This window comes from Parapedobacter composti (assembly GCF_900112315.1).
GTDB classification, from domain to species: domain Bacteria; phylum Bacteroidota; class Bacteroidia; order Sphingobacteriales; family Sphingobacteriaceae; genus Parapedobacter; species Parapedobacter composti.
Genome location: NZ_FOLL01000008.1, coordinates 1 through 169,938, shown reverse-complemented (window position 1 = coordinate 169,938; position 169,938 = coordinate 1). Strand labels below are relative to the sequence as shown.

At 48.5% G+C, this 169,938-nt stretch carries 156 protein-coding genes, 3 tRNA genes and 1 pseudogene; 90 read left to right on the top strand and 70 right to left on the bottom strand.

Annotated elements, in window-relative coordinates; all coding sequences use genetic code 11:
• Positions 1 to 219: 219 nt before the first annotated feature.
• From BM030_RS10620 to BM030_RS10600, 5 genes are all read right to left on the bottom strand, one after another.
• Positions 220 to 1,314, bottom strand: coding sequence for a phytase (locus tag BM030_RS10620; RefSeq protein ID WP_090973561.1), 1,095 nt, complete (start codon positions 1,312 to 1,314; stop codon positions 220 to 222).
• A 43-nt stretch (positions 1,315 to 1,357) separates the two neighbouring features.
• Positions 1,358 to 4,237 carry a TonB-dependent receptor gene (locus tag BM030_RS10615; protein ID WP_244518852.1) on the bottom strand — a complete coding sequence of 960 codons (2,880 nt, stop codon included), beginning with the start codon at positions 4,235 to 4,237 and terminating at the stop codon, positions 1,358 to 1,360.
• A gap of 228 nt (positions 4,238 to 4,465) precedes the next feature.
• The gene (locus tag BM030_RS10610; protein ID WP_090973559.1) at positions 4,466 to 4,951 is read right to left on the bottom strand and encodes a helix-turn-helix transcriptional regulator; all 486 of its coding nucleotides are present in this window, start codon (positions 4,949 to 4,951) and stop codon (positions 4,466 to 4,468) included.
• Positions 4,888 to 5,811 carry a tetratricopeptide repeat protein gene (locus BM030_RS10605; RefSeq protein WP_090973558.1) on the bottom strand — a complete coding sequence of 308 codons (924 nt, stop codon included), beginning with the start codon at positions 5,809 to 5,811 and terminating at the stop codon, positions 4,888 to 4,890. The genes BM030_RS10610 and BM030_RS10605 overlap by 64 nt, the downstream gene beginning before the upstream one ends.
• Before the next feature lie 69 nt (positions 5,812 to 5,880).
• Positions 5,881 to 6,807, bottom strand: coding sequence for an isopenicillin N synthase family dioxygenase (locus BM030_RS10600; RefSeq protein ID WP_090973557.1), 927 nt, complete (start codon positions 6,805 to 6,807; stop codon positions 5,881 to 5,883).
• A 164-nt stretch (positions 6,808 to 6,971) separates the two neighbouring features.
• On the opposite strand from BM030_RS10600, the gene BM030_RS10595 reads away from it, so the two are divergent.
• The 6 genes from BM030_RS10595 (at position 6,972) to BM030_RS10570 (ending at position 14,208) form a co-directional block, all read left to right on the top strand.
• Complete coding sequence (locus BM030_RS10595) at positions 6,972 to 7,403, top strand: MarR family winged helix-turn-helix transcriptional regulator (protein WP_090973582.1); 432 nt, start codon at positions 6,972 to 6,974, stop codon at positions 7,401 to 7,403.
• Positions 7,400 to 9,874 (top strand): 3-hydroxyacyl-CoA dehydrogenase/enoyl-CoA hydratase family protein, encoded by a 2,475-nt coding sequence (locus tag BM030_RS10590; protein WP_244518850.1) that lies wholly within the window; start codon positions 7,400 to 7,402, stop codon positions 9,872 to 9,874. Before BM030_RS10595 ends, BM030_RS10590 begins: the two co-directional genes overlap by 4 nt.
• 53 nt (positions 9,875 to 9,927) lie before the next feature.
• Entirely contained in the window at positions 9,928 to 11,103 is a 1,176-nt protein-coding gene (locus BM030_RS10585; RefSeq protein ID WP_090973555.1) for an acetyl-CoA C-acyltransferase, read from the top strand.
• Between the two features lie 11 nt (positions 11,104 to 11,114).
• Complete coding sequence (locus BM030_RS10580; RefSeq protein ID WP_090973554.1) at positions 11,115 to 12,905, top strand: acyl-CoA dehydrogenase family protein; 1,791 nt, start codon at positions 11,115 to 11,117, stop codon at positions 12,903 to 12,905.
• Between the two features lie 110 nt (positions 12,906 to 13,015).
• Positions 13,016 to 13,564 (top strand): RNA polymerase sigma factor, encoded by a 549-nt coding sequence (locus BM030_RS10575; protein WP_244518848.1) that lies wholly within the window; start codon positions 13,016 to 13,018, stop codon positions 13,562 to 13,564.
• Complete coding sequence (locus BM030_RS10570) at positions 13,561 to 14,208, top strand: anti-sigma factor (protein WP_090973553.1); 648 nt, start codon at positions 13,561 to 13,563, stop codon at positions 14,206 to 14,208. Before BM030_RS10575 ends, BM030_RS10570 begins: the two co-directional genes overlap by 4 nt.
• A gap of 28 nt (positions 14,209 to 14,236) precedes the next feature.
• Here the strand turns inward: BM030_RS10570 and BM030_RS10565 are convergent, their stop codons facing one another.
• Entirely contained in the window at positions 14,237 to 14,680 is a 444-nt protein-coding gene (locus BM030_RS10565) for a hypothetical protein (protein WP_090973552.1), read from the bottom strand.
• A gap of 4 nt (positions 14,681 to 14,684) precedes the next feature.
• Positions 14,685 to 15,332 carry a porin family protein gene (locus tag BM030_RS10560; protein ID WP_090973551.1) on the bottom strand — a complete coding sequence of 216 codons (648 nt, stop codon included), beginning with the start codon at positions 15,330 to 15,332 and terminating at the stop codon, positions 14,685 to 14,687.
• A 130-nt stretch (positions 15,333 to 15,462) separates the two neighbouring features.
• Between BM030_RS10560 and BM030_RS10555 the strand changes: the two genes are divergently transcribed.
• Genes BM030_RS10555 through BM030_RS10545 form a run of 3 tightly spaced genes read left to right on the top strand, consistent with a single transcriptional unit; the run spans position 15,463 to position 19,418 of the window.
• Positions 15,463 to 15,990, top strand: a complete 528-nt coding sequence (locus BM030_RS10555) for an RNA polymerase sigma factor (RefSeq protein WP_090973550.1) — start codon at positions 15,463 to 15,465, stop codon at positions 15,988 to 15,990.
• Positions 15,991 to 15,999: 9 nt separating this feature from the next.
• Entirely contained in the window at positions 16,000 to 16,899 is a 900-nt protein-coding gene (locus BM030_RS10550; protein ID WP_090973549.1) for a FecR family protein, read from the top strand.
• 14 nt (positions 16,900 to 16,913) lie between these two features.
• Complete coding sequence (locus tag BM030_RS10545) at positions 16,914 to 19,418, top strand: TonB-dependent receptor (protein ID WP_170845702.1); 2,505 nt, start codon at positions 16,914 to 16,916, stop codon at positions 19,416 to 19,418.
• Here the strand turns inward: BM030_RS10545 and BM030_RS10540 are convergent.
• Genes BM030_RS10540 through BM030_RS10515 form a run of 6 tightly spaced genes read right to left on the bottom strand, consistent with a single transcriptional unit; the run spans position 19,415 to position 24,494 of the window.
• Positions 19,415 to 19,993 carry a nitroreductase family protein gene (locus BM030_RS10540; protein ID WP_090973547.1) on the bottom strand — a complete coding sequence of 193 codons (579 nt, stop codon included), beginning with the start codon at positions 19,991 to 19,993 and terminating at the stop codon, positions 19,415 to 19,417. The two genes, BM030_RS10545 and BM030_RS10540, sit on opposite strands and share 4 nt — an antisense overlap.
• Positions 19,983 to 21,257, bottom strand: a complete 1,275-nt coding sequence (gene pepT / locus BM030_RS10535; RefSeq protein ID WP_090973546.1) for a peptidase T — start codon at positions 21,255 to 21,257, stop codon at positions 19,983 to 19,985. The genes BM030_RS10540 and pepT overlap by 11 nt, the downstream gene beginning before the upstream one ends.
• A gap of 2 nt (positions 21,258 to 21,259) precedes the next feature.
• Complete coding sequence (locus tag BM030_RS10530) at positions 21,260 to 22,087, bottom strand: universal stress protein (protein ID WP_090973545.1); 828 nt, start codon at positions 22,085 to 22,087, stop codon at positions 21,260 to 21,262.
• 6 nt (positions 22,088 to 22,093) lie between these two features.
• Positions 22,094 to 22,840 (bottom strand): DUF4197 domain-containing protein, encoded by a 747-nt coding sequence (locus tag BM030_RS10525; protein WP_090973544.1) that lies wholly within the window; start codon positions 22,838 to 22,840, stop codon positions 22,094 to 22,096.
• Positions 22,841 to 22,863: 23 nt separating this feature from the next.
• The gene (locus BM030_RS10520) at positions 22,864 to 23,703 is read right to left on the bottom strand and encodes an endonuclease/exonuclease/phosphatase family protein (RefSeq protein ID WP_090973543.1); all 840 of its coding nucleotides are present in this window, start codon (positions 23,701 to 23,703) and stop codon (positions 22,864 to 22,866) included.
• Between the two features lie 2 nt (positions 23,704 to 23,705).
• The gene (locus tag BM030_RS10515; RefSeq protein WP_090973542.1) at positions 23,706 to 24,494 is read right to left on the bottom strand and encodes a glycerophosphodiester phosphodiesterase; all 789 of its coding nucleotides are present in this window, start codon (positions 24,492 to 24,494) and stop codon (positions 23,706 to 23,708) included.
• 221 nt (positions 24,495 to 24,715) lie between these two features.
• On the opposite strand from BM030_RS10515, the gene BM030_RS20335 reads away from it, so the two are divergent.
• Both BM030_RS20335 and BM030_RS10505 read left to right on the top strand, forming a co-directional pair.
• Complete coding sequence (locus tag BM030_RS20335; RefSeq protein ID WP_317615108.1) at positions 24,716 to 25,051, top strand: DUF2752 domain-containing protein; 336 nt, start codon at positions 24,716 to 24,718, stop codon at positions 25,049 to 25,051.
• A 13-nt stretch (positions 25,052 to 25,064) separates the two neighbouring features.
• Positions 25,065 to 25,406: a TM2 domain-containing protein gene (locus BM030_RS10505; protein WP_244518846.1), complete on the top strand. Its 342-nt coding sequence runs from the start codon at positions 25,065 to 25,067 to the stop codon at positions 25,404 to 25,406.
• A gap of 3 nt (positions 25,407 to 25,409) precedes the next feature.
• Here the strand turns inward: BM030_RS10505 and BM030_RS10500 are convergent, their stop codons facing one another.
• Together BM030_RS10500 and BM030_RS10495 are read right to left on the bottom strand one after the other, a co-directional pair.
• Entirely contained in the window at positions 25,410 to 26,069 is a 660-nt protein-coding gene (locus BM030_RS10500) for an HD domain-containing protein (RefSeq protein WP_090973540.1), read from the bottom strand.
• Complete coding sequence (locus BM030_RS10495; protein WP_090973539.1) at positions 26,044 to 27,204, bottom strand: THUMP domain-containing class I SAM-dependent RNA methyltransferase; 1,161 nt, start codon at positions 27,202 to 27,204, stop codon at positions 26,044 to 26,046. The genes BM030_RS10500 and BM030_RS10495 overlap by 26 nt, the downstream gene beginning before the upstream one ends.
• A 98-nt stretch (positions 27,205 to 27,302) precedes the next feature.
• Here BM030_RS10495 and BM030_RS10490 point away from each other — a divergent pair, with 98 nt between their 5' ends.
• Entirely contained in the window at positions 27,303 to 27,695 is a 393-nt protein-coding gene (locus BM030_RS10490) for a DUF3127 domain-containing protein (RefSeq protein ID WP_090973538.1), read from the top strand.
• 76 nt (positions 27,696 to 27,771) lie between these two features.
• Here BM030_RS10490 and BM030_RS10485 read toward each other — a convergent pair whose 3' ends face one another.
• From BM030_RS10485 to carB, 10 genes are all read right to left on the bottom strand, one after another.
• Positions 27,772 to 28,314 (bottom strand): fumarate hydratase, encoded by a 543-nt coding sequence (locus tag BM030_RS10485; protein ID WP_244518844.1) that lies wholly within the window; start codon positions 28,312 to 28,314, stop codon positions 27,772 to 27,774.
• Positions 28,275 to 29,672 carry a class II fumarate hydratase gene (gene fumC / locus BM030_RS10480; protein WP_090973537.1) on the bottom strand — a complete coding sequence of 466 codons (1,398 nt, stop codon included), beginning with the start codon at positions 29,670 to 29,672 and terminating at the stop codon, positions 28,275 to 28,277. Before fumC ends, BM030_RS10485 begins: the two co-directional genes overlap by 40 nt.
• An 83-nt stretch (positions 29,673 to 29,755) precedes the next feature.
• Entirely contained in the window at positions 29,756 to 31,336 is a 1,581-nt protein-coding gene (locus BM030_RS10475) for an FAD-dependent oxidoreductase (RefSeq protein ID WP_090973536.1), read from the bottom strand.
• Positions 31,337 to 31,368: 32 nt separating this feature from the next.
• Positions 31,369 to 32,619 (bottom strand): DUF4998 domain-containing protein, encoded by a 1,251-nt coding sequence (locus BM030_RS10470; RefSeq protein WP_090973535.1) that lies wholly within the window; start codon positions 32,617 to 32,619, stop codon positions 31,369 to 31,371.
• A gap of 11 nt (positions 32,620 to 32,630) precedes the next feature.
• Positions 32,631 to 33,830, bottom strand: coding sequence for a DUF5000 domain-containing lipoprotein (locus BM030_RS10465; protein WP_090973534.1), 1,200 nt, complete (start codon positions 33,828 to 33,830; stop codon positions 32,631 to 32,633).
• Between the two features lie 37 nt (positions 33,831 to 33,867).
• Complete coding sequence (locus tag BM030_RS10460; RefSeq protein WP_090973533.1) at positions 33,868 to 35,751, bottom strand: RagB/SusD family nutrient uptake outer membrane protein; 1,884 nt, start codon at positions 35,749 to 35,751, stop codon at positions 33,868 to 33,870.
• 20 nt (positions 35,752 to 35,771) lie between these two features.
• Positions 35,772 to 39,164, bottom strand: coding sequence for a SusC/RagA family TonB-linked outer membrane protein (locus tag BM030_RS10455; RefSeq protein WP_090973532.1), 3,393 nt, complete (start codon positions 39,162 to 39,164; stop codon positions 35,772 to 35,774).
• A gap of 259 nt (positions 39,165 to 39,423) precedes the next feature.
• Positions 39,424 to 40,431 (bottom strand): FecR family protein, encoded by a 1,008-nt coding sequence (locus BM030_RS10450; RefSeq protein WP_090973531.1) that lies wholly within the window; start codon positions 40,429 to 40,431, stop codon positions 39,424 to 39,426.
• A 119-nt stretch (positions 40,432 to 40,550) separates the two neighbouring features.
• The gene (locus BM030_RS10445; protein WP_170845701.1) at positions 40,551 to 41,129 is read right to left on the bottom strand and encodes an RNA polymerase sigma factor; all 579 of its coding nucleotides are present in this window, start codon (positions 41,127 to 41,129) and stop codon (positions 40,551 to 40,553) included.
• A 305-nt stretch (positions 41,130 to 41,434) separates the two neighbouring features.
• Positions 41,435 to 44,251: a carbamoyl-phosphate synthase large subunit gene (carB, locus tag BM030_RS10440; RefSeq protein WP_090973529.1), complete on the bottom strand. Its 2,817-nt coding sequence runs from the start codon at positions 44,249 to 44,251 to the stop codon at positions 41,435 to 41,437.
• 249 nt (positions 44,252 to 44,500) lie between these two features.
• On the opposite strand from carB, the gene BM030_RS10435 reads away from it, so the two are divergent.
• A complete protein-coding gene (locus BM030_RS10435) occupies positions 44,501 to 45,034 on the top strand; it encodes an AAA family ATPase (RefSeq protein ID WP_090973528.1) in 534 nt (177 codons plus the stop codon).
• Positions 45,035 to 45,094: 60 nt separating this feature from the next.
• Here BM030_RS10435 and ahcY read toward each other — a convergent pair whose 3' ends face one another.
• Positions 45,095 to 46,411 carry an adenosylhomocysteinase gene (gene ahcY, locus BM030_RS10430; protein ID WP_090973578.1) on the bottom strand — a complete coding sequence of 439 codons (1,317 nt, stop codon included), beginning with the start codon at positions 46,409 to 46,411 and terminating at the stop codon, positions 45,095 to 45,097.
• 227 nt (positions 46,412 to 46,638) lie between these two features.
• On the opposite strand from ahcY, the gene BM030_RS10425 reads away from it, so the two are divergent.
• Entirely contained in the window at positions 46,639 to 47,049 is a 411-nt protein-coding gene (locus BM030_RS10425) for a BrxA/BrxB family bacilliredoxin (RefSeq protein ID WP_090973527.1), read from the top strand.
• A gap of 105 nt (positions 47,050 to 47,154) precedes the next feature.
• Here the strand turns inward: BM030_RS10425 and BM030_RS10420 are convergent, their stop codons facing one another.
• The gene (locus BM030_RS10420) at positions 47,155 to 48,711 is read right to left on the bottom strand and encodes a Do family serine endopeptidase (RefSeq protein ID WP_170845700.1); all 1,557 of its coding nucleotides are present in this window, start codon (positions 48,709 to 48,711) and stop codon (positions 47,155 to 47,157) included.
• 197 nt (positions 48,712 to 48,908) lie between these two features.
• On the opposite strand from BM030_RS10420, the gene dapF reads away from it, so the two are divergent.
• The 9 genes from dapF to BM030_RS10375 all read left to right on the top strand — a co-directional run bounded on the left by dapF (position 48,909) and on the right by BM030_RS10375 (position 57,299).
• A complete protein-coding gene (gene dapF / locus BM030_RS10415) occupies positions 48,909 to 49,697 on the top strand; it encodes a diaminopimelate epimerase (RefSeq protein WP_090973576.1) in 789 nt (262 codons plus the stop codon).
• Between the two features lies 1 nt (position 49,698).
• Positions 49,699 to 50,088, top strand: coding sequence for a hypothetical protein (locus tag BM030_RS10410; protein ID WP_090973526.1), 390 nt, complete (start codon positions 49,699 to 49,701; stop codon positions 50,086 to 50,088).
• A gap of 14 nt (positions 50,089 to 50,102) precedes the next feature.
• Positions 50,103 to 51,188 carry a F0F1 ATP synthase subunit A gene (gene atpB / locus BM030_RS10405; protein ID WP_090973525.1) on the top strand — a complete coding sequence of 362 codons (1,086 nt, stop codon included), beginning with the start codon at positions 50,103 to 50,105 and terminating at the stop codon, positions 51,186 to 51,188.
• Positions 51,189 to 51,232: 44 nt separating this feature from the next.
• Positions 51,233 to 51,448 (top strand): ATP synthase F0 subunit C, encoded by a 216-nt coding sequence (gene atpE, locus BM030_RS10400; protein ID WP_090973524.1) that lies wholly within the window; start codon positions 51,233 to 51,235, stop codon positions 51,446 to 51,448.
• An 89-nt stretch (positions 51,449 to 51,537) separates the two neighbouring features.
• Positions 51,538 to 52,038 (top strand): F0F1 ATP synthase subunit B, encoded by a 501-nt coding sequence (locus BM030_RS10395; protein ID WP_090973523.1) that lies wholly within the window; start codon positions 51,538 to 51,540, stop codon positions 52,036 to 52,038.
• A gap of 1 nt (position 52,039) precedes the next feature.
• Complete coding sequence (gene atpH / locus BM030_RS10390; RefSeq protein WP_090973522.1) at positions 52,040 to 52,582, top strand: ATP synthase F1 subunit delta; 543 nt, start codon at positions 52,040 to 52,042, stop codon at positions 52,580 to 52,582.
• A gap of 55 nt (positions 52,583 to 52,637) precedes the next feature.
• A complete protein-coding gene (atpA, locus tag BM030_RS10385) occupies positions 52,638 to 54,212 on the top strand; it encodes a F0F1 ATP synthase subunit alpha (protein ID WP_090973521.1) in 1,575 nt (524 codons plus the stop codon).
• A 3-nt stretch (positions 54,213 to 54,215) separates the two neighbouring features.
• Positions 54,216 to 55,100 (top strand): ATP synthase F1 subunit gamma, encoded by an 885-nt coding sequence (atpG, locus tag BM030_RS10380; protein WP_090973520.1) that lies wholly within the window; start codon positions 54,216 to 54,218, stop codon positions 55,098 to 55,100.
• Between the two features lie 264 nt (positions 55,101 to 55,364).
• On the top strand, positions 55,365 to 57,299 hold the full coding sequence (locus BM030_RS10375; protein ID WP_090973519.1) for a polysaccharide biosynthesis protein: 1,935 nt from the start codon (positions 55,365 to 55,367) through the stop codon (positions 57,297 to 57,299).
• Here the strand turns inward: BM030_RS10375 and BM030_RS10370 are convergent, their stop codons facing one another.
• Entirely contained in the window at positions 57,300 to 58,352 is a 1,053-nt protein-coding gene (locus tag BM030_RS10370) for a 3-oxoacyl-ACP synthase III family protein (protein WP_090973575.1), read from the bottom strand. It lies immediately after the preceding gene.
• A 66-nt stretch (positions 58,353 to 58,418) separates the two neighbouring features.
• Here BM030_RS10370 and BM030_RS10365 point away from each other — a divergent pair, with 66 nt between their 5' ends.
• Together BM030_RS10365 and BM030_RS10360 are read left to right on the top strand one after the other, a co-directional pair.
• Entirely contained in the window at positions 58,419 to 58,700 is a 282-nt protein-coding gene (locus BM030_RS10365; RefSeq protein WP_090973574.1) for an ATP-dependent Clp protease adaptor ClpS, read from the top strand.
• Between the two features lie 163 nt (positions 58,701 to 58,863).
• Positions 58,864 to 61,359, top strand: a complete 2,496-nt coding sequence (locus tag BM030_RS10360; RefSeq protein WP_244518842.1) for a TonB-dependent receptor — start codon at positions 58,864 to 58,866, stop codon at positions 61,357 to 61,359.
• Between the two features lie 40 nt (positions 61,360 to 61,399).
• Here the strand turns inward: BM030_RS10360 and BM030_RS10355 are convergent, their stop codons facing one another.
• A complete protein-coding gene (locus BM030_RS10355; RefSeq protein WP_090973573.1) occupies positions 61,400 to 62,101 on the bottom strand; it encodes a YjjG family noncanonical pyrimidine nucleotidase in 702 nt (233 codons plus the stop codon).
• A 142-nt stretch (positions 62,102 to 62,243) separates the two neighbouring features.
• Between BM030_RS10355 and BM030_RS10350 the strand changes: the two genes are divergently transcribed.
• From BM030_RS10350 to BM030_RS10330, 5 genes are read left to right on the top strand one after another with little or no spacing between them, the layout of a single operon-like run.
• Positions 62,244 to 63,125: a sensor histidine kinase gene (locus BM030_RS10350; RefSeq protein ID WP_090973517.1), complete on the top strand. Its 882-nt coding sequence runs from the start codon at positions 62,244 to 62,246 to the stop codon at positions 63,123 to 63,125.
• Positions 63,112 to 63,828, top strand: a complete 717-nt coding sequence (locus tag BM030_RS10345; RefSeq protein ID WP_090973516.1) for a response regulator transcription factor — start codon at positions 63,112 to 63,114, stop codon at positions 63,826 to 63,828. Before BM030_RS10350 ends, BM030_RS10345 begins: the two co-directional genes overlap by 14 nt.
• Positions 63,825 to 64,346: a hypothetical protein gene (locus BM030_RS10340; RefSeq protein WP_244518840.1), complete on the top strand. Its 522-nt coding sequence runs from the start codon at positions 63,825 to 63,827 to the stop codon at positions 64,344 to 64,346. Before BM030_RS10345 ends, BM030_RS10340 begins: the two co-directional genes overlap by 4 nt.
• A gap of 7 nt (positions 64,347 to 64,353) precedes the next feature.
• The gene (gene hemE / locus BM030_RS10335; RefSeq protein WP_090973515.1) at positions 64,354 to 65,391 is read left to right on the top strand and encodes a uroporphyrinogen decarboxylase; all 1,038 of its coding nucleotides are present in this window, start codon (positions 64,354 to 64,356) and stop codon (positions 65,389 to 65,391) included.
• Between the two features lies 1 nt (position 65,392).
• The gene (locus tag BM030_RS10330; protein WP_090973514.1) at positions 65,393 to 65,926 is read left to right on the top strand and encodes a CopD family protein; all 534 of its coding nucleotides are present in this window, start codon (positions 65,393 to 65,395) and stop codon (positions 65,924 to 65,926) included.
• 81 nt (positions 65,927 to 66,007) lie between these two features.
• Here BM030_RS10330 and BM030_RS10325 read toward each other — a convergent pair whose 3' ends face one another.
• A complete protein-coding gene (locus BM030_RS10325) occupies positions 66,008 to 67,435 on the bottom strand; it encodes an NAD-dependent succinate-semialdehyde dehydrogenase (RefSeq protein WP_090973513.1) in 1,428 nt (475 codons plus the stop codon).
• 188 nt (positions 67,436 to 67,623) lie between these two features.
• Here BM030_RS10325 and BM030_RS10320 point away from each other — a divergent pair, with 188 nt between their 5' ends.
• The 9 genes from BM030_RS10320 to BM030_RS10280 all read left to right on the top strand — a co-directional run bounded on the left by BM030_RS10320 (position 67,624) and on the right by BM030_RS10280 (position 77,680).
• A complete protein-coding gene (locus tag BM030_RS10320; RefSeq protein WP_090973512.1) occupies positions 67,624 to 68,544 on the top strand; it encodes an SDR family oxidoreductase in 921 nt (306 codons plus the stop codon).
• 3 nt (positions 68,545 to 68,547) lie between these two features.
• A complete protein-coding gene (locus BM030_RS10315; RefSeq protein ID WP_090973511.1) occupies positions 68,548 to 70,002 on the top strand; it encodes a flippase in 1,455 nt (484 codons plus the stop codon).
• 64 nt (positions 70,003 to 70,066) lie between these two features.
• On the top strand, positions 70,067 to 71,041 hold the full coding sequence (locus BM030_RS10310) for a glycosyltransferase family protein (protein ID WP_139215876.1): 975 nt from the start codon (positions 70,067 to 70,069) through the stop codon (positions 71,039 to 71,041).
• Positions 71,034 to 72,083 (top strand): glycosyltransferase family 2 protein, encoded by a 1,050-nt coding sequence (locus BM030_RS10305; RefSeq protein WP_090973509.1) that lies wholly within the window; start codon positions 71,034 to 71,036, stop codon positions 72,081 to 72,083. Before BM030_RS10310 ends, BM030_RS10305 begins: the two co-directional genes overlap by 8 nt.
• A 188-nt stretch (positions 72,084 to 72,271) precedes the next feature.
• The gene (locus BM030_RS10300; protein ID WP_139215875.1) at positions 72,272 to 73,381 is read left to right on the top strand and encodes a hypothetical protein; all 1,110 of its coding nucleotides are present in this window, start codon (positions 72,272 to 72,274) and stop codon (positions 73,379 to 73,381) included.
• 4 nt (positions 73,382 to 73,385) lie between these two features.
• Positions 73,386 to 74,474, top strand: a complete 1,089-nt coding sequence (locus BM030_RS10295; protein ID WP_090973507.1) for a glycosyltransferase — start codon at positions 73,386 to 73,388, stop codon at positions 74,472 to 74,474.
• Positions 74,471 to 75,613 (top strand): glycosyltransferase family 4 protein, encoded by a 1,143-nt coding sequence (locus BM030_RS10290; RefSeq protein ID WP_090973506.1) that lies wholly within the window; start codon positions 74,471 to 74,473, stop codon positions 75,611 to 75,613. Before BM030_RS10295 ends, BM030_RS10290 begins: the two co-directional genes overlap by 4 nt.
• Positions 75,614 to 75,632: 19 nt before the next feature.
• The gene (locus tag BM030_RS10285; protein ID WP_090973505.1) at positions 75,633 to 76,766 is read left to right on the top strand and encodes an NAD-dependent epimerase/dehydratase family protein; all 1,134 of its coding nucleotides are present in this window, start codon (positions 75,633 to 75,635) and stop codon (positions 76,764 to 76,766) included.
• Positions 76,763 to 77,680 carry a glycosyltransferase family 2 protein gene (locus tag BM030_RS10280; protein ID WP_090973504.1) on the top strand — a complete coding sequence of 306 codons (918 nt, stop codon included), beginning with the start codon at positions 76,763 to 76,765 and terminating at the stop codon, positions 77,678 to 77,680. The genes BM030_RS10285 and BM030_RS10280 overlap by 4 nt, the downstream gene beginning before the upstream one ends.
• Here BM030_RS10280 and BM030_RS10275 read toward each other — a convergent pair.
• Complete coding sequence (locus BM030_RS10275; protein WP_090973503.1) at positions 77,651 to 79,330, bottom strand: capsule assembly Wzi family protein; 1,680 nt, start codon at positions 79,328 to 79,330, stop codon at positions 77,651 to 77,653. The genes BM030_RS10280 and BM030_RS10275 overlap by 30 nt on opposite strands.
• Positions 79,331 to 79,340: 10 nt before the next feature.
• Positions 79,341 to 81,044 (bottom strand): capsule assembly Wzi family protein, encoded by a 1,704-nt coding sequence (locus BM030_RS10270; protein ID WP_244518837.1) that lies wholly within the window; start codon positions 81,042 to 81,044, stop codon positions 79,341 to 79,343.
• 230 nt (positions 81,045 to 81,274) lie between these two features.
• Here BM030_RS10270 and BM030_RS10265 point away from each other — a divergent pair, with 230 nt between their 5' ends.
• Together BM030_RS10265 and BM030_RS10260 are read left to right on the top strand one after the other, a co-directional pair.
• On the top strand, positions 81,275 to 83,806 hold the full coding sequence (locus BM030_RS10265; RefSeq protein WP_244518836.1) for an SLBB domain-containing protein: 2,532 nt from the start codon (positions 81,275 to 81,277) through the stop codon (positions 83,804 to 83,806).
• Between the two features lie 16 nt (positions 83,807 to 83,822).
• On the top strand, positions 83,823 to 84,914 hold the full coding sequence (locus BM030_RS10260) for a lipopolysaccharide biosynthesis protein (RefSeq protein ID WP_090973501.1): 1,092 nt from the start codon (positions 83,823 to 83,825) through the stop codon (positions 84,912 to 84,914).
• Here BM030_RS10260 and BM030_RS10255 read toward each other — a convergent pair.
• From BM030_RS10255 to BM030_RS10245, 3 genes are read right to left on the bottom strand one after another with little or no spacing between them, the layout of a single operon-like run.
• The gene (locus BM030_RS10255; RefSeq protein WP_090973500.1) at positions 84,892 to 86,112 is read right to left on the bottom strand and encodes a bifunctional 3,4-dihydroxy-2-butanone-4-phosphate synthase/GTP cyclohydrolase II; all 1,221 of its coding nucleotides are present in this window, start codon (positions 86,110 to 86,112) and stop codon (positions 84,892 to 84,894) included. The genes BM030_RS10260 and BM030_RS10255 overlap by 23 nt on opposite strands.
• Before the next feature lie 34 nt (positions 86,113 to 86,146).
• Entirely contained in the window at positions 86,147 to 87,655 is a 1,509-nt protein-coding gene (locus BM030_RS10250) for an LptF/LptG family permease (protein WP_090973499.1), read from the bottom strand.
• 40 nt (positions 87,656 to 87,695) lie between these two features.
• On the bottom strand, positions 87,696 to 88,073 hold the full coding sequence (locus tag BM030_RS10245; protein WP_090973498.1) for an START-like domain-containing protein: 378 nt from the start codon (positions 88,071 to 88,073) through the stop codon (positions 87,696 to 87,698).
• A 134-nt stretch (positions 88,074 to 88,207) separates the two neighbouring features.
• Between BM030_RS10245 and BM030_RS10240 the strand changes: the two genes are divergently transcribed.
• From BM030_RS10240 to BM030_RS10220, 5 genes are all read left to right on the top strand, one after another.
• Positions 88,208 to 88,284 (top strand) — tRNA-Met (locus tag BM030_RS10240).
• A gap of 1,366 nt (positions 88,285 to 89,650) precedes the next feature.
• On the top strand, positions 89,651 to 91,963 hold the full coding sequence (locus tag BM030_RS10235) for an Rv1355c family protein (RefSeq protein ID WP_090973497.1): 2,313 nt from the start codon (positions 89,651 to 89,653) through the stop codon (positions 91,961 to 91,963).
• Positions 91,964 to 91,977: 14 nt separating this feature from the next.
• Positions 91,978 to 92,682 (top strand): hypothetical protein, encoded by a 705-nt coding sequence (locus BM030_RS10230; protein WP_090973496.1) that lies wholly within the window; start codon positions 91,978 to 91,980, stop codon positions 92,680 to 92,682.
• Between the two features lie 103 nt (positions 92,683 to 92,785).
• The gene (locus tag BM030_RS10225; RefSeq protein ID WP_170845698.1) at positions 92,786 to 94,873 is read left to right on the top strand and encodes a sensor histidine kinase; all 2,088 of its coding nucleotides are present in this window, start codon (positions 92,786 to 92,788) and stop codon (positions 94,871 to 94,873) included.
• 75 nt (positions 94,874 to 94,948) lie between these two features.
• Entirely contained in the window at positions 94,949 to 96,034 is a 1,086-nt protein-coding gene (locus tag BM030_RS10220) for a hybrid sensor histidine kinase/response regulator (protein ID WP_090973494.1), read from the top strand.
• Positions 96,035 to 96,036: 2 nt separating this feature from the next.
• Here BM030_RS10220 and BM030_RS10215 read toward each other — a convergent pair whose 3' ends face one another.
• The 5 genes from BM030_RS10215 to rplM all read right to left on the bottom strand — a co-directional run bounded on the left by BM030_RS10215 (position 96,037) and on the right by rplM (position 99,472).
• A complete protein-coding gene (locus tag BM030_RS10215; protein ID WP_090973493.1) occupies positions 96,037 to 96,498 on the bottom strand; it encodes a response regulator in 462 nt (153 codons plus the stop codon).
• Between the two features lie 263 nt (positions 96,499 to 96,761).
• Positions 96,762 to 97,604 (bottom strand): translation elongation factor Ts, encoded by an 843-nt coding sequence (gene tsf / locus BM030_RS10210; protein WP_090973492.1) that lies wholly within the window; start codon positions 97,602 to 97,604, stop codon positions 96,762 to 96,764.
• Positions 97,605 to 97,745: 141 nt separating this feature from the next.
• Positions 97,746 to 98,609, bottom strand: a complete 864-nt coding sequence (rpsB, locus tag BM030_RS10205; protein WP_090973491.1) for a 30S ribosomal protein S2 — start codon at positions 98,607 to 98,609, stop codon at positions 97,746 to 97,748.
• Between the two features lie 21 nt (positions 98,610 to 98,630).
• Complete coding sequence (gene rpsI, locus BM030_RS10200; RefSeq protein WP_090973490.1) at positions 98,631 to 99,017, bottom strand: 30S ribosomal protein S9; 387 nt, start codon at positions 99,015 to 99,017, stop codon at positions 98,631 to 98,633.
• Positions 99,018 to 99,028: 11 nt separating this feature from the next.
• A complete protein-coding gene (gene rplM / locus BM030_RS10195; RefSeq protein ID WP_090973570.1) occupies positions 99,029 to 99,472 on the bottom strand; it encodes a 50S ribosomal protein L13 in 444 nt (147 codons plus the stop codon).
• 169 nt (positions 99,473 to 99,641) lie between these two features.
• On the opposite strand from rplM, the gene BM030_RS10190 reads away from it, so the two are divergent.
• From BM030_RS10190 to BM030_RS10170, 5 genes are all read left to right on the top strand, one after another.
• A complete protein-coding gene (locus BM030_RS10190) occupies positions 99,642 to 101,369 on the top strand; it encodes a tetratricopeptide repeat protein (protein ID WP_170845697.1) in 1,728 nt (575 codons plus the stop codon).
• Positions 101,347 to 102,135, top strand: a complete 789-nt coding sequence (locus BM030_RS10185) for a lipoprotein insertase outer membrane protein LolB1 (protein WP_170845696.1) — start codon at positions 101,347 to 101,349, stop codon at positions 102,133 to 102,135. The genes BM030_RS10190 and BM030_RS10185 overlap by 23 nt, the downstream gene beginning before the upstream one ends.
• Before the next feature lie 91 nt (positions 102,136 to 102,226).
• Entirely contained in the window at positions 102,227 to 103,513 is a 1,287-nt protein-coding gene (locus BM030_RS10180) for a murein hydrolase activator EnvC family protein (RefSeq protein WP_090973487.1), read from the top strand.
• Between the two features lie 83 nt (positions 103,514 to 103,596).
• Positions 103,597 to 103,782, top strand: coding sequence for a twin-arginine translocase TatA/TatE family subunit (gene tatA, locus BM030_RS10175; protein WP_090627988.1), 186 nt, complete (start codon positions 103,597 to 103,599; stop codon positions 103,780 to 103,782).
• 235 nt (positions 103,783 to 104,017) lie between these two features.
• Positions 104,018 to 105,463: a LysM peptidoglycan-binding domain-containing protein gene (locus BM030_RS10170; protein WP_090973486.1), complete on the top strand. Its 1,446-nt coding sequence runs from the start codon at positions 104,018 to 104,020 to the stop codon at positions 105,461 to 105,463.
• 19 nt (positions 105,464 to 105,482) lie between these two features.
• On the opposite strand, the gene BM030_RS10165 is transcribed toward BM030_RS10170, so the two are convergent.
• Together BM030_RS10165 and BM030_RS10160 are read right to left on the bottom strand one after the other, a co-directional pair.
• Positions 105,483 to 105,995 carry a phosphoribosyltransferase family protein gene (locus BM030_RS10165; protein WP_090973485.1) on the bottom strand — a complete coding sequence of 171 codons (513 nt, stop codon included), beginning with the start codon at positions 105,993 to 105,995 and terminating at the stop codon, positions 105,483 to 105,485.
• Positions 105,996 to 106,104: 109 nt separating this feature from the next.
• On the bottom strand, positions 106,105 to 106,683 hold the full coding sequence (locus BM030_RS10160; protein WP_090973484.1) for a C40 family peptidase: 579 nt from the start codon (positions 106,681 to 106,683) through the stop codon (positions 106,105 to 106,107).
• A 392-nt stretch (positions 106,684 to 107,075) separates the two neighbouring features.
• On the opposite strand from BM030_RS10160, the gene thrA reads away from it, so the two are divergent.
• The 3 genes from thrA to thrC are packed head-to-tail and all read left to right on the top strand — an operon-like array spanning position 107,076 to position 111,812.
• On the top strand, positions 107,076 to 109,523 hold the full coding sequence (thrA, locus tag BM030_RS10155; RefSeq protein WP_090973483.1) for a bifunctional aspartate kinase/homoserine dehydrogenase I: 2,448 nt from the start codon (positions 107,076 to 107,078) through the stop codon (positions 109,521 to 109,523).
• A gap of 13 nt (positions 109,524 to 109,536) precedes the next feature.
• Positions 109,537 to 110,475 (top strand): homoserine kinase, encoded by a 939-nt coding sequence (locus tag BM030_RS10150; protein ID WP_090973482.1) that lies wholly within the window; start codon positions 109,537 to 109,539, stop codon positions 110,473 to 110,475.
• A gap of 29 nt (positions 110,476 to 110,504) precedes the next feature.
• Positions 110,505 to 111,812 (top strand): threonine synthase, encoded by a 1,308-nt coding sequence (gene thrC, locus BM030_RS10145; protein WP_090973481.1) that lies wholly within the window; start codon positions 110,505 to 110,507, stop codon positions 111,810 to 111,812.
• On the opposite strand, the gene BM030_RS10140 is transcribed toward thrC, so the two are convergent.
• Together BM030_RS10140 and BM030_RS10135 are read right to left on the bottom strand one after the other, a co-directional pair.
• Positions 111,813 to 112,454 (bottom strand): ABC transporter substrate-binding protein, encoded by a 642-nt coding sequence (locus tag BM030_RS10140; protein WP_090973480.1) that lies wholly within the window; start codon positions 112,452 to 112,454, stop codon positions 111,813 to 111,815.
• Between the two features lie 30 nt (positions 112,455 to 112,484).
• Positions 112,485 to 112,664, bottom strand: coding sequence for a hypothetical protein (locus BM030_RS10135; RefSeq protein ID WP_090973479.1), 180 nt, complete (start codon positions 112,662 to 112,664; stop codon positions 112,485 to 112,487).
• A 222-nt stretch (positions 112,665 to 112,886) separates the two neighbouring features.
• On the opposite strand from BM030_RS10135, the gene BM030_RS10130 reads away from it, so the two are divergent.
• The 3 genes from BM030_RS10130 (at position 112,887) to BM030_RS10120 (ending at position 114,769) form a co-directional block, all read left to right on the top strand.
• Positions 112,887 to 113,903 (top strand): sensor histidine kinase, encoded by a 1,017-nt coding sequence (locus tag BM030_RS10130; RefSeq protein WP_090973478.1) that lies wholly within the window; start codon positions 112,887 to 112,889, stop codon positions 113,901 to 113,903.
• Positions 113,904 to 113,922: 19 nt separating this feature from the next.
• Entirely contained in the window at positions 113,923 to 114,639 is a 717-nt protein-coding gene (locus BM030_RS10125; RefSeq protein WP_090973569.1) for a LytR/AlgR family response regulator transcription factor, read from the top strand.
• Between the two features lie 56 nt (positions 114,640 to 114,695).
• Positions 114,696 to 114,769: transfer RNA gene (locus BM030_RS10120), tRNA-Pro, on the top strand.
• 94 nt (positions 114,770 to 114,863) lie between these two features.
• On the opposite strand, the gene BM030_RS10115 is transcribed toward BM030_RS10120, so the two are convergent.
• The 5 genes from BM030_RS10115 to BM030_RS10090 all read right to left on the bottom strand — a co-directional run bounded on the left by BM030_RS10115 (position 114,864) and on the right by BM030_RS10090 (position 118,271).
• Positions 114,864 to 115,412 (bottom strand): hypothetical protein, encoded by a 549-nt coding sequence (locus BM030_RS10115; RefSeq protein WP_170845695.1) that lies wholly within the window; start codon positions 115,410 to 115,412, stop codon positions 114,864 to 114,866.
• Positions 115,413 to 115,564: 152 nt separating this feature from the next.
• The gene (locus BM030_RS20040; RefSeq protein WP_211657573.1) at positions 115,565 to 116,170 is read right to left on the bottom strand and encodes a hypothetical protein; all 606 of its coding nucleotides are present in this window, start codon (positions 116,168 to 116,170) and stop codon (positions 115,565 to 115,567) included.
• A gap of 600 nt (positions 116,171 to 116,770) precedes the next feature.
• The gene (locus BM030_RS10100) at positions 116,771 to 117,232 is read right to left on the bottom strand and encodes an energy transducer TonB (RefSeq protein ID WP_090973475.1); all 462 of its coding nucleotides are present in this window, start codon (positions 117,230 to 117,232) and stop codon (positions 116,771 to 116,773) included.
• Positions 117,233 to 117,271: 39 nt separating this feature from the next.
• On the bottom strand, positions 117,272 to 117,991 hold the full coding sequence (locus BM030_RS10095; protein ID WP_090973474.1) for a metallophosphatase domain-containing protein: 720 nt from the start codon (positions 117,989 to 117,991) through the stop codon (positions 117,272 to 117,274).
• A gap of 61 nt (positions 117,992 to 118,052) precedes the next feature.
• Positions 118,053 to 118,271, bottom strand: coding sequence for a hypothetical protein (locus BM030_RS10090; protein WP_090973473.1), 219 nt, complete (start codon positions 118,269 to 118,271; stop codon positions 118,053 to 118,055).
• A gap of 112 nt (positions 118,272 to 118,383) precedes the next feature.
• Between BM030_RS10090 and BM030_RS10085 the strand changes: the two genes are divergently transcribed.
• Positions 118,384 to 118,620: a helix-turn-helix domain-containing protein gene (locus BM030_RS10085; protein WP_090973568.1), complete on the top strand. Its 237-nt coding sequence runs from the start codon at positions 118,384 to 118,386 to the stop codon at positions 118,618 to 118,620.
• A gap of 835 nt (positions 118,621 to 119,455) precedes the next feature.
• Here BM030_RS10085 and BM030_RS20470 read toward each other — a convergent pair.
• From BM030_RS20470 to BM030_RS10030, 9 genes are all read right to left on the bottom strand, one after another.
• Positions 119,456 to 119,689, bottom strand: coding sequence for a type II toxin-antitoxin system YoeB family toxin (locus tag BM030_RS20470; RefSeq protein WP_090973470.1), 234 nt, complete (start codon positions 119,687 to 119,689; stop codon positions 119,456 to 119,458).
• A 61-nt stretch (positions 119,690 to 119,750) separates the two neighbouring features.
• On the bottom strand, positions 119,751 to 120,011 hold the full coding sequence (locus BM030_RS10065; RefSeq protein ID WP_090973469.1) for a DUF2683 family protein: 261 nt from the start codon (positions 120,009 to 120,011) through the stop codon (positions 119,751 to 119,753).
• Positions 120,012 to 120,155: 144 nt separating this feature from the next.
• Positions 120,156 to 120,815 carry a hypothetical protein gene (locus BM030_RS10060; protein ID WP_090973468.1) on the bottom strand — a complete coding sequence of 220 codons (660 nt, stop codon included), beginning with the start codon at positions 120,813 to 120,815 and terminating at the stop codon, positions 120,156 to 120,158.
• Positions 120,816 to 120,818: 3 nt separating this feature from the next.
• The gene (locus tag BM030_RS10055; RefSeq protein ID WP_090973467.1) at positions 120,819 to 121,706 is read right to left on the bottom strand and encodes a relaxase/mobilization nuclease domain-containing protein; all 888 of its coding nucleotides are present in this window, start codon (positions 121,704 to 121,706) and stop codon (positions 120,819 to 120,821) included.
• On the bottom strand, positions 121,687 to 122,046 hold the full coding sequence (locus BM030_RS10050; protein ID WP_090973567.1) for a plasmid mobilization protein: 360 nt from the start codon (positions 122,044 to 122,046) through the stop codon (positions 121,687 to 121,689). Before BM030_RS10050 ends, BM030_RS10055 begins: the two co-directional genes overlap by 20 nt.
• A 215-nt stretch (positions 122,047 to 122,261) precedes the next feature.
• Complete coding sequence (locus tag BM030_RS10045; RefSeq protein WP_090973466.1) at positions 122,262 to 123,191, bottom strand: AAA family ATPase; 930 nt, start codon at positions 123,189 to 123,191, stop codon at positions 122,262 to 122,264.
• Positions 123,181 to 123,498, bottom strand: a complete 318-nt coding sequence (locus tag BM030_RS10040) for a helix-turn-helix domain-containing protein (protein ID WP_244518834.1) — start codon at positions 123,496 to 123,498, stop codon at positions 123,181 to 123,183. The genes BM030_RS10045 and BM030_RS10040 overlap by 11 nt, the downstream gene beginning before the upstream one ends.
• Before the next feature lie 118 nt (positions 123,499 to 123,616).
• Positions 123,617 to 124,378 carry a hypothetical protein gene (locus tag BM030_RS10035; protein ID WP_139215873.1) on the bottom strand — a complete coding sequence of 254 codons (762 nt, stop codon included), beginning with the start codon at positions 124,376 to 124,378 and terminating at the stop codon, positions 123,617 to 123,619.
• Between the two features lie 5 nt (positions 124,379 to 124,383).
• Positions 124,384 to 125,712 (bottom strand): site-specific integrase, encoded by a 1,329-nt coding sequence (locus BM030_RS10030; protein WP_090973464.1) that lies wholly within the window; start codon positions 125,710 to 125,712, stop codon positions 124,384 to 124,386.
• A gap of 988 nt (positions 125,713 to 126,700) precedes the next feature.
• On the opposite strand from BM030_RS10030, the gene BM030_RS10025 reads away from it, so the two are divergent.
• Positions 126,701 to 127,474 (top strand): sulfite exporter TauE/SafE family protein, encoded by a 774-nt coding sequence (locus BM030_RS10025; RefSeq protein ID WP_090973463.1) that lies wholly within the window; start codon positions 126,701 to 126,703, stop codon positions 127,472 to 127,474.
• A 28-nt stretch (positions 127,475 to 127,502) separates the two neighbouring features.
• On the opposite strand, the gene ligD is transcribed toward BM030_RS10025, so the two are convergent.
• A complete protein-coding gene (ligD, locus tag BM030_RS10020; RefSeq protein WP_090973462.1) occupies positions 127,503 to 130,241 on the bottom strand; it encodes a DNA ligase D in 2,739 nt (912 codons plus the stop codon).
• Positions 130,242 to 130,570: 329 nt separating this feature from the next.
• Between ligD and BM030_RS10015 the strand changes: the two genes are divergently transcribed.
• The 5 genes from BM030_RS10015 (at position 130,571) to BM030_RS09995 (ending at position 135,405) form a co-directional block, all read left to right on the top strand.
• Positions 130,571 to 131,980, top strand: coding sequence for an alanine/glycine:cation symporter family protein (locus BM030_RS10015; protein ID WP_244518832.1), 1,410 nt, complete (start codon positions 130,571 to 130,573; stop codon positions 131,978 to 131,980).
• Between the two features lie 231 nt (positions 131,981 to 132,211).
• A complete protein-coding gene (gene proC / locus BM030_RS10010) occupies positions 132,212 to 133,045 on the top strand; it encodes a pyrroline-5-carboxylate reductase (protein ID WP_090973461.1) in 834 nt (277 codons plus the stop codon).
• Entirely contained in the window at positions 133,038 to 133,835 is a 798-nt protein-coding gene (proB, locus tag BM030_RS10005; protein ID WP_090973460.1) for a glutamate 5-kinase, read from the top strand. The genes proC and proB overlap by 8 nt, the downstream gene beginning before the upstream one ends.
• 11 nt (positions 133,836 to 133,846) lie before the next feature.
• Positions 133,847 to 135,043: a glutamate-5-semialdehyde dehydrogenase gene (locus BM030_RS10000; RefSeq protein WP_090973459.1), complete on the top strand. Its 1,197-nt coding sequence runs from the start codon at positions 133,847 to 133,849 to the stop codon at positions 135,041 to 135,043.
• Positions 135,044 to 135,108: 65 nt separating this feature from the next.
• Positions 135,109 to 135,405, top strand: a complete 297-nt coding sequence (locus BM030_RS09995; RefSeq protein ID WP_090973458.1) for a hypothetical protein — start codon at positions 135,109 to 135,111, stop codon at positions 135,403 to 135,405.
• Between the two features lie 30 nt (positions 135,406 to 135,435).
• On the opposite strand, the gene BM030_RS09990 is transcribed toward BM030_RS09995, so the two are convergent.
• Positions 135,436 to 136,089 (bottom strand): HAD family hydrolase, encoded by a 654-nt coding sequence (locus tag BM030_RS09990; RefSeq protein WP_090973457.1) that lies wholly within the window; start codon positions 136,087 to 136,089, stop codon positions 135,436 to 135,438.
• Positions 136,090 to 136,186: 97 nt separating this feature from the next.
• On the opposite strand from BM030_RS09990, the gene BM030_RS09985 reads away from it, so the two are divergent.
• A complete protein-coding gene (locus tag BM030_RS09985) occupies positions 136,187 to 136,456 on the top strand; it encodes a DUF4342 domain-containing protein (RefSeq protein ID WP_090973456.1) in 270 nt (89 codons plus the stop codon).
• A gap of 17 nt (positions 136,457 to 136,473) precedes the next feature.
• Here the strand turns inward: BM030_RS09985 and BM030_RS09980 are convergent, their stop codons facing one another.
• Both BM030_RS09980 and BM030_RS09975 read right to left on the bottom strand, forming a co-directional pair.
• Positions 136,474 to 136,950, bottom strand: coding sequence for an ankyrin repeat domain-containing protein (locus BM030_RS09980; RefSeq protein ID WP_090973455.1), 477 nt, complete (start codon positions 136,948 to 136,950; stop codon positions 136,474 to 136,476).
• A gap of 11 nt (positions 136,951 to 136,961) precedes the next feature.
• Positions 136,962 to 138,569, bottom strand: a complete 1,608-nt coding sequence (locus BM030_RS09975) for a catalase (protein ID WP_397235623.1) — start codon at positions 138,567 to 138,569, stop codon at positions 136,962 to 136,964.
• Positions 138,570 to 138,798: 229 nt separating this feature from the next.
• Here BM030_RS09975 and BM030_RS09970 point away from each other — a divergent pair, with 229 nt between their 5' ends.
• From BM030_RS09970 to BM030_RS09950, 5 genes are all read left to right on the top strand, one after another.
• On the top strand, positions 138,799 to 139,353 hold the full coding sequence (locus BM030_RS09970) for a lipocalin family protein (protein ID WP_090973454.1): 555 nt from the start codon (positions 138,799 to 138,801) through the stop codon (positions 139,351 to 139,353).
• Between the two features lie 219 nt (positions 139,354 to 139,572).
• Positions 139,573 to 139,893, top strand: coding sequence for a hypothetical protein (locus tag BM030_RS09965; protein WP_090973453.1), 321 nt, complete (start codon positions 139,573 to 139,575; stop codon positions 139,891 to 139,893).
• 29 nt (positions 139,894 to 139,922) lie between these two features.
• The gene (locus tag BM030_RS09960) at positions 139,923 to 140,435 is read left to right on the top strand and encodes a GNAT family N-acetyltransferase (RefSeq protein WP_211657572.1); all 513 of its coding nucleotides are present in this window, start codon (positions 139,923 to 139,925) and stop codon (positions 140,433 to 140,435) included.
• A gap of 9 nt (positions 140,436 to 140,444) precedes the next feature.
• Entirely contained in the window at positions 140,445 to 141,311 is an 867-nt protein-coding gene (locus tag BM030_RS09955) for a sigma-70 family RNA polymerase sigma factor (protein WP_090973452.1), read from the top strand.
• 116 nt (positions 141,312 to 141,427) lie between these two features.
• Positions 141,428 to 141,994, top strand: coding sequence for a cupin domain-containing protein (locus BM030_RS09950; RefSeq protein WP_211657571.1), 567 nt, complete (start codon positions 141,428 to 141,430; stop codon positions 141,992 to 141,994).
• Positions 141,995 to 142,031: 37 nt separating this feature from the next.
• On the opposite strand, the gene BM030_RS09945 is transcribed toward BM030_RS09950, so the two are convergent.
• Together BM030_RS09945 and BM030_RS09940 are read right to left on the bottom strand one after the other, a co-directional pair.
• Positions 142,032 to 142,271: a hypothetical protein gene (locus BM030_RS09945; RefSeq protein ID WP_090973451.1), complete on the bottom strand. Its 240-nt coding sequence runs from the start codon at positions 142,269 to 142,271 to the stop codon at positions 142,032 to 142,034.
• 63 nt (positions 142,272 to 142,334) lie between these two features.
• The gene (locus tag BM030_RS09940; protein WP_090973450.1) at positions 142,335 to 143,270 is read right to left on the bottom strand and encodes a hypothetical protein; all 936 of its coding nucleotides are present in this window, start codon (positions 143,268 to 143,270) and stop codon (positions 142,335 to 142,337) included.
• A gap of 326 nt (positions 143,271 to 143,596) precedes the next feature.
• Between BM030_RS09940 and BM030_RS09935 the strand changes: the two genes are divergently transcribed.
• Positions 143,597 to 143,670 (top strand) — tRNA-Pro (locus BM030_RS09935).
• A gap of 78 nt (positions 143,671 to 143,748) precedes the next feature.
• Here BM030_RS09935 and BM030_RS09930 read toward each other — a convergent pair.
• Positions 143,749 to 145,440, bottom strand: coding sequence for an ATP-binding protein (locus BM030_RS09930; protein ID WP_090973449.1), 1,692 nt, complete (start codon positions 145,438 to 145,440; stop codon positions 143,749 to 143,751).
• A 358-nt stretch (positions 145,441 to 145,798) separates the two neighbouring features.
• Between BM030_RS09930 and BM030_RS09925 the strand changes: the two genes are divergently transcribed.
• Entirely contained in the window at positions 145,799 to 146,620 is an 822-nt protein-coding gene (locus BM030_RS09925; RefSeq protein ID WP_090973448.1) for an AraC family transcriptional regulator, read from the top strand.
• 69 nt (positions 146,621 to 146,689) lie between these two features.
• Positions 146,690 to 147,058 (top strand): VOC family protein, encoded by a 369-nt coding sequence (locus tag BM030_RS09920; protein WP_090973447.1) that lies wholly within the window; start codon positions 146,690 to 146,692, stop codon positions 147,056 to 147,058.
• Between the two features lie 251 nt (positions 147,059 to 147,309).
• Here BM030_RS09920 and BM030_RS09915 read toward each other — a convergent pair whose 3' ends face one another.
• Positions 147,310 to 148,389, bottom strand: coding sequence for a PLP-dependent cysteine synthase family protein (locus tag BM030_RS09915; RefSeq protein WP_090973446.1), 1,080 nt, complete (start codon positions 148,387 to 148,389; stop codon positions 147,310 to 147,312).
• Positions 148,390 to 148,719: 330 nt separating this feature from the next.
• Here BM030_RS09915 and BM030_RS20465 point away from each other — a divergent pair, with 330 nt between their 5' ends.
• Genes BM030_RS20465 through BM030_RS09900 form a run of 4 tightly spaced genes read left to right on the top strand, consistent with a single transcriptional unit; the run spans position 148,720 to position 150,805 of the window.
• A complete protein-coding gene (locus BM030_RS20465; protein ID WP_397235575.1) occupies positions 148,720 to 148,899 on the top strand; it encodes a DUF2089-like zinc ribbon domain-containing protein in 180 nt (59 codons plus the stop codon).
• Positions 148,886 to 149,020, top strand: coding sequence for a DUF2089 family protein (locus BM030_RS20185; protein WP_244518830.1), 135 nt, complete (start codon positions 148,886 to 148,888; stop codon positions 149,018 to 149,020). The genes BM030_RS20465 and BM030_RS20185 overlap by 14 nt, the downstream gene beginning before the upstream one ends.
• A gap of 4 nt (positions 149,021 to 149,024) precedes the next feature.
• Positions 149,025 to 149,384 carry a hypothetical protein gene (locus BM030_RS09905; protein ID WP_090973445.1) on the top strand — a complete coding sequence of 120 codons (360 nt, stop codon included), beginning with the start codon at positions 149,025 to 149,027 and terminating at the stop codon, positions 149,382 to 149,384.
• 5 nt (positions 149,385 to 149,389) lie between these two features.
• Positions 149,390 to 150,805 carry an alpha/beta hydrolase family protein gene (locus BM030_RS09900; RefSeq protein ID WP_090973444.1) on the top strand — a complete coding sequence of 472 codons (1,416 nt, stop codon included), beginning with the start codon at positions 149,390 to 149,392 and terminating at the stop codon, positions 150,803 to 150,805.
• On the opposite strand, the gene BM030_RS09895 is transcribed toward BM030_RS09900, so the two are convergent.
• Positions 150,797 to 151,198, bottom strand: a complete 402-nt coding sequence (locus tag BM030_RS09895; protein ID WP_090973443.1) for a DUF1801 domain-containing protein — start codon at positions 151,196 to 151,198, stop codon at positions 150,797 to 150,799. The genes BM030_RS09900 and BM030_RS09895 overlap by 9 nt on opposite strands.
• A gap of 137 nt (positions 151,199 to 151,335) precedes the next feature.
• On the opposite strand from BM030_RS09895, the gene BM030_RS09890 reads away from it, so the two are divergent.
• The 4 genes and pseudogenes from BM030_RS09890 to BM030_RS09875 all read left to right on the top strand — a co-directional run.
• Positions 151,336 to 151,971: an O-methyltransferase gene (locus BM030_RS09890; RefSeq protein ID WP_090973442.1), complete on the top strand. Its 636-nt coding sequence runs from the start codon at positions 151,336 to 151,338 to the stop codon at positions 151,969 to 151,971.
• A 96-nt stretch (positions 151,972 to 152,067) separates the two neighbouring features.
• Positions 152,068 to 153,003, top strand: a complete 936-nt coding sequence (locus tag BM030_RS09885) for a hypothetical protein (RefSeq protein ID WP_090973441.1) — start codon at positions 152,068 to 152,070, stop codon at positions 153,001 to 153,003.
• A gap of 18 nt (positions 153,004 to 153,021) precedes the next feature.
• The gene (locus BM030_RS09880) at positions 153,022 to 153,312 is read left to right on the top strand and encodes a YbaB/EbfC family nucleoid-associated protein (RefSeq protein WP_090973440.1); all 291 of its coding nucleotides are present in this window, start codon (positions 153,022 to 153,024) and stop codon (positions 153,310 to 153,312) included.
• A gap of 35 nt (positions 153,313 to 153,347) precedes the next feature.
• Positions 153,348 to 154,001, top strand: a pseudogene (locus BM030_RS09875) (metal-dependent hydrolase); the annotation flags it as partial.
• 13 nt (positions 154,002 to 154,014) lie between these two features.
• On the opposite strand, the gene BM030_RS09870 reads toward BM030_RS09875, so the two are convergent.
• Positions 154,015 to 154,866, bottom strand: a complete 852-nt coding sequence (locus BM030_RS09870; RefSeq protein ID WP_090973438.1) for an N-acetylglucosamine kinase — start codon at positions 154,864 to 154,866, stop codon at positions 154,015 to 154,017.
• Positions 154,867 to 155,293: 427 nt separating this feature from the next.
• On the opposite strand from BM030_RS09870, the gene rho reads away from it, so the two are divergent.
• Positions 155,294 to 156,793: a transcription termination factor Rho gene (gene rho, locus BM030_RS09865; RefSeq protein ID WP_090973437.1), complete on the top strand. Its 1,500-nt coding sequence runs from the start codon at positions 155,294 to 155,296 to the stop codon at positions 156,791 to 156,793.
• Positions 156,793 to 157,479: a CDP-alcohol phosphatidyltransferase family protein gene (locus BM030_RS09860; RefSeq protein ID WP_090973436.1), complete on the top strand. Its 687-nt coding sequence runs from the start codon at positions 156,793 to 156,795 to the stop codon at positions 157,477 to 157,479. Before rho ends, BM030_RS09860 begins: the two co-directional genes overlap by 1 nt.
• Here the strand turns inward: BM030_RS09860 and folK are convergent.
• Positions 157,476 to 158,342, bottom strand: coding sequence for a 2-amino-4-hydroxy-6-hydroxymethyldihydropteridine diphosphokinase (folK, locus tag BM030_RS09855; RefSeq protein ID WP_090973435.1), 867 nt, complete (start codon positions 158,340 to 158,342; stop codon positions 157,476 to 157,478). The genes BM030_RS09860 and folK overlap by 4 nt on opposite strands.
• Before the next feature lie 160 nt (positions 158,343 to 158,502).
• Between folK and sppA the strand changes: the two genes are divergently transcribed.
• The 4 genes from sppA to BM030_RS09835 are packed head-to-tail and all read left to right on the top strand — an operon-like array spanning position 158,503 to position 163,226.
• On the top strand, positions 158,503 to 160,275 hold the full coding sequence (gene sppA / locus BM030_RS09850; RefSeq protein ID WP_090973434.1) for a signal peptide peptidase SppA: 1,773 nt from the start codon (positions 158,503 to 158,505) through the stop codon (positions 160,273 to 160,275).
• On the top strand, positions 160,275 to 161,129 hold the full coding sequence (locus tag BM030_RS09845; RefSeq protein WP_090973433.1) for a hydroxymethylglutaryl-CoA lyase: 855 nt from the start codon (positions 160,275 to 160,277) through the stop codon (positions 161,127 to 161,129). The genes sppA and BM030_RS09845 overlap by 1 nt, the downstream gene beginning before the upstream one ends.
• Positions 161,130 to 161,182: 53 nt before the next feature.
• Positions 161,183 to 162,373 (top strand): phosphoglycerate kinase, encoded by a 1,191-nt coding sequence (locus BM030_RS09840; RefSeq protein ID WP_090973432.1) that lies wholly within the window; start codon positions 161,183 to 161,185, stop codon positions 162,371 to 162,373.
• Positions 162,374 to 162,380: 7 nt separating this feature from the next.
• On the top strand, positions 162,381 to 163,226 hold the full coding sequence (locus BM030_RS09835; RefSeq protein ID WP_139215872.1) for a hypothetical protein: 846 nt from the start codon (positions 162,381 to 162,383) through the stop codon (positions 163,224 to 163,226).
• Positions 163,227 to 163,233: 7 nt separating this feature from the next.
• On the opposite strand, the gene BM030_RS09830 is transcribed toward BM030_RS09835, so the two are convergent.
• Positions 163,234 to 165,942 carry a TolB-like translocation protein gene (locus tag BM030_RS09830; protein WP_139215871.1) on the bottom strand — a complete coding sequence of 903 codons (2,709 nt, stop codon included), beginning with the start codon at positions 165,940 to 165,942 and terminating at the stop codon, positions 163,234 to 163,236.
• Positions 165,943 to 166,699: 757 nt separating this feature from the next.
• Between BM030_RS09830 and mgtE the strand changes: the two genes are divergently transcribed.
• The 3 genes from mgtE to BM030_RS09815 are packed head-to-tail and all read left to right on the top strand — an operon-like array spanning position 166,700 to position 169,796.
• On the top strand, positions 166,700 to 168,076 hold the full coding sequence (mgtE, locus tag BM030_RS09825; protein WP_090973429.1) for a magnesium transporter: 1,377 nt from the start codon (positions 166,700 to 166,702) through the stop codon (positions 168,074 to 168,076).
• Positions 168,073 to 168,711, top strand: coding sequence for a hypothetical protein (locus BM030_RS09820; RefSeq protein ID WP_139215870.1), 639 nt, complete (start codon positions 168,073 to 168,075; stop codon positions 168,709 to 168,711). Before mgtE ends, BM030_RS09820 begins: the two co-directional genes overlap by 4 nt.
• A complete protein-coding gene (locus tag BM030_RS09815; protein ID WP_090973427.1) occupies positions 168,711 to 169,796 on the top strand; it encodes a WD40/YVTN/BNR-like repeat-containing protein in 1,086 nt (361 codons plus the stop codon). The genes BM030_RS09820 and BM030_RS09815 overlap by 1 nt, the downstream gene beginning before the upstream one ends.
• Positions 169,797 to 169,938: the final 142 nt, after the last annotated feature.

Below are 169,938 nucleotides of genomic sequence, written 5' to 3'. Positions count from 1 at the left end.
ACGGGCACTGTATTGTCGCCGACCGGAATTGATTAAGGTTCACGTGACCCCAATACACTGCCCATAAAAGACAAATCAGGGTTTATGGCCATTGACCTGTTATCATCGGCCTGTTAGTGATGCAGGAGGTACAGCACCCTTTTTTAATGCCCGATGCCGTTGTTGTCGAGAGTAGACTACAGTCCGGCATCGGGCAGCATTGATGGTATGGTGGGGGAGTTATTTATTCACCTTCAGGAGCTCTCCGGCAACATCTTCCCAACGATAGAGCTGGAACGTCCTGTCGTTGCTCATGGCCACGAAGAGGCCGTGTTTGAAATCGTCGTTGAGCCGGACGGAAACAATGTCTGAGCCGTCACTTTCGTTGGTCGATGTCCGAATAGCGGTGATCAATGGGTGATGGTGCGGATCGCCTTCGCCCTCACGGGGGTACACCATAAATTGGTTGGCTTGCTGGTCTGATACAAGGATATAGCCGGTGCTGTCTGACGTTTTGTAGATGCTGATACCTTCATGATCTTCGGCAAATCCCTGGGTGGCGAACAGCGCCAGTTCTTCGTTTCCTTTGTCGGGGTCCGCGTAATACTTGCGCACGCCTACCTGTTCGTCAGCGCAGTATACATACCCCAGTTCATTATCCACGGCAAGGGCCTCGATTTCCTTGTGGCCGCTGAAGTGGCCGAATTTGCGCACCAGCGTGGCTTTGACCGCACCCGTTCCATCGTCTTCAAGCAGGTATTGCCAAAGGTAGGTGCCGTCTGTGGGCCCTGTTTTCCTGCCTACGATGGCGTAGATTTTTCCTTCAGGGTGGGTATACAGTGCGATACCCATCAAGTCGCGGAATTCCTCCCCGGTTTCGCCTTCGAACACCTCGATGCCACCGTTGTCCACCGGCTGCATATCGGGCAGCGAAAAGATACGGAGTTTATGCGTCATCCTTTCGGTAGCCACGGCGATGTCCACGGGTTTTCCACCTAAAGACAGTCCGTAGGCCACATCCACATTGTTGGGTCTTTTCAATCCGCCAACGGTTTTATCTGGAAGGATTTTGCCTTGCAGATTGTACACATACAATGCGCCATCGATGTTTTTGTCGGTACCAATGATGAGGGATTGGGCAGGGTCATCCGGGTTAATCCATATGGCCGGGTCGTCTGTGTCGTGTGGGGTTGCTTCGGTCACATAAAGCGGCCTGATGATGCTGTCTGCAGCTGCGTTGTGAGAAGCTGCCTGTTGTTTGCCGCCTGTGCAGGCAGCGGAAAGGGCAAGTGCTACCGGGATAGCGAAGAGGTTGCTTACTGTGTTTTTGCTCATGATAAGTGGTGATGTTTGGTTAAACAGTTTATGAATTGAACGGTTATAAATCCAGTTTTATTCCCAGGTTGAACCGTGGACGGTAATATTCCGCCTGCATGGTGCGTGAGCGTATGCCCTGGTAATACCTCAGGGGCTGGTTGGTCAGGTTATTGGCTTCCGCGAAAATCCGCAGGTTGCGCTGTATTTTGTAAGCGGCGTTTGCATCGAGGAAAAACTGCCGATCGTAATGCGCATCGTCGAAACGGGTGGCAGCTAATTCGTCCAGGTAAGCGGCCGTGTAATGTGCGGACGCTCTGATGGAAAAGCGGCTGTCTTCCCAGGAGATCGAACCGTTGAGCATATGCGGTACCGTTCCCGGAAGGCTGATGTCATTCCGTTCATTGCCGTCTTCATCGGTCACACCTTTCGCGTTGGAGGCAACAAACGTGTAGTTGGCGTAAATACCGAGTCCGCGGAGGAATTTACCGGGAAGAAAGTCCAGTTGCCGTTGGAAGGCCACTTCAAATCCATATAGGTCGACCGTACTTCCATTGCGCATTTGGGTGAACTGCCATGTTTCTCCGGGTGCAATGGGGTTGTTTTCAGCCGGAAAATCAGCGGCAAACTTTTGGGCGGTGTACTGTTGGTCTACGAACGTGTAAATGAAATCGTTCAGGCGTTTATAGAATACCCCGCCGGAAATCAGGCCTACCGATTTGAAATAGTTTTCAATCATCAGATCGCCGTTGTACGCGTATGTTGCATTCAGATCAGGGTTTCCCGCATATATCTCGGCGTCTGATCCGGGAATTACACTTAGGTACGGTGCGAGTGCGTAATAGTTGGGCCTAGCCAATGCCGTTGTGAATGCACCACGGAAAACGAAGGATTCCGTTGGGGTGAATTTGAAAGAGATGTTCGGAAAAATGTTAGTATAGCTGTTGCGTATGGTACGTGACCCCAGGAGATCTTCTTCGTCTTCAATCACGTTACCGGTGTATTCCAGTCCGGTGTGCTCCAGCCTGGCGCCGATAATTACCGAAAACGTGTTGCTTAGGTCTTGATCCCAGCGGAGGTACCCTGCATAAATGCTTTCCCTGGCGTCATAGTTTTCCATCAGGTAGTCGTCCGGTATGGCTTCTTCCTCAAACTGGGTGGCGTCTGACAAGTTGAGTCCGCCGAGGAACTGAGGGGTAATAAACCGACCGGGGACAAACGCGTCGCCGATGAGCAGCGGACGGTGGAAATTCACCGTCTCGACATCGGCCAAGGTGGCAAAGGCACTTTCATTGAGGGGCTCATATTCGAAAGCGATATCATCACGAACTTTGGTCTTCAGGCGAAGGCGACCGCCAAAACGCAGCCGTCCCTTTTGGTCTTCAACGACTGAAAGCGGTACACGGAAATTCAGTTTGGCACCAAACTCTGTTTCCCGGGTAAATCCATGGCCTTCGGTAATTTCGTTAAACCCAAGCCCCATTTGATCGCCGCTGGTAACGGTATATAGCGGGAAACGGCTGTCGCCATTGAACGAAACGGGGAATCCGCCGCTTCTGAACAGGGCGTAGCGTTCGTTTGGCTTTTTTTCTGAAGCGGTCGAATAGCTGGCGGCCCAATCCATATCTACCGAAGATCCAAACAGGTGATCCCCTCTCAATGAATAGTTCTGCACTTGCTGCGTTTCTAAGCGGGTGTTCTTATTCTTGCCCGAGGCCCCTCCTTTGAGTTCCCGGCCTACGCGGCCGGTATAGCCGGTTATTACCGACGGGTTGCTGTCGTCGTATGTCGGATTGATGTTGTCTATGCGGAACCGGAAGCGGTTTTCCAGATCGTCACGCCAATTGTACATTGCACCCGCGGTTAAGGTATGGTTGTCGCCCAAGCGGAAGTCGAACGAGCCGGATACACTCCTTCGGATGCGCTGCACATCGTACCGGCGGATGTCTTGTTGTCTCACATAAGCATTCCCATGGCTATCTTCTACCCACGTAGCTTCGATATTGTCTGAACCATAGTCGTTGTTGTTATAGGAGCCGCTGAGGATCATCCCGATGGCGTCATTGGCAAAGCGGTTTCCATATACGAAGCCTCCGGTGTACAAGGCCTTTTCCCTGATGGGGTTGTAGCCGCCGGACAATGTGGCCGATATCCGCTGGCCATTGGGAGAAGCCCGTGTAATCAGGTCTACCGAACCGCCGATTGCATCGGCGTCCATATCGGGGGTAAGCGTCTTGTTGACCACAATAGCCTGAACCATATCGGCGGGGATCAGATCCATCTGCACACGGCGATTATCGCCCTCCGCAGAGGGAATACGGTCGCCATTCAGCGTCACGGAGTTAAGCTCAGGAGCCAGCCCCCGTACGATGATGTCGCGCGCTTCACCTTGGTCGTTCTGCATGGCAATGCCGGGTACACGCTTAAGGGCGTCGCCAATGTTGGCATCGGGGAACCGTCCCACCTGGTCCGAGCTGATCACGTTAGCGATGTTCGGATTGTTTTTCTGCTGGTTGAGCGCACTGGCCTGACCACGCAAGCGGTCGCCCATAACGACCACTTCGCCAAGTTGCGTATCGCCGTAGTCCAGTTCAAAATCAACTTTCGTATTAACCCCGGCCGCTACGGTTACGGTTTTTACCAACGACCGGTAACCGAGATAGTTTATGGATACTTCATAAGTACCTGCCGGTACGCCGAGGAATTCGTATTCCCCTGTCTGGGTGGAAACCGTATACCGGTTGCCCATATTGACCCGCAGCGTAGCCCCGGGCAAAGACAAGCGGGTGGAATTATCTATCACCTTACCTGATATTACACCCTGCTGCTGGGCCAATACTGTTATGGACGTTAAAAGGAGTAAAGTCAGTATGCCGTGCCGGACCATGCCGGAGAGGGACATACAGAAAAAGGATGTGGAGAAGTGTGAGTTTTTCTGTTTCATATACCGTGTATTTTTTGGCAATTTTATTTCGGGCAAAGATTGACGCATTTCCGCGGGCAATCAATTTTGGAGCGTATACAAAATATATACAGCTCCCCGGCGTCCATAGACAATAAGGCAACATCTTGTTTTTTATGTTTGTAATTGGTTGTTTTTTAGTGGTTTGTCGATGAATTTTTTGCCATTAAGTTTTTGTTAAAGGCAGGTTAGCTAAGGTTTAAGCTGCGGTCAGAGCCGCTGGATGAAGGAACTGAGGCTTTCGCCTTCTTGGATGTGCAGCTTCTTACGCAGCCGGTAGCGGGATATCCGGAGGCTGTTTTGGGAAATACCAAGCATGGTGGCGATATCAGCGGATCCGAGGTTCATCTTGATGAGGGCGGCCAGCCGAAGGTCAGACGAAGTGAGGGTATCGCTATGCTTTTTCAGGCTGTCGAAGAAATGCTCATGTACACGTTCAAATACAATTCTGAAGTCTTCCCAGTTTTTATCCTGGTTACTGTTAAGGTTGATGAGGCCGATAAGCTGTTTCAGTTCTTTGCGCTGGTCCCTTTTGTCGTCGCGCACCATGCTGTTCAGCTTAACCCTCAGTTCTTCCAGCAACTGATTTTTCTGGATGAGGTGCAGGGTATGGCTTGTAAGTTCCTTGGTTTTCAGTTCGAGTTCGCCTTTGAGATTTTCTTCGAGCAGGTGTTTGTTGTAGAGGTCGGCTTCCATAGCTTTACGTACTGCCCCATCAGTCCGAAGGTCCGGGCGAGATCGCGGTAAGCGCTGGCCAGTTGATACGGTTCATTAAGGGTTTCGGCCAGTTGTGCGGCCCGCCGGGTGTATTGCAGAGCTTCCGGGTACCGGTCAGTTTTTCGGTACACGTCGCCCAAGTTGTTGATGATCTCGATCTGGGCCATCTGGTTGTTGTTTTTGATATTGAGCTCCAGGGCCAGGGTGAAGTAATGTAAGGCCGAATCCAGTTGCAATTTATCTTCATAGATGCTCCCGATGTTTTCGTATATCTTAGCCATGCCGGTTCGGTCGCCCGCATGTGTCAGTTCCCCCAGCGCAAGGTTTTGATACTTGGTGGCCAGTTCGTAGTTTTTGGTTTTTTCATAAGCCTGCCCGATATGGCCGTACGCATCGGCTATGCCCCGTCGGTTGCCCAGCGCTGTATAGATTTGCAGGGATTCCTCAAATATATCCAACGCCACAGGATATTGTCTGTTGTAGTAATAGGTCTCGCCGATTTTGATTAGCGTATTGGCCAATTCGGCCATGTGTTTACCGTTTCTGAACAGCTTTTCCGCCTTGTAATAATTGTCTAAGGCTTGTGAATAGGCGGCTTGGTAATAGTATACTTCGCCGATTTGTTCATAGCATACCGCTGCGGTGTATCGGTCTTGTTCATCAAGAGCCTCGTTGAGCAGTCGCTTGATTTGCAGAAAAGCTGCATCCGGATTTTGCTTGATGAGTGTGCGGGTATGTTCCAATTTGCCCTGCGTGTTTTGCCATGCAAAGGCTTGCGTACCAAACAGCCCGATGGCGAGCAGCAAAAGGATAAGTTTGGGGAAAGGTTGTCCCGTCATTCTTGTGGCATTGGTGTGCCGGGTAAATTTAAGTTTGTTATATTAAGTTTGTGTTAAATCTGCCCTGGATTACATTTTCAACCCAATTTCCCGGAGTCGTTCATCGAGGTATTCCCCCGCGGTGATGTCGGCATACGCCTTGGGATGTTCGGCATCGATGCAGGATTCCAGCACGGCTAAGTTCATATTGGCTTTAGGATGCAGGAAAAAAGGCACCGAAAAGCGGGATGTCTTCATCAGTTCCCGTGGCGGGTTCACCACCCGGTGGGTGGTTGACTTAAGCTTGTTGTTGGTGAGCCGCTGGAGCATATCGCCAACGTTCACCACTATATCTTCACCCAATGCTTTCACGGGATACCACGTGCCCTCACGGGTAAGCACCTCTAACCCGTCGGCACTGGCACCGATGAGCAGCGTAATGAGATTGATATCCTCATGCGCTCCCGCGCGTACGGCATTCGCCGGAAGGCTGCTGGGGTCGGCTATCGGAAAATAATGGATGGCCCGCAGGATGGAGTTGCCTTGGATAACGCTGGGTTCGAAATAATCTTCCGGCAGGCTAAGGTATACAGCAATGGCATTGAGTAGTTCCCGTCCGACGGTTTCCAGCCGCCGGAATACTTCTCCGGTTACTTCGTCGAAGCGCGGAAGTTCTTCCACGATGGGATTGCCGTCCTGTCCGCGCTGCCAGAATTCTTTCAGGTCGGGCACGCTGGCATCTTTGGCCTTTTCTTTACCTTTGGCGGTATAGCCTCGCTGGCCAGCTAAGCCCGGAATTTCGTATTTTAGTTTAGTCGCCTCCGGCAATGCAAAAAATGCCTGCACCACTTGGTATAGCTCATCAATCAGCCCTTTTTCCATGCCGTGGTTGGCAATGGTGACAAATCCGGTTTCATTGAAGGCACTGCCAATGTCTTTCGAAAATTGAAGACGCTGTGAAGCCGTGCCATGTGTATAATGAAGCAAATCTAAGCGGGGAATGTTAATCTTAGTCATGGATTGCGATGATTAATGACGCTATGGTTGACAAAAATAACGCTTTAGATAGAAATTCCCATAGTTATCCTTTGATCAACTTATTTCGATTAAAATTTGCTTTCTAAAAACATTCCGGTTAAATTTGCTATGCATGCATAATAAATTTGACATGTCTCGGGATGATGGAAGAGGACAATACCATTGATTATTACCTGAAAGCGGCATGGCAGTCGGCCGCCAATAAGTACAATCAGATTGCGGCACAATTTGGGATTACGCAAGCAACAGGGTATGTGCTCATCAACATCCATAAGGAAGGCACGCCGGTATCGCAGATAGCCAACCTGCTTGGGGTGAAAACAACCAGCTTATCCCGGATATTGAGTAACTTGGAGGCGCTTGGATTAATTTACAGGGAAACAAACCGCGCTGATAAACGTTCCGTTAAAGTATACCTCACGGAGTTGGGGAAGCACAAGCGTGAGTTAGCGAAGGATGTCGTACGTCGGTTCAACGCTTACCTTGATGAACACATCACGGGTGAAGACCGCCGGGTACTCATCTCAACGCTGAAACGCATAAATGAATTGGCTGTACAATATAAACCAGAATGATGGATTTGAGACATGAGACATCAGACATGAGACATCAGATAGTAGACAAGAGGCGAATCAAAAAGATCGCCGTATTGGGTTCCGGGGTAATGGGCTCGCGTATCGCGTGCCACTTCGCTAACATCGGGGTGGAGGTGCTGCTATTGGATATCGTGCCTCGGGAGCTGACCCCGCAGGAAGAAGCTAAGGGATTAACGTTCGACAGCCGGGTCGTACGTAACCGTATCGTCAATCAATCGCTCGAAAATGCATTGAAATCCAACCCTTCACCGGTGTTCAGTAAAAAAAATGCCAAGCTGATCACCACAGGGAATTTCGATGATGACATGGGGGGCATCGCTTCGGCCGACTGGGTCATTGAGGTGGTCGTAGAGCGGCTGGATATCAAGCGGGAGGTATTTGATAAGGTGGAGATACACCGTACCCCCGGTACGCTGATCACGTCCAATACGTCGGGCATCCCGATCCACCTGATGGCTGAAGGTCGCAGTGCTGATTTTAAAGCGCATTTTTGCGGCACGCATTTCTTTAATCCTCCCCGCTATCTGCGGCTGCTTGAAATTATCCCCACGGCAGACACCAAACCGGAAGTGGTCGATTTCTTGATGCATTATGGAGATAAGTTTCTGGGGAAAACTACGGTGCTATGTAAAGATACCCCTGCATTTATCGGTAATCGTGTTGGCGTCTATTCCATGCTTGCGCTTACCCATCTGGTGGAACAGCTGGACCTCACAGTGGAAGAGGTGGATAAGTTCACAGGGCCGGCGATGGGCCACCCTAAGTCAGCCACCTTCCGCACGGCTGATGTAGTGGGATTGGATACGTTGGTGAACGTGGCTAATGGACTTGCCGAAAACGCCAAGGACGATGAGGCTGGCGGCGTATTCCAGTTGCCGGGTTATATCCGGCAGATGGTCGAGAACAAATGGCTTGGCGAAAAAAGCGGCCAAGGGTTCTATAAGAAAATCAAAGATGAGCAAGGGAACAGTGAAATCCTGGCCCTTGACCTGAAGTCATTGGAATATCGCAAGCAGGAGAAGGTAAAGGCGGGCACACTGGAGGCAACCAAAGCGGTGGAGGATATCCGAAAACGGATGAAGGTATATGAGCAGGGTACGGATAAGGCAGGGATGTTTTTCCGGGCCATGCATTACCCGCTTTTCGAATATGTTTCCCGGCGTGTGCCGGAAATCACGGATGAGTTTTTCCGTATCGATGACGCCATGCGGGCGGGCTTCGGGTGGGAACTTGGTCCTTTTGAGGTATGGGATGCACTGGGGGTAAGAGAAACCGTCGAGAAAATCAAGGCCGAGGAAAAGCGTGTGCCAGGCCATAGCGGTGAGGTGGCGGATTGGGTGCGGGAGATGCTGGATGCTGGGCATGATTCGTTTTATAAAGTGGAAAACGGCATCAGATACTATTATGATATCGGCGCGCAGTCATATAAGCCCATCCCCGGTACGGGGGACTTTATCATCCTCGACAATATCCGGGGGCAGAAGACGGTCTGGAAAAACAGTGGGGTTACCGTTACCGATTTGGGTGACGGTATCCTAAACGCCGAATTCCATACCAAGATGAATACGATCGGGGGCGATGTTATTCAAGGGCTTCACAAGGCCATAGAACTGGCCGAGAAGGATTTTCGAGGCTTGGTCATCGGCAACGACGGGGCTAACTTTTCGGCAGGGGCCAACATCGGTATGATTTTCATGATGGCCGTGGAGCAGGATTACGACGAGCTGAACATGGCGGTGAAGACGTTCCAGCAGACATCCATGCGCCTGCGCTATTCGTCCATTCCCGTTGTGGCGGCACCGTTTGCACTCACACTGGGAGGGGGCTGTGAGTTTTCCATGCATGCCGACTTCGTGCAGCTTCATGCCGAAACCTATATGGGGCTGGTGGAGTTCGGTGTGGGGGTCATTCCCGGCGGGGGCGGTTCGAAGGAGTTTGCCCTGCGGGCGTCAGATGAGTTCAAGGAGGGGCAGATTGAGCAGCAGGTACTGCGCGAACGGTTTCTGACCATCGGGCAGGCGAAGGTATCCACGTCTGCTGTGGAAGCGTTTGAGTTGGGATACCTCCAGGAGGGGAAGTATGCCGTCAGCATGAATCGGAATCGCCTATTGGCTGATGCCAAGGCGAAAGCCATCGAGCTGGCCGAAGCGGGCTATACACAACCCGCGCCGCGAAAAGATATTAAAGTGCTGGGCAAGCAGGGTTTGGGCATCGTATACGCCGGAGCCAATTCCATGCGCGCAGGCAATTATATCTCCGAGCATGACCAGAAAATTTCGGAAAAGTTGGGGTGGGTGTTGTGCGGGGGCGACCTGTCGGCACCAACCGAAGTGTCAGAAGAATATTTATTGGATCTGGAACGGGAAGCATTTTTGTCGCTATGCGGCGAACGGAAAACGCTGGAGCGGATACAGCATATGTTGACCAAGGGAAAACCGTTGAGAAATTAGTGTGATCGATTTCGGAGCCGATTAAACAGGAATTAATCAAATTTCAAGTCTATATGGAAGCATACATTATAGCAGGTTACCGGACAGCAGTTGGTAAAGCACCGCGCGGAGTTTTTCGTTTTACCCGCGCCGATGACCTCGCCGCGGATGTCATTAAGCACCTGGTGGCTTCCGTACCCAATCTGGACAAGGAGCAGGTAGATGATGTTATCGTGGGTAACGCAACGCCGGAAGCGGAGCAGGGCCTCAATATCGGGCGGATTATCTCCCTGATGGGGTTGGATACGGATAAGGTGCCGGGGGTGACAGTGAACCGCTATTGTGCCTCGGGACTGGAAACGATTGCCACTGCCGTAGCCAAAATCAGGGCGGGGATGGCCGATGCCATCGTTGCCGGCGGGGTGGAGGTGATGTCGGGCATGCCCATGGGCGGGTGGAAGGTGGTGCCTAATGCGGAGGTGGCCAAACATCACCCCGACTGGTACTGGAACATGGGATTGACTGCTGAAGCCGTAGCGAAAGAATATCACGTTAGCCGTGAAGATCAGGATATGTTTGCCTTCCAGTCGCACCAGAAGGCGATAGCGGCTATTAAAGACGGACGGCTCAAGGCGGGTGTGGTACCGATTACGATACGTGAGAATTACCTTAAAGACGGCAAGAACATCGAGACCCGTGAATATACCGTGGATACCGATGAAGGACCCCGCCCGGATACCAGTCCGGAAGCACTGGCGAAATTGAAGCCTGTATTTGCTGCCGGAGGCAGCGTTACGGCGGGTAACTCTTCGCAAACGTCAGACGGTGCGGCATTCGTTTTGGTGGTATCCGAACGGAAACTGAAAGAACTGGACGTGGAGCCCATCGCCCGGCTGGTGAGCTACGGCGTGGCGGGCGTACCACCGCGCATCATGGGAATAGGTCCTATTGATGCGATACCGAAAGCGCTGCGCATGGCTGACTTAAAACTGGACGATATCGGCTTGATCGAGTTGAACGAGGCGTTTGCAGCCCAGTCGCTGGCCGTGGTGCGCGAGCTGGGCATCAATCCGGATAACCTGAATGTTAATGGCGGGGCCATTGCTTTAGGGCACCCTTTGGGCTGTACCGGAGCAAAACTATCCGTGCAACTCTTCCACGAAGCAAAGCGCAGAAACCAAAAATATGGCATGGTCACCATGTGCGTGGGAACAGGACAGGGGGCGGCCGGGATTTTTGAGGTGTTTTGACGAAACAGATTATGGCAACGGAAACGAAAAATACGATTAAAGGTGGTGAATTCGTAGTCAGGGAAACGAGTTACCGGGATATATTCATCCCTGAGGACTTCGATGACGAACAGGTCATGATCAAACAGACCTGCGCAGACTTCCTGGACGCTGAAATTTTTCCCAAGCTCGACCGCATCGATGCACAGGAAGAAGGGTTGATGGAAGGGCTGCTGGACAAAGCGGGTGAATTGGGGCTGTTAGGGGTATCTGTTCCTGAACAGTATGGCGGATTCGGCAAGAATTTCAATACGTCCATGCTGGTGGCCGATGTCATCGGAGCAGGGCATTCGTTCGCGGTGGCGCTGTCAGCACATACCGGTATCGGCACATTGCCCATCCTGTATTATGGTAATGATGCCCAAAAGGAGAAGTATGTCCCGAAGTTGGCCACGGGCGAATGGAAAGCGGCTTATTGCCTTACGGAGCCGAACGCGGGGTCGGATGCCAATTCGGGCCGCACCAGCGCTAAATTGAACGCTGAAGGCACGCATTACCTCATCAACGGGCAGAAAATGTGGATTACCAACGGTGGTTTCGCTGACGTGTTCATTGTGTTTGCCAAAATCGACGATGACAAGAACCATACAGCGTTTATTGTGGAACGCAGCTTCGGCGGGATTAGCATGAATCCCGAGGAGCATAAGCTGGGCATCAAGGGGTCTTCGACCCGGCAGGTGTTTTTCAACGACTGCCCCGTACCGGTGGAGAACATGTTGTCGGAGCGAGGCAACGGCTTCAAGATTGCCGTGAATATCCTCAATGTGGGGCGCATTAAACTGGGGGCTGCCACCATCGGGTCATCACGACGGGTCATCAACCAGGCAGTTAATTATGCCAATGAACGCGTACAGTTCGGTATTCAGATTTCAAAATTCGGGGCCATACGCCATAAACTGGCGGAGATGGCCACGCGCAATTTCGCTGTGGAAAGCGCCGCGTACCGGGCCGGTCAGCATATCGACGACACGTACGGAACCTTGGTAGCAGGCGGAATGGATGCCGTCACGGCGAAACTGAAAGCGACCGAGCAGTTTGCCATTGAATGCGCGATATTGAAGGTGTGGGGATCGGAAATGCTTGATTATGTGGTGGATGAAGGGGTGCAAATCTATGGTGGTATGGGATACTCGGCCGAGGCACCGATGGAACGTGCATACCGTGATTCGCGCATTAACCGCATCTTTGAGGGTACCAATGAGGTGAACCGCCTGCTTATCGTGGATATGCTATTGAAACGGGCGTTGAAGGGTGAGCTTGACCTGATGGGGCCTGCACAGACGGTGGCAGCTGAACTGACGGCCATCCCCGACTTCGGGGAAACCGATGATGTGCCGTTTGCTTATGAGAAGAAGGTAATCGCCAACCTCAAGAAAGCGGGCTTGCTGGTAGCCGGTGCCGCCGTACAGAAGCTCATGATGGCATTGCAGAAGGAGCAGGAGATACTGATGAACATCGCCGACATTATCGGCTATATTTATTTGGCTGAATCTGCGTTGCTCCGTGTGGAGAAGCTCTCCAATCGTCAGGGAGGCGATGCGGTGCAAGGTCAGCTGGATATGGCCCGTATTTACCTGCACGCAGCGGTTGATGCGGTTTACCTTGCCGGAAAGGAGGCGTTGAATGCCTTTGCAGCGGGGGATGAACTGAAGATGATGCTGATGGGATTGCGGCGCTTTACAAAAACCGAGCCCTATAATGCCAAAGATGCCCGGCAGCGGGTGGCGAAACAATTGATTGATGCGAATGGCTGGTGTTTTTAGGTTAGCTGACGTAACAATAATTCACAAACACACATGAGAAGGCGAGACCGGGGCAGTATATACCGCCCCGGTTTCTTTTTAGTGTCCGTGGAAATTGGTATGTTTGGTTGGTGGAACAGTCTGAACAGTATCTATTGACCGCATACCGGGAAACAGGCAACCTGCAATTGCTGGGTAGGTTGTATGAGCCCTACATGCCGTTGGTCTACGGTTTGTGCTTCAAATATTATAAGGATGAGGCGAAAAGCGAGGACGCGGTTATGCAGATCTTTGAATCGCTCGTTGCCAAGTTGCGGGTCCATGAAGTGAGCAATTTCAAAAGCTGGCTGTATACGTTGGCGCGGAATCATTGCCTGATGGATCTGCGTACTGAGAGCCGGGTCAGTACGGTGGATATTGAAGAGCATCTTGTGGAAAGTGATCGGTTATTGCATCAACAATATGAGGAGCCCATTACTGAAGAGCGGCTTGCGCTGATGGAATCGTGTTTGGAAGAACTCAACGAAGAACAGCAACGCTGCATCCGGCTATTTTACCTGGAACAAAAGTGCTATAAAGACGTTGCAGCTATTACGGGGTATGATCTCAATAAAGTAAAAAGTTACATCCAGAACGGCAAACGCAACTTAAAAATCTGCATGGAAAGGAAACAGGAATGAACAACAATTACCTAATCATTCGCATACAACGGTACCTCAACGGCGAATTATCCCGAGAGGAGATGTATGAGCTTGAGCGGGAGGCGCTGGACGACCCCTTGTTGCAGGATGCCATTGACGGCTACCGTCTGCAGCAGCGCGTGAGCCACCGGCAGCTAAGCCTACTGCAGCAGCGGTTGGCTGATCGCATTACCCAGCAGACGAAGGAGCGCCATGCCTTTTATTTCGGTTGGCAACGACTGGGGGTAGCCGCCACCGCTTGCGTATTGATGGTACTGGTGCTGGTGTTGCTGTGGATGCGTAACCATCCGGATCCGCAACGGGGCGAGAAAGAGGTGCAGGTGGAGCTTGCTGTGCCTCAAGCTGTGGGCATACAGGCCCTGCCCATCACCGGAATGGCATTTGATGCGGAGCCGGCACAGGGATGGAAAGCGTTTAATGCGTACCTTGCCGAGCACATGGGAAATGAATTACCCAAGGGGGAAGTGTTGTTAGCCTTCACTATTGATGAGCAGGGCCGGCCCGCCGCTATCCGGGATACCGAAGGGGCGGTAGCGGAACTGTTGGCCGAAGCGAAGCGGTTGCTGGATAACGGACCCACCTGGAAAGGCAACACCGGGAAAATAAAGTTGATATTCCGATAACCCCCTGACGCTTCACTTCGGTTAAGGGTTATTCGGTATACCGTTCAAACACCAGTACACTTTCGTCCCTGTCGCCATAATCTTCTGCAACCGCTATGCGGTTTGCCGAGTAATTAATGATATCCCAATCGTCATTTAAAACGCGTAGTGTTACAGGGTTTGAAAAGAAAATGTTCAGTTCCATATCGTCGTCGTCGGCCGTGACAGACCACGTGCCGGTATAGGTTTCGCTTCCGGTGGTTGCCTCGAGGATATTTCCGGAACCAAATTGGAAAGCAAAGCCATCCATCGCGGCCGTTTTATCCAGACCGTCGTGCTTGAACGTGGTAATAGCCCATATACCTTCTTTTAACAGGTTGCTCACCACAATGGTCTGCGGGTTGGTGATATCATCGTCGTCTTTATCGCACGAAATGGTGATCGTACTTGCCAAGGCAAGTACGATACCGAATATGAATTTACATTTCATCATGATGCTAAAATAAGAAACCTACGGAAAACCTGATGTTGGAATTGAAGGCGTTGTCACCATAAGGCACCCGCTCGCTGTTTACCCGCGTAAAGCCGCGGTCGTATCCGGCACCGATCAGGAAGTGCCCTAGCCCAACATGCAGGCCTGCTGTCCCTCCGAAATCAAACCGGTTTGCAAAATCACCGAAATACTGTTGGTTGCGTGTGATGTCCGTGCCGCCCACCTGGCCTTCCGCTTTGATATCGCCTCCCAGCCCATAGCTGCCGTAGACGCCCAATGAGGGGTAAATGCTGATTTGCATGGGTAACTGGAATTCATAAAAAAGACTGACTGGAACCTGCAGGTACGCAGAATTAGCGGTCACCTTGTATTGTTCATCCCAATCGCGCTCGCGTTCCCGGCCGCCGAGCTGCGTGTAAAATACGCCCGTTTCAATGCCCAATTGGTTTGCCAGCGGAATCTGGGCCACGATACCGGCATGGAAGCCGGGTTTGTTCTCCAGCTCGGCGTCTTCCTGGCCTTCAAGCAGGAGCTCATAATCGCCCAGGGAAGATAAATTCAAACCGGCTTTTACGCCGAACCGTACTTGTTGTTGTGCTTGTGCAAGCAGGCATGCTGCCATCAGTGCTGTGAATAATACGAATTGTTTCATGTTTATTTTTCTTTTTACGAGCTTAAAACCGCTTGGTTCGCAGAAACCCTACCCTTGATTTTTTATTTTTTTTCAGGTAGGGTTTTTTAGGATATAGCGGTTATTAACAGCAATAGATTATCTTTAACGAATGGAAACGTGTGTGTTGGATGAGCGGTCCGTTTGCAAGGAAGCGGTATTTGCGCGGTTTTTCAGGGAACAGGTCAAGACATTGCGCCATTTCCTATATTATCGGTTCGGCGATATGGAACGCGCCAGCGACGTGGCGCAGGAGGCTTTCGCTGCCTTGTGGCAGCATTGCGACAAAGTACCTTACGAGCGAGCCAAACCGTACTTGTATAGTGTTGCTTACCGTAAAATGCTGAAGGTGAAAGCTCATGAGAAAGTGATGCTTACCTACAGTAAAAACGGAAACCATGAAACTGAAAGCTTCGAGTCGCCTCAGTTTCTGCTGGAGGAAAAGCAGTTTAAGGAGCGGCTCCTCCGTGCCATTGCCAACTTAAGCGATGCGCAGCGCCAGGCTTTCTTGATGCACCGGGTAGACAAGCTCAAGTATGCCGAAATTGCGGCTGTATTAGGTATCAGTGTGAAAGCTGTGGAGAAGCGGATACACTTGGCCATGCTGGCATTGAAAAAGACATTAACCGAATTTAAATAGCTAGGCGTTATGGAGCAGGATAATAAACTGGCTACGTTCCTCAACGGCGAATTGACCGGCCCCGAGTTAGCGGCACTGAAACGCGATCCGGATTATGCATTATACGAGAAGATAAAACATTATTCGTCGTTACTGGAGGTTCCCGATAATACGGATGATGAGGTATCGCTGGCTACGGTGCTCGCATCCAAAGATCCGGGCAGATTGCGCCGCCGTCCGTACCGTTCCGGTGGCTGGGCCGTAGCGGCATCAATAGCAGTAATAGCATTGATTGGTGTGCTGCTGTTCCGTTCGGGCAACCGGGTGTTCGAAACCGCTGCGGCAGAGCAAATGGACGTCAGCTTGCCGGACGGCTCTGAAGTGACACTTAACAGGCTGTCGCGGCTGGAATACAACAGGTGGCTATGGCTTTTCCGGCGTAAGCTGCGCCTTGAGGGTGAGGCCTACTTCCGGGTAGACCGTGGAGGGATATTCGTCGTCAACACGTCAGTGGGCAGTGTCGGGGTTTTGGGTACACAGTTTAATGTGAAAGTGGCGGATGGCGTTTTGGAAACCAGTTGTTACGAAGGTAAGGTGCAGGTAAACCAAGGAGGGAAGCAAGAGGTTGTTGTTGCCGGCCGATCGGTAGCCATCAAAGACGGTCGTTGGGAGCATAATCGGATTTTTCTGAGGCAGCCCGTCTGGACACAGCGGCGGTTGGATTTCCGATCGGCACCGCTGGCGGATGTACTAACCGAACTGGGGCGTGTTTATGACGTGCTTATCACCGCTCAGCAGGCACCCGCCAAAGGTACGTTTACCGGATCGGTGCCGGCTGATGATTTAGACGTGGCGTTGGACATCATAGGCAAAGCTTTTTCAATGCAGCACACGGGGGATAACGGTACTTATCAGCTAATTTCAAAGTAGCGTTGTTGGCCAGATTGAGTATTTTATTCTTGTTGTTAACCGCTTGCCGGGCGGAGGCCCAGGAACGGGATATACCGTTGGAAGCCTACCTGTCTATGCTGGAACAACGGCATGGCGTCCGGTTCAGTTTCATTGATGCTGAGGTCCATGGGGTGCGGATAAAGCCGATCGATCGGGCGGGGGCCTTGCCTGAGCAATTGCGTTACATACAGGAGCAGACAGGACTGGCGGTTACGGTGGTTGCTCCGGGGTATGTAGTGGTACAGGGCCAACTGGATAAGAAGGGGAGGGTAAAGGGCGTCGTGCTGGATGCAGCAACAAATGCCCCGTTGCCGTACGCCACGGTGCGCGCCCCGATGGGTACAAGTGCGGTAGCAGATAAATGGGGGTGTTTTGAATTGGAACTGGCCGATTCAACGGTGTTCCACATCTCACATATAGGTTACCGGTCATTGACGGTATCGTGGAGTGCAACCGAAATCATGCAACTCCCGGTTTTTAAATTGGACAGGCAACCCGTGGAATTAAGCGAAACGTCCGTTACTCATTTCCTGACAAAAGGGATACAGAAGAAGACGGGAAACAGTTATTACATTATGCCTAAAGAAACCGGAATGCTGCCGGGTGATACCGAGCCTGATGTATTGCGGACTTTACGGCAGATGCCGGGCATCATCAGCGTTAACCAGTCCGTTTCCGATATCAGTGTAAGGGGCGGTACGCACGATCAAAACCTGTTTGTGTGGAACGGGATACGCCTGTTCCAAACGGGGCACTTTTTCGGCCTTATTTCGGCCTTTAATCCTAATTTGCCACATGCCATTACGGTATACAAAAACGGTACCCCCGCGACATACGGCGAATCGGTATCGGGTACCGTTGTGATTGACAGCCGACCCGGTCCGGCACAGGTCCAAGAGCGGTCAGCGGGCTTCAACTTGGTGAATGCCGATTTCAATGTGGCCGTTCATACATCTCCAAAAACCTATTGGCAATTCAGTGGCCGGCGTTCGTTTACGGATTTCATGTCGTTTCCTATTTACAGGAGGTATTCCGATCGTGTATTCCAGCATACGAAAGTTACCAATTTCTTTGCCGACCAGCCGTTGGATTACACCAGTGAGGAAGTATTTTATTTCTATGATGCCACGGCGCAGGTCAATCATCAGATCGATGCCACGTCTGCTTTCCGAGCCAATGCTATTCTAATTGCCAATAGCCTGAATGTTACGCAAAGCAGCCAGCACAGCCGTGCTGCAGAAACCAGTACGCTGAGCCAGTCGTCCTTGGGGGGTAATATAGCCTATGAAAAGCGGTGGAACCAGTGGCAAACCAGTGATGCACAGGCATCTTTGTCGGCTTACCAACTGCAGGCCAAGGACTTTCGTGTAGATAACGATCAGGTTACTTTGCAGCGGAACGATGTACTGGCTTTGGAATTTTCAGCTGGGCATCATATCCTGTTGCAGCGTGGGTTTGCTATTGATTTGGGTTACCAATTGGATAAGACTGTAGTGGGCAACAACGACCAAAGCCATTTTCCGGATACCAGTTGGTCGAGTGACGCGTCTCTCCTGAATCATGCATGGATTGTCCAGGGCAGGGCGAGTTTCAAGAGCATGGATCTATCGGCCGGCATACGGCAGCATTATTTTGCAGCATACCGGCAGTTCCGTACCGAGCCGCGGCTTATGCTTTCTTATCAATGGGGAGCAGGCTGGCGGCTTACCTTGCTGGGCGAAACCAAGAGTCAGACGGCTTATCAGGAAATACACACCCAGCAGGATTTCTTCGGTGTAGAAACCCGGCGGTGGAAGTTGGCCAATGGCAGCGATGTACCACTGATCGGCAGCCAACAGTTGTCGCTGGAAATACAATTCCAACGTGACAACTGGCTGATTACCGCAGAACCGTTCGTTAAACAGGTAAACAATATCAGCGGCCGGAGCCAAGGTTTGCAATACCCATTTGAACGGTATGGGACAATAGGCGACTATACGGTGAAAGGCATGGAAGTACTGGTGCAGAAACAAAGCGGACATTTCACGGGATGGGTCAATGGCAATATCAATCGAAGTGCCTATTTTTTTCCAGACCTAAACCCGCAAACGTTCAGAAATCACCACCATGTCCCACTGGCACTGCGCAGTGGATTTATTTACGATAACAACACGTGGCAAGGCGCCATTGGCTCCACTTGGTATGCCGGGCGGTATTACTCCGAGCCTGCATCACGGATTCCTGGAATCAGGGACGATGGAACGCTATTTGTCCAGTATGATTCGCCGAATGGTAGCAGGCTGGCCGATCATTTCCAGGTGGATTTATCCGGAAGCTTGAATGTCGGTTTTCCGAACGGTTGGCGACTACGCACCGGCTTTGCCATGCAGAATGCGTTTAACACAGCCACCGAAATCAGCCGGTACTATCGTATTAATCCACAGAGCGAGATGATTGAAGAAGTCAAAGCCTACACCCTTAAGCGCACATGGAACGTATTTGCCCGCCTTTATTTTTAACCGTGCTCTTCCCACCGTATGGCAGCCATTAACGGACGGCGGTTGGCTTCGCGTGGCGGCTCGGTATGGTAGCCCATGTAGAAAAAGCCGAGGCATTCTTCATTTCCGGCCAGGGCCAGGAAATCCCCCATGGCACTGACGGTGCCGGGGCTGCTCCAATAGCCACCGATGCCGGCGGCCGAGGCGGCAAGCCAGAGGTTCTGTACTGCGCAGGCGGTGGCTGCCAATTCTTCCCACTGGGGTACCGCGCCGCTGTACGATACCACGATGGCGATAACGGCACCCGATTGCAGTACTTTTTCGCGGGTGTTGTCGTATTTTTTTTGTATAAACTGTTCGGCCGGTGTGTTTTCCTTATACAGCATGGCCAAGTGGTCAGCCAGTTTTGGGAGTCCGTCCTCGCGGAACACCACAAATCGCCACGGCTGGGTGAGTTTATGCGTCGGTGCTGTATGCGCACAGGCCAAGAGTTCCGAGAGCAGTTCTTTCGGGATGGCTGCGGAGGTAAAGCTTGGCGGAAACACCGACCGGCGGTGCTTGATGATCCGCGTTATGGTTTCAAAATCAGTTGGCATATTGTTTCTCCTCCCATAAAACGGCGATATGAAGGATGGTGCGTACCGCTTTTTCCATGTCCTGTACGGATACCCATTCTTCCCGGCCATGGAACGCATGCCCCCCGGCAAATATATTGGGGCAGGGAAGCCCCATAAAGGAAAGGCGGGAGCCGTCTGTACCGCCCCGGATGCTTCGCCTGATGGGCTGCATGCCTGCCCGCCGGATAGCTTCCATGCCGATCTCCATGACCAGCGGGTGGCGGTTCAGCACCTGTTTCATATTGCGGTATTGCTCTTTTACGCTGAAACGGTAGGAACATCCCGGGTAACGGGAAACAACGGTCCTGACCAGTTTTTCCAATTCCGCCTCGTGGGCGAGGAGGTTTTCGTCGGTAAAATCCCGTATGATAAAATCAATGGCGGCCTCTTCCACGCTTCCCCTAACGGATACGGGATGAACAAAACCTTCCCGCCCTGCAGTGCTTTCCGGAGCTAATCGGTCAGCCGGTAATTGTGTGATGATTTCTGCGGCAATCTTGATTGCGCTTCGCAGCTTGTCTTTGGCGAAGCCTGGATGTACACTGACACCACTGATGGTTACGGTAGCCGCATCTGCTGAAAAAGTCTCATCTTCGATGGAACCTGCGGTTTCGCCATCAACGGTGTAGGCATATTGAGCACCCAGTTTGCCTAAATCGACCTTGTCTACACCCCGGCCGATTTCCTCATCCGGCGTAAAAAGCAATTTGATGGTACCGTGTTTGATTTCCGGGTGTGTCATCAGCACCTGCGCAGCGGTCATGATTTCTGCGATGCCGGCCTTATCATCGGCTCCCAATAGCGTGGTGCCACTCGCGGTAATGATATCGTTGCCTATTTGGTGTTGCAAATCGGGGTGTTGATCCGGGCTAATAACCACTGTGGGGTCGTCGGGCAGAACGATGTGTCCGCCTTGATAGTTCCGATGCATCAGCGGCTTGACGTTGGCTCCCGAACAATCGGGTGAAGTGTCCATGTGGGAACAAAAGCAGATGACCGGTACGTGCTCCTTATCGGTATTGGCGGGGATGGTGGCGTATACGTACCCATGGTTATCCAAATGAGCATCGGAAATGCCCATGGCTACCAATTCGTCCAACAATATCCGCCCGAGGTTTTTCTGTTTTTCGGTAGAGGGGCAAGTGGGCGATGTTGGGTCGGATTGGGTATCCACTTGTACATAACGCAGAAACCGATCGGCCACTGCAAAAACCGTTATCGCATTGATTGCCGAAGGCCCCATGTTTAAGCTACCGGTTTATTTTTTAACAGAACCACGGGAACATCCGCGATGTTCAGCAGTTTCTTGCTGACGCTACTATGGAAAATGCGCTGGAAGAAGCCATAATTGCGTGACGCCATGAGGATCAAGTCGATGTCATGGGATTTAACGTAATTGGAAATGCCTCCGGCTTTATCCTTGGATTCGCTGATCACATCGAATATGGGGTTCAGTGGTTCCAGCAGCTTGAGCAATTGCTGCTTGCCCAGTATTTTCTCCGGCGTCTGTCCCTGTGTGGTGGGATCAACATGAACGATATGCGTTTCGGATCCTAACTGCCCCGCGAGCCGAATAATACTTTCGGCCGGTGTGATATATGCTACGTCCTTTAGGTCTGTGGCATAAACCACCTTGCGTATGGGCTTGAAAATATGGTTCCTTGGAACGATGAGCAACGGCGCCGAACCGGATTCGGCTACCGCCATGGTGTTGCGGCCGATGAGCGTGTTTTCAATATCGGAAAGACCCGCAATACCCATCACGATAAGCGACACCGCGTGCTCGGATACGATGGCTTCAACACCTGCCCTGACTGGCTTATCGTCTGCCAAATAATGAATTTCAGGCGACCAACCGGCGGGCATTTGTAATTTTACCTTCATTTTTTCGAGATGCTTCAACGAAGACTGCTGGTAGTTGGCCTCTGCATCGAATCCGTCGGATGGCCGATGGGCGTAGGAATGGTAAAAAATGATTTTCCTCGCGTTTAAATGGGCAGCCATATCCACCGCGTATTGGGCCGCGGTATACGATACGTCTGAAAAATCTACAGGAATCAGAAAATTTCTCATATCACATCATTTTTTCTGTTGGTCAGCATAACCGAATACTTTTTGCAAAAGCGGGGTGGTACGTGCACCGCCTAAGTTATTCCGGATTTTCAATTCTTCTTGGGCGACCTGGTAGAACAGCCCGTCAATAGCTTTTTGCGTGACGTACTTGTTCAAGTCGGTTTCAATTTTCTGGTTAACCAACGGGATTTGGTTATAGCTGCTAACCACGGTATTCCAATGCCTGGCAACGTTATGTTTGCCAAGGGCATTTTCTACGATGGGACTGAACCGCTTGGCGAGCTCATCGGTAGTGGTGCGTTTGAAAAAGTTAGTGGCGGCATCCGGCTGGCCGCTGAGGAGAATGTTCGTAGCGTCGCGGATGGTTAGCTGCGATAAAGCCGATACGAAAACAGGGGCCGCTTCGCTTACGGCGGTTTCTGCCGCACGGTTAAGGCTTTGGATAAAGTTATCACATAGAGAACCGAGTCCGATACCCCGTAAGGCACTCTCTACTTTCTGTGCTTCAGGCGGCATCAGGATTTTAACGGCTGCATTGCCTAAGAAGCCATCCTGCACAGCCAACGATTTGATGCTGCGATCCAGCCCTTGGCTTAGCGCTTGCTTGATGCCCGACGCCGCCTCACTGGAACTGACCGTAGTAGACGACGTGCTGCCGCTTGTTCCGCTGGCGGCGGGAAGCTGGCTCAGCGTATCGCATCGGCTGAATAAGAGTAGGCATGCGCCAAATGAAAGGGCTTTTAAACTGTTCATGGACTTGAGTTATAGTTAGTATGTTAATGTTCTACGACGACCTCAGCCATAACCGGAAAATGGTCGGATGGCAGCTTGGCCTGATAACTGTCGGTCAGGATGCCATACCGGGTTACACCAAACGGTTTGGACAGAAAAATATGGTCGATGCGTTTATCACTTTTCGTGTTGATATTAAAGCCGTTGAATGTACCGTTTGGTGCATATTTCAATTGAGCTAACTCATAGGCATCGCTGACCTCCGCACTGTTGTTTAACACCTGATAACTCTCATTGTGTTGATCGACATTAAAATCGCCGACAATGATCATCGGTGTGCCCTTGCCCAACTCATGGGCTTTCTGGATGATGAGTCTGGCACTTTCCTTCCGTGCTTCAACACCTACATGGTCGAAATGTGCGTTGAACAGAAAAAACTCGAACCCGGTGTCCTTTTCACTGAAACGCCCCCAGGTACAGATGCGGGGCAGGGCGGCGTCCCATCCTTTATTGGGTGTTTCCGTATTCGGGGCAAGCCAGAAATTGCCCTGCTCCACGACGTCAAACCGGTTGGTGTTGTAGAAAATAGCGGAATGTTCGCCCTTTGCTTTGCCGTCATCCCGGCCAACCCCGATATAGGTGTAGCCGGGGAGGTTCCGTTTTATGTCTTCCAGTTGGTGTTTAAGGCCTTCCTGCGTGCCGAAGATGTCAAACCCATGGAACTTAATAAGCTGCACCAGGTGTGGGTGCCTGTCCTTCCAAAGGTTACCTACATCACCCGGAGCATCATAGCGGATATTGTAAGTGGCAACAACGAATTGCTGTGCGAAGGCAGCTGCCAGGGTAAGCAGGAAGAAAACGGCTGTGCTGAACAGGTGTTTCATAGCTATTTGTTTTGTCGCCTCCCGATGATATCAAGTAAAAGCGCAGGCTGGTCGGTTGTGATGAATTCTACGTTTTGGTTCAGAAAACTGTTCATGTCGGCTTCCGTATTTACCGTCCATACGTTTACCACCAAGCCAAGGTCATGGGCCTCTTTGATCCAGTGGGGGTTTTTCTTAAATACATTCAAGTTGTAGTCCAAGCCATAGAAGCCATCCTGTTTAGCCTGTGCCGGCGCAACGTCGCCGTTAAGGTAATAGACTTTAGCTTCCGGGTCCAGTTCAATAACACGCTTGGCCCCATCATAGTCAAATAAAATATATTCCACCCAAGCATCGGCGCCGAGTTTTTTAACCAGTTGTACACTCAGATCAGCCGAATATAACGTGCGTTCCTTTCCCAGTTTAGAAGTTTTCAGTTCGTAAATGAGTTTGGTTTTCTTTTGTTTCATCCCCTCACGCAGGTACGCTTCTGCCGTAGGGATGGATTCCCCGTTCGGGTGCTTTTTGGTCAATAATTCTGCATACGTTGATGTAGCGATATCCATGCCATAAAAATCATGGTCGTGATTAACCACCAATACATCGTCTTTGGTGAGGTGTACGTCAAACTCTGTGCCGGCGCACCCGAGTTCTATGGCCCGGTGAAGAGAGGCAATCGAATTTTGGGGGAGCTCCTCAACTTTCCATGCCCCCCGGTGGGCGATGACTTGGTTTTGGATGAATTGTGCAGAACAGGCGTTGAACATGACGCATGCAGTTAATGTCAGTAAGAATCGTGACGCGGTTTTCATAACGTTATTTTCAATATAGCAAGCTATTTACTGTTGGCGTATTATCGGCTAAGGTAGGCATTTTGTTAAAAAAGTAATAGTTCGGTTCATTTTTATTACTTAGCTTTACTGGGAATCAAATGGTTATATCGTTCCGCATTGTCGGAAATGCCAACTGTAGGTTTGTTGCCTAACAGGTAATACCACTAGTGGCGGATAAATGTGTAACGATCGATAGTTGGATGCGTCTAACAGACAAAGGAAGGATGAACCTCGCTATCCGTGCTGCTACGTTGCCTTTGGAATTGGTCTGTTGGATAACAGCCCTGGTTGCGCTGTACCTTACCAATCCGCATGAGCATCATTTCACGGTGTGCCCATTGGAGAATATGGGAGTCGGTTGGTGTCCCGGTTGCGGAATAGGACGTTCCATCGCCTTGCTGATGCATGGGGAAATAACTGCTTCATTGGCTATGCATTGGCTTGGCATACCAGCATTCCTCGTAATTATCCATCGGATATATATATTATTGAAACAAACATACGGTCGTTGGACGAAACATTATCATCATGAATAACCGGAATATACTAATGAGTATTAGAGGGGTTACTCCCGAAGAACTGCTTTACCTGGAACACGCAACGAAAACGTTTACCGAAGAACAGCTAAAACATTTTGTGTTTATCTATAGCGGGAAACGGAAAAATCCCCAAGACATACTGTTATTTACCTTGCTGGGATTCCTTGGGTTTGCCGGGATCCAGCGTTTTGTACTTAACCAGGTGGCTATGGGCATTATCTATTTTCTCACCTTAGGCTTTTGCTGGATCGGTACCATCGTTGATCTCATCAACCATAAGAGCATGACCGATGAGTATAACCAACGGATGGCCCGTGAAACGGGCATGATGATCATGGGAGGATATCTGTAAGCCTTAAACGGTTTGGCCGGCCCATTCCCGGTAGAATTGTTCCAGGAACTGCTCCATAAATGCGTGCCGCTGTTCTGCAATGCGTTTTGCCGCTTCTGTGTTCATTTTGTCTTTTAACAGCAACAGCTTCTCGTAAAAGTGGTTGATGGTAGGTGCTGTACTGTTCTTGTATGTTTCCTTGTCTTGATGAACATTTGGGGCGACTTCAGGATGATATAGTTCGCGGTTCCTGAATCCTCCGTAGTGGAAAGCGCGGGCGATGCCGATGGCGCCTATAGCGTCCAGCCGATCAGCATCCTGCACTACTTCAAGTTCTTTGGAGTGGAACGTGACGGTGCCCAAACTCGCTTTGTAAGACATGTTAAGGATGATGTCTTGGACGTGCCGGACAACGTTTGGGTTTACGCCGATGCTGCCGAGAAATTCGCCGGCAATGCGAGGGCCGAGGGTTTCGTCTCCGCCGTGGAATTTGCTGTCGGCTATATCATGCAGCAGGGCTGCCAATTCGCAGGTTAGCCGATGGGCTTGCTCATGGCACAGGAGTAAGTTTACGTTGTTCCAGACACGTTGGATGTGCCACCAGTCGTGGCCCGCTTCGGCATGGGCCAGTTGTGCCTTCACAAAAGCAACGGTTTGTTCAATCGTGTCGTTTACTGCCTGCATACAATTCATATTCCAATAGTCGGCAATCCAGTTTTCCGTTATAGAATTCGATTCTCCGAGCCGCTCGTAAGCCGATTTTTTTGGCCAGTTCGGGGCTGCCAGTGAACACATAGCCGCGCTTTCCCGCACAGCGTTGTTTGAGGAAGTCGCCGATACGGCTGTAAACGGCGGTCAGCCGACTGAGCTCGCCCATACGTTCACCGTATTCAGGGTTGAAAACAACCACCCCATCTCCCTCCGGCAATGGCGTTTCGGCAAAATCGCAGACATGGAAGTCAATCAACTGATCTACTCCAGCCGTCTTCGCATTCATCCGTGCGATGGCTACCGCTTCCTTGGCGATATCGGATGCAATGATTTTAACCGGCTTTTTATCGATTTGCGCTTTAAGTCGCCTTCGTTCGGCAAAAAATAGCTGTTCATCGTACCCAAGGATATGCATGAAGCCGTAGTTCATGCGGAGCAGGCCGGGTTTCCGGTTGGTGGCCATGAGCGCGGCTTCAATGGCCAGCGTGCCGGCACCGCACATGGGGTTAATGAAGGGCGTTTTCCCGTCCCACCTTGTGGCATATACCACACTTGCGGCAAGGGATTCCAGCATGGGGGCTTTGCCCGGATGTTTGCGGTACCCATGCCTGGCCAACACTTCCCCCGAGGTGTCGAGGAAGATTTCGGCATGGTCGTCCTGCCAATATAAATGCACCACGGATCGGCTCAGATCGGGGCCGCTATCGGGCCGCAATCCCTTTTTGCCTTTGATGCGATCGGCAATCGCATCTTTGACTTTCAGGTTTGCAAACAGCGGCGTGGAAATAGTGGGATTATTCACATTGGAGGTAACGGAGACGTAGCCATCAAAGGCGATCAGTTCTTCCCACGGAATGGCGGCCACGCCCCGGTAAAGTGCATCGGCGTCTTTTGCGGTGAAGACGCCAAGGGAATACAGCACTTGACTGGCACAGCTTAGATTCAGGTTCAGCCGGATGCATTCGTTTCCGGTAGCCCGGATTTCCACACCAGACGAAAAGCTGTGCTTTACTTCATGGCCCAATGCCAGGACTTCCTGTTTTAAATACGGAGAAAGCCGTTTATAACATGTGATGATGACTTTAGCCGGGGTGTTGAAAACTTCCATAAGATTTTGGCAAAGGTACTTATTATCGTTATGTAAAAAATGCTTAATTTTACCAATTCATCAGAAACAGATATTTGTTGGTTAGTTAGCAGTAAGTAATGGAAATACGAGGAAAAGTACACGAAATCGGTGCCGTACAGCAGGTTACTGATACGTTCAAGAAGCGGGATTTAATTATTCAGTATGCAGAAAACCCCCAGTTTGTCGAATATATACGTTTCGAGGCTACACAAGACCGGACATCGTTATTTGACAACCTGAATGTGGGTGACGAGGTAGAGGTTTCGTTCAACTTGCGGGGACGTCCGTGGACTAACAAAGATGGGGTGACCTCTTACTTCAACTCTTTAGTGGCATGGCGGGTGGCGAAAGTGACCACCACACCGGTAGATGCTGCCGGACAGGCAGCTTCGGGCCCGCAGACATTCGATGCACCGCCTACGGTAGATATCTCGGCCGATGACGGCAAAGATGATGATTTACCTTTCTAAGCGAATATAGTTTTAATTGATAATAAATCAAGGAAGGTGTCGGCCAATGGTGGACGCCTTTTTTGTTTACTTTTTTTTATTCCCAGCGTTTCTTGGGCATGCAGGTGATGGTGGCCGTCTTCCGCAATAGAATGGGGCGCTGATCATAACGGTTTTCAAGGATGAGTGAATCGGCCGTGTGCTGTACGATTTTAAAGCGTGGAAGGTACTGGCCCGAGCGGTAGCATCCTGATGTTTTCTGCCGCCAGTTGGCCCGGGTATACTGTCCGTCTACCAGCAAGCTGTCGCCCCTTACCACATATACGCCTTTCGCATACTCGGTCCATTGTCCGTTATTGTAGCAAGAGTCGGCAATATTCCTCACTTTAGCCGTTGTATGCATAACGGCGTAGATGGAGTCGCAGGTGAACTTCAGTTCATGTAACGTATATTGCAGCAACTCTTCCTGTATCGGCAGGCGTTCCTGCACCCATACACCTTGGAGATATTCCGCTCCCGGGTGCTGCATATCCGGATTGAAGCGACAGCCGCCGATACATAAAAAAAGAATACAGGCTGTGAACAGCCTGTATCCTCCGGCTACTTCAGTCCGCCGATCATATCTTCTGGCCGTACCCATTCATCAAACTGTTCGTTGGTCAATAAGCCGAGTTCCAATGCGGCCTCGCGCAACGACTTATTTTCTTTATGGGCCTTTTTTGCAATTTTTGCGGCATTCTCATAACCGATGTGTGGGTTGAGTGCGGTAACGAGCATCAGGGAGTTTTCAAGGTGCTTTTTGATGCCATCATAATTGGGTTCGATGCCAATGGCACAGTGGTCGTTGAACGATACGCATGCGTCGCCTATCAGTTGGGCGGATTGCAGGAAGTTGGCCGCCATGACGGGTTTGAATACGTTAAGCTCATAATGCCCATTGGCTCCTCCGAATGCGATGGTAACATCGTTGCCAACCACTTGGGCGGCCACCATGGTCAATGCTTCACATTGCGTGGGATTTACCTTCCCCGGCATGATGGACGATCCCGGTTCATTCTCCGGAATGAGGATTTCGCCGATGCCCGAACGGGGACCGGATGCCAGCATCCGGATGTCGTTGGCAATTTTATGCAAGGCCACGGCCAATTGCTTCAGTGCCCCATGGCTCTCCACAATAGCATCATGGGCTGCCAGCGCTTCGAATTTGTTGGGCGCGGTACGGAATGGAAGGCCCGTAAACGTTGCGATGTAGTTGGCGACCTGCTCGGCATATCCTTTGGGAGTATTGATGCCTGTGCCCACCGCTGTGCCCCCCAACGCCAGTTCGGATAAGTGATCAAGTGTATTGTTCAATGCTTTTAAACCATAATCGAGCTGGGCCACATAACCCGAAAATTCCTGACCCAACGTCAGCGGGGTAGCGTCCATTAAATGAGTGCGACCGATTTTTACAACATCCGCGAATGCGTCTGATTTTGCTTTCAAGGTGTCACGAAGCTTTCTTACGCCGGGAATAGTGGTCTCCACCACCTTTTTATATGCCGCAATGTGCATAGCAGTGGGGTAGGTGTCGTTAGATGACTGAGACTTGTTTACATCGTCGTTGGGATGGATAAACGGCTTTCCTTCGCCCAGGTTATGGCCCTGCAATACGTGCGCACGGTTGGATATCACTTCGTTCACATTCATGTTAGACTGGGTGCCTGACCCCGTCTGCCAGATAACCAAGGGGAACTGATCGTCCAACTGGCCGGCCAGAATTTCATCGCATGCCTGGGCGATTAAATCCCGCTTTTCCGTGGGCAGTATTCCTGCATCGGCATTGGTGTATGCTGCGGCCTTTTTGAGGTATGCGAACGCCTCGATGATTTCCTTTGGCATGGAAGCGGCCGGCCCGATTTTGAAATTGTTGCGCGAGCGTTCCGTTTGGGCCCCCCAGTATTTGTCGGCGGGTACTTGAACCTCGCCCATCGTATCGTGTTCTATACGGTATGACATGGAATCGTAGTTATTGATTTGCCCACAAAGTTACAAAGATATGGGAGATTGACCAATACAGGATTGCCATTTGCGTTCGATACCTATAACGACAGGATTTGCCCATGTTGTAGCAACTGTTCTCTCAGGCGCTGATAATCTATTTGCTGTACGGAGGTTTTTTGATCGATGGCCTGTACAGCAGCAATTGCTGCGCTCTGCCCGAGAATCATAAAAACGGGTTCCATGCGGATGGAACCGAAAGCAATATGGGAAGCCGATAAGGATACCGGAACCAATAGATTCGTGCATTCCCGCTGCTTCGGGGTTATCGAACGGTAAGCAATGGGATAGGGCCGGAAGCCCTTGACTTCAACGTTCCCTTCGTTTTTCACCATGCCGTTGACCACCAGCCGTTGTGTATTATGGCTGTCCATGGTGTATGCCGCCATGCCTATGGGATCTGCTACGACTGCTTTGCCCCGGCAGTTATGCTCTGTCATGACGTATTCACCAACCATTCGCCGGCCTTCGCGGATGTAAAGCTGGGGTGTGAAGTTGCCGTTGTCGGGGTATTCATCTTTTGGATATCCCCATTGCTGTACAAACTGCCTTATCGATTCCGGAACGCGCGGGTCACTTGCCATAAAGTAAAGCAACCCTTTGGTATACGCCAAATGCTCATTGAAGATTTTCCGCCGTTGATGGAAATCAGCCTCGGGCCAATTGTAATTTTCGCCAATCATGTCGGTCGAAAAGCCGCCACGGTTATTGATATCGGTTTTCCGGTTGGGCATCCGGCTCCAGATAAAGTAATCATTAACTTTCCGCAACGTGGGCTGGGCTTCGATTAATCGGGCCAGCAGTTCATACTTGGTGGAGTCATAGCCCTCGGGGCGTGTAATGGGAATGCGGTTAGCTGCACTGTCGGTGAGGCATATCCTGAAGTTATAAGCCTGTACCCGGTTGTCACCGGTTCCGACGGCTGCCGGCTTTCCGTTGCCGATTCCCCACAGCAGGCCGCTTTTGGGGTCACCGGGTATTTTGTAGGGGCTTACACCGTCAGGGAACTGGTGGCGCCCGGATTGTTTCAGGTATTCCGGAAGCTGGTATCCATTTAGTGTTTCGTTATATTGGCTGTTATCTTCCCGGCCGACGGTATACGATACACCCGCCATTGCCATCAAATCACCTTCATAGGTACAATCGATAAATACAGATGCCGATAAGCGTTGTGTTGGGCGCTTTCCGTAAGTAGGCACCAATATTACATCCGTGATCCGGGCATTTTTTTTCATCACCTTAGAGATCCGCTGTCCTTTAATGACGGGTATTCCCATTTCTTTGATGTAGCGATCGAATAATTGCGCGGCGGCGCTGGGTTCAAATTTCCAGGCTTCAGGGGTGCCGTAGTATGTTCCCAACTGGCGGTAAAACTCACGGGATAAACCGCCGATAGCATGTTTATTGCCGATGTCTGTCTGACCCAAACCGCCGGAAGAAAGCCCGCCGATATGGTCATCCGGAGCAATAATAACCACCGATTTGTTCATTTTCGCTACTTGATATGCAGCGATTACGCCCGCTGAAGTTCCGCCATAGATGCATACATCGTAATTCAATTCTTCTGCCACAACCAGCCAGGGCGTAATTGCCAAGAAAATAAGCGTTAGTTTAATTTTCATTTTTAGTCGATAATTTTAGTGAACGAAATCAATTAATCTTCTTGCCCCCAGTAACTTCCGCGGAAAGTCAATTCACTGGCAAACATATAGTCGGTCTGTCCCCAGGTTTCCAGTACGTTGATACGTATGTAACGGACATTCGGCAGACTATTGTCGAACATAAACTCGTGGCCTGTCTGGGCTGCAGCGATATCCTCGGCAGTAGTCGTGCCTGCAGGGGTCCCCGAAGGTTTTACGATTTCACAATCAAGCAGTTTGATCCACCCATCGTAACTGCCATCTTCTGCGGGCTCGGTGCTTCCCCAGATTTCCCAGCGGCGGAGGTTCCCGTTATCATAAAGTAAATGGTGTTCATTAACGGTACCCCGTTGCCAGAGGCGGTAGCTGGTTAGTTTGGCGGTCACCCCCAAATCAAATTGGAAATGGTGGGGGATGCCCGAACCGTTGTTGGTACGGTACCATGCGCCGGCGGATTGGTTACCTGAAAGTATACCGCTCCAAAGACTGGACATCCGGTTTCCGCTGCCCGTCCAAGGGGAAGCATCGCCCGGAAGCCGGAACTCCACGAAGCGGTCCTTGTTCAATACCACATCCTCATAATGGCGGATGTCCAGCGAAGCTTCCTCATAATCGGTATAGAAGGTGTCGATGGCTCGGGCTTCAGGTTTAAAGAGCGTTCTATATTTGAAAACGGTCCCTGGCTGGTAATCGGCAACCACCGTGTCAGTCACCCCGGGCGGAACAATCATGGTTTTTTGTAACCCCGTGTTATTGATATAACTTACTTCTGTGCCGATAGCTGTTTGGTCAGCGCCCAGCCAGCTAAGGCTTAATTGGTTGTGTACGAATGCGGCTTCACCAAGAAGCCTCGGCAACAGTGTCTCGATATAGCGATCGCCGTAAGCGCTCCCTTCGGTTTCTGCTTTTACCGATCGGTGCCCCATTGCGTTAAAGGTAAACACTTGGAATTGGTAGCTTCCCTCATCCAGGGCTAGGGCGATTTGCATCGTATCGCCGATTTTTTGGGCAGGGATAGGCACTTCCAGTGAATCCTGGAAGCCGTTCCAGTACACTTTCGCCGATCGGAGGTTAGGATCGGCGGGCAACCGCCCGGAAAGGACGATGCGGTTGTGGCCGGCGAGGGCGGTCAACTGTTGCAGTTTTCCTGCATAGACCTTTTCTCCGTCTTCGATAAATTCACGGTAATAATGGTCCTGCTTTTTGCAGGCAGAAAGGCCCGACAACAGGAGCAACAGGACATATGTAGCAGATTTGCAGGTCATTGGTCAGTATGTTATTGTATTTGTCCAAAAAAGCTTAGTTCACTCATCCAGAAGTAATCTGTCACCTGAAAGGTACGGTTTACCCGTATCCGGATATAACGCACGGGTGGAGCGTCAACAGGGAACCGGAACTCGTGGCCCGCAGCGGCCACCCGGATGTCTTCCTCAGCGTTGTTACCGATTGGCAGACCGGAAGGTTTGTCAATCCGGCAGTCCATCAGCTTCACCCATCCATCATAACTGCCCTGGGGGTCGGGGTTATTGCTGCCCCATACTTCCCATTCCCGCGGACTGCCAGCGGTGTACAGCAAATTGTGTTCGGACACCGTACCACGCTGCCAGAAAATATACCGGCTTAATTTGGCAGTAACCCCCATATCGAAGTTTATATGGTTGGGGATGCCTGAGCCATTGTCGGTGCGGAACCAAGAGCCGCTGCCGCTGCCTGAGCCTGACCAGGTATTGTTCCAAAGATAGGAAACCCGGGTGGAACCGAACCACGCCGGATCCCCGGGCATATTCAATTCCCGGAAATTGCCTTTGTCGATCTGTTCTTCATACAACGGGGTTAGTTCGGTGGCCAGTACCTCCGACTGGTTGCCCCACCGGTCTTTCACAAAAATACGGAACGGCTGTGGCACTGGCTTTAAGCCCCTCACTGAAAATGTGCCGGCTTTCTGGCTGGTGTATAGCACATCGGCAAGTTTCCAATTGCCGATGGAATCAAGTGCTTCCACGTTAATAGTGATGTTGGCCGAATCTATATTTTCAAAACTGAGCGTTAATCCGCCGAAGTCTTCCTGGATATCCAGTGACTTGAAAACGCCCCAGATAGGCGGAGGAAGCGGCTTAACCTGTAATATCACAGGCGTAGAACGTTTCAGATTACGGCCTACTGCATATAGTTTGACGTCATAGGTCGCCGTGTCGCCGAAACCCTCCAGGCGAATAAAGTCTTTGTAAAAAGAAGATTTTGCATTCACGACCCGTCCCCCACCCAAGTCGCATTCAGCCTCGACATAGAGGAGATCCGCTCCCTCGGGTGCCTGATAGGTGATGTTAACGGCACCCGACTGACTTTCAACGGCAGCTTGTTGGACGGGCCGTGGAGGGGTTCCGTCGGTTGCTATGGGTTGAAGTTTTTCCTCCGTGCAGGCCGCCAGGGTTATCAATATATAGCCGACGAACCTCGCTATTGTTCTATTTTTCATCCTTTTTCTTAGTAAAGTGGTTTGCGGATTACATCATTTACCATCCGGGGCTCTGCATAATATCCCGGTTCTTCAATAATTCGGATTCTTGGACCGGCCAGAAATAATCCCGTGTGCGGAATTGCCGCTCAAACAGCACACGTTGGCGATAGTATGCCTCTGGCTCTTCTTGCAGGACGTCCCATCCTACGATAGGTTTGCTTAGCTCTTCCGGTGCGGTCATCCATCGGCGCAGGTCCCAGAATCGGCTTCCCTCGAAAGCCAGCTCAATGGTTCGTTCACGACGGATGATTTCGCGGAGTCCGCTTCGCTGTTGGTATTTATCGGGCCTCGTAGAATACGTTGTCCAAGATTCCTCTACCGTTCCCAAACCCGCACGTTGGCGGATGAGGTTAAGGTAATCGTAAACCTCCTGGGAAGGGCCATAGGCCTCATTAAGTGCCTCAGCATATAGCAAGTAAAGATCAGCCAGCCGAATAACCGGCCAAGGGTATGTCTGTACAGTCCATAGCGTGGGACCGGCGGCGTTCAGGTGGTTCACTACCTTTTTTGGCCAGTAGCCCGTTGCGGAATAGGAATACGCATGTCCGGAAGCGGTGCCTCCCGCCCTGGCCGTGATGTAGAAGTTATCCTCATCGGTAAACACCCCTTGACCGTACCAACGGCTGCCATCAAAGGCAAGGCTCGCGTAAAACCGGGGTTCCCGGTCGAAATTCATGGCTGCTGTCACGTAATTTTCTTGGATGAAAAGCCGCTCCTGCGCTGTTGCGGTACGCAGTTCGAAGCGGTCTGTATAGTGCCATGTCTTGTCTTCCTCAATGGGTACGCCATGCCTGCTGTAAAACGCATCCACAATTTTCATTGGTACGGATGCCTCACCTCCATAATAGTTTGCAGCCCCAGGGAAAATACGGGGATAACTCCGTGTTTGGTATGCATTGGTCATGCTATTGGTGTTGCCCCAGACAATTTCCGGGTTCCATTTCAATGTGATTGCCGTTCGGATACTGAGCTCCGTGGCAGTGGTGTCGGATATAGCGTAAGGACTTTGTGCTATATTGTAGTAATTCAGTTCCTTGTTCAACTGGTGGCAAAGGTCAATGGCCTCTTTGCAGGCGAGCGCTGCCCGTTCCCATTTGGTTTCGTCATAGGTGCTGTTGAATAACGGCGTACCATCTTTCAACGTATACCCACTGAAGAGTGTGTTGCCGTTGAATAGCGGGCTGGCAGCCGTCACCAATACCCGCGCTTTGATGGCTAAAGCAATGGGTTTGGTGATCCGCCCCTTTTCCTGTACCTCAAATGGCACTTCATCGGGTAAATTCGGCGACGCTTCATCTATCAATTCAACAATGTAATCCACGCATTCATCAACCGGGCGGCGCAACAGATTACGGATGGTATTTTCCTCTGCCGTGATATCCAAATTGTCGCGGATAATTGGAATAGGACCATACATGCGCATCAACCAGAAATGGTAATAGGCTTTAAGCACCTTTGCCTCGGCACGCATGCGATCTTTGTCGAATTCACTCATCTCCTTTACCTTATGGATATTCTCCAAGAAAATATTGCATTCGCGGATGCCCCGGAACAACGGTTTTCCACCTTGTGAGCCCACCCAATAATCTACATAGGGCGTTAACACATTCTGGTTGCCTCGTGCGATGGAGAATGCTGCATAACTTTCGTTGAAATAAGCATTGTACCAGATTTCATCGGCGCCGGAGATAGCCGGATTACTGCTAGCATAGTTGGCATGCGATGGCAACCAAGAGTAGCACGTAAACAGATATTTCTCGGCCGTGAGCGGTGTCCGGAATGCGTAATCAATGGTAGCAATGTTATCTGGTACCACGTCCAAGTAGTTGCAGGAAAAGCACATTTGCAGCAGTACCAGGCCTGTGACTATCTTTTTCATATTCTTATTGTTGAAATTACTTAAAGTGATACTTGTAATCCAATGTTCAGTACGCGTTGCACGGGATAATTCAGCCCGTTGCCTGCCATCTCCACGTCCCATAACTTGAAACGGCTCCACGTGAGCAGGTTTGTACCGCTGAAGTAAAGCCGGAAACTTTCCATTCCCAGCCGCTGTACACGGTCGCGCTGGAAAGTGTAGCCAAACTCTAACGTCTTAAGACGCAGGAATGAACCATCGCGCATGAACCAGGTACTGGGCTGGCTGTTGTTCGGATCGGCCACTGTATTCAGGCGGGGCCACAGGGCCATTACGTTATTATTGGCTTCTGACCAGTGGTTGTCTGCATAGGCTTTGAGTAACTGGTTCTCCAGGTTAACATCTTGGAATCGGGTGCTTTCTCCGGAATAGACATACCTGATGAAGGGTGCCGTTGCTAAGGGGTCTATCCAGAACGATTCCTGTGCCAGTCCTTGAAAAAAGCAAGACAAGTCGATGTTTTTGAACCCTGCGGAAAATCCAAAGCCATACACGATTTCGGGAGTGGTAGGATTGCCCATGGGCACCTGATCCAGCGCTGTGATTTGCCCGTCGTTATTAATGTCCCTGAACTTGATGTCGCCGCCCCTGACGGGCGCGCCGAAATCCTGGACGGGCGAGTTGGCTACTTCATCATCATCTACGAACAACCGTTCTGCAATATATCCCCATCGTTGCGATAAGGGGTAACCGATACGGGATTTCCACCATTCATCGGCATACTCAGGTTCTTCATAGACTCTATAAGCACTGGTGGCATAGGTGAAGTTTCCCCGGGCGGTTACCCATAAGTGTTGCCCAAAATTTTGCTGGTAATCCACCGACATATCGAAGCCCTTGCCGCTGGCCTCTCCTACATTAGCCCGTACATCCGCTGAAAGGCCCATCACGGCAGGAATGCTGGCTCGTGTCATTAAAATGTTGCGGCGGTATTCGCTGAAGAAGTCGGCCTGTATTCCGATTTTATCAAGGAGTTTGAGCTCCAATCCAATGTTTGTTTTTTCGGCGGTTTCCCAGGTAATGTCGCGGTTGTCATACCGTGAAATGGATACGCCGGAGTTGGAGTACCCGTTGTCGATACCAAATGTAGCCCCCCGGCCGCTGTTGTCCATATTTACATTCGACAGGTAGAAAAAGCGATCCTGCGGTCCGCCGATTTCATCGTTGCCCACTAAGCCGTATGTGGCTCTGATTTTTAACAAGGAAACAATAGGCAGTAGTGGTTCCCAGAATTTTTCGTTCGATATATGCCAGGCCACACCGCCGGATGGGAAAAATCCGAAACGGTGGTTCCGGTAAAAGCGCTCCGAACCGTTATACCCAAAGTTGAATTCGCCGAAGTAGCGGCTATCATAGGCATAGGTAAACCGGCCGGATAGGCCGAGGTTGCGGAAGGGTAATGACTGCTGCAGGTCGCCTGCATTGCCATTGAGGCGCTGCCGCATAATGTAAACGACCATGCCGCCGACATTGTGTTTGTCGTTGAAAATCCGGTTATAGTTAAGGGCAGACTCCATGTAAAAGACTGAACTTATTGTTTTTTCGCCTTCGCTGTAATCCAGGTATTCTGCCCCCTGCCGTTCGTTCAATAATTGTAAGTCTAACCGGCCCGTTGCTTGGTCGAAGAAGCGTGGTTGGTAAAAGAATGGCCGGTATTGCCGAGATACTGAGAAATACGAGGTGCGGTTGGTGTTTCCTAACGCACGCAGGCTCAGCCCTTCGGTGAAGAACGATAGATCCTGTTTCAGTTCAAACTGGGCCATCATTACCGACCGGGAGTAATCCCGGTATCCTTTGACCATATCGGCATATGGGTTGATATAATTTCCTTGCTCGGTTCCCCCGAACAGGATATGGTGGACGTGTTCGTATTGTTCCGTTTTGGGGAAATAGGGTGGAAACAGGACGGGGTTGCTGCGCATGACGTTGCGGTACATTTGGGTGCCGCCGTCAATAGGCCCGGTATATTCGTCAAATGTACCATACATACGAACGCCCATTTCGGTGGTTTTCGTCACGTTGACATTGACATTTGAACGCAACAGATAGGTTTTAAGATCGATGTTGTTATTAAAATTGTTTTGCGGATCTACCTGCAGGATACCGTTGTCGCGGTTGAACGTTCCGGCGAAATAATAGCGGGCTACCTTGCCTCCGCCGCTTACGTTGAGGTTGGCCCGTTGGTTCATGGCGTAATCTTTGAACAGCGCCCCGCGCCAGTCCGTTGCTGGATATAGGTACGGATTTGTTCCCGCCATTGTATTGTCTATTTTTCGTTGGTCATACAGTTCGCGCGCGTTAGGGTCGCGTGTGCGCGTCGCTTCATTGTGCAACTGCATGTAGGTGACGGGGTCTGCCAGTTCTACATTCCGGGTGGGGGCGGACAGCGAGTTTTCGAGCCGGAAGCCTACTTTGGCCCGGCCTTCCTTCCCTTCTTTTGTGGTGACCAGGATAACGCCGTTTGCGCCACGTGCACCATACAGCGCGGTAGCTGACGCATCTTTCATGATGGAGAAACTGGCAATGTCATCGGGTTGCAGGCGTGCCAGATCGGTCGCCGTGAATTCGACGCCATCGATGAGGATGAGTGGGTCGACTTTGTAACCGAAAGTGGTAACCCCACGGATGAAAAAGTCGGCATTATCCATGCCGGGCTCGCCGCTGCGCTGGTATGCAATAATGCCTGCCAAGCGCCCCGCCAATGCGGTTGTGAGGTTGCTTGATGGAACTTTCAGCTCTCCGGGGCTGATGGTGGTTACGGCGCCGACGAGTTCGGTTTTCTTTTGGGTGCCATAGGCTACGACCACCACTTCATCCAGGTCGGACAATTCCTCTCGCATAACGATGTCGTAAACTCCTGATTCCCCCACTTCCATTGTTTGCTGTCTATACCCAACCATCGTGAAGGTCAACGTGGCGGATGCCGCGGGTATGCGCAGGATATACATCCCATTTTCATCTGAAGAAGTGCTGACTGTAGGTTTACCAGCCATACTCACGGAAACCCCCTGCAGTGGACTGCCCAATGTGTCTTTAATAGCGCCCCGGACTTCCAATTCTTCTTGTGTTCCTGTTGCACTTTTACCATAGTGCGGCCTGCTTGGGTAAATCGCTACTTTTCCGGCTCTCTCCGTATACGTAAATGGAAGTCCGGACAGCAAACGTTGCAAAACGCTTTCGGCACTTTCCGACTCTGCACTGACGCTTACATGATGGTTGCTGAGCTGTTGTTCGTTATAGGTAAACGCCAAACCGGATTGCTGTGCCAGTTTTCCTATCGCTTCGCTTAAGGGAGCATTAGCGATCGAAATGCTCACTTTGGTATCTTTGAGCTGCTGTGCGCGGACTGTGGGCGTAGCAAGTAGTTGAAGCATGCAAAAGGCTACCAGAAAGAATAATATGCAAATTCGCATGAAAAAGATGCGTTGATGTGGGACCTGTCGTAGAAAAAAGATAATAACTTCTCCACGATATGTTTTTTTCATAACTTAGCATTGTTTTAAATGGTTTTGAACGATGATTTGAAACACCGGCATGTTCCGGCTTCCCTCCGGTTCATGCCATTTTCTTTGCATTGGTTAGTTTTATGTTTCTTTCATAATGGCTATCCTTCTTTTAATGTGTCATGTCGTGTTATGGCAGGCACCCCCTGCCCGTTAATGTGATCCGTGTTCCGTGTTGCTCGTAGGTGAACTGGTTAACCAAGCTGACGATATCCAGTAATTCTTCCCATGTTTCCCGTCCGTTTAGAGAAATGGTGATATGGCATTCCCGGATTTTGTCACTTTCAAATTCCAGTTGGATACCGTAACGTTTTGTCATGAAATCGGCCATGTCTGCCATGGTGATATCGTTTAACTGGAAAGTCGCTGGTTTCCAGTTGAGTAATTCGTTGAAATCTGCTTTGCTTACCGTAAATGTAGTGGCGTCTTTGCTACGGTCTGCAAGTTCGCCGGGCCGTAGGGTAAATGCTTCTACGCTGTTTGCTAATTGTACTTTGCCGGATAGCAACGCCACGCTTTGGGCGGAATCGGTTTCCTTTACAAGGAACGTTGTGCCTAATACACGGACTGCCGTTCCTTTGCTGTATACGATAAACGGCTTATCTGGATTATGCGTAACGTCGAAATAAGCTTCGCCTTCCAGGTTGGCATGGCGGTTTTCACTGCCGAAATCGGCTGCCAATTGCAGTTTACTCCCTTGATTGAGGAAGACCAGTGAGCCGTCAGGCAGCAGGAATTGGCCCACGCCGTCATTATTGGAAAATGACTTGCCGTCGTACCGGACAATGTCATGGTTTAACTGGTGCGCACTGTTTTGCTGGTTAATGTAGAAGTAGGCCAGGCCCAGGGTCATCAGTAGGCTGGCAGCCAGACCGATGTATTTGTATTTCACCGGTGCGCTGGCGCTTTGTTTTTTGGCGGTGTTGTTTGGAAGTCGGGTGCTGCGTTCAAAAATGGCCTTTCTTAACTGCCTGTCGATAGCCGCGACATCTTCTTCGGATAGCTCATCCAGGATAGCGCCTTTATTTTCAAACGAATCGAAATAGCTTTCCAACAACGCTTGCTCAGTGTCGGTAAGCGGTAGTCCCTGCAGGTACCTGTCAATCAATTGCTCAAACGCTTTTCTATGTTCCATCATGCTGATGCCATATTACGCCCCAGGCGTTTCGGCAGTCCTTATAGATAGTACCGTAAACTGCAGTCTTTCCCAAAAAAAAGTGATTTTTTTTTAACGCTGTTGGATGGTATAGGAATGTGTTAAAGAGAAGTCAGCAGAAACAGCAGGAAAAGAGATAGCATTTTGGTTTTTAGGTCTACATGTAGTAGTGATAATTGGTTTTGTACGGTTTTAGGAGATATGCCCAATACCCGGGCGATTTCTGACACGGGCATATCCTCTTCATACCGCATTTCGAAAATGCGGCGTCGACTGGCCGGCAATGTAGCCTGCCACACCTGGAATCGATGGAAAAGTTCTTTCTCCAACACCAAGGTATCTGTTTTTGGAGCACTGCATAAGTGGTCGAATTTCTCAAAGAAGTGCAATGCCGATTTATCCTTACGTGCAGTTTTATATACTTGGTATTTAACAGCATGGAAAAGGTAGGTCGTCAAATTCCGTATTTCGAGGGTATGCCTCCTTGTCCAGAGATCACAGAACACTTCCTGCACAACGTCTGTTGATAACTGGCGGTTGGAAAGCCGTTTAAATGCGCTGTTGTATAGCACCTGCCAGTACCGCTCATATATTGCTGAAAATGCCGATTCATCGCCTTCGCGAAGCAATGAAACCAGCTCTTCTTCGCTTGAATGAATATGGTTTTTTTTCTTTTGCATAATTACTAATAGGTGCGTGAGCCTGCTAGTATACCGCTTGCTGCAAGGCGTCATCGTCTTTACAGTAGCTTTCCATCCGACTCAGCCCAACATGATCGAGGTGTTATCTATAATTGTATGCCAAATATAGGAAACAAATACATATAGTAGGTAGAAAACCTTGAAAAGCGTCACCCACGCGTTGGGAAGCCTTGGTGTTCAGCGCACGCACAGCCAGGTCGGCAATCGTTTGATTAATCGGGCTATAAATACATAAGCCGCCTGCTCGTTTGGGGCAGGCGGCTTATCCAAGACGGTAAACGGGTTTATTTGCTCAGGTACATCGATTTCTTCGCGTACATTTCACGGAAGAAGGGGTCGTCCAGATCCTTGATGAAGCGGATAGCCTCACCCGTCGATTTCATTTCCGGCCCGAGCTGCTTGTCTACATCAGGGAATTTATCGAATGAGAATATGGGTTCTTTGATGGCATAACCGGTGAGCTTACGTTCAATGTTGAAATCTTTCAGCTTGTTGGTGCCGAGCATAATTTTGGTGGCGATGTTCACATAAGGGACATCATAAGCCTTGGCAATGAACGGTACCGTACGTGATGCACGTGGGTTGGCTTCGATGACGTATACCTGTTCATCTTTTACCGCAAATTGAATGTTGAGCAGTCCACGCACATTGAGCGCCTTGGCAAGTTTTATCGTATACTCTTCCATCTTGCGCTGCACATTTTCGGAAAGGCTGAATGGTGGCAGCACTGCGCTGGAATCGCCGGAATGGATACCTGCAGGTTCGATATGTTCCATCATGCCGATAATATGCACCTCTTCACCATCGCAGATGGAGTCGGACTCGGCTTCTTCCGCACGGTCAAGGAAATGGTCAATCAATACACGGTTGCCCGGCAGATTGCGCAGCAGCTTCACAACGGCCGTCTCCAGCTCGTCATCGTTGATAACGATGCTCATACGTTCGCCGCCAAGTACATAGCTGGGGCGTACCAGTACTGGATACCCCACTTCGTTCGCGACTTTAAGTGCTTCCTCGGCGCTTTCGGCTACGCCGTATTTCGGATAAGGGATATCCAGCGATTTAAGCAGATCCGAGAAACGGCCGCGATCTTCCGCCAAATCCATGTCTTTGAAGGATGTACCGATAATCTTGATTCCATTGGCTTCGAGCTTCTCGGCCATCTTCAGGGCAGTTTGCCCGCCTAATTGTACGATGACCCCTACGGGTTTCTCCAGTTCGATAATTTCACGGACGTGCTCCCAGTAAACCGGTTCAAAATACAGCTTGTCTGCCATGTTGAAATCGGTCGACACGGTTTCGGGGTTGCAATTGATCATGATTGATTCAAACCCGGCTTCCTTGGATGCCAAGAGGCCGTGTACACAGGAGTAATCAAATTCGATGCCCTGTCCGATGCGATTCGGGCCGGAGCCAAGCACGATGATTTTCTTCTTGTCGGACACAACGGATTCGTTTTCTTCCTCAAAGGTGGAGTAATAATAGGGGGTCTGTGCAGGAAATTCCGCAGCGCAGGTATCCACCATCTTGTACACCCTGCGGATGCCTAGTTCCGTGCGACGGCGGAATACATCGTCTTCCGTGACGTTACCCAGCAGCCAGGCGATCTGTACATCTGAATACCCTTTTTGCTTCAGGGTGAGGAAAAAGTCGCGGGGAATGTTGTTTAGTTGATACCGGCGCAACTCGGCCTCCAGGTGCACGAGTTCCTGGATTTGCAGAAGGAACCACTTATCGATGTGGGTTGCTTTGCGAATAGACTCCAAAGGTACGCCCAGTTCAAACGCATCTTTGATATGGAATATGCGATCGCTGCTGGGATGTTCGAGGCTGTGCATTATCTCTTCGAGGTTGCGCAATTGTTTGCCGTCGGCTCCCAAGCCGTGACGTCCGGTTTCGAGGCTTTGACAAGCTTTCTGCAAGGCTTCGATGAAGGTGCGCCCAATGGCCATCACCTCGCCTACCGACTTCATCTGAAGGCCCAGTTCACGGTTGGCCCCTTTGAACTTGGCAAAGTTCCAGCGCGGCAATTTCACAATGACATAGTCGAGTGTAGGCTCGAAATAGGCTGAGGTGGTTTTGGTAATCTGATTCTGTATTTCATCGAGGTTATATCCGATGGCCAGCTTAGCTGCAATCTTGGCAATTGGATATCCCGTCGCTTTAGAGGCTAATGCAGACGAACGTGATACACGCGGGTTGATTTCAATGGCAATGATCTCTTCATTTTCAGGGTTTACCGAAAACTGAACGTTACATCCCCCGGCAAAGTTACCGATGGCGCGCATCATCTGGATGGCCTGGTTGCGCATTTCCTGGTAGCAGCGATCACTTAAGGTCATGCCGGGTGCCACGGTTATCGAGTCGCCGGTATGGATACCCATGGGGTCGAAATTCTCGATGGTACAGATGATAATCACGTTATCGTTGCTGTCGCGAAGCAGCTCCAGCTCAAATTCTTTCCAGCCCAACACGGCCTGCTCTACGAGTACTTCGTGGGTCGGCGACGCCTGCAAGCCCCTACTGAGGGCGGCCTCGAACTCTTCCTTTTTATGGACAAAGCCGCCTCCGGTACCGCCCAGGGTGTAGGAAGGACGGATAACCAGCGGAAATCCGATTTCCTGCGCCGCTTCTTTTCCTTCAAGGAAAGAGTTAGCGATCTTGGATTTGGCTACACCAACGCCGATATCCACCATTAAACGCCGAAATTCTTCACGGTTTTCGGTCTTTTCAATGGCAGCGACGTCAACACCGATGACTTTGACACCATATTTTTCCCATATACCCCGTTCAGAGGCTTCGATGCACAGGTTGAGGGCCGTCTGGCCACCCATGGTGGGTAATACGGCGTCAATGTGCTGTTCCTGCAGGATTTTTTCGATGCTTTCACAGGTGAGCGGCAGCAGATACACATTGTCGGCAATCACCTTGTCGGTCATGATGGTGGCCGGATTGGAATTGATAATAGATACCGTTATTCCTTCGTCTTTGAGCGAAAGTGCCGCTTGCGAGCCGGAATAGTCAAATTCACAGGCTTGTCCGATAATAATGGGGCCTGAACCGATAATCAAAACAGAATTGATGGAGGTGTCTCTGGGCATTATGTGGTGAAAATGTTAACAATACAAACCATGTTCCATTGTCAAAACAGCGAAAATGCCTGGGAAATTAAGGTAGGATATTCCGACTGTTTTGTCGGAGTGCAAAGGTATGTTTTTTAACGGAATAACTGGTTAAATATTTTTGATAAAGTTTACCGGCCGCCGGATTGCCGTGGTTATACCGTTATTTTCGCGGTTCTTGGAAAGCCCGCGGCAATCTTTAATTTTGAAGGCAGCAAATCAAAGCCAATGGACAGTACACCTTTAATAAAAATTGCAGTGGTAGGACCCGAATCGACGGGCAAATCGGTTACTGCCGAATACCTGGCCAAGTATTTCGGAACGGTATGCGTGCCGGAATACGCTCGTGAATATTGCAGGCACCTGCACCGAGAATATACCATGCAGGATGAACTGAATATGTTCTATGGGCAGCTAGCGCTGGAGCGAAGCCTATTGCCTTTCGCACGGCATAACCTGTTGATTTGCGACACCATGTTCTTAACCATTAAGGTGTGGTGCGACCACCTGTTTGGTTATACCCCGGATGTTGTGCTTGATGAACTCCAGATGAACCGTTATGACGGTTATTTGCTGATGGATATCGATTTGCCGTGGGTGGATGATCCATTGCGCGATTTCCCGCACTTACGGGAGCACTTTATGCGTGTATGGCATAACGAACTACAAGCTATCGGCGCTAACTATGTGGTGGTGTCCGGTGTAGGGCAGGAACGGGTTACCCATGCGTTGGAAGCGGTACAAACGCTATTTAACCAATAAATAGAAAAGCCACGGATAATGATCATCCGTGGCTTTAGCAGTTTCATTGGCGGCATGCCGTTAATACCGGTAATGTTCTGGTTTATAGGGTCCTTCTACAGGCACGCCGATATATTCAGCCTGGTGGGCATCCAGCACATCCAGTTCAACACCGATTTTGGCTAAATGCAGGCGGGCTACTTTCTCATCAAGGTGCTTAGGTAATGTATAAACCTTGTTTTCGTAATTTTCGCCGTTTGTCCACAATTCAATCTGAGCCAACGTCTGGTTGGTGAACGAGTTACTCATCACAAACGATGGATGCCCTGTAGCACAGCCGAGGTTAACCAGACGCCCTTCAGCCAGCAGGATAACATCGCTGCCATCAATGGTGTATTTGTCCACCTGGGGCTTGATTTCCACTTTGGTGTGCCCATAATGCTGATTAAGCCAAGCGACGTCAATCTCATTGTCGAAATGGCCGATATTGCATACTACGGCTTTATCTTTCATGGTTTTGAAATGTTCAGCACGTACAATATCGCGGTTACCTGTAGCGGTAACTACGATGTCGGCTTCTTTCACCGCCTGTGCGAACTTCTTGACTTCATATCCTTCCATGGCGGCCTGGAGTGCGCAGATGGGATCGATCTCGCTCACGATTACCCGTACCCCTGCGCTGCGGAGGGATTCGGCCGATCCTTTGCCTACGTCGCCGTATCCAGCTACCACCGCTACTTTTCCGGCAAGCATGAGGTCCGTGGCCCGGCGGATAGCATCAACCAGTGATTCGCGGCAGCCATATTTATTGTCAAATTTGGATTTGGTCACTGAATCGTTCACATTGATGGCCGGCAAATGTAGCGTACCGTTTTTCATGCGTTCGTAAAGGCGGTGTACACCCGTGGTGGTTTCTTCAGAAAGGCCCTTAATGCCTTTGATGAGTTCGGGATATTTATCGAAGACCATGTTTGTCAAATCACCTCCATCATCGAGGATCATGTTGAGCGGTTTCCGCTCTTCACCGAAAAACAGGGTTTGTTCGATACACCAGTTGAATTCGTCTTCGGTCATGCCTTTCCAAGCGTATACAGGGATGCCCGCAGCGGCGATTGCAGCGGCGGCATGGTCTTGCGTTGAAAAGATATTGCAGGAAGACCAGGATACCTCGGCGCCCAGTTCGATGAGCGTTTCGATAAGCACGGCGGTTTGTATCGTCATATGGAGGCAGCCGGCGATACGGGCGCCCTTCAGCGGCTTGGACGCGCCGAATTCTTCACGGAGTGCCATCAAGCCCGGCATTTCGGCTTCCGCCAATTCGATTTCCTTGCGGCCCCAGTCGGCGAGGCTGATGTCCTTTACTTTGTAGGGAACATATGTGGTTTCTGTAGTTGGCATATTGCTAAACATCTATTTATTTGGGTACAAAGATATCTTTTTCCATGCTGGAATTCAATAGGTATAACGAATCGTCGGTAAGTAGTCCGTAAAAACGCTTAATAAAATGCCCCTTTCTGCATATTCTGACATTCCGGTGAAAAGGGATATTTGTTAAACGCCTTACCGCGCCGTATCTTTGCAGGAGATTTTAATCGTTAAACTATTAACAGAAAGGACTAAACATTATGTATCCCGAATACCTTGTAGCGCCGATGCGCAAAGAACTGACAGACGTTGGCTTTGAAGAACTGAAGACCCCAGAGGAGGTCGATTCGGCCATTAAACAGGATGGAACCGTGTTTGTCGTGGTTAATTCGGTGTGTGGTTGCGCGGCAGCCAATGCGCGCCCCGCTGCAATAGCTGCGATTAAGAATGAAAAGCATCCTGACAAAATCGTAACGGTTTTTGCCGGAATGGAAAGAGAAGCGGTTGATAAGGCCCGTTCTTACATGTTACCTTATCCGCCGTCTTCCCCGGCCATGGCATTGTTCAAAGACGGTAAGCTGGTGCACATGATTGAGCGGCACCAGATAGAAGGCCGTCCTGCCCAGATGATCGCGGATAACTTGGTGGCAGCATTTGACGAATACTGCTAAGTTATATTTCTGCCTTTGAGTTTTGTTTTAATTTTTGGATGAATAAAAAATCCCGTCTGCCGCATGGCGGACGGGATTTTTTTAGATGAAGGTGTCTGGTGTTTATTAGTATTCGATGGGTACGTTTAACTCTACACGGCTGCCACGCTGCGGTACACCGACAATCCGGACAATGCCCCGTTCTGAATCTGCCAGTGCTGCTTCTACTTCATCAGCGCTGTTCACGGGCCTGCCGTTGACGTGGGTGATGACTAAGCCGCGCTGTACATTGAAGTAATCAAATAGTCCGCCTTGGTGTACTTGCGCGACCACAACGCCTGAGGAAACACCCAGTTCCTTTTTCCTGGCTTCCGAAGCCGGTACAAAACCAGCGCCTAATTTATTATAGATTTCGGTACCGCTGCGCTTGGCTTCGCTTTCCTCTTTACTGCTTTCAGATGCCCGTGTATCTTCCCTCAATGTCACGGTTACATCGCGTTCTTTACCATCGCGCTTGTAGCTTAGCTTCACCTTATCACCGGGTCGCAGACGATAAATACGTTCCTGCAGATCCGATGATGACTGGATAACACGGCCGTCGAGTTTGGTGATAACGTCGCCTTTTTTGATGCCAGCTGCTTCTGCAGCACCGTCGGGAACAACTTCCATAACATAGAGGCCTGTGGTCTCTTTGGTTTCGAGTTCTTTAGCTAAAGAGGGGTTGAGCTCCTGGAAGGAAATGCCTATCAAGCCCCGTTTAACCGTACCATACTTGATGAAGTCGTCGGCAATTTTCTTAACCAGGTTCACCGGAATGGCGAAGCCGTAACCCGCATAGGTGCCGGTGGGCGTCATAATGTTGGAGTTGATGCCAATGAGTTCTCCGTTGGCATTGACCAACGGGCCACCACTATTTCCCTTGTTAATAACGGCATCCGTCTGAATGAACGATTCCACTGCCGTATTGACCATGGGCTGGTCATCCGACTGATAGCCGCGTTGTTGGTATTGCCGCTGTTGCAACTCGCGGGCAATGATTCCCGTAGAACGCCCCGTTGCACTAACGATACCCGCCGTTACGGTGGATTCCAGTCCCAGCGGATAGCCAACAGCCAGTACCCATTCGCCGATACGCACCTGGTCCGAATCGCCGAACCTGACGAAAGGAAGTCCCTTTTCGTTAATTTTGATTAATGCCAAATCGGTGTTCGGATCCCGCCCGATAATTTTCGCTTCCACCACGCGTTTGTCGGTGAGTTTCACTTCGATTTTGGTGGCATCCTCGACCACGTGGTTGTTGGTGACGATGTAACCGTCTGCTGATATTATTACTCCTGAGCCTGTGGCCTGTGCAGGGGGAGCGGAGCGCGGTTGCCGTTGCCGGGGCATCCCAAAGAATTCTTCAAATAAATCCATGGGGCTTGCGCCGTAACCCCTCGAACGGCCCGGGTAGGTCGTGGTAATGTTAACCACCGCCGGGGCCACCATGGCGGCAGCCTGAGTGAAATCAGGGTTGCCCGTAGACGAAACGACATTAGGAACGGGGTTGTTGGCATAATGCAATTGCTGCCGTTCCTCGAATGACATTTTACTTTCCTGTTTACTTTCGACCAATTTATAACCGCCCACAGCTATCAAGCCTCCTACCAGTGCGGTCAGTAATGTTAATCCTAATTTTTTCATCGTAATTCCAATCGTTGTAAGTTGAAAAAAGTGCTTCGATAGAAGTTGTTTCAAATGTAATACCATTTGCCTTTCTGTAGCAAATGCAGGCCTGTTTTTTCTTGTTAAATAATGTTAAAGTTGCCAATATAGGACACGTAAAGGTTAAGGATGGAATTTCGAACGGATATGATTACCTTTGCTCCGCTAACGAACTCATGGAGTTACATACATTTTATAAATATCAGGGGGCGGGCAATGATTTTGTGATCATTGATAACCGAAATGGACTATTTGAACGGGAAAACACCGGCTTGGTGCGTCGGCTATGCGACAGGAGATTCGGCATCGGGGCAGATGGATTGATGTTGCTGCAGGGCGCCGAAGGGTATGATTTTGAAATGGTATATTATAATGCCGACGGAAACGAGGGAAGTATGTGTGGTAACGGTGGGCGCTGTATCGTGGCTTTCGCCCAGGATATTGGAGTGATCGGCAGTGAGACTGACTTTTTGGCAGTTGATGGTCCTCATCACGCCCGTATGCATGATAGGGTAGGATGGGTGAGTTTGCAGATGGCCAAGGTGGACCACATCGGCCGGGACGGCGACGCTTATGTGCTGGATACGGGATCGCCGCATTATGTAAAGATGGTGGACGATCTAGCGAAGTATCCCGTGGTGGCCGAAGGACGTGACATACGATATAGCGACAGTTACCGAGATAAGGGTATTAATGTCAACTTCGTGGAACCGGAAGAAGATGGGTATTTTGTCCGCACATACGAGCGGGGCGTGGAAGACGAAACGCTCGCGTGTGGTACCGGGGCGACGGCTGTGGCGCTGGCCATGGCGGCGCGGGCGGGAAAGGAAGGGCCAATAGAGACACCTATTCGCGCGGCGGGGGGAAGGCTGAATATCCGTTTTAACCGGGACGGCAACCGTTTTACCGAAATTTTTCTGGAGGGGCCAGCCGTATTCGTTTTCAGGGGTGAAATTGCATGGTAGCATGAAGCTTGGGAGGTTCATCGGATATTACCATGCGTTTGGGCTACTTGTGGCGGCAATTGCTGTGGGGTTGCAGCATTTATTCAAACCTGTTGACATTCTCAGTCCGTTTTTTTGGGTGCTTTTTGCCATTGTGTTTTTTCTCACGTTGGTTGCATATGTCCTGAGCGATTTAGGAATCCGGAAAGGAGGGGAGACCGCAGTATACAGCCTGTTGGGAGGGCTTTTTGTTAAGCTGTTCACCTGTTTGGCGGCGGTAGCTGTATTGATAGTAAAATTTCCTGAAAATAAGCTGCTTACGGCACTTAACTTTTTTTCATTATATTTCTTATTTACGGTCTTTGAAGTTACTTTTTTGTTACGTAACTTGCGCGACCAAAATCAGACGTAAAAAATTGGGATTAGATGGATTTTAGGCACTTTTTCGATTCAAAAAAAATCAGCTTCATAGCAATTTTTGCCGTTTTAACGACCTTTTCCGTTGTACAAGCCGCAGATACACCGACCGTAAATTCAGCCGCCATAGATAGCCACGGTGCACATGGCGAAGGGGAATTTCAGCCTACCGATGTAATCATGGAACACATCAGTGATGCCCATGATTGGCATCTTTGGGGGCACTCGTCCATCCCGCTTCCAGTCATATTATATACAGACAAGGGATTTGAGTTCTTCCTTTCTTCACAGTTTCATCATGGTGAGCATGACTACCGAGGTAAACACTATACGTACCGGCTGGTGGATAAGAAAAAGATCCAGGTTGTAAATGCGGCGGGACAAATTGATGAAGAAGCCTCCAAAAAGATATGGGATTTTTCCATTACGAAGAACGTAGCTTCGATGTTCCTGTCGGTTTTCTTGCTGCTGTTAATTTTTACGTCGGTAGCCAAAGCCTATAAAAAGCGGGAAGGCAAGGCGCCGAAAGGGCTTCAGTCTTTTCTTGAACCGATTATCTTGTTTGTGCGGGATGACATTGCCCGTCCCAATATTGGCCATAAGTACGCGCGGTTCATGCCGTTGTTGCTCACTATTTTCTTTTTCATCTGGATAAATAACCTGATGGGCCTCATTCCGATTTTCCCCGGTGCGGCCAATGTCACGGGAAATATTGCGGTAACTTTTGTGCTGGCGTTTATCGTATTAATCGTGGTTAATGTTAATGGCAATAAGTACTATTGGAAGCATATTTTGCTGCCCGATGTGCCGTGGTGGTTATATCCCATCATGATCCCCGTAGAGCTTGTGGGAGTGATATCGAGACCCTTTGCCTTGATGATCCGGCTTTTTGCGAATATCACGGCCGGCCACATCATTATCCTTAGCTTGATTTCCCTGATATTTGTGTTCAAGTCGTTGGCGATAGCTCCTGTTTCACTGGCGTTTGTACTGTTTATGAATGTACTTGAGCTGTTGGTGGCGGCGTTGCAGGCCTTTATATTTACGTTGCTTACCGCCCTGTTCATCGGTATGGCGGTGGAGGAGCACCATTGATTTTGTAAACCCTTTATTAAATATACATTTTAAATTAAATTGTTATGGTAGGTTCAATTGCGGCACTTGGTGCCGGATTAGCAGTAATCGGTGCCGGAATCGGTATCGGACAGGTAGGTGGCAAGGCAATGGAAGGTATTGCCCGTCAGCCTGAAGCTGCATCAAAGATTCAAACTGCTATGATCATCGCCGCAGCGCTTATTGAAGGTGCTGCGCTGTTTGCCATCGTAGTTGCCTTGATGGGTAATAACCCGTCGTAACGGCATTGAGTCAAAAGCCGGACACTTAACGGTTGGTTGTGTGTCCGGCCTTTTTAAAAAAGAGAAATTAATAGTTAGATACTGGAAATATGAGCTTTGATATTGGAAATCCGAGTATTGGATTGGTTTTCTGGACGTTTGTTGCCTTTCTGTTATTGCTTTTCCTGCTGCGTAAATTTGCTTGGAAGCCGATTATGGAAGCGATCGGTGAAAGGGAAAAGTCTATTGAGGATGCGCTGACCTCTGCTGAAAAGGCAAAGGCCGAAATGGCGCGCCTGACCAATGAGAATGAGCAGTTGCTGAAAGCCGCACGGGCGGAGCGGGACATTATCCTCAAAGAGGCTAAAGAACTGAAAGACCAGATTGTGGCCGATGCGAAAACGTTAGCTCAGGCCGAAGGGGCAAAGCTGATCGAGCAGGCCAGGAAGGAAATCGATGACCAGAAGAAACGTGCATTGGCTGAGGTGAAGAACCAGGTGTCTTCGCTTTCGCTGGATATTGCACGCAAGGTGCTGCAAAAGGAATTTGAAGACGAAAACAAGCAGGAAGCGCTGGTCGCCGACCTGCTGAAAGACGTGAAGCTGAATTAGTATGTCGGAGTTTAAAGTAGCATCGCGGTACGCCAAATCACTCATCGACCTCGCCCAGGAACAAGGGAAGCTGGAGACGGTAAAAAGGGACATGGAGCAGGTGGTGGGGATATTGAAGGCGAACACGGAATTGCAGGCTGTGCTCAGCAATCCGATAATGAGGCAGGATAAGAAAGGGAATATCCTGCAGGCGCTGTTCAATGGGAAAGTTGACCCCTCTATTACAGCTTTTTTCGAAATCATGGTCCGGAAAGGGCGGGCGGGTATCTTATATGCCACGGCACAGGAGTTTATCCGCGAATATAACGAGGTAAAAGGTATCGTGCATGCCACGGTTGTTTCAGCGGCTCCGCTTTCACAACCGAACTTGGAGGAACTGCGGAATATCATTGCGGAGGCCATTAAGGCCCAGGTGGTGCTGCGGAACACCGTAGATCCCACATTGATCGGCGGGTTTGTGGTAACGGTGGGCGACCGGCAGATCGATGCCAGCATCGCTGGCAAGCTGAAAAAGCTGGAGCGTCATTTTTTTGCAGGTACTTAGACGTTAGTACGCATAGTTAGTTGAGAATAACAGAGAAACCCCTAATAACATTAACATGATAGAGGTAAGACCCGATGAAGTATCGGCAATTTTAAGAGAACAATTGTCAGGCTTCAAATCAGAAGCGGAGCTTGAAGAAGTGGGTACCGTATTGCAGATCAGTGACGGTATTGCACGTATTTATGGCTTAACGAAGGTTCAGTCAGGCGAATTGGTTGAATTTGATAATGGATTGCAAGGCATTGTATTGAACCTTGAGGAAGACAATGTTGGCGTCGTGTTGCTTGGCCCGTATGACGAGATCAAAGAGGGTGATACGATTAAACGTACCCGCCGCATTGCGTCCATTAAGGTGGGCGAAGGGATGCTTGGCCGTGTGGTAAACACGCTTGGGCAGCCCATCGATGGTAAAGGACCCATTGTGGGCGATACCTACGAAATGCCGATAGAGCGTAAAGCTCCGGGTGTAATTTATCGTCAACCTGTAAATGAGCCACTGCAAACAGGAATCAAGGCTATTGATGCGATGATTCCGATTGGTCGCGGTCAACGGGAATTGGTAATCGGTGACCGTCAGACGGGCAAGACAGCGGTTTGTATCGATACTATCATCAACCAAAAGGAATTCTACGACGCCGGACAACCTGTTTATTGTATCTACGTAGCGGTAGGCCAGAAAAACTCAACGGTGGCGAATATCGTGCGTACCCTGGAGGAAAACGGCGCCATGCAATACACCATTGTAGTGTCGGCATCGGCTTCTGACCCGGCACCTATGCAGTTTTACGCACCGATGGCTGGTGCGGCAATCGGTGAATTTTTCCGGGATACAGGCCGCCCCGCATTGATAATTTATGACGACTTGTCTAAACAGGCTGTTGCCTACCGTGAGGTATCCCTGTTGCTCCGCCGTCCACCGGGCCGCGAGGCTTATCCGGGCGACGTCTTTTACCTGCACAGCCGCCTGTTGGAACGCGCAGCCAAGATCAACGCATCCGATGACATTGCACGGCAGATGAATGACCTGCCCGAATCCATCAGACCATTGGTCAAAGGCGGCGGATCGCTCACCGCGCTGCCGATCATCGAGACGCAGGCGGGAGACGTATCGGCATACATTCCTACTAACGTGATCTCCATTACGGACGGCCAGATTTTCCTGGAGTCTAACCTGTTCAACGCGGGTGTACGCCCGGCGATTAACGTGGGTATTTCGGTTTCGCGCGTGGGGGGGAATGCACAAATCAAATCGATGAAAAAGGTGGCGGGTACCTTGAAACTCGATCAAGCGCAATATCGCGAATTGGAGGCGTTTTCTAAATTTGGCTCCGACCTCGACGCCGCAACCAAGGCGGTATTGGATAAGGGGGTGCGTAACGTAGAAATACTGAAGCAAGGCCAGTTTGCGCCTGTTCCCGTTGAAAAACAAGTAGCTATTATTTACGCTGGTACAAAGGGATTGTTCCGCAATGTACCGGTAAACAAAGTGAAGGAGTTCGAAGCGGAATACCTGCAGCAATTGGAACAGCGCCATCCGGAAGTGCTGAAAGCATTGAAAGAAGGCAAGTTTAATGATGAACTTACTGGGATATTGGAAAAAGTCGCAAAAGAATTAGCTGACAAGTATTAACAAATGGCAAATTTAAAAGAGGTAAGAAACCGTATCACGTCGGTAACTTCCACACAGCAGATTACCAAGGCTATGAAAATGGTCTCTGCGGCAAAGCTAAAACGGGCGACGAATGCCATTGTGCAGTTACGCCCTTACGCTGAAAAACTGCGGGAAATTTTGGCCAACGTTTCTGCCAGCGTGGAAGGCGGCGCTTCTCCTTATACCGTAGATCGTAAACCGAATAAGGTGCTGGTTGTGGTTATCGCATCCAATAGGGGGCTTGCCGGTGCATTCAACACCAATGTGATAAAAGCGGCTAACCAGTTGATTGCTGAAAAATACGGCGAACAACTGCGGGCGGGCAACCTGAGCATTATAGGTATCGGTAAACGTGCGCAGGATTATTACCTCAGGCGTAAATATCACGTGGTAGGCGACCATAACGACCTGTTCAGTGCGCTTAGTTTCGAGAATACATCGAAGATTACCGATGCGATCATGAAAGGTTTTGCAAATGGTGAGTATGATCGGGTGGAAGTGGTATATAATCGTTTCAAGAATGCTGCCATACAATTGCTTACCACGGAGCAATTGCTTCCACTGCTGCCCAACACGGTGTCATCCGAAACTGAGAAAGGCAATACGGACTATATCATTGAGCCATCTAAGGAGCAGATTGTCGAAGAATTGATTCCCAAAGCCATCAAGGTGCAACTCTACAAAGCCGTCTTAGATTCCCATGCCTCCGAGCATGGAGCACGGATGACGGCGATGGACAAGGCCACGGAAAATGCCGGGGAGCTGCTGAAATCGCTCAAACTCTCGTATAACCAGGCACGCCAAGCTGCGATTACTACGGAACTTACCGAAATAGTGAGTGGCGCAGCCGCGCTGTCCAACGGGTAGGTCGGAACAAGGCGTATAAACAAAAAAGGTGCTTCTTAAAGCGCCTTTTTTTGTTTTATACGGTATATTGAAAAATACCAAAAAATAGGTATATATCACGGCAAACAATCCTCCTACTTTTGTGTTGTAAGCATGTGTGGCGATTTTGGCAAGGTTATTGAGTCACCACACAAAGGCAATGTACATATACACCGTAGCAAAAGTTGGGTTGAACGTCAAATTCAGGTTGGCGACAGGTAAAGCAGCTACATTATTAAATATATAATGAAAGACCTTATACTTCGCTTTCGTATCGTGCCTCGCTGGGCCATCTTGTTGTTGGATTTAGTTATTTTGGCTTGGTCGTTCATATTGTCGTACTTCATTGCAAACCAGTTTCATTTTCAGGAGATTATACGAGGCCATTTCTTTGTTTGTACCGTGCTGTACAGCTGTATTGCCCTGCCGGTATTTTTTTTGATGCGAATACATACGGGCTTAATCAGGTATTCGGACACCAGGGATATGTTGAAGATTTTTTCGGCCATGCTGGTCACCTCAGCGGGCTACTTGATGGCCGTTTATTTGGTGTTGTCTCCGGTTTTCAATGTTACTGCATCGCGGTTGGTTCCGGTCATCCTGATTAATTTCTTCATTGCCACGTTTTTCCTCTTCATGCTTAGGGTGACTGTTAAAAGCATCTACTTTTCGGTAATGAGGAAGATGCGTGATGTAGATACCATAAGGGTGCTAATCTATGGATCGGACCAGAATGCAATCATGGCGAAACAGGCCTTGGAGAATAGCAAGGAGTCTAAATTCATCATTGTTGGCTTTATTGATACAAACAGGAGCAAGCTGAACAGTTATATCGAACGCAAGCGGGTGTACCACATTAAGGATCTTCCCACGCTGAAACACAAGTATGCCGTTGACCAGCTGATTTTTGTGAAAGATCATTTGGGGAGCCGCGATAAAAAGGTGATTGTAGAACGTTGCCTGCGCTTGGGAATTAAGGTGTTGACCGTACCCCCTGCATCGGAGTGGGTATCCGGCCGGTTGCGTTTGCGGCAGATCAAAAACCTGCGTATTGAAGATTTATTGCAGCGCCCGCCCATCAAAATTGACAACGACAGTATTTGTGATGATCTCTGCGGTAAGCGTATTTTAATAACCGGGGCTGCCGGGTCGATCGGTTCGGAGATTGTTCGCCAGGTGTTACGTTATCAACCTCAGATGCTGATTTTGTGTGATCAGGCTGAATCACCCATGCATGAAGTTCAACTGGAGATTGAGGAGACTTTTCCGGGGAGCAACGTGGTGGTCGTAATCGCCGATATCCGGAACCTCGAACGCATGCATCAGATCTTCAACGATTACCGGCCTGAATTGGTTTACCATGCAGCGGCATATAAGCATGTGCCCATGATGGAGAAAAATCCGGGCGAGGCTGTAAGTACCAACGTAGGGGGAACCAAAAACGTGGCGGATTTATCGGTACTGTTCGGTGTGAATAAGTTTGTAATGATTTCCACGGATAAGGCGGTGAATCCGACGAACGTGATGGGGGCGTCTAAACGTATCGCTGAAATATATACGCAAAGCCTTGACGGGCAGCAATCCCTGCAACTGCTGGATAATGGGAAAGGCGCAACTGTGAAAGGAACCCGGTTTATCACTACGCGTTTTGGCAATGTCCTTGGCTCTAATGGCTCCGTGATACCCCGGTTCAGGGCACAGATTGAAAAAGGCGGCCCAGTTACCGTTACCCATCCTGAAATCACCCGCTATTTCATGACCATCCCGGAGGCAGTGCAGTTGGTGCTGGAAGCGGGTACCATGGGCAAGGGTGGGGAAATTTATGTGTTTGACATGGGTAAGCCCGTAAAAATCGTTGATCTGGCAAGGAAAATGATTCAGCTTGCCGGCCTGAAACCGGATGTTGATGTAGAGATTGTTTATACGGGACTGCGCAGCGGGGAAAAGCTTTATGAGGAGCTATTGAGTGACGGGGAAACGGTACTTCCAACACATCACGATAAAATTCATATTGCCCGGATTAACCCTATGGACCATGAGTATGTAAAAAGGGCCATTTATGAGCTTCTCGCACTGAATGAGCGGAAAAGTCATAGCGGCGTAGTCCGGAAAATGAAGGAAATTGTGCCGGAGTTCGTGAGTAAAAACTCACCGTTCGAAGCATTGGATACGGTAAGCTGATCACCACCTTATCAGCGCGCTCGCCCATGTAAAGCCGGAGCCGAAGGCAGCCAAACATATCAAATCGTTTTCCTGGATTTTTCCCGCCTCCCATGCTTCACACAGCGCGATGGGTACTGACGCAGCGGTGGTGTTGCCGTATCGTTGAATGTTGTTGAAGACCTGGTGATCAGCCAATCCCAGCAATTTTTGTATGTATTGACTGATGCGTAGGTTTGCTTGGTGCGGAATAAGCAGGTCAAGGTCCTTTTCGGTAAGGTTATTGGCATTCAATGCTTCTTTGATTACCTCCGGAAATTTAACGACAGCTTTTTTGAATACCGCAGGGCCATCCATATAGGGTAGTGCTGCACCGCTTTCCAACTGTTCCGTTGTGAGAAAAAGACCGCCTAATTCCTGATCTGGAAAAGGCGGTTTGTCTTTCAGCCATTTGTTGGCGTGTGCCCCGGGATAGTACATCGCTAATATTTCTGCCTCAGACCCGTCGCTGTGGAGATGGGTACTCAAGATGCCTTTACCGTACTCCTGAGTAGGTTGGAGCACTACTGCGCCCGCTCCATCGCCGAAGATAACCGATATGTTCCGGCTGCGGGTGGCGAAGTCCATTGCAAAGGAGTGTTTTTCGCTGCCCACTACCAGGATGTTCTTGTACATTCCAGTTTTGATGAACTGGTCGGCCACTGATAGCGCATACACGAATCCTGAACATTGGTTGCGTACATCCAACGCGCCGATTTCGCGCATGCCCATCTCCCGCTGTAACAATACGCCGCAGCCAGGGAAATAATAGTCAGGACTCAATGTGGCAAATACTATAAAATCAATATCCTGTGCTGTGAGACCTGCACGATGGATAGCAACTTTGGCCGCTTCCATAGCCATGGTGGTAGTCGTTTCGTTAAACCGATCTGCAAACCTGCGCTCCTGGATACCCGTACGCTCCTGTATCCACTCGTCATTGGTATCCATAAAACGGGTAAGATCGTGATTGGTGTATACGTTTTCTGGAACATAGTATCCCAGGCCCGCTATCCTCGATTGGTATAGTTGCATCAGTTTTCCTCCCTTTGAATAATACAATTGTACGGAAATTTTATAAAAAGCCGTAAATTTGTAGTCATGACGGTCGAAACACAAGAAGAAACCTATACGCTCGATGAATTGCTGGCATCGATTACTCCAAACCATCGATTGATTTTGTGGAACGACGATACCAACACCTTTGAGCATGTGATTAACTGCTTGGTCAAGCACCTGCAATATACGGAAGCGGAAGCCGAGAAGATAGCTTGGAAAGTACACACCGAAGGTAAGTGTGCTGTGCTGGAGGGTAGCTACACTGAGGTGGAAGTATACCGGAAAATACTCAAGGCAGAAGGGCTTACCGTCAGTATTGATTGAGGATGCGCGCTGGGTAACAATGTAGTGCATACAGCCACCCAAGCTGTAATATTGCGGTTACCATATACCTATGATTGCAATAAAAGCATAATCTTTGCGGCTGATTTCCGGTACTATATTATTTCAGATACGAATTAAGAGTTTAATAACGACAAACAGATTTATGGGCAAAGTGGGATTACGTTGGATAATAGCAACGGTATTGAGTGGGTGGTTTTTTGGGGGGATGGCACAGGAGCGCAATGCAATAGTAAGAGGCGTGGTGGTCGACGCCGGCACGAAGGAACCAATAGGACTGGCAAGCGCCGCATTGCTGAAACAGGCGGACAAAACGTATGTCAAGGGGATGCAAACAGCTGATGATGGCCATGTACATTTTTCAGCGGTGGCGCCGGGCACCTATGCCCTCCGGGTTACGTTTGTGGGCTATGAGGATTACTTAAGGGAGCAGATTGTCGTAACCGCAGGACAAACCGTTGATTTGGGCGATATCTTGCTGAAACCTTCGGGTGAACTGCTGGAAGAGGTGGTGGTTGAGGGTACGCCGCCTCCCATGCAACTGGGCATCGACCGTAAAATATTCAATGTGGCGCAAAGTACGCTCAGTGTAGGCGGTACGGCCACGGATCTGTTGGCCAACGTTCCTTCGTTGCAGGTGGATATGGACGGAACGGTAAGCCTTCGCGGTTCCAGCAGTGTACGTATTCTTATCAATGGCCGGGAGTCAGCGATGGCGGGGAGCGATATCGCCCAGTTCCTTCAGTCGTTGCCCGCCAACGCGGTGGATCGCATCGAAGTAGTGACGAATCCTTCGTCAAAATATGATGCCGAAGGGCAGTCGGGGATTATCAACATCGTACTGAAAAAGAATACGCTTGTAGGTTTCAATGGTTCGGTAAATGCTTCCGGTGGTTCTTACAATAACTATATGGCGGGATTTAACCTTAACTTCCGGGATACGAAATTCAACTATTATGGAGGTTATACGTTTAACAGACGGAACATGGTAGGCGACGGAGTGAACAATACCGAGTTCTTAGGCAGCAACAGTTTGATTCATAATAATTCCGAGAGCGGCCGCCTCGGTCTCAATCACAACGTTCAACTGGGCGTGGACTATTACCTGAGCGAGAAAACTTTCTTTGGTTTCGGGGGGAACCTGAGTATCCGGGGAAATAATCGCAATGAGGATCTTTTTTATCGGTACATTGACCACCCTCAATTCAGTGGTAATAGCACGCGTATTTCGCGGCAGGATGAAGACGATTTCGGAGGAGAGGCGTTTCTGGACTTCCGGCGGAGCTTAGCGCATAAGGGGGAAGAACTTACTGCTAACGTAACGTATGGGTACGACACGGAAACCGGCGTCAATTGGTTCAACCAGGATTATACTCAGCCTCCTTCCAATTTGTATGAACGGGAACGGATTAACGATACCAAGGAAACCGGGCATAACATCAACCTGCAGGTTGACTATGTCAGACCCTTAGGAGATGGCGAAAATCACAAGTTTGAAGCCGGCTATCGAAGCATTATCCGAAGGGGGCTGGAATACCAGTATTCGGAAGTCGACTCCACAACAGGATTTTTACCTGACTACCGGGTAAGTAATGACTTTGACATGAATAGCAGCGTACATGCCCTGTACGCCAATTACCAAAACAAGCTGACCGACAGGTTAGGTTATCAGGTGGGCCTACGTGCCGAGCAAGCTTATCTGAATACCGAATTGGGATTGCTTACCCCCGGGTTGCCGGAGGAGGAGCGTGTTATTCCAGGAAAGCTTGACTATTTCCGGCTATATCCCAGTGTTTTCCTTACGCAAGAATTCGGCAACCAGAATCAGCTCCAGCTAAGCTATACGAGACGGGTAAGCCGGCCCCGCGGTTGGCAGGTAAACCCGTTCGTGAATGTTTCTGACAATTTAAACCATCGTCAGGGAAATCCAAACCTGATGCCTGAAGATATCCATTCCATTGAGCTGGGGTATACAAAGACCTGGCCAGCTGTATTACTGACGACGTCCGTATACCAGCGGATTGTCAATGACGTTACTCAACCGATTATCGCGGAAGTGGATGAAGCGAACGGCATAACACTGATGCAGTGGCAGAACCTGGGAAAAAATGAAAACACGGGGTTTGAGTTGATATCCAGGGTAGACATTTCCAAAAAGTGGGACGTCATGGCCAACGTAAATGCGTTCCATACGCGGTTCAGCGGGGGGCAGGTGCAGGTCGGTAACGAGGATATTATTATCGAATCGAATTCGGGTTTCAGCTGGAATGCCAATGCTACCACCAATTACCGTTTTACGCCGCTTCTGTCACTGCAAGCGCGGCTTGAATACCAGGCACCGCGGATTATGGCACAAGGTAGGGGGATCGATAACTTCGTGATTGATGCCGGCCTCAGAATGGACGTGCTGAACAGAAAGGGCAGCATCATGTTCAATGCACGGGACTTGCTGAACCAGCGGAGATTTGGAGGGTATACGACGAGCAACGGGGTCTATCGCTATTTTGAACACCGTTGGATGCGCAGGGTATTTATGGTGTCATTCAACTACCGTTTCGGCAACCAAAACATCAAGCGTGAAGATCGGAAGCGAAAAGGCGAAACGGAAGATTACGGAGGAGGCAGCGAACAGCAATTTTAATAGCGTGCATTTGCACAAGACGGCCTTTTCGTGTATCGCATCAGAACAGGCTTGTGAGTTCGTTTAACGCGGCGATGCTTTGCTTTACGTCAAGCGGTACGTCCTCGTTTTTGGGATTGAAATAAATCGCATCCATACCTACTTGGTATGCCCCACGGATGTCGGCTTCTAAACTGTCGCCCACCATGACACTGCGCGGGATCGATGTTTTGGCGTTGGTTACGGCGTGATGGAAAATTTGGGGATGTGGCTTATGTACGCCCACTACTTCGGAAATCACCACGGTGGTAAAGTACCCTTTCAGGTTAGTTTTTGCGATTTTTAATTCAGAAGCTTCTTTGAAACCATTGGATATCAGGTGTAGGGTGTATTTTTCACGTAGGTAACCCAAGGTTTCATGCACATGCGGGAACAGGTGAGTCTTTTGCGGGCAGATTCGTAAATAGTCAATTTCGAACGCTTTGGGAAAAAGAGTGGGGTCGATGCCCAATTCGATGAACGTGTCTGCAAAACGTGCTTCACGCAGTTCGGCTTTGGTAATTTTGCCGTGATGGTACAAGGACCAAAGCCGCTGATTGTTCCGGTTGTATGTGTTGATGAACTGTTCGGCAGATTCAATGCCCAGTGCACGGAAGCGATAGGTATCGAACAGTTCAGCAAGTGTCTCTGCGGCGTTTCTTTCAAAGTCCCACAGCGTGTGGTCCAAATCAAAGAAGATATCCTTTTTACCCTTGTCACGCATACGGCAAAGGTACGGATTTTTGTTAAGCGCGTCTTCTTTTCTGAATGCGCGTATATATTTAAATATTGTCATAATGTGGCTTCTATTTGCTTTTAACTAAAGCAAATCAATACTTTTGTGATTTAGATTTTAGGGGATTGTTATGCGGAAGTCGTTGGTGTTGTTTTATTTTCTGGTTTTTTATGCGACGGCCCAGTTGATTTGGTGGGGCGTGTTGCTCGTTGAGGCACAACCGCACCGGAAGGTCATGATTATTGGCGAGGGGCTTTTTTTTATGCTTATTTTCGTGGTGGGGGCATTAAAATTAAAAAAGGCGGTTGTGCGGGAGCATAGGATCCAGCAGCAACAACAGAATTTCTTATTAGCGGTTACCCATGAGCTGAAGTCGCCGCTTGCGTCCATCAAACTGGCCGTCCAGACGATTCTAAAACGTGATTTGAACAAGGAGCAGCGGGAACAGTTCCTTTCCAACTCGCTCAAGGATATTGAGCGGCTTGATGATCTGGTTGGAAATGTGTTGGTTGCTACCAAAATGGAAAGTATCCGGCGCGATTTTCCCAAGGAAAACATCAACTTGACCGAGTTGATCCAACATGTGGCGAGCCGCTTGCAGATTCATTCCTGTACGTCCCAGATAATCAAGACAGAACTGGAACCAGATGTCCATATCGAGGGTGACAGGTTCGCACTAACCAACGTAGTGACCAACTTAATTGAGAATGCGGTGAAATACTCTCCCCCCTGTGCGCATGTGTTCGTTAAATTGGCGAAGAACAACGGCAGCATCGTGTTTTCTGTGGCCGACCACGGAATCGGTATACAGGACGACGAAAAAAAGCGTATCTTTAATAAGTTTTACCGGGTAGGCAATGAGGATACCCGTAAAACCAAAGGTACGGGGCTGGGGTTGTATATCGTGAAAACCGTGCTGGAAAAACACCGTGCACAGATTCGGGTGAAAGACAATACCCCATCGGGAAGTATTTTTGAAGTTATATTTAACAACCATTATGCAGCAAACTAAGCAACGTATTTTATTGGTGGAAGACGAAGAGCACCTCCTCGAAGCCATTAAACTGAATCTTGAGCTGGAGGGGTATCGTGTGTCTACGGCCACCGATGGAAAGAAGGCCTTAAAGATATTCAAGGAAGAGCGGTTTAACTTGGTGATATTGGATGTCATGATCCCCGAAATTGATGGCTTCCAGGTGGCCGAAACCATACGCCTACAGAATACGGAAGTGCCCATCATGTTCCTGACGGCCAAGAACAGTAGCGAAGATCGGATAACCGGCCTTAAGAAAGGGGCTGACGATTACTTGGTGAAACCGTTTAACCTCGAAGAGCTGATACTGCGTGTGGGCATATTGGTTAGACGCAGCATGAAAGGGGACGAACTGAAAGAGCTCAACGCGTATACCATTGGTGATAAGACCATTTATTTCAATTCGTTTGAACTCCACCATGCAGATGGTACGGTTACCTCGTTGACCAAGAAGGAAACCATGCTGCTCAAGCTGCTTATCGAGCGCCGTAATGAAGCGGTTTCGCGCGAGCAGATCCTGGAAACGGTTTGGAACTATGACGTCTATCCCTCAACACGTACCATAGATAATTTTATCCTGACATTTAGGAAGTATTTTGAGCCCGATCAGAAGCACCCGCGGTATTTCCATTCCATACGTGGGGTAGGATATAAGTTCACCGACAATCCGCAAAACTCATGATGACGTCCAAGGCGCGTGCCGCGGTTTTGTTTTTTTTGCTGTTGGTACTGGGCTACGCGATATATACGAACAACGTTCAGTCGGCCGTACTTATCGGGGGCGCAATGGGGTACCTCATCTGGAGCCACTACCGTGAGGGTACGGTTTTCATGGCCTCACAGGCGTTCCAGAAGCAGGATTACGACAAGGCGCGCCGATTGCTGGCGGATATCAAAAAACCCGAGTATCTGCGCAAAGGCAGACGCAATTATTACGAATTCATGAGTGGTAACCTTGCCCTGAAGATAGAAGATTATGATGCCGCCGAGCGGCATTTCCAGATTGCCTCGCGGCTGCCGTTCCGCAGGCAAAACGATAAGGCCATTATCCTAGTGAACTTGGCCAATCTTAATTTGAGAAAGCGGGACTTTGAACGTGTGAAGGCCTATGTCGACTTAGCAAGGAAGCTCGACGTAACGTCCCGCGTGGCGCAGATTATCAATAAAATCGAAAACGAAATACCCAAAGACAAAAGATAATATAATAGTGACTCATAATTTACAAAACGACCTACTCGTCCGTGCTGCCTTTTCGCGGCCCACCGAACGCCCACCTGTGTGGATGATGCGCCAAGCTGGCCGGTTCATGAAAGAATATTGGGATATCAAGAACAGATATTCCTTCCTTGAGATGTGCAAAACCCCTGAGATTGCCGCAGATGTAACCATGCTCCCCGTGGATTTATTGGGCATAGATGCAGCCATTTTGTTTTCGGATATTCTGGTAACAGCGGAAGCAATGGGCGGTCAACTGAGCTTTGAACAGGGAGTAGGACCCCAGTTCGCGAATCCGGTACGCAGCCGATCGGATGCAGAGGCGCTGCAAACGGATGTGGTACATAAACTGCAATACGTTGCCGAAGCTATTAAGGTGGTAAAACATCGGTTGCAAGGAAGTATCCCGCTGATTGGCTTTGCGGGAGCACCATTTACCGTGTTGAGCTACCTCGTGGAGGGCGGTTCGTCTAAAGACTTCAAACGGACGAAGCTGTTGCTGCACAATGAACCTGAACTGGCACACCTTATCCTGCAAAAGATAGCTGATGTAACGGTAGACTACCTCAATATGCAGATTTCAGCGGGTGTGGACGCGCTGCAGTTGTTCGATAGCTGGGCCCTGGCATTGGCTTGGGATGATTATGAAGCGTTTGCACATCGGTATAACGCTTATATCTTTTCGAAGATTGACCGGGGTGGGGTACCCGTCATTTCGTTCTGCAAGGGAAGCTCGGTTTTTGCCCCATTGATGGCAACGGCTAAACCCGATGTGGTTTCCGTGGACTGGAATGCTGACCTCCGCCACGTGAAAGATGGGTTGCCCGAAGGGATAGCTGTACAGGGGAATCTTGATCCGTTTGTGTTATATGCTGACAAAAAGGTAATCAAAGCGAAAATTTTGCAATTGTTTGAACGGATGCGGGGAACGGATGGCTTTATCTTTAATCTGGGCCATGGTATCATGCCGGATATCCCGTTTGACAATGTAAGGTATGCGATTGACATAGTGAAGGAATTCCGTTATTAATATGCTTTATCTATATGCCAAAGCGGTACACATTATTTTTGTAATCACGTGGATGGCGGGCTTATTCTATATGGTAAGGCTGTTTATCTACCATACCGAAGCGAAGCAGAAGCCGGATGATGAATACCGGATATTGCATCATCAATTTATGGTGATGGAAAGTAAACTATGGTGGATCATCACCACACCGTCCATGTACTTGGCGGTCGCGGCGGGGTTGACCATGGTTTTCTTGGCGCCGGCATTGTTAGGGGCTGGATGGATGCACGTGAAGCTGACTTTCGTACTGGGGCTGGTGGCCTACCACTTCATCTGCCAGCGTATCCTATATCGGCTTCGGGACGAAACAAGCCGGTGGACATCCATGCGCCTGCGCGTGTGGAATGAGTTGGCTACGGTGCTGCTTTTCGCCATCGTTTTTACCGTGGTGCTCAAGAGTGCGGTCAATTGGATATATGGTGTTCTGGGGTTGTTGATATTGTCGGCCATGCTGATGCTGGCCGTGAAGTGGTATAAAAAAATCCGGGAAAGGTGAAAGTGATTTCGTTCTGCTGCTGGGCAGGCCTTGTTAGAAGGCAAGCGTAACAGACGCATCCGAGCCTGTTCTTCCGCGAGCTTAGCCGCCAAAGCAGAGGTATTTGATTTCTGTATACTCATCAATCCCGTGTTTTGAGCCTTCGCGCCCGATGCCCGATTGTTTCACGCCGCCGAACGGTGCCACGGCATTGGAGAGCAAGCCGGTGTTTACCCCTACCATACCCGCTTCAAGCTGCTCAGACACACGCCAGCAACGGTTCACATCAGTGCTGTAAAAATAGGCAGCTAAGCCGAATTCTGTATCATTGGCCTTGGCTATGCCCTCTTCCTCTTTTTTGAACCGGAATAACGCGCATAGCGGCCCGAATGTTTCCTCATGCGCCAGCTGTGCGGTAGGAGGAACATCTGCGATGACTGTAGGCTGGAAAAATAGTCCCGATTCGGCTTTTCCGCCCGTTAGTAGACGTCCTCCTTTATCGATGGCGTCCTGCACGTGCGCTTTTACTTTTTCCAGTCCATCCCGGTTGATTAGCGGTCCTACCTGTACATCCTCATCCAGTCCGTTACCCACTTTGAGCTTTTTTACTGCCCAGGTCAGTTTTTCAGCGAAACTATCAAAAACTCCATCCTGTACATAAAATCGGTTGACCGAAACACAGGTCTGGCCGGCGTTTCGGAACTTGCCTGCGATGGCACCCGTCACCGCCGCATCGATATCGGCATCGTTGAAAACAAGGAAAGGTGCATTACCGCCCAGTTCAAACGATACCCGTTTGATTGTTCCCGCTGCTTGGGCCATCAACGAGCGCCCCACCTCGGTGGAGCCGGTGAAGGAAATCTTGCGTACTTTATCGTTGGTAGCCAGCTCGGCACCCATACCTTTGCTGTCTCTGCCCGTAATAACATTGAAAACACCTGGAGGGAATCCCGCTTTGTGGGCCAATTTGGCTACCGCCAGTGCAGTAAGTGGGGTTTGGGATGCCGGCCGGAGGACCACCGTGCATCCGCATGCCAATGCCGGGGCTACCTTTCGGGTAACCATGGCCAGCGGGAAGTTCCAGGGAGTGATGGCAGTTACTACCCCCACCGGTTGTCGGATCGTAATCAGCCGTTGGCCTGCTTTGGGGGCTGGGATGGTCTCGCCGTAAGCCCGTTTAGCTTCTTCAGCAAACCACTCCACGAATGATGAACCGTAATCCACTTCGGTCAGGCTTTCCTTCAGTGGCTTGCCGCTTTCCAGGGTCATGATGCGCGCTAGTTCATGTTTGTTGGCCACTATCAATTCATACCATTTCCGCACGATATCACTGCGGGCGCCGGAAGGCGTGTCACGCCACTCCGGCCATGCCGCGTGGGCATAATCGATAGCTGCCCGGCAATCTGCTACACCGAGATCGGGTACGGATGCAATGGCTTCTCCGGTAGCGGGATTGACGACATCAAAGGTATCCCGGCTGTGGATAAATCTGCCGTTTAGGTACGACTTGTCTACGATTAATTTTTCCATTGAGCGAGTTGTTGATCAACTAATGACGTATCCATGTTTTGTCATGAACGCGGGCTACGTATCACATGAAACACCAGATAAATGTAAAGGTTTTTCAGACAACTCCCAACATTCGGCCCGATGTGTGCTTTAATTATCTTTATTGTATTTTTGCTACACACAGACGAACGATGGATTAAGAAAGTCCAATGAATAAATCAAAAAAGAAAATATATATAGCGGGTTGTGGAGGAATGCTCGGCGAAGCTTTTTACCAAGTTTTTAAAAATGACTATTTACTCAAATGTACCGATATAGACATCAATGAGCCTTGGCTTGAGTTTTTGGATTTTCGTGATTTACAGTCGTACAGAGCCGATGTTAGGTCTTTTGCTCCCGACTTCTTGTTCCATCTTGGGGCTCATACGGACCTGGAATTTTGTGAAGCCAATGCCGATGAAGCTTATTTAACAAATACGATAGCAGTTGAAAATGCCGTGCATATCGCCAACGAATTGAACATTCCACTGCTTTATATTAGTACTGCAGGTATATTCGACGGAGAAAAGGCCTTTTATGACGACTGGGATCAGCCCAATCCGCTGGGACACTATGCACGTTCAAAGTACTTAGGTGAACGTTACGTGGTAGAACATGCGTACAAATACGTTGTATGCCGCGCCGGTTGGATGATGGGCGGCGGACCGAAGAAAGACAAGAAGTTCGTAAACAGATTGATCCAACAGTTGGTTGCAGGTAAACGGGAATTATATATCGTAAACGACAAAGACGGTACTCCCACCTATACCATTGATTTTGCCCGGAATGTGAAGTTGATTCTGGAAAAGGAATATTGGGGCCTTTATAACCTGGTATGTAACGGGCAAACCAGTAGACGGGAGGTTGCTGAGGAACTCGTGGACATCCTGGGGTTGAAGCAAGAGGTGGTCTTTCATGAAGTTACGTCAGATTTTTTTAAGGATACATTTTATGCGCCACGGCCGCCGTCCGAGCGTTTAATCAATAAGAAGCTTAATCTCAGGGGCATAAATGTCATGCGCGATTGGCGTGAGGCGCTCAACGAGTATATTGAACTGTATTTCAAAGCCTACCTTAGCGACAAACTTTAATGCATGGGCAATATTCAGCGGAATGTTATCTACAATGTGGCGCTTTCGGTGAGCCAGGTGCTGTTCCCGTTGCTGGTATTCCCGTATGTATCCCGCATACTCGGTCCGGCGGGTATTGGCAGCGTTTCTTTCGTAGATAGCATTACACAGTGGGGTATGCTTTTTGCCGCGCTGGGTATTCCGCTATATGGTGTGCGTGAAATAGCCAGGGCGCAGCATGACCGCAAGGAACGCACGAAGCTGTTCAGTGAACTCATTGTTCTCCATTTACTGACTACGGTTTTATTTTTGGCTTTTTTTATTATTGGTTTTGTCAGTTTGGACCTATTTGCATCGTACCGGCAGTTATTTTGGATAGGTGCGGGAATGCTGCTGGTGAACGTTTTTGCAATCGAATGGCTGTTTCAGGGCATGGGTGCATTTCCCTATATCACATGGCGAACCGTTTTGGTCCGCATTTTGGCAACAGGCATGGTTTTTATTTTCGTGAATGATCCCGGAGATGTTGCTGTTTACTATGCACTAACCCTGCTGGCCATGTTCCTTAATGTCTTGTCAAACACCTATTACGCCAGACGATTTGTCCGTTTTTCGTTTAAAGGGTTAACCATTAAGCGCCATATCAAACCCATTTTTTTGATATTTTCCTTTACAGTGGTTACCAGTATCTACACGCTGTTTGATCACACCTTATTGGGGCTTTTATCTGATAATATACAAGTTGGGTATTACAGTACTGCGGTGAAATTGACCAAAATAGTGGTTACCGTTTTAGTGGCAATATCTACCGTAATTGTACCTGCCATTTCCTATGTAATCAGCCGGGGCAAGCGTGAGGAATCAGTGTCTTTATTGCAAAAATCGTTTGCGTTGACGGTGTTTGTGAGCGTACCGGCGGCGCTGGGATTGTATATGGTAGCGCCGAATATTGTTTTATTGTTTGCCGGGGCTGATTTTGAGCCCGCTGTGGCTGCATTACGGATTTTAGCACCCTCTATTTTTTTTATTGGGCTAAGTAACGTTTTCGGTATGCAAGTATTGAACCCAACGAACAATGAGCGACTTTTTTTTAGGGCAGCGTTGGTGGGCGTAGCGGTTAGTTTAATGGCGAATATGCTTTTGATTCCTGTATACCGAAGCGTGGGAGCCGCCCTTGCCGGCCTGCTTACGGAGATCGTGGTATGTATTTTATTGGGGTTATTTGCATTAAATAAGTTTCCTTTCCGACCTGATTGGTACGCGGTATTCAAGGCGTTGATTGCGGCATTGCCAATGATGGCCCTGTGTTTGGTAACGGAACGGTTAACGATGTCCCTTATCGCAGAAACGGTTGTGGTAGTAATGGGGGCGGTTTTTAGTTATCTTGCGGTGCAATATTTTGTATGGAAAAATCCTTTGGTTAAGGATATGCTGAGATTGGTGCCGGTTAAATTTCCAGGGAAAGAAAGACCACGCTGAACATATGGGCAGGATATATGTACTTTTTTACGATTACCTACATACCAGTGGAAATCATGCTGGAATGGCCCATCTGGCGCGCACATTGCGCCACAGTAACAGCCGGATCCGGTTGATTAAGCACCCCATCCAGGAATATAAGGGTGGGTGGATAGTTGCGCTCGGTTATGCTTGGATAATGGCCGTGTACCTTAGGCTGGTATTGCGCAGCGGCGATCAGGTGGTTTTTTTTGAATATCTTTCCGGTGATTTTGGTTTTCAAGATACTATTGCGCGCTTACTCCGGAAATGGAGGGTGAGCAATTTTTTTTCGGGTATCGTCCATTTGGGAGGCGATCAGTTGTTGGAGTTGTATAAATCTCACGCCGGAATAAAAGAACGCCTTGATTTGATAGACCGTGTGTTGGTCTTCGGCTCTTCATTGCGGTTTTTTTTACAGGAGCAAGTCAGGTACAGGGGAGAAGTGATTCAGACGTTTCATTACGCCGATGTGGATTATTACAAACCGCTGAGCGAGGGGCCGAAAGACCATAACAGCCGATTGCAAGTGCTGTTTTTAGGAGCTATCAAGCGTAATATTGCACAATTGGCAGATATTATCGGTCGGGTTGGCGATGGCATCGATTTCCATATCTGCGTCGGTAAGCATAAAGGTTATCCCCAATTGAGCAAGTTTCCGCAAGTAACGGAGTACGGTTACCTGAATGAGGGCGAGCTGTTGGAGTTGATGCGGCGCTGCGACGTGAACCTTTCCGTATTTTATGATACGGTGGGTAGTAATGCGATCACAGGGACGCTTGCGGTTGGTTTGGCCCAGGTTGCTTCCCATGTGGGATCGATTGAAGATTATGGTGATAGTTCCAATGCCATATGGTGCGATAGCACAGCGGACTTTACCGTTGCTCTCCGTACTTTGAAAGCTGATCCGCAGCGGCTTCAATCCATGAAATTAAGTGCTCGAAGAATGGCAGAGCGAATTTCACTGCCGCAGTTTGTTTCTTATTTTAATACACTATTTGCACGTGATCAATATGATTGACAAGCATCCCACAGTAACAGTGTTAATGCCTGTATACAACGGAGAGCGGTACATATTGGAGGCCGTAAAGAGTGTGCTTGGGCAGTCTTATACAGATTTTGAGCTTTTGGTCATTGATGATTGCTCGTCTGACAGCAGCGTTACCATATTGGAGGCGGTAACTGATCCGCGTATGATACTTGTAAGTAATACGCATAACATGGGGTTGGCGGCTACATTGAACAGGGGAATATCACTGGCCAAAGGCACATGGATTGCCCGCATGGATCAGGACGACATCGCCCATCGTGAACGTCTGAGGTTACAGGTGGATTTCATGGAAAGACACCCCGATGTAGCGGTTTGTGGATGCGGTGTGGAGGTATTCTATGTGCATGGAGGTACCCATCGGCATTATTTCCCGCTGTCATACGACGCGGTCAAAGTAGAAGCGCTTTTCAATAGCCCCGTGTCTCATCCGGGAGCGATGATACGGAAAGAAGTGTTGATTGCAGGAGCATACCAATACGATGAAGCTCCTAATAATGTAGAGGATTATGACTTGTTTAGCCGGTTAAGCCATCAATATCCCATTGTAAATCTGCCCTACTTCCTCCTGCGCTACCGTGTGTCTGGTTACAACGAAACGATGAAAGCTGAAGCACCGGAGCGTGCAGCCATCCGTAAAGAAGCTATCACGCGGGTGCAGGCGACCAATCTTGCCAAAGCCGGTATCCAGCCCACGGCCCGGCAATTGGATTTGCATTATCTATTGTCATTGACCGCACGGATCCAACAGTTAAACGACAGTACGTATTCACTGAATGAGATAAAAGCTTACCTTTACCATATTAGAAAGCAAATCGTTCGCACCGGGTTCGCCCACCGGAGCAGTGCTGCGGGGATCACCGGCAAGGTTTTTCTGAAGGTAGTGATATATAACGCCAGGCTGTGGGGACTGCGCAAGGGGGTGGCCGCGATATGCAGTCGCATGTTGTGGGATGGAATCTGGCACCTGCTGGCTTTGCGCGGCAGTTATTTATTAAAGATAAAACGCATTTGAAGATGATGTTGGTCAAAAGCAAACTTCATTCCCTTTGGTTGTTGTTGCTTTATTTTCTATATATCTTCAACATATCATTCGCTCCTTTTCCGTATTATGTGCGCACCCGTATTATTTTTGGGGTGTTGGGGCTTCTGCTTGGCCTACTGTTACTCCGACCGAGGGTCAGTAAATCTGTAATTTATTTCATGGTTGCGGTGTTATTGTTACTCGTGCCGTGCGGTTTGACGTTTCTGGTAAACGGCGTATTCGATGCTTGGTTTATCCAATATGCGGCGCAACAGGTTTTACACTTATCCGGAGCTTATCTGTTGGTGTTGCTTTCACTGCAATTTGTCAAGCCATTCGATTTGAATAGGCTGTTCTTGTTCATCATATATGCCGTTGCGCTGAATAACCTTCTCGCTGCCGTCATGTTCATTGCCCCGCCTTTACAGGACTTCATGCTTGCAATACAGAATCACGATGAACTCGCGCGCACTAAATTGGAAGAGTATCTTGATATGGATTTCCGGCTCTACGGTTTGGGCATCCATACTTTTTTCATGGGGGGGCTTCTGTCTGGCTATTCCTTATTGCTGGCAGCGTATCTGTTGCGCAAGGAACGTCGTGGTAAACAAACGTTGTGGCTAACATTGTTATTCTTGTTTATTGCCATTACCGGCTTGTTCATTGCCCGGACTACGCTGGTGGGGGCGGCTATAGGAACGGTATATATCCTTTGGCCGTCCCGTTGGAGCGCGACTTTTTCCAGGGGTGCGATAAAACGTAATTTTCTTTTCATCGCTGTGCTGTTGGCTTCCATGATATTCGGCGTCATCGCACTCAATTATTTCTTTCCAGAAGCATGGGATTCGGACATCATCGGTTATGCGCTGGAGTTTTATATCCGTATGGATCAGGGTGACGCGCTGGCTACAGAATCGACGGACCATCTAAAGACCATGTATATATGGCCGGATAGCTGGCGGACATGGCTTATAGGCGATGGCCGGTTTAATGTGCCAGGTGGGTTTTATATGGACACTGATGTGGGTTACCTCCGTATGATTTACTATTTCGGCGTCACGGGCATGTTGCTTTTCTTTGTTATCCAGTTCGTTTTGGTGGAAAGGATTCATCGGTTTTACCGTGACAGGCATGTGTCTTTCTTTCTGTTTGCATCTGCTGTTTTCGTGCTGCTGCTCAACTTGAAAGCGTTGGCTGACGTGAATGCATTTTTTTACCTGATATTGTGGCTGGCAATAATAAAACGTGACGAGTCGCTTGAAAATGCCAAAAAAGGCGAAAACCTGTGATTGAATGAAAATACTGCTTGTTATCAATTCATTAAATGGTGGTGGTGCGGAAAAAATAATTGTTGAATTTACCAGACGGTTGTCTCGCATCAAAGACATTGAAGTCAAGTTCCTGGTGTTGTCATCAAAGCGGGCGGTTTATCTCAATGCACTGGTTGATGCGGATATCGAAGTGATGTTTTTGGGAAAAAACGAATATAATCCGTGGTTGATCGTAAAAATGATACCGATTATCAGCCAGTTCGATATTGTTCACGTGCATTTATTCCCTGCGCAATATTTTGTAGGTTTAGCATCGTTTTTGTCTCGGCACCGAAAGAAGCCCGCTTTGATTTTCACAGAGCACAGCAGTCATAACAAGCGACTGGGAAAGCCCTGTTTAAGATGGCTGGAAAAGTGGATCTATTTTAGGTACGGTAGCGTTATTGCGGTCAGCCAAAGTGTGAAAAACAAGGTCTGTTCTTGGATCAATCACCGTAATATCGTGAAGATACCGAACGGCATACCTATAGATTCGATTAGCGTTGCCCCGATTTATAGCAAAGTTGAATTAGCCGCACAGTTCGGTATTCCGGAGGGAGCAAAACTGATGCTCATGGCCGCTCGTTTTGAGTTTCCCAAGCGGCAAGATTTGCTTGTTCAGGTGCTCGGCTTGTTACCGGGAAACTATCATCTTTTATTGGCAGGCAGCGGTACCAACGAAAGTCATGTTAATGCGGTTGCTTTAAGAAACGGGGTTGCGGAGCGAGTGCGGTTTTTGGGATTTAGGGATGACATTTACTCGCTAATGAAGTCGGTCGATATAAACGTATTGTGGAGCGACTACGAAGGCATGTCTGGTGTAGTACTGGAGGCAATGATGGCAGGAAAACCTTATTTGGGTTCGGATGTTGAAGGGATAAATGACATCATTCCTGCATCAGATTTTCTTTTCGACTCGTTAGCTGATTTGGCAGCGAAGGTGAGGATTTTATGCGAAAATCAGGCCGAAGCGGCGAATTGTGTTGAGATTGGCAGAAGGTATGCCGCAGATTATCACTTGGACATTATGGTGAAAAGGCATGTTGAACTATATAAATCGCATATTAATTGAATAAGAGAATAGCACTGGTTTCCAATACGTCGTGGAGTTTTGTCAAATTCAGGTTGCCCCTGCTTATCCGGTTAAAGGCCGCAGGTTATGGTGTTATCGTGGTGGCTCCGCCGGATGAGGAAAGCGCTGTTTTTGCCGAACATGGGTTAACCTATGTCCCGCTTTTGAAGCTTCAGCAGAAAGGGAAAAATCCGTGGCATGATTACCGGCTTTATCGGGAAATCCGGCAGATTTATGCGACATGGCGGCCTGATTTAGCGATCCACTATACCATAAAGCCCAACATTTACGCGACCAAGGCAGCATCGAGCCTGGGAATACCATGTATCGCGGTGATTACCGGGCTGGGATATGCCTATATCAACGGAGGACTTCTCGCGAAGATCACCGATTTCCTCTATAAGCACGCACTTAAGCACGCGGAACAGGTATGGTTTCTCAATAGGGATGACCGGGCCGTGTTTGTCCAAACACGGAAAATTGTGCAGGCTTCTCGAGCGGTGTTGCTGAATGGAGAAGGCATCGATGCCAAGAAGCGGTTTAACCCTGAAGGGGTGGAGAGGAAGAGGGAAAGTGGGGCATTGCGGTTTCTCTTCGTGGGGCGGTTGCTGCACGACAAAGGTATCGGGGAGTATGTGGAGGCAGCTGCACAGGTGAAGGCACGTCATCCCGAAATGGAGTTTAATATATTGGGTTATCTCAATGTGGATAATCCAAGCGCCGTACGTGCGGAGACCCTGGCAGCATGGGAAGAGCGGGGGGTGGTAAAGTACTTAGGGGCGGTGGCTGACGTGCGATCAGTTCTTTTGCAGCACGATTGTGTGGTACTACCATCGTACCGCGAAGGGATGTCTACTACGCTGATGGAGGCTGCGGCGCTGGGGCTGCCCTTAATTGCCACGGACATACCGGGGTGCAAGGAATTGGTAGATGAGGGGGTGACGGGTTTCCTGTGCCGTCCGAAAGATGTATCCAGCTTGGCGAACCGTATGGCGGATTTTATCCGGCTTTCACCATCCGCCCGCCTGGCTATGGGCCAACAGGGACGGGAAAAGATGCTCCGCGAATTTGATATGGATGCAGTTATCGCATATTACTTTACGGTTATTCGAAATTTGTTGAACGAAAGCGCGAAATAACCGTTATTTTGCAAAGGATATGGAAATATTGATCTCAGGCGGCGCTGGATTTATCGGTAGCCATTTGGCCGTCCGGTTATTGGCGCTGGGACACCGGGTGACGGTATTGGATAACTTGCTGCCACAGGTGCACGGGGAGCAACCGGCGAAAGATTCTTATTTGTACCGCAGGGTAAACGCCAGTGTCGCGTTCGTGAAAGGTGATGTGACCAGCCGGCAGGATTGGGAAAAGTGTCTGGAAAACAAGGATGCAGTGGTGCACCTCGCTGCCGAGACAGGTACGGGCCAATCGATGTACCGGATAGCACGTTACACCGATGTAAATGTATGTGGCACGGCGACGATGCTGGATGTGCTTGCGAATGCATCACGGCATTCCGTAAAGAAAATTGTGCTGGCTTCATCACGGGCCGTATATGGAGAAGGTAAATACCGTTGCCCTGACGGACGGATTGTCTATCCCCCGCCGCGCAGAAAAATAGATTTGGATAATGGTATTTTCGAGGTGCAGCACCCCGGAGAAGCCTTTTTGCAGGCGTTGGCAACCGATGAGTCTTCGGCTTTGCATCCGACATCGGTATACGGCCTTACAAAGCTTCATCAAGAGCAGTTGCTTACAACGGTTTGTCCGGCAATCGACGTTGCGCCCGTGGTATTGCGCTATCAAAATGTATACGGACCCGGGCAGTCATTGCGTAATCCCTATACAGGCATACTGTCCATCTTTTCTACGCTCATTTGCCAAGGGAAGGAGCTGAATATCTTCGAAGATGGCCAGGAAAGCCGTGATTTTGTTTTCATTGATGACGTGGTCGAAGCAACCGTTCTGGCACTTACGCGCGGGGAAGCCAATGGCCAGGTATTTAACGTGGGTGCCGGAAAGCCGGTTTCCGTGTTGGAGGTAGCTAAGACATTGATGAAGTACTTTGGCAAGCAAGTGAAGTTCAATGTGTCTGGAAATTACCGGCTTGGAGACATCCGGCATAATTTTGCAGACATTTCCCGGATTAACAAAGAACTGGGCTACACGCCTTTGGTATCGTTTGATGAAGGTATACGCCGTTTCGTGGCTTGGGTAAACGAGCAGGGGGTGCAGGAGAGCGGATATGAAGACAGCTTAACGGAGATGGCACAACGGGGCATGTTCAAATGAAGGCAGCTTTAACGCCGAAAATAGGTTTGGTAACGGTGCTTTACCGGAGCGAAGCGGTGCTTCCTGGTTTTTTTAGGAGCTTGTCCGCGCAATCATTCAAGGATTATCACCTTTATCTTATCGATAATGAACCGAGCAGGAATTCCGCGGCGCTTATTCAAGCGATGCAGGTGCAATATCCGGTGGCGGGATATACCTATATCGCCAACGACGAAAACAAAGGGGTAGCCCACGGCAATAATCAGGGGATCGAGCATTCGCTGAACGCTGGGTGCACACATACCTTGCTGCTGAACAACGATATTGAATTTGAGCAGGAACACCTGTTACGGGACATGTATGCCCATGCCGTGATATCCGGTGATCGGATGGTTGTTCCGAAAATACTCTTTTATGACAGCCGTAAAATATGGATGGCGGGCGGACGGTTGCTGAAGTTCCGGGGGTATACCACGCACGTGGGTGGCCTAAAACCCGACGGCCCGGATTACGATGTTGCCGGTTACTTTGATTATGCCCCCACCTGCTTTATGTTGATAGACAACCGGTTGTTTGAAGAAATAGGTCTGATGGATCCCAATTACTTTGTCTATTTCGATGACACCGATTTCGTATATCGGGCAGTGAAGCGGCGGTACCGGGTCTATTATCTACCCCAACTGGTGGTTCTCCATAAGGAAAGCTCTTCTACGGGAGGGGCTATATCCCCTTTTTTCACCTATTATTTCAATCGCAACCGTATCTATTTCATTCGCAAAAATTTCCGGGGCCTGCAACGATGGATAGCATTATCTGTAACCACCTTAGCCAATCTACGTAATCTGATCCGTTATGGCCGGCAGAGCCGCAGGAACCTGTTGAACGCCATTAAGGCGGGATGGCAGCTAAAACCGGTACATCATTCCGACCGTTAATTGGAATTGGTTTTTGTCCACCGGCGTGAAATTCCAGAAATCTTCCCTGACCTCGCGGGGATGGTCTATCAATTCATATTGATAATTATGGGAGCGGGCATAGTGGATTCTCCCTGAAAATATAAACTTGCGGTAATCCCATTCGGTTAATGCAGATATACCTAAGTCTACCCAGTTGCGCCGGATGTCGCTGCTGGCGGCATAGTAAAAGTCGTTAAGATGGACGAGGCGCTCAACCTGCAAGCCGATTTGTTTGACACCTTTCAGCCAACTTACATAAATTGCCTGTACATTGCTGCCCGGACCTATTCCTGCGCCAAGCAGTTGACCACGGTGGGTATAGCCGTGCCTTACCTGAGGATGGATGTACCAAGTATTGCCGCCCCGCACCTCCAATGTACGCGTTTTTTCCGTTTGGGTAGCTTCTATGCCGATTTGCATATGCTCATTCCTGAGGCGGTTGAACGGGAAAAGTTTCCGAAACCCGACGGTATAAGCCCGTGAATTTTCCAGTTGAACGGCTAAGTCCCGCAGATCCCAAGCAGGCTCATTGCGCCCATATTCCATATAAATTTCTGCATTGCCCTTTGGCATTACCCATCGGCCAAAGTACGACAGGTAGGCATCTCTGTTTCTGGATTGCTCACTGGTTCCGCTATAGCCGATAAAGGGTAAGGAGAGGTAGTCGGCGATCCCCTGGCCCTGGTCGCTTCGATTCACGACAAAGCTCTGGGCAAATCCGAGTGACAAGCCGGGCAACCACTTGGGTTGCCAACTGACGGTGAGTCCGGAGATGTAGCGCGACGCCGCCGGTTTGGGTATATAGTACTGGTCGTAATGGCTGGGAATTCCCTGTTTGGTAGGAGCAAAGCCAGAAGGGTCAAGTTTTCCGATAATGAACTGTCCTTCGAACGATCCGATGTTGCTTCGGATAGGGCTGGTTGTATTGATAGTGGCATGAAGGAATCCCGGCGCAGTGTTACTCATCAGCAACGAATTGCGGATGCCCGGCCCCCACCAGATATTTTCGGTTGAAATGCCCGCAGATAAAGACCGATAATTAATGCGTATACTGCTCTGGCCCGGAAACAGCCGGGTGTAAGCTCCGTCACCGAAATGTTCCGGCATATCAATATTGTTGTAAAATTCATACCAAAGGCGCCAGGAAGGTTCTGTCTTGCCATCAAACCCGAGGTAATAGTTATTTTGCGCATAGACAAATTCTGGACGCAGCTGAATGCTCAAGAATTTATATCTGGCGTATAATCCTGCACTTAGTTGTGTTTGGTAACCCACGTTAGGGATCAGTGAACCATCGTTCCACCCATAGGGGAATCCCGAGGTTACCTGATGCTGCCACAGCAACGGGAGGATTTGAACGGTCCATTCCTCGTTATTGATGATACCGGTTTCGGACGATCGGACACTGTCAACGTCGTGAGGATCCGATTTTTGAAGCGCATCGGCGTAAAGCGGTCTTACCGAAAAGGAAATGGAGGAGTCCAACAGGCCCAGTAGCTGGTCGCGGCGGTACTTGTCTTCCAAAGCCGGCATGCCTAAAGGTAATGTTTGCGAAGATAGTGGGTGAGGCTTTGCTACGGCAAGCAACAGGAGCAAAGCAGTAGCGTATATCGTGTTTTTTGTTGTCATCGCATATCAGTTAAAAACGGTACATCGCCCCGACATTCATAAAGAAGTTGTGCTTGTCTTGTGCGTTAAAACCCCAGAAATTGTCAGGATTAACAGGGTTTTCTTCCAATTCATATTGGTAGTTCAAGGCCCGGGTGAGCTGCATCCGCCCGCTGAAGACAAAGTTTCCATAATCCCATTCGGCAAACGCCATCCCAGAAAGATTGACCCAGTTCCGCCGCAAATCGCCCGTCCTCATCGCATAAAGGAGGTCGTTGTTATGTGTTTCCCGTTCAAGCTTGACACCCAGTTGTTTAAGTCCTTTGAACCAACTGACCTGGAGGGTTTGCAGGTTTCCCCCTAAGTTGATACCCGCACCCAACAACTGGCCCATATGGGTGTATCCGTGTCTTACTCCTGAATGCCTGTACCATGTGCCCGCAGGCCTGTAAATAGTGGGCTTGCCATCTTCCATCTGGGTTACCTCAATTCCGATATTGAGCCACTCGCCTGCCCTTGGGAGTCCCACCAGTTTCCGGAAACCGATAACATATGCCCGTGAATGTTCCAACTGCACGAAGAAATCGCGTAAATTCCAGGAGTGATCGTTCCTGCCGTATTCCACATAAGCCTCGGCATGGGCTTCCGGGATAACCCAGCGCGCAAACATAGACACCAGTTGATCCCTGGCCCGCGTATTGCCCGGCTCATCCAAATATTCCCGCTTGGCGGCTGAACCGGAATTGAAGACAGCGAGCCAATCTTTCAGGCCGGAGCGCATGCCACTTCGATACATCGTAAATGCGCGCGTTATGCCTACCGACAAGCCGGGTACCCATTTAGGCTGGTATGTTAAAGCCAGGGCCGATAGGTACCGCCAGTCATCAGGCATCGGTTGGTAGAACGCATCGTGGAACTCCTGCCTATTGGCATTATAAGTGGGTAGGTAGCCCGATGCTTCCAGCCGCCCTCCTACAAGCTGCCCTTCAAAATCGCCGATGACGGTGCGTATTGGCCGGGTAGTATTCAGCGTCAGGTGCGCGAACCCCGGAGCGGTATTTGTCATCATCAATGAATTATGTATGCCGGGCCCCCACCAGAGGCTTTCGGTGGAAAGGCCGATTGATACGGGGTGAAAGTTAAGACGAATGCTGCTTTGACCCAGTACCGTCTTGGTATATCCTCCCGTTCCAAACCGTTCTGGCAAGTCTATGGTGTTGCCGCGGAGCCTGTACCACTGTTGCCAGTGGGTGCGGTTTTCGCTGTTGAAGCCCGGATAATCTTGGTTGGCCGCCCACACGAACTCGGGCATCAACTGTATGCTGAGAAATTTGTAAGACGCATAAAATCCCGCGCTGAAATAACCTTGGGGGCCTACGGCGGGAATGATCGGGCCGTCATTACGGCCAGTAGGGAACGTACTATTATAAAGGAGGCTTGCCGTGATGGGCATCAATTGAAATACTACGTCACCTTGGGAAGATCGGTGCAAGCCGGAACCATCGGTCCGGATACTGTCGAAACGATATAGGTCATCCTTTTTTAACGCCCAATTGGTCAGTGGGCGAATGGCAAAAGAAATGTTAGAATCAACCTCGCCGAGCAATTGCTGCCGCCTATACATATCTTCAATAGCCATTGTTCCTACCGGCAACCATTGGCCATGAGCTGAAAATGCATTGCAAGTGACGATGGTTATCAGTAAAAAGTAAACGAGTACCTTGCCATTCATCATAATTTTGAAATTTAATTGATTAGGGAACACGATCGTTATCCGCTATTTATGCTGCGTTGTTCGTTATAGATTTATGGATATTTAGTTCCTCTAGAGATTTACCGGCCATTGTGCGATGATTTTTTGGTCTTTTTTATATGAACAGAATAAAAAATAGTTATTTTGTGTAAGAATCCGAAATTTGGAATATAACTTGATAACTCACATCTTGCAATCAGAAAGACAATTTGATGAAGAACCTTTTTAATGTGATTTTCGGTAGCTTCCCCTGCATGGGGATATTGTTATCCGCTCTTGTCTTTTGTGGTAATTATCAAGTTTTGGGCCAAACTATTAACCCGGACGATCTTTCTAACGTCCGTGTTGACGATTTGTCCGACGAACAGATCCGGACGTATATGCAACAAGCGGAGGCAGCTGGTTTTACAGAAGCTGATTTGGCCGATATGGCCTTACAGAGAGGAATGCCGCCCGGTGAAATCCAGAAACTCCGTGACAGGATAGCAAAGCTGAACGGTTCATCTAGTACTCCGGTGAACGAGTCGAGACCGACGGATATACGTCAAGGCAGGCGGGAGTTGACAGATACCCTTAACATACCCCGGGTTAGCATGCCCAGAGGAGCACCTGATACTGCAGAGCTAGATTCACTGCAGGTATTCGGCAGAGCCCTATTCAGCGGTGTAACCCCGGTATTCGAACCTAACCTGCGTATCGCCACACCCAAAAACTATGTTATCGGAGCAGATGATCAGTTATTGATTGACATTTATGGGCAATCCGAAGCAGATTATGCACTCACCATTACACCGGATGGTACCATCAATATTCCATATGTCGGCGTCGTATCGGTGGCTGGGATGACCATCGAACAAGCGACCGCCCGTATCAGTTCCCAATTGGCTACGGTTTATCCGGCTATACGGAGTGGCGGCACGAAGGTGAACGTTGCGCTGGGAAATATACGGAGTATCAAGGTGGTATTGATGGGAGAGGTTGTGAAACCCGGTACCTATACGTTGCCTGCTGTAGCAACGGCGTTTAACGCGTTGTATTATTCCGGAGGCCCCACCGACAATGGGTCTTTCAGAACCATCAGCCTCATCCGTAACGGCAAGGCGATTGCACAACTGGATGTTTACGATATCCTGATGAATGGCGCCCTGGCCGGAAATATCCGGTTGGAAGATCAGGACGTATTGATGGTTCCGCCGTATCAGCGGCGGGTAGCAATACACGGAGAGGTGAAGCGCCCGGCCATCTATGAGATGAAATCGGATGAAACTTTCGAGCAGTTGCTGCACTATGCCGGCGGTTTTACCGAAGATGCTTACCGGACCCGGATTAAGGTTGTAAAACGGACGGAGAAGGAGCAACGTATAGAAGACGTAATGAATAGCCAATTTGCACATTACGAGCCGCAGATGGGGGACGTTTACACCGTGGATCGGATATTGAGCAGGTTTGAAAACCGGGTGACGATTGAAGGCTCTGTATTCCGTCCGGGTGAATATGAATTGAGCCCTGGACTTACGTTGTCTATGCTGATAAAAAAAGCCGAAGGTCTGAAAGAGGATGCATTTTTGAACCGGGGATACATTACCCGTTTAAAAGACGATATGCAGACGGAGCAACTCGCGTTCAGTGTATCCGGAATCATGGCGGGTATAACACCAGACATCGAACTGAAGCGTGAAGACATCGTCACCATTTCTTCTATATTTGGTTTACGTGAGGCCTATACGGTGGATATTGATGGAGAGGTACGTTCGCCGGGACGGTTTTCTTATGCTGAGGGCATGACGCTGAAAGACCTGGTCATGCAAGCCGGGGGATTCCGAGAGAGTGCTACGGCCAACCGGATTGAGGTGTCAAGGAGAATGACAAACGCGGACGCATTGTCGCAGTCCGCACGGATCGCTGAGGTCTTTCAGGTGGATGCAGACAAAGGGCTAAGCAGCGATGACGGAGATTTCGTATTGATGCCGTTTGACAAAGTAGTAGTCCGCACAGCTACCGGTTATGAAACCCAGAAGACCGTAAGGATAGAGGGGGAGGTGCTGTATCCGGGATTGTACACGATCACCCGGAAAGACGAACGGATTTCCGATATCATCAAACGGGCGGGTGGTTTTACCCCCTATGCCTACGTAGAGGGAGCTTCTCTGCGGCGGGGGGCAGCCATAGATACCAATAAGGCTGCTAAGACCAGTGCGGAAGAAGCGGACGAAGCATTTAAATCGCAGGATGAATACCGCCGGTTGCTTACGTTAAGGCAATTGCAAAACAATGCGACAGCCATTGACCAGGCAAATTTAAGCCGGAATGTCAGTGCGGATTTGGTGGGCATTAACCTCGACCGGATTATCAGAAATCCCGGACAACGAGGCGATTTGATTTTGCAAGACGGCGACGTTATCCGGGTACCCAAAGAACTTCAAACCGTAAAAATCTCAGGAGAAGTTTTAGCCCCGTCCACCGCTATTTACGCACCTGCTAAGGGGTTTAAACAGTACATTTCGCAGGCAGGAGGCTTTTCCTCGCGAGCGTTACGGAAGAGCGCGTATGTGTTGTACGCCAATGGTTCCGTGAAGAGTACCAATCGGTTTTTGTTTTTCAACAATTACCCTCCCATTAAGCCGGGCACCGAAATTTTTGTGCCACAGCGGCCCGAACGTGCCCGGGTAAGCCCGCAACAGTGGATCGGCATCAGTACAGGTATCGCATCATTAGCTGCGATTATATTGACAATGGTTCGGTAAATAGACGATACGTCAAATGGTTGACAACAAAGGTATCCCTACGGATAGACGTGATGAAATCAGTTTAAAAGAAGTGATTCTTAAAATACGGGAATGGCGGAAGTACTTCTTTAGCAAATGGTTGGTTATATTGGTAGCGGGCGCGGTTGGGGCAGGTGCCGTATTGCTGTATGCGGTTGTCAGGAAAACCAATTATACAGCTAAGCTGGATTTCGTAATGGATGAACAAAGCAGCTCCGGCAATAACTTAGGCGCTGCGGCAAGCATTGCTGCCCAATTTGGATTTAATTTAGGTGGTATGGGCAGTCCCGGCGGTTTTTTCCAAGGGGATAACATCATTGAATTCCTTAAGTCGCGTTCCATGATTGATCAAACGTTGCTGGCAACTGTGGCAATCGATGGCAAGCAAGATTTATTGGTCAACAGGTATGTCCAATATAATGGTTTCCGGAAAAAATGGGCGAAAAAAGCGCGCCTCAAAGATTTTCAGTTCAGCGATACCACAGGGAACTTTCTGCAAGATAGCTTAATGGGCGAATTTTACAAATCCATTTTGAAAAGAAATTTGGTGGTAAACAAACCGGACAAGAAGCTTAACATCATTACCATTGAAATGGAAACGCCCGATGAGGCGTTTTCAAAGGCGTTCGTTGAGACGCTGATTAAGAATGCATCGGATTTTTATATTCGAACCAAAACGAAAAAGGCCGCAGAGAACCTTGCAATCCTTACACATCAGGTGGACTCTGTACGCCGGGAGCTTAACGAAGCTATCGGAGGGGTGGCTGCGGCGGTAGATGCGAACCCCAATCCGAACAGGGCTTTCCAACGCCTTCGTGTTGGATCACAGCGGCGAACAGTAGATGTACAGGCAAATACAGCAATATTGACTGAACTGGTAAAGAACCAGGAATTAGCCCGGATAACGCTGCGTAATGAAAAGCCGGTAATCCAAGTGCTGGATACTCCCATTATTCCATTGGAAAATGATAAGATCGGAAAAATAAAAGCCATTACCATCGGAGGTATTCTAGGGTGTTTTCTTATGTGCCTGATTTTGCTGGTAAGACGGCTTTATAGCCAGGTTATGGAAGCTGATCCTTCATGATGGTATGTCCCATCCTATCCCGTTTGGCGCGCAGGTAACGTTCATTGAATGGATTAGCAGGGATTTCTATAGGTACATTCTCCACAATTTCCAGTCCGTAACCAATCAATCCGGCCCGTTTCGTTGGATTGTTGCTCATCAGGCGCATTTTGGTAACTCCCAAATCCCTTAATATTTGCGCGCCTACGCCATAGTCGCGATGGTCCGGCTTGAAGCCGAGCTCCAAATTGGCGTCAACCGTATCCAAACCGTTTTCCTGAAGATTATATGCATGTAATTTATTAATTAAGCCGATACCTCGGCCTTCCTGGTTCATGTACACCACTACTCCCTTGCCTTCTTCTTCAATCATCTGCATTGCACGGTGGAGTTGCGGACCACAATCGCACCGGCATGAGCCAAAGATGTCTCCAGTGACGCACGAACTGTGTACTCGCACCAATATTGGCTCATCAGGTGCCCACTCACCTTTATAGAGCGCAATATGCTGTTCTCCGGTATTCTTCTGTGTGTAGGCCATCAGGTTAAACTGGCCCCATTGGGTAGGCATATTCACCGAAACTTCGCGGGTGATGAGCGAATCTTTCGCTAACCGGTATTCTATCAGGTCTTTGATCGAAATGATTTTCAAATCAAAGTGTTTAGCTACTTGCATCAAATCAGGTAACCGGGCCATTTCGCCATCGTCTTTGAGGATTTCAACCAGTACACCGGCGGGTTCAAACCCGGCCAGACGGGCCAAATCCACTGCGGCTTCGGTATGGCCGGCACGGCGTAATACCCCCCCATCTTTGGCTATTAAAGGAAAAATATGTCCCGGCCGACCGAACTCCTCAGGCTTGATTGCCGGATTGATCAATGCCTTAATGGTTTTTGAACGGTCGGATGCTGATATGCCCGTAGTGCAACCATAGCCCTGCAAATCCACAGAAACGGTGAAATTAGTTTCATATACAGCGGTGTTATTGCCTACCATCAGGTTTAGGTGCAGTTCTTTGCACCGCTCTTCTGTGAGTGGTACACATACCAGCCCCCGGCCGTGCGTCGCCATGAAATTGATAATTTCCGGTGTTGCGTTCCGGGCCGCCGTGATGAAGTCGCCTTCGTTCTCGCGGTCTTCATCGTCAACCACGATGACTACCTTCCCTAATTTGATGTCGTCGATTGCTTCTTCAACCGTGTTTAACCTGATATCCATTAAGCCTCCTTGAAACCGCACAAAAGTAACCTACTTATGGCGATAAAGTATAATTGTCGTGTAAAGATTTGGGTGGTTCTGCCGTTTTCCTGTTGCGGATGCCCAGGCGTGCCTTTACCCAGGCCAATATTCTTTCTGCCCTTAACCGGTATTGTTCGATATCAAACAAGGAAGAATCTGTAGCTGCCTTGTAGGTTAGGAACAGCGCTAACGGCGATAACACGAAGATGGCCATCCACATACCCCAGAATGTGTCGATGTTGCCTTCTTTGGCAGCCTTTTCGCTTACCGTGGAAATGATGTGGTATATCAAAAAGAAAATAATGGCCACCACCACCGGCAAACCAAGGCCCCCTTTCCGGATGATAGCGCCCAACGGCGCCCCGATGCTGAACAGCAGGAGGCACGAAACCGCCAATGTGAATTTCCGTTGGAATTCGATTTTGTACCGGATGTCTTTATCACGGTAAAATGAATCTTCGCCAACCTTGGTGTTAAGCACATCCTTAATATAACGCATCTGGCTTAAGGCGCTGCCGATAGCCGCACTCCGGCTGTCTTTTGGAATAACTTCAGTAAACCGCGTGGTATAGTTCACCTCTGGGATTCCGGTTATTGGGTTTTTCGGTTGATAATAGTCGTTGAAATAAAAATAATATGATTGTATTTCCCGCTGCACGGTGTTCCGCAAGCTATCCATTTTTACGGCATTGGAGTCGGTGTAAAGCCGGAGCTGCCTGAGGTTGAGCATCGCATGGTGGCTTTTGAACAGGTTTTCATCGGTTCGTTTCCAGGCAAAGGCCGACATATCGAACTTCTGTTCGGTTTCTTTAAAATAGAACCGCGTAAACTGTTGCCTTGGGTTGTAGGCCTTGGCTTTCCTCGCTCTGCTATCTTCGTAACGCACCCCATCTTTCAGTTTGAGGATCATCGTGTTGTTATCCGGAGAATTATAAATATATCCCTCCTTGGCTAGGAGTACATTACTGGCCGTATTGCTCAATTTGTGATCGTATATCATGAGATCATACAATACTTTCCCATCTGGGCTTTTTCCCTTGGCCCGGATGGAGTATCCAGGGATGGTATTGTTAAAGATGCCCGGTTTTACCAGGAAGTCGGTCTGTTTGACCCGTACATCGTAAAGCAATGCCCCCATCTTGAGGTTGACAATAGGTAGAATATAGTCACTGAACAAAAAGGCCCCGCCGCTGAATAGTCCTACCAATATAAACAGGGGCATCATGGCTTTACGGAGCGATATCCCCGCAGCCTTTATAGCCACCAATTCATAACTTTCGCCAAGATTGCCGAATGTCATGATCGAAGATAGCAGCATGGAAAGCGGCATAGCCATGGATATCTGCACGGCCGACTGATAAGCCAGCAACTCCAGAATGACGTACCACTCAAACCCTTTTCCGATCAGGTCATCGATGTATTTAAAAAGAAATAGCATCAGCAGAACAAACATCACAATGAAAAACGTGACGATGAACGGCCTGATAAACGATTTAAGGATAAGCAGATGGATTTTCTTCATCAATGGGCGCCCCTACCTTTTTATACAAAGGTAGTAATTTTTAGGCACCAATGACGCTTTGGAGATATTCTATTTGATTATTCCAAATCAGTTTGCGATCTGCTATATTCTCTTCCCGGGCAAAATCGGTAATGGCCAACGCTACATCATTTGTAAGTTCATCCTGCACGATCTCCATTTCAAAATGATAGGGCTCATCATCCAGCCATTTGTATCTCACCAGTTTGTTTTCTTTAAGGCTGATCAGCTTGGCAGCATGCTGTTCGTCATCCCAGCTGAACTCGTAAATGCCATCTTTATAGGTGACATCGTCAGCAAACCACTGTGCTAACGCATTGGGTTCGTGCAAGAATGAGAATAAGATTTTGGGTGAGGACTTGATTTCGTATTCCAGCTGGAATTTGATTTTTTCTGCCATGCCAATCGTTATAAATATTGCGTTTAATTTGCCTTGTTTACAGTTTTTAACTTTTTTTCTAAAGAAAAGGAAAATAAACTATATTTGCAAACTAATTTTTGAGGGCAGCGTAGCCTTCATGTCATACAAAGAATGGCGGGGTAGCTCAGCTGGTTAGAGCGTAGGATTCATAACCCTAAGGTCGGCAGTTCGATCCTGCTCCCCGCTACCAAAGTTGCAAAAGAGGCATAATCCAGTTTAGTCTGGTATGCCTCTTTTTATTACTGGTTGTAGATTGTTGAAAACGTAGGGGTCAGGCAAAAAGGTCCCGAGCTGTCTAACCTAAGTTCGATGCCGCTGCTTTTGATGATTCCCGCGCAATTTTTTTCAGACTTTTACAGCGGTCATGCTGGCATAGGGGTCTTACTATCCGATCAATTTGATGTCAAGATCAAAACGGTGGTTCAGTGCTTATAGAGCTTCGCCCAGCTCACTACCTTAAATATAAGGAGAATATAAGAAGATTGCCCATCAGGCGATATACAGCCCGGCATCTGCGCTCTCTTCTTTTCCTCCATCCGTCACAGGCTTACAGATTAAAAACTGTGTTCATTGCAGCCAAAACTTCCCGATGCACTGTTTTTATCCGAAAATGAATTTTGGCCACGGTTGGCTTGTCTGTCAATCTTTCTGCTCTCCTTTGGGTGTATAGATGCTCGCACAGATGACTTCATCGCTATCAACGTTTGGTCAGCGTGTCATCTTCATCCTGCAGCTGTTTGCACGGCTATGTGGTCTAGACCATATTTCGCTTCAATGCCAAATGCTGTAATGACTAGCCTGCTCCTGTCGGTTATGTGAGCAGTAAAACAACGAGGCAATTGCCAGTACTGATAGAGTAAAGCAGTATGATAAGCAGAATAGTTGCCATGCTTGTCTGCGTTGGCTTCGTTATGTTTACCTTAAATATAAAATCGACCCAAAGAATAAAGTAAAACAAAAATAGAGCGATTGTCTTTCATGATTTCTCTCGGTGAGATAAGTGTCTGAAAGCATACGATACCTTTGTTTAATTAAGACTTAAATGTTGTATAATTGTAGCGATAAAAAAATGCATGGTTCACGTAGTGAATACGATCGGGTTTGCCCCTGTTATGTTATTATTAAGCGTTTCTTGTAAATGCTAACGTTGGACACAATGTGTCGTGGGACTGGATCCACGTAAAATAGGAAGGATACGCGAGCATTTCATTACGTTGCATTATCTGCGTGGGCGAATTATAGGAGCTTAGGTAGGGATTCGTATGATTGCATGGAGTACATTTAGGTGTCTGACTTTGGGCCAACACTGCTTCAGCATTGAAACAAATATATCGAAAGAATTTATGATAGAGTTAATCGAAAAATTATGGTAAAATGATTATGTTCGTTGGGTAGAACCATATTCGTGTTGTCTCAGTGTTTGAAGTAAGTAGCCTCTGTTGAGGATACCTAAATATAAAGAAAGGTCGCCCTATGCCAGGGATAAGTTGTTGCAACGATGTTCGAAATGCAGCGTGTTAGTTCAGTATCAAACGTTCCTATATAAAAGATGATAAATGGCTTCTAAAGTTTCAATCCCCGAGTTTTTGGCGGAGCGCAGTCGTGGTCAGTTTGACGACAATGGTTTTTTGCCGTTCTTTTTTCGTCTTACTAATGGAAAGGATAGGCAGGCATTGAAAGTGCTGTTGGAAGAAAAGCCTTACATAAAAGTCTTTGACACCATGGCGTCGCAGCTTAAAGAATTGGTGAAATCAGCACAGCCTAACCGCTCACTTACAAATGAGGAGATCGAGCATGCGGTTAAAAGTCGTCTTGATGGGGTATCCTTACATGACTATGGAGTATGGGTGTATTACCCCTGGAATGAGAAGTTGGTGCATATTCTGGACGAGCAAGAGTTTGTCTTGATGCGGACGAACCGGAATAAATATAAGATCACTGATGAGGAAGCGGCACTGCTTGCGGAGAAGAAAGTAGGCGTGATAGGATTGTCAGTCGGACAGTCGGTGTCGCTTACATTGGCGATGGAACGCGGTTTTGGAGAGTTGCGTATTGCCGATTTTGACGAGCTTGAAATAACAAATCTGAATCGCCTCAGGAGCGGCCTGCATAACATAGGACTCAAAAAGACAATCATTGTAGCTAGGGAAATAGCCGAGATTGATCCATTTTTAAGGATTACTTGTTTTCATGACGGGATTACCGCACATAATCTGGATGCGTTTTTGCTGGAGGGGGGCAAGCTCGACGTGTTGATTGACGAATGTGACGGTGTAGATGTTAAGATCAGCTGTAGAATAGCAGCTAGAAAATACCGAATTCCAGTATTGATGGAAGCAAGCGATAGGGGTACGATAGACATTGAACGGTTTGATTTGGAACCCGAACGGCCAATTTTGCACGGTTATGTTGAGCATTTAGATGTTTCTAATTTCGGGAGTCTTAAAACCAATGAGGAAAAGCTCCCTTATATGGTCGCTTTTGCTGGGCTGGAGACTTTATCAGCACGAATGAAAGCATCAGCGATCGAAATAGGACAAACGATTTCAACATGGCCACAACTGGCAAGTGCTGTTACAATGGGTGGAGGCATCACTGCTGATATATGTAGGAGAGTGCTTTTGGGTCACTTAAATCATTCAGGAAGGTATTTCATTGACGTTGAAGAACTGATTGCTGATCCTAAGAAACCTATTCAGCCATTTGTATATCTTCAGCGATCGCTGACGCGAGATGAAATGTTGGCTTTGGCTGGTCAAGTTCCTGTTTTGGCCGATAATGCGATCACTGATAAATTAACAATAAGGACACTTGTCGAAGCTGCTGCAATTGCACCATCTGCTGGTAATAGTCAGCCGTGGAAGTGGTATTTTGACGGCAAGCAGCTTTACTTATTTCACGATATAGAGCGCTCAGAGTCGTTTGGCGACTACGCAAACATGGCATCTTACATGTCATTGGGTACTGCTATCGAGAACCTTCATATAAAGGCTAGTGATCTGGGGCTTGAGGTGATTTCTAAGTTGTTTCCAGTAGTTGGGCAGCCTTTATTGGTAGGTGTTTTTGGCTTTTTGCCAAAAAATGGATTGGCCAGAGATCAATTGGCTGATTATCTCAGTATTCGCTTCACCAATCGACGTCTAGGGCATGGGGGAGAATTGTCTCCGATTCATGCGCGAGAATTCAATGAAGCTATATCAGATGTCGAGGGGGCACGGTTATACATGCTTGGGCAGGGATATAAGAAAGATAAAATTGCAGAAATCGCGGGAAAATCCGAAAAACTTCGGATTTTTATTCCACAAGGTCATCACGAACTTTTTGAAAGGGAGATACGATGGAATGTGGCCGGAGCAGAGAAAATAAAAGATGGATTGGATTTACGTACGCTCGAGTTAAGTGTCAAAGATGCAATAGGATTCCGTATGGCGAGAGACCCCAGGGCTATACAATTGATTGCAGAATGGAACCTAGGAACTGCCTTGGAAAGTGCAACGGCAAAATTAGTTTCCTCATCCTCAGCCGTTGGCTTGATCACTATGCCAAAGTTTGATGGTGTCGATGGCATCGCTGCAGGTCGTGCAGCTGAGCGCATTTGGTTGACCGCTACCAAACACGGTCTCTCATTACAGCCTGTGTTAGCATCGGTTTTGCATTTTGCAAGATTGAAATATGCTCATGGAGAAGGGATGCCGCTAAATGTTAGCAAACAATTCGAAAGTATGTATCGTGAATTTGTGGCTGTATTTGGTTATAATGAACAAGTAGAGGTACCTTTCTTTTTATTTAGATGCTTTGTTGGAGGCGGCCGACCGGATATTAGATCGGCCAGGATTGATTTAGCTGATGTTTATATTAATAAGGAATAGGAGAGTTGCTGGTTATGATTTCAGTGGTTTTTAGAGCTTTCCGTGCAATCGATGATCCCGAATCTTGTGCGCGATTTATAGAGGGGCACCGGAAAGTTCTGGAAGTATTTGGTATAACGATGATAACTTCGAATAAGGCTTTATGGGTAAACCACAAAAACACTTATGTGATTTTAGTAGAATCTAAAGAAGATCATAGGCCTTTGGGAGGAGTGAGGTTACAAATAGCAGATGGTGAACTGATGTTGCCCATTGAGGATGCTGTGGGCAAAGTTGATAAAAAGATACACGAAGTAGTGAAAATGCGTGATTCCAATGTCACAGGTGAAATGTGTGGACTATGGAACTCTAAAGAGGTAGCGGGATTCGGGATAGGAAGTACCTTTTTATCACGGGCTACCGTTGCACTTGCAAGGATGATGAAAGTAAAGACATTATTTGCGTTGTGTGCCCCAGCTACCGTTAGAATGGGGCACAATATGGGATTCGTGATAGAAAAATCATTGGGAAACAATGGTTTTTTCAACTACCCAAAATTGGATCTGGTGGCTACCGCTATGGTTATGGAAGATACCGAGGATATTTCTAGGGCTACACAGGATAACCAGGCTTTTATCATTGATTTTATGAAAAACCCCATTCAAACTAGAATAGAAAAGGGACCAAAAGGGGAGGTAAGAGTATATTACGATCTATCTATGGGAACGTTGGTCAAGTGAAAATAATGTTGAACCAATTATGGAAAGGCCATATGCTGTGAATTTTTTTATACATTATGGACGTCTTACTTGGTTGGTGTTGCTGGGGGTTTGTACGCAATTTATGGGCACATTTGCGTATAATGATAGGAATGGACAGGTATCGTATTTGCTCCAGGTGTTTGAGGACAAAAACGATGAGTTCACGATTGACCAAATAATTGCTTTCAATAAAGAATTCCGTCCGTCGGAGAAGTTTCCGAGTTACGGGTTAACCAATTCAGCATTTTGGTTTAAGATTGAAGTGATAAATAATAGCTTGGATAGTAATCTATTGCTAAAAGTAGAGAATCCTAATCTTCACACCATAGACCTATACTATAAACGAAACGGCCAAATTAATTTACAGTCGTTTTCAAGTACATCGCCCGAGCAGGATCGAGTGTTCAACACACCGTATCCGTTATTCAAACTGATCCAACCGCCCCACACATCATCTACATATTACATGAAGGTAAAAAGCAAAGATGTAGTGTCAGTTCCGGTTTCCATAGAGAGGCAGGACCTGATTATTTCAGATGTTGGGTTCAATAAGATCTATTTTAGTCTTTATGCGGGAATCGTGTTGGCGATGTCCTTGTACAACTTCTTTCTATATCTATCACTTCGTGATAATATATACTTGTACTATGTGGTGTATATCGTAGCAGTAGGCTTTACACAGGCATGCTTGAAAGGGTATGCTGCGTACTACATTTGGCCTGATAACGAATTGTTCGTAATAAGGGCCAATCATATTGTTACCGTTATGTCAGGAATTTTCTCGGCAGCTTTTACGATCGAATTTCTCCGATTGAAAAGTACACTCCCCAAACTATATCTATTTTTACTTGCAAACGTAACTATCTATGTCATCTCGGTATTGGTATATGTCTTTGGGTATTATAAATTGGGCCAGGAGGTGCTGCAGTATAACACAACAGTGGCGGCCTTAGTGGTGCTGTTTTGTAGCTTTTATATCTATCATAAAGGCTATAAGCCGGCATTGTTTTTTGGCGTAGCTTGGTCGTTTTTTCTTGGTGGAGTAATATTATATGTATTGAAAGACGTGGGGGTTTTGCCATTCAATACCTTTACTAACAATGCGATCTTGATTGGGTCTGCATTGGAAGCAACGCTGCTTTCGTTCGCTTTGGCCGATAAAATCAACATGTACAAAAAAGAAAAGGAAGAATCCCAAACGCAAACTTTATTAGCCCTTAAGGAAAATGAACGGCTGATAAGGGAACAAAACATCGTGCTTGAACAGCGAGTAGCGGAACGTACCAAAGCGCTCAGAAAATCTAACCAATCGCTACAGGAAACGCTGACTCACTTAAAAGAAGCACAAGGGCAGCTGGTCGAGGCCGAAAAAATGGCGTCTTTGGGTCAGTTGACCGCGGGCGTTGCTCACGAGATTAACAATCCGATTAATTTTGTCACTTCTAACGTGGCGCCGTTGAGGCGAGATATTGGTATGTTGTGGGAAGCTTTGGCTGCCATCGAGGATATCGCATTCTCGACGGAACTGACAATTGAGGAGAAAATACAGAAAATAAACGCATACAAGGAAGCCCAGGATTTGGATTACCTGAAAACCGAAATTGATTTCCTATTAAAAGGAATGCATGAGGGCGCGCACCGCACTGCCGAAATCGTTCGCAGTCTGCGTATTTTTTCACGCACGGATGGCGACTCGTTGAAATATGCCGATATCAATGAAGGACTGGAATCTACTTTGGTAATTCTAAACAGTTTGATAAGGGAGGAAACGCGTGTCGTCCGGCAATACGGGCAATTGCCGGAGATAGCATGTTACCCCGGAAAGCTGAACCAGGTATTCTTGAACATCATAACCAATGCATTGTATGCCATCCATAAGAAGTTTAATGGCAAACCGGGTGGGGTTCTAGGCATAAAGACCGACGTGGATGCCGACAATGTATATATATCCATCAAGGACAACGGCATAGGGATGCCTGCCGACATCCGGGATAGGATATTTGAACCCTTTTTTACAACGAAAGAGGTAGGGGAGGGAACCGGCCTTGGCCTGTCCATTGTTTATAACACCATTAAGAAACATCAAGGGGAAATAAAGATTGAATCGGAAGTTGGGGAAGGCACGGAATTTATGCTCAGTATCCCGCTTAATCTGCAAGCAGTGGATTAGAAATTTTTATCCACAATAATTAATGTTATTTTTGTTTCTTAGTGGTTCATTACCATTTTAACCCCCTTTAGCTTTATGCTCAAGTCTCCGGAAATACTCTACATAGATGACGAGGCGAACAACCTAATCAGTTTCAAGGCAACGTTTAGGTACCGTTATCAGATTTATACCGCCAGCAATACGGACGATGCTCGGAGCATATTGCAGGAGAACCCCAATATCCGCGTTATCTTCTGTGACCAGCGTATGCCTGGCGAATTGGGAATCGATTTTTTTCATAGCATCAGGCATACTTACCCCAGACCGGTACGTATTCTGTTGACGGCTTATGCCGACATGGAAACCGTTGTGGGCGCGGTAAACAAAGGGCATATTTTCCGGTTTGTACGGAAACCTTGGGTGGAAGAGGAGATTGTTTCATCTATTGATCAGGCCAACAAATTTTATATAGCCAATTCCTTGCTGGACATCCGGAACGAGGAACTGCAAAAAGCATACGATGAACTGGATAAGTTTGCCTATAGTGTCAGCCATGATCTCCGCGATCCACTCACGGGCTTATTATCGGCAATCAAGTTGGCGTTTGAGTACGATTCCGTGGAGCGGATTCATGAAATCTTGGGGCTTATGGAAAGCTCCGTGCTGAAATTAAACACCTATATCAATAACCTGCACGATTATTACCTGCTGAAACGTGGTGAATTGTCTATTGCTGATATTGATTTTAGACTGTTGTTTTCATATTTGGAGAATTTTTACAGCATATATATCCAAAGCCACCAAGTTACGTTCAGGGTGAGTAGCAAGCAGGAGGAGGAATTCAAAAGTGACGAAACCACTTTAAAACTAATTCTACATAATCTGCTGTCTAACGCATTTAAATATCAAAAGCTAAACAGTGAAGATAAGCTGGTTGAACTGTCAGCTGTCGTGGAGGGTAGCGTGGCGAGAATACAGGTCAAAGATACAGGAATCGGGATAGCCAAAGAAGATATTGATGACATTTTCAAGCTCTTTTTCAGGGGCAATGATCAGGTGGAGGGAACCGGTTTTGGCCTATATAATGTGAAAAGTGCCCTATCCAAGTTACAAGGGGAGATATCCGTTGACTCCGTGGAGGGCGAGGGGACTACTTTCACTGTGGTGATTCCCAGCAAATAAGGTCAGGAAAGCAATTTCTGGCGCAGCAAGAACTCCAGCTGTTCATTGGTGGTTTCCAGTTTGGAAAAAGTTTCTTTTATCGTTTTCCGCTCATTATAGACTTCGTAAGCGCGGTCAATGGTTTCTTCCAATTCGGCTTCGCTCCAAGGCTTGCTGAGGTAGTGGAATATTTTGCCCTTGTTCACGGCTTCCACAACGGCATTCAAATCGGCGTAACCGGTAAGCAGAATACGCATCGGCTCAGGGTTTACCTTAATGATTTCTTCAAGGAACTCTACCCCGGTCATTTTTGGCATTCGTTGATCCGTAATAATGACATCAACGGGTTTTTCTTTTACAAGTTGTATGGCTTCGGCGCCGCTCAGCGCAGTATACACCTTATACTTCAGACGGAATGTGGCTTTAAAGGATATCAAGTTGTTTTCTTCATCGTCCACATATAAAACCGAGATTTTCTTTTCCATATTAGCAACTTTAACCCTTGGGGTCTCTGTGGGCTTGTATCCGGAACGGTGTGTTAACTGTTTGTTAATATACCAGTCTTACAGTTACATTACACCCAAGTTACGAAAAAATTTTTTAATGGAATAAAAATAACAAAATTTTTAACGCCCAGTTATATAACAACCAAAACGGCCAGGATGTTTAGTTAAGTTGAGGTGTAAAAACAACACCTCCTCTCAGAACAGGCGTCTGGAGGAGGTGTTGTTATCAACGTGCGCGTGATTTAGACACCAAGCTGCACCCTTTTGAATACCGTTACTGTTAGCCCCTTCGATACGCTGTCTAGGAACTGGGCAATGGTTTTGGACGAGTCTTTTACAAATTCTTGATTTAGTAGTGTAGACTCTTTGTAGAATTTATTTAACTTGCCCTGTGCAATCTTCTCAACCATCTCTTCGGGCTTTCCTTCCGCGCGGATTTGTTCTTTGGCAATTTCCAGTTCGCGCTCGATGGTGCGTGCATCCACATCTCCCTTATCAATTGCTACCGGGTTCATAGCGGCAATTTGCATAGCCACATCCTTACCCGCGTCATCGGTTCCTTCTGCTGCTGCGTTGTTAAGGCCTACTAATACGCCCAAACGGTAGTTGCCGTGGATATAGGCGATTACTTTTTCGGCTTCAACCGTTTCGTATTTGGAGACGTCGATTTTTTCGCCGATTTTGCCGGTCTGATCAAGCAACAGATCGGAAATCTTCACACCGTTTATCTGTGATTCTTTAAGCGCCTCCAGCGATGCCGGTGCCTGATTAATAGCCGCTTCGGCTACGTTTTCGGCAAACGCAATGAAATCAGCGTTTTTGGCTACGAAGTCGGTTTCGCAGTTCAATTCAATAATGACCCCTTTTTTGCCGTCTGTCGTGGTTTTGGCTATGACTACGCCTTCATTTGAATCGCGGTCTTGGCGGCTTGCCGCTACTTTCGCGCCTTTTTTTCGCAAATAGTCAACGGCTGCTTCGAAATCGCCATTGGCTTCTATTAATGCTTTTTTACAATCCATCATGCCTGCACCGGTCTGCTGGCGCAGTTTATTTACATCTGATGCGGAAATTTGTACTGTGGACATGCTATTTTCCTTATTTGTGATTTACGAATATGTATTTTTACTACCCCGGCAAGTTACCTATAAAAAAACCGGACGGCAATCGGTTAACGGAAAGATAATGCTTCCGAAACCTGCTGTTTACCATCCGGTTTCTATTAAGTGTTATTCTCCGTCTTGCGTATTGTCTTCAGCTTCGGCAGTTGCTTCCGCTTTAGCTTTGCGCGGGCGTTTGCCGGCATCAGCATCTTTTGCCTCTACTGTCGCTTCGGGTTCTTCACCGCTGTCTATTTTCGCTTTTGCGGCAGCAGCCTCCCGCTCGGCTTCCTCTTCTTTGTCGCGCTTACGTTCTTCCAGTCCTTCCTGAATGGCTTTGCCAATAAGTTCAGTGATAAGGCTGATGGACTTCGTGGCGTCGTCGTTAGCTGGGATCGGAAAATCGATGTGCGTTGGGTCGGAATTGGTATCCACCATGGCAAAGGTGGGGATGTTCAATTTCAACGCTTCGCTCACAGCGATGTGTTCTTTCTTCACATCGACGATGAACAAAGCCGCCGGCAGACGATTCAGGTCGGCAATGCCACCCAACAGGTTTTCCAACTTGATACGCTCGCGTTGTATCATCAATTTTTCCTTTTTTGATAATACATCGTATGTGCCGTCTTTGGTCATCTTATCGATGTTGGACATCTTCTTGATGGACTTGCGTACGGTGGCGAAGTTGGTAAGCATACCGCCCAGCCAGCGTTCGGTCACATAAGGCATGTTTACGGCTTTTGCTTGTGCGGCCACAATATCTTTGGCTTGCTTTTTTGTAGCCACAAACAATACTTTTCTGCCGGATTTGACGACCTGCTTGATGGCCGAAGCAGCCTCTTCAAGTTTAACCAGTGTTTTATTTAAATCGATGATGTGGATGCCGTTACGCTCCATGAAAATGTACTTGGCCATTTTCGGATCCCACTTGCGGGTAAGGTGGCCAAAGTGCACACCTGCATCCAGTAACTCTTGATATGTTGTTCTTGCCATTGTTTGATTCTCCTTAAAAAATTAACGTTTACTGAATTGGAACCTTCTGCGCGCTTTGCGGCGCCCCGGCTTCTTACGTTCCACCATCCGGTCGTCGCGCGTTACCAATCCCTTGGCTCGCAGTGCAGATTTTACCTCGGGGTTAAGCTCAATAAGGGCTTTGGCAATGGCCAAGCGGACCGCTTCTGCCTGCCCTTTGATGCCACCCCCAGCTACGTTAACTTTTACATCATAGTTGCCCGCTGCGCCGGCTACTTCCGTGCTTTGGGTTACAATGTATTGTAATGGCAATGTTGGGAAATATTCTTTATAATCTTTACCGTTTACGGTAATGTTGCCGCTGCCTGCGGAAAGGTAAATACGGGCAACTGCTGTCTTTCTTCTTCCTGAAGTGTTAGTTGTTGACATTTCTTGGCTCCTTAAAATTTAACAGTCTTTGGATTTTGCGCGGCGTGCGGATGTTCACTTCCCGCATACACATACAGGTTTTTAAACAGGGCGCGGCCCAGACGGTTTTTGGGCAGCATGCCGCGTACCGCGTGTTCCACGATGCGCTCCGGATGCTTCGCCAACAACTGTTTCGGAGAACTGAAACGCTGGCCGCCCGGATAACCGGTGTAACGGCTGTACACCTTGTCTTCGAGCTTGTTGCCAGTCAACCTAACTTTGTCTGCATTGATAACGATTACATTATCGCCGCAGTCTACGTGTGGGGTGTACGAAGGCTTGTGTTTCCCCCGGATTACTTTTGCAATCTCGGATGACAAGCGCCCCAGAATCTCGCCCTCAGCGTCAACAACAATCCACTCCTTGTTGACGGTGCGTTTGTTGGCAGAGACAGTTTTGTAACTTAACGTATTCACTTGCTTTGTTTTGAAATAATTAATAAATATATTTATCCCCTTGATTTTTAGGGACTGCAAAGGTACGACAAATAAATTGATTTTTCAAAACCGCGACAGCACAGAAAATTTTTAACGTCATTTTTTAGGTCACTTTCTATCCATTATTTACATGTCAATAATTTATAAGATGTTACGATCGTTTTGCTTATGTGTTTTCCTGTGGTGTGCCGGTGGCGCCCTGATGGCGCAGGAGATAGTCCAACCAACTGCCTCGAATGAAGGGGATAGCTTGGCTATCAGAGATTTGTATTTCAAAGGGCTCCAGCAGAAATCTGTAGGCCAACTGGCAGCTGCTAAACAGACGTTCGAACGGGTAGTCGAACTACAGCCCGGTAATGACACCGCCCATTTCGAACTTGCACGGATCAATTTTGATGGGGAAGATTACCTTGCCGCGGGCCGGGCTGCCGAGCGGGCTGCCCGGATAAACCCCGATAATGTAGCGTACTGGATATTGCTATTGGACATTCATAAAAAGACAGGTAACTTAAAGGCTATGCCACCGGTATTCGATGCGCTCATCCGGCTGGAGCCCGACAAGGCGGACCACTATAATGATAAAGCATATGCCTTATTCCTGAATAAGCAGTATGCGGCTTCATTGGCTGTGTTGGACACCATCGCCGAGCGGTTTGGGGAAACGGCAGATTATCACCTGACCAAACAGCAGGTATATCGGGCCAAGGGTGATACACAGTCTGCTATCCGGGAGCTGGAAACGCTGATATCCAAGAAGCCTGAGGGCAGTAATGCTTATATTCTGCTTGCCGAGCTGTATACCAGTACGCGATCGCCCAAAAAGGCACTGGCCCTGCTGGATGAAGCATCCAGATTATTCCCCGATGATCCCATCGTTTTGTTAGGTAAATCCGATGCCTATCTGGCCACAGCAAAACCAAAGCAAGCCTTTGAATGCCTTAGCCGGGCATTTCAGAGCGATGTTCTGGATATTGATGCTAAAGCGGGGGTGCTTTATACGGCAGTGTCGGATAGCCGGAAAGCATTACCCGACAAGTCGTTAATGGACCTGGCCGACCTGCTCATAGAAAAATATCCACGGGCGGAAAAGGCGCATGCCGTAAGAGGCGACGTTTACATGCAATTGCAGGAATTGGAAACTGCGCGTGAGGCTTATTTACAGGCGCTTGATATCAACAAATATATCGATGGTATCTGGCAGCAATTGTTGCAGGTTGAATTGCAAATGGGCCGCTATTCGGAGGTGGAGTCTCACGGGAAGGAAGCCCTGGCGTTGTTCCCAAATCATACTTTATTACTGTTTTTCACTGGGCACGGTTTTTTAGGGAATAAGAATTACCCCGAAGCCCGGACATATCTGGAAGCGGCATTGAATAACGCGAATGAAGAACATACGCCGCTGCTTGCCCAACTGTACAGTAACCTGGGGGATGTCTATAATTCTCTGGAGATGTATGCCGAATCGGACGTTGCGTTCGAAGAAGCCATTGCTCTTGACAGTACCAATGCCTATGCCCTTAACAACTACGCTTATTACCTGGCGCTGCGAAAGGAGAAATTACCGCTTGCTGCCAAGCTGACCAAATTGTCAAATGAACTGTTGCCTAATTATGCGTCTTATGAAGACACTTATGCTTGGGTGCTTTTTCAACAGGGGAAGTATGACGAAGCATTGTTGTGGATAAAAAAGGCTGTCAAAAATTCGGCAGAGCCTTCAGAAACGTTACTGGAACATTACGGCGATATCCTTGCCAAGCTGGGCCGTATCGATGCGGCCGTTGTACAATGGAAAAAAGCAAAGGCCATTTCGGAATCGGTTGGCAAGGATATTGATAAACTATCAAAAAAGATCAATGAGAGACAATATATTGATTAACGGCTGGCTTTTCTTCTTGGTAGCGGTTGTAGCTTTATCATGCGCCCCCAAAAGAAAGGCGGTGACTGATAAGGGGGAAGAACGGCGTGTATCACGCGCCGAGCGTATGCACATCCTCCGGGCCGTGGGCGAGAACCGCTCGCAATTTTCGACGTTCAGCGGAAGGGCGAAAAGCCGTATCGCCATCAATAAAAATAGCTATGATGTAACGGCGAATGTGCGTATGGAACGGGATAAAGCGATATGGATTTCCATAACTGCCTTTATGGGTATCGAAGCGGGGAGGGTGTTAATTACACCTGACAGCGTGAAGATCATCAATCGGTTGCAATCCGAATATATCCGGAAGCCGTTCGATTACCTGTACGAATTCACGAGCAGGGAGCTCGATTTTGCGGGTCTGCAGGATTTGTTGATGGGTAACGTCATTGCTTCGGCAGTCAACAATGATACTGAGGTAGTGCAGACGGCAACCGGCAGCATATTGAGCGGGCAGTCCGGCGGATTGCAGTATTCGGTGGCGATAGACGACCGTTACCGGGCCTCGCGGATCTCCCTCGATGAACAAAGGCGCGGGCAGCAATTAACAGCGGTTTATACAGGGCATCAATTGTGGGATGGTAGACCGTTTCCCCAACAAGTCGGAATATCCATTATGGCTAAGGGACTCACCCTGAAATCGGAAATGCAATACAGTAACGTGGTGTATGACAAAGCAGTGGAAATGCCGTTTAACATTCCCTCTCGCTATAAGGAAGTCCAATAATTCCAAAGGGTTTGTGATTTATCGAGGTAGTTTTATTACTTTCGCAATCAATAATCGGACAAGTGGCGCGATCGACAAAGCAGTATAATCGATGGATGTTATCAGAGGAGTTTTAAGTGTAGTCGCATTTTTCTTAACCGTGGCCGTTTGCCACGCCCAAAGCAGTGCCGAACTCAAAAAGCAACGGGAGCGCCTGAACCGGGAAATTGAGCAGTTGAACCAGAGCCTCAAAGCTACATCCAGTAATAAGAGCCTCTCGCTTAAGCAGGTGAATGCGCTGAACGTTCAGCTGCGTTTGCGGGAACAGAAAATAAACACCATCAATAGTGAAATCAGGTTGATCAATAATCAAATCGCATCGCACAATAAAACCATCCAAAACCTGCGTGACCAACTGGCGAAGCTGCGTAAAGATTATGAGAGTATGATTATGTTCGCCTTCCGCAACCGGAATGCGTACAATAAGATGATGTTTATTTTTGCCTCCAAAGATTTCAATCAGGCGTTCAAGCGGGTCAAATACCTGCAGCAGTTCAACGAATCACGGAAGAAGCGGGCTGAGGAAATTGAAAATACGCAGAAGGAGATAGCGCTGAAAGTGGCGCAACTGGAGGCCAGTAAGCAGGAGAAGGCGTCACTGCTGGATGAGCAGCAAGAAGAACGGAAAGTCATTGCCCAGGAGCAGGGCGAGCATTCCAAGGTGCTGCAGGCGCTTACCCAGCAGGAAAAGCAGTTTAAACAGGAGTTGCAGAAAAAGCAGCGGGAAGATGAACGCTTGGCGAGGGCGATACGGACTGCTATTCAGCGGGAGATTGCTGAACAAAGACGGCTGGAAGAGGAAGCCCGCAAAGCTGCGCTTGCCCTGGAAGCCGAACGAACGGGAAAGACTATCAAGGAAGTAGAAGCGGAAAAACCAGCGGTGCGGAAAAGCGATACGGAAGTGCTGGCGTCCACTCCGGAAGCGGCCAGGATTTCCGCGGATTTTGCAGGCAACAGGGGGCGGTTGCCTTGGCCGGTACAGCAGGGATTCATTACCCAAGGCTTCGGAAGGCAAACCGTTGGGCGGAATGTCACCATCAATAATACCGGTATTAAAATCCGCACAGCCAATAACGCGCCGGTGCGAGCTATCTTTGACGGAACGGTAAATTCCGTAGGGAACATGACCGGGGTTTATTACGTAATCTTGCAACACGGCAAGTATTTTTCAGTTTATACCAATATCAGTAACCCAACGGTGAAAAAGGGACAAACGGTTCAAACGGGACAGACATTGGGGACCGCGTTAGTCGATCCGGACGACGGTACATCGGAAGTGCATCTTGAAATTTGGGAGGGGGCAGCCCCGATAAATCCGGAGCCTTGGCTTGCGAAATAGTTGCAGGAATAAAAATATTATGCCTACATTTGTAAAATCGTCCGTGTAAAATGGATGGAATAAAATAATTTAATACAACGGTTATGTTAGATTCAGTGTTGTTATTTCTCGGGGCACAAGAGATTATTCTGATAGTTTTGGCGCTTCTGCTGTTGTTCGGCGGTCGTAAAATCCCTGAACTGATGCGTGGCATGGGGCGCGGTATCCGCGAGTTCAAGGAAGGTCAGAAGGAAACCCCTAAAGAGGAATTGGAAGAGAATAAGCAGTAATAGAAGCCTTACGAAACATATCGGCGAGACGTTGTACCGGCACAGGGCAGGTATGAGGTCTCGTTGTCTTTTTATTGGGTCTTATATCCTTTTATTGCCCGGAGCATACAATAAAATTGTATATGTGCACGTTTCTCAACGTAGAATGCTTAACCAATGACATTTAACTAATGCAGAAAGAGGCTGTAATGTGTCCTTTAGAAGGCTTTATGGCACGAACACCTATTAGCTGAACATGAAACTAAAAGGAATTTCGGCGATGGCCGTGAGTAGTATGCTGTGTTTACAGCTGGCATTTTCGAAAACCATCCCCGTTGACTCACTTTCCGAAGTTATCCCCGATACCCTGATGGGGAACCGCATCGCAAACCACATCCATAAGCAACTAGATGAAATTGCAGACAACGTGAATTTTGTCCACTTAGAGGAGCAGCTTGCCGAACCGTCGCTGTCCGGATTCGTTCCTACCACGGTGGAAGGTCGCTTGGCGTATTTGCAGAAAGCGGTTCCGTTGACCTATAATGCTGAGGTACAATCGTATATAGACATGTACAGTACAGACCGTTATCGTCGGCATCTCTCGCGCATGAAGGGGCTGGGCATGTATTATTTCCCGATTTACGAGCGAGTATTTGCGGAGATGGGCTTGCCCGACGAAATTAAGTACCTCTCAATCGTTGAGTCTGCGTTGGACCCCCATGCGGTTTCACGGGTGGGAGCAACGGGGCTATGGCAGTTTATGTATGCTACAGCGCGGGTCTATGATTTGGCGATGGATAGTTATATCGACGAACGTAAGGATCCGGTGGCTGCAAGCTACGCTGCGGCCGCTTATCTGTTGGATGCCTATCGGGAATTCGGTGACTGGCATTTGGCCATTGCTTCTTACAATTGCGGAAAAGGGAATGTGTTGCGTGCTATTGAGCGTTCCGGTCTGCAAAAGCCCGATTATTGGGAGATAAGCCGCTACTTGCCGCGTGAAACACGCAATTATGTGCCGGCATTTATTGCCATGACCTACATGATGGAATATCATGAGGAGCACGGGATAAGGCCAGAAGAAACCGATTTGGATATTAACACCGAAACCGTATGGGTACAGCGGCATGTGCCTTTTAGTGGGGTCGCCAAGGCGCTGGCTGTTGATGAATCCATGCTCCAGATGCTTAATCCTGCTTACAAACGCGGATTAGTAAACGGTACGCCGGAATTTCCAAAAAGGCTGGTATTGCCGGAAGTGAAACCTTCAGCTTATTCAGCATTATATGCTGTGCTGAATGAAGCCTCATCAGGGAAGCCCGCAGTGCTCAATGCGTCAAACCGTACAAATGAAGAAACACGGCGCTTTGCCATAGTGCACCAAGTGCGTAAGGGCGAAACATTGGAGAAGATTTCCAGACGGTACGGCGTAACGGTGCAGGATTTACGGGTGTGGAATAACCTGGAGAAGAACATCATTGTTCCCGGCCAGCGGCTTAGGGTTTCCGACGGAGAAGTGCGTTCGGGCAATGACGCCAGCAATGATGGTTCCTACATTACTTACCGTGTAAAAAAAGGGGATACGTTGTCCGGAATCGCGGGAAATTACCGCGGTGCAACGGTATCGGCCATCAAGGCAGCAAACGGCTTGAAGAGCAATCAAATCAAGCCGGGCATGACATTGAAGATCAGGGTGAATTAATGGCTCCCGTGGAGTAGGACTATGTCAGCCACGCAGCATCCTCGCCACCGTCGTGCTCATGGAGATTCACCGTTACGTGTTCTTTTAGGATGGTAGATAGTTTCAGTCCCGAGAAGTCGGTGAAAATAGGGAACTGGTGGTGGCTACGGTCAATCAGTACAACCGTACGCATCTTTTTTAGCGGCACATTGAAAAATACGCCCATCCCATAGGCAAGTGTTCGGCCGCTGTTCAGGACATCATCAACCAAGATAACCACCTTGTCTTTGGCTCTTTCTACAGGGATATCCGTATGTGCATTCAATGTGCTGCTTGTTTTGTCAATCGTCACCTTAATCAGCTGTACCTGCAAATGCGAAATGCGTTCCAGTAAAGCCTTCAGACGCTGGGCAAATACATAGCCGCGCTCCGCTATGCCTACCAAAACCAAGGATTCCTCTTCGAAGTTGTCCTCAAGCAGTTGATAGGCAATGCGCGTGGACTTTTTCCGTATCTGCTCTTTGTCAAGGACTAAAACTCTTTTTGCGGCCATGCTACCTAATATAAATGTGGGATAAAAATAGCAAAACTTTTATTCAAGGCAATAAAAAATCCGGATACGTATACCATGTAGTCCGGATCCCCTGTAGAAAAATGCTTTGCTAATTCATTGCCGGTTGCAACGAGTTTTCCTCCGGCATATTGTTTTCCGCCATGCGCATCCTGCCACCGTTATAGTAATAACGCTTCCAGTATGCTTCGTTGAGGTTGCTGATCATCACACCCCGGCTTGAGGAGGCATGCGCGAACTTGTCATCACCGATATAAACGCCTACGTGTGTGATGTTACGGCTTCTGATCTTGAAGAACACCAAATCACCGGGCCTGAGATCTTCCTTCCGTATGGGGTTTACTTGTGTATAAATGTTACGGCTGTTATGCCCCAATGTCGTGTTGAAGACTTTGTCATAGAGTTCGTAAGCGAATTTTGAACAATCTATTCCTTTTTTTGTCTGGCCACCCAGGCGGTAGGGCGTTCCTATCCACTCGTAAATAAACTGATAGAGCTTTGTATTGGTGGTGGCAGATGCCGCAACACCCATTATTTGGGAGAAATATTCTTTTGCTAAGTTATCAGGGTCGGCCGGGGCTGAGGTTGATTGTTCGGCGGTAGTCTGTGCCTGCGATACGGTAAATAGACAAGCAAGTAGCACACATGCTACCGATATTTTTTTCTTCATTGAAGTGCCTTTTTTTGAAACATTTAGCTATTGGTGGTCGCCTTAATCTTTCACGCGGATGTCCCGCTTTCCCGCAAAACTATGGTAAAAATGTAAGGGATCCAAGAAAAAAATGAGATTCGTCAATTTTGTTTGATTTTTTTTAAAAAATAAGGTTATCTCAAAAAAATGACTTTTTTCTTGTGAAATTGAAAATAATAACTTTCCTTTGTCGCGGAAATTTTAAACATTGTGAATAGGACAACAACCATTACAACATCCACTACCACCGGGAGCAACGCACGGAGGAAGTAATTTATGTTGTAATCGAAACGATAAAAATCATAAAGCGCCTTCCTCGAATACGGGAAGGCGCTTTGCTTTGATGGGGCTATAGAAACCGTATAAATAAAATGAAGATACTTAAGTTTGGCGGTACATCCGTAGGTACCGTTGATAGCATCCGGGCGGTGCTTGACATTGTTAGGAAATCGCAGCATGCCGGCGATCAACCCATTGTTGTCCTTTCTGCTATGGGGGGGGTAACCAATTTGCTCACCCAACTGGCGGAAAATGCCGCGGAAGGCCGGAATTTCGCTTCGGGACTACAGGAGTTGGAAGACAGGCATTTCGCTGTGGTAAAGCAGCTCATCGCCGTAAAGCACCAGAATCCGGTATTTACACGGCTCAAACTCTACCTCAATGAATTGGAAGATCTGCTACAGGGAATATACAACCTACGCGAGTTGAGCTTACAAAGCAAAGACCTGGTACTGAGTTATGGCGAGCGGTGTTCGGCTTTTTTGATCAGCAAGATTGCCGCACAGTACTTTCCGGACGCACTGTTCGTAGACGCTACCCAGCTCATACAAACCGATAGCCATTTCGGTAGCGCTCATGTAAACCAGGCGCGTTCGGAGCAGCTTATCCGGACGTTCGCAGCCGCCCACGCGGGTAAGCTCCTGTTTGTTACCGGTTTTATCGCCTCTAATGAAAAAGGGCGGGTGACCACACTGGGTAGGGGAGGCAGCGACTATACTGCAGCCATTATCGGTGCGGCACTGAACGCTGAAGCCATTGAAATATGGACCGACGTGGACGGTATGCTTACCGCAGATCCCCGTATCGTAAAAAAGGCATTTTCGTTGCCGGTACTTTCCTATACAGAAGCCATGGAATTGTCGTACTTCGGCGCCAAGGTGATTTATCCACCGACCATGATTCCTGCTTTCCTGAAGAAGATTCCTATCATTATCCGCAATACTTTCAACCCGGATTTCGGGGGCACTACTATCCAGCACGATAGTGGCCGCACGGCACTGCCCATCAAAGGTATCTCATCCATTGCTGATATCAGTGTGATCAACCTCGTCGGTAGCGGCATGGTGGGCCGGGCCGGTTTCAGCGGGCGCCTGTTTACGCTGCTTGCCCGCGAGCAGATCAATGTCGTGCTTATTACCCAGTCATCTTCCGAACACAGCATCACGTTTGCAGTGCATCCAGCGGAGGCGCTCCGGGCAAAGCAACTCATTGAACGGGAGTTTGAACTGGAACTTCAGGCCAACAAATTGTCGCAACCCGAAATCGAAGAACGGCTGTCCGTGTTGGCCATTGTAGGCGAAAACATGAAGCAAACTCCAGGCATGTCCGGTAAGTTGTTCCATGCGCTGGGTCGCAACGGCATCAACGTACGCGCGATAGCTCAAGGATCTTCAGAATACAATATCTCGGTCATCATTTCGCAGGCCGACCTTTCCAAGGCGCTGAACGCTGTCCATGACGCATTTTTCGCCCAATTGAACAAAACCTTGCATGTCTTCAGCGTGGGCACAGGCAACATCGGCTCCACCTTGTTCAAGCAGATACAGGAGCAATATGCTTTCTTGCTGGATAACAACGACATCGAAATCAAAGTGGTGGGGATAAGCAACTCGCGCAAAATGCTTTTCAGCGGTGAAGGTATTGATTTGGCTAATTGGAAAACCGTATTGGAGCAATCTGGCGAACTTGCGGATCTTCCGGCGTTCGTTGCACGGACGAAGGCCATGAACCTGCCGAATTGTGTATTCATTGATAATACGGCCAGTGAGCTGCCCACCCTTTATTACAGAGAACTGTTCCAATCAAACATATCGGTGGTTACCTGTAACAAGATTGCTAATTCCGGTCGTTACAGCGAATATCGGGACTTGAAGGATACGGCACGTAAGCACGGTGTTGACTTTTTCTACGAAACCAACGTGGGTGCAGGGTTACCGATTGTGCGTGTGCTGCGAGACCTGATGCTAAGCGGCGACCGCATCATCCGCATTGAGGCCATCCTCTCGGGAACCATATCGTATATCTTCAATAATTTTTCGGGTGATGTTTCCTTTCATGACATTGTTAAGAACGCCCAACAGCTCGGCTATACCGAGCCTGACCCGAGGGACGATCTGAAAGGTACGGATTTCATGCGCAAGATGCTGATACTGGCCCGGGACGCCGGCTATGCCCTGGAACCCGAGGATGTGCAGTTGGGGGGCATTCTGCCCGAGGCCTGCCTGCGAGCCACCACCGTAGATGATTTCTACCGGGAGCTGCAAGCCGCAGACGATTATTTCAACGAACTAAAAAGCAAAGCCCAGCGTGAAAACAGGGTGCTCCGTTACATCGGCAAACTGGAGGCCGGGCGGGTAAGCATTGCCCTTGAATTTGTCGATGAATCGCATCCGTTCTATGCGCTTTCGGGCAGCGACAATATTATTGCTTTCACTACCGAACGCTACAAGGAGCGGCCCTTGGTCGTGAAGGGACCCGGTGCGGGAGCCGAGGTAACGGCAGCAGGCGTTTTTGCGGATTTGGTTAACGTGGGCGCTTAACTGATTGATACCAATGGAAAAAAATCAAGTACATGTATTCGCGCCGGCAACGGTAGCCAATATCGTTTGCGGATATGACGTGTTGGGCTTTGCGTTGGATGAGCCGGGCGATGAGGTGGTTATCCGCCGTATAGACCCGCCGGGCGTACAACTCAAAGAGGTTACGGGCGATGACGGCCGACTACCCCGCGATCCGTCCAAAAACACGGTAAGCGCCAGCGTCATCTCCTTTCTGAACCATATCGGCCGAGCAGACACGGGGGTTGAGATCAGCCTGCACAAGCACATGCCAATCGGAAGCGGCCTGGGATCTAGTGCGGCCAGCACGGTAGCCGGCTTATTCGCCATCAACGCATTAATGGGCCATCCGCTCTCGCGGCGAGAGTTGCTGCCCTTCGCTTTGCAGGGTGAAGAGTTAGCTTGCGGCCATGGTCACGCAGATAACGTAGCCCCCGCATTGCTTGGGGGTATTACCCTGATTCGGGGGTATGACCCCCTTGATGTGGTACCTATCCCCGCGCCACCGTCATTGTTCGCTTCCGTGGTATTCCCCCATGTGGATGTGCCCACGCGCGATGCGCGGCAGATGATCCGGGCAAAAGTTGCCCTCAAGGATGCGGTTATCCAATGGGGAAATATCGCCGGACTGGTGGCCGGGCTGTTTGCTCATGACTATGAACTCATTGGCCGTAGCATGCGCGATGTAGTCATCGAGCCCACGAGGGCCATTCTTATCCCTGAATTTTACGAAATGCGGCGGCTGGCCATGGACGCCGGCGCCCTCGGATTCGGTATTTCAGGGTCGGGGCCATCCGTTTTTGCTTTCACCCAGCACCGGGATACCGCTACCCGTATTACGAAGACAATACAGGAATATTTAACCGAACGGGGTATTGAAAGCAACGGCTATGTTTCGGGAGTGAATGCCGAAGGGCCACGCGAGTTAGCATAACAGAAAAATCCAGACTAAGATTCAGCATAATGCAATTTTACAGTACCAACAATAGAGACCTGCGTGTTTCACTGAAAGAAGCGGTTTTCAATAGCTTGCCGGCAGACAAAGGATTATACATGCCCGAGCGGGTACCTTCGCTCGACGCATATTTTATCCGTAACCTTCCCGGACTTTCCTTTCAGGAAATCGCCTTTACCGTGGCGGGGGCGTTTGTAGAAGAAGCGGATATCCCGGCAAATGATCTCCGCCGGATTGTGGAAGACGCTATTGATTTTGATGCGCCCGTGCGGCTATTGGATCATGAAACGGCGGTGTTGGAACTGTTCCACGGTCCGTCGTTGGCCTTTAAAGATTTCGGTGCCCGCTTCATGAGCCGTGTGATGGCTTACCTCTCCACCGACGACCGGGTGCTCGATGTGTTGGTTGCCACATCTGGCGATACCGGCGGTGCCGTGGCGTTAGGATTCCTCGGTGTGCCAGGTACGCGGGTTACTATCTTATATCCCGAGGGCAAGGTAAGCCCCATACAGGAATCGCAGCTTACCACCAATGGGCAGAACATCCGCGCTATTGCGGTGGCAGGAACCTTTGACGATTGCCAGGCACTGGTCAAGACGGCGTTCAACGATCCGGAGCTGAACAAAGCGTTTCGCCTCACATCGGCAAATTCGATTAATATCGCGCGTCTTATTCCTCAAGCGTTTTATTATTTCCATGCATACGCCCAACTCCGGGCGCAGGGTGCTGAAGAGGTGGTGTTTGCTGTGCCAAGCGGTAATTTCGGGAATATCGGTGCCGGACTGCTGGCCCACAAGATGGGTTTGCCCGTTCGGCGGTTTATCGCTGCTACCAACGTGAACGATACGGTGCCGCGTTTCCTTCGGAACGGACGTTATGATCCGCGGCCTTCCGTACAGACCCTGGCTAATGCCATGGATGTCGGCAACCCCAGCAATTGGGTGCGTATTATGGATTTATTCGGCCAAGATCAAAGCGCCGTGAGGCAAGCGGTTGCCGCGTATGCATTTACCGATACACAAACGCGGGAAGCTATTCAATCGATGGTTGATCGGTATGAGTATATCGCTTGTCCCCATACGGCCATTGCTTGGTTAGCCACCCAAGCGTACCGCCGGGAATATCCGGGCGATTATGCGACGGTATTCCTGTCAACGGCCCATCCGTGCAAATTTCCCGAGGTATTCGGGCCCCGAATCGCAGCGCAGATCGCCGTCCCCGACCAAGTTAGGGCACTGGAAGGTCGGGAAAAAGCAGTGGTTCGCCTGGGTGTCGACTTCGAAGGGTTTAAAAGTTACCTGTTGGGTACCGCTTAATCAGCTCAGGTTAAACCGCATCCACACATCTTCATCACGACCGAAAATAAAATACTTCGGATGGATAATTTCGGCCAGTATCTCTGCATCGTCGGCTATAAGTGCACCAGGCTGACGGAGGTACTGGTTATGGTGAATGATGAAAATGTTGCTATGCATTATGGCCGGAACATGCCGCCATGCCGGCGCGGAAAATAAACCGGGCACTTCCTTCAGGAGCTGCGGTACGGGTTCTTTGCTAATCAGGATGATGATATCCGGCTGTTCCCCCGCTGCCGCGGTTTCCAACAGCGGGATGCCCCCCGCAATCCGTACGAGGTTATCAAGGTACGCTTGTCGGATAGCTGTCAGAGGTGATATTGCTTGCAAAAGCAATACGCGGGGTTTATGCGTTTCAGGGATAAATTTCAGCTTATGGACGATGATATTTATACGTTCTTCCAAAGCTTCCACCAGCGTTTCGGCCCGTTGCTGGGCATTCAGGATACGACCTATGGCCCGTAAGCCGGTATATACGTCGTCCGGTGTGGTGGCGCGGACCAAGTCTTGGTACTCGCCCGTGTGTTCAAGCAATGGTAAATCAGTTGCAGCAAGATTTAATGCATCCAATACAAGTTGTGCAGCTGAAAAATGGCTTCGCATGGGTGCAAAGGTAAGCAAGTCGCTCCACTATCACCAAAGCAATACCTTAAAAACATTAATCTCCTCCGGCAATGAGATGAACGATGCGTTCACTTGGATTCGTTCCTGGGCCACCTCATTCCCGGTTTGTCCTATCACCAACAGCAGCGCCACAAAAATAGGGATGATAAGCAGCAGAAAAGGTGAAATGTTGCCGATAAACTTTTTCATTTTTATTTATTCAATAGTTAACCAATCGCACCGGTTCCAAATGCACGGTACAAAGAAACCAATTGGCTCCGGTCCCTGAAAAAGTTTTAGACAAACAGCCCGATTTCGTAGACTAACCGGAAAGTGCGTGTTCGTCTGCCCGGAATGCAGATTTGCCGACAGAAGTAAGGCGTTTGTCTATCAAGCAGGGTGATATTGGCAGGTGAACATTATCTTTGCCGTATGCTTGGAAATAAAGCCGTTTTAATCCATGCCTTGGTGTGGGGCGTCTTGCTGACCGTTTTGTACTTTATCAACGTCAGGGAGAAGCCCGTTGACGCCGCGATTATTATTCTGCTTTATGGGGCATTGAACATTGCCATTTTCTACATCCATTACTTTTGGGTTAATCCGTTGCTTCTGGGCGGCAACCGCCTTTGGCGGCCCGTATTTTATATGGTTGTTGTCCTGTTGGTATCAATTGCGGTAAAGTACGCCATTGCGGCGCATTACGAAGACACGGTGTTACAGTATCGCGACACCGAGAACAATGAAAAGATACTTACGCCCCTGCAATATACCGTTGCGGCATTGATTACCGGGCTGTTTTTTATGTTGGTCAGTACCGCTGTTTACGTGATTTCGGCCAATTTTAAAGATATGGAGCACCGTAAAAGCTTAGAAAACGAAAAGCTGAACGCTGAGCTGGCCTTTTTGAAGTCGCAGATCAACCCGCATTTTCTTTTCAATTCCCTGAATAACATCTATTCATTGGCTTACCAGAAGTCAGAGAAGACACCTGAAGCTATTCTCAAGCTCTCGGAAATCATGCGCTATATGCTGTATGAAAGCAATGAAGACACCGTATTGCTGGAAGAAGAGATCAACTACCTGAAAAATTACATTGAACTTCAGAAATTACGTTTCAAGGAGCAGATATATGTAGAACTCCATGTGGATATTGACAATGTCAACCACCGGGTGATGCCGTTACTGCTCATTTCGTTCCTTGAGAACGCTTTCAAACATGGCATCTCTACAGATGCCACCAAACCCATCCGTATCGATATCAACGTCAAAAATGGAAGGCTGCATTTTCGGGCAGAAAATGCCAAAAACCAGCTTAACAAGGATCATACAAAAGGGGTAGGGCTGGTAAACTTGAAACGGAGGCTCCAACTCGGATATCCCGATAAGCATACGATTAATATTATTGAATCAGATCACTACTACAGTAGTGAACTTTTTTTATATTTATAATTTTTAATCAATGACGCACATGGTACGATGTATAGCTGTAGATGACGAACCACTGGCGCTGGATATTATTGCTGATTATGTAGCCAAGGTGCCTGAACTGTCGCTTGTGGCCAGCACCACCAATGCGATAGAAGCCCTTGCCACAGTACAAAACGGAGAGGTTGATCTGATATTCCTCGATGTCCAGATGCCTGAACTCACCGGTATCCAGTTCCTTAAGATCATCAATGGCAAATGCGATGTTATCCTCACCACCGCCTATCCCCAATATGCGTTGGATGGTTATGAACTTAACGTGGTGGATTACCTGTTAAAACCCATAGCGTTTGACCGATTTTACCGATCCGTCCAGAAGGTATTGGCCAATAAAGCTCCACGTTCCCATCAGCCAGCCCCCCAAGCGAAGCAGAGCGAGACGGTGGATTTTATCTTTGTCAAGACAGAGCACAAAATTCAACGGGTAGATCTTGATGATATCCTGTATATTGAAGGATTAAAAGACTACATATCCATCTATACACCATCAGAACGTATTGTAACCTTACAGAATATGAAGAAGATGGAAGATATTCTGCCGGCCAACCGTTTTGTCCGGGTGCACCGTTCATATATTGTGGCGCTCGATAAGATAGTCAGCATCGAACGGGGGCGAATTTTCATTGAAGACAAGACCATTCCTGTCGGCGATACTTACCGGGACGCTTTTTATAAATACATCGGCGATAAAAACGGTTAGAACGCTTTTTATAACTTGCATATAAGCACAATTTTCTCTAAGTTTGCACCCCCGTTCGGGATGTAGCGTAGCCAGGTATCGCGCCAGCATGGGGTGCTGGAGGTCGTGGGTTCGAATCCCGCCATCCCGACAAAAGCCACTGATTATCAGTGGCTTTTGGTTTTTTCGGACATATTGCGGACAAATATATTGTTTTATTGGCGTGATTGTTAAGTTAGGAAAAGTTATGATTCATTAGCTTCGTTGTTGAATTTTGACTGTCTAATAAATCTATCAAATATGATATGGTCTGCACGATGCAGTACATTATAACGGTGTGTGTGCGGTCTGTCGGCAAAAATCCAATCGATAATTAGCTTAGTGTATTCTGCTTCTTGCTCTGGGTCGTAAAATGGTGTTTTGTCATTTTGTTCTATTTCGATAGCACCAAGCACATATAAAGCGCGGATAATGGGAGATATCTTTTCTTTGAGTTCCTCCAGTTTGAACATTCCTTTCGACACTTCATCCGATGATATTATGAATGATAAATCGACCAAACTTTCGTGTACAATCCAATTTCTGTTATCTTGAGCCTTCTCAAAAAGTTCAGCAACCCAATCGGATAACGTATTTGAATTAACAAACAATTCTTTCCGATTTTTCGTAAAAACTCCTAAACTTGTTTTCTTTGACGTTGGTTTCCGGTCTTTAGGTGACCAATAAACCCTTCCCGCAACCCAATCTTCTATACTAATTCGCTCATTCTTTAGGCCTAAAAAAATACTTAGCATCTTATAATGATACATGCATCGTTTCTCGAAGGTTTGGCATAGCATAAGTGCTTTACCATAAACAGTAAAATGTTTGTTCAGACTTCTCGATGGAACAGAATGAAATATCATACTAATTGAGGCTATTGTTGTTCATCACGGATATGTTGTTCTTAATAAGCGCTACTAACAGCAACGTAAGATAATAATAAGCCTATGCCTACTAAAAACGACTTACCTATAATTGCACCCGTTCTTGGTTTATTAGTCGAAACCAATACATCATCAACTGTATAGACAGAGTATCTTTTCCTGTTCTTGCTCATTTTTACGTAACCAACAAAGTTGTGATTAATATCGTGAATAGAGAGAAACTTTGTATTAGGAACAGGATTAATATACCCAATAGGTTTTTTATTCAACGTGCTACTCTCGTAGACAGCATAAGCTCGAGAAGATTTATAATCCAAATTTGAGTAATTGGTACCTCTCAATAAGGTGCCGTAATTTGCATAGTCATCTAATGAATAGGAGTGATAAACCTTGTAATAGCTTGCCAAATATGCGGCTTCACTCCCTCCGGCTATCTTGCCAGTATAGGGGTTATAATTTCCAGGATAGCTATAATTGTTATATGGATTACCATCAGGAGCAGAACGATAATGTGGCTGAACGTAGGTGCCATCTTTCCTGTAATAACCTTTGACATATACGTCCTGTGCTGACACTAAAAAGAAAGCAAAGAATATAAGGTACAATAGTAAAATCCAAATTTTCATAAAAGCAAATTTTTGAATCTTCAACTATTAACTGAATTGACAAACGGTGCCCATGACCAAAATCTAACCATCAACTCGGGAAATAGCAGTAATCCGATAGAAAATATAAATACTACTAATGAAATATACGGGGCGGCGTATACGCTGGGGATATAACTATATGATATGTCTTGAAGTGTCATTTGGCGTGATTTATCTTTAAAACGAGATACTATTCCCGAAGCAAATGTTATAGCTGCTATTTTCATAAATAAGCTATTTGGGTGTCTTATCGTTATCCAACTTAAGTATGAGGAGACTACACCCAAAAATAAATAGGAAAAGCCTGCAACTAGCACTAAACACAAAAAGTAAAAAATAAGATTCCATTTATACTCGCCGTTTGTTATCTTGTAATACAACACATTAAAAGGTGCTGCTAATAAATCAAAAAGAAAGTAATGGACTGCCAAATGGGTGACAATTGTGATTCCGATAAGAATTAATAAAGATACTATCATAAGAGAAAAATTTAACCTGACTTGTTACCCGGACATATCTAAACCTGTGAGCTGTTTGATATAGATCCGGCCTTTTACACCATTATTTGACTAATAGAAATCAATTAGTGTTAATTCTGGATACCCTTATTGGGATAACAAAACTGACCTCTGCTGGTCTATTGCGAAATAACGCAGGTGACCATTTTCCAAGTTTTGTAATAACCCGTATTCCCTCTTCTCCGGTTCCGGCACCAGCACTTTCTAAAATTCGGAAATTGTAGGGTTCACCATCTTCTCCCACAATAAATGATATTAGTACTCGCCCAGATAAATCAGAGGAAAAAAGATTTCGTTTATAGTTGGAGGAAACGGATGTCATAAAAGCACTCATGCCTCCTTTTGGAGGAACAGCATTGACGTCAACATGCCAGTCCTTGATTGTCGTGTCTAGACCGAATTTTAATACTGATGAACGAGACATAGCTGCTTGCCGTTCTTGGCTATAGCAAACTGTTATGTAGAACGTAGCAACGAAAAATGAAATTATGATTTTCGAATGTTGTTGCACGGTTTTTCTCATGGATTATTGATTAAGTTAATGAACATAGAGAATATATCGTTAATTTCGGTTAATATGACAAACAAATTTATTGTTCTTACTTACTGTATCTTTACGGGTTCCCGTAAGCTGCTGCGCGCCTATTAAGTCTCTGCTATGGTTTAATATCACGGCATCATTTTTTAACTCATAACGGTCATCCAGCACACTTGCATTGACAAAGGTTGTTTCTCTCTTAGCCAGCACTCCGTAATCCTCATGGATATGACCAAATATATGGTACTTGGGCTGTATTTGATAAACCCTCAAAAGTAATTCCTCACACCCCGTTCGCTTACTGTAAACGGTTTCATCGAGTATGCCGAACGGTGGGCCATGGGTGATTAGGATATCGGTGTTATTGGGTATCAAATCCCAATGCGCTTTAATTTCCGCCCCACGTTTCCGGTTGAATGCCCAATTATGGAAATAAGGGGTAATGGGAGAACCCCATATTTTCAGGCAATCAATCTCAACGCCCGAATCATTCAGGTAGATGACATCCTTGGGAATCATCCGGCCAATGATATCGGGGTGCGCATCCTCCAAAAAGAAATCGTGATTGCCCGCTATAAAAACCTTGTGCCGGAATTTTAGGTTGCTGAACCAATCCAAGAAATCCTCGATTTCAACCGGATGCCCCCGTTTGCTGATATCGCCTGCATGGATAATCATATCGCCGTTGGGCAATTTCAGTTTACGGTGCTGGCCGTGGGTGTCCGATATGGCAACAATCTTCATTAGGTTTAAACAGGTTTGAGCCCAGACAAATATATGGTTTTCCGGCTTTATTACATCCGGTTTATTTCCGCAACTGCCGTCTTAGGTATTCCTCTAAAAGCTGTTCCCGCTCGCGCTGCTTCCGCTTCTTGCTGTCTTTTGAAGCAACCCACCAAATGAACAAGCCCCATGCACCAAAGCCGATGATTGCGCCGGGAATGATGTTGCCGCTGCCCATCCCGCTCATCATGGCGATGAAGCTGACGATACCCGTAAGGAATAACCTGATTAAAAAACCCATAATTACCGTATTTTGGAATAACCGGATGTTATCAACTGATAGCCAAATATACGGAATTTTACCGTCTCATGTGACGGTGTTTTGATTTTTTATTATGCTTTCCTTGCATGCCATGGACAACAAACCGCATGCAACCGATGTCGACACCTATCTCATCGAGAAAGTAAAGGAATTGAGAACCAAAAAAGGCATATCCCAAGCCAAGCTGGCGTTGGCGCTGGATGTGTCCGTTGGTTACATCGGCCATGTCGAAAGCCCAAAGGACAGGACGAAATATTCCCTGTCCATGCTTCCTAAACTGGCCGCTGCGCTGGAATGCGAATACGCCGATTTATTACCGCCAATTTAGTTCTAATTTTCCATACTTTGTATTATTTTTGTTTATGGCTAAGATTGAATATATTTACAGGTATCGAGATGCCGTATCTGGACATTACGTAACCAAAGAGTACGCAGAGAAACACCCAAAGACTACCGTTAAAGAGCGGGATAAGGTGGTTCCTAAGAAAAAAAAATGAAACTTTTGGAATCGCATAGGCATTGCATGGTAAATGGTTCAAATAGCTAATTTACAGTGCTTTAACTGGATTTATTACTGAAAAATTGCTGTAAATCCGTTGTAGGTTTTCCATTTAGAAGTTCAAGATTTCTATGGGGTTGTGGGTTAACATTCATTCTCCTCGATTAATATTGATTTTTGATTATAATCACTTTTTATCAAGTTAGGACGTTGCTACTTGGCTGATTCGATTTCCCTCCTTTTTTCCCTTGCCGACTGGATGAGCCTTTCACTATACGGTTAACAAAAGGGTTAGTTTTTTATATAAATACCTAAAATATTTTGAATTAGGTTAGGATTGTATATAATTACAATATATTTCTTAGTATGTTGGCCTATTTAACGTTCTCTTTTTTCTTTCATTCGAATTGTTAGCGTTCTGTTTTTTATTCTAATCTCGAACCTGCTGAAAAGATATTCAATAGGTATAAATATGACACGAATAACAATCATCAAAACACATATGATTAATAATAGTTTTGCTGACTCATAACCGCCAAAAAACCAAACAATTGCAAATGGAACCAAAGCCATGCACAAGAGGAATACCCACCCAAATAGTGCTTTTCCAATTTTTCCTTTTTTCACCAGCATATAGTTTGAGGTTTCAACTCCTTTAAGTAAGTTATTTATCGTTGTAGTGCCCCTTTGCCGAAAGAACGTATACTTTAATAAACGTATCATCAATGGAATAAACAAGTCTGTGTTTTTCGGTAATCTTACGTGCATAAAATCCAGCCAAATCATACCTTTTCAGTGTCGGCTTACCCCTTCCGGTTCTTGGATGTTCCGCAAGTTCTTTGATGTTCCGCAAGTTCTTTGATAAGCGATACTGCTTTTTTGAATGCTTGAGGTTCAGATTTTTTCAGCGCCTTTAAATCCAAATCGGCATTTGGCGATATGATTACCGTATACATCAATTACAGGGTGTCAAAATATGTATCCAGTTCTTCCTTGGTTTTAATAACGATACCTTTGCCCGCTTTGATTTGCTGGCGGGATTCCTTTATGCGCTGAACCATCTCGGGGGTAAAGTACAAATCATCCCCCGATACGGGAGTGAGCACATAGGCCTGTTTGTTCCCTCGTTTGATAACCACTTTTTGACCCTTGTCCGCCATGTCGAAAAAATCTTTTTGGCGTTCCCTGAATTGCCTGCTTGTTGTTTCTACTATTGACATTGTGTACACGTTTTGGTACGCAAATATACAAAATAATCTTAAATACTGCGGTTTTATCAACCCATTTTCAAACCCAAGATTTGGCTGCTGCGCTGGAATGCGAATATTCCGATTTATTGCCGCCGATAAACAATTAAATCGCCTTTATCTGGTCGATTCGATTTCCCTCCTCTTTTCCTTTGCCGACTGGATAAGCCGTTGCTCTTCTTCCAGTTTCTCCAAGATGAATAACGCCCTGTCGGGGTCGGCATGGTAAACCGAATCTATACGACTTCCGATTTCGGGAAATTCCTGCCGGAACATTCGGAATTTGATACTGCTCGCTTTCAGGGATTCTTGATGCCGGTACAGTCCGATAGCCACACCAAGGCTGGCGAAAGAGAAAAACAGTAACAATGCGAGCGTAAGGATTACCTTGGTCGATTTGAAATCGATGCCATGCTTGTATCTAACTTCGGTCTGCGCCGGGATCCGTTCAACCAAGCCCTTGAACTCCGTTAATTTCCTATCCAATTCGAGGTAATCCTCTTTTGTGATATTGATGATGTTGTCTGTCAATCCCTGTAAGTTGCCGTAATCCCTTACGTAATTGTCAACTGCCGTGTTGCAATCCTTGATGTAGTCAATCAGCTTGGTTTTGGTTTCCAAGTCCTTTTCCCTGACCTCGTGGAAGCCTTGCAGCAATTTTTCGTTTTCATCAAGAAAACCGATGATGGTCGGGAGCATCCGAGCGATGTCGCTCGTCAACAGGTCGGTGTTCAATTGCAGTTCGTCCACCTGTTGCTTTAAATTCTCTAAATCCATTGGTTACCTCCTGTTCCTGTTTTTTCTTTTGATGGCGTCGTCATCCTGGTCATGGGCGATACCGATATCCAAAAGTGACACCATCGCATCCATCGCCAATCCCATGGGTGATATCCCAATTGCTTGGTGATTGGTTAGATTGGTATCCGTTTCGGCCGATTGCTGCACCTCCTGTCCGTTGAATAATCTGTCGATTTTCCCATAGCTCAACGACCTGTCCACTTCCGAACCCTTGAACGTATATCCGCTTTTAGAGAACGATACCCCCTGCACTTCATCCGAATTTGCTTTTTTCTTGTACTGTATGGCCACCCCTTTGTATTTCAGGTAGCTTTCCAGTTGCTTCCAATCCCCGCACGCCCGCAAAGCTGTCTTCAGCGCATCATGGATTTCATACTTGGCTTTGTCCGCTCCTTTCAGCCGGCCACGGTTCACCTTTTCCTTGCCACTGGCTTGGTAGAAACCATACTTGCTGTTCAACTGCTTGCATAGTTTCACGCTCCTGAACCGGAGATTGCTGTTGGCAATGGTCTTGCCTTGGTTGTCCACCCGGTTGTAAACGATATGGACGTGGTCATGCTTCCGGTCGTGATGCCTGACCATCAAGTATTGGGTGTTATCGATATCGAGTGATTTCAGGTATTCCAGCGCAACTCCGGCCATGAGGCGATTCGTAAGTTTTCCTTTGTCATGTTCGCTCCACGAGAGTACGATATGCCCGACCGCCTTGCCAAGCCTTGGATTCAGCTTGCGTTGCAGATTGAAATCCTGTGTAATGGTACGGGCGGACGTAGTACGCAGCCCCTCGGCATGTATGATTTCGCTTCGGTCTTTCAGCACGTAGCCAACGCATCCCCCGAAATGTTTTCCCTCAATGATTTTCGCCACCATGCTCCAGTAATTTGTCTACACATCGGTTGATGTGGTTGATGGTACTTTGGCACTCATGCGCCATTTGGCTCAAGCCGATTTGGTGGGCTTTCTTGGTAAGTTGGTTGAGATTGTTCGCCGCTCCCGTAAAATCCCTGAACACTTTCAGTTGTTCCGGTGTATACCGGGGTGTGATTTTTTTCAGGATGGCACTCTTGCGTACCCATTCCGATTTCTTCATGTTGGCTATCCGTGCATTGTGCAATACAAGTCGGTATTCCTGTTCATCGAACCGGACGTTAATCCGCCGGTTTTTCTTATGGGGTGAAAGCGGCCTGCCGCCTTTGTTGTTTATAGTCATAACTGTTCCGATTAATGTGTGACCATCGGGAGCCAAGGCGGTTTTGGGTGCACCAAAACACAACCTTGCTCCGTCACGGCTGCCAAGCATTGCGTTGGATGCTGGCTAAGAAAAAAAGATGGGTGTCCGTTATCTTTATCGATGATTCGTACACTCGTACTTCTCGTACCATTCGTATCAGTACGAGAAGTACGAACGGTACGACCGTACGAAAGTCATGTACCTTTCAGCCACTTCCTGACCGCCCCCTCACTTACGCCCAGTTCGTTCGCTATCGACACATTGGATAAACCTTGGTCTTTCAACTGGCGTGCGGTTTCAACCTTGGTTGTCCGTAAATCTTCCGATGGGAGCCGCAGTAATTCCATTTCGTTAGCGAAGCCGACCTGACTGAATCCAAGGTAACCGCCATCCTTTGAAATCCGGCAGACCAGCACGTTGTCCGTATCGTATTCCAATTCGGAACTCCGTACTTTCAGTTGCTTGATGTAGCGGATGTTTTTGTCGGTAGCGGATTTACCGATGGTAAAGACCGAATCCGCAAAATTACTTTTCATCTTGGAGCCTTGCAGGTCATTGAGGGATATCGGCCGCCATTCGTCCACTTTCTTGTTATGTTCGAGAATCAGGAACGTAAGCCCTTGGTCAAACTTCATTTCACTGAGGCTGTTCATGATGGGGATGGTGCTTTTGGCCGTATCGGTCGAACCTGCTACAATCTTGGTCATGTTGTCGATGACAACCACGGTGGCCTTGGTTTCCTCTATCCGGCTTTTCAGCGATGCGATGAAAAAATCCTCGTAGCCCATGTCGGGGAATTTCTTGAGTACGCAATAGCCTGCCCGATAGAATGTTTCGGGAAACCGGAAGTGGATGCCCTCGTCATTGCGGTAGCGTTTCTCAAACTGTTTGTCCGAAAGTTCCAAATCGACGTAAAGCACATGGTATTTCTGTTTGGCGATGTGGACGGCCATCTGTACGGATAATGCGGTCTTCCCAATGCCTGTGTCAGCGAACAGTATCACCAGCTCGCCTTGTGTCACCAAGGGTTGGTATAGGAATATCGGGTCGGGTTGCAGTGATGCATCCTTAAGCACCTGATTGGCTGTCCTGACCTCCAAAAGATTTGCTTTGCTATTTTCCATGCCGCCCTCCTTGTCTGTTGGGAGATTTCGACATCGCTTCGATGACCTCACTTTTTTTGAAATACACCCGTTTGCCCATCGTCCGGTAGGGGATACGACCCTTTTTCATCCAATCGGTTAAACTGACCAGTGATATATCCAGTTCTTTGGCCATCTCCTGTTTTGTTTTTAACCGTTCCTCGGTCTGCTCCTTTTTGGGTGAATCGTTCCTAAGGTTCGATATCAGTACGTGCATTTCTTCCCTCACGGCATCCTTGATGCACTCTTTAAGGGCATTTGAATCGAATAGTTGCATTGCTTTGCTCATGTTTATCATTACCAGTTGTCGAAGTTGTGGCCACTTTCTTCGAGTGAATTAACATGGGCAAAGATGGGTGGGGATAGGCGAAAGTCGATGCCTACGGGAAAAGACGTAGGCAAATCAACTATGAATCTTTGGTTACAATTATATAGGGATAGTCCTTTTCATCGACCTCCGTTTTTCTTTTTGTCGGTACTTTTCGTTGGTCTTTGTCCTCAACTTGGAAGTAGTTCAGTGCAGTTCCGTATTTTATAGGTTTCCCCTTTTCGAGGAAATGGTTGGATAGGATTTTTGCCCATGTGGTTTGAGCTTTGGTGATAAGGAGTTCCTTTCCTTTTGTATATTCGAGCCTTTGCATCTGCAGGAATAAGCTAATGACGGATTCCTTTGAGCCGTTACTTATGTCGATTTTTGCGCCGTCTACGGTGTTAAGGCGTTTCAATTCCGATTTCAGTTTTTTTATTTCGGCTTCCAATTCCTCTATCTTTTCGTTTTTTTCTTTCAAAACATCCTCGATGGGTTTAGTGTTTTGCCAATGGTCGATGCTTTGCAGGTACTGCTGAAATTCCGCGAGTTTATCCTTTCTTTTAATGGCCGTGGTTGAATAAGGTAGTTTTCTTTGATTTTCAATCCCCTCTTTTACAATTTCCCAAATAACCTCGAAAAACTCTTTCTCCGTACCCAATGGATTCCGTTTGATATAGTGGTTTAGGTGAAATCGATAGAAGTCATTGTAAGTGTCTTTGTTGATATATGGCCTGAATATTTTCATGACAAAGTAATTGCCCACGTTGGTTTTGTTATAAAAAAATAGTGGGCCAACTTGGTATCTCGATACCTTTTTCGAGCCAAGCCGCCATCTCTGAATGTATTGTTCTCTATCCATGTGTTTTAATATTTATTCAATGCCTCGATAAGTGAATCCGTGCTTGCCGATTCATATTTCATCAATGTCCGGATGTCGGAGTGCTGGGTGATTTTCTGCACAAGGTTGATGGGAACACCCTTGGATAAGAGGATGGTCACCATGGTTCTCCTGCCCATGTGGCTGCTCATGAATTCATATTTAGGCTTTTCTATGACGATTTCATTTTTCCCATTGAAGCGGACTATCCTGACGGGTGAATCGATTTCGGCCAGCTTGCCCACCTCCTTTATGTAGTCGTTGAACTTCTGATTGGATATGGTTGGTAATTCGAAATCGTATTTTTCCAAGATTTTCAGGGCATTGGCAATATATCCGTTAAACGGTACGGTCACCCGCTTCTTGGTTTTGGATGAAAGGAATATCCATTTATTGTCTTGGAAATCAGCTTTGGTGAAGCGCATGATATCCGAAAAGCGTTGGCCAGTATAGCAACCGAAGCAAAAAAGGTCTCTGACCCGCTCGTAGGATGGTTTATCTGCCAAATCAAAGGCCATTAGTTTTTCCACCTCCTTTTCCGTCAGCACAACGATTTCATTGTGCGATTTCCTTTTGTAGGAAGATTGGTGCGGCTTGAACGTGTCGGGGTGGACAGTATGCCCATTATCCCTGCACCACGACAGGAATACCTTTAACGTGGATATGTATTTGTAAATCGTGTCATTCAGCAATCCCCGTTCCCCATCCAAGGGATTCTTCTTACGGCTAAGGAAATCCTCAAACCGGATGTAGAAATCTCTGTTGAAGTCCGCTAAAGTAAGGTCGATGCGCTGTTTGGTTTGGTAGTCATCCAGTGCCTTGAATACCGTGGCATATTCTTTCATCGTGCCTGCCGTGCTATGGAACGCCTTGTAGGTCTTGAAGTCCTCAATCAGTCGTTGGAGTTGGTTGGTTCCATGACCAACATGGTCTTTATCTACGCATTCCGCTATCAGGCGTTTATAATCGTTGATTGACAGGATGGCGGACTTCTCCTTGGCATCATGGGCAGCTTTGATGATGCCTGCGGACAGTTTCGACAATTCCCCGTTCAACTGGATGGAAGCAGGGGCCGTACCTTTGACCTTGCCGTCCTTAAAATCCCAGTGCTTGGGATGGATTTTGATGGATGTCCGGTACTTGATACGGATGCTTTTATCCGGTGAAACAAATACGTAAACCGATGTGGGGCGGGGATTGAAATACTTTGCGGCCAATGGCTTCTTTTTCTCTTTAGCCAGCAGCACTTCCTTTTTGATGATACCGGAATCAATTTCGGGATTGTAGGGTCTGTCAAGATAAAAGCTACACTTCATTATGCGGACATATTGCGGACAAAAAATCTTATTTTTAACAGGTATTACCCTTGTTAAGATGGATAAAGTTAGAAATAATATTTTGTATTTAGCTAATAATCAGCAAAATTGAATTAATTGGAATTAGGTTCGGTTAATAGGTTCGAATCCCGCCATCCCGACAAAATAGAAAGCGATCAATTGATTTCAGTTGGTTGCTTTTTTGTTTTTGGGGTAGGGTAGCAATAAAGGCAGTCTAACAAACTCTGTCCAATCGGACAGGGTTTTGATCCTCCGTTCCTTCTCCGCTGCGGCTGTATACCCGCTGCGCACCGAGTGTCACTTCCTAAAAAAGCTATACACTAAAAACAGTGTATGGAAAAAAAAGAAACGTTTGTAAAACGAGTCTGGTGCCAGGCAGTCTCAAAAATGAAACAGGATTATCCCGTCTGGGGACAGCCATGAAATGCTGTTTACCGTTGTAAATTTGTAAAAGATGTATGTGGTTATTATATGTAATGTGTTAAGTTTTTTTAATAAGGTTCCTTTCCTATTGTCTTTTTTTTTCTGCATTTGTTATACCCTCACCTTTACAACATAGATGACACCTTAACTACCCCCTTTCTTCTGACCAAATTCCCCCGTCTCCCACGGCCCGCTTTGGGCTGGTCCACGGCGTGTCCACAAAATTCCAAAGAAAAAGCAAAGCAGGGGCAAAGCAGTCCTAAAGATACGGCGGGAGATAGTGGGGAGAAAGTCAGTAAAAAGTCAGTAAAAAGTCGGGAGAAATCTACCGAGACAGCCCGATGTCCAATACCAAATTGTACCATCATGGCAATGGTTGTCATGCCGATAGTTCCGGTTGGGCAAAATAATAAATATCCGGCCGATAACATACCGGCATATTTTCATATGTGCCATATATCTGATTGACACCATACTATCTTTGATGTGTTCAATCATACATAGTGAAATCGATGTTAGATACCGATCGTAAAATCAGCAGCTGATGGATATTCTCGTCCTTTCGTTGGCGGCATTCGCGGTAGCTCTGCTCACATTCTTTTCGGGCTTTGGTCTTGGTACCATTCTTACGCCGGTTTTTATGGTTTTTTTCTCCGTCGACCTGGCAGTGGCCCTTACTGGTGTCGTCCACTTTTTCAACAACCTATTCAAACTGGTGCTTGTTGGTGGACGGGCCGATAGGCAGGTACTTATCCGTTTCGGCATACCGGCAGTTATCGCAGCCTTTTTCGGGGCTTGGCTCCTGTTGCAGGTAAGTGATTTGGCGCCGTTGTTTTCCTACTCCATAGGGGGTGAAGCTTTTGAGGTTTATCCGATGAAACTGGTCATCGCTGTGTTGCTTATGGGCTTTGCGGTGATGGATTTAATCCCGTATTTCAGTAATTTGGCATTCGGAAAAGCGAAGTTGCCGATTGGGGGACTGCTTAGCGGCTTTTTCGGAGGTTTTTCAGGTAATCAGGGAGCGCTGCGCAGCGCTTTTCTCGTACGGGTGGGGCTTTCCAAAGAAGCGTTTGTGGCCACTACCGTCGTCATCTCTACATTTGTGGACTTCACAAGGTTATCGGTATATGCAACGAGGTTCGCAGCATCGGGACTTCATGATAACCTCCTATTGGTCGGTTGCGCTACGGTGTCGGCCATCCTGGGCGCATACCTGGGGAATAGGTTATTGAAGAAGGTGACGCTCCGGTTTATCCGTATACTGGTAGCTGTCATGCTGATAGTTATTGCTATGGCTTTGGGCGCTGGCATCATATAGCACCAAAGATGAGCACGATGGGGACGGTCTAACCGGTTTTCAATTTATCCAGGATTTTTTTTAGGTTGATTCCTTTTCCCAATACTGGCTTAAAAATATCACCTGTTTCTCTTACCCGTTTTACGACGTTGGCTATGGTGAAGTCTGCCATCTTCAGTCCTTGTTTCACTTCTTCCCAATGCAGCGGCATGGAAACCGTTGCACCGGGTTTTGGCCGGAGCGAATAGGGTGCGGCAAGAGTAGCCGACGGCCTGTTCTGGAGAAAGTCTATATAGACCATTCCCTTGCGCTTGCTGGTCATGCGTTCCACGCTGGTAAAATCGAACTGGGTATCCACCTGCGTTGCTACCCATCGGGCGAAGAGCTGTGACTGGTCATAAGTATAGTTGGCACCCAGTGGTATATACACGTGTAATCCGGTGGAGCCCGAGGTTTTGCAATAAGAAGGGATTTTAAGGTCTTCCAGTAAGTCGTGTATGGCCCGGGCTACTTCAATCACCTGGTCAAAGGTGTTACCTTTGTCTGGGTCGAGGTCAAGCATGCACCATGTCGGATGGTCTGGCTTTTTTACGGTGCTGCTCCAAGGGTTCATTTCAATGGAGGCGAGGTTAGCCATGTACAGTAGGGCGGCTTCATTGTTGCATAGCATATAATGCTTACGTTTGCGTTCTCCTTCCGCTTTATATGGATGCTTTTCTACCCAGGGAGGCACTTTTCCGGTAACGTCCTTTTGGTAGAAGTTTTTACCGCCTATGCCGTTTGGGAAGCGGTTCAGCGATTGAGGACGGTTTTTCAGGTAGGGGAGGATATACTTGGCCATCTGCCAATAGTAATTTAGCATGTCGCCCTTGGTGTAGCCTTCTTCCGGCCAGAAAACCTTTTTGAGATTGGTAAACTTCAGTTCGTTGCCATTGATTTTCCGTACCTGTGTGCTTTCCGAGGGGTTCACTAACGTGCCTCTCTCCCGTTTGGCTGGAGCATTTACGATTTCATTGCTGGCGCGGTCTGCTTTACCCAAATCTTCCGCGCCGTCTTTGGCTTTCTCCGTGGGTACCGGCTTTTCAGCAACCACCAATTTGGCGTCCTTGTCTTCGCGTAAGGCAATGAAGGCGGGATGCCTGAATACCCCATCGGCAGTTACTTCGGTATAATGGATTTCGCATACCAGTTCGGGCTTCAGCCACGTTGCCCGCGCATGCGGTGGATTGGGCCTGAAACGGGAAGGTTTGTTGTAGTCAGGTGTATCAGTAAAAGGACTGGTTTTTCGTTCCAGTGGCTTGAATAACTCCAGCAATTCACGTTGCTGCTTGTCTTTGAAGCCCGTACCGACTTTACCCACATAACGGAATTTCTTGCCCTCAAATACGCCAAGCAGTAAAGAACTGAACGGTTTTGATGTGCCCTCATTTCGTGTATATCCTCCGACGACCACTTCCTGCCGTTTTTGTGACTTAATCTTCAGCCAGTCTCTAGACCGATCGCCGGGACGATAGGGGCTATCTGATCGCTTGGCGATGATGCCTTCAAGTCCAAGCTTTGCCGCAGCGTCGAAAAACTCGGTACCCTTTCCGGCGATGCTGTAGCCGCTCCGTATGATACCGCCATCTTTGGGGATGAGGGTCTGCAGTACAGCTTTCCGTTCTGATAAGGGCAAATCCATCATGTCTTTGTCGTTGTACCATAATACGTCAAACACATAATACAACAACTCACCGTCTGCTTCGCTGCGCCAGTTCTGCAATTGGTTGAAATCAGAAATCCCCTTGTCCGTTACCACCACGATTTCACCATCGACCACCGCTTTAATACCCCATGCCTTGATGGCGTCGTATACCGGGTAGAATTTGTCAGCAAACGACTTATCGTTACGCGATTTCAGGGCAGTCGTCGTTCCGTCCATGAACGCTATGGCCCGGTAGCCGTCCCATTTCACTTCATATTCCCACCCTGGGTCGTCGAACGGTTCATCCACCAGCGTAGCTAACATGGGCGACAGTGTTTTTGGAAACGGTACTTTCTTCGCTTTTTTCAGGATGGCGGAGACATCCACAGATGCTTCGGGTATTGTGTCTTCTGAAGGGTCGACCTGCCTTTCCACCTGCGCTTTTACGGTAGACCCATCGCCTGCGGTTCGCCTTGCTGATCGTTTGGTGTTTCTTTTTGTGGTACTTCCGTCTCCATTTGACGCCGTTGAGGCTTTCTTGGCTACTTGTTCCAGCGTCTTTTGCGACACCACAGATTTGTCGTTCTGCGTTATGTCTTCGTCCGCTGCATATCCATCTTTATGCTTGATGAGCAACCAAGCATTGTCCTCCTTACCTTTCATTTTTACCAATGCAAATTCGCCTTTCAGCTTTTTGCCATGCAGCCTGAATTTCAACGAACCTGCCCGCCATTGTTTCATCAGTTCCTTTTCCATGGCTTTTTTGTCGCCGCTGACTTCCGCAGGCTCATAAGTGCCCTCGTCCCATACGATTACCGCTCCAGCACCGTAGTTCCCTTTGGGAATGGTGCCTTCGAAATCTTTATAATCGTAGGGATGATCTTCCACCTCCATCGCCAGGCGCTTATCCGCCGGGTTCAGTGATGGACCCTTCGGTACCGCCCAACTTTTCAATACCCCGCGCATCTCCAGCCTGAAGTCATAGTGAAGCCGTGACGCATGGTGTTTTTGTACCACAAACCGCAGCGTATCATTGGACGGTTTACCGCCCTTAGGCTCGGGGCTGGTGCTGCTTCTTTTCTTTTTATACGTTGTCAGGCTCATTTCGTTACTATGTTGTTACAGCAAACAACAACCGGTGCGCCGAAATGTTGGGCGGTGTTTTTGGTTTATCGGGTATATCTTTTTATTTTGCGGCCCGAAAATATTTCTCTTTTAAAAAAAAATCCCGAATTTTTATGATTTTACCCAAGAAAACTTGGTCCATTTCATTCTTATTTTTCGTTTCACTAACTACTTTATTACTGCCGGTTCCGGTTTTGGCCGTCGGGATCGATAAACAGATAGATGAGTGGTTCACGCCTATCGCTGATTGGTGGGAGGCTGTAGTTTTTTTCACGATTCCTGTTTCTAATCAAATCGCTATTCCCCTTGTGTTGATTCTATTAGTGTTTGGTGGTATTTTTTTTACATGCTACTTCAGACTGGTTAATTTCCGGAAGCTACCGGTAGCGTTCCGTACGATAAGGGGTAAATACAACGAAATCGGACAGCGGCCATCAGCCGACGGAACCCCTGTAGCCGGCGAGCTTACACACTTCCAGGCGTTAACGGCGGCGCTCTCCGGTACCGTTGGACTGGGCAACATTGCGGGTGTTTCCGTGGCGATAGCCATAGGTGGCCCTGGAGCTACGTTCTGGATGATTGTCTCGGGACTGATAGGAATGACCACAAAATTTGTAGAGTGTACACTTGGGGTAAAATACCGTGATGTAGATGAAAACGGCCGGACGTACGGTGGCCCCATGTATTACCTCACCAAAGGACTGAGCGAAATGGGTGCGCACCGCCTAGGAAAAGCCTTGGCTGTAATATTTGCTGTCATGTGCGTGGGCGCGTCTCTGGGCGGGGGAAATGCCCTTCAGTCGAACCAGGCAATCGCCCAATTGACCACAACGCTTGGAGTTGAAGGAGATTTCGTAAGAACACTGTTCGGCGTTGGTTTAGCGTTGTTGGTCGGTGTAGTGATTATCGGCGGCATAAAGCGTATCGGTCAGATCACTGAAAAGCTAGTGCCGTTCATGGGAATCATTTACCTGTTGGGTAGCTTGGCCGTTGTGGCGGTTCATTATGCATATATCGGCGAGGCATTCGGTTTAATTATTGGCCAAGCCTTTTCCCCTGCCGCCGGTCTGGGAGGTGTGGTAGGTGTGTTGATTACCGGTTTCCGCCGGGCAAGTTTTTCCAACGAGGCCGGAATCGGCTCTGCGGCAATTGCCCACTCCGCCGTAAAGACCCGGTATCCGGCAAGCGAAGGGTTGGTTGGCCTCTTGGAACCTTTTGTTGATACGGTGGTTATCTGCACGCTGACTGCACTGACCATTATTTTTTTTAACAGTGAAGGTGTTTTCACCTATGGCGTCCAGGATCAATGGGGCAATGTCTTGCTCAAGGATGGCGGCCAAGCCGTGGGAGGTGTAGAATTGACCAGCATGGCATTTGAAAGTGTCATTCCCCATTTTTCGGTGGTGCTCACCATCGCTGTTTTCCTGTTTGCATTTTCAACCATGCTTTCTTGGTCATATTATGGTATTCAATCGTGGAAATTCCTGTTCGGCCGTTCAAAATGGGCAGATCTATCGTATAAAGTACTGTTTTTATTTTTCGTGATCATCGGTGCGGCTGCTACGTTGGATTCCGTTATCAAGTTTTCCGATGCGATGATTCTGGCGATGGCGTTTCCTAATATGATCGGTTTATTTCTGCTGGCCCCCAAAGCGCGGCAGGAGCTGAGCCGTTACCTGGATGCCGTACGCTCGCACGTGAAGCAGCGGCAACCATGACAATTTTGCGGCAACAGTGGCTTCGTTTCATATGGCTGTCATATTTGCGGATCGTTTTTGATAAAATGCCGTTAAAGCGAGATAGCCCTGTTTAGCACCTTTCAGAAACTTGGTATAACCATGATATTTTTAGCATAAAACTAACAATATGGCAACATTTGGCATGCCTGCATGAAGGTTGTTCCATATGGGTAGCATTAATTTTTGAATCAATAATAAAAGAAGAAAGGAATGAACGTACTTGTAATTGGAGGAGGGAACATGGGCATGACCTATGCAGAGGCGATTGGTAAGTCCAATTTTTTAAATACCGGAAATCTAATGGTTTATGACAAAAGTGAAAAAAAATTGGCTGAATTACGAGCCAGTGGACTTTTCGAGGTACATGAATACCTCAGTACGTGCTTGCCCAAAGCGGATGTGGTGCTGATTGCCGTTAAACCGGTGCATGCCGCCGGGTTGATGGCAGAGATGAAGCCAATGCTGTCGGCTGGGCAGCTGTTTGTATCCATTATGGCAGGTGTTACTATTGACACGATAAAACAAGGGCTTGGAGTCAGCAAGGTCGTGCGGGCCATGCCTAACTTACCGGCGTTAGTCGGGTTAGGGATGACCTCTTTCACGGCTTCGGAGCATGTGTCAAGGCTGGAACTTGCTGCCATTGAGCGGCTGCTGGATACCACAGGGCGGTCGATTAAATTGCCCACTGAATCCAAAATCGATGCTTCTACGGGGATATCCGGAAGCGGCCCGGCCTATATCTTTTACTTTATGCAGGCCTTAATGGATGCGGCACTGAAAATGGGCTTCCAAGAGGAAGATGCACGGCTCTTAGTAGGGCAGACTTTTGCCGGCGCAGTAGAACTGTTCAATTCTTCAGATCTCAGTCCAGAAGACTGGATGGCTAAGGTGGCTTCTAAAGGAGGGACCACTCGTGCAGCCCTGGATTCCATGGACGACAACAACGTTAATGCCTTAATCCAGGAGGCCGCGTATGCCGCTTTCCGCCGCGCGGAAGAACTGGGAGCGCAAACCAAGGGTAAAGAGGAGGGTGCTCATGCTTGAACGGTTGGCTACAGGCAAACCAATACAGCGCATCGTTATTAAAGTTGGCACCCATGTCATTACCAACAAAGACAACCGCATCGTAGGCACCATCCTGTCAAAGCTGGTAGAACAGATAGCTTACCTCTATGAACACGGTATACTCTCGGTGCTGGTTTCGTCGGGTTCGGTTATTGCCGGCAAGGAGGTGATGAGCCGAGGATTGAAAACGACAGATAAAATTACCCGGCGGCAGGTCTTTTCCGCCATCGGTCAGCCACGTATGATGCGGCATTATTATAACCTATTTCAGGATCATGGCATGCGTTGCGCACAGGTATTGGCAACGAAGCGTGATTTTGATCTTGGCCGGCATCGAGATAATATGGTCAATTGCTACGAGGGTCTGCTGGCCGAGGGAGTCATTCCCATTGCGAATGAGGATGATGCCGTATCCTTGTCGATGTCGACTTTCACAGATAACGATGAATTGGCCAGTTTGGTGGCCGAATTGATTAAGGCTGATATGCTAATCCTACTCACGGATACGGACGGCCTATACAATGGGCATCCGGACGATTTGGAGAGCCAATTGATTCCGCACCTCCGTGTAAACGATCCGGTTGAGCAATACATCCACAAAACCAATAAAGGCGAGGCCGAAGGCCGCGGTGGCATGGAATCCAAGCTCAGGGTAGCCAAACAGACTGCAAAATTGAACATCCCAACTTTCATCGCTAACGGCAAACAAGACCATGTCATTACCGATATAGTCTATGGTAAACATGTGGGTACTAAGGTGACCCTTTAACAGACGCGATTATGGAATTACTTACAACAACAGAGAAAAATAGTGTGCTGGCGTCAATGATAACCATCATTGGCGACCGCCGTAAAGATATATTGAACGCAAATCAACAGGATCGCGACGCGTTTACGCGCCATGACGGGGCGTTGTATGAACGTCTGGCGGTGGACAGCGCCAAAGTTGACGGTATGATCCAGGCCATACGGACCGTCAAAAATCAGCCCGACCCGATTGGGCAGGTACGGTCGTCAGGTGTACTGGATAACGGATTACGCATCGAAAACCGGACGGCGCCGTTTGGCACTATCTTGATCATCTACGAATCGCGGCCCGATGTGACCGTCGAAGCTGCGGTTTTGGCATTCAAGGCTAATAATAAAATTTTGTTAAAAGGAGGTAAAGAAGCTTTGCGCACCAACCGCGTGTTGGTCGACTGCTGGCACCAGGCACTTGCTGAAAACGGCCTCTCAACAAACTGGATTCAGTTAATCACGTTGGATCGTCAGGCAACGCGCGATTTTCTGAAGAATCCATCGCAACCGATTGATCTCATCGTGCCCCGGGGAGGAGAACAGTTAATCCGCTTCGTGAAAGAACATGCGCAGTGTGCCGTCCTGGTCAGCGGCAGAGGCAATAATTTCGCCTACATTGCTCCCGATGCCGATTGGGATCACGTGATGTCGGTTATCCTCAATGCGAAAACCGATAAGGTCAGCGCATGCAACGCTTTGGATAAGGTGCTTGTTGACGAGGCAACCCCGGAGCTGCAATTGAGAGTAAAGGAGCTGGGCGCGGCTTTGCGGGCCCAGTCGGTCCAACTGCTGGCCGATAAGACGCTGTTGCCGATGTTGGAAGGGGCCGTTCCTATTGCTGACGAATCGGTTTGGTACGAAGAGTTTCTTGCGCCCAAAATCTGCTTCGGCCGAGTTGCTGGCGTAGAAGCGGCAATCGACACGATCAACCGGTACAGTGGGGGACACTCGGCTGTTATCCTGACGGCCGACGAGCGGAAGGCCTTTGTTTTTATGGAACAGGTAGACAGCGCAGCTGTGTATCACAACGCGTCTACGCGGTTCACAGATGGAGGGGCAATGGGCGTTGGCGCTGAACTGGCTATTAGCACTGATAAGCTGCACCATCGCGGACCGTTGGGTCTTGAGCAGTTGGTAACCAATAAATACTACGTATATGGTGACGGACATATCCGGTAGCGAAAAAGCTGAAAAAGCCGAACAATTCCTCTGGCCAGCTGTTCTATTGATGTCACGTGAACATTATGGAACAGATGAAAGTGCCAGAAGAGCGGATCATCCAGCTTAATTACGAAGATGCCGGTCTCCATATCAATGTCAGGGAGTTGCGCCCTGTAATTTTTGAAGGCAGCGAAGGGTATTACTGTGTGTTGGGCCCCGATGTACAATCTGGCATTGCAGGTAGCGGTAATACCATCGCAGCCGCATTGGCTAACTGGATAGACGCACTGGAAGAACGTATTAAAAACCCGGCAGACGATGATGAAGTCGCCCTGTATGCTATAGACGTATTGCAGGCCTCTAACCGGAAAGTTTGGTAAGGAGTTATCGCGACAGTCCATTCAATGGTTTCAGTCCTCCAGGTATTCACGCACCTCATGGAGGTTGTCGAACGTAAGATCCGCGTTCAGCTTCTGCCGGATGGATTCATGGGTTTGTACGCCAAAACAGGTGAGCTGTGCTGCTTTCGCCGCCGTGGTGCCGGTAACAGAATCTTCCAGTGCCAAGCAGTCCGCTTTTTCCAACTTCAGCTGGGCCACGCAAAGGTCATACGGTTCGGGGTCAGGCTTGGGCCGGTCTACTTCAGTGCGGGTTACCAGCACGCGGAAATAGTGCTTTATCCCGTTCTTTTCCAGATGATAGGTTGCCACCGGGCGTTTACTGGAAGTTACTACCGCCATCGTGACACCACGATGGTGCAAAAAGCTGAGCAGGTCTGCGGCCCCCGGCATCAGCGGTACCACTTCTTTTTCATGTTGTTGCGCAACGTTCGCCCTTACTTCGCTGAAGAAAGTTTCCGGGTCGGCTTTCAGTCCGTATTTATTCCGCAACAACTCAAACGCTTGTCTATCTGTCGTTCCGGCAAATTCATTCAGCCATACATAGCTTTCGAGGGCGAAACCATGCGTTTCCAGCGCTTTCTTCCATGCCTTGTAATAAAACCATTCCGAGTCAAGGAGTGTCCCGTCCAAATCAAACAACACCGCTTTCCACTGATTAATCATATTTGTATGTAGTTTATGTGTCTTTGGTGCGAAGATACAAAATGCCCATTTCGAAAAAATTTCATAAATTTATTTCGTATAAACGCAAACAACGAATATGGGTACGAAGGAATCTTTTTTTGTACATGGCGAAAACCTGGTGAAGAAAATCAGGGAGCTGATTGAGGAAGGAAACGTCCGGAAGATTATCATTTCAGACAAAAGCGGACGGGAAATTATGAGCTTTCCGGTGACTATTGGCGTAGTGGGTGCGCTCTTTGCGCCGGTACTTGCGGCAGTAGGAGCCTTAGCGACGCTGATTACCGAATGCAAGATCACCGTTGAGCGGGAGGAAGATCCAGGGCCGGTGGATGATACAGAAACTTAGCTGGTGCCGGAGCCAAGCTAACTATCCAGCATTGCAACTGCCTCCAGGTTGCCCTGCTGCACGGCGAGGTCAAGCGCCGTCAGCCCGCGCGATTCACGTATGTTGGTGTCCGCACCATGAAGCAGCATCATTTTAACCAGCTCGTTACGGCCGAACATCGCTGCAAACATTAGGGCCGTACCGCCATTACCGTGCTGAATGTTGAGGTCGGCTCCACGACGTATCAGTAGATTCGCGATATCCGGATATCCTTTAAAACATACACCCATCAGGGCCGTATTGCCCCCATAGTCCTGCGCGTTGATATCCGCACCTGCGTCCAGTAATGCTTCTGTGGCCTCCAGGTGGCCGTTGTAAGCCGCGATGATCAACGGTGTGTAACCGCGGGCGTCCCGTGTGTCAATGTGTTGCACATTAGCGTGCTGCCTGATAAATGCGGCGTCGCCAGTGCGCGCCGCATCAAATATACTTCTGACCAATGTATCTGGTGTCATCACGGTTATACTCAATAGGGTTTTGCTTCTCTGCCTTTTTCCTCGGCCTGCTTCACTGCTTTGTCCGCTTCGGCGGCAGCACCGTCCGTGCCTTCCATCGTGCGTGCCTGCCGGATACCTTCCTGTACCCGGTTACCGTAATCGCCATCACAAGCGTGGAACATCTCAATCATTTTGTCCTGTATATGTGTTGGGCATCTAGACAAGGCATCCACAAGGTTAATAATTAACTCCTGCCGCTCCCATTCCTCGAAACCACGGTAGGTCTCGCCAGCCTGCTTGAAGTTGTTTTGCCTGTCTATTTTGGCGCGCACCAGGGCGGCGTTATACTGAGGTGTGTGGTCCGTTCCCGGCCTTTCGGCTTCTTTCAAGCCACCCAGCGAAGATGGTTCGTAGTTCACATGAGGATTAACACCCTCAACAATGTCTTGATGGTAGGCCATCTGACCATCACGCTGGTTGGTCGCTACATGTTTACGTGGTGCATTGATGGGTAATTGGAGGTAGTTGGTACCTACCCGGTAGCGTTGGGTGTCGGAATATGAAAACGTACGGCCTTGCAACATCTTGTCGTCCGAAAAGTCAAGCCCGTCTACCAACACGCCGGTACCGAAGGCAGACTGTTCCACCTCCGCAAAATAGTTCACAGGGTTCCTGTTCAGGGTCATCCGGCCGACCGGCAACCAAGGGAACTGGTCCTTCGGCCATATTTTGGTATCATCCAACGGATCAAAGTCAAGCTCAGCATGTTCATCATCACTCATGATCTGGACGCATAGCTCCCATTGCGGGTAATCGCCGCGTTCGATAGCCTCATAAAGATCTTGTGTGGCGTGGTTGAAGTTTTTTGCTTGTATTTCCTGGGCCTCTTTTGTTGTCAGGTTTTTAATGCCTTGCAATGGTTCCCAGTGGTATTTCACGAGCACCGCTTCTCCATCTTGGTTTACCCATTTATACGTATTAACGCCTGAACCCTGCATTTGGCGATAATTGGCAGGTATACCCCAAGGCGAAAAAAGAAACGTAATCATGTGCATCGCTTCAGGTGTATGGCTGATGAAATCAAACTGCCGCACGGGATCCTGCCGGTTCGTTACCGGGTCGGGCTTGAAAGCGTGGATGAAATCAGGGAACTTCAGCGCGTCACGAATAAAGAAAATTTTCAGGTTATTGCCCACCAAGTCCCAATTACCGTCTTCGGTATACATCTTAACTGCAAATCCGCGCGGATCGCGCAGTGTTTCAGGTGAGTGTCCGCCGTGAATCACCGTAGAGAAGCGTACGAAAAGCGGCGTGATTTTACCTTTTTCCTGGAATAGTTTGGCCCGTGTATACCGCGATATCGGTTGGTCGCCAACCGTTCCGTAAGCCTCAAAAACCCCATGCGCCCCTGCGCCCCGCGCGTGTACCACCCGTTCAGGTACACGTTCGCGGTCGAAATGCGACATCTTTTCCAGAAAGTGGTAGTTTTCTAGTGTGGCCGGCCCCCGGTTGCCCACCGTCCTCAGATTTTGATTGTCGTAAACAGGGTGACCCTGTCGGGTGGTCAGGATGTCGGAAGTTTCCTGGCCAGTACTGCGCATGGTAGATTGTTTGGCTTCTGCGTTTTCGTTTGACATGGCGTTGGGCCGGGTGTGCTGCTCCATAGCTGTTTCAATTTATCAGTTGTACTTTAGGTGCCAATTGCCCGTAGCACCATGTATGGATAACAGTCATCTGTCCGGTTTGTTTTTGTTTGCAGCATGTCGCCTGGGCAACCGGAAATTGCTGCGCCGATGAAAACCATCACCGGTGTTATCGGTTATCTAAGTACGGCGCAGATGGCGGATTGATAACAGGAAGTAACAGATGAAAAATAAACGATTAATATGTTGGGTAGCAGTACTGGTTATCGTCCTGTTAAGTTCGTGCGCTAATATCCCGGAGAACGCGCAGCCAGTAAGGAATTTTGAGGTAAACCGGTATCTCGGTAAATGGTATGAAATAGCGCGTTTGGATCACAAGCAAGAACGTAACCTTAACAATGTAACTGCTGAATACGGCCTCAATGGCGATGGAACGATAAGGGTGGTCAACAGTGGTTATAATTACATCAAGCGTAAACATGAGTCGGCCACGGGAAAAGCGAAGTTCAGGGACAGCCAGGGTATAGGTGCGTTGAGCGTGTCATTTTTCGGTCCGTTTTATTCGGGTTATAACGTAATCGCTTTGGATAGAGATTATCAATATGCTTTGGTGGCGGGCGAAAGCCTGAAATATCTTTGGATTTTATCCAGAACAACGGCGGTTCCCGATAGTATAAGAAAAGATTACCTTCAAAAGGCTAAGCAAATCGGTTATGACACCTCACAACTCATATGGGTAGAACACAATAAACAGCCTGTAGGAGCTCCTTCGATATAGCCATCCAGTGTTACGGCCAATCCTAATATTACTTTTCGCATCTGTATTCGTCTTTATACAAAAGTACGCATCACGCACCACAGCTAATTGTACAAGTTTAACCGCTTTAAATAAAAAGCCACGCATTCAGCGTATCGCTGCGAAAACAAACCGCTATCCAGCCGTGTTTGTAACTTATACGGAGTGGAATAGCTAATAGAAACCAATAACACTAAGCAAATGGAAAAGCAGCGAGACGATAGTGAGTTTGCCCGGCCGTTGCAAGTGCCAGCCAAATATGCGCCACAGGCGTCATTGAAAGATCGTGTGGTTTTTGCGCTGGCCGACATCGGAAGCGGTACCGCCGAACAGATTGTACAACGGCTTACTGAGCTCAGCGATCCCGATGCGGATGTGGATGCGGTAGAACCGGTATTGGAGCGACTGTTCGACCAAGGGTTGATTAACGGTACAGAAGAACGCCGAGGGCGTGTGTACGATCTTGCCAAGGTCACCCGGCCCCATCGCGGGCACGTAAACCCCGATTCCATTGACGAGTAAGCCAAGTTGTTGGGCAAATCGAGAATTTTATGGGTAGGTTGAAGCATTTTTTTATAGCTTTGGCTATCCTGCAATGGGATTACCCGGAGATATATAACATGCAGATCAAGAAAGTTACCTCAACTCTCCCTGGCCTGTGGGAGGCCATGGTACGGTTCCTCCGCCAATTGACCGGGCGCGAATGCGTATTCACCGAATTGGATCTGGAAGTGTTGATCGCATCTGAGAACAGCCATCTGTTCGTAGCGGTTGCCCACGACGGCGGTTTCGCCGGTATGATCACCGTCTGTATCTACCAAGCCCCTACGGGTCGCAAAGCATGGATAGAGGATGTGGTTGTCGACAAAGCCTACCGCGGACAAGGGCTGGGCAAGCGGCTTGCCGAACACGCTATCGCCTTTGCACGGACACAGCGGGTCGACCTGTTGTCGCTTACCTCCAATCCTACCCGCATCGAAGCGAATAAGCTGTATCCGAAAACCGGATTTTTGCGTAAAGAGACCAATGTTTATGTGATGTCCTTAAATGGAACGCAAGGTTAAGATTTGAAGATGGACAAAGGATACCAACAGCTTCTATTTCCTTATGCATATAATATTTTAGGCTCGGCCGAAGACGCCCTGGACGCCGTTCAGGATGTGCTGTTGAAATATATTTCTCGTTCAAATGAAGCGATTGAAGATGAACGGAATTACCTGATACGAAGTGTGATTAATCAAGCGATCAACATTAAGAATCGCAACCAACGCTACGTACAACGAGATGACGTGTGGTTGCCTGAACCCGTGGCGACGGATCGCGCAGATCGGGAGTTGCACCTAAAAGAAGTTCTTTCATACTCGTTATTGGTATTGCTGGAACGGTTGAATGCACAGGAGCGCGCCGTTTTCATTCTGTACGAAAGTTTTGATTATAGCCATCAAGAAATTGCAGATACTTTGGATATCAGCTTAGAAAACTCCCGTAAGTTGCTGAGCCGCGCGAGAACAAAGCTTTTAAAAAAGGGCAAGGATACCGGTCGTCCGGTCGCCGTGGAAAAAAAGCGGCTCCTCACACAACTCAATCGGTATATGGAGGCGCTCCGGAGTGGAAATATGGCGCATGTGGAGGAACTGCTAACAGCCGACATTGTGTTCTATGCAGATGGCGGATCCAAACTGAATGTTGTTAAGAAAGTTTGTATCGGATCAGCCGAGGTCGCTAATTTAGTGGTAACCGTATATGAAAGGTATCATGCCCGCTATCGATTAGTCGTCGAGGAAGTGAATCACCAGCCGGCCCTGTTGTATTACGATGGAGATCACCTCAAATCGTGTCAGGTGTTTGAAATCTCTCCAAAAGATGGAAAAATTATCCAGATCAATTCCGTCGTGGACCCTGACAAACTGAATCGTCTAATGCGCTCGCGAGCCTCCTAACAGCCACCAACAACCTTTAAAAAAAGGCTAAATTTTGTCACGTTTTCTTGCTTTGCTTTGTCTTTGTTTAAAAAAAAATCATGGCAAAGCAAATTACTATTACAATACTATGGATCATGGCAATGTTTGCGGCTAATGCACAAACGCCTGGGGCGGAAAGTGAAAACAATCGGCGAATATCCGATTATTTAAAAGACAATTTGGTGGACAACGCCGTTGTCGTGAATGCCGGTATGGGCGAATCGTTAAGCGTGCACGGCTCGACGATGACATTTAAGCTCACGACCGCATCTACCAATAATCAATTAGGGTTATATGAAGTTACTTTGGCTCCTCAGGTGTCTGGTGCCAAGCTGCATTATCATCGTTTTATGGACGAGACTTTTGTGGTTACTCAGGGTAAGCTTACCATCCAGTTGATTGATAGGGAAGTAGAATTGGCGGAAGGCGGCATTATCCATATCCCCCGTTTCACGCCTCATGGGTTTTACAACGGCACGGATGGTGAGGTCAAGGCATTAATGCTGTTCAACCCGCCGCAACATCGTGAAGATTTCTTCCGAGGGATGGGCGTTATCCTTGCCGAGGAACCGGTAGACCCGACCAAATTCCTTCAGCTGTACCATAAATATGACAGCCATCCCGTCAATGAATTCGAGGCGGCAAGAATCTTGCAAAAATAAAGTGTTTTAAGGACGGCTCTTCGGTTCAAAATGGTTTTTACTCCTCGCGGTTATCCCCATTGCCGGAACCCGTGCCGGCCGGGTCGCCGTCTCCACCGTCAGCCTTGTTGGCGCTGTCGGTGTCCTCCTCGGCCTCGCGGCGGCTTTCTTCATCGTCTGCATCCATATATTGCTGTAGTCTATCGAAGGCCATGTGGTTAGCATGGTCGCCTTCAGAAGTTTTCTGTTCTTTCTTCTCCGGATCTTCCGGGTCGTGTTGCGTGTTGTTGCTTGTCATAGCATGCAGTCCTCCTGTTATGCTAACAGGGTGCCAAGGAAAATGTTTGGCAGGGTGATGCGGTCAATCTTCCTTCTTGATTTCGTAACGGCCGGTAGGGCTTATTTCTATCCATTTGCCCTCCACTACTTTAGAGTCCCCTGTGCCTTTGTGTGTCATCGTTAACCGGTAAGACACAACGCGGCGACGTTCTTCGATATATGAGGCGTAGTTAGACTGCCCGGCGGGCAGGGCGATGGTCACCTTGAAGTCGCTCTGGTACGGTTCGTTTGAAATGCCGCCATAGATGCTTTGCTGCGCGGAGAGGTACACGGTGTCTTCGGTGATGTGAGAAGGCACAGGCACTTCCACCGCATCGTTTTCCAGCCACACGAATGCATATTTATCATCGCTTTCGAAATGCGAGTTGACCACCACGTTGGGCCCGTTAAAGGGGTTGATCGAAACTTCTATAGGGGTGGAATAGGTAAACTGGTAGGTGGCCACGCGCTCACGCACGTACAGAGAATCGCCGTCGCCCTCCTCCAGAAAGTACTCGATGCGTTCAAAGTTGTAGCCAGCAGAGGTGGGCTGCTCAACGACAATCTCCTGCGTTGTGAGTCCATTGTCAAGCTTAATAATAAAACAAAATGGCCTATCCAATGCGTTTTCCTGCAACTGGATGTGGAAGAGGCCAGGCGTTTTGTGGATAACCTGGAAGCCGCGGAGTGTTCCTGACCACGCTAAGCGGCCTAATCCGTTGAGTTTGAGCAACTCGTTTTTCCAAATGATTTCTCCTTCTGCGTTATACACGTCGCCAAACATGCGCATGTTGCCGTCCGCATTGACCACGCTGACAATCTGCCAGTCGCCCGCGCCGAGTGCCACCTCGGTCGCACCACCCTCGCCGGCGATTTCCAGCTGGATGGGATCCGGCGTGGTATCTGGCTCATCGTGTTTTTCACAGGAAACAACGGCAAAGGTGAAGAGTATGGCTAATAAACGGATATGCAGCTTCATGGTTACGTGGTTATCTCGATATTGACACGCCGTGGCGCTATCTCAACAAAGATAGTCATTATGGGACTAATATACAACGCCGGTTTACCGCACTTCGGTATAACCATGGGATAAATATAAAGCGCCATAGGTCCAGTTGGGGCCAACCAGTAGCAGCACGAACGGCATTGTCAATCTGAAATTACCCGTCATCTATAGGTAAATGAGCGGTAAAGATAGCTAGACAGCTGATTGGGCGCTTGAAAACAGGCGGTGGCAGGCACGAAAACTTTATCAGCTGATATTTCCTTTTTTGACGGAAACCACTAACTTTGCGCGTAAGTTTACGGGATGTAGCGCAGCCCGGTAGCGCGCTTCGTTCGGGACGAAGAGGCCGCAGGTTCGAATCCTGTCATCCCGACCCAAAATGAGTCCTTGTGAAAACAAGGGCTTTTTTTGTGTGCCGCAGTGGCTCAGATAAACAAAGACTTAAGGGGATTTATGCTAATCGCTGCTCCGGTGGTGATTCCGAATCGTTATCTGAAGGTTTAGCCATGTTGACGATAGCTGCTTCGTGGTGCGGCAATAGGAAATAGAATACGGAGCCTTTTCCTGCCTGACTTTTCACGCCGATTTCGCCGCCGTGCTGCCGGATGATGGCATCGCAGATGTAGAGTCCGAGGCCTACGCCCGTGCTGCTTCGCGTGCTGTCGTTGTTTTTCCGGAAAAAGCGCTCGAATATCTTTTTTTTCTCGCTGTCATCAATACCAATGCCCGTGTCGGCGATGCTGACCATGCACTGCCCGTCATTTGTGGTTTCCGATGTGATGTTGATGTCGCCGCCCTCCGGTGAATATTTTATAGCATTGGAAATCAAGTTAGTTAAGACCTGTCCGATTTGTTCCTTGTCGACCAAGACGATTTGTTTTTCTGCTGCACGGAAGTTCAACTGATGATTCTGGGTGAGCGATTGCAGGTCATCCACGTATTCCCGAATCAACACGTTTATATCCGCTTTTTCAAGATGGGGTTTAAGCGACCCGTCCACCACCCGCGTTGAATCTAGCAACCGGTTCAACAGGTTGATAAGCCGGTTTGTCAATTTGTTCTGCTTTGCGATCAGCCGGAGATTGGTTTCCGGATCGTTGTGTAAAAACCGATCCTGCAGCAGCTGGCCGTAAGCCTTAATGCCTGTGGCCGGAGTCTTCAGTTCATGGCTTACCATTTCGATAAACTCATTCTTTTGTTGTTCGAGTGTTTTCCTGCCTGTGATGTCAATGACACAGCCAGCCATGCGTGCCGCTTTGCCAGTTTTCGCCGAAGTATGGACCTGGGCATGGAATGCCAGCCAGCGCTGGCTGCCGTTCGGGAGTTGGATGCGGATATCTTCCTGTATGAACTTCGGTGTTTCGGCTTTGGAAGCTTCATCAATGGCGTTCAGGTACCGGTCAAGGTCATCGGGGTGTAGGGTAGATCGTAGTGCCGCTGCCATATCGGATGCCGATTTAGGTACACCGAACAGGTAGAGCATCCGGTCATCCGGCTTTACCTCATCGTTTTCCAGATCCCAGATAAAAGTGCCCAATTCTGCCGCAACGACAGCCGACCGCAACCGTTCTTCCGATTCGCGGAGCGCTTCTTCCGCTGTTCTTCTTTCAATAAGATCAGCCGCCTGGCGGGCCAGGATGTCTAAGAGATGGAGGCGGTGTTCAGAGGGTCGGTGCACCTTTTTCCAATGTGTGGAGATCATGCCTACAACTTTGCCGCCGCGGGTGATAAGTGGGGTGGTTTGTACGGCACGGATTGCCGACCATCTGAACACCTCGATGTCGCCACCGTTTATGAAGTCGCATTGCTCGACGTCAGGGGTGATAACCCGCGTCCCCAGCGATAATGCACGGCCGCAGACAGATCCGGAGTGGGCCGTCACCCGTTTCCAGAAACTGGCTGAACGGGGGGCAAAGCCCCTGCTAGCGAGCAGCAGCAGCTCATCGCGCTCCGGGATGAGCAATTGCAGGCTACCCATATCCGACCCCAGTAGGGTCACCGCCGCGCCAACGATATCGTTGTATAGCTGATTTATGTGATTCTCCGATATGAGGCTGGTGCTGATTTCATGCAGTTTTCGCATATCGGATAGCACCGAGACCAAGTTGTTCTCGTATCGCGGCGCATCGTCATATTCATCCATATTTACATTTGCATACAACAATAACAAAACTTTGCGAAGATGGCTAAAGAAAAAATGTTAAAAAATGCTTTGGCCTTTTCCTTACCCCGAGCAGGGCATTTCGGTATAGTCGTTGGGTAGCGAGCTAACCGCCACGGCCTCGGCTGCTCTCGCCGAGGCAGATTCCGACACGCTCAGCGATTACCGCTCTTCTGCCGTCAGTTTTGGAGAATAATGATTAATAATATCTTTGTAATTAGCAATAATATGATAGGTAAAGTTCTTTGGGATCGGGCCGCTCCCTGACGAACGGATTATTCCGCAGTGCGGCTGACAGCGATGAAACAGGATTGGGTGATTGAAAATTAAATGCGAGTACATGAACTATCGGACATTTCCGCCACACCCTGACTTAAAGGCTCTCGTAAAATGCTATTGGACATTGGAGGTGCCTGCCGAAAAAGAAACAAAAAAGCAGCGGATCATACCCGATGGTTGTATTGAAATGGCTTTTATCCTTGGGGATGACATCAAGCGGTATACATCTGGGGCGGATTTCATCCTTCAGCCTCGGGCCATGGTACTTGGCCAGACCATTGCACCTTTTTACATTGAACCAACAGGTTATGTCAATTCCTTTGCAATCCGCTTCTATCCATATGGATTCGCTAACTTCGTTTCTGTTCCTGTTAAGAATCTGGCAAACAAGGAAACACCCCTGTCGTCACTTTTCGGTAAAACGGTATCCGAAGAGTTGGAGCAAAAGATCGTCCAAGCAACAAATACGGTAGAGCGAATAGCGATTATCGAAAAATTCCTCTTAAGTAGGCTGACCGGAGAAGCAACTATCGACCGGATCGTAAAAACAACGGTTGACATGTTGTTCTCCGAAGGGGGAAGCTTGGCGATTAAGACCATTTTCAAGGGTGACTTGTCCAAACGGAGGCAACTTGAACGGAAATTTTTAAAACACATCGGCATTAGTCCCAAGCAATTAGGAAAGGTTATCAGGTTGCAAGCGGCATTGAAAATGGTGATTAGGCAACAGTCAGGAAGTTTAACCAAGATTGCTTACGAAAGCGATTATTATGACCAGGCACATTTTATCAAAGACTTCAAGGAATTTACCGGGACTAATCCGAAAGATTTCCTGAAAGACGCGGAAATGGCTCTTTCTTCACTTTTTTATGCAAAAGAATAGTGTCGCATTTTTACAATTTGGAGGGTTGTAGGCCCCATAAATTTGGGCTGTTAAAAATGAATAGTAAAGATGAAAAATTTAGTTTCAATTATTGAGATCCCCACGAGCAACTTCCGAAGGGCCGTTGCGTTTTATCAGGCGATATTGGATATCCATATCGAGGAAACCGATATGGAAGGCACACCGATGGGGCTATTCCCAAGTGAGGGCGACGTTGTTTCTGTGGTGCTGATACACGGAAGCGAGTACGTGCCTACCGTGGACGGCGCCAGGGTATATCTGAATGCCGGAGACGACCTGGACATTGTATTGAACAGGGTAGTGCCCAATGGCGGGAAAGTGGTTGTCCCTAAAACAGAGATTAGCCCTGATATGGGATTCTTTGCTATGTTTTTGGACACCGAAGGGAATAAACTGGGGTTATATTCGCGGTCATAGCCCAGTCATTTAGCGAAACTACCGGCAGATGGGCGGAGAGCCCATCGAACGCCGGTAGTACAAACACACATGTACGCAAGAAATCGTTATTTCTTAATAAATGCTTGGATCCCGGATGGCAAGAAACCGCGGTAACCGGCGGCATGCAGCTTCAGTGCCAGCGCCAGTTCGATAAATCCCAGCGTAACCTTGACGCTGCTGAGCCAGCCGCTCCGAAGCTAACATCAGGTGTTTCATATATCTCATTTTATTCAGTTGTACGCCATTGCCATGCCGCCCGCCGCCCCTCGGGATTGGCCAGCCAGCCGCGGGATGGGTTCGTATCCAGTAAATTGGGTGTCAATACTGATATAGCCTTCCCGCTTCGGTTCGTCCCGGACAAGGTCGGTACTAAGGTATTTCTTGTTGCAGTCAGACAACACCGTCACCACCGTTGCATCCGGCCCCAACTGTTCTTTCAGTTTGATGGCGCCCACCGCATTCGCGCCGGACGAGATGCCTACGGCTAGCCCCAGTTTCTGAGCCAACAGTTGGGCCATGATGATAGCGTCTCCGTCATTTGCCTGCACGACTTTGTCGAGTTTATCAAACTCCACGATGGCAGGGATAAACTCGTCTGATATTCCCTGGATGCGGTGTGTTCCTGCCTTGTATCCGGTGCTTAGCGTGGGGCTTTCCGCCGGTTCCAGCGGATACACGCCAATGGTCGCGTCCCGCTTTTTGAAGTAGCCTGCCGCGCCCATAATAGTGCCACCTGTGCCTACCCCGGCGACGAACGCATCGGGCTTGAGCCCGATGGCATCCAGTTGCTGCCCTATCTCGTGCATGGTGGTGCACTCATGGGCCTCAGCATTGCAGCGATTTTCAAACTGCCGGGGTAAGAACGTATTACCCCGCCGGGCGATTTCTTCGCTCAGCGCAATGCATCCAAGGAAGCCGCCCTCGGCTTTGGAAACCTGCAGGACTTCCGCGCCCATGCTACGGATAATGGCTGCTCGCTCCCTGCTCAGCCAATCGGGCATAATGATTTTCACCGGATGCCCCAGCATCCGCCCGATGGCAGCAAAGGCAATGCCCGTATTGCCGCTGGTGGCCTCTACAATAGTATCGCCCGGCGCTATCCGCCCATCGGTATAGGCGCGATGCAGGATGTGCAGTGCCATGCGATCTTTGATACTCCCCGTGAGGTTGTAATGCTCACACTTTACATAGATGCTGCCCGGCCGGCCCCGAAACCGGTAATCGAGCCGCAGCATTGGCGTATTGCCTATCAGGTGCCAAAGGTGGCCGAAGCGTGCGCCCAGCGTTTCATTAGATGCCGGTTGAATCATAGCGTATATTCTTGATGTTAATCCGAATATTGGATAGGCAAAGATGGTATTAATCGTAAATAAATGCAATTATATCTGTATTATCCGTAAAAAATATCAATAATTAAATAAATATCCGTAAAAAATACAGTATCAAAATAATAAACGGCCGGGCGGCTGGATTTTTTCCGTACTATCCGAAACCGTTACGGTGCAAAGTTTCTTTGTCCTTTTGAAAACCAGGAGCGAAACGATCTATCTGACGTGAAATAAACAATATTTATTTTTTTATAAATAAAATTAATACTTATAAGTGTATTATTTATTTTTGACTTTATAAAATTCAAATTTATGAAGTCAAGGTTTCCGGTTCATTGTCCCAGTTGTTCAAGTATGCTCATGGTTACCGAACTCACCTGTAGCAACTGCGAAACCCAAGTGTCCGGAAATTACATGCTGCCAGTTCTGATGCAGCCTCACCGCCGAAGAGCAAGAATTCATTCTCCGGTTTTTTTTTTTGAGCAGCGGTAGCCTCAAGGAAATGTCAGCACAGACGGGCAAAAGCTATCCGACGGTACGCAACCGATTGGATGACATGATAGCCCATATCAGGCAACTGGAGCAGCAACAGAGAAAGACAAATGAAACATAGTGTTATGCAACAACGAGCTTTAGTTAACCCGTTTGCATGTTATGCAGAAAAACAGCTGGTTGCCCGCATTCCGTTCTACGTCCTTCCTTTGGCAAATATCGGTGGTTATATGCATGAAGCTGCTGATCGGTTGGTAACCAGCGCAATGGACGGCGGCCCGATGGGGGCGGGGCCGATTGGGGCCACTATCGCCTTTTTTGCCTTGGCTGTGTCGGCTATGGTTATTTTCATTTTCTGGCTATTTCAAGGATTTAAAACCGCCACCAACAGTAAAAAAGCAGTGCATAAATGGATTTTTGGGGGGTGTATTGTACTTAGTGAGGTGATTTCAAAGATGATGCTCGTGCTAATTAGCAACATTTAATTCCGATGCGAACACTTATATTTTTCTTTATCCTCCTTGCCGCCAGGCTGCAAGCGCAGGACATTGGCGGCACCTGGCAGGGAACGCTTGATATCTCCGGGGTCAAACTGCGTCTAATGCTGCATATCGAACAAACCGAAGGAGGTTACACAGCCACGATGGACAGCCCCGATCAGGGTGCAAAAGGCATTCCGGTTGCATCGGTCGACTTTGCAAGCCCCACGCTGAAGCTGGGGGTGCCCATTATCGGGGCGCGCTATATAGGTAATCTCGAACATGATACGGTAATCGTGGGTACTTTTTTCCAGGGTGGAATGGAACTGCCCCTCGAGCTGGTGAAGCGAGCCCGAGCCGGCAATACCTCCGCCGAACGCCCGCAGGAGCCGAAGCCCCCTTTTCCGTATCACATTGAGGAAGTAAATGTGGCCAACCGGGACGCGGGAATTACGCTGGCGGGAACATTAACAAGGCCGATGACCGGCGGACCGTTTCCGGCGATGGTGCTTATCAGCGGTAGCGGTCCGCAAAACCGCGATGAGGAGCTATTCGGACATAAGCCCTTTTGGGTAATCGCTGATTACCTCACGCGGCATGGATATGCCGTGCTACGCTGCGATGATCGGGGCGTGGGAGCTTCCACAGGCATTTTCGCGACAGCGACTACCGCTGACTTTGCCTCTGATGCCTCGGCAGCAGTAGATTTCCTCCGGTCGGCACCGAGCATTGACCCAGACGGTATCGGTATACTGGGCCACAGCGAAGGCGGCATGGTGGCCGCTATGGTAGCTTCTACTCGAAACGATATCGCTTTTCTGGTTCTGTTAGCATCACCTGGCATCCCTTCGGATAGCCTCTTGATGATGCAAACCCGGATGATCGGTGCGGCTTCGGGGCTTTCACCAGCCCAGCTTAGCGCGAATGCGCAGTTAAACCGCCAGCTTTACGATCTCGTGATTGGGGAAGACAACCCCGACGTGCTGGACAGTAAACTCGAAGCGTTCCTATCGTCTTCATTGCAAACAGCACTAAGCGATAGCGCGGTTACCGGGGAAGCAGCCACTGCCGCCATCATGCGACAAAAAGCGCAGCTTAACACCCCGTGGATGCGTTATTTCCTGCGGTTCAATCCGGCAAAATACCTCTCGCGCGTGAAATGTCCGGTATTGGCACTGAACGGCGACAAGGATTTACAGGTCGCCGCTAAAGAAAACCTTACGGGGATTGCCGCCGCATTGCAGGCGGGGGGGAATGAACAAATAACCGTCAAAGCGCTTTCTGGCCTGAACCACCTTTTCCAAGAAAGCAAAACCGGACTTCCGGCGGAATACAGTACGATCAGCCAGACAATTTCTCCAATGGTATTGGAGGAAGTCCGCCGCTGGCTTGACCTGCATTTACAAAGCGACGATGCGCTATTTTAATCGTTCCAATTTGCCTTTCCGTTTTACGATATTTTTATAATCCCATTGGATATCCCTTGATTTCGAAAGCCACCGTTGCAGATTTTCTATATTGATTTCGGCAACGGAATGATAGCGGATGGAAGCATCTTTGAATTTCGAACCAAGCTCGGCGAGGTCATCCTCTCCAAAGTCGGCACCACTCCAGAACATCAGCCGCACCCCATTTTTGAGTTTATCATAGCCCGTGATGGGATTGCCATCGAGAAACCAAACGGGGTGCCCGTGCCATAGTTTGTTCGTTGCTTCAGGCAAATGTGTGTGGATGGTTTTGGCCAGTAATTCGCAGATGGCTCTATCTTCTCCCTCCTTGGATTTGTTATATTCCAGTATTTCTTCTGCAATATTTTCCATACTTCTAAAATCGTGTGTTTGTAAATATAAGGCTTACCATTCGGTTTCGAAAGTAAGTTTAGATTTTATGCCCGAACTGCCCCCTTGCCTTACGAGGGCGCGGTAAAAACAAATAATGGGTTAGTCTGTTTATATACATGATGTTCAAAGAGATTAAACCCGTATTGTTCGGCATCTTATTTTTCGGTTTGGTGGCTGGATGCTTAGCTCAGGAGGAAAATAATCCGGATCAACAGGTGAAGCGATTCCTGGAAAAGCAGCAAAGCGAATGGCGCGACCTGAATGTACCGATGGAGGACGGTCAGGTGCTGTACGACCTTATTATTTCGAATAATTACCAATCGGCGTTGGAAATCGGTACATCCACGGGCCATTCCACCATCTGGATTGCCTGGGCACTTAGTAAAACAGGGGGAAAGCTGACCACCATTGAGCGGGACGAAGGGCGGCAGCGCCAAGCAATCGAAAACATAAAGGCTGCCGGACTGACCGAAGTGGTGACTTTTGTGCTTGGTGATGCTCACAAGCTGGTAAAGACCTTGGAAGGGCCTTTCGATTTTGTGTTTTCCGACGCGGATAAGGATTGGTACACGCAGTACTTCAAAGACATTGATCCTTTACTGAAGACAGGTGGCACCTTTACCGCCCATAATGTGCTGCAGCCCATCAGCGGCATACGGGAATATATGGATTTTGTAAGAGCTCATCCGGAATACGTGACCCGTGTGGATAGTTCAAGCAACGCCGGTATAGCGATAAGCCGAAAGCAATAGGTTGGCTATGGATACCGTTAATGTAACAGCAAAATTTGTTGGATATTATGGGTATTTATAGTAGGTTAGCACCCCATGCGGACACAAAATAGTTTGATGCCACTACTGAGCCGGATCATGTTATGTTATTGCTGCCTGGTGGGTTGTTCGGGCGCCCCTGAACAGGATGCCCGAAAAGACGTCGATCCCCGGCGCCCTTCGTTTTCGCCTATTGTGGGGATTGATTTTTATGAGGTGCGGCGCTCTTTTGACAACGGGCTGGCATATGACTCCATCGGTTTTGTGCAGGAACCCGAGTGGCACATCAAGTTCACGCGCGAAGATGCCGTGCAGATTTATGTTCCTGGCAGCGATTCGTCGTTCAATTTTAAGATAACCCACGACCATGATTCGTTTTTCCATTTCGCACGGGAAGCATGGAAGGTAATAGATCTGCACCCAGACAGTATAATGCTGCAACGGCTCAGTCTGGATGGGCTGAAGGTAAATAAAATACGTTCTAATGTATACATGCGATTCTATGCCAAAGAATACCTGAGTCGGCTGGGAACGCCATTAGCCGAATTACGGAAACCACGCAGACAAGACTCGTTGTTCGTGCAGCACATGGTAGCCCGCGCCAACCGGAACCTGAATAATGTAGACAGCTCTTACTCATCGAAAAACTACCCCAAGCTGGTAAGTAAAAGCCCAATTTTGGAAATCAAACGCCGCCGATATACCGACAGTGTAGAGCTAACCAAGCGATCGGCCGCCTATGAATACCTATATCCGGAATATGATATTGTTATCCATAAAGCATATAAAGATTTTTATCATACGTTTTCTATATTAGTGGGGCCGGACGGCAAACTACGCCTGGGCAAGTTTTTCGTGATGCCGGAATTTGAAGAATCCAGGCGGAAGGTGCTTACCGGCATTATAGAAGTGTATCTGCAGAACTTATTGGACATTCAACCGGCAACAACCCTGGGCATACCGCATAACAGCGTAGTGTACCTGAGCGTAAGAGGCCGGATGGATAAAACGTAAACATTAAAAAAGGAAACCATGTTTGACAAACTGTTTGAAGCCCGTCAGAAAGCCGAGGAGATTAAGAAACGGATGGATCAGACTATCGTGACGGGAGAGGCCGAGGGCGGCGTAATTAAAGTAACCGCTACTGCGAACAAGGAGGTGACCAACGTGTTTATTGATCAGGTGTTTTTATCCAAGGCGGATAAAGAAGAAATTGAGGAGCTGCTTGCCGTGGCCATTAACCATGCCATGAGGCAGGCCGACAGCATTAGCCAGGCGGAAGCGCAGGCAATCACCAGAGATTTATTGGATAAATACAGGTAATTATGGTTAAAGCAATCTATTAGGGGCATTCCAGCTTAGCCCTCCAATTGGATGAGATCAACGTCTTGTTCGACCCGTTTATCAGTCCCAATCCCAAGGCTGCCCACATCGACATTGGCAGTTTGCGGCCGGATTACATCTTGTTGAGCCATGCGCATGACGATCATGTGGCCGACGTGGTGACCATCCAGCAAAGGAGCAAAGCTAAGGTGCTGGCTGTAGTCGAAACGGCGATGTGGCTGAATAGCCAGGGTATCCCCGAGTCGGATTTGGTGCCCTTTAACTTTGGCGGTACGGTGCAAACAAGCTTCGGGAGTGTGAAGATGGTGTATGCCCTGCATACCAATGCAACGCCTGATGGCCAATATGCCGGCGTACCGGTAGGCTTTGTGTTGAAAAGCGGCGGGAAGACCATCTATTTTGCCGGCGATACGGGGCTTACCATGGAAATGAAATTGCTCGAGAACATGGCTATTGATTGGGCGTTGCTGCCCATTGGTGGGTATTACACCATGGATGTAGACGATGCCATCCTTGCCAGCGGCTTCATCAACTGCCCAAACATAATTGGTATCCACTACAATACGTTCCCGCCCATTACCATTGACACGGACGCGGCCAAACAAAAATTTGCCGACGCGCAACTTAACCTGCATCTCCTGGAAATCGGGCAGGAACTGGAATTATAAAATAAGTCGGCAATTATGCCGACTTATTGATGTGGTACTGTACCAGATCATCTATTGGTGAGCGGACAATCCGGCCCACCTTCATGCCGTATTGGTTGGCCGTTTCTTCCAACACGTTACGGAAGTTGTATCCTACCGAACCGATGCAGTTGAAGGTGTAGCTTTGGTAATCCGGATAGCGGGATACCAGGTTACGGAAGAAGTCGTCAAAAGACGTTTTAACCAAACCGCGCGAATAGTTGATGTTGACCATCACGTCGTATACAAATTTACTGAAGCTGGCGCAGAAACGGTTAGCCAACGGTTTGGTATATACCGCGTCCATCACATCGTCGGGCGTAAGTTTATAGGTTTCCCAGAACACCTCCCGTACATCTTCAGGCATATAACCCCGGATATAATCGGTAAGCAGCTTTTTGCCAATGTAGCAGCCGCTACCTTCGTCACCCAGAATGTAAGCGGCTGAATCAATATTGTGAATAATGTCGTTGCCGTCATAAATACAGGTGTTGGTGCCTGTGCCCAGGATGGCAGCAAAACCAGCCTGATCACCCAGCAGCGCGCGGGCTGCGGCCAGCAAATCATGGCCTACAAATACTTGCGCGGCGGTAAATACCTTTTGAAGCGCTTTAATCACAATCTGCGCCTTCTCTTCGTTGTGTACGCCTGCACCGTAGTAGTTTACTTCGGCGACCCGCTCAAACGGCAAATCTTTGGGTAATCCCTTTTTTAGCGATTGGACGATATATTCGCTATCTACGAAATACGGATTGTAACCCTCCGTGTTGAAATACACTTTTTTTCCAGCGTCATCCAGCAAGCACCAGTTGGTTTTGGTCGATCCTCCGTCTGCAATAATAATCATTTGTTGGGTGTTAGTTGTTGGTATATGATATTATTAATGATATTCAAATGCACGTGCCGAAAATACAGTTTTCCTTGAAAAAAACAGCAAAGTGGGCTTTTAATATTTAAAAACTTTTTGCCCGGTTTTGTGTTATTAAAAACAATAAGCAAAGCAGACCTTATTGAAAAACAGATCGTTATTAACGTGGCGTGCTATAGTTTAGTGATATGTATTTTAGTTTTTTTTTAATATTCTTTTGAAATTCCGAAAGTTATCCTTTACTTTGCGCAGTAATTCTCAAATTTATCCTAACACTTCAACGAAAATCATTGATTTCTGAAGACTAAGATGCTGATTCATTACGATTGAAATGTGCAGCTGATAGGGGTGGATAAATTTCTGTGTGTAACAGCGAAATCCTTATTTATTTTTTATATTATAGTTGATGGATATTAATGAATTGAATGCGAAGCTCGTGTCTGAACTACGTGAGATAGCAAAATTGATCGGCATAGCAGACGCGGATAAACTCAGAAAACAAGAACTGATTGCCAGAATTGTCGCCACAGGCGAAGAAGAAGCGGCCAAATCCGCGGCAGAAGAGGCTGGCGGATCTGCCGAAGTTCAGCCGGCGGAAGAACCGCGGCCACGGAAACGTATGCGTACCGTAAAATCTGCTGAACCTGTAAGTGTTAGAAGTACTCGGGAAGAGGCTGTTACGGAACCACAGGTAGCCACTACGTCAGCCAAAGAAGAAGTAGCCGCGGAATCCGCTGTGCAACGACCTGCGAACGGTAGTAAGATAGAAGGCCCCGCTACAAGCCTTGACTTTGATAATGTCATCGTAAATGAAGGAGTACTTGAAATCATGCCAGACGGTTATGGTTTCCTCCGTTCATCAGATTATAATTACCTTACATCGCCAGACGATATTTATGTTTCCCAATCGCAGATAAAGCTATTTGGCCTTAAGACAGGCGACACGGTTCGGGGAAGTATCCGCCCCCCAAAGGAGGGCGAAAAGTATTTTCCACTGGTAAGGGTAGAAGCCATCAATGGGCAGAATCCTGCCGATGTGCGTGATCGTGTGCCTTTTGATTACCTCACACCGTTATTTCCAACTGAGCGGCTTAAATTGTTTACCGGAACAGGTAATTATTCCACCCGCATCATGGACTTGTTCACACCCATTGGAAAGGGACAGCGCGGCCTCATCGTGGCACAGCCCAAGACAGGTAAAACCATGTTGCTGAAGGATGTGGCCAATGCGATTGCCAAGAACCATCCAGAGGTGTACCTGATTATCCTTTTGATTGACGAACGGCCGGAAGAGGTGACCGATATGGCGCGGAGCGTACGTGCGGAAGTGGTTTCTTCCACATTCGATGAACCTGCGGAGCGGCATGTTAAGATCGCCAATATTGTGCTGGAAAAGGCTAAACGTATGGTGGAATGCGGTCATGACGTGGTCATCTTGCTTGACTCCATCACCCGCTTGGCGCGTGCCTATAACACGGTAGCTCCGGCATCGGGGAAAATTTTGTCGGGTGGTGTGGATGCCAATGCGTTGCATAAGCCCAAACGATTTTTTGGTGCGGCACGGAACATAGAGCATGGTGGCTCCCTGACCATTTTGGCTACAGCGCTTATCGATACAGGCTCAAAGATGGATGAAGTCATCTTCGAGGAGTTCAAAGGAACAGGTAATATGGAACTGCAATTGGATCGTAAACTGTCCAATAAGCGGATATTCCCGGCTATTGACCTTATCGCATCCAGCACCCGTCGAGATGACCTGCTTAATGACCGCGAAACACTGCAGCGGATTTGGGTGTTGCGTAATCACCTGGCCGATATGAATTCGACCGAGGCGATGGAGTTCCTATTGGCGCAGATGCGGGGGACAAAATCCAATGAGGAATTTCTTATCAGTATGAATAGTTAGTGAAACCGCATATTCCCAATGTGCTTACCTGCCTGAACCTATTCAGTGGTTGCGTGGGGGGGGTGTTTGCATTGCAAGGGCGGTTCGAGGTGGCGGCATACTGCCTCGTTGTATCAGGCGTCTGTGATTTTCTCGATGGCTTAGTGGCTCGTGCGCTGGGAGTAAAATCAGCCATGGGCAAAGAACTGGATTCACTTGCCGATGTGGTGAGTTTCGGCTTCTTGCCGGGCGCGATTTTTCACCTGTTGCTCAGGACGGCGTTCCCGGGCAACGGGTTATTGCCTTTTCTTGGTTTTACGGTTACCGTGTTCTCCGCTATTCGTTTGGCGAAATTTAACCTTGACGACCGCCAGACCCATGATTTTATCGGCTTGAATACGCCAATGAATGCCTTCTATGTGATGTCATTACCTTTTATTGCTGAAAGCTACGGACAGGTAATTTATCACCCGGCTTTTCTGGTGTGCAGTGTACTAATCAATAGTTTGCTGTTGGTGAGCAATATTCGCTTGTTTTCGATGAAATCGGAGTCGTGGTCGTGGAACAGTAACCGCTGGAAATACCTGTTTTTGATCAGCAGCACCGTGTTGGTGGTGTGGTTGGGGTTTGCGGCCACCCCCGCCATTCTGGTGCTGTATTTTCTGTGTTCATATATCCATTTCCAGGCGCTCCGGCCACGTTATTAGCCAATCGATTCAAGGTATCCGTTCAATTCACGATACAGTGTGTCGAGCCGGGATTGCAGCGCATGAAACTTTTCGGGTAGCTTGTCGAGTTTGTTGCGGTTCTTAGCCCAGTCCTCTATTTCCTGTATTTCGGCTCGTATCGCTTCGGCGCCAACATAGGACATGGTGGGTTTGATATGATGTGCTTGCTGGTATACCTTTTCCCAGTGGGCTTGTTCAATATACGCGGCAAGAAGTTTAACGTCTTCGGGAGTCTGCTTGATAAACAATTCGAGAATTTCCCGGATAATGTGCGGGTTGCCGCCGGATAAATCCTGGAGGTAGCCCATGTTGGCTTCTTTAAAGCTTGTGTTGCTCATGGTTGGTTGTTTTAAAAGGTATACGGGTAATTGATCGGGTGTGTGGGTTAGGAGTTCGGTGATGGTTTTCAGTGATACGGGATGGCGCAACTCGGGCGCGATTTCGTGCAACGGCACCAGTGCAAACCGGCGGTTAGGCAAGTGCGGATGCGGGATTTGCAAGCGGGGCGTGTTTACTACCTGGTCGCCATAAAGCAGGATGTCAATGTCGATGGGTCGCGGCTCCCACTTGGTTTTCCGTTGTCGCCCGAGGCGCTGTTCGATGGAATGGACTTGTGCTAACAACTCGATTGGTGCAAACCGAGTGGCTACAGACAGCGCTTGGTTAAGAAATTTGGGTTGCTGCTCATTTCCCCACGCCGCAGTTTCATATACGGAGGAAAGCCGCAGTATTGAGCCAACCTTATGGGTAATATGTTGGATGGCTTCCTCCAAAAGTACGGAACGGTGGCCCATGTTGGTGCCTAATAATAAGTAAGCGGTTGTAGTATCTGGTGAAAACATGAATCATTAAACCCTATCTTTGATTAGTTTTCACAAAGGTAAGGAAAAGATAGAGCAATTGTAACGATATAGATGCATCGCCGTCAAACAACGAACACGGATAGCTGTTAGTTTTGCATATCCGCCAAGTTTAGCTAAGTTTGGATATTAGAATATTCGTATGAAGTCTTTTTTTAAATATGTGTTGGCCACGGTCACCGGTATTTTCCTTTCTTTTATTTTATTGATGGTAATCGGTATCATCATTATTGGAGGTATGATCAGCTCCATGAGCGCAGATAAAGAGACGGTGGTTGCTGATAATTCATTGCTTTACATTGACCTAAAGCATGCGATAACCGAACGTACCATCCCTGATCCATTTGAAGAACTGGATATACCCGGAGTGGCGACCGCCAAAAGCTTCGGGTTGAACGACATCCTCGAGCGCATCGCAGGGGCGAAGGAGGATGACCGAATAAAGGGCATTTACTTGGATTTGTCTGCTGTGTCAGCCAGCTTTGCCACTTTACAGGAGATACGGGACGCGTTGCTTGATTTCAAAGCGTCCGGGAAATTTATTGTTGCATACAGCGAAGGTTATACCCAGCGGGCTTATTATTTGGCTTCTACAGCGGATAAAGTGTATGTGAATCCCGAAGGGACGGTAGACTTCAGGGGGCTTGCATCACAGACGATGTTCCTGAAAGGGACATTCGACAAGTTGGGCATTGAAGCACAGGTGATAAAGGTAGGTACGTATAAAAGTGCCGTTGAACCGTTCACGCTGAATAAGATGAGCGATGCTAACCGGGAGCAAGTAAGTGCATTTCTCGGTAGTATTTACAATCATTATCTCGATCAAGTGGCAGAAAGCCGCGGCACAAGCCGTGATTCGCTGTTTGCAATTGCCGATGGATTCCGCGTGCGGACGGCCGATGACGCAGTTGTACTGGGGCTGGCTGATGGAAAACGCTATAAAGATGAGCTGATAAGGGAGCTAAAGGATTCACTGGATGTCGACGAAACCAAAGACCTCAATGCGGTGGCGATTACGAAGTATAGGCCAAGGGTCAAGCCAACCCCAACGGGTGGGCGTGACCGCATCGCCGTGGTATATGCCGTAGGGGAAATTGTGAGCGGCGAAGGTAATGATGCGGTGATTGGATCCGATCGGATTTCGCGCGAACTGCGCAAGGTGCGGCGGGATGATAAAGTCAAAGCCGTAGTGCTACGCATTAATTCGCCGGGAGGTAGCGCGTTGGCTTCCGATGTGATTTGGCGGGAAGTCAACCTAATACGCCAAGTGAAACCCATCATCGTATCTATGGGCGACGTGGCGGCTTCCGGTGGCTACTATATCGCCGCAGCAGCCGACTCGATTTTCGCACAGCCTAATACGATTACCGGCTCAATAGGGGTGTTCGGGTTGATCCCTAATATGCAAGGGCTGCTGAACGATAAGCTGGGCATTACGTTTGATGAGGTCAAAACCGGGAAGTATGCTGACTTTTTAGCTAATGTGGACAGGCCGTTGACGGCAGACGAACGGAACATCATACAGCTTGAAGTGAACCGAATCTATGATACGTTCCTGCAGCGGGTAGCCGATGGGCGGGGGATGTCCAAGACCCGGGTAGACAGTATCGGGCAGGGCCGGGTGTGGAGTGGGCAGCAGGCGTTGGCTAACGGGCTGGTAGACAGGCTTGGCAATATCGACGATGCTGTGGCTGCTGCAGCACACAAAGCTGGGCTTGAGACCTATCGCATTGTTCGCTATCCGGCAATCAAAAGTACGCTGGAATCGCTTTTGGGCAGGTCTACCGACCGTATCAGTGCGTGGTTTGGTCAGCGCGAGTTGGGCGACTATTATAGGTATCTGGAACAGGTGAAGACGGCGCTTCAACAACGCGGCATACAGGCCCGCCTTCCATACACCTTGGAAATCCACTGATGAACCCGATATTGATTACCGAGTGTCCGCGCGATGCGATGCAGGGAATCCATCGCTTTATCCCCACGGAGATAAAAGCGGCTTACTTGCAGCGGTTGCTGCGGGTAGGGTTTGATCGGCTGGACTTTGGTAGTTTCGTTTCGCCGAAAGCCATTCCGCAAATGCGGGATACTCGGGATGTGCTCCGCATGTTGGATATACCGGAGCGGTCGACAACACAGCTCCTGGCCATCGTGGCCAATGTGCGGGGTGCAGAGGAGGCAGCCATGGAAGAAGCAGTGGGATTCGTAGGGTTCCCTTTTTCCGTGTCTGAAACGTTCCAACTGCGTAATACCAATAGCACCATTGCCCATTCGCTGGATGTCGTAAAAAAAATGGTGGCGATATGCCATGTGAATGGGAAGACGCCATTGGTGTATCTTTCCATGGCGTTCGGTAATCCGTATGGCGAGCCGTGGAGTTTGGCCATGGTGGCCGATTACACTGGAATGCTGACAGACCTCGGTATCCGGCATGTCGCTATCGCTGATACCATAGGCAGTTCTACGCCTGATCTCATCGCTTCACTCTATACATATGTCTGCACAGCATTTCCCGATGTTGAATTCGGTTTGCATCTGCATAGCTCGCCCGAAGCGAGCCGAGATAAGTTGGCGGCAGCGCTGGATGCAGGATGCATCCGGTTTGATACGGCACTTCGTGGATTCGGCGGATGCCCCATGGCGGAAGATAAGCTAACCGGAAATATTGCCACCGAGACGTTGCTGGCGCTGCTCTATGAGCGGAATATACCGAGTGGCCTGGATATGGAGGCTTGGACTGAAGCCATGAGATACAGCAGCGAAGTGTTTTGAATTTCCAATACTTATGTTAGCTTTGTTTCCCCAAAACATAAAAAACATAAGCAATGAATACTATCGATAACTTAGACTTTTCCGGCAAGAAAGCGTTAATACGAGTAGACTTTAACGTACCCCTTGATGAGCAATATAACATTACCGACGACAACCGCATACGTGGGGCAGTTCCCACCATTCAGAAAATATTGGGCGACGGCGGTGCCGTTATCCTAATGTCTCACCTGGGAAGACCTAAGGACGGCCCCACGGAAAAATATTCTCTGAAGCATATTGTGGACCACCTATCGGACGTGCTGGGCGTGTCCGTAAAATTTGCAGACGATTGCATCGGTGAAGACGCCTATACCAAAGCCGGAGCCCTGAAACCCGGTGAAGTACTGCTGTTGGAAAACCTCAGGTTCTATAAGGCGGAGGAAAAAGGTGACGAAGAATTTGCGGCCAAGCTGGCCAAACTCGGCGATGTGTATGTAAACGATGCATTCGGTACAGCGCATCGCGCCCATGCGTCCACAGCGGTAATCGCCCGATTTTTCCCGCAAGCCAAATACTTCGGTTACCTTATGGCATCGGAAATCAATAACGCCGAACGGGTACTGAATAACCCGCAGCGTCCGTTTACGGCTATTATGGGTGGAGCCAAGGTGTCTGACAAGCTGGAGCTGATTGAGGCATTGCTGGATAAAGTGGATAACCTGATTATCGGAGGCGGAATGGCTTATACCTTTGTAAAAGCCCGCGGCGGGGAGATCGGTAAATCCCTGGTAGAGCTGGATAAGCTTGACCTGGCCAATGAACTGGTGAATAAAGCGGAGGCTAAAGGAGTTAATCTTGTGTTGCCCACCGATTGTCAGATTGCCGACGAATTTTCGCCGGATTCTCCGGCTTATGATGGCCCGAATGACCAGATACCGGTCGACAAGATGGGATTGGACATCGGCAAGGAATCAGCGGAACATTTTGCCCAGGTGATACTGGCATCTAGTACCATCTTATGGAATGGCCCCATGGGTGTATTCGAAATGGATAAATTCGCTAAAGGTACCAAAGCCGTCGCAGATGCGGTGGTTGCTGCTACGGAGCGTGGCGCCTTTTCGCTTATCGGTGGGGGTGATTCAGCCGCTGCCGTAACCAAGTTCGGCATGACTGAGCATGTGAGCTACGTAAGCACAGGGGGCGGAGCCCTGCTGGAATATATGGAAGGAAAGGAACTGCCAGGCGTGAAGGCGATAAACGGGTAATGGAACCGTGAAACCGAGCAGCAGCACGGTACCGATGCTTTTGGCCTGTTATTGCATGGCAGGCATGCTGACGGCTTGTGTGTTCTCCGGAAAACGAAGCTTACGGATTGAAGGGGATATCCCCATCACGGGAAACAACCGCGTGGAGTTGGTCAATGAACGAAACGGCAACATAGTAACTACCTCGCGTATTGAAAACGGTAAGTTGGATATGGTAGTCGATAGCCTGGGCGCAGGAGTGTATGTCCTTTCCATTTATTGGCCTCGGACACTGGTTAGCCCTAAGGAGCGTATAAACCGGATAAAGACCGGTATGGAAGGGGGAAGGCTCGAGCATGCCTTGCTGAAATACCTGTATATCGATCCGGGAACTGCACGTAGCGTCCGGATCAGGCTTGATGAGGCGATGACCCAGGAACAAATGGAAGCGTATTTATGGAAACAAGACCCCCGGTTAACGCTGCGGATTTCTTCGAGCTGTGAGGATACACAGATATTTGAAGAAGCTGAACAACTGCTCAATGATTTCCGGATCAAACACCTATTGGAACGCGATAGCTTAAAGCGCTTGCTTTACCAGATCGAACCCGGCAGCGGGCGCTACGCAAAGATCACTCAGGAAATGAATACCCTGTGGGCGAATAAGTATCTTCCCGAAATGGTGGAAACCCACAAGTCATTGATGCGGGCCCATCCAAACAGTGCGGTAACACCGTATCTCATTTATAGTAACGTGCAAAACGCTGAAGAATTCGAAGAATACCGCGACATTTATGAAAACATGGGAAAAAAAGCTAAACGAAGCGGATACGCCCGCGCTTTGCTACGCTTTGCCAATAATCCCGAGCAGTGATGCCCTGTCAATAGCTGTACCCGATGCCATAGGTGGCAAATATCCGCTTGGCTGCACCTGCTTCGTTGGCATACACCAGCTTGACGCCGATGTCGAAGTTAGGCAGGTAATACCTTAGTAAATTCATATCAGCCCGTAGTTCAACCCCGAACGTCCGTGGGCTGAATGCATTTCCTGCCTTTATATTCTGGAAATCGGCGAAAAATCCGCTGCGGAAACGCTTGATGTAAGCCAGTGGGCCGATAGCCCAGTCGGGATAAGCCAATGGAAATCGGTAGCTAAGCAGCAACGTGTTATCCACTGGAACCGGTCGCAATTGGTCATACCCGCTAACCAGCGGAATGTCATTTGCGTACAGGTAGGTGCCGGCGCCATGCTGGTAATTGAAACGCGCAAGCAACGAATGGTTGCGCCAAAGGCCTGGAAAATACCATGCTGTGCGTATGGAAAAGTGCTCGCCGGCAATCCGGCCGTCAAATGGGAAGTGCCGGTAGGTGGCGCTGAGGTATTGACCCCAGCGTGGCGCCAGGTCCAAGGCACTCCGGCGGGCGTAATGGTTGAAATATACCTGGTAATGCATTGGGAAACGGAGGCGGTCGATGAACCGGTTTTGCCACTCAGGCTCGCTGAGCCCATACCGTTGTGTGTAGGAGGTAGCGGTATTGAAGCCGGTGGTAATTATTTGATTGAGCCGGTAAAATACCAAGGGGATTTCTGCGGCCAGAGTTGCCGTATTTTCACGCCAGCGCAAGCCGACTAGTTGCTGCTGCTGCCCGTTGGAAATCCGGGCGGTGCCTACTTGTCCACGATTTCGGTACTCCAGGGAGAATTTCGGGAAAAAGCGTTGGTAAGCGATGGACGCTTGATAGGTACTGCTGCGGATATTGCCATCGTATTGGTACCCCAAGCGTAGCTGGGTGGTGTTAAGCAGGTCGTCAGACAGCCAATAAATCCCAGGACTGATGTTATCCAGGTTTTCAAAGTTTCCGTTATCCACCGATAGGCTATGGAAGTTTATCAGGTTTTTCAGTCCCTTATAAGGCTCTGAAGCCCTTATCGGGGTTGCGGGGGTGTCCGCTGTACGGTAGGCGGGGCTTTGCGTCAGTAGTGGCTTAAAATAGCTGATATGGGAGTCGTTTATGTTTTCAATGGGTGTGCCGCTCTTTCCGCTCCATGCCAAATGACTGATGCGATACCCATCTATTTGATAGTTATTGAACCATAAAGTGCTTGTGCTGCTATCATATGATGGGTTGAAAGCGCCGAAGCGGGCACGAGTAAGTTGGCTGATGGTGCTGTCTCGGAGGTTCAAAGCATAAATATTGTCTATGCCGTTGTAATGTGCCTTAAAGAGTATTTGCCCCTGTGCATATACCGGCCGCTCGAGCTGCTGTGATTGCCACTCGAGCAATCGGCGGTATGAGCCTGTGTTCACATCCAATTCTATCAAGGTGGCACCTTGCTGCTCGATTCCTGTGGCTATCACCTTGGTGCCGGTTTCATCAAATGAAGGTGTCTGCAGCAGGATATTGTCCGGTGAAGGGAAGCGGGCAACAGGCGTCCCGCGCTCGGTATCCAGCAATACGATGCTTACTGTGTTGCCGCCATCAACTTCTACGGCCGCCAATTGTTTGCCGTCCGGCCGAAGGGCCGGAGCGAAATAACGGCTTCTACGGGTGAGCTGACGATAAGACCGGGTTTGCATATCGTATACGTTAATTACACTGTACGTGCGCTTGCCATAGCGACCGTGGCGACGCAGCTCATCCCAGGTGACTTTTCCGGCAGCGTAAGAAAAGTGGGGCGTTGTTTGCCTCCCTGTTTTTACCACCGTACGCTGATGGCCAGCTGAGTCGATCAATACGATGGCTGGCACCTGATATGCGCTTTGGTGTAATGTGATGATCCGTCCGTCCGGCAACATGCGTGGAAGCAGCCAGCTTTGCGGCTTGCCCGGTCCGTCAGCGGGTAAGGTAGGGTAGTCTGCCGGCTGGTTGGTAACCAGTTGGGCTTCCCATAAGCGTGTGAGTTCTTCCCGTGTTTCCCGGTGCCATTGGCGGGTGTTGTACCCGGTGGATTTTTTCAATGAATTGCTGAAGTTGTAAGGCCGGATAGGAAGTTTCGCCATGCGGGTCATCAGGCTGTCCACCATCCCTATTCCATATTCCCTTTGCATGCGTGCAGTCATGAAATATCCAAGTTCATAAAAGCCCGGTGTAACCGATTTCAACGATCCCAGGTAATCCTTTTCATAACTATAGGTTTCGCCGCTGAGAAGGTTCGTCCTGAACGGCATCTCCCACGATGGAAGGCGGCCGCGGCCGGCAGGTGAAAGGAGCGTCTCGGTGACCACCGCATCCCCTTCGAAAAACCAAGCGGGAAGGTTGGTACCATAGATGGCGAGGGCCAATTGTTCGAAAAAAGGTGCGCGCAGATATCCTGTCAATTTGTCAAACTGTACCACATGCCGCAGCTCATGAATTGCCAGATTATACAACCAATTTTGGAAATCTCCCTGCTGCGGAGGGGTGGTGAAAAACTCTGAACGGCGAGGTGCCAGTTGCACATTGCCGTTGGATTCGACCGTCTGATTTTGTAAAATAATTGAAATTTTCCTGGGTCGCTTGTTTAGGGTATGGCTAACCTGAGCCGATAATGCGTCCAGTTTGCTGGCCAGGTATTGGGCCTGCGGTTCTGCTTCAGAAGGGAAAATCAATTGAAAATTTTCCGTATTGATTTGCCTCCATTTTACACTTGCTGGGTATTGATCATTGTTGAATACTTGAGCTGTGGTGATATGTGGATTTATACATGATATAAATACAAGTAAAATACTGATTGTTAATTTATAATGTGTAATATAGTGTGGCTGCATATGAGTATGATAAATTTTTTAGTAAAAAAACCTATTGGGTGAGTTGCTTTTAATGTACAATAAGTTTATTTGAAATTTATTCGCAATTGATTTATAGTATTTAATGAAAACTTCAATGCTCTTCTGTTTCGCTTTTTTAGGCGATATTTTTTTCAAAAATAAGGTTTTAAAGGCACATTTCGCTAAACGATTTTCTCCACGGATCCTCATTCGGATGCTGTACACTATCCGGTGGGCAGCCGCCTTCCCATTTTTCTGTTTCTACGAGCGTGTTACCCGTCTTTTCCGACATCCGTATGCTGGATGTTTACATCGTCGGCGCCCGCATTGTATCCGCCCCCGAATCGCCAGTTAGCTGATTATCGGTTCGCTTATCTGTCGGCCTTCAAGCCGTAGGCCGGCATGCCAGCTCCGGCTAGTGCCGGTGTACTGTGCCTCCCATATTCCATGAAAACAATCCACTAATTTATGCTGTCATATTGTCTGGTTTCCAAGTTGCTTTTTAGTATCTTGGGGGTTCGTTCTTTCAATTAAAAAACCGACTTTTGCAAGCAAAATCATTTCACCGATGTAGTATACCGTTAACACAGGAGGGCCCATGGATGAATTGGATACGTTGGTAGCGCAAACCGAATTGCTTTTGGCCGAAGGCAATGAACAGCAGCTCAAATCATACCTTGACGAGCTCAATATTTCAGACGTGGAAGCCCTCATCGATGAACTGCCCGAATACGGTCCGACGTTCATCGAAACGCTTAGCATCAACCGGGCGGTGAACGTGTTCCGTATCCTCGATTTCCCGACACAGGAACGTATACTCAAGAAACTTTCCGGTCCCAAAATATCAGAGATTATCAACGAGATGCCACCGGACGATCGGACGGCATTTTTCAGCGAGCTGAAGGGTGATGTGGTGAAGCAGCTTATCATCCTCCTATCGCCTGCCGACCGCAAGGAGGCGCTGGCGCTGTTGGGATATCCTGAAGACAGCGTGGGCCGCCTGATGACGCCCGACTACATCACGGTAAAGCAACACTGGAATATCGTGCGGGTATTGGAGCACATACGCAAGTATGGGAGGGCTTCTGAAACCATTGACGTACTATACGTCATCGACAGAGACGGAAAGCTTTTGGATGATATCCGTATTAGGGATATCCTGCTGGCCGATCCGGAGACTAAGGTGAAGGATCTGGTCGATAACCGGCTCATTGCACTGAATGCCAATGACCCGCAGGAGGAGGCCATCAACGTATTCCGGATGAACAATCGCGTCGCTTTGCCCGTGGTGGATGAGCAGGGGATTATGCTGGGCATCGTCACCGTCGACGATATCCTCTGGGTTGCCAATGAGGAATATACCGAAGATATGCAGCGGATAGGGGGTACGGAAGCGCTCGATGAGCCGTATTTGGATGTCTCTATTATGCATCTTGTGAAAAAGCGGGCCGGATGGCTAATTGTACTTTTCCTCGGACAACTGCTTACAGCCACCGTGCTCGAGCATTACGAAAGCCAGTTGGCGAGTGCAATACTCATTTTGTTTATGCCGTTGATTCTCTCCAGTGGAGGAAACAGCGGGTCACAGGCTTCTACGCTGATTATTCAGGCCATGGCGCTGGGCGAGGTAACGCTGGTCGATTGGTGGCGCGTGATGCGGCGGGAAATCCTCTCTGGCTTGCTTTTAGGGTTGATACTTGGTACCCTGGGGTTTGCGCGCGTCTGCACCTGGCAAGCCTTTTCGGCAGCCTATGGCGATCATTGGGTGTTGGTAGGGATGGTGGTAAGCCTTTCGCTCGTGGGGGTGGTGCTCTGGGGTTCGTTGGTAGGATCCATGCTTCCTTTCATCCTGCGTCGGCTGGGTGCTGACCCCGCGTCGTCATCGGCACCGTTTGTATCAACGCTGGTCGACGTTACGGGATTAATCATCTATTTCACCGTGGCAACATTAATCCTGGCAGGTATATTGTTATGATGCGGTTGAGGGCTTATTTCGTCGGTGTCGGGCTGTTGCTGTTGAGCACATCCGTCCAGGCGCAGCGGGCTGTTCCGGTCTTGTTGGAAGGTGAAGTGGGGGTTGAGCGATTCAGTGATGCGGCTGTGCGATCGGTTTTCCCAGTAGGGGCGAACCTCCGTTTGGGCCCTGCCTTCGTTATGGCCAGCGAGGGACGATTGCGATTGCGGCCACAGGTGGGATTGAAACTGTTTCTCAATGAAATTGAAGAAGGGTTGACCGAACATCTCCTGTTTTTTAAATTGGGTGGGCAGGTATGTTATGATCTGTTTTACATCGGTCAAACTACCTTTTTTCCGTATGTTGCCGCAGAGTTTAACTGGGTGTCCAATTTTGATGCTGAGCGTTATGCGGACGATGACGTGTCGTTTTCCGAAAACTATCTGCGTGGTAGTGGCTGGTCGCAAGAAATGGGCTTCCGGGTGCAGTGGAGGGAAGTGTTTCTCAAAGCAGGGTGTGAGTTCTTTAATCCCACGCTGCGGGCGAGGCAGTCCCTTATCGAGGAAGACCTCGCGGCGGGCTATGTTACGCCAGAATCGCAGGTTTTCCGCTTCCACACATTGAATATTTCCATAGGTTTTTCGCTGTTTCCGTAATGAGTTTTTATCGCCATATCAGCGTCTTCGTCTTCACATCGTTAGCATTGGTGGCATGCGATGGAACGGGTACCTTGCTTGACCTGTATCCCGCAAAGCCTATTGTGAACCCAGAAACCGGTGTTTTGATACAGGACAACCGGTTGATTTATGCTTGGCTGGGCACTGGAGGGCGGATATCCGGCATGACGGAAAAGGGTGGGTTCACAACGTCAGATCACTTTCGGTCGTTTGAATTCTGGCCGTCTTCGTGGTTCGCCGGACAGCATTCCGTAGGATTCGGCAGCGGACTGATGGCTTATGCTGCTGTTCATGGCCGCGCATTTGTGCTGCATTACTCTACAGATAACGGACAATCCTGGGCTACATTTGATAAACCCATCGTAAGCGAGGAACAACTATTAGTGGGAAATGTGTATGCGGCAAAGGTTGTTGTAGGCCCTCAGGGCATCATATGGCTGTTGTGCGAGCAGTCTGCGGGAATGAGCAGGCGGCTGCTTGTTTATCGGGTGGATGTACAGGAACAGACGGCGAAGTTGTCGTTCCTGAAGGAGGGAGCATCTGGTGTGGATGTGGATTTTACCGACCTTGAACATGGTTGGCTGATATATACAGAACCGCAGGTTCCGGCTGGAGGAATCGGGGTATTATACACTACAGACGGTGGTGCTGCATGGCATGACGGAGGAAAACTGGACGGTATGCAGCAAGCTGCTATAACCGCCGTGGACAAGCGGGTATTGCTGGTATATCATTCAGATGGAAGGATCTTTCGTTCTGCTGACGGCGGTAAGACGTTCCAGCGAGTGTCTGCGGGAGCATCCGGTGTGCATGACTGCCAAGCGGCTAATTCCCGGATGGTTTATGCGTTACTGACCGACGGTGTAGCGAAAAGTGAGGATGGGGGCCAGACCTGGCATGCTTTACCTGCGGGGACAGACGGACTGCCCGTTTCGGGCAAAGCAATATACTTTTCAACGGAGCGCCGAGGGATTGTATACGGCGATGATCGGCTGTTCGTCACGCGTAATGGCGGTGAAAGTTGGTCGGTATTGGTCTATCCTTATGAATATGTTTTGCAATAGCGCCTGTGTTGGCGGTTGACAAATGGGAAAATAGTTTGCATATAAAAGAAGGCGTCTAAAAAGGGCGCCTTCTTTGTTTTATTATGGGCTTGTGGTCTGTAATGGTTTTAGGAGATTAGCCTAGGCCGCCAGCGGTTGATAT

What these genes read in the sequence shown, in the direction of transcription:
- rpsI (WP_090973490.1), bottom strand. Translation starts at nt 99,017, where the DNA reads ATGTCAACAACTAACACTTCAGGAAGAAGAAAGACAGCAGTTGCCCGT.
- atpE (WP_090973524.1), top strand. Translation starts at nt 51,233, where the DNA reads ATGGTAGGTTCAATTGCGGCACTTGGTGCCGGATTAGCAGTAATCGGT.
- BM030_RS09955 (WP_090973452.1), top strand. Translation starts at nt 140,445, where the DNA reads ATGGACAAAGGATACCAACAGCTTCTATTTCCTTATGCATATAATATT.
- BM030_RS09930 (WP_090973449.1), bottom strand. Translation starts at nt 145,440, where the DNA reads ATGGATGAATATGACGATGCGCCGCGATACGAGAACAACTTGGTCTCG.
- BM030_RS10150 (WP_090973482.1), top strand. Translation starts at nt 109,537, where the DNA reads ATGGAAAAAAATCAAGTACATGTATTCGCGCCGGCAACGGTAGCCAAT.
- BM030_RS10230 (WP_090973496.1), top strand. Translation starts at nt 91,978, where the DNA reads ATGATTTCAGTGGTTTTTAGAGCTTTCCGTGCAATCGATGATCCCGAA.
- BM030_RS10420 (WP_170845700.1), bottom strand. Translation starts at nt 48,711, where the DNA reads ATGAAAAAATTAGGATTAACATTACTGACCGCACTGGTAGGAGGCTTG.
- BM030_RS10050 (WP_090973567.1), bottom strand. Translation starts at nt 122,046, where the DNA reads ATGACTATAAACAACAAAGGCGGCAGGCCGCTTTCACCCCATAAGAAA.
- fumC (WP_090973537.1), bottom strand. Translation starts at nt 29,672, where the DNA reads ATGTCATACCGTATAGAACACGATACGATGGGCGAGGTTCAAGTACCC.
- BM030_RS10350 (WP_090973517.1), top strand. Translation starts at nt 62,244, where the DNA reads ATGCGGAAGTCGTTGGTGTTGTTTTATTTTCTGGTTTTTTATGCGACG.
- BM030_RS09965 (WP_090973453.1), top strand. Translation starts at nt 139,573, where the DNA reads ATGGAAAAGCAGCGAGACGATAGTGAGTTTGCCCGGCCGTTGCAAGTG.
- BM030_RS10475 (WP_090973536.1), bottom strand. Translation starts at nt 31,336, where the DNA reads ATGAAAATTAAACTAACGCTTATTTTCTTGGCAATTACGCCCTGGCTG.
- BM030_RS10410 (WP_090973526.1), top strand. Translation starts at nt 49,699, where the DNA reads ATGAAGCTTGGGAGGTTCATCGGATATTACCATGCGTTTGGGCTACTT.
- atpH (WP_090973522.1), top strand. Translation starts at nt 52,040, where the DNA reads ATGTCGGAGTTTAAAGTAGCATCGCGGTACGCCAAATCACTCATCGAC.
- BM030_RS10280 (WP_090973504.1), top strand. Translation starts at nt 76,763, where the DNA reads ATGAAGGCAGCTTTAACGCCGAAAATAGGTTTGGTAACGGTGCTTTAC.
- BM030_RS10255 (WP_090973500.1), bottom strand. Translation starts at nt 86,112, where the DNA reads ATGGATATCAGGTTAAACACGGTTGAAGAAGCAATCGACGACATCAAA.
- atpB (WP_090973525.1), top strand. Translation starts at nt 50,103, where the DNA reads ATGGATTTTAGGCACTTTTTCGATTCAAAAAAAATCAGCTTCATAGCA.
- BM030_RS10580 (WP_090973554.1), top strand. Translation starts at nt 11,115, where the DNA reads ATGGCAACGGAAACGAAAAATACGATTAAAGGTGGTGAATTCGTAGTC.
- BM030_RS09990 (WP_090973457.1), bottom strand. Translation starts at nt 136,089, where the DNA reads ATGATTAATCAGTGGAAAGCGGTGTTGTTTGATTTGGACGGGACACTC.
- BM030_RS10165 (WP_090973485.1), bottom strand. Translation starts at nt 105,995, where the DNA reads ATGGCCGCAAAAAGAGTTTTAGTCCTTGACAAAGAGCAGATACGGAAA.
- BM030_RS10300 (WP_139215875.1), top strand. Translation starts at nt 72,272, where the DNA reads ATGGTTGCGGTGTTATTGTTACTCGTGCCGTGCGGTTTGACGTTTCTG.
- BM030_RS09995 (WP_090973458.1), top strand. Translation starts at nt 135,109, where the DNA reads ATGGAACAGATGAAAGTGCCAGAAGAGCGGATCATCCAGCTTAATTAC.
- BM030_RS10600 (WP_090973557.1), bottom strand. Translation starts at nt 6,807, where the DNA reads ATGACTAAGATTAACATTCCCCGCTTAGATTTGCTTCATTATACACAT.
- BM030_RS10180 (WP_090973487.1), top strand. Translation starts at nt 102,227, where the DNA reads ATGGATGTTATCAGAGGAGTTTTAAGTGTAGTCGCATTTTTCTTAACC.
- tsf (WP_090973492.1), bottom strand. Translation starts at nt 97,604, where the DNA reads ATGTCCACAGTACAAATTTCCGCATCAGATGTAAATAAACTGCGCCAG.
- BM030_RS10000 (WP_090973459.1), top strand. Translation starts at nt 133,847, where the DNA reads ATGGAATTACTTACAACAACAGAGAAAAATAGTGTGCTGGCGTCAATG.
- BM030_RS10525 (WP_090973544.1), bottom strand. Translation starts at nt 22,840, where the DNA reads ATGAACAGTTTAAAAGCCCTTTCATTTGGCGCATGCCTACTCTTATTC.
- BM030_RS10485 (WP_244518844.1), bottom strand. Translation starts at nt 28,314, where the DNA reads ATGGGTACGGCCAGAAGATATGATCGGCGGACTGAAGTAGCCGGAGGA.
- BM030_RS10245 (WP_090973498.1), bottom strand. Translation starts at nt 88,073, where the DNA reads ATGGCAGAAAAAATCAAATTCCAGCTGGAATACGAAATCAAGTCCTCA.
- BM030_RS09905 (WP_090973445.1), top strand. Translation starts at nt 149,025, where the DNA reads ATGCAACAACGAGCTTTAGTTAACCCGTTTGCATGTTATGCAGAAAAA.
- BM030_RS09900 (WP_090973444.1), top strand. Translation starts at nt 149,390, where the DNA reads ATGCGAACACTTATATTTTTCTTTATCCTCCTTGCCGCCAGGCTGCAA.
- BM030_RS09885 (WP_090973441.1), top strand. Translation starts at nt 152,068, where the DNA reads ATGCCACTACTGAGCCGGATCATGTTATGTTATTGCTGCCTGGTGGGT.
- BM030_RS10425 (WP_090973527.1), top strand. Translation starts at nt 46,639, where the DNA reads ATGTATCCCGAATACCTTGTAGCGCCGATGCGCAAAGAACTGACAGAC.
- BM030_RS09890 (WP_090973442.1), top strand. Translation starts at nt 151,336, where the DNA reads ATGATGTTCAAAGAGATTAAACCCGTATTGTTCGGCATCTTATTTTTC.
- BM030_RS09945 (WP_090973451.1), bottom strand. Translation starts at nt 142,271, where the DNA reads ATGACAAGCAACAACACGCAACACGACCCGGAAGATCCGGAGAAGAAA.
- BM030_RS10285 (WP_090973505.1), top strand. Translation starts at nt 75,633, where the DNA reads ATGGAAATATTGATCTCAGGCGGCGCTGGATTTATCGGTAGCCATTTG.
- proB (WP_090973460.1), top strand. Translation starts at nt 133,038, where the DNA reads ATGCTTGAACGGTTGGCTACAGGCAAACCAATACAGCGCATCGTTATT.
- BM030_RS10190 (WP_170845697.1), top strand. Translation starts at nt 99,642, where the DNA reads ATGTTACGATCGTTTTGCTTATGTGTTTTCCTGTGGTGTGCCGGTGGC.
- thrA (WP_090973483.1), top strand. Translation starts at nt 107,076, where the DNA reads ATGAAGATACTTAAGTTTGGCGGTACATCCGTAGGTACCGTTGATAGC.
- BM030_RS10455 (WP_090973532.1), bottom strand. Translation starts at nt 39,164, where the DNA reads ATGCTTCAACTACTTGCTACGCCCACAGTCCGCGCACAGCAGCTCAAA.
- BM030_RS09840 (WP_090973432.1), top strand. Translation starts at nt 161,183, where the DNA reads ATGAATACTATCGATAACTTAGACTTTTCCGGCAAGAAAGCGTTAATA.
- ligD (WP_090973462.1), bottom strand. Translation starts at nt 130,241, where the DNA reads ATGAGCCTGACAACGTATAAAAAGAAAAGAAGCAGCACCAGCCCCGAG.
- BM030_RS10295 (WP_090973507.1), top strand. Translation starts at nt 73,386, where the DNA reads ATGAAAATACTGCTTGTTATCAATTCATTAAATGGTGGTGGTGCGGAA.
- BM030_RS10225 (WP_170845698.1), top strand. Translation starts at nt 92,786, where the DNA reads ATGGGCACATTTGCGTATAATGATAGGAATGGACAGGTATCGTATTTG.
- BM030_RS10160 (WP_090973484.1), bottom strand. Translation starts at nt 106,683, where the DNA reads ATGAAGAAAAAAATATCGGTAGCATGTGTGCTACTTGCTTGTCTATTT.
- proC (WP_090973461.1), top strand. Translation starts at nt 132,212, where the DNA reads ATGAACGTACTTGTAATTGGAGGAGGGAACATGGGCATGACCTATGCA.
- BM030_RS09970 (WP_090973454.1), top strand. Translation starts at nt 138,799, where the DNA reads ATGAAAAATAAACGATTAATATGTTGGGTAGCAGTACTGGTTATCGTC.
- BM030_RS10030 (WP_090973464.1), bottom strand. Translation starts at nt 125,712, where the DNA reads ATGAAGTGTAGCTTTTATCTTGACAGACCCTACAATCCCGAAATTGAT.
- BM030_RS10270 (WP_244518837.1), bottom strand. Translation starts at nt 81,044, where the DNA reads ATGATGAATGGCAAGGTACTCGTTTACTTTTTACTGATAACCATCGTC.
- BM030_RS10220 (WP_090973494.1), top strand. Translation starts at nt 94,949, where the DNA reads ATGCTCAAGTCTCCGGAAATACTCTACATAGATGACGAGGCGAACAAC.
- BM030_RS10505 (WP_244518846.1), top strand. Translation starts at nt 25,065, where the DNA reads ATGAGTATTAGAGGGGTTACTCCCGAAGAACTGCTTTACCTGGAACAC.
- BM030_RS10265 (WP_244518836.1), top strand. Translation starts at nt 81,275, where the DNA reads ATGAAGAACCTTTTTAATGTGATTTTCGGTAGCTTCCCCTGCATGGGG.
- BM030_RS10515 (WP_090973542.1), bottom strand. Translation starts at nt 24,494, where the DNA reads ATGAAAACCGCGTCACGATTCTTACTGACATTAACTGCATGCGTCATG.
- BM030_RS10275 (WP_090973503.1), bottom strand. Translation starts at nt 79,330, where the DNA reads ATGACAACAAAAAACACGATATACGCTACTGCTTTGCTCCTGTTGCTT.
- BM030_RS09985 (WP_090973456.1), top strand. Translation starts at nt 136,187, where the DNA reads ATGGGTACGAAGGAATCTTTTTTTGTACATGGCGAAAACCTGGTGAAG.
- BM030_RS10095 (WP_090973474.1), bottom strand. Translation starts at nt 117,991, where the DNA reads ATGAAGATTGTTGCCATATCGGACACCCACGGCCAGCACCGTAAACTG.
- BM030_RS10315 (WP_090973511.1), top strand. Translation starts at nt 68,548, where the DNA reads ATGGGCAATATTCAGCGGAATGTTATCTACAATGTGGCGCTTTCGGTG.
- BM030_RS10445 (WP_170845701.1), bottom strand. Translation starts at nt 41,129, where the DNA reads ATGCAAAAGAAAAAAAACCATATTCATTCAAGCGAAGAAGAGCTGGTT.
- BM030_RS10365 (WP_090973574.1), top strand. Translation starts at nt 58,419, where the DNA reads ATGACGGTCGAAACACAAGAAGAAACCTATACGCTCGATGAATTGCTG.
- BM030_RS10520 (WP_090973543.1), bottom strand. Translation starts at nt 23,703, where the DNA reads ATGAAACACCTGTTCAGCACAGCCGTTTTCTTCCTGCTTACCCTGGCA.
- BM030_RS10060 (WP_090973468.1), bottom strand. Translation starts at nt 120,815, where the DNA reads ATGGATTTAGAGAATTTAAAGCAACAGGTGGACGAACTGCAATTGAAC.
- BM030_RS10360 (WP_244518842.1), top strand. Translation starts at nt 58,864, where the DNA reads ATGGGCAAAGTGGGATTACGTTGGATAATAGCAACGGTATTGAGTGGG.
- dapF (WP_090973576.1), top strand. Translation starts at nt 48,909, where the DNA reads ATGGAGTTACATACATTTTATAAATATCAGGGGGCGGGCAATGATTTT.
- BM030_RS09870 (WP_090973438.1), bottom strand. Translation starts at nt 154,866, where the DNA reads ATGATTATTATTGCAGACGGAGGATCGACCAAAACCAACTGGTGCTTG.
- BM030_RS10500 (WP_090973540.1), bottom strand. Translation starts at nt 26,069, where the DNA reads ATGCAGGCAGTAAACGACACGATTGAACAAACCGTTGCTTTTGTGAAG.
- BM030_RS10590 (WP_244518850.1), top strand. Translation starts at nt 7,400, where the DNA reads ATGATGGATTTGAGACATGAGACATCAGACATGAGACATCAGATAGTA.
- BM030_RS10305 (WP_090973509.1), top strand. Translation starts at nt 71,034, where the DNA reads ATGATTGACAAGCATCCCACAGTAACAGTGTTAATGCCTGTATACAAC.
- BM030_RS10055 (WP_090973467.1), bottom strand. Translation starts at nt 121,706, where the DNA reads ATGGTGGCGAAAATCATTGAGGGAAAACATTTCGGGGGATGCGTTGGC.
- BM030_RS10540 (WP_090973547.1), bottom strand. Translation starts at nt 19,993, where the DNA reads ATGCCAACTGATTTTGAAACCATAACGCGGATCATCAAGCACCGCCGG.
- BM030_RS20335 (WP_317615108.1), top strand. Translation starts at nt 24,716, where the DNA reads ATGCGTCTAACAGACAAAGGAAGGATGAACCTCGCTATCCGTGCTGCT.
- BM030_RS20040 (WP_211657573.1), bottom strand. Translation starts at nt 116,170, where the DNA reads ATGAAAATTTGGATTTTACTATTGTACCTTATATTCTTTGCTTTCTTT.
- BM030_RS10130 (WP_090973478.1), top strand. Translation starts at nt 112,887, where the DNA reads ATGCTTGGAAATAAAGCCGTTTTAATCCATGCCTTGGTGTGGGGCGTC.
- BM030_RS10355 (WP_090973573.1), bottom strand. Translation starts at nt 62,101, where the DNA reads ATGCGTGACAAGGGTAAAAAGGATATCTTCTTTGATTTGGACCACACG.
- BM030_RS10065 (WP_090973469.1), bottom strand. Translation starts at nt 120,011, where the DNA reads ATGTCAATAGTAGAAACAACAAGCAGGCAATTCAGGGAACGCCAAAAA.
- atpA (WP_090973521.1), top strand. Translation starts at nt 52,638, where the DNA reads ATGATAGAGGTAAGACCCGATGAAGTATCGGCAATTTTAAGAGAACAA.
- BM030_RS10325 (WP_090973513.1), bottom strand. Translation starts at nt 67,435, where the DNA reads ATGGAAAAATTAATCGTAGACAAGTCGTACCTAAACGGCAGATTTATC.
- BM030_RS10370 (WP_090973575.1), bottom strand. Translation starts at nt 58,352, where the DNA reads ATGCAACTATACCAATCGAGGATAGCGGGCCTGGGATACTATGTTCCA.
- BM030_RS10565 (WP_090973552.1), bottom strand. Translation starts at nt 14,680, where the DNA reads ATGATGAAATGTAAATTCATATTCGGTATCGTACTTGCCTTGGCAAGT.
- BM030_RS09845 (WP_090973433.1), top strand. Translation starts at nt 160,275, where the DNA reads ATGAACCCGATATTGATTACCGAGTGTCCGCGCGATGCGATGCAGGGA.
- BM030_RS10465 (WP_090973534.1), bottom strand. Translation starts at nt 33,830, where the DNA reads ATGAAAAATAGAACAATAGCGAGGTTCGTCGGCTATATATTGATAACC.
- BM030_RS10170 (WP_090973486.1), top strand. Translation starts at nt 104,018, where the DNA reads ATGAAACTAAAAGGAATTTCGGCGATGGCCGTGAGTAGTATGCTGTGT.
- BM030_RS10460 (WP_090973533.1), bottom strand. Translation starts at nt 35,751, where the DNA reads ATGAAAAAGATAGTCACAGGCCTGGTACTGCTGCAAATGTGCTTTTCC.
- BM030_RS10040 (WP_244518834.1), bottom strand. Translation starts at nt 123,498, where the DNA reads ATGAGCAAAGCAATGCAACTATTCGATTCAAATGCCCTTAAAGAGTGC.
- BM030_RS20465 (WP_397235575.1), top strand. Translation starts at nt 148,720, where the DNA reads ATGAAGTCAAGGTTTCCGGTTCATTGTCCCAGTTGTTCAAGTATGCTC.
- BM030_RS10585 (WP_090973555.1), top strand. Translation starts at nt 9,928, where the DNA reads ATGGAAGCATACATTATAGCAGGTTACCGGACAGCAGTTGGTAAAGCA.
- carB (WP_090973529.1), bottom strand. Translation starts at nt 44,251, where the DNA reads ATGCCCAGAGACACCTCCATCAATTCTGTTTTGATTATCGGTTCAGGC.
- BM030_RS10185 (WP_170845696.1), top strand. Translation starts at nt 101,347, where the DNA reads ATGAGAGACAATATATTGATTAACGGCTGGCTTTTCTTCTTGGTAGCG.
- BM030_RS10140 (WP_090973480.1), bottom strand. Translation starts at nt 112,454, where the DNA reads ATGCGAAGCCATTTTTCAGCTGCACAACTTGTATTGGATGCATTAAAT.
- BM030_RS09915 (WP_090973446.1), bottom strand. Translation starts at nt 148,389, where the DNA reads ATGATTCAACCGGCATCTAATGAAACGCTGGGCGCACGCTTCGGCCAC.
- BM030_RS09980 (WP_090973455.1), bottom strand. Translation starts at nt 136,950, where the DNA reads ATGACACCAGATACATTGGTCAGAAGTATATTTGATGCGGCGCGCACT.
- BM030_RS10560 (WP_090973551.1), bottom strand. Translation starts at nt 15,332, where the DNA reads ATGAAACAATTCGTATTATTCACAGCACTGATGGCAGCATGCCTGCTT.
- BM030_RS10085 (WP_090973568.1), top strand. Translation starts at nt 118,384, where the DNA reads ATGGACAACAAACCGCATGCAACCGATGTCGACACCTATCTCATCGAG.
- pepT (WP_090973546.1), bottom strand. Translation starts at nt 21,257, where the DNA reads ATGGGGCCTTCGGCAATCAATGCGATAACGGTTTTTGCAGTGGCCGAT.
- thrC (WP_090973481.1), top strand. Translation starts at nt 110,505, where the DNA reads ATGCAATTTTACAGTACCAACAATAGAGACCTGCGTGTTTCACTGAAA.
- BM030_RS10595 (WP_090973582.1), top strand. Translation starts at nt 6,972, where the DNA reads ATGGAAGAGGACAATACCATTGATTATTACCTGAAAGCGGCATGGCAG.
- tatA (WP_090627988.1), top strand. Translation starts at nt 103,597, where the DNA reads ATGTTAGATTCAGTGTTGTTATTTCTCGGGGCACAAGAGATTATTCTG.
- BM030_RS10250 (WP_090973499.1), bottom strand. Translation starts at nt 87,655, where the DNA reads ATGAAGAAAATCCATCTGCTTATCCTTAAATCGTTTATCAGGCCGTTC.
- BM030_RS10310 (WP_139215876.1), top strand. Translation starts at nt 70,067, where the DNA reads ATGGCCCATCTGGCGCGCACATTGCGCCACAGTAACAGCCGGATCCGG.
- BM030_RS10100 (WP_090973475.1), bottom strand. Translation starts at nt 117,232, where the DNA reads ATGAGAAAAACCGTGCAACAACATTCGAAAATCATAATTTCATTTTTC.
- sppA (WP_090973434.1), top strand. Translation starts at nt 158,503, where the DNA reads ATGAAGTCTTTTTTTAAATATGTGTTGGCCACGGTCACCGGTATTTTC.
- BM030_RS10115 (WP_170845695.1), bottom strand. Translation starts at nt 115,412, where the DNA reads ATGCTAAGTATTTTTTTAGGCCTAAAGAATGAGCGAATTAGTATAGAA.
- BM030_RS10035 (WP_139215873.1), bottom strand. Translation starts at nt 124,378, where the DNA reads ATGGATAGAGAACAATACATTCAGAGATGGCGGCTTGGCTCGAAAAAG.
- BM030_RS10495 (WP_090973539.1), bottom strand. Translation starts at nt 27,204, where the DNA reads ATGGAAGTTTTCAACACCCCGGCTAAAGTCATCATCACATGTTATAAA.
- BM030_RS10395 (WP_090973523.1), top strand. Translation starts at nt 51,538, where the DNA reads ATGAGCTTTGATATTGGAAATCCGAGTATTGGATTGGTTTTCTGGACG.
- ahcY (WP_090973578.1), bottom strand. Translation starts at nt 46,411, where the DNA reads ATGCCAACTACAGAAACCACATATGTTCCCTACAAAGTAAAGGACATC.
- BM030_RS10125 (WP_090973569.1), top strand. Translation starts at nt 113,923, where the DNA reads ATGGTACGATGTATAGCTGTAGATGACGAACCACTGGCGCTGGATATT.
- BM030_RS09895 (WP_090973443.1), bottom strand. Translation starts at nt 151,198, where the DNA reads ATGGAAAATATTGCAGAAGAAATACTGGAATATAACAAATCCAAGGAG.
- BM030_RS10340 (WP_244518840.1), top strand. Translation starts at nt 63,825, where the DNA reads ATGATGACGTCCAAGGCGCGTGCCGCGGTTTTGTTTTTTTTGCTGTTG.
- BM030_RS10135 (WP_090973479.1), bottom strand. Translation starts at nt 112,664, where the DNA reads ATGAAAAAGTTTATCGGCAACATTTCACCTTTTCTGCTGCTTATCATC.
- BM030_RS10045 (WP_090973466.1), bottom strand. Translation starts at nt 123,191, where the DNA reads ATGGAAAATAGCAAAGCAAATCTTTTGGAGGTCAGGACAGCCAATCAG.
- BM030_RS10320 (WP_090973512.1), top strand. Translation starts at nt 67,624, where the DNA reads ATGAATAAATCAAAAAAGAAAATATATATAGCGGGTTGTGGAGGAATG.
- BM030_RS10090 (WP_090973473.1), bottom strand. Translation starts at nt 118,271, where the DNA reads ATGGGTTTTTTAATCAGGTTATTCCTTACGGGTATCGTCAGCTTCATC.
- BM030_RS10215 (WP_090973493.1), bottom strand. Translation starts at nt 96,498, where the DNA reads ATGGAAAAGAAAATCTCGGTTTTATATGTGGACGATGAAGAAAACAAC.
- rpsB (WP_090973491.1), bottom strand. Translation starts at nt 98,609, where the DNA reads ATGGCAAGAACAACATATCAAGAGTTACTGGATGCAGGTGTGCACTTT.
- BM030_RS09880 (WP_090973440.1), top strand. Translation starts at nt 153,022, where the DNA reads ATGTTTGACAAACTGTTTGAAGCCCGTCAGAAAGCCGAGGAGATTAAG.
- folK (WP_090973435.1), bottom strand. Translation starts at nt 158,342, where the DNA reads ATGTTTTCACCAGATACTACAACCGCTTACTTATTATTAGGCACCAAC.
- BM030_RS09940 (WP_090973450.1), bottom strand. Translation starts at nt 143,270, where the DNA reads ATGAAGCTGCATATCCGTTTATTAGCCATACTCTTCACCTTTGCCGTT.
- atpG (WP_090973520.1), top strand. Translation starts at nt 54,216, where the DNA reads ATGGCAAATTTAAAAGAGGTAAGAAACCGTATCACGTCGGTAACTTCC.
- BM030_RS10615 (WP_244518852.1), bottom strand. Translation starts at nt 4,237, where the DNA reads ATGAAACAGAAAAACTCACACTTCTCCACATCCTTTTTCTGTATGTCC.
- BM030_RS10530 (WP_090973545.1), bottom strand. Translation starts at nt 22,087, where the DNA reads ATGAGAAATTTTCTGATTCCTGTAGATTTTTCAGACGTATCGTATACC.
- BM030_RS10375 (WP_090973519.1), top strand. Translation starts at nt 55,365, where the DNA reads ATGAAAGACCTTATACTTCGCTTTCGTATCGTGCCTCGCTGGGCCATC.
- BM030_RS10235 (WP_090973497.1), top strand. Translation starts at nt 89,651, where the DNA reads ATGGCTTCTAAAGTTTCAATCCCCGAGTTTTTGGCGGAGCGCAGTCGT.
- BM030_RS09920 (WP_090973447.1), top strand. Translation starts at nt 146,690, where the DNA reads ATGAAAAATTTAGTTTCAATTATTGAGATCCCCACGAGCAACTTCCGA.
- BM030_RS10345 (WP_090973516.1), top strand. Translation starts at nt 63,112, where the DNA reads ATGCAGCAAACTAAGCAACGTATTTTATTGGTGGAAGACGAAGAGCAC.
- BM030_RS10605 (WP_090973558.1), bottom strand. Translation starts at nt 5,811, where the DNA reads ATGACGGGACAACCTTTCCCCAAACTTATCCTTTTGCTGCTCGCCATC.
- BM030_RS10025 (WP_090973463.1), top strand. Translation starts at nt 126,701, where the DNA reads ATGGATATTCTCGTCCTTTCGTTGGCGGCATTCGCGGTAGCTCTGCTC.
- BM030_RS09925 (WP_090973448.1), top strand. Translation starts at nt 145,799, where the DNA reads ATGAACTATCGGACATTTCCGCCACACCCTGACTTAAAGGCTCTCGTA.
- BM030_RS10435 (WP_090973528.1), top strand. Translation starts at nt 44,501, where the DNA reads ATGGACAGTACACCTTTAATAAAAATTGCAGTGGTAGGACCCGAATCG.
- mgtE (WP_090973429.1), top strand. Translation starts at nt 166,700, where the DNA reads ATGGATGAATTGGATACGTTGGTAGCGCAAACCGAATTGCTTTTGGCC.
- BM030_RS10450 (WP_090973531.1), bottom strand. Translation starts at nt 40,431, where the DNA reads ATGATGGAACATAGAAAAGCGTTTGAGCAATTGATTGACAGGTACCTG.
- BM030_RS10330 (WP_090973514.1), top strand. Translation starts at nt 65,393, where the DNA reads ATGCTTTATCTATATGCCAAAGCGGTACACATTATTTTTGTAATCACG.
- BM030_RS10470 (WP_090973535.1), bottom strand. Translation starts at nt 32,619, where the DNA reads ATGACCTGCAAATCTGCTACATATGTCCTGTTGCTCCTGTTGTCGGGC.
- BM030_RS09820 (WP_139215870.1), top strand. Translation starts at nt 168,073, where the DNA reads ATGATGCGGTTGAGGGCTTATTTCGTCGGTGTCGGGCTGTTGCTGTTG.
- BM030_RS09815 (WP_090973427.1), top strand. Translation starts at nt 168,711, where the DNA reads ATGAGTTTTTATCGCCATATCAGCGTCTTCGTCTTCACATCGTTAGCA.
- BM030_RS09975 (WP_397235623.1), bottom strand. Translation starts at nt 138,569, where the DNA reads ATGTCAAACGAAAACGCAGAAGCCAAACAATCTACCATGCGCAGTACT.
- BM030_RS10610 (WP_090973559.1), bottom strand. Translation starts at nt 4,951, where the DNA reads ATGGAAGCCGACCTCTACAACAAACACCTGCTCGAAGAAAATCTCAAA.
- rho (WP_090973437.1), top strand. Translation starts at nt 155,294, where the DNA reads ATGGATATTAATGAATTGAATGCGAAGCTCGTGTCTGAACTACGTGAG.
- BM030_RS09950 (WP_211657571.1), top strand. Translation starts at nt 141,428, where the DNA reads ATGGCAATGTTTGCGGCTAATGCACAAACGCCTGGGGCGGAAAGTGAA.
- BM030_RS10260 (WP_090973501.1), top strand. Translation starts at nt 83,823, where the DNA reads ATGGTTGACAACAAAGGTATCCCTACGGATAGACGTGATGAAATCAGT.
- BM030_RS10550 (WP_090973549.1), top strand. Translation starts at nt 16,000, where the DNA reads ATGGAGCAGGATAATAAACTGGCTACGTTCCTCAACGGCGAATTGACC.
- BM030_RS10570 (WP_090973553.1), top strand. Translation starts at nt 13,561, where the DNA reads ATGAACAACAATTACCTAATCATTCGCATACAACGGTACCTCAACGGC.
- BM030_RS10490 (WP_090973538.1), top strand. Translation starts at nt 27,303, where the DNA reads ATGGAAATACGAGGAAAAGTACACGAAATCGGTGCCGTACAGCAGGTT.
- BM030_RS09960 (WP_211657572.1), top strand. Translation starts at nt 139,923, where the DNA reads ATGGGTAGGTTGAAGCATTTTTTTATAGCTTTGGCTATCCTGCAATGG.
- BM030_RS10555 (WP_090973550.1), top strand. Translation starts at nt 15,463, where the DNA reads ATGGAAACGTGTGTGTTGGATGAGCGGTCCGTTTGCAAGGAAGCGGTA.
- BM030_RS10620 (WP_090973561.1), bottom strand. Translation starts at nt 1,314, where the DNA reads ATGAGCAAAAACACAGTAAGCAACCTCTTCGCTATCCCGGTAGCACTT.